We start from the raw sequence: 228,170 nt of genomic DNA, 5'->3' as shown, positions 1-228,170 counted from the left end.
CCACGGGGCCGCCGCTGCGCCAGTAGACGTTGCCCTCGCGGGACAGCAGCCCCTCGTCCACCAGATAGCGGCGCAGCGCCGCGTAGTCGTCGTGGAAGGCCCGCAGGGCGACGTCGACGTCCTTCTCGGGGTAGCGCACGCCCGGCTCGAAGACGCGCGAGACGTAGCGCAGCACGATGAGCCGCTTGTCGCGCCGCATCGCCAGCGTCGTCAGCCGCCCGTCCACCAGGAACGTGCGCAGCACCCGCTCCTCCTCGCTGAGCCGCTCGGCCGGCTCGGCGTGCGAGCGCAGCAGCTCGCGGAAGCGTTCGGGGGTGGCGCGCCACTTGCCGCTCTCGTCGCACGCGGCCAGCCCGCCGGCGGCCAGCTTGCGCAGCGCCTCGGGCGACCGGCACTCGGGCAGGCCGAGCACCAGGGAGGCGAAGGCGGTCAGGGTGTCGTTCTGGTAGAGCAGCCCCAGGACGCGGCGGATCTCTTCGTCGTTCACCTCCCTCATTGTGGTGAACGGCCCGCCCGCACCGCCACGCGTTATCGCCCAGGCGCCAGGCGTGTCCGCACGGCCACGGGCCGCTGGATACCGGGAATGTCACGATCTTGCGACACGACCATGACGAATCTCCGACGTTTTCCGGCCGACACTGAAGGTGACAGGCCGGTGCCGGGACGCCCGTTGCCAGTCCGTTCCGGCACACGGCTTGTTCTTTCTCCGCCTCCCATCGGGTGACCCCGGCGGCGTTACAGCCGGTTGAGACCCTGCACGTGCAGGACCGCCCGGCCCTCCTCGTCGGAGGCGGCCAGATCCACCTCGGCGTCGATGCCCCAGTCGCCGTGACCCTCGGGGTCCCTGATCGTCTGGCGCACCTTCCAGACGCCGTCCTCCTCCTCGATGCGCAGCAGCGCGGGGCCGCGCGCGTCGGCGTCGGTGAGGATCTCCTCGTGCTCGTCGTAGTACGCGTCGAGCGCCGCACCCCAGTCGACGTCGGGAGCCAGCTCCTCCAGCTCCTCCTCCTTCTCCAGGGCGCACAGCTCGACCAGCCGGAACATCGCGTTGCGCACCAGCACCCTGAAGGCCCGCGGGTTGCCGGTGACCGGCCGCACCTTGGTCTCCAGCTGCTGCTCCTCCTCCAGCGCCGCCGCCGGGTTGGTCAGCTTCTCCCACTCGTCGATCAGCGACGAGTCGACCTGCCGCACCATCTCGCCCAGCCACTCGATGAGGTCGACCAGGTCGTCGGTCTTCAGGTGCTCGGGCACCGTACGCGACAGCGTGCGGTAGGCGTCGGCCAGGTAGCGCAGCACCGTGCCCTCGGAGCGGGCCAGCTCGTAGAACTGGATGTACTCGCTGAACGTCATCGCCCGCTCGTACATGTCGCGCACCACCGATTTCGGGCTGACCGTGTAGTCGGCCACCCACGGGTGCCCGCGCCGGTAGGTCTCGTACGCGCCGAGCAGCAGGTCTTCGAGCGGCATCGGGTACATGACCTCGGCCAGCCGCTCCATGCGCTCTTCGTACTCGATGCCGTCGGCCTTCATCTGCGCCACGGCCTCGGCCCTGGCCTTCTTCAGCTGGGCCGACAGGATCTGGCGCGGGTCGTCGAGGATGGACTCGACGATCGAGACCATGTCCAGCGCGTACGACGGCGACTCGCGGTCGAGCAGGTCGAACGCCGCCAGCGCGAACGTCGACAGCGCCTGGTTGAGCGCGAAGTCCTCCTGCAGCTCGATCGTCAGCCTGGCCCGCCGCCCCTGCTCGTCGGGCTCGGGGAACTGCTCGACGATGCCGCCGGCGAGCAGCGACCGGTAGATCGCGATGGCCTGGCTGATGTGCCGCCGCTGCCATTTGCGGTCTTCGTGGTTGTCGGTCAGCAGGTGCTTCATCGCCTGGAAGCAGTCGCCAGGACGGTTGATCACCGCGAGCAGCATCGCGTTGCTCACCTTGAACCGCGAGGTGAGCGGCTCCGGCTCGGCCTCCTGGAGCTTGACGAACGTCTCCTCGCTCCAGCCCACGAACCCCTCCGGCGGCTTCTTGCGGGCATAGCCGCGCCGCCGCTTGGGGTCGTCGCCGATCTTGGCGAGCGCCCTGGCGTTCTCGATCTCGTGCTCGGGAGCCTGGCAGGCGACGTAGCCGATGGTGTCGAAGCCCGCGCGCCCGGCCCGGCCGGCGATCTGGTGGAACTCGCGGGCGCGCAGCCTGCGCACCTTGTTGCCGTCGAACTTCGACAGGGCCGTGAACAGCACCGTGCGGATCGGCACGTTGACGCCGACGCCGAGGGTGTCGGTGCCGCAGATGACCTTGAGCAGCCCCGCCTGGGCCAGCCGCTCCACCAGCCTGCGGTACTTCGGCAGCATGCCGGCGTGGTGGACGCCGATGCCGTGGCGCACCAGCCGCGACAGCGCCCGGCCGAACCGCGTGGTGAAGCGGAACCCGCCGATCATCTCGGCGATCGCGTCCTTCTCCTCGCGGGTCGCCATGTTGATCGACATCAGCGCCTGGGCGCGCTCCATCGCCGCGGCCTGCGTGAAGTGCACGACGTAGATCGGCGCCTGGCCGCCCTCGAGCATCTCCTCGATCGTCTCGTGCAGCGGCGTCATCCGGTACGAGTAGACCAGCGGCACCGGCCGCTCGGCGTGCTTGACCACCGCGGTCTCCCGCCCGGTGCGGCGGGTCAGGTCCTCCTTGAACATCGTGACGTCGCCGAGCGTGGCCGACATCAGGATGAACTGCACCTTCGGCAGCTCCAGCAGCGGCACCTGCCAGGCCCAGCCGCGGTCGGGCTCGGCGTAGAAGTGGAACTCGTCCATCACGACCTGGCCGATGTCGGCCTCGGCGCCGTCGCGCAGCGCCACGTTCGCGAGGATCTCGGCCGTGCAGCAGATGATCGGCGCGCCCGGGTTGACGCTCGCGTCGCCGGTCATCATGCCGACGTTCTCGGTGCCGAAGATCGCGCACAGGTCGAAGAACTTCTCCGACACCAGCGCCTTGATGGGGGCCGTGTAGAACGTGCGCTGGTCGCGGGTCAGCGCCGTGAAGTGGGCGCCGGCCGCCACCAGCGACTTGCCCGACCCGGTCGGCGTGGCCAGGATCAGGTTGTTGCCGGAGACGACCTCGATGAGGGCCTCTTCCTGAGCGGGATAGAGGGTGAGCCCCCGCTCGGCGTTCCACGCGACGAACGCGTCGAAGATCTCGTCGGGATCGGCGTCGATGTCTTCGGGCAGGCGGTCAACGAGAAGGCTCACACCCCTATCCTGCCGAAGTTCACCCGGTGCTCGAACCGCCGGAGGCCACCCGAGTCAGGAAGCGCGCAGGTCGAGCTGGAAAAGCGCGGTGTCGATCCAGCGGCCGAGCTTGAAACCCACCGCCTTCAGCCGGCCCGCCGCGCGGAAGCCGAGCCTCTCGTGCAGCCGCGCCGACGACGGGTCGCCGGTGTCCGCGATCACCGCGACGAGCTGCCTGGCCTGCGTCTCGCGCGCCCGCCCGATCAGCTCGCCGAGCAGCCGCCCGCCCAGGCCCCTGCCGGTGTGCTCGGGCGCGAGGTAGATGCTGTCCTCCAGCGTGTGGCGGTAGGCGGGCTTGGGGCGGTACTGGGAGAGGTAGGCGTACCCGGCCACCTTCCCGTCCACCTCCGCCACCAGGAACGGCAGGCCCGCCTCCGAGATGGCGGCGGCCTTGGCCCGCCAGTCGCCGAGCCCCGGCGGCGTCTCGTCGAAGGTCACCGCGCTGGTCGTCACGTAGTGGGCGTAGATGTCGGCGACGGCCTGCAGGTCCGTCTCGCCGAGCGGGCGAATCAGCGTCATGTCCCGATTCTCGTGATCGGCGTATGACATCCGTATTTCCGGCTCATCACCGGGCCCGCGCCGCCGCCTCAGGACTCCAGCCGGGGCACGGTCATCAGCAGGCCGCCGAGCAGCGCCAGGACCGCCAGGAACGGCCCCGCGCCGGGCGCGAAACCGCCCACGGTCAGCGTCAGCACCCCGGCACCGACCAGCGCCGACGCGGCCAGCATGCCGCGCGTCCCGGTCTTGCCGTACGGCAGCGCGGGCGGCGCCTCGAACCTGGCGAACCACTTCACCAGCGGCCACATCACCAGGCACAGCAGCCCGAACCAGACCGGCCACCCGGCGAACCACAGCACGCTGCCCGGCCGCGGCGTGTCCACGCCCAGCAGCACCACGACCACCCCGGTCACCGCGAACAGGGCCGGCATGTGCCACAGGTACACCGTCATGACGCGCGGCCCCGCCCAGTCCAGCAGGCGGCCGAGCGGCAGCCGCACCAGCGCCGGACGCAGCAGCACGGCCAGCCCGATCTGGCCCAGGCCCACCGCCAGCATGGCCAGCGTGGGCGGCGCCATGTTCGACACCTCGGCGCCCGGCAGGCCGATCATGCTGCCCGGGTACGGCCCGTACGCCACCAGCAGCGCCGCCGCGCCGAACCCGCCCGCCGCCAGCAGCCCGGCGCCGCGCAGCCTGCCCTCGGCGTAGAAGAAGCCGAGCTGGTGCACCGCAAGCCAGACGAACACCACGTTCAGGTAGCCCACCGGATCGAACCCGGTCGAGAAGCGCGCCACGTCCGTCACCACCGCGCCCAGCGCCAGCGCCGCCGGCACCCGCCAGCCGTGCCGGGCGTGCAGCCGCAGCGCGTACGGGGTGGCGACCACCGCGATCAGGTACACCGCGAGGAACCACAGCAGCTGCCCGGTCAGCCGCGCGCCCACCTCCAGCGGCTGGGCGGGCACGCCCAGCGTGAGCAGCAGCTGCGGCAGCGGGATCCACACCGCCGCCAGCGGCAGCAGCGGCCAGGCCAGCCGCCGCAGCCGTACCGCCAGCCACGCGGGCGCCTGCGCCCCGGCCTGCTCCGAGCGGGCGAAGCTGATCGCGTTCGCCGCGCCGCCCGCGAAGAACACCAGCGGCATCACCTGGCTCAGCCAGGTGACCACCCACACGCCGGGCGTGGCCAGCGCGTTGCCGGTCGTCAGCCGGCCGTCCTCGTAGTCGAGCACCGGGATCGTCCAGTGCTGGAAGACGATCAGCGCCATGCCGGCCACGCGCAGCAGGTCGATGAACGGGTCGCGGCGCGAACGCGCGGGCCGCGCGGGCGCCGGCCGGGACGCGGGCGGCGCCGCCTGGACAGGGGGCCGGTCCAGCAGCACGGTCATGACGGGAGCCTCGATTCGCACGGGGGAGAGCGGACGCACTCCAGGCTCCCGCCGCGCGGCCCCGCGCACATTGACGCGAGCCGCACTCCTTCGGTCGGCACGCCACCACCACCAGGGGTAGGGCAAGCCCTACCACCGGACACCGGTGCACCCACTCGATCCGCCGGGTTCCGCCGCCTACCGTGGTGGCCATGCGCTCCCTGACGAGGCGTGTCCTCCTTGACACCCGATACACGCTGGTCGGCTTCCCGACCACGCTCATAGGCTTCGTGCTCATGGTGACCGGCCTGGCCGCAGGCGTCGGCACGGCGGTCATCTGGATCGGGCTGCCGCTACTGGCCGGGACGCTGCTGATCGCGCGCGGGTTCGCCGACGCCGAGCGGGGATGGCTCGCCGACGTGCTGCAGCGGCCGCCCGTACGGCCGCGCTACAAGCCCGCGCCGCCCGGGGCCGGCCGCTTCCGCCGCATGGTCAACCCCCTGACGAGCGGCCAGTCCTGGCTCGACCTGCTGCACGGCATCATCAACCTGCCGTTCGCGGTCATCTCGTTCGTGGTGACGGTGGTGTTCTGGATCGTCCCCCTTGCCTGCCTCGCCTGGCCGCTGTACGGCATCATCACCATGCGCATCCCCGGCAACATCGAGCTGCCCGAGCTGCTCGGACTCGGCGACGGCTACCTCGTCAACGCCGCCTTCTACGTCGTCGTCGGCCTGTTCTTCCTGCTGCTGAAGCCGTTCGTCATCCGGGGCGCCGCGCTGCTGCGCGCCGGGCTCGGGCGGGCGCTGCTGACCGGCGTGGCCGAGCTGCAGGAGCGCATCGACGACCTCGCCGAAGGCCGCGCCGCCGCCGTCTCCGCCGAGGCCAACGCGCTGCGCAAGCTGGAGCGCGACATCCACGACGGGCCGCAGCAGCGGCTGGTCTCACTCGCCATGGAGCTGTCGAGGGCGCAGCGGCAGCTCGCCAAGGACCCCGAGGCGGCCCAGGCCACGCTCAAGTCGGCCATCGACGCCACCCGCGAGACCCTCGACGAGCTGCGTGCGCTCTCGCGCGGCATCGCCCCGCCCATTCTGTCCGACCGCGGCCTCGCGCCCGCCCTGGCCGCGCTCGCCGGCCGCTGCACGGTTCCCGTCGATCTCGACGTACAGACCGTCGAGCGCTACTCCGCCGCCATCGAGAACGCCATCTACTTCGTCTGCGCCGAAGCGCTCACCAACGTGGCCAAACACAGCCGCGCCACCGTCTGCACCGTCCAGCTCGTCCGTCTCGGCGACGCCCTCATGCTCACGATCGGGGATGATGGGGTCGGCGGCGCACACGTCGCCAAGGGACACGGGCTCGCGGGGCTGGCCGACCGGCTGCGCGCCGTGGACGGCGAGCTGACCGTCCAGTCGCCTGAAGGCGGGCCCACGGTGATCGTGGCGGAGGTGCCGTGCGGGTAGTCGTGGCCGATGACGCGGTGTTGATCAGGGAGGGCCTGGTCAGGTTGCTCGAGGAGTTCGGCTGCGAGGTGGTGGCGGCGGTCGGGGACGGAGACGCCCTCGTCGAAGCCGTCACCGAGCACAAGCCCGACGTGTCGGTGGTCGACGTGCGCATGCCGCCGTCGTTCACCGACGAGGGCCTGCGGGCCGCCGTCGAGGCCAGGCGGCGGGTGCCCGGCGCGCCGGTGCTCATCCTGTCGCAGTACGTCGAGGTCTCCTACGCCGACGACCTGCTGGCCGACGCCAGGGGCGCGGTGGGCTACCTGCTGAAGGACCGCGTCGTCGACGTCGACGAGTTCCTGGAGGGCCTGCGGCGGGTGGCCGCGGGCGGCACGGTCTTCGATCCCCAGGTGGTGTCCCAATTGATGGTACGAAGGCGCAAGGACGACCCGCTGGCGCAGCTCACGCCGCGCGAGCGCGAGGTACTCGGACTCATGGCCGAGGGCCGCTCCAACCCGGCCATCGGGCGGCAGCTCGTCATCAGCGACGGCGCCGTGGAGAAGCACATCAGGAGCATCTTCAGCAAGCTCGGCCTGTACGCCGAGGACACCGACCAGCACCGCCGCGTCCTCGCCGTGCTGATGTACCTGCGCTCCTGACCTGCCGCCTGCCTCGGCCGGTTTCGCGCGGTCGCCCCGGCCTGACACGGGCGCCCTTGACCGCGGTGCGCCGGCCGCGCCCTCACCTGCCGTACCGGCTCCGTCCTGGCCGATGCGCCGATCACCACTGACGACGAGCGCCGGCCGAGCCTCAGCCCGATGCGCTGGTCGCGGCCGGCGCCGATGCGGATGCGCCTGCCGCCGGACTCGGGGTGTGCCGCGGCCTTCGCCGGACCGGCCGTGAGACTCGCTCTGCCGCCGTGACGCGGCCAGGACCGCTCATCGGAAGGGTTCGCGCGCCCTTGGCGGCCGAGAGGCCGTGAAAGAGGCTCTCAGGCGAGCCGGAGGACGGCGACGGAGGGGCGGGGCGCCGGAAGCGGGGCGAGCCCTTGGCGTGGGCTGCTCGGGCGGAAACGCGCCCTTGGGCAGCCGGTGGGCCGGCGGAGGTGGGGACGTGCCCTTGGTGCTCGGTGGGGTGGCGGAGGTGGGGACGTGCCCTTGGTGCTCGGTGGGGTGGCGGAGGTGGGGACGTGCCCTTGGTGCTCGGTGGGGTGGCGGAGGTGGGGACGTGCCCTTGGTGCTCGGTGGGGTGGCGGAGGTGGGGACGTGCCCTTGGTGCTCGGTGGGGTGGCGGAGGTGGGGACGTGCCCTTGGTGCTCGGTGGGGTGGCGGAGGTGGGGACGTGCCCTTGGTGCTCGGTGGGGTGGCGGAGGTGGGGACGCGCCCTTGGGAGGCCGGGGGGCTGCCGGGTGCGGAGATGGGCCCTTGGAGGCGGTGGGCCGCCGAGACAGACAGCTGGGCGGGGGCGTCGGAGGGCGATGAGGCGTTTGCAGGAGTGGCCCTGGGCGGCGGGGTGGGGGTGGCCCCTTGGGCGGGAGCCGGGGGAGGGCTCCCTGAGGGGCGGCCCGCCGGCCGAGCGGGGCGGCTCCGCTCGCCGGGTTCTCCTGGGCTGCCAGGGTCGCCGGCCGGTCCGCGCGGCCTCACGCGCGCGGACCTGGCCGCCCGGCATCAGCCGAGCGCTTCGACCAGCTTCTTGCGCTGCTGGGCGCCCAGGCCGCCGAGGCGGCGCTTCTCGTCGACGCCCGCCTCCTCCATCAGCGCGTTGGCCTTGGCCGGCCCCACGCCCTTGACGGCGCGCAGCGCCTGCGACACCTTGATCTTCTTCGCGATGTCGTCGTCGCGCTCCAGCAGCTGGGCGAACGTCAGCTCGCCCGCCTTGACCTTGGCCAGCAGGGCCGTGCGGGCGGCACGGGCCTCGGCGGCCTTGGCCAGAGCGGCTTGACGCTGCTCGGGGGTGAGAGTGGGAAGTGCCATCTCAGTTCTCTCCTCGGGGAGTTTTACGTTCGGGTCCTGTAACCCGTGGTGCAGTGGCTAATCATGGCGGATACCAGCGGTTCGTGTTGCGGAAAGCGCCCTGTCAACGTGCCTGTCACCCCGATGCGGCGGCCTCCGCACACCTCGCGCCCGGCGCGACGGTGCCCCCGCTGACCCCTATGCCGCCGACCACGCGTTCTGTCACACCGTAGCCCTAAAAGGGCGGAATGCCCCCTTCGCTCGGGCGAATCCGGCGCCGCTCGGGCCCGCCGTCACCCCTGCGGAGGGTGACGGTCGCGGCGGCTCTCGCAGGAGTGGAAGGAGCCGGGTGCGGGCATCGGTCCGAGGCGTCCGGGACCCGTCATGAGCTGGGCGGACGCGCGGTGCGCCGTCGCGCAGGAGGCCCCGGCGAAGATCGCCGTCGAGTGCGGAACCCCTGCTCGGGGGTCGCCTCGGTCCTGTGCGGTGCGCGTACGGGAGCGACGGGCGCCCGCCCCCAGATCATGATCGTCCCGCTCCTCCTGACCCCTCCGCTCCGGTCGCGGACGCCTGGCCTGCCAAGATCGCGTACGGGGCCTTCCGCGAGCGTGTTATGACGGCCGGCCCCGCCCGGGGTGGAATGCGTCACACTTTGCCGTTCGGGCGTGTCGCGGGCCTGGTCAGGGTGGTTTTCGCGCCACATCTCCAGCCCTTCGACGGTCAGGAACGCGTCGAACACGGACTCCATAGCACCCAGAAGCGCTCCACGCCACCCGAGCGCCGACGCCTCGATCCGCGGCGGCCGCTCGCGGCGGATCGCCATCAGGTACGGCTCGCACGCCTCCAGGAGCGCCGCTCCGGCCCGTTCGTACAGCTCAGGGCCGTGCCCCGACAGCGTGACCACCTCGGGATCGTGCGCGTTCACCAGGCTCGCGATGCCGCGCCCCAGCGTCCGCGCGGTCTCCTCGACCGCCGCCGCGTCGGTGGCCAGCACGTGCTCGGCCTCCTCCCGGCCCCGCCCGCCTCCGTGGGCCAGGCCCGCGTGCCGCAGCAGTGCGTTCGCGCCCACGTCCGCGCCCCAGCAGCCGAGCGCCCCGCACGCGCACAGCCGCTCGCTGCCGGTGAGCGTCATGTGGCCGAACTCCGCGCCCGCGCCGCCCGCCCCGGCGACCGGCCGCCCGTCCACCACCAGGACGCCGCCCAGGTCGAAGTCCACGTGCAGGTGCAGGCCCACGCGCACGTCACGCAGCCGCCCCCGCCGCGCCTCGGCGAGTGCCGCGAACGCGGTGTCGTTCCCGACGACCGGCATCCCCGGCATCCCGGACGCAATCCGTCCAGTCCCGGCCTCGCCCCCTCGCGGGACGTCATCCACCTCGGCCCCGGACGGCTCTCCGGGTGCCCCGGCCGCGCCCTCCCGGCGAGCGCCGGCGGCCAGGAGGGCGGGGACGTCCACCGCGTTCCAGCCCAGGTGGGCGATGTCCACCAGGCCGCCGTGGCGTACCGGACCCGCCAGGGCGACACCGGCGCCGATGAATCGGTTGCCGAGCCGTTCGCGGTGCGCGGCCAGGGCCTCGCCCAGCGGGCGGAGCACGCCCTCCGGCGTGCCGTCGTGCGGGCGTACCTCCAGCACCGTGATCCGGCCGCCCAGCTCGCACTCCGCCAGCTCCCAGGCGTCCTCGCGCACGTCCACGGCCAGCGCGACCGGCCCGTACGGATGCGGCCCCGGCACCTGCGTCGGCCGCCCGCGCCCGTGCTCGGGTGCGGGCTCCTCGTGCAGCAGCGCCTCCTCGGCCAGGCCGGCCACCAGGACCGAGGCCGTGCCCCTGGCCAGGCGCAGGTCACGGGTGAGCTGGGAGCGGGTGCGGGTGGCTCCGCAGTCGTGCACGGCGCGCAGCAGCCTGACCCGGTTGTGCGCGCGAAGCTCGCCACTCGTCGTAGCACCGTTCACGATCCACAGTTTATGCTCTAGCCGTGAACAAAAGCGCCATAGTCGCCAGACGGGCTCGTGTCGGAGTTTTCGGATTCTTCTTTCTCGCCGGTCTTGTCATGGGCGTGTGGGCCGCCGGGCTGCCCTCGCTCAACGACCGGCTCGATCTGGGGCCCGCCCTGCTCGGCCGGGTCCTGCTGCTGATCTCCGGTGGCGCTCTGGCGTCGATGCTGCTCGCCGGGCGGCTGGTGGACCGGTGGGGAAGCAGGCGGCTGTGCTGGATCGCCGGGCCGCTGTCCGGGGTGGCCCTGCTCGGGCCCGCGCTGGCGCCGTCGCCCTGGGTGCTGATGGTGCTCGCGGTGGTGTTCGGGATGGGGCTGGGAGTCCTGGAGATCGCCATGAACGCCCACTCCGTCGAGGTCGAGCGGTGCTACGGGCGGCCGATCATCTCCGCCTTCCACGGCACCTGGAGCCTCGGCGGCGCGGCCGGCGGCGGGCTCACCTCGCTCGTCCTCCAGGGCGGGCTGGACGCTCAGGGGCTGCTGGTGGTGGCGGCGATCGTGGTGCCGTTCCTGTACCTCCCGGCCGCCCGCCTCCTCCTCCCCGACGCCTACACCCGCCCCGGTCCCGCTGGAGAGGCGGCCGTTGACGCGGGCGGGGGAGTGACCGGAGCCGCCGCAGGGCCGGGCGAGGGTTCTGCTGGCTCGGGCGGGCTGAGCGCTCCGGGCGAGGTCCCCGGCGAATCGGCGGGGAGCGCCGCAGGGTTGGGCGAGGGCGCTGGTCAGTTGGCCGGAACCACCGCAGGGCTGGGCGAGGGCGTCGGTGAATCGGCCGGGACCACCGCGGGGCTGGGTCAGGAGGCTGAGAAGCCGGCGGGGGTGCCCCAGGGGCGGGCGATGGCGCCGGGAAACCTGCCGGGACCGGCGTCAAGCCTGGCCAAGGGGCTGGGAAGCCGGGCCGGAGCGGGGGTGATGGCGGGCTCAAGTGGGGGCTGATCGCGCTGCTCGGCCTGGCCGCGTTCGCCGGGCACCTGAGCGAGGGTGCGGCCATCGACTGGGCAGCGCTGCACGCCAGGATGGTGCTGGAGGCGGACCCGGCGCTGGCGCCGCTCGCGTACACGATCTTCTCGATCGCCATGACGACCTTCCGGCTGCTCGGCGACCCGATCAGGGGACGGCTCGGCTCCGTGCTGACCATCCGGCTCGCGGGCGTCCTCGCGACCGCCGGGTACGCCCTGGTGCTCGTGTCTCCGATCTTGGGCGACCCGCTGCGGGTGGTGTGCGCGTGGACCGGCTGGGCGCTGGCCGGTGTGGGGCTGGCGACGGTGGTGCCGGTGCTGTTCAGCGCCGTGGGCGCGGCAGGCGGCCGGGTCGGGCGGGCGCTGGCGATGGTGACCGCCTTCGGCTACAGCGGCCTGCTGCTCGGGCCCGCCGTGCTCGGCTTCGTTGCGGAGGCGGCGTCCCTGCCGGTGGCGCTCATCATCCCGGCCGTGCTTGCGGCCGTGGTCACGGCGGCCGGCTCCCCGGCCATCCGCGCCCTCCTCGCCTTGTCCAGCGCCGCCCCGTCCGAGCCCTCGACTCCGGGAAAGGAGCCGACCCCGAACTCGGCCCCGGATCCGGCCCCAGACCGGGCCGCCGTCCGCGACTGAGCCGACCGGGCCGCTGCCCGTGCCTGAGGCGCGTTCCAGGGTCCGCGCGCACGCACTCGCTCCCGGCGGTGACCTAAGCAGGGAGGTTGGCGTGCGGTGCCGTGCTCAGGCGCCGGGCGCTGGGCCGGCTTCAAGCGGGTCCGTCCCCTCGGGGTCCGGAGGGGGAGCCGACCTGCGCGTGCCGGCCCGCTGCAGGCAACGCCCGCACATGCTGCACTCGGGCGCGGATGCGCCTGCAGCGCCCAGCGCTGCGCGACGGCGGTCGTCAACAACGCCCGCAGGTGCTGGACACGGGCGCGGATGCGCCTCCGGGAGGCGCGCGCAAGACCGATCCCAGAAGGCCGGTCCGTGCGCGGGGCCGCCTCGGGTGAACCTTCACGGAAAAGCGCCCGTCGGCGTGCGCCGGGGGAGCCCACGCGAAGGGCCGGGGCGGTCCATTGGGGCCGACCCGGTTCCCGGTCCCGTGGTGATCGGTTTGCTCAAAGCGCCGCTGACCTGGTGTTATGCGATCGTGACTTGACCTGCAAGTTACATGCAGGTTTCATGTCCCCCACGCCGTAAACGTTTACAGCAGATCATCTGTAAACGTTTACACCACGAGGGAAGGACAGCCTTGGCCGACGGACCCACGATCACCACGATCGCCGAGCGCGCCGGTGTCTCGATCGCCTCCGTCTCGCGGGTCCTCAACGGCCTGCCGACCAGGCAGGAGACGGTGCGCAAGGTCATGGCGGCCGCGGACGAGCTCGGCTACGTGCGCAACGCCGTGGCCAGGTCGCTCAAGTCGCGCCGCACCAACCAGATCGCGTTCGCGATGGCCGACGTCGGCAACCCGGCGTACCTGGCGATGCTGCGGGAGATCCAGCCGGTGCTGAAGGCGGCCGGCTACCGGCTCGTGCTGCACTCGACCGACGCCGTCGTGGCCGACGAGATCGACGTGCTGCACAGCCTCGGCGAGCGGTACGTGGACGGCCTCATCATGAGCCCCCTGCGCGTCACCGACGCCCACCTGGAGATGCTGGCCGCGGCCAGGGCCCCCGTCGTGATCATCGGCTCGGTGCCCGACGGCACGCGGGTGGACAACGTGCGCGCCGACTCCCGCACGGGCGTCCGCCTGGCGATTGACCACCTGTACGCGCTCGGCCGCCGCCGCATCGCCATGGTGAACGGCCCGCTCGACACCGTGCCGGGCGCCGCGCGCGGCGCCGCGTACCGGGAGGCGCTGGCGGACCTGGGGCTGCCCTACGACGAGAACCTGGTGCAGATCGGCGACTTCTACCGCGCCGAGGGCCGGCGCGCGGTGGCCGAGCTGCTCGCGCGCGCCCCCGAGGTGGACGCGCTGATGTGCGCCAACGACCTGATCGCGCTCGGCGCGCTCGACGTGCTGCGCGAGCAGGGCCGGCGGGTGCCGGAGGACGTGGCGGTGGTCGGCATGGACGACACCGACCTCGCGGCGGCGTCGTGGCCGTCGCTGACCAGCGTCTCGCTCGGCTCGGCCGAGCGCGGCAAGGCGGCCGCCGAGCTGCTGCTCGAACGTCTCAAGGGCGACGACGGGGAGCCCAAGCGGGTCACCGTTCCGCCCAGGCTGGCGATCCGCGCCTCGACGGCCGGCCCCGGCTACGAGCACTCGCTGAGGAAGGAGGACGGCGCGTGACGGCGACCGTGGCGCGACCCGCGCCGCCGCGCAGGCCGGGAGCCCGGCACCGCGCGGCCTCGCGGCAGCGGCGCGAGATGTGGCTGCTGATGCTGCCGGCGATGGTGCCGGTGGTGCTGTTCAGCGTGGGCCCGCTGCTGTACGGCATCGGCCTGGCGTTCACCGACGCCCGCAACACCCGTAACCACCAGACCGCATTCGTGGGCCTGGAGAACTTCACCAGGCTGCTGACCGACGACGAGTTCTGGGCGTCGTTCCAGATCGGCGCGATCTGGTCGGTCTCGGTGACGGTGTTGCAGTTCCTTGCCGCGCTCGGCCTGGCGCTGCTGCTCAACGAGAAGCTCAGGGGCCGGGCCGTGGCCAGGGTGCTGTCGGTGGTGCCGTGGGCGATGCCGCCGGTCGTGGTCGGCCTGATGTGGAAGCTCGTCTACCACCCCGACGCGGGCATCCTGAACGACCTGCTCGGCACCCACATCAACTGGCTGGCCGACTTCTCGCTGGCACTGCCGGCGATCATCGTGGTCGGGGTCTGGGCGGGCATGCCGCAGACGACGGTCGTGCTGCTCGCGGGCCTGCAGAACGTGCCCAAGGAGCTGTACGAGGCGGGCGCGATGGACGGCGCGGGCACCTGGCGGCGCTTCTGGAACATCACGCTCCCACAGCTCCGCCCGGTGATCGTGGCGATCACCTCGCTCGACTTCGTGTGGAACATCAACCAGTTCGGCCTGGTCTACGTGCTCACGCAGGGCGGGCCGGGCGGGCGCACCCGGCTGCCGATGTTGTTCGCCTACGAGGAGGCGTTCAGGTACCGCATGGCCGGTTACGCCTCGATGCTCGGCCTGGCCATGGCCATCGTCGTGCTCGCGGTGCTCGGCCTGTACCTGTGGCGCCAGATGAGGGAGGCCAGGTGAAGCGCGTCGCCCAGTACGCCGCTCTGCTCGCGTACGTCGTCTTTCTGGCGTTCCCGCTGCTGTGGCTGCTGTCCACGTCGCTGAAGACGCCGCAGGAGATGGCGCTGACGGAGCCCACGTGGATCCCGCGCGAGCCCACGCTGGCCAACTTCAGCGCCGCGTTCGGCGAGCAGGACCTGGTGGGCGCGGCGCTGCGCAGCCTGCTGGTGGCGCTGTTCGCCAGCGTGATCACGGTGCTGATCTCGCTGCCCGCCTCCTACGCGATGGCCCGCTACCGCGGCCTGGTCAACAAGATCGCGATCGGGTGGGTGCTGGTCAGCCAGGTGTTCCCGTTCATCCTGATCATCATTCCGCTCTTCATGATCCTGCGGGATCTGGAGCTGGTGAACACGCTGCCCGGCCTGGTGCTCGTGCACGTCACGTTCACGCTGCCGTTCGCGCTGTGGATGCTCCAGGGGTACGTGCGCGCCGTGCCGCCCGAGCTGGAGGAGGCCGCGGCGGTGGACGGCGCGTCCCGGGTGCGGGCCATCGCCACCGTGGTGGCCCCGCTGCTCGCGCCCGGCGTGGTGGCGACGTTGCTGTTCTCGTTCATCTCGTCCTGGAACGAATTCATGTTCGCGCTCGTGATCCTCCAGGACCCCGACGTCATGACGCTCCCGCTGACGCTGGTGAGGTTCACCGGCCCGGAGGGGGTGGCCAGGCTCGGCCCGCTGGCCGCGGCGTCGCTCATGGCGACGATCCCGAGCCTGATCTTCTTCGCAATCATCCAGCGGCGCCTGAAGTCCGGCCTGATGGCCGGCGCCGTCAAGGGCTAGGAGGCTCACATGCGTATCAAGTCCGCTCTGGCGGTGGCGGCGGTCCTCACGCTGGCCGCCGCGTGCGGCGGGGGAGGCGGCGAGTCGTCCGCCCCCGGCGAGCCGGTCAAGATCGATTTCCTCAGCCTGGCGTGGCAGAAGGAGTCGGTGGCCGCCAACAAGCAGATCGTGGAGGAGTGGAACAAGGCTCACCCGGACATCCAGGTGACCTACGTCCAGGGCAGCTGGGACAACGTCAACGACCAGCTCGTCACCCAGTTCTCCGGCGGCACCGCCCCCGACGTCATCCACAACGACTCGCCCGCGCTGGCCGGCTTCGCCTCCGACGGCTACCTGCTGGACCTGAAGGACAAGCTGCCCGCCGAGCTGAAGAACGACATCCCGCAGACGGCCTGGGACACCGTCACCTTCGACGACGGGCAGGGCGGCCAGGGCGTCTACGGCGTGCCGTTCCTGCAGGAGTCGCAGGTCATCATCGCCAACAAGAAGCTGCTCGACGCCGCCAAGGTCCGCATCCCCACCCCGGACGACCCGTGGTCGTGGGACGAGTTCTCCGAGGCGGCCAAGAAGATGACCAAGGGCGGCACGTACGGCGTCGCCTGGCCGATGAAGTCGCCGGTCAACAAGACGCTCAACCTGGCGCTCAACTTCGGCGGCACGTTCTTCCAGACCACCGACGGCAAGACCACCGTCAAGGTCGGCCCCGAGGAGCGCGAGGTGCTCCAGCGCATCCACGACCAGCTCTACAAGGACAAGTCGGCCGACCCGGCCGCGCTCGGCCAGGGCACCGCCGACCCGCTGCCCGCCTTCTACCAGGGCAAGTTCGCGATGCTGCCGACCGGCGTCTACCTGCGCCAGCAGGTGGCCGAGCAGGCTCCCGACGGCTTCGAGTGGGTCACGCTGCCCGCCCCCAAGGGCACCACCGCCGAGCAGGGCGCGGTATCGCAGACGCTGTCGATCGCGCAGGACAGCAAGCACCCCGACGAGGCGATGCAGTTCATCGCGTACTTCCTCAACGCCGAGAACCAGGCCAAGCTCGCCAAGGGCGACTGGCTGCTGCCGACCTCACAGAAGGCCGCCTCCGACCCGGCCATCACCACGAAGGAGAACGGCTGGGACGTGGCGACCGCCTCGGCCAAGAACCTCGTCGTGGCGCCGTTCCTCAAGGTGAACGGCTTCGACGAGTGGAAGACCAAGGTGGCCACCCCGGCGCTGCAGGAGTACTTCGCCAATAAGATCACCATCGACGAGGCGGCCAAGCGGCTGGTCGAGGACGGCAACAAGGTGCTGGAGCGGTACTACCGGTGACGTCACCACGCGACAGGGCCCGGGGGTGCCTGCTCGGCCTGGCGGCCGGCGACGCCCTCGGCGCCCCTGCCGAGAACCTGACCCCGGAGGAGATCCGCCGCAGGTGGGGACGGCTCACCGAGATCGAGGGCGGCGGCACCGACGACACCGAGTACGCCATCTACGCGGCCTCCCTGCTGGTCCGCCACGGCCACACGCTCACCGCGGCCGACGTGGCGGCGGCCTACCGGGCCGAGGTGATCCCCAGCGTGACGGGCCCCATGCGCGGAGCCGGCTTCTCCGAGCTGGGCACCGTCGAAGCGCTTCGCCGCGGGCTGGAACCGCCGCTGACCGGGCTGGTGCACAACCACGGCTGGTCCGACGGGCTGGCCATGCGCGCGGCCCCGTACGGGATCTTCTGCCCGGGCGACCCGGCCGAGGCGGCCCGGCTGGTGGAGCAGGACGGCCTGGTCAGCGCGTCGGGTGAGGGCATCACCGGCGGCCGTGCGGTCGCCGGAGCCGTGGCCGCCGCCATGGGCGGCGCCGCACCGCAGGAGGTCGTGGACGCGGCGCTGTCGGTCGTCCCGGCCGACTCGTGGACCGCGCGCAACATCAGCAGAGCGCGCGAAGCGCTCAAGGCCGGAGACCCCGCCGCGCTGCACGAGGCCGTCGTCGTCAAGCACTACCCCTGGACCGACGTCGCGCCCGAGGCCGTGGCGCTGGCCATGGCCGCGTTCCTCGCCGGGGACGGCGAGGTCGAGGCGGCCGTCACGTACGGTGTCGGCCTCGGCAGGGACGCCGACACCATCGGCGCCATCGCCGGCGCGCTGGCCGGAGCCTCCCAGGGAGAGAGCGGCGTGCCGTCCCGCTGGGCCGCCAGGATCGGGCCCGTGACCGGCAAATGCCTGCCCGTGGTGGCCGGACGGCACGTACTGGACGTCGCCGACGAGCTGGCCGACCGGCTGGCGGAGGGCGGCGGACAGGCCGGCGCTCCCGCCGAAGCCGGAAAGCCCGCCGAAGCCGGCAAAACGGCCGGAGCCGACGCGCCGGCGGAAGGACTGTAGATCGATATGTCGGGGGACAGAATCAGGGGAGCCTTCGCCGGGCTCGCCGCCGGTGACGCCGCGGGCTGGCCCGCGACCCGGCACCGCGCGGCCCTGCACGCGCCCTGGAGCCGCCGCCTGCACCGCGAGCTGGACGCGTTCGCCGAGGAGCACCGCGTCACCACGCTGCCGGTGCCGTTCGCGCTCAACCAGCCGGTCGCGCCGCTGCGCCTCGGCCCGTCGGACGACGCCGAGTGGCTGGCCTGGACGGTGCTGACCATCGACCGGCCCCGCGCGGAGGCGTACGCGGAGCTGGTGCCGCTACGTCCCGGCACCGGCCCGGAGAGCATCAGGGCCCGCATCTCCGTCGCGACGGCGCTGGACAACCTGGCCAAGGGGATCGCGCCGCCCGCGTCCGGGCACGACAACCCGCACCACTTCGACGACGCCGCCGCCGTCAGGGCGGTCGCGTACGGGGTGCTGCGCCGCGACCCCACGCCCGACGCCCAGGTGACGAACGCCTACGACGGCGTGCTCGCCGCCCGCGCGATGGCCGCCGCCGTGGCCGAGGCCGTCGACTCGGGCCAGGTGGGACGGGCGGTCGAGGCGGCGCTGGCCGAGCTGCCCGAGGACACCGCGATCGGGCACAACGCCCGGCTCGCGCTGGCCGCCGCGCGCAAGGCGGGCGACGCGTTCGCCGCCGTCCCCGCACTGGACGCCGCCCTGCTCGACCACGTCTACAGCTACGGCGTCGGCGCCGCGCAGACCGTGCCGGCCGCGCTGGCGCTGGCCGAGGCGGCGGGCGGCGACCTCACCCGCGCCGTACCGGCGGCGGCCTGCCTGGCCGCGCTCGCCGACTCGGCGCCCGCGCTCACCGGAGCGCTCACCGGAGCCTGCGGCGGGCTGGAGGCGATCCCGGAGGGGTGGATCGCCTCGGCCCGCACGCTCACCGGCTGCTGCCTGCCGGACCTGGCGGGCCGGGATCTGATCGAACTAGCGGACACACTTTCGGAGGGAATCGCATGACGCCGCTTGAGGACAGGGCGACTGGCTGCGTGGCGGGGGCGGCGGTCGGTGACGCGCTGGGCGGCGCCACCGAGGGCTGGACCGCCGAACAGATCGTGGAACGTTACGGGGGCCGCGTCGAGGGCATCGTGCCGCCGTTCAACGCCGACTGGCGCAACGCCCGCCCCATCGCCCCGTACCACAAGGGCGACGGCCACATCACCGACGACACCCTCATGACGCACGCGCTGATCCGTGTGTACGAGAAGGCCGGGCGGCACCTGGACGCGTACGCGGTGGCCGAGTACCTCGTGCCCGAGCTGATCGGCGAAAAGCGCTGGATCCCCGAGCTGGAGGACGAGGCGCTGCCGCTGCAGCGGATCTTCCTGGCCGAGAAGTGGATCGTGGCCCGCCTGCACTACGGGCACGCCGACCCGCGCGAGGCCGGCGTCGGCAACATCGTCAACTGCGGTGCCGCCATGTACGTCGCCCCCGTCGGCATCGTCAACGCCGCCGACCCCGACGCCGCCTACGCCGAGGCCATCGACCTGACCGGCGCGCACCAGTCCAGCTACGGCCGCGAGGCCGCCGGCGTGATGGCCGCCGCCGTCGCCGAGGCCATGCGTCCTGGCGCCACCGCCGACTCCGTGGTCGGCACCTGCCTGCGCCTGGCGAAGGACGGCACCAGGGCCGCCATCGAGGCCGTCTGCGAGACCGCCTCCGGCCTCGGCCACTGGGAGGGCTCGTTCGAGGCGCTGCGCGCGGCCATCCGGCCGTTCGACACGGTCGCCGACACCTACCGCGACCAGGGGCTCGGCGCGCGGCGGCCGAGCCGGGTGCACAGCATCGAAGAGCTGCCGCTGGCCCTCGCCTTCCTGGTGATCGCCAAGGGCGACTACCGCGACACCGTGCTCGGCGGCGTCAACTACGGCCGCGACGCCGACTCCATCGCCTCCATGGGCGGGGCCATCGCGGGCGCGCTCGGCGGGCTGTCCAGCGTGCCGGCCGAGTGGGTCGAGCAGGTCGGTGCGGCCAGCCGTACCGACCTGGTGGCGCCCGGCAAGGCGATCGCCGAGGTCGCGCGCCGCCTGCACGCCGCCGATGTGGCCCGCCGCCGCGCCCACGAGGCCGCCTTCGCGGAGCTCGATCGCGCATGATCCGCCTCACCTGGGTCCAGCCCGAGGACCTGATCGGGCACGAGCTGCGCCAGGCCGCCGAGGACGGCCGCGACGCCCGCGACATCGCCGCGCGCTGGCACGCCGCCGGAGGCCACGACGCGCCGCCGCGCGCCGGAGCGTCCGAGCCGGGCGCCGCCCGCCTGCGCGGCCTGGCCGAGGAGCTGCTGGACGAGCTGGCCGCGCTGCCCGCGCCGCCCGGCGAGCCGTCCGACTGGGACGCCATCGTCGCCGCCTGCCCCGACTGGCCCGCGCCCCGGCAGGGGAGCGCCGAGGTGGACCCGGACCGCGTGCTGGGCGCCTGGCTCGGCCGGGCCGCCGGCTGCGTGCTCGGCAAGCCCGTCGAGAAGATCCCGCGCGAAGGCATCAGGGAGATCGCCGAGTCCACCGGCAACTGGCCCATCACCGGCTGGTTCACCGGCAAGGGCCTGCCGGAGGACGTCGCCCGCCGCTGGCCGTGGAACCGCCGCAGCGCCGTCAACTCCCTCGCCGAGAACATCGACGGCATCCCCGAGGACGACGACCTCAACTACCCGCTGCTCGCCCTGTCGGTGCTGGAACGCCACGGCCGCGGCTTCACCACCGACGACGTGGCCAAGCTCTGGCTGGACGAGCTGCCCGCAGGGCGCACGTTCACCGCCGAGCGGGTCGCCTACCGCAACCTCCTCGACGGCGTCGAGCCGCCGGAGACCGCCACCAGGCGCAACCCGTTCAGGGAGTGGATCGGCGCGCTCATCAGGGCCGACGTGTACGGCTGGGTCAACCCCGGAGACCCGGCCACCGCCGCCGAGTACGCCTGGCGCGACGCCCGCCTCACCCACACCGCCAACGGCGTCTACGGCGCCATGTTCACCGCCGCGATGTGCGCCGCCTCCCTGGTCGCCACGTCGGCCGAGGAGGTCGTGCGGGCCGGGCTGTCCGTGGTCCCCGCCGGGTCGCGGCTGCACGAGGCCGTCACGCTCGCCGTCGCCGACGCCGAGCGCGAGAGCGACTTCGAACGCGTCATCGACCGCCTGCACGAGCGCCACGGCCACCTGCACTGGGTGCACACCGTCAACAACGCCGCGCTCATCGCCGCCACCCTCGTGCACGCGCGCGGCGACTTCACCGCCACCATCGCGGGCGCCGTCGCCGGCGGCTGGGACACCGACTCGGCGGGAGCCACCGCGGGGTCGGTGGCGGGGGCGCTGAACGGCGGCGTGCCCGAGCGCTGGCGCATCCGCGACAGCCTGGCCAGCAGCCTGACCGGGTTCGACGGGGTCAGTCTCGCCGAGCTGGCCGCGCGTACACAGGAGATGATGAAGCCATGATCTCGGTATTCGGCAGCGCCAACATGGACCTCGTCGCGTACGTCTCCCGGGCCCCCAAGCGTGGCGAGACCGTCACCGGCCACAGCTTCCGCACCGTGCCCGGCGGCAAGGGCGCCAACCAGGCGATCGCCGTTTCGCGGGCGGGCGGTGAGGTGGCGTTCCTCGGCGCGGTGGGCGACGACGCCTTCGGGGCCGAGATGCGCGCCACGCTCGCCGATGCGGGGGTCGACGTGCGCGGGCTGCGCCAGGTGCCGGGGCCCAGCGGCATCGCGCACATCGTGGTGGACGACTCCGGCGGCAACTCGATCATCGTCGTCCCCGGCGCGAACGGCACGATCACCGGGCCGTCGGGGAGCGACCTGGCCGCCATCGCCGGATCCCAGGCGCTGCTGCTCCAGCTCGAGCTCCCCATGGAAGCCGTGGTCGGCGCCGCCCAGGCGGCCCGGGTGTCCGCCGTCCCCGTCTACCTCACCCCGGCGCCCGCCCAGCCGCTGCCGGACGAGCTGCTCGAGGCCGTCACCACGATCGTCCCCAACGAGCACGAGGCGGCCGCCATCACCGGCGTCACCGGCCCCGGCGAGGCCCTCGACGCGCTGCTTGAGCTGGTGCCCGAGGCGGTGATCACGCTCGGCTCCGAGGGCGCCCTCTACGGCTCGCGCTCGGGGGAGCGGCACCGGGTGCCCGCCAGGAAGGTGAACGCCGTGGACACCACCGCCGCGGGTGACACCTTCGTCGGCGCGCTCGCCGTCGCCAGGTCCGAGGGGATGCCGGTGCCACGCGCGCTGGAGTTCGCGACGGTGGCGGCGGCGCTGTCGGTGCAGCGGGAGGGCGCGAGCACCTCGATGCCGGCCCGCCGCGACATCGAGGCGGCCCTCATCTGACAGCACCAGAACCGGTACGCGCGGCGGGCGCGCCCGCTCCGGCACGGCGAAGGACGCGGCCCCTGGGGATGCGGCCCCCTGGGAAGCCGCGTCACCCGCCCTTCGCACGCCCGGCCGCAGGCAGCACGCGACCGCCCGATCTCCGCACGCCCGGCCGGAGGCCGCATGCGGCCCTCCGCCCTTCGCACGCCCGGCCGGAGGCAGCACGCGACCGCCCGCTCGGCCGGGGCGGGAGCGGGCGATCGATCAGAGGCGGCGGCTGTGGAGGCGGGCGAGGGTCTGGTCGAGCTCGTTCTGCAGGATCGTGCCCGCCGCGTCCGCGTCGCCGTCCCTGATCGCGGCCACCAGCGCCGCGTGCGTGCCGTGACCCGTGTTGGGGTCGCGCTCGCGCAGTGACAGCATCTCGACCAGGTCGATCAGCCCCTCTTTCAGTACGGGCGCGAACTCGGCGAACAGGTCCGACAGGACCGGGTTGCGCGCCGCCGCCACGACCGCCGCGTGCAGGTCGATGTCGGCCGCGACGAAGGCCGCGTCGTCGCCCTCCGACGCCCGGACGCGGGCGGCCAGCGCCGCCTCCAGCGCCGCCACGTCCTCCTCGGTACGCCGCTGCGCCGCCAGCCGCGCCGCCTGGGTCTCGACGATGGCGCGGACCTCGTACACGTCGGTGATCGCGGCCCGCCGCAGCCGGGCCGGCCAGTCCTCGGCCGGCTCGGCGGCGATCACGTACACGCCGGAGCCCTGCCGCGCCTGCACCAGGCCCGCGCCGGCGAGCGCCCGCAGCGCCTCGCGCACCGTCGAGCGGCCCACTCCGAGCGTCTTGGCCAGCGCGTTCTCCCCTGGCAGCCGGGTGCCGACCGGCCACTCTCCCTGGGTGATCTGCTCGCGCAGATGCTCGGTGGCCTGCTCGACGAGCGGGCTGGGGCGGATCGAGCCGAGCGGCATGGGCGCCAACCTCTCAGGTTGTCTGAGGACCTGTGGTGTGGTTAGTCTACCCGGCATGACGTCGTACGGTCTGCTGCTTCTCGGCCGCCGCGGCGGGGCTTGACCGGACCGGCACCCCGCCGCGGTGGTCAGGGTGCCCGCCGGTCCTCGAGGAAGCGACCGTGAAGGAACACATGATGTACGACTGGAACCGGCAGCGTCCGAGCGCGATGCCATACCACCGCTACCGCCCCGCCCACGAGCGCGTCGAGGTGCCGCTGACCGATCGCACCTGGCCCGCGCGCCGCATCACCGAGGCGCCCCTGTGGGTGCCGGTGGACCTGCGCGACGGCAACCAGGCGCTGGCCGAGCCGATGGACCCGGCACGCAAGCGCCGCATGTTCGACCTGCTCGTCCGCATGGGCTACAAGGAGATCGAGGTCGGCTACCCCTCGGCCAGCCAGATGGACTTCGACTTCGTCCGCCACCTCGCCACGCCGGGCGTCGTGCCGGACGACGTGAGCGTGGTGGTGTTCACGGCGGCGCGGCGCGATCTGATCGAGCGCACGTTCGCCGCCATCGAGGGCATGTCCCGCGTGGTCGTCCACCTCTACACGGCCACCGCACCCACCTGGCGCGAGATCGTGCTCGGCCACGACAGGGCCGAGCTGCACGCCATGATCAGGGACGCCGCCGAGCACGTCGCCCGCCTGGCCGGCGACCGCGACATCCGCTTCCAGTTCTCGCCGGAGGTGTTCAACCTCACCGAACCGGACTACGTGCTGGAGGTCTGCAACAGCCTGACCGCCCTGTGGGACGCCTCGCCCGACCGCCCCGTGATCCACAACCTGCCGGCCACGGTCGAGATCGCCACACCCAACGTGTACGCCGACCAGATCGAGTACATGCACCGCCACCTCGACCGCAGGGACGCGGTGATCCTGTCGGTCCACCCGCACAACGACCGCGGCACCGGCGTGGCCTGCGCCGAGCTGGCCGTGCTCGCCGGGGCGCAGCGGGTGGAGGGCTGCCTGTTCGGCAACGGCGAGCGCACCGGCAACGTGGACCTGGTCACGCTGGCGCTCAACCTGCACTCCCAGGGCGTCGACCCGATGGTGGACCTGTCGGACATCGACGAGGTCCGCAGGGTGGTCGAGCATTGCAACCGGCTGCCGGTGCCCGACCGCCACCCGTACGCGGGCGACCTCGTCTACACCGCCTTCTCCGGCACCCACCAGGACGCCATCAAGAAGGGCCTGGCCCACCACGCCGAACGCGCCGCCGAGCTGGGCGTGCCGCCGGAGCAGGCGCCGTGGGACGTGCCGTACCTGCCGATCGACCCCGCCGACGTGGGCCGCGACTACCAGGCGGTCATCCGCGTCAACAGCCAGTCGGGCAAGGGCGGCATCGCGTACCTGCTGCACACCCGCTACGGCCTGGAGCTGCCGCGCCGCCTGCAGATCGACTTCTCCTCGGTCGTGCAGCGGGCCACCGACGGCAGCGGCGAGGAGATCACCGCCGAGGAGCTGTGGGAGCTGTTCCACGCCACCTACATCGCGCCGGGCGAGAGCGCCGCGCCGGTGGAGTGGAAGGCGGTGGAGACCGGGCCGGGCGTGCACGAGTTCGAGGGGACGCTGCCCGACGGGCGTCGCCTGCACGGCACCGGCAACGGCCCGCTCGCCGCGCTGACGTCCGCGCTCGCCGCCGACGGCACCGAGGTGGACATCCTGCACTACGCCGAGCACGCGCTCGACCCCGGCAGGGGCGGCAGGGCCATCGCGTACGTGGAGGTGCGCGCGGGCGGCGTCACTCGCTGGGGCGCGGCCCAGGACACCTCGGTGCTGACGGCGTCGGTGCAGGCCGTCCTGGCCGCGGTCACGCGGGCCAGGAGCGCTGGGAGCGTCGCCGCGCAGGGCCCGGCGGCTGTTGAGGCGCCCGCGCAGGGCCCAGCGGCTGTTGAGGCGTCCGCGCAGGGCTGAGCGACGGTCTCAGGGCGACGCTCAGGGCTGAGCAGCCGTCGCTGAGGTGAGTCAGGGCTGAGCGTCTGAGGCGGGTCAGGGCTGGGCGGCGGTCTGGGGAGACAGGGCGGCGGCGCATTCGTCGCGGTAGCGCAGCACGCGCTCGCGCAGCCGCGCCGGGTCGGCGAGCACGGCACGGGAGACGGACGGCACGACGGCGTGGCGCACCGGCCCGAACAGCCGTGCCACGTCGGCCGGCGTCGCCCCCTGCGCGCCCACGCCGGGGGCCAGGATGGGGCCGTTGAGGTCGTCGAGCGGGTGGTCGAGCCGCCCGAGCGTCGCCCCGATCACCAGGCCGACCGGCCCGAACGGCGAGTGGCCCGCGTTCGCCTTGGCCGCGCCCTCGATCACCTGCCCGGCCACCGGCCGCTGGAAGCCGGCCGACTCGGGGTTGGAGGTGCGGGTCACCACGAACACGCCCGCGTCGTTGGCGACCGCCGACGTGATCGCGCCCTCCAGCGACCCGAACCCCTGGTACGGGCTCAGCGTCACCGCGTCGGCCGCCAGCGGGCTGCCCCGGTCGAGGTACGCCTCCGCGTACGCGGCCATGGTGCTGCCGATGTCGCCGCGCTTGGCGTCGAGCAGCACCAGCATGCCCGCCGCGCGCAGGTCGGCGATGGTGCGCTCGAGAACGGCGATGCCGCGGCTGCCCCAGCGCTCGAAGAAGGCCGACTGCGGCTTGACCACGGCGGCCACGTCGGCGACCGACTCGACCACCGTGCGGCTGAACCGCTCAAGATCGGCCGGGGCGTCGTCGAGCCCCCAGGCGTGCAGCAGTGCGGGGCTGGGATCGATGCCCACGCACAGTGGCCCGTAGGCGTCGAGCCTGGCTCGAAGGCGGGTCCCGAACGACTCGTTCATGTTGCGACTTCCTCACGGCCGCGTCGGCGGCGGCCCTGGACGGCGCGGGCGCGGATGGCTCTCCGGCGACCCTAAGGCACGGAGCCGGCCGCTGCCTAACCACCGCGGCGCACGAGTCTTTCTGCCGCATCCCGGAGGGTAGTTCGACAGACATGTACGAGATCGCCCAACGGGTGCTGGTGCTGCGTACCGAGCCGCCGCGTGAGGTCGTGGTGACGATCGGCCTGCCCTACGAGGAGCCCACCGGCGAGTGGTCGTGCCCGTACCGGATCGACGGGCTCGAAGGGTGGGAGCACGAGCGCAAGGTGAGCGGGCTGGACTCGCTGGAGGCGGTCGAGCGGGCGATGACCACGGTACGGGCGGCGCTGGCGGACTCGCCCGAGGCCAAGGAGGGGCTGCTGTCCTGGGAGGGCGCGCTCTGACCTCGGACGGGCGGTCAGCGGGAGAGCAGCCAGCGCCAGCGCGGCAGTTCCAGCACCACCGTCACCACGCCGAGCACGGTGACCACCCCGGCCACCACGGCGTGCCAGACCGTCCACGCCGCCACCACGGCCGCCACGATGTGCAGCACGACCAGCGCGATCGTCACCCAGCCCGGCACCGCGACCACCACGTGCCGCTTGTCGCCTGGCGTGGAGAAGACCGTGGGCAGCCCGATCAGCACCACCACGGAGAGCACCGCCAGCGGCACCGAGTACGCGGCGAGCGCCCACGGCGTGGCGACCCACGCCAGCAGCTCGACGGCGAACCGGAACGCCGAGGCGAGCCGGTCGTCGGGGCGCGCCGCCGAGGGCCGCGGTGAGGGAGTGGCGGATGACACGCGCGTACCCTAACAGGCCGCGATCGGGGTGATCTAGGAAGCCAAGTTTGGTAAATCACGTTTGTGACCTCCGCACCCTTTCCGCGCATTGTCGCCACCGACCTCGACGGCACGCTCCTCGCTTCCGACGGCACCGTCAGCCCGCGTACCAGGAAGGCGTTACAGGCGGCCCGCGCCGCCGGCGCCGAGATCGTCTTCGTCACCGCGCGGGCGCCGCGCGGCGTCAGGGAGGTCGCCCGGCAGGCGGGTGTGAACGGCACCGCCATCTGCAGCAACGGCGCCCTCGTCTACGACCTGGCCGCCGACGAGGTGGTCGGCAGCAGCCCGCTCGCCCCCGAGACGGCCCGCAAGGTCGCCGAGGCCCTGGCCAGGGCGCTGCCCAGCGCCGGCCTGGCGGTGGAGACGGGCACGAACGTGCTGGCCGAGGCCGCCTACACGCGGCGGGTCGCCCAGGACATCGCCGCCTATCGGGAGGTCGCCTCGGTCTTCGACGCCGATCAGCCCATCGTCAAGCTGCTCGCCATGTCGCCCGCGCACACGGCGGACGAGATGTACCAGGCCGTCGCCGACGAGGTCGGGGATCTGGCGGAGGTCACGTACTCGGGAACCGAGGGGCTGCTGGAGATCAGCGCCGCCGGGGTGAACAAGGCGTCCACGCTCGACCGGTTCTGCCGGGAGCGGGGGATCGGCGCGGGGGAGGTCGTGGCGTTCGGCGACATGCCCAACGACCTGGCGGTGCTGCTGTACGCGGGCATGGGCTACGCGATGGCCAACGCGCACCCGCTCGTGCTGGCGGCGGCGCCTCGCCGCACGCTCTCCAACGATGAGGACGGTGTCGCCGCCGTACTGGAGGCACTTCTGCCCTGAACCGGCTGCCCCGGCCGCGTGCGCTGCCGGTACGCCTGTCAGGCCGGGGGGTGCGGCGTGCCCGTTCGTGTGGAGGCGGTGGATGCGGCGTGTTCGCCGGCGCGTGGGGCCGGGGATGCGGCGTGCCCGCCCGCGCGGATGGCGGGCACGCACGGCGTCACGCGTCGTCGTCGGACACCCGCGACGCGCCGGGACAGGTCCCGGAGGACTTGCTGAGCACCGGCACCAGCCCGCCACAGGTGGTCACCGGGAACGACACCGGCTCGACGATCTCGTCATTGAAGACGGTGATGTCGCCGATCAGCGGGGTCGCGCCGGATGCCGGCGCGGGCTCGGCGGGCTGCGGCCGGCTCTGCGGGCTCAGGCGGCTCTGCGGCGGGCGGCTCTGCGGCGGGCGGCTCTGCGGTGGGTGCCGGTTCCGCCGCGGTCGCGGGTTGCGCGGGGGGTTGCGGCTGCGCGGCCGGCGCGGGTTGCGCGGGGGGTTGCGATTGTGCGGGCGGCGCGGGCTGCGCGGCGGGTTGCGGCGCCGCGGCGTTCACGGACGGCCCGGCCGGCTGCGGAAGCACGGTGGTCGCGGGCGGCTGCACCGGTTGCGGCAGCGCGTACGCGGGGGCGCCGCCGAGCAGCGCCATCGCCACGCCCGTGCCCACCAGCCCGGGGACCCGCGCCGCCGAGGCCCGCGTCCTGAGGACCGCGGCACCGAGGCGGGCGGAGCGCGTCACGATGGTGCGCGCGCCGAGGCGGGACGGCCCGGGAAGTCTCATTGCCACGGCCACCGCCTCTCCGGGCAGCGCCATGTGCCGCGCCGCCGGGTTAGGCGGCGGCCCTGCGCTCCTGCGATGCCTGCCCCGGCTGCTGCTCGCTGCTGCCGGTGCCCTGAAGGGGACGCCCACCCGCCATGATGCGGTCGATCCAGGCGAGTGCGAGCGCCGAGACGACGAAGGTCAGGTGGATCAGCGTTTTCCATATCAGCTCCCTGTCGGTGATGGTCGGACGGGCCGCGTTGATGAAGATCTGCAGGAGGTGGATCGAGGAGATGCCGATGATCGCCATGGCCAGCTTGACCTTGAGCACGTTGGCGTTCACATGCGAGAGCCACTGGGGCTGGTCGGGGTGTCCCTCGATGCGCAACCGGGAGACGAACGTCTCGTAGCCGCCGATGATGACCATGATGAGCAGGTTGGAGATCATCACGACGTCCACGAGACCGAGGACGATCAGCATCACGGTGGTCTCCGGCGGCGTGCCGCCGAAGCCCAGGTGGACCAGGTGGACCAGCTCCGCCATGAAGCGCCATACGTAGACGACCTGGGCCACGATCAGCCCCAGGTAGAGCGGCACCTGGATCCATCGGCTGAGGAACATCACATAGCCGACGTGCCGGACCGGTGAGTGGGCCCCGGCCTTGGCGCCGGCCACGGGCACTTGCGCGAGACGCACTACGACGTCAGGACGTTGATGTGCTGGATGAAGGTCTGCATCTCAATGAGCGGGGGATCCAGCGCGCCGAGCGTGTCGACGAGGATCGGGGGCACACCGGACGCCAGCACCAGGGCGGTGGCGGCCGTCAGGACTCGTACCTTCAACGGAACTCCTTGCTGCTGCGCTTCGATGGCTGGGACCGGACGGTGTGCGGTGCCGTCAGTGCCGGTGTCGAGGGGTGGTCCCTGGCCGGCGTCGCGTCAGGGCGCCAGGCAGCCCGTGAGGGGGAGCTCGGTCGTCAGGGCGGCCGGGTCGAGCAGCCCGCCGACGTCGGTGGCAGCGGTGAGGCAATCGAGCACCACGGCCGGGTCGATGACGGCGTGCGACGCGGGCGCGGTCGCCAGCATGAAGCCGCCGGCGGCGGCCACGGCGACGGCTGCCCTGCGCAAAGCGAATCGCATGAAACCTCCTGGGTAACGGTGTGGAACATCCTCCAACTGACTACTTAGAGTAGTCAATTGGTAACGCTGAGTCTATGGCGCGTCACGAGAACGCATGGCATCCATCCGCTCCTGCGCCGCCATCACCTCGTCGGCGTGGTCGAACGCCCATTCGCCGAACGCCTCGATCGGCGGCAGCAGGGAGCGGCCGAGCGGCGTGAGCTCGTACTCGACCCTGGGCGGGGCCTCTGCGTAGGCGTGGCGGGCCACCAGGCCGTTGTACTCCAGGCGGCGCAGCGTCTCGGTCAGCACCTTGGTCCTGATGCCGCCGATCTCCTCGCGCAACTGCCCCGGCCGGCGCGGGCCGTGCCGCAGCGCCCACAGCACGACCGCGTTCCACGTGTTGCCCAGCAGGTCGAAGGCCAGCCTGGCCTGGCAGTCGGCGAGGAACAACGGGGGCCTCCGATAGGCACCGAATGGTGCGCAACGTGCTTCCTACTGTCCTCCTCAACGGTAAAGCCCCACATCGGGGACTCATGGCAGGAGGGCATGACATATGAGGATCGGGATCCTGGGCGCGGGCGGCATGGCGGACGCTCTGGGCACGCAGTGGGCACGTGCCGGGCACGCGGTGATGATCAGCGGCCGCGACGCGGCACGCACCGCCGAACGAGCCGCCACCATGACCGCCGCCGCCGACCGGACGGCCGCCGAGAGCGCCGTCGCCGCTGAAGGGGCGGTCGCTTCCGCCGAGCGCGGGATCGCCGCAACCACCCCCGCTCGTCGGGGCGGCTCGCCCGACAGCCTCGCGACCGGAGCCGGGCGCGTGGAGGCGGGGTCGTTCGGGGAGGCGGCCGCGTTCGGCGAGGTCGTCATGGTGGCGGTCAGGGAGGCGGGTCTGCTGGACACGCTCAGAGCCACCGGTACGGCCCTGCGCGGCAAGCCGCTCATCGACGTCGTCAACACCGCCGACATCTACGCCTACGACCCCACCCGCCCGATCGCCAGGCTGATCGCCGACGTCACCGGCGGGCACGTGGTGAAGGCGTTCAACCTGTGCCACGTGGACGTGTGGCGGATGACTCCGCCGGTGTTCGACGGCCGGCCGCTTGCGGTGCCGCTGTGCGGCGACGACGAGGAGGCGCTGGCGGCCGCCCGCACGCTGGTCGCCGACCTCGGCTGCACCCCCGTGGACGGCGGCGGCCTCGACCGGGCGATGCTGCTGGAGGCGACGGCGGCTTTCGTGATCGGCCTGTGGTTCGGCGGCGCCGACGCCCAGGCGATACTCCCGCCGCTGGCCGCGTCGGGCGCGCACGGCCGGGGCTGACCGCGCGTACGACCGGTGGTGTAGAGGCGATCGCGACGTACGGCGGATGCCCGCAGCGCCGCCCGCCGAGATGCTGAAGTTCTTCGTTCAGCGGTCGGTCAGAAGGAGAAGTCGAGTGGTCACCGAGGTCGCACAGAAGAGCGGGTACGCAACCACGTTCAAGGTCGTCGCCGCGCTCAACGCGCTCGTCGTGCTGCTCCAGGCGGTGACGGCCGGGCAGCTCATGAGCGGGGGAGCGGGGGACCTGCACGGCCTGGGGTCGTTCGCGGTGCACCTGCTGGGGCTGGCCCTGCTCGTCGCGGGCGTGCTGCTGTGGCGGCCTGGGCGGGGCGCCGGGTGGCCGGCGGTGGCGAGCGCGGCGGTGCTGCTGCTCGGGTTCGTCCAGTCGGCGGCGGGCGGCTCCGGGGCGATGGCGCTGCACGTGCCGCTCGCAATGACGCTGTTCGGCCTCAGCATCTGGCTCGTGGTCTGGTCCTGGCGCCGCTGACCCTTCCGGGACGCGGCCGCCCGGACCGCACGGGGACCGGGCCCGGGTGGCCGTACGGGCGCACCTGGCCGAGCCGGGCGGGTCACGGCCGACGGGGGCGTCACGGGGTCGGCCAGGGAGCGATGGGCGGGGCGTCAGGGGGTTGGCCAGATACCGGTGGGCGGGGGCGTCAGGGGTGGCGGGCCAGGTGGTCGGCGTGGCGGATCGGTTCGGGCAGGCGGTAGCGGGCGGCCAGGTGGAGCACCTGCTCGGTGGCGACGTCCAGCGAGATGCGGTGGCCCTGCGACACGTACACCGGCTTGACGCCCCGCCGCGTACGCAGGGCGCGCCCCACCACGGCGCCCTCGTGCACGATCGGCGTCCAGGAGCCGCGCTCCTCCCCGGGCGGCTCGTGCGTGCCCACGAACGGCGTCTTGCCCACGCCGAGCGACGGCAGCCCGGTCAGCACGCCCAGGTGGCACGCCAGGCCGAAGCCGCGCGGGTGCGCGAGTCCGTACCCGTCGCAGACCAGCAGGTCGGGCGTGGTCGTGAGCCGTTCCAGCGCGGTCACGAGCGCGGGCAGCTCGCGGAAGGCGAACAGGCCCGGCACGTACGGAAACGCCGCCTCCCCGTGCGCCACCACCTGCTCGACCGGCTCCAGCGTGGCGGCGTCCAGCACGACCACGGCGGCCGTCAGCGCGTCGCCGCCCCTGTAGTGCACGTCGAGCCCCGCGACCAGCGTGAACGTGTCCGGCCCGGTCAGCTCGACCCTGGACCTCAGCCGGTCCTGGATGGCCTCGGCCTCGGCGATGCCGGCCGGCCACGGATGAAGCCGCTTCACACGCACCCGCCTAAGCTATCCCGTCGCCCGCCCTCTGTAGGGTCGGGGATCATGAGCGAGGTCCTGGTGGTGGTCGGCCGTGGCGTGCCAGGCCGACGCGCGGCTGCTCGACGAGATCGCCGAACGCGAGTTCGCCGCCCAGGAGGTGACGGGCGCCGTCGTCCACGCCCGCGACACCGCCCACCTGCGGTCGCTGCTGGCGGAGCGCGAGACCGCGGTGGTGCTGCCCGGCCCTGGCGACCGCGCCCTCGCCGGCCGGGTGCCCGAGCCGCCGGTGACGGTGTGGGTGGACATCGAACGCACGGACACCGCCCCGGCGCACGTCCGGCGCATTCAGGGGCGCGGCGTCCAGGGGCTGGCGTGGGGCATCCGCCACGCCGTGCACCGCATGCGCCACCCCGGCATCCTGCGCGTCCCCTACGGCCCCGCCCCCGACCAGTGGGCGGACCTCTACCTCCCGCAGCCATCGGCCCACGGCACCCGGCCGGCGGCCCCCGCGTCAGATGCCGGTGACCGGCCGAGTGCCGGGGTCCGGTCGGTGAAGCCGGCGTCCGGCCACCACTGCCTACCGGACCCCGCGCCAGGCGCGGCCGGTCCCCCTGTGGTGACGTTGATTCACGGCGGTTACTGGCGGTCGATCTGGGCGGCCGACCTCATGGAGCCGCTCTGCGCGGACCTGCTCCAGCGCGGCTTCGCGGTCTGGAACGTCGAGTACCGCCGCCCAGACCTGCACGGCTGGGACGCCACCACCGAGGACGTCGCCACCGCCCTGTCCACCCTCCACACCACGGCGAGAGGGGAGATGGACCTGAGCAGGGTGGCCGTGGCGGGGCACTCGGCGGGAGGCCAGCTCGCGCTGCGGGCGGCGGCGGACGGAGCGGGCGTGGCCCTGGCGGTGTCGCTGGCGGGCGTGCTCGACCTCGAGGCGGGCGACCGCCGCTGGCTCAGCGCCGGAGCCGTCGCCCATGCCCTCGGCCACCCGTCGCACGAGCCGGGCACCGGCCGGTACGCCGCGTCGTCCCCGCTGCTGCGCGTCCCCCTGGGCGTGCCGCAGCTCGTCGTCCAGGGCGCGGAGGACGATCTCGACCTGGTCGACTTCTCCCGCCGCTACGCGGTGGCGGCCAGGGCGGCGGGCGACGACGTGACGTACCTGGAACTGCCCGGCCACCACTTCGACGTGATCAACCCCGAGAGCCCGATCTGGCGGGCCACCGCGAGCGCCATCACCGCCGCGCTCGCCTGACCGGGAGGCGGCCGGTGCGGCTGCTCCTTGAGCAACGCCTGCGCGAAGCTCTTGGCCCGGCCGCGGGTCACGCCCGCCCGGCGGAGGCGGGGGAGGACGCGGCGCCGGCGGTCAGGGCGGCGAAGCGTCCGGCCACCCGCCGCCAGACCGGCGTGGACACCGGCTCGTCGGCCACGGCCTGCGCGTAGACCTCCTCGGGGTCGAACCCGTCGGCCCGCCACTGGCGTACGCGCTCGGGCAGCACCTCCGGATGGAACTGCACGCCCCACGCCCGCTCGCCCACCCGGAACGCCTGATACGGGCAGCGCTCGGTCTCGGCGAGATGGACGGCGCCGTCGGGCAGCCGGGTCACGGCGTCCTTGTGGTGCTCGATGGCGGGCACGACGGGCGGCAGGCCGTGAAAGAGCGGATCTTCGGCCGCCTCGGCGCGGATGGTGACGGGCAGGCTGCCGTTCTCGGGCAGGCCGGTGTCGCCGGTCACCTCGCCGCCCGCCACCTCGGCCAGCATCTGACCGCCCAGGCAGATGCCGAACAGCGGCACCTCGTCGGCCAGCGCCTGCCCCATGAGCCGGCGGGCGTCCGCCAGCCAGGGCGCGCGGTGGTCGTCGCCCGGCAGGTAGCCGCCGCCGAGCATGATCAGGGCGTCGTGCTCCAGCCGCTGGGGGAGCGCGGCGCCCTCGTGGGCGGGCACCACGTCGAGCCGCAGCCCTGACTCGGCCAGCCAGTCGCCCAGGCGGCCGGGGCCGCCGCTCCTGCTGTTCTGGATGATGAGGACGTCAGGCAACGCCGGCCTCCAAACACAAAGGGGTGAAAACAGCGGCGGGGACGGGTCAGCGCTGACCCCGCCGTACGGGCACGGTCGAATCAAACACGGGTCGGATCAGGCACGATCACACAGGGGCACGGTCACGGCAGGTTGGCCGCCCTGGCGGTGTGGCGCAGCAGCAGCGCGGTGGTCACCGGCCCGACGCCTCCGGGCACCGGGGTGAGCGCACCGGCCACGTCGGCGACCGCGGCGGCGTCGACGTCTCCGGTGAGCCCGCCCTCCTCGGTGGGGTTGGTGCCCACATCGATCACCACCGCGCCCGCAGCCACGTGGCCGCGGCCGATCAGCCCGGCCCGGCCGGCGGCGGCGACCAGCACGTCGGCCTGCGAGGTGACGGCGGCGAGGTCACGGGTGCGCGAGTGGGCGACGGTGACCGTGGCGTGCCGGTCGAGCAGCAGGTGGGCGACCGGCTTGCCGACCACGGTCGAGCGGCCGACCACGACGGCGCGGCGCCCCTCGAGCGGCACCTCGTAGTGGTCGAGCAGCGCCAGCACGGCGGCGGCCGTGGCGGGCGGGAACGCGGGCAGCCCGGCGGCGAGTCTGCCGAGCGAGAGCGGGTTGGCGCCGTCGACGTCTTTGCGCGGGTCGATGGCGGCGGCCAGCTCCTGCGCCGACGCGCCGGCGGGCAGCGGGGTCTGCAGCATCACGCCGTGGACGTCGGGGGCGGCGGAGAGCCTGGCCAGCGTCTCGCCGATCTGGTCGGCGGCCGCCTCGGGGCCGAGATCGACGACGTCGCAGGCGATGCCGACGCCGGCCGCCGCCTTGGCGATGGAGCGGACGTACCACAGGCTCGCCTCGTCGGCGGTCGCCACCACCATGGCCAGCCGCGGCTGCGGGCCGGCGGCGGCCTCGGCCTGCGCCTGGGCTCTGATGGCGGCCGCCAGGTCCTTGCCGGTCAGCGTCTTCAACGGTCGTCTCGCCCCTTGCTCTCGCGCGCCGCTGCCGTCACGGCTTGATCTGCTCGCGTACCTCGGCGGTCACCCAGTCTGCCTTGGCGACGGCGGCGTCGACACCGGACAGGCGGATGTTCAGCTTCTCGCGTACTTGCTCGTCCTTGATGCCGCCGAGGTTGATCTCGACGTTGACCCGGCCCGTGGTGAGCGCGGCGCGGGCGGCCTCGGCGGCGGCGGCCACATCGCTGAGCACGTTGCGGTTGCAGATCGGCAGCAGCACCTCGCACAGCTCGACCACCCGCGCGGCGGCCTCGATGACCCGGGCGGGCGGCTCGGCCGCGCCGGCCAGCGCCCTGGCGATGGTGGCGCTGCGCTCCTCTCCCTTGGGCAGCCGGTAGGCGTCGGTGACGGCGGTGAAGGCGGCCGCGTCCTCCTCGGCCAGCTTCAGCGCCCGCGCCCGCAGCGTGTCGGTCTCGGCGATCACGGCGGTGACGGTCTCGGCGTGGCCGGCGTACTTCTCGCCCGTGGTGTAGCGGGCCACCATGCCGAGCAGCGCGGCGGCCTGGGCGGCGTGCAGGGCCGCCGTGGCGCCGCCGCCGGGCGCGGGGACCCGGCCGGCCAGTTCGGTGAGGAAGCCGTCGATCGTCATGTCGCGCATGACGGCCATTCAACCAGGCGGGGCGCTGCCTACTCGCGGTACATCGGCCGCGTGGCGTCCTCGGGCAGGCCGGTGGACGGCGGCAGGTAGGGCGACGGCGCCGACTGCCACTGCCCGTCGTAGGCGTCCGCTTCCTGAGGGCGGCCCCGCCACCGCGACGGGAACGTGGAGACGGCCAGCAGCGCCACCCCGAGCAGGAACAGCAGCCCCGAGTAGGTCACCGTCATGAAGCCGCTCCGCAGGGAGGATGGCAGCAGACCGTCGGGCAGCAGCCGCACGCCCGTGGCCATCTCGGCGAACGGCAGCGCGCCCAGCCCGGTGAAGGCGAGCCCGCCGAGCAGCGAGGCGACGGGCGACAGGCGCGAGCCGAGCAGCAAGGCCAGGAGGATCCCCGAGGCGGCCAGCACCACGATCCCGGTCCAGGAGAGCCGGAAGTCCCGCTGGGCGGTGAGTGACAGCTCGCCCACGCCGTACCAGAGGCCGGCGGCGAGCAGCGGCGGCAGGAGCAGCCCGGCGAGCACTCCCAGGGCGTGACGGGCACCGTTTGTCATGATCTACCCCGTTTGGTTGGCTCCGTCCCAACCTACTCGCCGCGATCGCCCGCCGCAGGACCCACGCCGCAGACTTCTCAAAAGCCGGGCAGGTGAGAACATTCTGAAAACTCCGTGAGAAGCCGTTCACGGGTCTTTGCCGCGGCAGGTGGCGCGTGCATCGTGGGCGCATGAGATCCGCGATCCCCAAGACCGCACTCAGCGCGTTCACCGCGGCCCTGCTCGGCGCCACGCTGCACGGCGGGCCCGCGCAGGCGGCGACGCGACCCGGCACCTTCCCCCTCCCCAACGGCTTCCAGCCGGAGGGCATCGCGATCGCCGGCGGCCACGCCTACTTCGGCTCGCGCGCCACCGGCGACATCTACCGGGCCGACCTGCGCACCGGCAGGGGCAAGGTGATCACCAAGGGGCCCGGCACGCCGTCGCTCGGCCTGGAGACCGACGGGCGCGGGCGGCTGTTCGTGGCCGGCGGCAGCGGCGGCGACGCCCGGGTGGTCGATCTGCGCACCGGGAAGGTGCTCAAGTCGTACCGGCTCGCCACCGGCACGTCGTTCGTCAACGACGTGATCATCGCCGGCGGCGCCGTCTACTTCACCGACTCCAGCAACCCCGTCCTGTACAAGCTGGACCTCGGCAGGGGCTGCAGGCTGCCGGAGGAGGCGGTGAAGATCCCGCTCAGCGGTGCCATCCAGTACGGCGACGGCATCAACGCCAACGGCATCGTGCGCAGCCCCGACGGCCGCTCGCTGCTGATCGTCCAGTCGAACACCGGCAAGCTGTTCGAGGTGAACCCGAAGTCCGGGGCCACCACGGAGGTCCGGCTCGGCGATGTGAGCCTGGTCAACGGCGACGGCCTGCTGCTGTCCGGCCGCACCCTGTACGCCGTGCAGAACCGCGACAACTCGATCGCCGTGATCAAGCTGGCGCCCGACGGCGGCTCCGGAAAGCTCGTCACGCGGATCACGCATCCGAAGTTCGACGTGCCGACCACGGTCGCCGCCCGCGGCCACCTGCTCTACCTGCCCAACGCCCGCTTCACCACCACCCCCGGCCCCGACACGACGTACGACGTCGTCTCGGTCAAGCGCTGAGCGTCCTCCCCGGGACGCGCGATCGCGTCCCGGGGAGCTCTCCGCCGCCGGTCACTCGCGGTGACCGTTGCCCGCCGCGGAGCTCCGGCCGTCCGGGCGCAGGGCGGCGAGCTGCTCCTCGAACGGCACGACCTCATCTGGCTCACCCGCCTTGCCGGGCAGGCGGGGCGCGCGGTTCGCCAGCAGCGCGGCCAGCTCGTCGGCGGCGCGCTCGATGCGCTCGCTCAGCCCGTCGGTGAACGCGTCCTTGCCGCCGCCCCAGTCCTCAGGAGCCGCGTACACGGCGGTCGGCACCACCACGGCCCGCAGGTACGCAAACAGCGGCCGCAGCGCGTGATCGAGCGCCAGCGAGTGCCTGGCGGTGCCGCCGGTGGCCGCGACGAGCACCGGCTTGCCGGTCAGCGCGGTGTTGTCGATCACGTCGAAGAAGCTCTTGAACAGCCCGCTGTAGGAGCCGCTGAAGATCGGCGTGACCGCGACGAGCCCGTCCGCCTCCGTCACGGTCTCCAGGGCGGCGCGCAGCCTGGCGCCGGGGAAGCCGGTGACGAACGCGTTGGCGATGTCCACGGCCAGGTCGCGCAGCTCCACGTTGCGGACCTCGGCCGCCTCACCGGCGCCGGCCCGCCGCGCCACCGCCTCGCCCAGGCGGTCGCCGAGCAGGCGGGTGGAGGACGGCTGGGTCAGTCCCGCCGTGACGACGGCAAGCTTCATGAGGGTCGTCTCCTTTCCGGAGGATGCGGGGGGTCAGGCGCCGACGGCGGCCGAGGCGTTCTTCGCCGCCACCAGCGAGGCGTGCGTGGGCGCGTCGGGCACCCCGGCAGGGCGGTCCTTGGCGAACTCCTTGCGCAGCACCGGCACGACCTCCTCGCCGAGGATGTCGAGCTGCTCCAGCACGGTCTTCAGCGGCAGCCCCGCGTGGTCCATGAGGAAGAGCTGGCGCTGGTAGTCGCCGAAGAACTCCCTGAACTCCAGCGTCCTGTCGATGACCTGCTGCGGGCTGCCCACGGTGAGCGGGGTCTCGGCCATGAACTCCTCCAGCGAGGGCCCGTGGCCGTAGACGGGGGCGACGTCGAAGTACGGGCGGAACTCGCGTACCGCGTCCTGGGAGTTCTTGCGCATGAACACCTGGCCGCCGAGCCCCACGATGGCCTGCTCCGGCGTGCCGTGGCCATAGTGGGCGTAGCGCTCCCGGTAGAGGTTGATCAGGCGCATGAAGTGCTCCTTCGGCCAGAAGATGTTGTTGGCGAAGAAGCCGTCGCCGTAGTAGGCGGCCTGCTCGGCGATCTCGGGGCTGCGGATCGAGCCGTGCCAGACGAACGGCGGCACGCCGTCGAGCGGGCGCGGGGTGCTGGTGAAGCCCTGCAGCGGCGTACGGAAGCGGCCCTCCCAGTCGACCACGTCCTCGCGCCACAGCCGGTGCAGCAGCGCGTAGTTCTCCACGGCGAGCGGGATGCCCTGCCGGATGTCCTGGCCGAACCACGGGTAGACCGGCCCGGTGTTGCCGCGGCCCAGCATGAGGTCCACCCGCCCGTCGGCGAGGTGCTGCAGCATCGCGTAGTCTTCGGCGATCTTCACGGGGTCGTTGGTGGTGATCAACGTGGTGGCGGTGGAGAGCAGCAGGCGTTCGGTCCTGGCCGCGATGTAGCCGAGCAGGGTGGTGGGGGAGGACGGGACGAAGGGCGGGTTGTGGTGCTCGCCGGTCGCGAACACGTCGAGGCCCACCTCTTCCGCCTTGAGGGCGATCGCCACCATCGCCTTGATGCGCTCGTGCTCCGTCGGGGTCCTGCCGGTGGTGGGATCGGTGGTCACGTCACCCACGCTGAAGATGCCGAACTGCACGTTGGTCACCATCCATGACTGTTGAATATTTGACGGCTACCGTAGCGCGGGAGCACGCCGCGATATTCCATCATCGGGCATCCCTCGTAAACGACTCATGCGGAAGAGGGCCGGTCAGAGGGCGTTGACGACCGTGTGGAGCGGCGGGTCAGAGGGCGTTGATGTCGGCGGGGCCGAGGATCCGCTTGGCCGCGCCATGCTCGGCCACCGCGATCATCGCCTGCCCGATGCGTTCCGTCGTGGTCACCTCCTCGGCGAACAGCTTCCGCAGGAGCGGCCAGAGCGGCCTGGTCACCATGTACGCCACCCGGTACAGCGGCGTCTGCGGGGTCACGCCGTGCAGCGGCTGGATGTAGCCGGGCCGGAACACGTACGCCGCCAGCGGCAGCTCCAGCAGCGCGTTCTCGGTCTCGCCCTTCACCCGGGCCCACATGGCCCGCGCGCCGGCGTCGGTGCCCGCGCCCGAGACGTACACGAAGGCCGATCCCGGGTTGAGCCGGGCCAGCGTCCGTCCGGCCGCCAGCGCGAAGTCGTAGGTGACCCTGCGGTAGTCGGGCTCGCGCATGCCGGCCGAGGACACCCCGAGGCAGTAGAAGCAGGCGTCGTGGCCGCGCAGCTCGTCCTCGATCGGGCCCAGGTCGGTGAGGCCGGCGTGCCGGATCTCGCGCAGCTTCGGGTGAGGAACGCCCGTGGGGCGGCGGCCGACCGCGAGCACGGCCGTGACCCGCTCGTCGGCCAGGCACTCCCTGAGCACGCCCTGCCCGATCATGCCGGTCGCCCCGAACAGGATCACCCTCATGCCGCTGTCCTACCCTCAGGCGGGCGATCACGCGAGGTCGCGGGCGGCCTCGGCGAGGCGGGCGCGGGCGCGCGCGGGGACGCTCAGCCCGCGGGCCGAGATGCCGACGGCCCACGACGTGCCGGGCACCACCGCGCCCGCGCAGGCCACCTCGTCCCTGAACTGCCCGTGCTCCTCCACCACCTCGCCGGGGCATAAGCCGGCCAGCTCCGCCTCGACGTCCTCAACGCTGGTGGGGGTCGCCGAGGTGAAGCGCGGCAGGCCGTACTCGGTCAGGACCTCGCGCCGCACCCGCGGCGGCAGCGCGAGCAGCAGCGCCTTGCCGAGCGCGGTGGCGTGCGGCGCGGCCTCCAATCCGGCCCGCAGGTCCTCAAGCCACGGCGAGCGCGGCCCCTCGGCCACGTCGAGCACGACCAGCCGCCCGCCCACGAGCTGCGCCAGGTACGCCGTGTGCCCCGTCACGGCCGCCAGGTGACGCAGCACCACCGAGGCGCGGGGCGGGCGGTCGAAGGCGTCGATCATCTCGTGGAACCGCTCGGCGACCTTGGAACCCGGCAGGTAGTCGCCGTCGGGGCATCGATGGAGGTAACCCTCGTAGCACAAGGTGCGGACGAGGTGATAGGAGGTCGACAGGGTCAGCCCGCACCGGCGTGCGATGACCTTGACGGACAGCGGCCGGTCGGCGCGCGAGACCTCCTCCAGGACGCGAAGGGCGCGGGAGACGCTGCGGATCAGATCGCTGGGTTCTTCGGTCATCCCTCAAGCATGTGCGCTATCTGAAAATCGGACGCCTACCCCAGGCGGCACACCCGTCCGGCGAAGAGGCCACGCCGGGGCTACCGCTGTGGGCCGGTGCGGTTCTGGTGACCGTGCGCCGGCACTGCTCCTCCACCGGCTCCACGCTGCGCCGCCCGTCCGGGGAAGTGCGCCTCGGCCGGCGATCTCCTGCGCGTCCGCAGGGCGATCGTCTCATCTGCGCGCGGACCGCGCTCGGGTGGAAAAGACGAAGCCCCAGCCGGTGAGGGCTGGGGCCGAGAGAGTGGACGATACTGGGATTGAACCAGTGACCTCTTCCGTGTCAGGGAAGCGCTCTCCCGCTGAGCTAATCGTCCTTTGATACTGAGGTGGCGACGGGATTTGAACCCGTGTGGACGGCTTTGCAGGCCGCTGCCTCGCCTCTCGGCCACGCCACCGAGCCGGAAGCTCCGAGCGGAAGACGGGATTCGAACCCGCGACCCTCACCTTGGCAAGGTGATGCTCTACCCCTGAGCCACTTCCGCGTGTCGCCCCGGTCGCTGCCGGGTGACGAAGAGAACTCTAGCGAATTCCGGCCGAGTCCCCAAACTGAAATCCTGCGAGCAGGTCACGGCTAGGGCGTGAGCCGTACGCCGACCGGGTGCGGACCCTCCGTCTCCAGCCGGTACTCCCGCCCGGAGATGGCCCGGTTGTCCTCGATCACCCGCTCCGACGGCGGCTCCTCGCCGCCCATGACGGCCTGCTGCATCCGGGTGAACCGCTCGTGCGCCTCGCGTACGTAGCCGGTGCCCAGGGTGGTGACGTCCACCTGGGTCGTGAGCAGGTCGCGGATGTAGCCCTTGTTCGACTCGAACGTCACGGGCGGCGGCAGCGCGGGCGCGAGCACCTGCTCGGGGTCGCGCCCGTCGAACCGCTTGAACAGCTCGCCGGCCAGCCGCAGGTGCTCCAGCTCCATGCCGAGATGCAGCTCCCAGATCGCGCGCACCCTGGGGTCGGTCTCGGTCTCCATGAACGAGTGGTACAGGTAGCACTCGTTGAACTCGTGGTTGAGCAGCATCTCCCACCAGCTCTCGCCCGGATCGACCAGCGACTCGTAGTGGGTGACGTGCTCCTCCTCCACCATGCCGATCTCCTGGTAGAGCTGCCGCGCGATCGGCTCCATGTGGAGGGGGCCGACGTTCATGTAGAAGTTCATCGTCTGCTGCTCGGCCGCCGTGATCGTCAGCGCGTGCAGCCGCGACAGCGGCTCGGTGCGGGAGCGCTCGTAAGGCCGGCGCACGTTGTCGACGGGGTCGCGATGGTGCAGGTACGTCGGCCGCCCCGGCATGACCTCGGTGAGCCGGTCGACGATCTTGTCCGCCTTGCGGTGCTCGATCATCTCGTACAGGTTGGCGTACCGGTAGAGGTGGTCGAAGTCCTCCAGCACGCCGAACTGGTACGCCTGCTTGAGGTAGGGGTCGGGCTCCATCCGCGCCACCCACGCCGTCAGATCGACCGCGACCTGCTCGTAGGCGATCGTCGTCTCCAGCACCGACGACGAGCCGGGCAGCAGCCAGTTCACGGCCTTCTGCTGCTGGGACTCGATGTAGCGGACCTGCGCGAGCCGCCGCTTGACGTCCGGGTCCGAGCAGTGCCTGGCCGCGTGATGGCTGAACATGACGGCCTCGACCTCGATGCCGTTCATCGTGATGATCCGGCAGCGGGTGTACGGATCCGCGGCGTCCGGGTCGATCGGTGTGACGTTCAGCTCCCGCCAGTTGCGCAGTTGCTCGTCCAGCGGGATACCCCGCTCCTGGAGTGGGTCGAAGGCCATGTCGCAGCGCGTACCCGCGCCGGTGCCCGGCAACCTCCGCGTTCGGTGCGCGAAACGCCCGCGTTCGGTAAGGCGGCGCGTGCCTGCGCGGGGGCGGGGTAGGCCGCTCGATGTGGCTGAACGCGTGGTTGAACACGATGTCATCGATCTCCTGATGGCCCAGCACGGGCGGATCAGGGACCTGTTCGACGAGGTGGAGCAGGCGCCTCCCGACAAGATCGGGGAGGCGTTCGAGCGGCTGATGCGCCTGCTGTCGGTGCACGAGACCGCCGAGGAGGAGATCGTCCACCCGTACGCGCGCAGGAAGCTCGACAACGGCCAGGGCGTGGTGGCCGACCGGCTGGCCGAGGAGAACAGGGCCAAGCGGCTGCTGCTCGACCTGCACAAGGCGGGCGTGGACGACCCGGGGTTCTGGGAGGGGCTGGCGGAGCTGCGCACCGCGGTCACGGCGCACGCCCGCAGCGAGGAGCGCTACGAGTTCACCAAGCTGCGCGCCAAGACGTCGGTGGCCGAGCGGCGCACGATGGCGGCGGCGGTGCGCGCGGCCGAGTCGATGGCGCCCACGCGTCCGCATCCCGGCACCGAGTCGATGACGAGGAACATGCTGCTCGGCACGCCGATGGCGGTCATGGACCGGGCCCGCGACATGATCCGCAAGGCGCTGGGCAAGCGCTGACCCTTCGACGTGCGACGAAATGTCGGCGTACTAGCGTCGCGGACATGGAGTACATCGCCGCTGACGCCGACATCGCACCCGTCGCCGCGCTCATCGCCGAACCCGCGCGGGCCGCGATCCTGACCGCGCTGCTCGGCGGCCGCGCGCTGGCGGCGGGCGAGCTGGCCAGGATGGCCGGGGTCAGCGCCGCCACCGCGAGCGCCCACCTGGCCAGGCTGCTGGACGGCGGGCTGGTCGACGTCGTACGCCAGGGCCGCCACCGCTACTACCGCCTGGCCGGTCACGAGATCGCCGAGGTGCTCGAAGCGCTGGCCAGGGTCGGCACCCGCCCGCCGGTGCGCTCGCTGCGCCAGTCGCGCCAGGCGAGGCTGCTGGCGGAGGCCCGCACCTGCTACGACCACCTCGCCGGACGCGCCGGGGTGGGCCTGCTCGACGGGCTCAAGCGCGGTGGCCACTTCGACGGCCACGGCCTCACCGGTTCCGGGGAGTCGCTGATGTCCCGGCTCGGCGTGGACGTGGCACGCGCGCGCAGGTCGCGGCGGCTGTTCGCGCCCGAATGCCTGGACTGGACCGAGCGCAGGGCGCACCTGGGCGGCGCGCTCGGCGCGGCCGTCACCGAGGCGCTGTTCGAGCGCGGCTGGCTGCGCAGGGGCAGCGTCCCGAGGGCCGTGATCGTGACCGACGCGGGACGGGAGGGGCTCGCGGAACTCTTCGGAAGTAAGGAGCTAACATCGGGTACGCCGGTTACCTAAGCGAGAGAGACGCACCATGCGCGACAACGAAGTCGTGACCGTCGGCCCAGAACCGCTGACCTTCGACGACGTCATCAAGGTGGCCCGCCACGGCGCCCCCGTACGCCTCAGCGACGACGCCGTCGCCGCCATCGCCGCCGCCCGGCAGCGGGTGGACGAGCTGGCGGAGAGCCCCGTCCCCCACTACGGCATCTCCACCGGGTTCGGCGCGCTCGCCACCCGGCACATCGACCCGGCGCTGCGCGCCCAGCTCCAGCGCTCCCTCGTACGCTCGCACGCCGCAGGCAGCGGCCCCGAGGTGGAGACCGAGGTGGTGCGCGCCCTCATGCTGCTGCGCCTGCACACCCTGGCCACCGGCCACACCGGCATCAGGCCGACCACCGCCAAGACGCTGGCCGCACTCATCAGCTCAGGCATCACGCCGATCGTGCACGAGTACGGCAGCCTCGGCTGCTCCGGCGACCTCGCCCCGCTGGCCCACGTGGCGCTGACGCTCATGGGCGAGGGCGTCGTCAGGGACGCATCCGGCGCGGTGCAGCCCGCCGCCGAGGCGCTCAAGCAGGCCAGGATCGAGCCGGTCGAGCTGGCCGCCAAGGAGGGCCTGGCGCTGATCAACGGCACGGACGGCATGCTCGGCATGCTCATCCTCGCCATCGACGACCTCACCAGGCTCGTCAAGACCGCCGACGTGAGCGCCGCGATGAGCGTCGAGGCGCTGCTCGGCACCGACCGCGTCTTCGCCCCCGAGCTGCAGGCGCTGCGCCCGCACCCCGGCCAGGCGCTCTCGGCCGCCAACATGGTCAAGGTGCTGCGCGACTCCGGCATCATGGCCAGCCACCGCGACCCGGCCGCCTGCACCCGCGTGCAGGACGCGTACTCGCTGCGCTGCGCCCCGCAGGTGGCCGGCGCGGCCCGCGACACGATCGCGCACGCCGCCACCGTCGCCCAGCGGGAGCTGGCCAGCGCCGTGGACAACCCGGCCGTGCTGGCCGACGGCCGGGTGGAGTCCAACGGCAACTTCCACGGGGCGCCGCTCGCGTACGTGCTGGACTTCCTCGCGATCGTGGCCGCCGACCTGGCCTCGATGTCGGAGCGGCGTACCGACCGGTTCCTCGACGTGGCCCGCAACCACGGCCTGCCCGCGTTCCTCGCCGACGACCCCGGCGTCGACTCAGGACACATGATCGCCCAGTACACCCAGGCCGCCCTGGTCTCCGAGCTGAAGCGGCTGGCCGTGCCCGCCAGCGTCGACTCCATCCCCAGCTCGGCCATGCAGGAGGACCACGTGTCCATGGGCTGGTCGGCGGCGCGCAAGCTGCGTAAGGCGGTGGACGGCCTCACCAGGGTGCTGGCCGTCGAGGTGCTGACCGCCGCCCGCGCGATCGACCTGCGCGCCCCGCTGGAGCCCGCGCCCGCCACCGCCGCCGTGGTGCGGGCGCTGCGCGAGACCGTGCCCGCGCCCGGCCCCGACCGGTTCCTGGCCCCCGAGATCGAGGCCGCGGTCCGGCTGGTCGCCGAGGGCGGCGTGGTCGCCGCCGCCGAGTCGGTCACCGGCCCGCTGGACTGACCGCTATCGGTGCGGCAGGGCCACGATCAGGTCCACCTCCAGGCGCAGCCCCGGCATGAACAGCTTCGACACCTCCACGGTCGTGCTGGCCGGGGGAGTGCCGGTGATGTAGCGGCGGCGCACGTCGCGGTAGGCGGGCAGGTCCGAGAAGTCCGTCAGGTACGAGCGGATGAACGCGACGTCCTCCCACCTCGCGCCCTGGTCGGCCAGGATCCGCGAGATGACCTGGAAGACGTGCTCGGCCTGCTCCGCCATGGTCTCGCCGACCACCTCGCCGCGCTCGTCGAAGGCGGCCTGGCCGGAGATGTAGAGCATGTCGCCGACGCGGACGGCGTGGGAGTAGGCGCCGTTCGTCTGCGGGACCGTCGGCGGGTTGATCGGCACCGTCCGGCGCGCGGCGTGGCCGCTCGCCGGTTCGCCATCCGGTGGGCTCGCGGGAACGCCCGCCGAGCCGCTCGCGGGTCCGCTCGCTGAGAGGGCCGCCGCTTCGCCGGCAGGCCCCGTGAGATGGGTCGCGATGGCCGTCAGGTCGTGCCCGCCGAGCCCGGCCGCCTGCGCCTCCTGCAGCCGGGCGCGGGCGGCGGTCGCCAGCGTGGCCTCGGGCCAGGCGGCCAAGCCCAGGTCCTTGGCCGCGTGCGCGAGCGCGTACCGGGTCTCCTGCGCCGGGGTGCGCAGCCGCTCGGCCAGCGCGCCCAGCGGGGTCGCCCCCAGCACGTTCGCCAGGGCGTCGCGGTCCACGCCGTGCGCCCGCGCGTACGCGAACGTCTCGGCGAGCAGCACCTGGGCGGGCACGAGCGCGCTCATGACGGCGAGCTTCATGGCCGCTCCCGACCCGAGCGGGCCGAGCTCGCGCACCTTCCCGAACACCGACAGCACCTCGCGGCAGCCCGACACGTCGCCGCCGGCCAGCACCGTCAGCGTCCCGTCGGCCGCCGGGCCCACGCTGCCCAGCACCGGCGCGTCCACCAGGCCCACCGTCGGCGGCAGCAGCGCGCGCAGCTCGCGCACCGCCTCGGGCCCGATCGTGGACATCTCCACCACCGTCGCGCCCGGCCGCAGCCCGGGCAGCGCCGCCGTCAGCACCTCGCGCACCGCGGCCGGGTCGCTGAGCATGGTGATCACCAGCTCAGCCTGCTCCACAGCGGCGGCCACCGGGACACCGTCCGCGCGCCGCCACGTCGTCACCTTGTGCCCGGCCTCCACGAGCCGCCGGGCCATGGGGACGCCCATGCGTCCCTGTCCGAGAAAAGCAATCACAATCGCGAGTCAAACCGACGGCTTGGTATTCCACCAACAACTTGATTGCATGGCTGCCATGCATGAGCCGAATGCCTTTGACACCGGCACGTTGCGGCTGTTCGACGAGGTGGTGCGCAGCGGTTCCATCACCGCCGCCGCCGAGCTGCTCGGCTACACCCAGTCGGCGCTCTCGCGCCGCATCGCCGCCCTGGAGCGCGCCGCGGGCGGGCCGCTGTTCGAACGCCTGCCGCGCGGCGTCCGCCTCACCCCCGCGGGAGCGGCCCTGCACCGGCACGCCGTCGCCGTGCTCGACCGGCTCGCCCGCGCCGGAGAGGAGCTGGCCGCCATCCACCGGGGCGCGGGCGGGCAGCTGCGGGTCGGCTCGTTCGCCACGGCCAACGTCGCGCTCGTGCCGCGCGCGCTCAAGCGGTTCGCCGAGCGGCGGCCGGGCGTCGAGCTGCGCCTCATCGAAGGGCTCAGCGCGCCCCTGGTCGAACGGCTGCACGCCGGAGCGCTCGACGTTGCCGTCATCAGCGACTACCCGGCGGGGCTGCCGGCCGAGGAGACGCGCGTCGTCCCGCTGCTGGAGGACCGGCTGCTCGTGGCCCTGCCCGCCGGGCACCGCCTGGCCGCCGAGCCGGACGTGGACCTGCGCGACCTGGCCGGCGAGACCTGGATCGAGGCCGCGCCGCGCGGCCAGCCGACGCTGCTGCTCAGAGCCTGCGCGGCGGCCGGGTTCACGCCGCGCGGCGGGCTGCGGGTGGCCGAATGGACGGGCAAGTTCGGGTTCGTCCTGGCCGGGCTCGGGGTGACGCTGGTGCCGGAGCTGGCGGCGGAGGCCGTACCGGCCGGGCTGGTGCTGAAACCCCTCAGGGGTACGGAGCCCGCACGCCGGGTCTACGCGGCCCTGCCCGATACGCCACTGCCCGCGGCGCTGGAACTGGTGGAAATGCTGGGAGAATGGGAGATGTGCACCACGACTACGCCCACTTAGGGCACGTCCTCGCCACCGGACTGCGTGACGTGACCTCCGACCTCGCCGCACTCGACGGCGAGGGCTGGTGGGCCGTTGTCGTCGATTACGAGGGCAAGGTGACGTGCGCCCGCTTCGACCACGTACGCCCCGCGCCCCTGCCCGCTCCCACCAGGCCCTGGCACGGTCCACGCCCGGACCAGTGGCGCAGCTCGCTCGACCGCGCCGCCTACGAGCGGGGCGTCCAGACCATCCGCGCCCTCATCGAGCAGGGCGAGGTCTACCAGGCCAACCTCTGCCGCGTCCTGAGCGCGCCCATCGCGCACGACGCCGACCCGCTCGCGCTGGCGGCCAGGCTCGCCGCGGGCAACCCGGCTCCGTACGCGGGCGTGATCAGCCTGCCCGGTCTGAGCGTGGTCACCGCCTCGCCCGAGCTGTACCTGTCGCGCGACGGCGACGTCGTGGAGTCCCGCCCGATCAAGGGCACCGGCGTCACCGCCGACGACCTGCTCGACAAGGACTACGCGGAGAACGTCATGATCGTCGACCTCGTCCGCAACGACCTCGGCAGGGTCGCCGAGGTCGGCTCGGTCGAGGTGCCCGCGCTCTGCGCGGTCGAGGAGCACCCGGGTCTCGTCCACCTCGTCTCCACGGTGCGCGCCCGCCTCCAGGCGGGAGCGGGCTGGCCTGAGCTGTTCGCGGCGACGTTCCCGCCCGGATCCGTCACGGGCGCGCCTAAGTCGTCCGCCGTGCGCATCATCAATGAGCTCGAACCAGCGCCGCGAGGCCCGTACTGTGGGGCCGTGGGCTGGGTCGACGCCGACCGTGGCAGGGCGGCGCTGGCCGTAGGCATCAGAACATTCTGGATCTCGTCCGGCGAGATCCGGTTCGGCACGGGAGCGGGCATCACCTGGGGCAGCGACCCCGGGCGCGAATGGCTCGAGACCGAGCTCAAAGCAGCCAGGCTGATCGCGCTGGCATCACAGGAGGAATCTGCATGAACGTCCCTGTCTGGGTCAACGGGGAGCTGATCGACCCCGCTCAGGCCACCGTCTCGGTGTTCGACCACGGCCTCATGGTCGGCGACGGCGTCTTCGAGACCATCAAGATCGTCAACGGCAAGTCGTTCGCGCTCACCCGCCACCTCGATCGGCTCACGCTCTCCGCCCAGCGCATGGACCTGCCCGAGCCCGACGTCGAGGCCATCGCCGCCGGCATCGGCAAGCTGCTCGACGCCGCGCCCGCCTGGGAGCTCGGCCGCATCCGCGTCACCTACACCAGCGGCCCCGGCCCGCTCGGCTCCGACCGCGGTGATCAGGGCACCACCACCGTCGTCATCGTGGACGAGCAGAAGCCGTTCCCCGCCACCGCCAACGTCACCGTCGTCCCCTGGCCGCGCAACGAGCGCGGCGCCCTGGCCGGCGTCAAGAGCACCTCGTACGGCGACAACGCCAAGGCCCTGGCGTACGCCAAGCAGCGCGGCGGCGGCGAGGCGATCTTCGGCAACCTGGCGGGGAACCTGTGCGAGGGCACCGGCTCCAACGTGTTCATCGTCCGCGACGGCCGCCTCATCACCCCCACGCTCGCCTCCGGCTGCCTGGCCGGCGTCACGCGTGCGCTGGTGCTCGAATGGTGCGGCGCCGAGGAAGCCGACGTCCCCCTCCAGGCCCTGTACGAGGCCGACGAGGCGTTCCTCACCTCCACCACGCGCGACGTGCAGCCGATCAGGCTCGTCGACGACACCGAGCTGCCGGTCGCCCCCGGCCCGATCACCACCAAGGCGATGCGGATCTTCGCCGAGCGCTCGGCCGCCGACCTCGACCCGTGACGTAGGGCCCTGCCTTTCGACGGCCCCTGCCGCGATCGGCGGCGGGGCCCGATCGGGCCTTAGCACGGGCTGTCGGACATCGGGGGCTTTCGGATATTCCCGAATACGCACCGTTTTCGCATGACCGCTCGGCGGCGCGCTCGCACGGCGTTACGCTTTCGTTGCAGATGACGCCCGAAGCGATGAGGGTTCGCTATGAGTGGGGATGGCGGCGCCTGCGTGCCGCCGATTGCGAAAATGGGCGCGATCGTCACCGTGGAGCGGGTGCTCGCCCGCACGCCCGCGCTCGCCGTGCTGCTACCGATGATCCAGGTCTACGACGTCGGCTGCCTGCTGAACCTCGACGTCGTGGCCCGCAACGCCACCGCGCCTCCAGGGCTCGCGCTCCAGCTCGATTCGGCGTTCTCCGGCGAGGGGAGCACGTCGATGCACATCGTGCTGCGCTACCCGGGCGGCGTCGAGGTCCACTCCGACCATGACCGCGACTGCGCGCCGCCGAACCTGTCCTGGTTCCCCGGCGGCGTACGCGGCGACGCCGCTCACACGCTCTACCACATGCCGCTGTGGCTGCATCCCGTGCCGCCCGCCGAGGAGCTGCTGCTCACCCTGGAGTGGCCGTGGGCCCGCATCGAGCCCACGGCCGTCACGCTGGACGGCGCCGCCATCGCCCGCGCCGCCAAGCGCTCCTCGCCCTGCTGGCCGCCCTAGACCGCCTCAGTACGACTTCTGCGTCTGGACGTTGAAGTCGTCCATATGGACCTTCGCGGCCGGGTCGGTGAGCGGGTCGTCGATCTTCAGCACGTCCAGGCCCGCCCGGATGTCGCTGGAGTAGATGTAGCCGTTGTAGTAGTACGCCGACCACGAGCCCGCGATGCCCTCACCCGGGTAGGGGCCGCGGTCGAAGAAGCCGATCTCCTTCGGGGCGGACGAGTCGGTGAAGTCCCAGATCGACACCCCGCCCTGGTACCACGACTGCACCATGACGTCCTTGCCGGGCACCGGGATGAGCGAGCCGTTGTGCGCGACGCAGTTCTCGCTGGGCTGCTGCTCGCGAGCGATCTTGAAGTAGCCGCGCCGCTCCAGCCGGCCGTTCACCAGGTCGTACACCGCGTTCGCGCCCTTGGTCGGCGGCGTGTTGCGGTCGCAGGTGGCCTGGTTGCCGCCGCCCAGCTCGTCGCTGAAGACGACCTTCGTCCCGTCGTTGTTGAACGTCGCCGAGTGCCAGATCTGGAAGTTCTCGGTGTCGGTGAGCCGCTGCGTCACGCGCGGATTCACCGGGTCGCTGATGTCGAGCAGCACGCCGTCGCCGAAGCAGGCCGCCGCCGCCACGTTCTTCTCCGGGTAGGCGGTGATGTCGTGGCAGCCGGAGTCGTAGTCGCTGTTCGCGCGGTCGGGGAACAGGTCCGGCTTGGCCACCACCCTGGCCGTCTCCGGCGCGCCCAGCGGGATCTCCACGATCTGCAGCAGCTCGTGCGGGGCCGGGCAGGTCGGCGAGTCCGGCTCGGGGCCGGGGGAGGAGACGTACACGTAGAGCGTCTCGCCCGCCGGGATCATCGTGTGGGTGTGCGAGCCGCACTCGGTCTGGACGGCGCCGATGAAGCGCGGGCTCTTCTTGTCGCTGACGTCGAAGAGCCGCAGGCCCTCCCACGCGCGTGGGCTGTCGGCCGCGTCGCACTCGGGGCCGCTGCGCGGCTCGTCGATCGACAGCACCAGCAGATCGCCGTGGATCGTCACGTCGTTCTGCTGGGCCGGGCAGGAGACCTGGCTGACCACCCGGGGCTGCTCGGCCGGCTGATGTCGACGATCGAGAAGCCGCCGAAGTTGCCCACGTACGCGTAGTCGCCCTGGAAGGCCAGGTCGGTGTTGAAGTCCTCGTCGCCGTTCAGCGGGGCGGTCCGCGGGATGTTGGCGACATGCCGGACATTGGGGCTCGTCTGCGGGCCGTTCCCGCCTCTCTGCTGCGTCCTGGGCGGGTTGTTCTGCTGCGTGCCCGGCGAGGCGGGCTCGGAGGCGCCGCGCTCCTCGGCGGGCGCCGCGCCGCAGGCGGCGACCAGCGCCAGGACGACGCTCAGCAGCGTGGCCCGCAGGGTGCCGCGCCGCAGCGCCCGCCTACGAGACGCCCCGCCGCGCGATGCGGGCTCGGACGCGGTCGCCCCGCGGCCGCCGGCCGCGCGGCCGGGCGGCCCGTGGTCTGCGGGCCGGCGTTCGCGCCTGGGCGCGGTCGATTCGCCGCTCGCGGACCTGTGCGCCCCGGTCGTGGCACCCGCTATGACCTCGGCCTTACTTGCTGTGGCGTCACTGCGCGTGGCGTCACGCACTTCGGCCTTACCCCCCTTGATTAAGCGCACTTTGGTCTCGCGCGATTCGGCGAAGATCAACGCGCATCCCCTTTGTCTCGTAGCTCACTATGGAAGCTATGTCAGCAGGTTTGGGGACGCGTGCGGTAATCGTCACGCTTATGGTGGCATTCGCCCTTGCAGGCTGCTTGCAATCGCCCGCCGCTCCGGCGGGGCCGTCACCCGTGGGCACGGAGGCGCCGGTGATCGTGCCGGGCCGCCCGGGGGAGCCCGCGCGTACCGCGAGGCCGGGGGAGCGGGTGGGGCGCACGCCGTCCGGGGTGGTCGCCGCCGACGTGCGCTTCGCCGAGGGCATGATCCCGCATCACCGGCAGGCGCTGGAGATGACCGCGCTGGTCGAGGAGCGTACGACGACCGAGAGCATCCGCGCGCTGGCCCGCCAGATCACCGCCGCGCAGACGCCGGAGATCAGGGCCATGACGAACTGGCTCGCCGGACTCGGCCGCCAGGCCCCCGCCGGTCACGACCACGCGCAGGGGGCCGCGTACGGGATGGCCACCCAGGAACAGCTCAACGCACTGCGGGCGGCCAGGGGCGGCGCCTTCGACCGCTTGTTCCTGCAGCTCATGACCCGGCACCACGAGGGCGCGGTCAAGATGGCGGGCGAGCAGCTCGCCGACGGCCGCGACCAGCGCATGCGGATGATGGCCAAGGACGTGTACTCGGGCCAGAGCATCGAGATCGCGCGGATGCGGCGCCTGCTGGAGTCGCTGCCGGCCTGATCGACCTCATGCACGAGCGACGTCCGGCGCTCCCGGGGGAGAGCGCCGGACGTCTCAGGTCTTCGGTATGCGGGGTCAGGACGGCCAGAGCATGTTGGTCAGCTCGGCGTCCAGGTCCATGTAGTCGGTCTCCCGCCCGGCCGGCACCTTCTCGTACGTCCGGTGCAGGAACTCGGTGAGCGGGGCCAGCGGCACCTCGAACAACGCCTGCCCGAAGGGGGACGTCAGGCTGATGTGCAGGGTACGCTCGCCGTCGGCGCGCGCCGGCCACACCTGCACGTCGCCGTCGCCGACACGCCGCACGATGCCCACGGTCAGCAACTCGCGGGCGAAGATCCACTCGACCGGTTCGTCGTTCCCTACGTGGAAGGCCATGCGGATGGCGTACGGGTCGTCGGCTGTATAGCTCAGCCCGGCGAGCAGGGGGACGGTCGTACGGTCGGGGACCACAAGCCGAAGGCCAAGCTCGGCGGAGACGGTGGTGCTGTTCATCGTCAGCCAAACCTTTTCGTCGTAGGTCCCCTCTTCGGGGCTTTCACTGCTCTGACGGACTTCGTCCTGAGCTATGACGCGGAACGAAGAAACCCGTAGGAAAGATTCCGCCTCAGGGGCCTTCTGTAACGCACATCACAGCTGGACATTTAGGCATCTACCAGGCTAAACGGCATCAATCGGGTCGTATTTACAAGGGTTTTGCGTGCTGTGGAGCCTGCCCCGGACGCACCGTCCATGAACGTCCCAGGACCAAGATCCTGACCCAAGATCGTGGCCGATGCTTCCCGGACAGGACGATGGTATGCCACACGCCCGCCCCGCCGGTGGGCAACCGCCGCGTTTCACCCGAATCCCTCTGGCTCGGCCTCCCCGGGCCGGGCCCCGGGGGGCTATTGGTTCGCTGTAGGTGCCGGAGTGCGGTATGGTTTTCCCCGTCGGAACCGCGAGGGACCGGCAGGGCGGGCGATTAGCTCAGCGGGAGAGCGCTTCGTTCACACCGAAGAGGTCACTGGTTCGATCCCAGTATCGCCCACCAGCTCAGAGGCCACTTCCCGCTTGGGAAGCGGCCTCTCTTGCTTTCTGCGTGACTATCTGAGTGACTACGCCTCCGGATCTTGCTCTGTCGGAGCAGCCTCGGATGGCCGTGTTCGTGATCCCTAGTTGGGGAGGGTCTCGGTTCGAGTCCGGGGCTTTCACAGGCGGGGCCGTCGCTGCTTGTCTTCTCGTCGCTCCAGAGTTCCGCGATCTTTGGAAGAGAGGTAAGCGGATGGTCTCTGAGGTTCTGAAGCGCAAGCGGTACGCGTCTTCGGGTCTCCCTGGCGGTTGCTGGTGTAATGGGCAGCACGTCCCCTGGCTAGGGATCACGAGCAACGATGGCGGCCGGCCATAGCGGGCCAGACCGCCATACAGAGGCCTACTCTTCTCGAAATATCCGGTCCATCGCCACCGCACCACTCTGGAGAACAGGGCGGATCTGTTTGCGGTAGACGGTCTCGGTCACGGCCGTGCTGCGATGGCCGACAAGCCTGGAGATCTCCTCCAGCGGAACGCCGTTGTCAGAGAGCAGTGAGACGAAGCTGTGGCGGAGTTCGCGGGGTGTCCACTCCTTCGGGTCCACGCCTTCCGCGTCCTTGATGGCGTTGCGGAAGTCGCGGCGGACGTTGGCGGCGTCCAGCGGCTTACCCGTGGCCGTTGCGAACACCAGCCCGTTCTCCGACCATGCGTCGCCTTGCTCCCGCTGCTGAGTTTCACGGTGCCGGCGCAGCAGCTCCACGCAGCGCTTCGGAAGGGCAAGAGTACGGCGGGACTTGCGGGTCTTGGTGTCGCCTCCGGCACGTACGGAGCGCCAGACGGCGACGTGCGGAGGGACGGGCGGGTCGGCGTCCGGAGCGCCGTCCAGGTCCACGTGATCCCACGTCAGCGCCCGCAGTTCCTCCGTACGGGCACCCGTGAGCAGCGAGAGCACGATGTAGGCGTACATGCGGGAGCATTCAGCCGCTTTGAGAACGGCCTCCGCCTGGGCGAATGTCAGAGCTTTGGACGGGCGACCGGATTTACCCTTAGGCACCGAACATAGGGCTACGACGTTTCGCTTGACCTTGTCCCGCGCCATCGCTCGTTTGATCGCGCGGTTCAAGCAGCTGTACAGACTCTGCAGGGTCCGAGTGCTGAGCGTCTTCGCCTTCGCCGCGAGCCACTTGTCCACGTCTTCCGCGCTCAGGTCGCGCAGCTTCCGGGCTCCTAGAGCAGGGATGATGTGGTTCCTGCACAGGATTGTGCAGGTCTTCACGGTGGCCGGATCGCGACCGTTCAGGCCGTGGGCAAGCCAGTCGTTGATCGCGCGTTCCACGGTGTAGTCGGCCGGGGCGATGGCCAGGCCGTCCTCGTCGTCTCGGAGGACCTGCTTCAGCTTCTCCTTGGCCTCGGTCTTGGTCTTGCCGCTGCCTCGCTTCACGATGCGCTTGCCGTTGGGTGCGTAGCCCAGGCTGGCGGTGGCGATCCAGCGTTGGCGTTTGGCGTCCCAGTGGAGGCCGCCGTCTCCTCTGCTGCGTCGCTTGGGCATCAGGCTGCCTCCTCTGCTTCCTTCTCCAGGAGTGCGATGTAGTCGCGGATGGCTTGGGCGGTGATGAGGCGGGCGCGGCCTTGCTTGACGGAGCGGAGCCGGCCGGTGCGGATCTGCTCGTAGATGACGGTGCGGCTCATGCGGAGCAGGGACATGACGTCGGTGACGCGGTAGAGCTGGGTGTCGGTGAGCCGGACACTGTCCGGCGCTGAGGTGGTCAAAGGTGGTGCTCCTGGTCGGCGGGGACAGTGGTGACGGGCAGGAGGGTCGGTTGTCCCTCCTGGGTGTGGGCGTTGGTGCTGGTCGTGGGCTGCGCTGGGACGTTCGGGACGGCCGGGACGTCCCCACGCGTGCCGGGTAGGCGGTAGTGGCCGGTGGCGTTCACGCAGAGCTGGCCGTCGGCGTTCATTCGCTGGCAGGTCTTGCGGACGTTCTCGTACGACAGGCCGGTGGCCTCGGCGATGGCCTTGGGCGTGCTGCCGGGGTGCCGGCGGACGTGGCGGATGATGGTGGCCCTGGTGTCGGACAGGGCGTGGTCTTCCGGTGGGCCGTCCAGCAGGTGCCAGGTGCCGGTGGCGGGCTGGAAGGCCATGGCGTACTCGGCCTCTTCGACGTCGCGTCCGGTGACGTGCAGGACGCCGTCAGCGGTGCCTCTGGCGCGTTTGAGGACGAGGGTGGCGTCCGCTGCCCCGGCCAGGCCGTTGGTGCCGGAGACTTCGCTCAGGAAGTCTTCTGAGGCCATCTTGCGGACGTGGTGGATCAGGACGACGGCCACGCCGTAGGTGTCGGCCAGGCGCTTGGCGCGGCCCATGGCGGCGTAGTCGGCGTCGTACGCGGACAGGCCGGGCGGTGCGGTGCCCCGGATCTTGGCGAAGACGTCGATGACGACCAGGCGGGCGTTGTCGTTGCGCTCCAGCCAGCGGGCGATGGCCTCCTCCCCGCCCGCAGGCATGGTCGGGCATGTGGTGGCCAGGGTCAGGTCCTTCGGCGCGGGACGGCCGCTCAGGATCTTGCCCATGCGGTTCTGGAGACGGCGGGCGGTGTCCTCCAGGGCGAGGTAGAGGACCGGGCCGGGCTCCACCTCGATGGACTCCAGGGCCTTGGCGCCGCTGGCGACGGCGATGCCCAGGCCGAGGCTGAGCCAGGACTTGCCGACCTTCGGCGGGCCTGCCAGGAGGCTGAGCCCTTCGGCGATGATGCCGGGGACGGCCCAGCGGGGCTCCGGGAAGGTCATGGCCATGAGTTCGTCGGCGGTCCAGGACGTGCGGAACGGCACAGGTCGGCCCGGCGCGTTGACGGCATCACCGTGGACCAGGCGCAGGTGGGTGCTGCGGTCGTTGGTCATGCGGCCACCGTCCGGGGCCGGCGGGCTCCGGCGCGCAGGCCGGAGGCGATGGTGCGCTGGGCCTCGCGCCAGGGCTGGCCGACCTGCGTGGCTGCCTCCGTAAGCCACGAAGTGACGGCGGCGGCGTCTAGCTCGCCTCCGGCGACGAGCTGGCCGAGCGCGACGGATGCCAGGTAGAGCGCGTTGTTGTGGCCGTGCGGCGGCGAGTCGGTCACGCGCCGCAGCTCGCCGAGGACGGCGGCGCGGATGTACGCGCCGTGGCGGTCGGTGGCGAGGGGCACGGTGATGGGCTTCTGGGGTGGCAGCGGGGCCGGGCGCAGGCGTTCGGCCAGCCAGGACGGGAGCGGCGCGGGCGGGATCTGGTGCAGGACCTCGTAGGTGCCGCTGCCGTGTTCGTCGGTGACGTGGCTGCCGGGGCCGACGACGTACCCGCCGTTGGCGCGGGTGTCGATCAGCCAGCCGAGGCCGCCGGTGCCGCCTTGGGTGTTGGTCAGGGTGACTCCCTCGGGTGCGGTGAAGTACAGGTGCAGGCCGCCGCGCCGGGTACGGACCTGGAAGGTCTCCAGCGGGAGCGGCTGCCCGGCCTCGTCGCAGAGCGCGGCGAGGACGTCGGCGCCGTCCCGGATCCCGGGGCGGTTCCACGGCGGAGGTGGTTGCTCGCCGGGCTTGGGCCGGTCCAGGTCGATGACGACCAGGCCGGACGGGCCTGTGGCGATGCCGATGTTGTACGGGCGCTGCCAGATGCGGCGGATGGTGTCCGGGTCGGTGGTGGTGCGGTGTTGCCAGGCGGTGAAGCCGCGGGGCGGGGTCTTGCCGTTCGGCGCGAGCGGGAAGACGTGCCAGCCTCGGGCGGCGGCCGCGAGGGCGTAGCGGGTGAGGTTCGTCATGGTCATAGGCGGCTCCAGTCAGCGGGTTTTGTCGCGGTGCAGGGCGCGGGCGTGGTTCCAGATGTGGCGGCCGAGCCGCAGGCGCAGGCCCGTGGCGCGGCAGTGCCGGCAGTCGTGGGTGCCGCGTCCGATGCGGTTGGGCTTGCGGCCCTTGCCCTGGCAGGCGCGGCAGGGGCGGAAGGGCCGGATGTAGCACTCGGCGGCGTAACGGACGGCGATGAACAGGCTGATGACGATCAACGTGCTAGCGATGGGCACGACAGGGTCCATGAGTGGCCTCCCGGGCCGTTTTCGGGTGTCGTCGGCCGAGGGCGCTAGCGTGCTAACGCCCTGGCCAGGCGGTGTTCTGGTTGCTAGCGGGGGTGCTAGCGATAGCAGGGCTGGCCGCTATCGCTAGCAGCCCCGGCTGGGCTCATTCGGTGCCGGTTCGGCGGTTGCGCTCCGCGATGGCGTCGGTGAGGTCGTCCAGGCGGATGCCGCGCCGGGTGACGGGCTTTCCGTCGATGCGGCGGCCGATGGCCTGGACGGGTACGCCGTGCGGCTTGAGCGCCGAGGTGAGCTGTTCGGAGGCCCAGCCGGTGTAGAAGTCGGGCCGGAGTTCGGCCAGGCGGCTGCACAGGGCCTCGTTCCAGGCGGCCGTCTCACCTGCCGGCCAGATCTCGGCGAGGTCGGACAGCAGGTCGAACGTAGGTGCGTCGGTGCGGGTCTGGGTGCCTTCCTCCGGCAGGGTGCCGGCCAGGCCGCGTAGCCGCATGGCGCGGGCCACGACCTGCTTGGCCTTGTCGGTGTCCACCTCGAACGAGCGGCGGGCGGCGGGCTTGCCCAGGCCGGACAGGATGCCCCATCCGGCGTCCTTGACCGGCTCGAAGATGGTGGCGCGGTAGCCGTTCTTGTACATCGAGGTGCCGAGGATCATGTCGTTGGCGACCTGATCGGCCACGCTCATGCAGTAGCGGGTGTTGACGTTGCGGGTGATGCCGGTCGGCAGGCTGTCCTTGTCCGGGATCTGCGTGCCGATCAGCAGGATCACGCCCAGGGCGCGGCCCAGCTTGATGACCTTCTCCAGGACCTCCCCGGCCTCCCTGCCGTACTGCGGGTGCAGGAACAGCTCCTGGATCTCGTCGATGGCGACGATCAGCGGGTGCAGGCCCGAGTCCTTCAGCGAGGCCAGCTCCGGGGTGACCTTGTTCTCCGGGGCCTTGCCGAGCTGGGCGTAGTGCGCGATGCGCTTGGAGCGGCGCTCGCACTCCTTGTACAGCCAGCGGATCATCCCGGCGCAGCGGGCGATCGTCTCGTCGTCGAAGCCGTTGCCGTACTCGGTGCAGACCGGCTCCAGAACCTTGAAGTCCCCCACTCCCTTCAGCTCGTAGATACGCAGCTCCGCACGCGGGTCCAGGCTGGCGGCGAGTACGGCCAGGCGCAGGGCGAAGGTCTTGCCCGAGCCGGGCTGCCCGCCCACGAGCCAGTTGCGGAACATCAGGGCGGCGTTGACCGTGTCCATGCGGGGCGTGGTGGCGAACGGGAACGGCTTGAACACGTCCACCGTGCCGTCCTTGAGCAGCGGCCAGGCGGGCTGCTTCATCTGGGAGGCGGGCTCGTAGCCGACCCACAGCGCCAGCCGTCCTGGATGGCCGTCGCCGGGCTCGGGCCAGACCTGGTCCAGCGGCAGCCGCATGCCGGAGGCCAGCCGTCCGCGCCGGGCCACTACGTCGGCGGCCTCGACGCCGAACGGCAGGTCCACCACGGCCAGGTGGCCGGGGCCGTCCCGGTGGATCTCCTGCGGGAAGCTGATGGCGTTCGGGTCCTTGCTGACGGCCTGGTTGATGCCGGCGATGCCGCACGACAGCAGCGCGCGGCGCACCAGCTCGGCCGTCAGCTTGCGATAGCGCGGCCCCTCCGAGACGCGATCGGTGATCGGCCGGTCCGAAGGCCGGCCTGCGCGGGCCAGCAGCGGCACGAGCGCGGCCACCGCCAGCACGCGGCCCCACGCCGGGATGTCGGCCAGCAGGAAGACCAGCAGACCGATCATCACGATGACGGTCAGGGCGGTCACGACCGACCAGCGCCACCGGGACTGGCGCTGACGCTGTCGATCCAGCTTCAGCCACATCTCCGGGTCGTTGTGGTCGGCGGCGTACTGCCGCAGCGCCCAGTTGCCCTCTTCGGCCGTGGCCCAGTGCAGCAGCTTGCCGGTGGCGCGGAAGAACCCGACCGGGGCGTACAGCAGGGCCTTGGCGGCGTACTTCGGAGCGCGGATCGCGTGGTAGCCGGCGACGTACCCGGCGTCCTTCGACGCCCAGACCAGCGCCGTGCGCATGCTGTTCCAGGAGCGCAGGGTGTCCGGGATGATCGGGGCGCGACGCCGCTCGTGGCGGGAGCGGCGAGGCACCTCGTCGTCCGGCGGATCGACCGGCGGTCCGAGGACCGTCCCCTCGATCGCGACCGTCTCGCGGTCGAAGAACTCGTCCTCATCGTCCGCGCGGCGGGAGCGGCGGCGCGCCGCGTCCAGCGGGACGACCTCCCCGCCGCCGGCGGGCGGTCCGTCCTCCTCCGCTGGGTCGTGTTCGTGCTCGTGAGGGTGGTGCGTCATGATGTGTGAACCTCGTGTGCGTAACTGCCGGCGGGGTTGCGGGGCGCGGCCGGAGTCTTGGCGGATGAGGCCGCGTCCCGTACTGGTGTGAGCTGGGACGATGTGCGGTCGGACCGTGCCGGGTCCGTGCGGGCGGTCGAGGCGGTCGTCAAGCGGCCTCCTGTTCGGTCGGACCGGGCTCCGTCCGCAGGCGGGCGAGCAGCGCTCCGGCCCGGTCGGTGGAGATGGATCGTCCGGTACGGCGGACGGCGTCCCTGAGGCGGTCCCGGGTGAGCGGTATGCCGCGTGCCTCGTGGTCGGCGGCGATCTCCCGGCCCAGCGGCATGAGGTCGTCCACCTCCACCGGGGCAGGACGCTGCGCCTTTCGCCGCTTCGGCCTGCGAGTGGACACGGCGGTCAGGGCCGGGCGGGCGGCCGGTGCGAGCCGTACCGTCTCGGCGTGGGCCGGTGCCAGCTCGCCGAGCTTGTACAGGGCGCGCTCGCGGCGCGTGGCCTTGAACCGCCAGAGGCGGCCGTACCGGTCCTGCAGGTCGGTCCTGGCCAGGATGCGCTCACGCTCGCGGCGCAGGGCCTCGGGGTACGAGCGCACCTCCCAGAGCACCATCCGCCGCCACAAGGCGAACGTCGGTGCTGGGGACAGCAGCCAGCGCGAGAGTCGGATGCTGTCGAGCCGGCGGGATGGACTGGCCAGGTCGGCGCGCTTGCGTACGGCGTGCGTGCCGACCTCCACGGCCACCACCCACAGGCCGGGCAGGATCGCGTGCGCGACCACGGCGAACCAGTCGGGCCCCGTGATGTAGGAGGCGACGTTCAGGTAGACCGTGGCGGCCGTGAGCGTCCATGGGATGTATCGCATCCAGCGCACCCGCATGTCCATCCGGGCGAGGACGATGTCCAGCGCGGAGAACACGGCGATGCCGAGATCCACCCCGAGGGGCAGCAGGAAGGCGAGCGGTCCGAACGTGGGCTTGGCCGCGTCCATGACGGTGGCGAAGGAGATCACGAACCCGATCAGGCCCAGCGCGCCGACAGCGGCGGCGGTGACCTCGATCAGGGTCCGTTCTCCATCCGACAGCGGGCGAGTGCCGGGATGGTCGTTCACGGTCGTGGCTCCGTTCGAGTTCAACGGCCCCACCGCCGTCCCCAGCAGCGCGGGCAACCGGGCCGGCTGCACCAGTTGCGCGGTGAGGCGGCCCAGCCTCGGGCGACGGTCTCCAGGGAGTCGCCATGGCGGATGGCGGCGCGGGAGACCTGCCAGAGCCGGTAGCGCTCCTGGCCCGCGCGCACCAGCTCGTTGAAGAGGCCCCCTATGAGGAAGACGGCGAGGTAGGAGATGACGGTGATCATGAATGGCTCCAGTGGTGCTGGTCGGTGGTGACGTTCGAGTCGTGGGTCACGAGCGATCTCCGGTCAGTGATCGGATCGGAAGAGGACACGGCAGAGTCGGCAGGAGGGGCGGCAGCGCGCGCCGTGGATGACGCAGCGCTGGGCCGGACGGCCGCCGCCGCAGCGGCAGCCGAACGGGTCGCCGGAACGCCTGCCGCACTCGCGGCACTGGAAGCGGGCGGCCATCACGCCACCTCATCGGCGCGGTGGCCGGCGACGAAGCTGAGGAGCGGACGTACTTCCCGCAGCTCTTCTGCGGTGTAGCCCGCCCAGACGCCCTCCTCAGGTTCGAGCGCCAGCGCGTACGACAGGCAGGCGGCGCGGGCCGGGCAGCGCGTCTGGCAGACGGCCTTGGCGGTCGCCTCCCGCGTCCATCGCTCCTCGTCGGTCTCGTCGTCGGAGCCGGTGAAGAGGACGGCCATCGTGGAGTCGCACGCCGGTTCGGCGTTGATGAGGTCGTCCAGCAGGTCGGCGGCGTCGTACTCGTCGTGGTGGTCGTTCACAGCTCCACCCCCAGCGCGCGCAGGGCCTGGACGAGGGCCAGGCGGATGCAGGCGGGGCAGATCGGCGGCGACGGCGGCTCGGCGTCCGGCGCGGACTCCTCCACGCCGTCGCACATGAGGCACGTCCATCGCGTGGACTCGGCGAGGTCGGCGGTGACGACCCGCATGGATTCGGACCCGTAGGTCATGATGAGAACACCTCTCTTGAAGGGGCGCCGGGGTGCGGGACTGGTTTGGCGACTAGGGACCGCATCCCGGCTTCTTCGTTGTTCGGGCTGGTCAGACGGGCTGATCATCCCCGTGGTGCTGCTTATTTAAACAAGGCGAACAAGCGTGGTCAACGACCACTGGCATACTTGTTTGAACAAGGCGAATGAGAGGGGCTCGAACATGCCCAGCCAGAGGCGGCGCGACGCGCTGCGCGGGGACGTGTCGGCGCGGATCGCCGACGACCTGCGCCAGGCCATCCTCAGCGGCGAATATGCCGAAGGGGACCGGCTGCCCAGCACGTCGGAACTCATGGAGCAGGAGCAGGTGTCGTCGCTGAGCGTGCGACACGCCTACCAGGCGCTGATCAACGAGGGCCTGGTCGTGGCCGTGCCGAAGAAGGGCTTCTACGTCCGCGAGTCGCTGTGCATGACCTGGCACATGACGACCTGGCAGGACCCGAAGCGGCTGGCTACCGTCAAGACCGACGGCTGGACGGCCGACGTCGAGGCCGCCGGCGACTCACACCGGCAGACCATCAGCGTCAGCATCCTGCCGGGCAGCCACCTGGTCGCCGGAACACCCATCGCCAAGCGGCTCGACATCCCCGAGAGCGAGCGTGTCGTCGTACGCAGCCGCGTCCGCTACATCGGCCCTGGGCCGGACCAGCCCGCCAACGAGCCGGAGTCGCTGGCGGACTCCTACTACGCGTACAACCTCGTCAAGGACACCAAGATCATGGAGCCGGACAGCGTGAACACCGCGCAGGTCCTGGCCGAACTCGGGTGTCCGATGCGCGACCACATCGACGAGCTGACCCCCCGCATCGCCTCCCGGCAGGAGACGGAACGGCTGCAACTGGCCGGGGTCATGGCGGTGCTCGAAGTCGTGCGTACGACGCTGACCACGTCAGGCAAGCCGGTGCTGGTGCTGCACCAGATCAGGCCGGGGAACGGGTCGAAGTACATCTACCACGTGGAGGCCCGCGATGACTGACCGTCCCGTCCTCGTCGCCCGGCTCGCCGTCGAGAGCGACACCGAGCGCGTCATCGGCCTGCGGACCGAGTCCGAACGGTGGCTGGCCGAGCGCGGCATCCAGCAGTGGACGGCGAAGTGGGACGAGATCGGGCGGGAGAAGATCCGCCGCAACATCGCCAACCGGGAGACGTGGGTGTTCGAGACCGGGGGCCAGGTGGTGGCGACCGTCACCTTAAACAAGCGGCCGGACCTGGACTTCTGGGACCCCGAAGCCGATGGGCCGGCCCTGTACATGTACAAGCTGCTCGTCGCTCGGAGCCAGGCCGGCCGAGGGCTGGGTGCGGACATCGTGGACTGGTCGGTGGACCAGGCCTCGCAGCGCGGGCTCCCCTGGCTGCGGCTGGACGTCTGGCGCACCAACCATGGCCTACAGCGCTACTACCGGGAGCGCGGGTTCGAGCACGTACGGACCGTCGTGGTCGACGGGCGGGACTCGGGGGCGTGCTTCCAGCGGCGGGCGGTGCCCGTGTCGGTGCCGAACATCGTGCAGGAGCAGCGCTCCGTGACCTGAGGGGACGGTGTCATGACGCTCGTTCGTGCTGGTGGGCCTTCACCAGGCTGTTCCACACCTGGCGGGCTTGGAGGTAGCGGCCTCGGCCGGTCTCCTCGTAGCCGTTGTCGTCGGTGTGGCGGAGGACGAAGAACTGGCCGGCCTCGCAGCACCATTCGTACTCGCCGCAGCACGAGGTCTCGGTCACACGGACCGGCCGGTTGCTGCACGGGATGTGCGGTTCCCAGTGGTACATGCGGCGTGCTTCCGGTGGCTCAGACGGCGAGGGCGACGCATGTGCGCGCCGCCCCCGGTGGTGCGTGCTGGTGTGGCGTGGCCGGCGTCAGTCGCACGCGGGGGTTTTCTCCGAGGGGAGGCGCAGCAGGGTCGCGCCGTAGATGTAGGCGGGGTCGGATGCGTAGCGATCGAGGCGTACGTGCTGGACCGCGCCGGTGGCGCCGGGCGCCAGCGACTCCAGGGCCTCGCGCAGGAGCGTCGCGGCACGTTCCAGTTCACCGGTGATGCCGCACGATCCCCGGCCCTCGTCGTCAGCGGCCGTCCACGAGTAGAAGCCATCGCTGTCGAAACGCACGACTACATGACAGCCACCAGCGGTACCACCCCTGTAGAGGACACCCAGAGGCGACCGTGTTGTCCGCCCCTCGTGTCCTCCCGTCCCCGCAGGAGCACCAGATGACCGGCACCACCAAGACCCCCGCCTGGGCCGCCCGTCTGCTCGCCGCCCGCAACGCCCGCGGCTGGTCCCAGCGCGACCTGGCCCGCGAGCTGATCAAAGCCTCCGACAAGCCGCTGACCGAGCTGCCCAACCTCATCCGCCGCATCCGGGGCCACGAGACCGGCGAACACCGCCCCGACGCCTTCTACACCCAGCTCTACTGCAAGGCGTTCGGCCTCACCGAAGACCAGCTCTTCGGCACCGTCACCAAGCCCGTCCCCGCCATCGCCCTGCCCACCCTGGCCCCCGACGCCGACCTGTACGAGCGCATCACCCGCGCCATCGATCAACCCTCCCGCGTGGACGCGGCCACCGTGCAATGGCTGGAACACTGCCTGGCCGAACACCGCCGCGTCGAAGACACCATCGGCAGCCGCCCCCTCCTCCCGCTCATCCACGCCCAGCTGTCCACCGTGGCCGACCTCGCCCGGGGAGTCCGAGGGCCGCTCGCCGACCGGGCCGTGGCCGTGCTGGCGCAGTACGCCCAGTTCATCGCCTGGATGTGCCACGACTCCCACCGCCACGCCGCCGCTTTGGCCTGGTACGACCGCTCCCACGCCTGGGCTCTGGATGCCGGCGACGCCGCCCTGGCCGCCACCACCCTCAACATGCGCGCCCACCAAGCCTGGAGCCTCGGCGACGCACCCCGCTGCGTCCGCCTGGCCGAAGCCTCCCGCTGGCACGACGGCCGCACCACCCCCGGCGTCCAGGGCATGGCCGCTCAGATGGCCGGCCGAGGCCACGCCCAGATGGGCGAGGCGAACCTTGCCCGCACCCGCCTCGCCGAAGCCGAAGAACTCATCCGCACCGCCGCCGAACACCCCGAAGACGAACCACCCTGGATGTACTTCTACGACGAGGGCTGGTTCCTCATGCAACGCGGCATGGCCGAACTCGAACTGGGCGACGGCCGCCGCGCCGCCGACTACCTCGAACGCGGCCTGTCCACCCTGCCCGAGCACTACCGCCGCGACCGCGCCTGGTACGGAGCCTGCCTCGCCCGCGCCCACCTCATGCAAGGCGACGCCGAAGCCGCCATCGCCACCGCCCTGGCCGTCGCCCCGGACGCCAAGGAAGTCAACGCCTACGCCGTGACCGAACTTCACCGCACCGCCCATGACCTCGCTGCAAGAGGCGCTCCTGGTGCCGAGGTGATCAGAAGTTCCTTGGCAGGCTCCAAGTCATAGATCAGTGTCCCCGTTGTCCCTCTGTCCCCGTGCCACTCTCGAAATGCGGTATCAACGGGACCAGGGCGTGGACGGACGGGGGCAGTGCTGATGGTGGTGTCCCCCGTTCACAAACACCAGCTCGAGTGATGCCCCCGGTGTTTCAGCGCATGCAACTAGGGTCAGCATCGGCGCCTATTCGTCTATGGTCTCTATAATTGCCGCCGAGCGAAACGTCGAAGGCAAATAAAGAACTTTGATATCCAGAATCTGACTAGGGGGCTGCTGGCGATAATTCTCGAAAAGTAAGCTTGTGGAGGTGCCTTCTAGTCTATTGCATCGATCACATAGGAGGCCGCGAATCCAGCCAGTTTTGTGATCGTGATCTCGTACAAGGGTGCCGTTCGATGGCCCCTGGCCGCAGACCCCGCACCTGCCGTTGTGCCATAGCTCCAGCATCCTGAAGGCTTCCGCATGTTCCGGCAAGACGCTGGAGGTACTCTGTGGGTGCTGAGCAGCTTGAATTCTCAGTTGCTTCAGAAATGTCTCATCGGCTTCCCATGACCAGCAGGCTGGTTGCAGAGTGGCTGAGGAAGGATCGAGATCGGGGAGCGGTGGCTTGCATGATCCGCACATCTTGGCTTGAGCAGCAGCAGTTCCGCGCCAGATCATTATTTCGCGTACGTAGTCGAGGCCGACTCGTCGTGGGTTGCGAGAGGACTGCTGAATCAAGTCCTCGAAGAAGGCTTCCAGATTTTCGTTGTGATATTCGAACATTATGCCGAAGGTGTGTAGGTCTTCGGGGAACGGTCGAAGGGAAGCCTTGGGCGGGTGTCGACAAGTAAGTGTATGAATCTTTCCCTTATTGAGGATATATGGAAAGTCGTCTGGATCAAGCCGTTCGTGACTTTCTGTCCACTCTCGGGCGATGCTGTGATATATTTCGCGGGCTTCGTCGTAATGCGACATTGCTCGGTCGCAAGATTCGCAGCAGCCACTTTCTCGCGTCGTCGCATCGAGAAGGTATTTTCGTGCCACCCTCGCGTCTATATCTCCGGCTGCAATGCGCTCGAGAATCCAGAGAACCGACGGTATGTCGATCTGCCAGTATTCAACTCGGCCAGAGGTTAAGGATGTCAGCGTCGAATTGTCATAACGATGACCGTTGATTTCGATGTGGAATGAATAGTTTCTACCTTGCACTGCCGCCCTCCGAAGCTCACTGTGCCCCTGGTCAATGGTTGATCGTAGTGACCGAGTGTGACATTTCAGGCCGATGCTGGCGGGAGCGGCGGCATCGCTATGACTTGCCCGAGGGTGCTGTGCAGTGCATGCAGCTGGCTCCGGCTGTCGAAGAGAGGTGATGCCATCGTGCACCTGTCCAGTCAGAACTGGGCTGAGTGACAGGCTGAGTGACAATCGCTGTGGTCGATCACGAACGTTGACAGACGCAGACGCACTCTTTCGGCAGGTCAGAGAGCGTACATCCCCCCATCGCATGCGGTGTTCGATTTGCTTCACACCGAAGAGGTCACTGGTTCGATCCCAGTATCGCCCACCACAAAGACGCGGGTAGACGGGGTTTCGGAGCTGATCCGAGGCCCCGTTCCTCGTATCTGGGGGCGCTGGGGAGCCGATCGGGGCGCCATCCCACTCCGGCTCCCTGTCGGAGACGGCTTGCGCTGAGCATGGTGTTGATCCTTTGGGCCTCCTCGATGATCCTCGGCTTACGCTCCCAGCGCAGCGCTCAGGCTTCCTCGGTTCGGACGCCCGCGGTGAGGCTTGGCCCATCACGCGGTTAGGTCGAAGCCATCCGGTACTGAACAGGCGCGAGTGGCGAGTGCTCCAGGGGCGGCGGTGAGGATGATCACCTGATGCGTACCCATGGCGACGCCCACCACCACGCTGATGGGAGAGGAACCCGGGTGATGGAGCTTGAGGACTCGTGGGGGCGCTGGGAGGCTGCGCCGCTGGGCGAGGTCGTCGCCCTGATGCGGGGGCTGGCGGCGCCGTGGTGGGTGGGCGGTGGGTATGCGATCCAGCTGGCTGTCGGCCACGCCTATCGCGAGCATGAGGACGTGGACATCGTGCTGCTGCGCCGGGATCAGCTCGAGGTGCGGCGGCTGCTGGACGGCTGGGACTTCCACGTCCCGGGCCTCACCGACGGACTGCGGCCGTGGGCACTGGACGAGGTGCTGCCCGGGCAGGCGCACAACGTCTGGGTGCGCGAGCGCCCCGGCGGACCGTGGCGGTTCGAACTCCTGCTGGAGGACGTCGATGGTCAGGAGTGGATCTACCGGCGCGACCGTCGGATCCGCCGCCCGCTGGCGGAGCTGACCGTCGAGGCGGACGGTCTTCGTCTGGTCGCCCCTGAGGTGCAGTTGCTCTACAAGGCCAAGGGCACGCGGCGAAAGGACGAGGTGGACTTCGAGGCGATTCTCCCCCGGTTGACGCAAGGCCAACGGTGCTGGCTGGAGGCGGCGCTAGAGGTCGGGCACGACGCACATCCCTGGCGCGAGCGCCTGCGCCACATGGCTTGAGAGATCGCGGCGGCACACTCTAGAGACCACCGGCAGGCCCCTCGGGAACCGGTCCCCTCCTGAGTGCCCTGAGTGCCAGAAGGGCCTTGCCGGGGGCGTTGGGAAGGACTCGTGGGCGCTGGGAGGCGCTGGTCGGAGGGGGCGCTGGAGGGCGGGTGCGATACGCGTCGCTGCGCAACCGCTTGCTCGGAAAGCGATGGAAGAGCACCGGAACGGGCGTGCGATTGCGGCGCTCACTTGCGTCGGAGTATCCAGAGACGCTCACTTGCGCCGGAGTATCCAGAAAAGAGCCGCGCGATCAGCGCCACGGCCAGAACGACTGCGGCGATGAGCGAGAGTTCGATCCATCCCATTCCCAACACGTGCGCCTCCGGGGCGGGGTCGATGCGGACTACCTGTCAGCCGGGCGGGTGGGGGCCGGCGAGGGTGGAGCGGGAGACGCACCACGTCGTGTGCTCGAGGCTGATCGCTTCTTCGGCGTCCCGGGCTTCGGCGGCCCACGCCTCCTCGGTCTGGACGGCCTCCAGGCGGGAGCGGACGATGGAGAGTTCGTTGGCCGCCAGTGCGTACGCGCGGCCGAGGTTGTCGTGTCGCTTGATCGCGAGCCAGGCGACGCCGACGCCGATCATCGCGGCGACGATTCCGGCCAGGTCGATCGAGATGACGCCGAAAACGCGCAGCATCGCGGTGAGGACGCCGAGGATTTCGATGATGATCAGGGTGATGCTCCAGGCGAGGCCGCGTTTCCGATTCCACTCCGCTTTGCGGGTGTACCACAATTGCCGGTCGATGATGCGTTCTTTGGATGGAGACCGCCTTGCGGTGGTCCAGCGCGAAGTTGCGTAACCCGCGCGTCGCCGGGCTGATGGCGGGGGCGGTGCTCGGCGCTATTCCGGTGCGCGGCGCGTCGTGCAGCAGCTGCGTCAGTCGCTCGATGTACAGGGAATCCGTGCGGGTTTCGCGCCGTCCTTGCCGAACGGCGCGGCTCCGACGGCATATCGCCAGGCCATCGTGCTGGTGAATTCGGTCAATGCGCGCCGTCGTACCAGGTGCGGTCCAGTTTCTCCATGAGCGGCCAGATCTCGATCAGGGCGGTGCCCACGTGGGCGACGGCCGTGGCGGCTGCGGCAGGTCGAAGGCGGAAGCGCCTGCTCGTAGGGTCACAGCGCCTCCGGTCGCCGCGACGAGCAGAGGCCGAGGCGGATGCGCGACGCCGCCAGATGGCGGCGCTGACCGTCGAGTGAAGAAGCCTGGCCGGCGGCCTGGGACAAACCGGGGAGCGAAGCGTCCGGCAGTGTCATGACCTCGGCGCTGTCACATTGTCCGAGGGCCGTACTGCTTCTCCTGGGCGACGTTGAGCCGGGCGAGTTCGCATGCGGCCGGATGCCGTCGCTCACTCACTCGAATTCGGCCTGTCGAAAAGTCCCACTGAGAGCCAGGTTGATCGTGGCGAAGACGTCAAGACAGCGGTGATCGTCTTCGTTTCCGCGGCATCGTGAAAATGTGCGATCTTGTTTGGATCTTCGGCGTCCGCCTTTCTCCGCGAAACCGCGCGCAGGTGGTCGGGGAACGCGAAATCGCGAAATCGTCTCGTCAGGGGACGTACGCCAGGACGTGGTCGCGAAGGAGGGCGGGAAGGGCGGGGTCGTCGCGTTCGATCGCCTCCACGAGCGGCTCGTGGTCGCACGCGTTGTCGTACGGCCGCAGCCCCAGCAGGCGGATCGACAGGTGGGTCCAGACCTCGACCCCCAGCGATTCCCACACCGACAGCAATACCTCGTTTCCCGCCGCCGCCACGATCTCGCGGTGGAAGGCCACGCCGTGGCGGACCTGGTCAGTACGGGAGCCGGTGGCGATGGCCCGGCGCAGGTGGCGTAGGTTGTCTCGGAGCGCGTCGGGGGAGGGGCGGCCAAGACGGACGGCCGTCTCCTCAAGGCCGGCTCGCACCTGGTAGACCTCCCGCAGGTCGGCCTCGGTGAAGCCGCGCACCTGCGCGCCCTTGTTAGGGGAGGTTTCGATCAGCCGCAGTGTCTCCAGCTCGCGGAGCGCCTCGCGTACCGGGGCCTGGCTCACGCCGAGCTCAGCAGCCAGCCGGCGCTCGACGATGCGATCGCCGGGCGCCCATCGGCCGTTGATCAGCCCCTCAACGATCGAGGTGCGGATCTGTTCGCGCAACGGGACCCTCACCACCGGTTTCACGCCACGATCCTAGCCGCCTTCGCACATCGGATGATCGATCATAGGATGGATGTATGGAGACAGACTGGGACCCCCAAGAGACGGCGGAATGGCTTGAGTCGCTGGAAGCCGTCCGCCGGGAGGCCGGCCCCGACCGGGCCGAGTTCCTGCTGCGGCGGCTGGCCACGAGCAGCCGCTACGTCAACACGGTGCCGACCGAGGACGAGCCCGAGTACCCGGGCGATCTAGAGCTGGAAGAGCGCATCGCGGCATACGACCGCTGGAACGCCGCCGCGATGATCACCAGGGGCAGCAAGCTGGGGCTCGGCGGCCACCTGTCCACCTACGCCTCTGCCGCCTGGCTCTACGAGGTCGGTTTCAACCACTTCTTCCATGGCGAGCACGACCAGGTGTACTTCCAGGGGCACGCCTCGCCGGGCATCTACGCCCGCGCGTTCCTGGAGGGCCGCCTGAGCGAGCAGCAGCTCGACCTGTTCAGGCGCGAGCCGGAGGGCGGCCTGCCGTCCTACCCGCACCCGCGGGCGATGCCGGGGTTCTGGCAGTTCCCGACCGTGTCGATGGGCCTGGGGCCGCTCAACGCGGTCTATCAGGCACGGTTCAACCGCTATCTGCACAACCGTGGCATCAAGGACACCTCGGCCTCTCACGTATGGGCGTTCCTCGGTGACGGTGAGATGGACGAGCCGGAGGCCACGGCGGCGCTGACGCTGGCCGCGCGCGAGGGTCTCGACAACCTCACCTTCGTGATCAACTGCAACCTGCAGCGGCTCGACGGCCCCGTACGCAGCAACACCCGCATCGTGCAGGAGCTGGAGGGCGTCTTCCGCGGCGCGGGCTGGAACGTCGTCAAGGCGCTGTGGGGCCGCGACTGGGACCTGCTGCTGCAGGACGACGAGCTGGTGGCGCGGCTGGCGGAGGTGCCCGACGGGCAGTTCCAGACGTTCGCCGCCTCCTCCGGCGAGTACATCCGCGAGAAGCTGTTCCACGGCCTGAAGGCGCCGGTCTCGGACGAGGAGCTGCGCCGCATCGTGGGCGGCTCGCGGGCGGGTCACGAGCCGCGCAAGGTGTACGCCGCCTACCGCCGCGCCGTCGACCACAAGGGCGCCCCCACGGTGATCCTGGTCCAGACGGTCAAGGGCTGGACGCTCGGCGCGGGCGTCGAGGCGCGCAACGCCAACCACCAGATGAAGAAGCTCTCCCAGGACGAGTTCCGCGCCCTGCGCGACCGCCTGGGCCTGCCGATCAGCGACGAGGCGCTCTCCGGCGAGCTGCCCCCCTACGCGCACCCCGGCCCCGACTCGCCCGAGGTCCAGTACGTGCTCGAGCGGCGCCGCGCGCTCGGCGGCCCGGTGCCGGCGCGGAAGGTGTCGTACCACCCGCTGCCCGTCCCCGCCGACCGCAACTTCGCCAAGCTGGCCAAGGGCTCGCAGCAGCCGGTCGCGACCACGATGGCGCTCGTGCGGCTGCTGAAGGACCTGATGCGGGAGCCGGAGACGGGCCGCCGCTGGGTGCCGATCGTGCCCGACGAGGCGCGTACGTTCGGCATGGAGTCGCTCTTCCCCTCAGCGAAGATCTACTCGCCGCTCGGCCAGCGCTACGACGCGGTGGACCGCGACCTGCTGCTCGCCTACACCGAGTCCACGGAGGGGCAGATCCTCCTCGAGGGCATCACCGAGGCCGGCTCGATGGCGTCGTTCACCGCCGCGGCCACCAGCTACGCCACCCACGGCGAGCCGATGATCCCGCTCTACATCTTCTACTCGATGTTCGGCTGGCAGCGGACCGGCGACCAGATGTGGGCGCTGGCCGACCAGCTCGGCCGGGGCTTCCTCATCGGCGCCACGGCGGGCCGCACCACCATGACGGGCGAGGGCCTGCAGCACGCCGACGGGCACTCCCAGCTGCTCGCCTCGGCCAACCCGGCCTGCCTGGCGTACGACCCGGCGTTCGCGTACGAGATCGGCGTGATCGTCCGCGAAGGGCTCCGGCGCATGTACGGCGAGCAGGGCGAGGACGTGTTCTACTACCTGACCGTCTACAACGAGCCCAAGCCGCAGCCCGCCATGCCGGAGGGCGTCGAGGAGGGCATCATCAAGGGCATGTACCGCTTCCGCGAGGGCGGCGGGCAGGCCCACCTGCTGGCCAGCGGCACCGCGATCCACTGGGTGCTGGCGGCGCAGGACCTGCTGCGCGAGGAGTACGGCATCGGCGTGGACGTCTGGTCGGTCACCTCGTGGAGCGAGCTGCGCAGGGACGCGATGACGGCGACGGGCGTGCCGTACGTCCAGGAGGCGCTCGCCGGGGCGAACGGGCCGGTGATCGCGGTCAGCGACTGGATGCGGGCGGTGCCCGACCAGATCGCCCCCTGGGTACGCCAGCCGTGGACCTCGCTCGGCACCGACGGCTTCGGCCTGTCGGGCACCCGCGAGTCCGTGCGCGAGCACTTCGGCGTCGACCCCCGCTCGATCGCGGACGCCGTGCTCAAGGCCGTCCAGGGGAACGCCTCCTGAGCCCTCACGCGCGATCGTCAGGCCGTATGTGAACAAGAGCCGGGCGGGGACGTCCCCGCCCGGCTCTGCGGCGCTCTCACGGCTTCCAGGCCGGTTCCGGGCGGGGCTCGACGGCGGGTCCCGGCGCGTGGGCGGGCAGGCGTACGGTGAAGGTCGCGCCCTCACCGGGCCGCCCGTCCGCGGTGATCGTGCCGTGGTGGCCCTCGACCACCTCGCGCACCAGCGCCAGCCCGAGCCCGAACCCGGTCCCCTCGAACCGGCCGAACAGCCGCTCGGCGTCCCCGGGGTCCAGGCCCACGCCGTCGTCCTCGACGGTGAGCAGCACGACGCCGGGCTCGCCGGACAGCCGCACGCGGATGTGCCCGCCGGGCCCGGTGTGGCCGAGCGCGTTGTCCAGCAGCGCCGAGACGACCCGGCGCAGGGCCGACTCGACCCCGCGTACGACGTGGTCGCCGGGACCGTCGCAGCGGACCTGCAGGTCCACTCCGCGGGCGGCGGCCCTGGGGCTCTCCGCCGCGACCGCCTCGGCGGCCAGCACGGCGAGGTCCACCGGCCCGAACGGCCGCCGCAACTGCTGGAACTGGGCCGAGCGCAGCAGGTCCTCCACCACCTCGCCGAGCTGCCTGGTGCCGGTCACGAGGTGATCGACCTCGTCGATGAGCAGGATCGGGTCGGTGCCGCCGCGCAGCCGCCGCGACAGGAGCTGGGCGCGGGTGTTCAGCCGGGTCAGCGGGGTGCGCAGCTCGTGGCTGACGTCGGCGGCGAAGCGCCGCTGCCTGGCCAGTGCCTCGCCCAGCGGCGCGATGGCCCGCCGGGACACGACGTGGCCGACGACCAGCGCGGCCAGCAGCCCGGCCACCTCGGCCCCGATCAGCGTGTGCAGCAGCCGCTGCCGCTCCGACACTTGGTAGCGCAGGTCGAGCGCGGCCTGCACGACGGTGTCGCCGCGGCGGCGGGTGTGCACGAGGTACTCCTGCCCGGCCACCGTGACCTCGACGGTCTCCTTGCTCTCGCCGCCGCCCGCGACGTGGTTGAGCGAGCTGCGGACGGGCAGCTCGGCGGGCGCGCCGGGCGAGGCGGCGATCGTGCCGTCGGCGCGCAGCTCGTACAGCCAGACGCAGGGCGGCGGGTACGCGACCGGCGAGCGGGCGGCGGTGACGGTCAGGTCGCGCAGGGCGGCGGTGCCCTGGCTGTGCACCATCGCGCACCACACCAGCACGCCGACCAGCGCGAGCACCACCGAGAACGCGCCCGCCACCTGGAAGGTGATGCGCCGCCTGGCGCGGGCCAGCAGGCGGCGGTCGGGATCGGGATCGGGGCCGGGCGGCCTGCCGGGGTCCGCCGGGCGGCGCAGCGGCGCGATGACGCTCACAGCGAGCCCAGGCGGTAGCCCACGCCCCGTACGGTGCTCACCACACCTTGTCCCAGTTTGCTGCGCAGGTAGTACACGTAGGTGTCCACGATCGACTCCTTCTTCGCCCCGTCGAAGACCTGCTGGCGCAGCGCCCTGCGGGTGTGCACCTGCCGCGGGCGCGCGGCCAGCGCGCTGAGCAGCCTGCACTCCTGCCCCGACAGCGTCACCTGCTCGCCGCTGGGCAGCCGGACGATGTGCGCCTCGGCGTCCAGCCAGCCGTCGCCCAGCGGCAGCAGCGTGGCCATGTCGAGATTGCGGCGGTGCAGCGCCCGCACCCTGGCCAGCAGCTCGTCGATGTCGAATGGTTTGACCAGGTAGTCCTCCGCGCCGGCGTCGAGCCCGGTGACCCGGTCGGAGACCGAGCCGAACGCGGTCAGCAGCAGCACCGGAGTGGTGATCGCCTGCCGCCGCAGCCGGCGCAGCAGGTCGATCCCGTCCATCGAGGGCAGCCCGCGGTCGACGATGAGCACGTCGTACGGGCGGCTCAGCCCCAGATGCAGCCCTCGCTGCCCTTCCGGCGCCAGATCGACCGTGTAGCCCTGCTCGGTGAACAGGTCGACCAGCATCTGCCCTAATTCGCGGTCGTCCTCGACGAGCAGCAGCCGGCGGGAGGGCGAGCCGGCCGTGCCTGTAGTCCCAGCCACGGCACCACGGTTACACCACTGTGGCGGAAAAACCAGGTCCACTTCGCCTCCGGAGTCCCAGAAGTCGTGTCTGCAGCGGCCGACCTGGGCGATCATGAGGAATTGGACTGCAACTCCACGGGCTGCGGCGCGGGCGCGCCGGTCTTCCTGGTGCTGAGCTCCAGGCGCTCGGGCAGCGCGAGCTTGTACAGCGGCATCGCGCCCGCGGTGGTGAGCACGGCCACGAGCACCAGCATCGAGAACAGCTCCGTGGTGATCATCTCCTGCGCGAGCCCGATGTTGATGAAGATGAGGATCATCAGGCCGCGGGCGTTCATCAGCCCGCCCACCGCGTACGACTCCCGCCACGAGAACCCGAGCCCTCGCATCGCCAGCGAGCACCCGAAGTACTTGCCGGCGAACCCGGCCGCCAAGATCAGCAGGAACGCCAGCACCATCGAGCCGCCGGCGATGCCGCCGAGCTGGGTGTTCAGGCCGGAGAACGTGAAGAAGACCGGCAGCAGCAGGGTCGAGACGACGTCCATCATGCGGCCGTGCAGCACCTGGCGGAAGGCGGCGTTCCTGGGCATCGCCAGGCCCGCGAAGAAGCCGCCGAAGACGGAGTAGACGCCGATCCAGTCCGTGATCCAGCCGGCGGCCAGCGGGACGAGGATGACGACGTACATGCCGGTCGGGCCGAGCCGCCCCGTGCGTGCGACGCTCTCGCCCAGCGGCCGCAGCAGCGGGGCCACGACCTTCAGCATCACGATCGCGAACACCGCGGTCAGCGCGATGGTGGGCAGCGCGCCCGTCACGCCGTCGCCCAGGTGCATGGCCGTCAGCACGGCCAGCAGGCACCAGGCGAGCGCGTCGTCGATGGAGGCGCCGAGCAGGGAGAGCCGGCCGAGCGGCGAGTTCTCCAGGCCGCGCTCGTACAGGATCCTGGCCAGCATGGGGAAGGCGGTCAGCGAGAGCGCGCCCCCGACGAACAGGGCGAACTGCATCGGCGGCACCTCGGGGCGGGACAGCAGGTCGTACAGGACGAGACCGGCGCCCGCGCCGAGCAGCAGCGACGGCAGGACGCCCGACGCGGCGAGCACCGACGCCTTGCGGGCCTCGCCGGGCGTGCCGGCGCTGTGGTCGAGGCCGGCCCCGACCAGGAACATGTAGAGGGTCAGGCCGATGGTGCTCAGCACGTACAGGACCGGCCGGACGTCGGGCGGGAAGAGGGCCGCCTGCGCCTCGGGGAACAGCCAGCCGAACAGCGTGGGGCCGAGCAGCACGCCGGCGACCATCTCGCCGAGCACGCGCGGCTGCATCACGAGCTGGGCAAGCCGGCCGCAGATCGCCGCCGTGACGAGGATGACGACGAGCGCGGGCAGGACTTTGAGCACCAGGGCGAGGTTGGGGTCAGCGGGTGCGGCGTGAGCCAGGGTGACGACCATGGTGTGCATACCGGTTCTCCGCATCGAAGGCGTCGGAAGCGTCAGGAGCGTCGGTGGTGCGGTCAGGAGCGTCGGTGGCGCGGTCGGGGGCGTCGGTGGTGCGGTCAGGGGCTTCGGCGGCCGTCGGGGCCTCCGTCTCGGCCGGGTCGCCTTCCTCGGCCGGGTGGCGTTCCTCGGCCGGGTCACGGGCGGCGGCCTCGGCGAAGTGGCGCTCGCACAGCCGCAGCCGGTGCGCGTCCCAGACCATGTACGTGCCGAGCACGAGCTGCACGAGGCTGCGCCAGACGTCCTCCCAGCGGTCGCGCACCCGCATGTAGGCGAGCGCGAGACGGGGCCGGTGCGGGGCGCCGCGCGGGGTGAGCAGGCAGGGCCCGCGGCTGGGCAGGGACCTGGTGTGGGAGACGGACGAGTCCAGCACGTAGCGGTCCAGGACCTCCCGCGCCACCACGCGCATGACGATCGGCGCCAGCCGCCAGGCCGGGCAGGGGCGGTTGGCCGCGACGCCGAAGGGGATGTGGTTGAGCTCCTTGGCGGGCCGGTCGAACCGGCCGGGATCGAAGCGATCCGGATCGGCGAACCCCGCCCGGTGGAACTCCGGATAGTTGAAGCAGAGCACCGAGCCGGCCGGGATCGTGGTGTGCTCGTCCAGCGCGATGTCCCCGCTGGTGATCCGGTGGGCGATGCCGAACAGCGGATACAGCCGCAGCGTCTCGTTGATCACCCGGTCGAAGTGGCGGTCGTCGGACGTCCGCGCGCGCTCCTGCTCCTCCGGATGCCGGGCGAGGACGAGCAGCAGGTGCGCCATGCCCTCGGAGAGCTGCACGACGGCGGTGTTGAAGAACGCGCCCTGCAGGTAGTACGCCTGCTCCAGCGGCGTCAGCCCGTCAGGCAACGGCACCCTGACCTTGTCCAGGCGGGGCAGCAGGTAGCGGGTCAGGCGGTCACGGCGGTCCATGTGCCGCAGGCCCGTGCACTTGAGCGAGGTGACGACGTCGTCGGCGTTGGCCGCGATCAGGTCGCGGGCCTCGCGCGGGCAGGGTTCGGCGAAGACCAGCTCGTACGCGAACTCCGCCCACAGCGGCATCATCAGATCCCGCAGCCTGACCATCCCCCGCACGCCCTCGAGACGGCGGGCCGCGCAGCGGCGGGCCAGCTCCTCGGCCTCGGCCTTGGGCACCGCGAGCAGGGAACGGGTGGTGCGGGCCACGGCGTCGTACCGCTCGCCCGGCTCCAGGTGCTCCTGGTGCATCTCAGGGCCGGGGGACAGCCAGTACCAGAACAGGTCGGACAGGGCCGCGCCCCTGCTGCGCCCGTTCGCGGCCGGATGGGAGTACAGCTCGCGGAAGCGGTCCACACCGGCCAGGCCGCCCGGCACCGGGATGCCCTCGTCGCCGTTGATCCTGGCGAACACCCGCTCCCGCAGCGCCACCACCCGGCGCGGCAGCCAGTACGGCAGGCTCACCAGCACAGCCACCACCGCGAGCGCCACGGCGATCGGCACGGCGATCGGCACGGCGATCGGCACGGCGACGGTCAGCATGGCGGCACCACGCTCCGCACCATGTCGGGGGTCAGGTCGCCGACGCCGGCGCAGCCGCACAGCGTCATGGCCTGCTCGACCTCCGCCCGCAACAGGCCGAGCACGCCGGCCACGCCCGGCTCGCCGCCCGCGGCCAGGCCCCACAGCACCGGCCTGCCGACCGCGACGGCGGCGGCCCCCAGCGCCAGCGCCTTGACCACGTCGGTGCCGCGCCGCACCCCGCCGTCCACGAGTACCGGTACCGTGCTCCCGTCCGGGCCCGCGACCTCGGCCACGATCTCCGGCAGCAGGTCGATCGCCGTGGGCACGCCGTCGAGCTGCCGGCCGCCGTGGTTGGACACCATGATCGCGGCCGCGCCGTGCTCGATCGCGAGACGGGCGTCGGCCGGGTGCGTGACGCCCTTGACCACGATCGGCAGGTCTGTCATGCGGCGCAGGACGGCCAGGTGCTCCCACGACAGCTCCGGCCACATCGCGATCGGCCGCACCGGGCCGCCGGGGCCGTCGCGCAGGTTCTCGCAGTGCAAGTGCGCGGGCAGGTCGAGGAAGCGGTTGCGGATGTCGCGCCGGCGCACGCCCATGACCGGCGAGTCCGCCGTGACCACCAGCGCCCGGCAGCCCGCCGACTCGGCGCGGCGCACGATGCGCTCGGTGAAGGCCAGGTCGGGCTGCACGTAGAGCTGGAACCACAGCGTCGCCCCCGGCGCGGCGGCGCCCACCTCCTCGACGGCGACCGTGGCGGCCATGCTCACGATCATGATGGTCTCCGCGGCGGCCGCGGCCCGCGCGGTGGCCCGCTCGCCCTGCGGGTCGGCGAGGCGGTGGAACGCCGTCGGGGCGATGAGCACCGGCATCGACGCGCGGCAGCCCAGCAGGGTCACACCGGTCTCCGGGCGGCCCGCGCCGCGCAGGACCCTCGGCACCAGCGCGAGCCGGTCGAAGGCGGCCACGTTCGCGCGCAGCGTGATCTCCTCGCCCGCGCCGCCGGCGAAGTAGTCGTAGTGGGCGGGGGCGAGGCGCTCGCGGGCGGCGGCCTCGTAGTCGCACAGCCGCCAGCCGCTCATGGGGCCGCGCGCCTCGGTGGCCGCCGGGTGCGCCTCGGTGGCCGTCCGGTGCTCCGACGGGCCATGCGGACCGAGCGGACCGGGCTCTCGGTGTGCGGTGGGTTCCGGGCGTGGAGCGGGTTCCTGGTGTGCGGTGGGTTCCCGGTGTGCGGCGGGTTCAGGGCGTGGGACGGGTTCTGGGCGTGCGGCGGGTTCCAGATGTGCGGTGGGTTCAGGGCGTGCGGCGGGTTCCGGGTGCGGGGCGGGGGCCCGGTCGTCGACGGGGGTGGCCATCGTCGTGCGCATCACGCCGGGACCGCGGCCGCGCGCCGGGCGAAGAAGGCCCGCAGCGGCTCGACGTGCACCTCGGGGGAGTCCCACTCGTTCTCCAGGTTCTCCGTCACGTGGTGCACGGCGACGGGCTCGCCGGGGAGGTGATGGCGGACGACCGGATGCAGGTAATGGCCCTCGTGCGCGCGGGCCGCGTCACCCTGGCTCGGCCGGCTCACCTCGATGTCGAACGGGTCCACCTTGTCGTGGTCGGGGCCGTACTCCAGGGTGATCGAGAAATGGCCGTGCGCGCCGATCGGGTCCTCCTGGAGGTCGTACGGCACCTCCTCGAAGTAGCGCGCGGTGCCGCCGTCCACCGTGATCACGTCGGCCAGCAGGCCGAACTGCTGCCACAGGGCCGAGGTGCGGTTGATCCTGGCGATCACCGCGTCGGCCATCGCCGCCGGGTCGGCGGGCAGCTCCCGGCTCGGCCACGGCACCCCGTGGTAGCGCTGCTCCAGCACGCGGTGCAGCGCCCGCGCGCCGTAGCGGAAGCCGTGGATGAAGCCGCTGGTGCCGCGCTTGAAGTCGCGCGACTGGGTGAGGGTGCCCGCGAAGTACAGGCCGGGCACGTTCACCGACTCGTACGCGGGCGTCAGCTCAGGGAACCTGCCGTTCGCCGCCGGCATGGGCAGGCAGTCGCCTGCGAAGATCGAGGAGTCGAAGCGGAACCCGGTGCACAGGATGACCTTGTCGTACGGGATGTCCTTGGTGACCTCGTTGACCCGGACGAAGGCGACGGTCACCAGGTAGGTGCCGTCGGGTTGCCGCTGGATGTTCCTGATGTGCCCGTCGAGCACGGCGTTCTGGGACTTGAGCTGGTAGGTGTCCAGCATGCCGTTGTTGATCGCGCGCAGGTGGCCCACGTAGTGGGTGCGCCAGGCCAGGCGCAGCGAACGGGGGCCGGCGATGTGGATGACCGCGGCCGTCTCCATCAGGTTGTCGGCGGTCTCGAACGCGGAGTTGCCCTTGCCGACGATGAGCACCCGCTGGTCGGTGTAGTCGGCGGGGTCGAGGGAGGCGGTGCCGTACAGGTCGGCGGTCTCGACGCCCGGGATGGGCGGGATGTTGGGCTTGCTCACCCCGGTGGCCACGATGACGTGCCGCGCCTCGAACGTACGGCCGTCCTCGGCCGTCACCACGAACGGTCCCGGGCGTTCCACCCTGGCCACGCGGGTGCCGTACGCGATGCGCAGATCGCGCGCCCGCGCGAAATCGCCGAGATAGCGGACCATGTCATCGGCATGCGGGAAATATCGGTCGCTGTAGCGGGTGAACAGCAGCTCCGGATCGTCCGACAGCAGGGAGTTCCAATCCATCCGCAGATTGAGCTCGGGATCGTCCCAGCCGGTGTGCTTCTTGTTGATCGAGATGAGCGTGCGGTGGCGCGGGAACGTGCGGAAGAACTGTCCGGGCTCCGCCCCCGCCTCCAGGATCAGGTAGTCGCGGCCGGCTTGCTGCAGGAAGTGACCGAGCTGCAGGCCCGCGGGGCCGGCGCCGATCACCAGGTAGTCCAGGGATTTGTCCGCCATTGCCGCCTCCGTCAGACAAAGTGCTTGACAGGACGATCGACATTTTTGGCAAGGAAATCTCAGAGAATGCTCAGAGCATCGTCCGCCCGTTCCTTCTCCGGCCCGCCCCGGCGTGCGGGGTTCGATGCGTGAGGGTGCGCGGCCCGCAGCTCGGCGCGGCCGAGGCCGCGCGCCGCGACCCCGGCGCGGCAGCAGGCGTGGCCCCCAGGGCCGGGGCCGCGCGGCCTTCCTGCGGGACTCCGCCGACGATCCCCGTCTGGGACGGGCCGTGTGCGTGTCAGGCGGTTGAGCGCGGGGCGGGCGTCGGGCGAGGGTCCACTCGGCTAGCGCGGGGCGGGCGTCAGGCGAGGGTCCACTCGGCTCTTTGCGAGCCCAGGCCGCCCCTGATCGCGTACTGCAGCTTGGCCGCCCGCGCCGTCTGCGGCACCTCGAACACCACCACGCCCTTGCGCGAGTCGCCGCCGCTGATCGACACCGTGCCGCCGAAGTCCTGGCCCTCGCTGATCTGCTTGAAGCTGGGCGTGTACTGACGGCTCTCGTGGTCGATGAGCCAGACACTCGTCAGCGGCGAGTCGCTGTAGTCGGTCTGGCCGGTGTTGGCGAGGGTGAGCTCCACCGCGATGAGCTTCTTGCCCGCCGCGGGCTTGAGAAAGTCGTTGGCGGGCGTGGCCGGGTCGATGACGCGGCCGACGGTCACGGTGACCTTGAGGCCGGGGTCGGTGGCCTGGAGCGCGATGGAGCCGCCCAGGCCCGCGGTGCCCTGCCCCTGCACCGTCTGCTGAGGCTGAGCGGCCGGGTCCGTGGGCTGGGCCTGCGCGGGGTCGTGGAAGGACTGGGCAGGGCCGGGCTCCTGGGTGCCGGCCAGCGGCTCCCTGGACGGCATGACCATGGTGGCCGACCCGCGCGTGTCCGGGCCGCCGTCCTCCGTCAGCACGATGGCCAAGGACGCGCCGCCGCCGGCGAGCAGCAGCGGAAGCCCGACCACGAGCAGCACGATCAGCGGAAGGTTCTCGTTGCGCGGAGCCGTGGGCGGCCCGTGGTGCGGCTGCCAGTACGGCGGCGGAGGGCCGTAACGCGGCGGCTGCCAGTACGGCGGGGGCGGGTATCCCACGGGTGACTCCTGGTAGGCGACGGGAGAGATGGGACGTTCCACCCGGCCATCCGGTTGTCCTTGATCGGTTTCCGGGGGCGCTGTCCATCCTAGGCCGCCGGACGGCCGCTGCCGAGCGTCCCATATCGTGCGGGGGATGAGCAGACGTGGAGTACTTGTCACAGGGGCGTCGCGAGGCATCGGACGGGCCGTCGCGGCGGCCTTCGCAGAACGTGGCGACCGGGTCGCGATCCACCACCGCGACTCCGCCGAGGCGGCCCAGAGCCTCCTCGAATCGCTGCCGGGCGACGGGCACGTGGTGGTCCAGGCGGACCTGGCCGACCCCGAGGCGGTCAGGACCATGGTGGACGCGGCGGCCGGCGAGCTGGGCGGCCGGATCGACGTCCTGGTCAACAACGCGGGCGTGTTCCTGCACCACCCGATCATCGAGCTGTCGTACGAGGAGTGGCAGGACGCCTGGCGGCGCACCCTCGGCGTCAACCTGATCGGCGCGGCCAACGCCGCCTGGTGCGCGCTGCGGCACATGGGCGAGGGCGGCAGGATCGTCAACGTCTCCTCGCGCGGCGCCTTCCGCGGCGAGCCCGACAGCCCGGCGTACGGCGCGAGCAAGGCCGGTCTGAACGCCCTCGGCCAGTCGCTGGCCGTCGCCCTGGCCCCGCGCGGCATCGCGGTGGCCACAGTCGCCCCCGGGTTCGTCGAGACCGACATGACCAACGAGCACCTCAAGCCCCCGCGCGGCGACGCGATCAAGGCGCAGAGCCCGTTCAACCGGGTGGCGCGCCCCGAGGAGATCGCCGCGGCCATCGTGTACCTGGCCTCGCCGGAGGCCGAGTGGGCCAGCGGGGCAGTCCTGGACCTCAACGGAGCCTCATACCTGCGCTGATGCCCATATGCCGGGGATCTCGTGATCTGTCGGCATTTCAGGGTTATCTTGAGGTTTCAGGACACCTCGGGACCCGGTCGTGAGGGGGTCGGTGTGGCCACTCGCCGCGGCTACGCGTGGTCGTCACTGGCGATCTGCGTGGCGATCGTGCTCTCCGCCTTCCTCCTGCACGGCGTGTTCGGCGAGGTGGGCCTGCTGTACACGGTGCTGCTCATCCCGATGGGCCTGGCCGTGTTCATCGTGGCGCACGACGTGCTCAGCCGAAGGAACACGGCGGCGGCCGAACGGCGGCGGCTGGCCGGGGAGCGCGAGCACGTCCGCCGCACGGTCGACTTCATCGCCGACCCCGACCTGACCGAGCAGCAACGGCTGGCCGTCATCGACGCGCTCATCCCGCGCGTACGTCGCGTGCGGGACCGGCAGAAGGACCGGTACCCGGACCCGCACGAGGACCCGTTCACGGTCCGGTACGTGATCGTCTCCGAGCTGTCACCGCCCGCCCGCGCCCTGCTCGAACGCGCTCGGCGGGCGGTCACCTCCGTCTACGCCTCGCGGGCCATGCGCCTGCGGCTGCTCGACGGGCCGGCCAACGAGATGCTGCTGCCCCGGCAGATCTGGGAGATCGCGCTGCTGCTGCGCGCCCAGACGCGGCTGTGGCAGGAGCAGGAACGGGCCATGAGCGGCGTCGTGACGCCCGAGCTGCGGGCCGTGCTCGAACCGCAGCAGGAGGCGCTGCGCCGCTCGGCGGCGGCCGTGAAGGCCCGGGTGGAACGGCTGGAGCGCTACGCCCGCCGGGTCGCCGAGGCCGACGCCGCGCTGCGGGCCCGCGACGCGCTGGCGGCCAACCACAAGTACCGCGCGCTGCTGGCGCGCACCGACGACGCCGAAGGGCCGGCCGCCTTGGAGGCCCAGGCGGAGGCGCTGGAGGAGACGCTGGCCAGGAGCGTCCGCGAGGCCGCCGAAGCCGGCCACACCCTGACCATGCCGGCCGCACCCTGACCATGCCGGCCGCACCCTGACCATGCCGGCCGCACCCCGCGCGCCGGGCCGCCTGCCAGGCCGTTGCCTAGGGTTCGCCGGGCGCGGCGATCAGACGCGGGCGCGCCGCTCCAGCAGGAGCGCGCCCCGCCCGGCGAGCAGCGTGCGGCACCAGCCGCGCAGGTCCGCCGCCTTCGGCCCGTCCACCTCACCCGTGTCGAGCAGGTCGGCCCAGTCGAGCAGCGACTCGGCCAGCATCAGCGGCACCCCTCGCCGCTCGTGCACCTCGGCCGCCGCCTCGAAGTGCCCGGCGGCCCGCTCCTTGTCGCCCATCGCCACGCACAGGTGCGCGAGGTAGTGGTGCCCGCAGTGGTGGGCGACCGTGCCGTGCCCGAACGTCTCACCACCGCCGGCGAGCCGGTCGTACAGCCGCTCCGCCAGCTCGGCGCGGCCCAGCCGGGCGGCGGCCACGGCGAGGTTGTCCAGCGCGGGCCGGTGGGCCATGTTGCGCGGCGGGGTCTCGCCGCCGCCCGCGAGTATGCGGTCGAGCAGCGGCCCGGCCTCCTCGTCGTCCAGCTCGCACAGGTAGCGCAGCACCGCGTGCACCGGGTCCACGCGGGGGCCCTGCCCGGCCCTGCGCAGCCGGTCGCGCAGCTCCCACAGCCGCCCCTGGAGCCGCCGGATCTCCGCGATCTGCTCGGAGAAGATGGCCACCGCCTCAAGACGGCGGCCGATCTCCGAGCCGAGCCGCAGCGCCGCCTCCGCCTCGGCCTCGGCCTGCGCCAGGTCGCCCTGCATGAGGGTCAGCCCGGCCTTGGAGTAGCCGATCAGCCAGGTGAGGTGCGGCTGGCCCAGGCGGTGTGCCAGCTCGTCGGCCTGGTCGAGCAGCGCCGCCGCCCGCTCCACGTCGCCGCTGTCGAGCACGGGAGGGGTGCGCTGCACGTACGCGTGGAACAGCGCCAGGTCGTCGCCGGTGCGGCGGGCCGCCTCCAGCATCTCGTCGCCGTCGCGGTGGCGCTGATGCAGCGGGTCGGCGGGGATGATGGTGAGGCTGCGCATGCCGAGCACGCTGGCCAGCGTGCGCGGGTCGCCCGACTTGCGGGCCAGCGCCACCGCCTCGTCGCTGAGCGCGAAGCGGCGCTCGCCGTCGGGCGCCCAGATCAGCTCGGAGGCGAGCTGCGCGGCCAGCAGCGCCCTGGTGCTGACGTCGGTGGAGTCGACGACCTTGCGCGCCTCGGTGAGCAGCGCGATGCGCTCCAGGTCGGGGGCCGCCGAGATGCTGCTGCCCCGGTCGCCGCCGAGCGCCGCGGTGACGATGAGGTCGTTGCGCTCGCACTCCCTGGCCAGGTCGGCGGCGTCCAGCAGGGTGCGGCGGGCGTCGGGGTGCCCGGCCAGCCACATCGCCCTGCCGCACTCGACCAGCAGCTCGGCGCGGCGTTCCCGGGTGGCGCCGGGGGAGTCGGCGAGCAGGCCGAGCGCCCGCTGGTACCAGGTGACCGCCTCGCGGTGCGCCAGCCCGGCCAGCGCGTGCTGGGCGGCGTGCACGGCCGCGTCGGCCGCCGCGCTCACCCGGGCCGGGTCGCGGCCCTGCTCGGCGGCGGCCAGCAGATGGGCGGCCACCACGTACGGCCTGGTCCGCATCGCGTCGGGATCGGTGGCGAGCAGCGCGTCGGCCACCCGCCCGTGCAGCAGCGCGGCACGCGGGGCCGAGAACGTGGTGTACAGGGCGGTCCTGGTCAGCTCGTGGGAGAACTGGCAGGACCCGTTGTCCAGCATGGTCACCAGGCCCGTGCCCATGGCCTCCTCGACGGCGGCGACGAAACGCGGCTCGTCCAGGCCGAGACCGCCGCGCAGCTCGGCCGAGTCCATGCGCTCGCCCACCGCGAGCAGGCTCACCAGGTCGCGGGCGTCGGGGTGGAGCTGCGCCAGGCGGGCCGTCACCATCCGGGTGACGGAATCGGGCACGGCCAGCGCGTCGAGGTCCTTGCCCGCGGCCAGCTCCCTGATCACCTCGCTGAGCAGGAACGCGTTCCCGCCGGTGATGCGGTGCAGCCGCTCGGCGTCGGCGCGCGCCCGTGACTGCGTGAGCGCGTCGCTCACCTCGTCGACCCCGAACGCCGGCACCGGGATCACCCGCGCGTCGGCGGTGAGCTTGTGCAGCTCGGGCAGCGTCTGGGAGGGCGCGGAGTCGACCGGCACCGGGCGGGACATGGCGAGGACGAGCAGCGGCAGCGCGTCGGAGTCCCACATCAGGGCGCTGAGCATCTGCAGCGACTCCAGTGTGGCCCACTGCAGGTCGTCGACGATCAGCAGCACCGGGCGCACGGTGGCCAGGCGCTCGATCAGCGTGCGGGCCGCGGCCATGAGCTGGTAGCGCTCGGAGACGGGCTCGGTGGCCGGCGGCACCTGCAGCGACAGCGGCGGCGCGGCCAGCGACGGCGCGAGGCGTACGAGCTGGCCGCACTGCTGGTCGATGCCGGCCCGCAGCAGCAGCGCGGGCGAGGTGCGGGCCAGCCGCTCCACGGCGCCCGCGATCGGCTCGTACGCCTTGCGCGCCGGATCGGTGCACCGCCCGGCCAGCACCGTGAACTGCCGCTTGAGCGCCCGCCGCGCCACCTCGGAGGCCAGGCGGGTCTTGCCCACGCCGGGCTCGCCCTCCAGGATCACCAGCTTGCCGCCGAACTCGGCCGCCGCCAGCTCGCCGTCCAGCGCCCGCAGCTCCTGCTCGCGGCCCACGAACGGCAGCGCGTCGCCGTACTCCAGCCACGGCGCGAGCCCGCCGCCGAGATGGTGGTCGGCGCTCTGCCAGTGCAGCTCGTAGGTGTGCAGCGGCTCGCGCAGGCCCTTGCCGGGCAGCCGCCCGAGGTCCTTGAACTCGTGCCGGCTGCGCCCCTGTGCCAGCCGCCGCACCAGGTCCGTGCAGAGCACCTGGCCGCCTTCGGCCACCGCGACCAGGCGGGCCGCCTCCACCGTCGGCAGCCCGCTCACATCGTCGTGCCCCCAGCACACGTCGCCCGCGGCCAGCGCCGCCCTGATGGAGATCTTCTCCATCGCCCGCTCGTTCTCGTCGGCCACCGCCTGCTGCACCGCGATGATCGCGTCCAGTCCGGCCGTGGCCGAGTCGAACACCGCCATGAGCCCGTCGCCCAGGCTCTTGGTGAACGACGAGCCGCTCGCCGTCACGACCGAGCGCAGCAGCTCGTACAGGCGGCGGAAGACGACGTTGGCGCGCTCCTCGCCGAGCCTGATGCGCAGTGCGGTGGAGCTCACCACGTCGGTGAACAGGATGGTCGCCGTGGTGAGCGTGCCCGGCTCATGTGGGGCTGTCACTGTGCGGCCCTTTCCGCCCGCGGGCGGGCGCTCGTAGCCTCGTGCGTACGTTCCTGCGCATCGCGCGGGCCTTCACCGCGGCGCGCGACTGCCTGATCCGCCAGGCGCGGGCCAGCTCATCCGGGATCCTGAACGCCGCCTGCCCGTCGGAGTGGCGGTCGATCATGGCGACCACGATGTGCCGCCCGGCCTTCCGTACCAGCCAGCGAATCACACCGTCCACCGGCCCGGCCAGCCACGAGGCGCGGTGCGCGGCGCGCGCGGCGGCGAACAGCGCGGTGAACCACCAGGCGGGCGCGGGCACCGCCAGCAGCTCGGGCACCCGGTGCGCGCCGTACGGGGCGTCCCTGAAGATCCAGTGGACCAGGCTGCGCGGCATCTTGCGCCAGCCCAGCGGCATGAACGCCTCCATCTCCCGCAGCATCACCGACATCAGCAGCCGGCCCTCGTCGCTGGCCTCCAGCAGGCGGCCCAGGCGCGCGCTGACCGGCTCGACGTCGTCGAGCGTGAGCGGCCCTTCGCGGCAGACCTCGATGCCCATGAGGTGGCCGAAGACGCTCCAGGTGTAGAGGTTGGCGGCGCGCTCCTCGTCGGTCAGCACCACGCCCATGGTCTCCATGGCCTCCCAGGTCACCACGGAGAAGTCGAAGAGCGTGGCGAGCAGCAGCTCCTGGTTGACCGGCGGCCCGAACCGCTCGGTGTCCCACGTGTCGCCGTACCGCTCGTCGACCAGGGCGCGGACGAACGAGTGCAGGATGCGCAGCCCGATCGCCGTTGTGTGCCCGGGGCCGCCGGGCTGGAGGCTGTCGGACGTCTTCAGCCCCATCACGTCCACCAGCATCTGCCCGGTCTCGGCCACCCTGCGGGTCATGGCGTGCGTGGCGAGGTTCGAGACGCCGGCCAGCACCTTGGCGCTGGACACCTCCGCGTACGCCATGGGCAGGCAGGCGAAGAACAGCGCCGCCGACTGATACAGCCCGTAGTCGGCGAAGACGGCCTGCCCTCTGGCCAGCAGCTCCCGGTCGTTCCCCCACTCCGGCAGCTCCTTGGCGAAGTCGAGCGCGTCGAAGATCTTCGTGGCCGGCGGCTCCGCCTCGGGGTCGCGCGCCGCCCGCTTGGCCGCCCCCAGCTCCGCGACCACCGCCTTGACCAGCTCCAGCGCGTCCCGGCCCGGGGGCTGCGCCTGCAGGTACTCGGCGACCACCTTGTCGACGTCGGGATCGGCCGACTGCCGCAGCCGCCGGAACCGCTCCTGCGGCCAGCGCTCGTCGAGATCGTTCATATGCCCCGTACTCCAGATTCGGTCAGAGGCCGCCCCTTCTCCGCAGGGCGGCGACGTCCAGCAGCCTGATCGTCCGGCCCTCGACGGCGATGAGGTTGCGCGCCACGAGCGACTGCAACGCCCGGTTGACGGCCGGGCGCGAGGCGCCGATCAGCGCGGCGAGGTCGGACTGGGTCAATCCGGGCAGGTCCACCACCTCGCCCGGCTGGCCGTGCTTCTCGGCCAGCTGCAGCAGCAGCTTGGCCAGCCGCCCGCCGAGGTCGAGGAAGGCGAGGTCGGCGGCCTGGTCGGTGAGCCTGCGCACCATGCGGCCGAGCATCCGCAGGAACTCGTCGGCGAGCCCCGGATGCTCGCGCATGAGCTCTAGCAGCCGCGCCCTGGGCAGTGCGAACACCCAGGACGGCCGCGCGGTCACGATGGAGGCCGAGCGCGGCGAGTCGTCCAGCAGCGCCATTTCGCCGAACGTGTCGCCGCGGCCCAGCATGTTGAGGACGATCTCGTCGCCGTGCTCGGTGGTGAACACCACCTTCACCAGACCGTCCAGCAGCACGTAGAGCGACTCTCCCGGGTCGCCCTGATGGAAGATGATCTGGCCCGACCGGTAGCGGCGGGTCAGGCCCGCCCGCGCGGTGTCGCGGATGCCGCTTTCGCCGAGCACCTGGAACAACGGGATCTCCGCCAGCACGGCGACGACCGGCTCGACGTCGTGGGGAAGGCCGCTGCGCCCGCTCATGCAAGAACTCTAGGCCGCATCCGGCCGCCGGGCAGCATGCGGAAAGCGATCTTTGAAATGTGACCAGCGACACACCCAGGTTGTCACGTCCGGAACAGCCATTCCTGATCATCCGGCGCACGGTGGGTGAGCCGGCCGGAGCCGACCCCCCTACTGTCCGGGCCGGCAGGGAGAACGACATGCACGTGGACACCATGGAACGACTCGACACCCGCCCCGTCGCCGGCGCCTGCCCCGACGGCAGATTCGACACGGGCGCGCTGGTGGCGGCCGCCCAGGAGGGCGACGCCGAGGCGTGGGAGCGGCTGGTCGCGGAGTTCAGCCCCATGCTCAAGGCCCGCATCCGCAAGTTCAGGCTCAGCCACGAGGACGCCCAGGACGTGCTCCAGACGACCTGGCTGCTCGCCTGGCAGAACCTCAAGAGCGTCGAGGACGGCCAGCGCATGGCGGGCTGGCTCGCCACGATCGCCTTCCGCGAATGCCTCAAGCTCACCCGCCGTACCAAGGAGATCTGCACCCCTGACCTCGACTCGCTGGGCAGCACCGACGACGTCGACAGGGAACTCGCCAGGATCTGGCTGGCCGGCACTCTCGAAGAGCTGGTCGAGGAGCTGCCCGCCGCCCAGCGGACGCTGTTCAGAGCGCTCACGGAGACCTCCGAGCCCCACTACGTGGACGTGGCGCGCAGGCTGGGCAGGCCGGTCGGGAGCATCGGGCCCACCCGAGCCCGCTGTTTCGCGAAGCTGCGCGGCCTGCTGCAGGCCCGCGAGATCACGCGCGACTTCCTCGACTGAGCCAGTCGCCGCGCTCGCCCGGCGGGTCGAGCGGAATCGCCTCCAGGAACGGCTCGAAGTCGAAGTGCGCCATCTCGTACACGTCGGGGTCGGTCTCCGACGGGTACCGGTAGAGCCTGCGCGGACGCAGCCCGGGACGGTCGGCGAACATCTGGCTGATCGCCTGGGGCACCAGCCCCTTGCGCATCTCCTCGGCCAGCCCGTCCGCCACCTCCGGGTCGAACGGCACCCGGAAGAGGGCGTCCACCTTGTGGTAGACGCGGAAGTAGCTGACGATGAAGCGCATCCTGTCGCGGTAGGACACCCAGTCGCGCACCCCGGCGAGCGACGCGTCGCGGTCCTCGGTGATGAACTCCTCGGCCAGCTTGCGCACCTTCTCGTTCTGGATCGGCACCCACACCTCGTCCAGGCTCACGCCGGGCGGCGGGGTCAGCGGCTTGCCGACCTTGATGTCGCTGAGCGGGGTGGCCACGGCGAACAGGTGGCGGGTGTAGAGCGAGGACCACAGGCTCTCCAGGACGCGGGTCGGCCAGGGCTGGTCTTCGTGCGCGGCGGCGTACAGGCGCAGGCGGGGGAACGGGCGGCGGGTGATCAGGGAGCGCAGCGAGCGCCACGACACCCTCGTCAGCCAGCGCACCGGGCGGTACAGCACCAGCTCAAGCGCCGCCTGGGCGCGCGCCTGCTCGTACGCCGACAGCGCGATGTTGGCACCCAGCAGCAGCTCGGCCCGCTCCTCGGCGTCCTCGGTCCGCGCGGCCTGCACCATGAGCTGCGCCGCGTCCTTCAGGTAGCGCGGGTCGGCCGGCGACAGCAGGCCGGTGAGGAACTCCGGCGGCTGAGGCGTCAGATCCGACTCCGGGCTGACCCTGAGGTAGCGGTCGGGCGTGTCGTTCCACAGGTTGACCGCCAGGCTCGCCGTCTCCAGGAAGATCGCCCGGTTGGCCAGCGACAGCCCGAGCTGGTAGCTCGGCCCGAGCAGCGTCAGCAGCGCGGCCCTGAACAGCCGGCGGAAACGCTGCGGTACGCGCAGGCGGCGGCCGAAGTCCTCGATGAACGGCGAGCCGGGGCCGAGGTCGAGGCTCCTGCCGATGGCCTTGGAGGTCCAGGTGGCGTAGCAGTACCAGTTGTTGGCCGCGCGGCCGAGGCGCACCGCGAGGTCGGAGGCCACGCGATGGTAGCTGTAGGCGATGACCATCGCTTCGAGCGCCGCGCTCCGGTCCTTGTACGCCGCGATGCGCAGCACGTCATCGGCGGTCATCGGAGTGTCGGACATCAAGTCTCCCGTTATGCCGATCCCGTCGCCCCCGGGGCGTGCTCATCGGGTACAGAGTCTTCCCCGGCGGCGTCAGATACAGGACGTCAGTGACAGCCGGCGGCCTGCTTCGCCCCCGAGGCCGCCAGGGCCGGAGCGTAGAAGCGATCGGTTGCGGAGGACTTGCAATCTGACCGCCGTGCTTGTCAGAGGCCATGCCGTTCGTGGTGCTCCGCCCGCTCCGTGCGTGTTGCCCGGGTCGTCCTGTCCGCGCCGCATCGCCCCTGTGCGCGCGCCGGCCCTGAGCCTGCCGTCCTGGCCGCCCCGGGCGCGTCGCCCGGGGCGGGCCGCTCACTCCTTGACGGTGATCCTGCTGAGCACCACGAAGCCGCCGAGCGCCCCCGCCGTGCCGGCGGCCGTGGTGGTGGTGAGGTTGACCACGAGGTCATAGGTTCCGGGGGCGAGCTGCCCCGCATCGGGATCGAGGCCGTATATCGCCCGGAGCCCGGGGTGAACGTCATCTCGACAGGCGGCGCGGGGTGCCGCGACTCGCCGCCGCCCATCCGGTCGGCGATGATCTCCAAGCGCCAGCGGCCCGTCAGCCAGTCGACAAGCTCACCGGTGACCTCCCAGCTCACATCCACGGTCCAGCCCTCGTCACGATGGACGACGTTCGTGGGTTGCGCCCCGGGATCGACCACCTGGCCGTGAAGAATGCCGGCAAGCTGCTCGGGCGGCACTTTCATCACCTGGAATTCTCCGGTCGCCATTACGCGCTCCTCTCCGCGGGACGGGTCCCCGTGTGAGGAGCAGAGCGACGACGGCGGCGGCGAAATACCCGCATTTCGCAGGGAGGTATGACAGGGTGCGCCCGGCGTACCGATGGCAGTGCCTTCTTAGCCTGACCCGGCGGTGGGGCCGGCGGTTTCCGAGCCGGACCGGGGGCCGGAGGCAGCGGTCTCCGAGCCGGACCGGGGGACCGAGAGCTAGCGGTCTCTGAGCCTGACCAGGTCGGGGCCCAGCCCGTCCACGCCGCCCGCGCCGAGCAGTTGCAGCGTCCGTACGAGCCCGGCCCGCAGCAGCTCGAGCACCCGGTCCACGCCCGCCTCGCCGCCGGCCATCAGCCCGTACAGGTAGGCCCTGCCGATGAAGCAGGCGCGGGCGCCCAGCGCGACCGCCGCCGCCACGTCGGCCCCGCTGCGGACGCCGCCGTCGAGGAAGACCTCGCTGCGCCCGTCCACGGCCTCCACGACGGAGGGCAGCAGCTCAAGGGGAGTGGCCGCCCGGTCGAGCTGCCGCCCGCCGTGGTTGGACACCACGACGCCGTCCACGCCCAGCGCGGCCAGCTCCTTGGCGTCGTCGGCCCGCTGCACGCCCTTCACCAGCAGCCGCCCCGGCCACGCCGACCTGATCCACTCCAGGTCGGCGAACGTCACCGACGGGTCGAACATGAGGTTCGTCAGCCCCGCCAGGTCCTCCGGCGCGCCGTCCACCGTGGCGAACCTCAGCGGCTCGCTGGTCAGGAAGTCGAGCCACCACGCCGGATGCCGCACCGCCTCCAGCGCGCCGCGCCAGCGCAGCGTGGGCGGCACCGTCAGCCCGTGGCGCACGTCGCGCAGCCGCGCCCCCGCCACCGGCACGTCCACGGTCACCACCAGCACGTCCATGCCGGCCTCCGACGCCATGGACAGCGTCTCCAGGTTGCGGGCGCGGTCGCGGACCACGTACAGCTGGAACCAGTTCCAGCCCGCCGGGGCGGCCGCGGCCACACCGGCCGGGGCGGTGGTGCCCATCGTGGACAGCGTGTACGGCACGCCCGCGCGCTGCGCCGCCCGCGCCACCGCCCGCTCACCTGCCCGGTGCATCATGCGGGTGAACCCGGTCGGCCCGAGCACGACCGGCATCGAGATACGCCTGCCCAGGATCTCCACCGCCGTCGGCGCCTCCGACACGTCGCGCAGCACCCTGGGCGCGAACTCCACCCGCCGGAACGCCGCCACCGACCTGGCCAGCGACACCTCGCCTTCGGCCGCGCCGTCGACGTAGTCGAACACCATGCGCGGGGCCCGCTTCGCCGCCAGCCGCCGCAGATCCCAGACGTCGGCGGCGGCCGCCACCCGGGCGGCGCGCGACCACCGGGGGCGTTCCGGCATGACGGCTCGCAGCTCCCGCCACCGGGGCAGGCGCCGAGCGTCACCGCCTGTCGTACCGATGCAGGCACGCTACCACTACGGTGTCAGCATGATCGACCGCGCTGCAGGAGATCCGGCGACGGCCTTCGAGCGGTGGGCGGCGCTCGCGGGGGAGTCGCGCGCCTCGCGGGCCGTGCACGCCGAGCTGCTGGCCCGCTGGTCCGAGCCGCACCGCCGTTACCACGACCGCGCTCACCTGGCCGCCGTCCTGTCCGCCATCGACCTGCTGCACGGAGAGGCCGACGACGAGACGGCGGTGCGCCTGGCCGCCTGGTTCCACGACGCCGTCTACGACGGCAGACCGGGATGGGACGAGGAGCGCAGCGCCCAGCTCGCGCAGTCGAGGCTGCCCCGCTGCGGCGTGCCAGGGAGCCGGGTGGCGGAGACGGCCAGGCTGGTACGGCTCACGGCGGCGCACGACGCGCTCGCGCCCGGCGACCGCGACGGCGCCGTGCTCTGCGACGCCGACCTGGCGGTGCTCGCCGGACCCGGCTACGACGACTACGCCCGCGCCGTCCGCCAGGAGTACGTCCACGTACCCGACGACCTCTTCGCCGCCGGCCGCGCCGAGGTGCTGCGCCGGCTGCTCGGCACGCCCGTGCTGTTCCGCACGGCGCGGGGGAGGAAGCTGTGGGAGGAACGCGCGAGGGCCAACATGACCGCCGAGCTAGCGGCGCTTGCGCCGGCGCAGCCCGGCCGCGACGAGACGCCGTAACAGCTCACGCGAGCTGACCGCCTCCGCCCCGAGCGCCACCGCCCGCGCGTGCACGGTCTCCGGCACGTCGTAGTGGTCGCGGTCGAACGCCCGCGCCGGCACCCCCAGCCGCTGCGCGAACTCGTGCAGCTCCTCCAGCGAGCTGTCGCTGACGAGGTGCGACCACATCAAGCCGCGCGGTCCCGGCCAGTTGGGCGGATCGATCAGTACGGTCACCTTCTCAAGGGTAGGACCCGCCCGCGCACCTCCAGCTCGCCCCGCCCGCGCACCTCCTGCTCGCTCAGCTCGCCCACCACACGACCCCGCCCACCACGGCGACCCCGCCCGCCAGGGCGGGCGCGACCGCCGCCCCCGGCGTGCCGCCTGCAGGGCGGCGACCCCGTCCGTGTCGACCTGCTCCAGGGAGGAGCGGTCCTCGGCCAGGCCGAGCCCGTGCACGGTCGGAGCGCACGGCTCGTCGTCGGGCGAGCCCTCGGGCGGGCGGTGATCCCGCGCGCGGCCGGGAAGGTCCGGATGCCGTCGAGCCGCGGGCGGCCGTCCACGTGCCGCAGGTAGTCGTCGCGGATGCCGGACGGCGCCGGGCGGCCGCGCCAGGAACGCGTCGAAGACGTGTTCCCAGGCGGCCGCGTGCACCCGAGCGGTGACGGTGACCACGCCGTCGCTGTCGAAGACGACGGCGCCGATCACGGTCAGGTCGATGACGTGCTCGCCCACATGGCGAACGTGACCGCCCTACCAGGCGACGGGCAGCTCCTTGACGCCGTAGACGATGGCGAGCTCCCTGAACGGCACCTCGCCCGCCACGCGCAGGGTGGGGAAGCGGCGCAGCAGCGCGGGGAAGGCGATGCGCATCTCCATCTGGGCCAGCGGCGCGCCGATGCAGCGGTGGATGCCGTGACCGAAGGCCATGTGGGAGCCCGCGGTCTCGCGGCCAGGGCGCACCTCGTCCATGTTCTCGCCGAGCGCGGGGTCGCGGTTGGCGCCGCTGAGCGAGCATAGCACCATCTCGCCCTTCTTGATCGGCACCCCGTGCAGCTCCATGTCGTCGCGGGCGAAGCGCGGGAAGGCGACCTGCACGACCGTCATGTAGCGCAGGAGCTCCTCGACCACGTCGACGATGTAGCCGTCCACCTCGCGCACCTTCGCGGCCTGCTCCGGGTTCTGCAGCAGCCACAGGGTGCCGAGCGCGAGCATGCTGGTACTGGTGTCGTGGCCGCCGGTGAGCAGGCCGTCGGCCATGCTGGCGAGCGTGCGGTCGTCCAGCTCGTCGCCGTGGTCGCGCAGCAGCTGCCCGAGCAGGCCATCGCCGGGGTTCTGCCGCTCGCGGGCGACCAGGTCGACGAGGTACGTCATCGCGTCGTTGATCGCCTGCAGCGACGCCTCGGGGCCGCTGGTGAAGTCGAACCGGTCCTTGCTGATCTTGACGAAGTCGGCGCGCTCCTCGTACGGGACGCCGAGCAGCTCGCACACCACCAGTGACGGGATCGGCAGGCAGAACTCCTCCATGAGGTCCACCGGCATGCCCTCGGCGCCCTTGGCCTCCACCCGGTCGAGGTACTCCTGGACCATGGCCTCGATGCGCGGCTCGAGGCGGCGCAGGCGGCGCATGGTGAACTCGGGCGTGAGGAACTTGCGCAGCCGCGTGTGCTCGGGCGGGTCGCGGAAGCCCAGGCCGCCCGGATCCTCCTGGTTGGAGCCGAGCCCGATCACGCCGGCGAAGTCGTTGCTGAAGCGCTCGTGGTCGCCGAGCACCGCGCGGACGTCCTCCCAGCGGGTGACGAGGTAGACGGTCTGCCCTCCGGGGATCTCCATCGGGTAGACCGGGTGCTCGTTCCTGATGCGAGCGAGCTCGCCCACCGGGTCGAACCCGTCACGCATGAACTGGACGAGCGGGAACTCTTCTGTCTCTGACATCGATATCCGTCCTGCTGGGATGCATCACACCAAGTCGGGATAAATCCCTCCATCGATGCTCCCATCCATGTGGGTGGATGTTCGCCCTCCGAAAGGAGGAATTTATCCCTCCGACTGACCGGTGACCTCGGCGGGGTCACCTGGCTGAGCTGCCACTTCCCGGCTCTCATTGTGCGTTGACCGACCCCGCCGCTGCCACCCTTGGGGCTCCCGGCCGCCTCTGAACGTGCCCCACCCCTGAGCGCTCGCCCGCCCTTGCGTGTGTCTCCTCATCCCCGGGGAAGCGGGCCAGCGGGGCGGTCGGTCGCGGTCGTGCACGTTGCGTCAAGGTCACAGAACTGCCGTGAAACCTGGGCAAACTGGGGCAGCAGACGGCGTTTGGCGTACAAGATAGCGACATTCTGCAATGATCTCGTCGCATAGAGCCGGAGTTTGAGCCCTCACGGATAGTGACAGATGCCGACATTTGATGAAATAACAGCCTTCATCACCGAGAACTCGCTCGCCACCGCCATCTACGCGCTGCTTGGCCTGGCCGGACTGGGCCTCGCGTTCCTCGCGCTCAGGCTGGTCTGGCGCGTCGTCTCCTGGCTGTGGGCCAGGTACGTCGCCCCGCGCCCCGTCGAGGACGTGCTGACCATCGTGGCGGCCTCCATCGCCACCGGCGTGTCCGCCCAGGGCATGTGGCGCTTCTCCGGTGACGTCCTGGGGCTCGACGGTCCCCTGCGGTTACTGCTGTTCGCGTTCATCGAGGTCGCGATCATCACCAGCGCCGTACGCGCCCGCCGCAACATGCGCGAGAACTACTCCGCCGGCATCGACGGCATCGCCGTGTGGGCCCTGACCTGCCTGACCGCCGTGCTGTCCAGCATGGACGCGCGCAGCCTGCCCGAGGCCGTCTTCCGCCTGGCCGCCCCGCTGGTCGCCGCGTGGCTGTGGGAGCGCGGCATGGCCATCGAGCGCCACCGCATCCGCGGCACCGGCCGCATCAACTGGCGCATCACCCCCGAGCGGATGCTGGTCAGGCTGGGTCTGGCCGAGGTCAGCGACCGCACCGCCAGCGAGGTCGACGCGCACCGCAGGCTGACCAGGGTCGCGCTGGCCGCCAAGAAGGCCAAGGCGCTGCGCGAGGGCGGCGCGTCCGAGCGCAAGATCCGCGCCGCGCTCGCCAAGCTCGACAAGGCGATGGACCAGGCCGTCGAGCACACCGGCCTGGCCGTGGACCCGCAGCGGCAGGAGGCCCTGCTGGCCCAGATCGCCGCGCTCTACAACACCTCCGCGCTCATCGACGCCGACCCCCGCGTGCCCTGGGAGCGCGACGCCGAGCAGCAGCCGGTGCCCGCCCGCCCCGAGCTTCCGCCCGCCATCGCCGAGCTGGTGCGCGAGGAGGACGAGGAGGTCACCGTGCTCGACACCACCCCGCAGGTGCTCAGTGCCGCCGAGCGCGCCGCCCGCATGCGGGCCGCCCGCGAGTACTGGGACCGGCAGATCGCCAAGGGCATCGTGCCCCGCACGATCGACATCGCCCAGGAGATCGGCATCCCGCTGGCCACCGCGCGCGAGTTCCGCGCCCTGTGGAAGCTGGAGCCGCGGGCGCACGCCCTCATCGAGGCGCTCTACCAGCAGCACGGCATCGTCGACACCGGCGCCTTCCCCGCGATCAACGACGACGGGCGGGTCCTGACCACCAAGTCCTAGCCGCCGTTCGCGGCTAGCATCGTGCCCGCAGGTGACCGGGCACGAGAGGGGGCTCGCTTGCGGGAGCGCACGCTCGACCGCGTCAGAAAACTGCTGGCCAAGGCGGAACGCACCGACAACGAGCACGAGCGGGCCACGTTCATGGCCGCCGCGTCGGCGCTGATGGCCAAGTACGGCATCGACTCGCTGCCGCCCGCCGGCACCCGCCAGACCCCCGGCGACCGCATCGTCACCCTGCCGCCCCCGTGGGCGAGGGAGAAGGCCCGGCTGGTGAGCCTGGTGGCGCAGGCCGTGCGGTGCCGGCCGCTGCTCATCGGGCGCGGCGACGGCGGCCAGCGGGTCCACGTCTTCGGCTTCGCCGCCGACCTGGAGCGGGCCGACCTGCTGGCCACCTCGCTGCTGCTGCAGATGGCCTCCGGGCTGGCGAAGGCCGTGCCGCCGCCCGGCGCCGCCGTACGCGCCTACCGGCGTTCGTGGCTGCTCGGCTTCACCGACGAGGTCTACCGGCTGCTGTGCGCGGCCGAGGCCGAGGCCGAGTCCGAGGCCGCCTCGGCCGGCACCGGCACGGCGCTCGTGCTGGCCGACCGCAGGGCCGAGGTCGATCGGGCGGTCGCGGCCCGCTACCCCCGCATCCGCATGAGCGTGCCGAGGACCAGCGGCACCGGCTACCGCGACGGCGTCGCCGCGGGCCGCAAGGCCGACCTCGGACGTACGGAGATGACCACCGCAACGGCCCTGGAGCTCCAGCGGTGAGCCCTTTCCGGCCGGTCCTTTGATCGCCCGGCCGATGGGGCACAAGCGCGCACACGGAACGCAGTCCTGCCGAACCGAGCCAGGCCACCATCGCCGGCCTGCAGGCCACCGGCTCGTCCATCGCGTACGGGGCCGGCAAGGCGGCGCTCATCCACCGCACCCGCGACCCGGCGATAGCGCTCGGCCCCAAGGTGCGGGTGAACGCCGTCGCGCCCGGCATCGTCGCCACTCGCTGGCACATCGACCGGGTGGGGGAGCAGGCGTTCTTCGAGATGGCGGCCACGCAGGAACTGAAGGCGCCGCTGCGGCGCACCGCCCGGCCCGAGCACATCGCCCAGATGGTCACGGCGCTGCTGGAACCGGGCATGGTGACGGGCGCTGCTGGAGCCGGACATGCTGACGGGCGAGGTGCTGGTCGGCGAGGTGCTGGTCGGCGACGGCGGCCGCCACCTCGGCTACTGACCCGGCCCCAGGCTTCGCGGAAGGCCCGCGGGTCTCCGGCCCGCCGGTTCACGACCGGCGGGCGTCCGGGCGGCGGGCCTCGGATGGCGGGTCTCGGATGGCGGGTCTCGGATGGCGGGTCTCGGGCGGCGGGTCTCGGGTGGCGGGTTTCGGGTGGCGGGCGTCCGGGCGGCGGGTCTCGGGTGGCGGGCGTCCGGCAACGGGCGTCTGACTGGCGGGCGTCTGGGTGGCAGGCCCCGGGCTCGGACCCCGGCGCGGGCCCCAGCCCGCTCCCGGCCCCCGGGGCCCCGCCCCGGGCCCCGCGCCCCCGGATCGGGGGTAGGGCCGGTCAGCTCAGGGCGGCGGTGACGAGCGAGCGGGCCTCCTCCTGCACCTTGGCCAGGTGGTCGGGCCCCTTGAAGGACTCGGCGTAGATCTTGTAGACGTCCTCGGTGCCGGACGGGCGGGCCGCGAACCAGGCGTTCTCCGTGGAGACCTTCACCCCGCCGAGCGGCGCGTCGTTGCCCGGCGCGGTCGTCTGCACGGCCGTGATCGGCTCGCCGGCCAGCGACGTGGCCGTCACCTGCGCGGCCGACAGCTTGCCGAGCACGGCCTTCTCCTCGCGGGTGGCGGGCGCGTCGACGCGGGCGTACGCGGGCTCGCCGAACCGCTCGGTCAGCTTGCGGTAGCAGGCGCTCGGCGACTCGCCGGTGACGGCCAGGATCTCCGAGGCCAGCAGGGCGAGGATGATGCCGTCCTTGTCGGTGGACCACACCGAGCCGTCGCGGCGCAGGAACGACGCGCCCGCGCTCTCCTCGCCGCCGAACCCGAGCGACCCGTCGAGCAGGCCGGGCACGAACCACTTGAAGCCGACCGGCACCTCGTACAGCCGCCGGCCCAGCGACTGCGCGACGCGGTCGATGATGCCGCTGCTGACCATGGTCTTGCCCACCCCGGCGCCGGCGGGCCAGCCGTCGCGGTGGGCGTAGAGGTAGGAGATGGCGACGGCGAGGTAGTGGTTGGGGTTCATCAGGCCGCCGTCGGGGGTGACGATGCCGTGCCGGTCGGCGTCGGCGTCGTTGCCGGTGGCGATGTCGTATTCGTCGCGCCCGGCGATGAGTGAGGCCATCGCGTACGGCGACGAGCAGTCCATGCGGATCTTGCCGTCCCAGTCGAGCGTCATGAACCGCCAGGTCGGATCGACCTCCGGGTTGACCACGGTGAGCGCCAGCCCGTGCCGCTCGGCGATCTCACCCCAGTAGGCCACGCTCGCGCCGCCGAGGGGGTCGGCCCCGATGCGCACCCCGGCCGACCTGATCGCGTCGAGGTCGACGACGGAGGGCAGGTCGTCGACGTACGTGCCGAGGAAGTCGTAGCGGCCGGCCCGCTCCAGGGCCGTCGTGTAGGGGACCCGGCGCACGCCCTTGAGACCGTCCTGCAGCAGCCGGTTGGCGCGGTCCTGGATCCAGCCGGTGGCCTCGGTGCCGGCGGGGCCGCCGTGCGGCGGGTTGTACTTGAAGCCGCCGTCGGACGGCGGGTTGTGCGACGGCGTCACCACCACGCCGTCGGCCAGGCCGGTGGTGCGGCCGCGGTTGTGGCGCAGGATGGCGTGGGAGACGGCGGGCGTCGGCGTGTAGCCGTCGCGCGAGTCGATCAGCACGTCCACGCCGTTGGCCGCGAACACCTCCAGCGCCGAGACCCGCGCGGGCTCCGACAGCGCATGGGTGTCGATGCCCAGGAACAGCGGACCGTCGGTGCCCTGGTCGCGGCGGTATTCGCAGATCGCCTGGCTGGTGGCCAGGATGTGGTCCTCGTTGAACGCGGCCTTCAGCGACGAGCCGCGATGCCCCGACGTGCCGAACGCGACCCGCTGCCCGGCCTCACCGGCGTCGGGATGCAGCGCGTAGTAGGACGTCACCAGCCTGGCGACGTCGACCAGATCGGAGGGCCTGGCGGGCTGTCCTGCGCGTTCGTGGGTCATGTAGGTCACTTTACAAACGCGGACCGGCCCGGCGGGTGACCGCGCGGCGGCGTGGGGGATACATTCGCCTCAGCCACTAGAACGGAGTTCTGTTTCATGCGATACGGCATCCTGCTCTCCGAGAACGCCAAGGACGGCGACCCCATCACCGGCCTGCGCGACCAGATAGCCGACGCCGCCGATCGCGGCTTCTCCTCGGCCTGGATGTCCAACATCTTCGGGCTCGACGCCATCGCCGCGCTGACCGCCGCGGGCGTGCAGGCGCCGCCCATCGAGCTCGGCACCGCCGTCGTGCCGACCTACCCGCGTCACCCCGCCGCGCTCGCCCAGCAGGCGATGACCGCCAACGCCGCGCTCGGCGGCCGGTTCACGCTCGGCGTCGGCCTGTCGCACAAGGTCGTCATCGAGGACGTCTACGGCTACAGCTTCGAACGTCCCGGCCGGCACATGAAGGAGTACCTGGAGATCCTGGTGCCGCTCACGCGCGGCGAGAAGGTGTCGTACCGGGGCGAGACCCTCCAGGCCGGCCTGCGGCTGACCACGCCCGGAGCGGGCCTGCCCGTGCTCGTGGCCGCGCTCGGCCCCCGCATGCTCAAGCTCGCGGGCACGCTCGCCGCCGGCACCGTGCTCTGGATGACGGGGCCGAAGACGATCGCCGAGCACATCGCGCCCACCATCAAGGCGGCCGCCGCCGAGGCCGGCCGCGAGGCGCCGCGCATCGTCTGCTCGCTGCCCATCTGCGTCACCGACGACCCGGAAGGCGCCGTCGCCCGCGCCAACGAGATCTTCTCCATGTACGGGACGCTGCCGAGCTACCGTGCGATGCTCGACAGGGAGGGCGCGGCGGGGCCCGGCGACGTCGCCGTCGTCGGCGACGAGGAGACCGTGCTCGCCAGGCTCGAAACGCTCAGGCAGGCCGGGGTGACCGACTTCGTCGGCGCGCCGTTCGCCGCTGGCGGCGCACGCTCGACCTGCTGACCGGCGCGGCGAAGGGCTGAGCGCAGGACGTCCCCATAAGATCCGACAAGGTGAAGCACGTGCTACATGGCATCGATGTGTCCAACTGGCAGGGCACCGTCGACTGGGCCGGACATGCCGAGGCCGGAGTCGCCTTCGCCTTCGCCAAGGCGAGCGAGGGCGGCGACTTCACCGACAAATGGTTCGCCCGCAACTGGAACGGCATGCGGGAGAGCTGGATCGTCTGCGGGGCGTACCACTTCGCCCGGCCCAAAGGCGACCCCATCGAGCAGGCGCGCCACTTCCTGCGGGTGATCGCCTCGGCGGGCGGGCTGCGCCGCGGCGACCTGGTCGCGCTCGACCTGGAGACCAACGACGGCGCGCGGCCCGAGCGGGTGGCCCGCTTCGCGCGCCGCTGGTGCCATTACGTCGAACGGCACGGCGGCGTGCGGCCGTTCATCTACACCTTCAACGCGTTCGCGCGCGGCGGTCACTGCGCGGGCCTGGGCGAATATCCGCTGTGGATCGCCAGCCCGGAGAGCCCGCGCGGCCGTCCGCCGGTGCCCAGGCCATGGCGCGACTGGACCATCCACCAGTACGCCAACAGCCCCGTCGATCGCAACGTCTTCCACGGATCGCGGCAGGAGCTGACAAAGCTGGGGTTTCACCCGCGATAGCATCGGTGTCCATCCACCGAACCCTGCCTCGGTGCCGGGCATCGAGCGCGATCCATGAGGAGACACCGTGTCAGCCGAGCTACGCATCACCCTCGCCGGAGCCGAGCGTGTGGTGGCGGCGGGCACGACGGCCGGTGAGGCGCTCGAGGCCGACGGCCGTACCGTCATCGCCGCCAAGGTCAACGGCGAGGCCCGCGACCTGACCCACCCGCTGTCCGACGGCGACGTGGTCGAGCCGATCGACATCTCCAGCGAAGAGGGCCGGGCCATCGTCCGCCACTCCACCGCCCACGTCATGGCGCAGGCGGTGCAGGAGCTGTTCCCCGAGGCCAAGCTGGGCATCGGGCCGCCCGTCGAAAACGGCTTCTACTACGACTTCGACGTCGACCGGGCGTTCAACCCCGACGACCTCAAGCGCATCGAGAAGCGCATGCGCGAGATCGTCAAGCAGGGCCAGCTGTTCTCCCGCCGGCCCGTCTCCGACGACGAGGCGCGGGCCGAGCTGGCGGCGGAGCCGTACAAGCTGGAACTGATCGGGCTCAAGGGCGGCGCCGACCAGGAGGAGTCCGTCGAGGTGGGCGCCGGGCAGCTCACCATCTACGACAACCTCGACCCCAAGACCGGCGAGCTGCGCTGGAAGGACCTGTGCCGCGGGCCCCACGTGCCCTCCACCCGGTCCATCCCGGCGTTCAAGCTCATGCGCTCCGGCGGCGCCTACTGGCGGGGCAGCGAGAAGAACCCGCAGCTCCAGCGCATCTACGGCACCGCCTGGGAGTCCCGCGACAAGCAGGACGAATACCTCAAGCTGCTCGAAGAGGCCGAAAAGCGCGACCACCGCAAGCTGGGCGCCGAGCTCGACCTGTTCAGCTTCCCACCCGAGCTGGGCAGCGGCCTGCCGATCTTCCATCCCAAGGGCGGGATCATCCGCAAGGAGATGGAAGACTACATGCGCAGGCGGCAGGCCGAGGCGGGCTACGAGTTCGTCAACACGCCCCACATCACCAAGTCGTCGCTGTTCGAGACCTCCGGCCACCTGCCGTGGTACGCCGACGACATGTTCCCGGCGTTCGAGCTCGAGGGCACCGAATACCGCGTCAAGCCGATGAACTGCCCGATGCACAACCTGATCTTCAGGGCGCGCGGGCGTTCCTACCGGGAGCTGCCGCTGCGGCTGTGCGAGTTCGGCTCGGTCTACCGCTATGAGAAGTCCGGCGTGGTCCACGGCCTGACCAGGGTGCGCGGCATGACGCAGGACGACGCGCACATCTACACCACCCGCGAGCAGATGGCCGACGAGATCAAGTCGCTGCTCCGGTTCGTGCTCAGCGTGCTGCGCGACTTCGGCCTCAACGACTTCTACCTCGAGCTGTCCACCCGCGACGACTCCGAGAAGTTCATCGGCGACCCGGCCGAGTGGGAGGAGGCCACCGAGGCGCTGCGCCAGGTGGCCACCGAGTCCGGCCTCACGCTCAAGGACGACCCGGGCGGCGCGGCCTTCTACGGCCCCAAGATCTCCGTCCAGGCCAAGGACGCGATCGGCCGCACCTGGCAGCTGTCGACCATCCAGCTCGACCTCAACCAGCCGAAGCGGTTCGGCCTCGAATACCAGGCCGCCGACGGCTCCCGGCAGACCCCGGTGATGATCCACCGGGCGCTGTTCGGCTCCGTCGAGCGCTTCCTGGGCGTGCTCACCGAGCACTACGCCGGCGCCTTCCCGCCCTGGCTCGCCCCGGTGCAGGTCGTCGGCATCCCGATCGCCGACGCCCACGTGCCCTACCTGCAGGACGTCGCCAAGCGGCTGCGGGAGAGCGGCATCCGGGTCGAGGTCGACGCCTCTGACGACCGCATGCAGAAGAAGATCCGCAACGCGCAGAAGGCCAAGGTGCCGTTCATGCTGCTCGCCGGTGACGAGGACATCGCCAACGGCGCCGTGTCGTTCCGCTACCGCAGCGGTGAGCAGAAGAACGGCGTGCCGATCGACGACGCGATCGCCGAGATCGTCAGCGCCGTCGAACGCCGCGTCCAGGTCTGACCCACCCGGCCCCGTCGCCGGGGCCTTCCCGGATGCCCAGCACGCGCCCGCTCCCCGGGCGGCACGCTGGCTGCCAGTGCGGCGGTACGCGCCTGCCTCCCGGGCGGTGCGCTCGTCTTCTGAGACGGCGGCACGCACCCGCGTCCCGAGCGGGGCGCTCCCGTTCCGAGGCGGCGGCACGCGTCCGCTTTCTGCGTGGCGTGCTCGCGTTGCGGGGCGGCGGCGGCACGCGCCTGCTTCCGAGCGGCGTCCACGCCTCCTCGGGCGGCGGTACGCGCTTCGAAAGGCCCGGCCACGCTTCGGACGTGGCCGGGCCTTTCGCGTCTCCCCCTCTCCCCTCGCGACCCCCGTGGGGCGGTGGGCCGGGAGGGGAGAGGAGAACTCGGCGCGCCTATGCAGCAGGCGGGGCGTCGAAGGCGCGCGTGGGTCGACGGGGTGCCGAGGGCGCCGCGTGGGTCGACGGGGTCCCGAGGGTGCGTGGGCTGCGGGGCGCTGAGGTCGTGCGTGGGTCGCCCGAGGGCGCGCGTGGGGTGCCGGGCGCCGAGGGGCGCGCGCGGGTCGGCGGGCGCTGCGGGTGAACGGGGTGGGGGTCAGCGGGGGTAGAGGCGGAAGGAGACGGCCGGGCGGCCGTTGAAGCGCTTGGCCTCCTCGCGGGCGAAGCCCTCGATGAGCTCGCGGGCGTACACCTCCGGGTCCGCGCCGGGCTGCAGCGCCTCGATGTACGCGCGGTGCTCCATGAGGGAGCGCACACCGCGTTCCAGGCCGTCGGTGACGTCCACGGCGTGCGTCGGCGCATTGGAGCCCGCCACGGCGACCCAGCGCACGCCGTTCCAGGGGCCGGGGCCGGCATCGGGGAAGATCCAGCGGTTGCCGGCGTCGCCGACGGCGTCCATGGTGGCCCGGCCGACCGCGCGGTGGTCGGGCGTGTTCCAGTGCGCGCCGCCCCAGGTGTCGTCGAAGTTCAGCGTGATCACGAGTTCCGGCCGGTGGCGGCGGATGGCGGCGGCGAGATCGCGGCGGAGCGCGGTGCCGTACTCGATCACTCCGTCGGTGTGGTCGAGGAACTCCACGGCCGTCACGCCGACGACCGCCGCGCTCGCCAGCTCCTCGCGCTCCCGCACGGGTCCGGCCTCGGCGGGGGAGAGCGTGTCGATGCCCGCCTCACCTCTGGTCACCATCAGGTACGTGACCTCACGCCCGGCATCGGTCCACACGGCGACCGCCGCCCCGCAGCCGTACTCCAGGTCGTCGGGGTGGGCCACGATGGCCAGCGCGCGCTGCCAGTCGTCGGGCATGGGCTCAAGCTGCTCGGTCATGCCTGCCATCCTGACAGCCCGGGACGGCACGGCGCACCGGCGTTTCCCGGGACGGCGCACTGGCGTTTCGCCGGACGGCGTACCGGCGTTTCCCGGGACGGCGTACCGGCGTTTCGCCGGACGGCGCACCGGGGTTCCCGGACACGCCGCCGGACTCGAGGAGCGGTCTGAGGGCTTCTCAGAGCGCTGAAGCGGCCGTTCTCAGGGACGCGGTCGTCCCAGGGACGCGGCCGTGCTCAGGACTCAGGACGCCGACGAGTCCGCGCGGCGGGAGCCGAGCCCGATGCGGTCGCGTACGGACTCGAAGGCCCGCACGAGGTCGCCGCCCAGGTCGGCGACGCCCGGCACCTCCAGGGCGGCCGGCGCGGCCACCTTCTCCACGACCTCGTCGGCGACCTTGATCCGCCCCTTGACGGCGGCACCCTCGGTGGGGGCCTCGATGGAGGACGGCGCGGCCCCAGAGGAGTCCTCAGCGGAGTCCTCCGGCGAGGTGCCGTCGGCGGGTTCTTCGGAGGCGTCGGCGGGCGGGACGGACTGTTCGGCCAGGGCTTCACGCATGGCGTCCTCCTGTCGGGGGCGATCAGGATTGCGCCGGAAGAGGCCCCGGTTTGTCCGGGGTCCTATGCTGCTAGATATGCACGATCAGGCAGGAGCCGGGACCCCCGACAACTTCGAGCGGCTGTGGACCCCGCATCGGATGGCCTACATCAAGGGTGAGAACAAGCCGACAGGCACCGGTCCCGACGACGGGTGCCCGTTCGACGCCATTCCGAAGATGAGCGACGAGGACGGCCTGATCGTCAAGCGCGGGCAGCTGGTGTACGCCGTGCTCAACCTTTATCCGTACAACTCGGGCCACCTGATGGTGGTGCCGTACCGGCACGTGTCCGGCTACGACAAGCTGGACGCGGCGGAGGTGGCGGAGCTGGGCGAGTTCACCCAGCGGGCGCTGCGGGCGCTGCGCAAGGCGAGCGGCGCGCAGGGCTTCAACGTCGGCATGAATTTGGGCCAGGTCGCGGGCGCGGGCATCGCGGCGCACCTGCACCAGCACGTGGTGCCGAGGTGGGGCGGCGACACGAACTTCATGCCGGTCGTGGCGCGGACGAAGGTGCTGCCGCAGCTACTTCGCGACACCCGCCAGCTGCTCGCCGACGCCTGGGACTGACGCGCGCCGCGGCCTGGGCAGCGCGCCGATGCCGGTGGCCAGCAGCAGCGGCACGGCCAGCGCGAGCGCCATCGACAGCACGGCCGCGCCCGAGTCGTTGACGAGCATGCCGATGACGCCGCTGACGAGCGTGCCGATCAGGCCGGCGCGCAGCGCGGGGGAGTGCTCGAACGCGGCCGGCACGACCCCCGCCGACGCCTGCTCGGGCCGCAGGATCGCGTAGACGAGGAACGCCGCGGCGGCGATCACGATGGGCATGAGGTTGGGGCTGAGCAGGGTGGCCAGCATGGCGTGCAGCTTGCGCCAGATGACGTCGAACGCCTCCCCGGTCAGCACCTGCCCCACGAACCTGCCGAGGTGCGACTGCTCGCTCGGCGGGCGCAGGTAGTTGAGCCAGGCGAAGCCCATCACGATCACGCCGCCGGCCGCGCAGAACGCCCCGAGCTTCACCAGCGAGACCCGGCGTCCCGACAGGATGAGGGCGGTCACCGCGATGCCGGGCACGAACGCGATGACGCCGCCGAAGTCGCTGCCCAGCCCGGAGCCGCCCAGCACCATCGCGAACGCGCCCAGCGCGACGATCGCGCCGACGCCGACGCGGCCCGGCCACCGGTGGGCGATCACCGTGGCGGCCAGCAGCGTGCCGGTCGCGAGCAGTGCGAACGGGATGTTGCCCAGCCCGTAGTAGCGGGCTCCGACGTCGGCGCCGTACCCCATGACGCTGTTGAGCTGCAGCGTGGTGCCGGTCAGCAGGTCACCGGCGAGGGTGAGCGCGGTGACCCCGGCCACGACCGCCAGCGGGCCGAGCGGACGGCGCCGCCACGGCCCGGCGAACGCCAGCAAGGTCACCGCGGCCGTCCACGCCAGCACGCCGCCGACGAGCTGCGGCAGGCCGGACCACGGCAGCAGGTTGACCAGGTAGCTGGAGACGGGCAGGGCGGCCAGCGCGACGGCGGCCACGCGTACCGGAGACAAACCCTTGCGGCGGCGCAGCAGCAGGAACGCCACCAGGTAGAACGACACCTGCAGCACCGCCATCACGGTGAAGTAGCCGCCCTTCACCGACCTGATCGCCTGCGCGGTGGCGTCGTCCCTGCGCAGCTCCGCGATCGAGGCCCCGGCGGAGCCGGCCTTCAGCGGCGTGCCCACGACCGTGGCCGGCACCGGCACGCCCAGCTCGCTCAGCACGGTGGCGGTGAAGTCGGTGATGATCGAGATGTCCTCGCGGTGGGTGGAGGCCGCGCCCAGCAGCCGCCCCTGCGCGTCCGGCGCGCGCATGGCGGCCACCCTCAGGTGCGGTACGGAGCCGTGGTCGGACAGCCCGGCGAGCAGCACCGTCGTGTCCGGAGGCAGCACCGACAGCAGCGCTCCCGCCTTGGCGTCGGCCAGCCGCAGCGCGTCGCGGCGCTCGGCGGCGGGCAGCTCGTCGGGCACCCGGGGCAGGCGGCCGCCCGCCCGGGCCAGGTAGGGCTCGATGAGGTCGTCGACGTCCATGGCGACCAGCGGGCAGCGGGCCAGGTCCGTGCTCCTGACGCGCAGCGGCGAGTCGTGGTAGCGGGCCACCGCGCCCTGCCGGTCGGCCAGCGCCAGCGCCGCGCCGGGACCGATCGCGATCGAGCAGCGGCCGGCCGCCTTGAGCGTCTCGCCGAGCGTGCCCGCCTCCTGCTGCCCGGCCACGTCGATGAGGTAGCGGTAGTGGGGGATGACGGCGCCCTCGCCGGCCTGCCGGGGGACGGGGGGAGCGCCGCACGCGTAGCCGACGGCCGACCTGGTGCCCGCCGACACCGTCAGCCAGCCGTCGTACGGGCAGGTGACGCTGCCGACCGTACGGACCGACAGCGAGCCGATCGCGCTCTGCCCGGCCAGCTCCCACAGGTTGGGCGTGTCGCCCGGGGTGAGGTCGTCCCAGTGCAACCCCGGCACCCCGATGAGCGCCACCCGCCCGGCCGGTTCCGCCGCGTCCCTCACGGACGCCCGGCCGGAGGCGGCGGCGGGAGCCGCCAGACCCACCAGCGCGTGAGCGACCACTACGGCCAGCACGACCAACACGCGCCTCACGCCGACGACCTCCCGTGCTCGCTGCCCTCGCGCGGCGCGGCGGCGCCGGAGCCCCAGCCCGGCCCGCCACAGGACGCGACCACCCTCTCATGCGTCAGACCCGTGCGAGGCCGACTCGCCCCGATCGCGGCCCCGGAACGGCGGAGGGCCGGTCTCCTCGGACGGAGACCGGCCCCTGCGCGTTCAGGTCAGGCGGCGGGCGTCAGGGCGCGTCCGCCTTCACCTTGACCGCCTTGCTCTCGTTGTGCAGCCGGTCGAGCGCGGTGACGAGGTAGGTGCCCGGCGACTTCACCGTGTAGGACGGGTCGCTCACCACGGCCACCAGGTTGCGCGCGTCGGTGGTGCGGCAGTCCTTGCCGGACTTCGGCACCTGGTAGATCGCGTACGAACGGGCGCCGTCGGACGGCTTCCACGACAGGCGCGTGCCGTCGGCCTTGGCGCCCGCCGGCATGGCCGGAGCCTTGCCGCCGCGCTCCTCCATCAGCGGCAGCAGCGCCGGACGGCCGTAGTAGGTCTTGGCGAGCCGGTCCATCGCGCCGAGCGGGTTGGTCAGCAGCTGCTTGGCGCTGAAGTAGACGGCGCCGTCGATCTCCTTGCTGTCGCGGTTGAGGCCGATCTGCGCGGCCAGCTCGCCGGGCTTGGTCCAGGCCCTGTCGTCCTTGCTGCCGACGCGGTAGAGGCCCTGGCCGATGTAGAGCTGCACGTCGCTGCCCTTGACCGCGTCGGACCACCAGCGCACCAGCGTGCGGTAGTCGGCCGCCTTGTGGCCGCGCGGCCAGTAGAGCTGCGGCAGGACGTAGTCGACGGTGCCGGCCTTGATCCAGGCGCGGGCGTCGGCGTAGATCGAGTCGTAGGCGGACATGCCCGACGTCTTGGACCCGCGCGGGTCGTTGGAGGTGTTACGCCAGATCCCGAACGGGCTGATGCCGAACTTGACGTGGTTCTTCGTGCGGTGCACGGCCTGGTCGACCTGCTCGACCAGCTTGTTGACGTTGGACCTGCGCCAGTCGGCGAGCTTTTGGCCCTTGCCGTACTTCTTGAAGGCCGCGGCGTCGTCGAACGTCGCCCCGGCCTCCGGGTACGGGTAGAAGTAGTCGTCGAAGTGCACGCCGTCGACGTCGTAGCGGCCGACCACGTCGGTGATGACCTTGGTCACGTGGTCGCGCACGGCGGGCAGGCCCGGGTTGTAGTAGAGGCGGCCGCCGTACTTGACCGTCCAGCCCGGGTGCTTCTTCGCCGGGTGCCCCGCGGGCAGCTTGGCGATGTCGTCGCTGTAGGAGGCGCGGTAGGGGTTGAACCAGGCGTGGAACTCCATGCCGCGCTTGTGCGCCTCGTCGATGAGGAACGGCAGCGGGTCCCAGCCCGGGTCCTTGCCCGCCGTGCCGGTCAGATACCGCGACCAGGGCTCCAGCGAGGACTTGTAGAGCGCGTCGGAGGCCGGCCGCACCTGGACGAAGACCGCGTTGAGGTTGCGCTTGGCGGCGCTGTCCAGGATCTTCACGTATTCGGCCTGCTGCTTGGCCTTGCTCAGGCCCGCCTTCGACGGCCAGTCGAGGTTGGTCGTCGTGGCGATCCACACTCCGCGCAGCTCACGCTTGGGATAGCGGGCGTCGGGCTTGCAGGCCGCGGCGGGCGCGGCGGCGGCCGGCTTCTTCGCGCTCGCCGCCTTGCCCGGCTTGGCGTCGGGGCCCCAGACGTAGGCGGCCGACGTGGTCGCGATCGCGAGAGCGGTGGCGGCGAGAAGTGGGCGTGCAGTTCGCATAGTGCCACCCAGTGTGGCAGCTTCTCAGGCATGCTCGCGACGAAAACCGCAATCATACCGTGACGTGTCTGTGACAATTGCCGCGAGCTGTGCCGGGAGGGACAAATGCCCAGGTGGCATGCCCTCCCGGCGCGTCATGTCCGGTCGCGATCGCCGTGCCCGCCGGTCAATCCGCGGCGGTCACCTTGCTCGCGAGGTTCGGCGGCAGCGGCTCGTAGCGCAGGAACGTCCGCGTGAACGTCCCCGTCCCGTGTGACATGGATCTCAGATCGATGGCGTAGCGCGTGATCTCCAGCTGCGGCACCTCCGCCTTGACCAGCGTGCGGCCCTTGCCCACCGGCTCGGTGCCGAGCACGCGCCCGCGCCGCGAGGACAGGTCGGACATCACCGCGCCCACGTAGTCGTCGGCCACCAGCACCGAGATCTCGTCCACCGGTTCGAGCAGCAGCGTCGGCACCTTGGACGCCGCCTCCTTCAGCGCGAGCTGGCCCGCGATCTGGAAGGCCATGTCGGAGGAGTCGACCGAGTGGGCCTTGCCGTCGTACAGGGTGACGCGCAGGTCCACCATCGGGTAGCCGGCCACGACGCCCCGCTCCATCTGGGTGCGCACGCCCTTCTCCACCGACGGGATGAACTGCCGCGGCACCACGCCGCCCACGATCTTGTCGACGAACTCGAAGCCCGAGCCCGACGGCAGCGGCTCGACCTCCAGGTGGCAGATGGCATACTGGCCGTGTCCGCCGGTCTGCTTGACGTTGCGGCCCATCGCCTGGCACTTGCCGCCGAACGTCTCGCGCAGCGGCACCCGCAGCTCGACCCGCTCGACCTCGACGCCGTGCCGCTTGGCCAGCCGGTCGAGCAGCACGTCGGTGTGGGCCTCGCCCATGCACCACAGCACGAGCTGGCGGGTCTCTGCGTTGTTCTCCAGCCGCAGCGTCGGGTCCTCGGCCACCAGCCTGCCCAGGGCCTGCGACAGCTTGTCCTCGTCGGCCTTCGACTTGGCCTTGATCGCCACCGGCAGCAGCGGCTCGGGCATGCTCCACGCCGTCATCAGCAGCGGGCGGTCCACGTCGGAGAGGGTGTCGCCGGTCTCGGCGCGCGACAGCTTCGCCACCGCCACGATGTCGCCCGCGATCGCCTTGGGCGCGGTGCGCTGCTGCTTGCCCAGCGGGCAGCTCAGGGTGCCGATGCGCTCGTCCACGTCGTGGTCCTCGTGCCCGCGGTCGGCCAGGCCGTGGCCGGAGACGTGCACGCTCATGTCGGGGCGCAGCGTGCCGGAGAAGACGCGTACGAGGCTGATGCGGCCCACGTACGGGTCGCTGGTGGTCTTGACGACCTCGGCCACGAGCGGCCCGTCCGGGTCGCACGCGATGCCCTGCACCGGCTTGCCCGACAGGTCGGTGATCTCCGGCAGCGGGTGTTCGAGCGGGGAGGGGAAGCCCTGCGTCATCAGCTCCAGGATCTCCTGGGCGCCCACGCCCAGCCCGCTGCACAGCACCGGGTAGAAGCTGCCGCGCGCGACGGCCTTCTCCAGGTCCTCGATGAGGACGCCGGTGTCGACCGGCTCGCCCTCGAGGTAGCGCTCCATGAGCGACTCGTCTTCGCTCTCCTGGATGATGCCCTCGATCAGGGCGCCGCGGTACTCCTCGATCTGCGCCTCGTACTCGGCGCCCGGCTCCTTCTCGGTGCGCTCGCCGGTCGCGTAGTTGTAGAACTTCTGCGTCAGCAACCCGATCAGGCCGTTGACGTGGCCGTTGGTGACGACGGGGAGGTAGAGGGGCGCCACGCCGTCGCCGAACTTGTCCTGGCAGGTGGCGAGCACCTCGTCGAAGTTCGCGCGCTGGTGGTCGAGCTTGGTGATGACGACCGCGCGCGGCATGCCCACCTGGGCGCACTCCTCCCAGAGCATCTGGGTGAGCCCGTCCACGCCGTCGCAGGCCGAGACCACGAACAGCGCCGCGTCGGCCGCGCGCAGCCCGGCGCGCAGGTCGCCCACGAAGTCGGCGTATCCGGGAGTGTCGAGAAGGTTGATCTTGATGCCGTTGTGCACCAGGGGTGCGACGGCGAGGTTGACGGATCTTTGCTGTTTGACCTCGACCTCGTCGAAGTCGGTGACCGTGTTGCCGTCCTCGACGCGTCCCGGGCGCTGGATGGTGCCCGTCGCGGCCAGCAACTGCTCGACGAGGGTCGTCTTGCCTGCTCCTGAGTGGCCGACCAGCACGACATTGCGAATCGCATCCGCCCTGTCGGCCGCGGGTGCCCTGCCCGCGGCTCCTGCGGCGCCGCCAGAGTGCCTTTCCGCCACATCGCCTCCCGCTAATCTTTCGTCTCACCTCGTGAGACGGCTCGGTCGATGGGGGGACGCCGTCCAGCCGCGTCCGGTAGCTCGCTCCCGTCGCTCCTCGGCCCAGGCGGCGTCGCTCCCTTCGCGTTGGTCCGTCTGCCAACGCCGCGCCCGCGCGGAGGGTGCCGGAAACCGCATGGACGCGGTGTGTTCACCAAATACCCGTGTGGCGGATATCACAAGGGGTCCGGGGCAAAGAAAGTTGTCAGCCCCCGCATGGCCTACGATCGGACCGCGATGCTCAAACTCCTGCGCCCGGCCGTGACCCGGATACTCACCCCGCTGGGCAGGGCCCTCGCCGGCCGCGGGATAGGCCCGAACGCCGTCACGGCGGTCGGCACCCTCGGCACGGTCGTGTCCGCCCTGCTCTTCTTCCCCCTTGGCCAGCTCGCCTGGGGGGCGCTCGTGATCACCGTCTTCGTGCTGTTCGACCTGCTCGACGGCGTGGTCGCCCGGCTCGGCGGAAAGGGGGGCAGCACCTGGGGCGCCTTCCTCGACTCGACCTTCGACAGGGTCGCCGACGCCGCCATCTTCGCCGGCCTGATCCTGTATTTCTTCGAGCGCGACGACACTCTGACGGCCTCGGTGACGCTCGCCTGCCTGATCCTGGGCGCCCTGGTCTCCTACGCCAAGGCCAGGGCGGAAGGGCTCGGCCTGACGGCCGACGTCGGGCTGGCCGAGCGGCCGGAGCGGCTGGTGGTGGCGCTGGTCGCGGCGTTCCTCGAAGGGCTCGGCGTCCCGTACGTCCTGCCGGCCGGCATGTGGCTGCTCGCGGTCGCCAGCCTGATCACCGTGGGCCAGCGCGTGATGGCCGTGCACCAGCAGACCAGACAGCAGACTGGGCAGACGAGGGAGAGATGAGCGACAAGGCATCGTTCGGCGACCGCATCGTGGCCGCCGGGTTCGCGGCCGGCTGGACACTCGTGCCGCTGCTGCCCGAGCGCCCGACGGCCGCGGTCTTCCGGTTCCTGGCCGACCGGGTCCACGCCAGGCGCGGCAAGTCGGTGCGCCGCCTGGAGTCGAACCTCGCGCGGGTGACCGGCCTTGAGCCGGGCGGCCGCGAGCTGCGCGAGCTCACCAAGGCGGGCATCCGCTCGTACTTCCGCTACTTCCACGAGATCTTCCGCCTGCCCAGGATGGACCGCGCCGAGCTGGTGCGGCGCACCCACGTCATCGGCGCCGAGCACATCCACGACAACGTCGCGGCCGGGCGCGGCGTGGTGCTGGCGCTGCCGCACATGGGCAACTGGGACCAGGCGGGCGCCTGGCTGGTGAGCGTGGGCCACCCGTTCACCACCGTCGCCGAGCGGCTGCGGCCGGAGTCGCTGTTCCGCCGCTACGTCGCCTTCCGCGAGGGGCTCGGCATGGAGGTGCTGCCGCTGACCGGCGGCGACGGCCACAACTTCGGCATCCTCGCATCGCGGCTGCGCAAGGGCGGCGTGGTCTGCCTGCCCGCCGAGCGCGACCTCACCAAGAACGGCGTGGAGGTGCGCTTCTTCGGCGCGGCCACCAAGATTCCCGCGGGGCCCGCGCTGCTGGCCGTGCAGACCGGGGCCGCGCTGCTGCCCGCCACCGTCTACTTCGTGGGCGACGACTGGGGCATCCACATCCACGAGGAGCTGCCGGTGCCCGCCGAGGGCACCCGGCAGGAGAAGGTCGCGGTGCTGGCGCAGGGCCTCGCCGACGTGTTCGAGAAGGGCATCTCCGAGCATCCGGAGGACTGGCACATGATGCAGCGGCTCTGGCTGGACGACCTGGATCCCCGATGAAAGTCGGCATCGTCTGCCCCTACTCGTGGGACATGCCGGGCGGGGTCAAACAGCACATCGACGACCTGGCGCAGGCGCTGATGGCGCAGGGGCACGAGGTATCCGTGATCGCCCCGGCGGCCGACGACGACGAGCTGCCCCCCTACGTGACCGGCGCGGGGCGGGCCGTGCCCGTGCCGTACAACGGGTCGGTGGCCAGGATGTCGTTCGGCTTCCTGTCGGCCGCGCGGGTGCGGCGCTGGGTGCGTACGGGCGAGTTCGACGTGCTGCACATCCACGAGCCGCTGATCCCCAGCCTGGGCGTGCTGGCCTGCTGGGCGGCCAAGGGGCCGATCGTGGCCACCTTCCATGCCTCGTTCAACCGCTCGCGCGCGATCGCGGTGGCCGAGCCGCTGCTGCGCAGCGCGCTGGAGAAGCTGAGCGGCCGCATCGCGGTCTCCGACGCGGCGCGCAAGAGCCTGGTCGAGCAGTTCGGCGGCGACACCGTGCTCATCCCCAACGGCGTCACCGTCTCCCGCTACACCGACGCCGAGCCGCTCGACGGCTGGGGCCCCGACGGCGCCACGATCGGCTTCCTCGGCCGCATGGACGAAGAGCGCAAGGGCCTGCCGATCCTGCTCGACGCGTTCGCCATCCTGGCCGAGCGGCGGCCCGACGTGAAGCTGCTCATCGCAGGGCCGGGCGATGAGAAGGACGTCTACGAACGGGTGCCGAAGCGGTTCAGGGACCGGGTGACCGTGCTGGGCATGGTGAGCGAGACCGACAAGATCCGCGCCTACCACTCGGTCGACGTGTTCTGCGCGCCCAACACCCGCGGCGAGAGCTTCGGCATCGTGCTGGCCGAGGCCATGGCGTCGGGGGCGACCGTGCTGGCCAGCGACATCCCGGCGTTCCGCAAGGTGCTGGGCGAGGGCCAGGCGGGCGCGCTGTTCACCAACGGCGACCCGGCCTCGCTGGCGCGCGAGGCCGCCGCGCTGCTCGACGCGCCCGCGCGGCGGGCCAAGCTGGCGGCCGAGGCGCTGGTGGCGGTGCGCAAGTACGACTGGTCGACGGTGGCGCGCGACGTCGTACGCGTCTACGAGACCGTCACCATGAGCGGCGCCGGCCGCGTGGAGGAGGACCTGTGAGACGCGTCGCGAGCGCGGCGCACACGGCCGCCGCGCCGCCCCGGTTCGCCGAGGAGGACCTGTGACGACCACCATGATCGTGCTGATCGTGGGCATCGTGGTGGTGCTCACGGCGGTGTACATCTCCTGGCGGGCAGGCCGGCTCGACCGCCTGCACCTGCGCCTGGAGCTGGCCCAGCAGGCGCTGGACGCCGCTCTCATGCGGCGCAGGGCGGTGGTGCTGGAGCTGGCGGGCTCCCGCCTGCTCGACCCCGCCACGTCGCTGGTGCTGGCCGCGGCGGCGCACGAGGCGCGCTCCGCGGGCCCCGAGGAGCGCGAGCACGCCGAGAGCGACCTGTCGCGGACGCTGCGCGCGGTGGTGGACCAGGAGCGCTTCAGGGAGAAGCTGTCGGAGTCGCCGGGCGGCCGGGCGCTGCTGGAGGAGCTGGACGCGGCGGTGGCCAAGGTCGTCTACTCGCGCCGGTTCTACAACAACCACGTGGCGGTCACGCGGGCCGCCCAGCGCCGCTGGCTGGCCAGGACGCTCCGGCTGGCCGGGCACACCGAATACCCCCAATTCTTCGAGATTGATGACAATCCGCCGGCAGCTATGGCAACCGAATGACCTAATTTGGGGAAGCCAGTAAGCTTCATCCCGATTTTGGGCTGAAGCGAGGAGATGTACACGTGCGGCTACCCCGGTTGATCACCCTCTGGCTGGCCGGAGCGGCCGTGTTGCTGCCTGTCGCGGCCTGCTCGTCCGAGGAGCCGGCCGCGGGTTCCGCGCCGCAGGCGGCCACGGACGCGCCGAGCGAGACGCCTCAGGAAGAGGAAGAGGTCAAGGCGCATCCGTTCACCGGCAAGCCGTACGACACGCTCAAGCCGGTGCTCGCCGTCAAGATCGAGAACACCGCGGCGGGCAAGCCGCAGCTCGGGCTCAAGAGCGCCGACATCGTCTACATCGAGCAGGTCGAGGCCGGGCTGACCCGGCTCATGGCGATCTTCTCCTCCAAGCTGCCGGCCAAGGTGGGCCCGGTGCGCAGCGCGCGCATCTCCGACCTGCACATCACCCCGCAGTTCGGCAAGCCGGCCTTCTCCTACTCGGGCGCGCAGACCAAGATGCTGCCGCTCATCGCCGAGGCCTCGCTGTACGACGTGGGCGACACGCGCAACCCCGGCGCCTACTACCGCCAGCCGGGCCGCTTCGCCCCGTACAACCTGTTCGCCCACACCAAGAAGCTGCTGGCCGCGGCGCCCAAGGCGAGCAAGGCCAAGGACATCGGCTTCACCTTCGGCGACCCGCCCGCCGAGGGCGGTGTGCCGCGCAAGTCGTACACGGTCAGGTGGCCCGCCGCGCGCTTCACCTTCACCTGGTCCGAGGCCAAGCAGGAGTGGCTGATCTGGCAGGACGGCAAGAAGGACATGGCGGCCGAGGGCGGCCAGCTCAGCGCGCCCACCATCGTCGTGCAGTACACCAAGACCGAGCGCTCGCAGTTCCACGACAAGAACCAGAGCTACACGCCGCTCGTGCACACCACGGGCAAGGGCTCGGCGATCGTGCTGCGCGACGGCAAGGCGTACAAGGCCAGGTGGGAGCGGGAATCAGAGGACAGTGGCACGACGTTCACCACGGAGAGCGGCGAGCCGATGAACTTCGCCCCCGGCCAGGTCTGGGTGGCTCTCGCCAGCCGCAAGCCCGTCATCCCCTAGCCCCACGTCCGCACCACTCTGTAGATGTACGGCGATAAATCCTGACATCTTGGCATGTCGGGGGAGGGGTCGTTCAGGACCTACGATGGGGTTGATAACTTACAGAATCGCCGTTGAGAGCCCGTGAGGATGACCGTGTCCAGCAGCACGCCAGAAAGCACCCCCGTCACCGGAACCGCGCGCGTCAAGCGCGGCATGGCCGAGATGCTCAAGGGCGGCGTCATCATGGACGTCGTCACCCCCGAGCAGGCCAAAATCGCTGAAGACGCCGGCGCGGTGGCCGTCATGGCCCTCGAGCGCGTGCCCGCCGACATCCGCGCGCAGGGCGGCGTGTCGAGGATGAGCGACCCCGACATGATCGAGGGCATCATCAACGCCGTGTCGATCCCCGTCATGGCCAAGGCCCGCATCGGCCACTTCGTCGAGGCCCAGGTCCTGCAGTCGCTGGGCGTCGACTACATCGACGAGTCCGAGGTGCTGACCCCGGCCGACTACGCCAACCACATCGACAAGTGGCAGTTCACCGTGCCGTTCGTGTGCGGCGCCACCAACCTGGGCGAGGCCCTGCGCCGCATCACCGAGGGTGCGGCCATGATCCGCTCCAAGGGCGAGGCCGGCACGGGCGACGTCTCCAACGCCGTCACCCACATGCGCACGATCCGCGCCGAGATCAAGCGGCTCACCTCGCTGCCCGAGGACGAGCTGTACGTCGCGGCCAAGGAGCTGCAGGCCCCGTACGAGCTGGTCGCCGAGGTCGCCAAGACCGGCAAGCTGCCGGTCGTGCTGTTCACCGCGGGCGGCATCGCCACCCCGGCCGACGCCGCGATGATGATGCAGCTCGGCGCCGAGGGCGTGTTCGTGGGCTCCGGCATCTTCAAGTCGGGCGACCCGGCCAAGCGGGCGTCGGCCATCGTCAAGGCCACCACCTTCTACGACGACCCCGACGTCATCGCCAAGGTCTCGCGCGGCCTGGGCGAGGCCATGGTCGGCATCAACGTCGACGAGATCCCGCAGCCGCACCGCCTGGCCGAGCGCGGCTGGTAGACCCCTCGGCGGGGCGCCGCAGGCGTGACCCGCGGGCGTGAGACGATCACCTCCGGGTGACCGGCACGCGCGGCGACGAAGATCTCGGAAAGGCGGCATCCGCGAAGGATGTCGCCTTTTCTGTTGATCCGTGTTCACCGAACGGTCACGCTGCTCGGTCAAGCTACGGGGGTCCTCACCCTTGATCGTCAAGGAGCCCCCAGTGTCCAAGCTGAACCGCAGGCACTTCCTCGTCACGGGGTTAGCGGCGGGCGCCGCCTCGGCCATCCCCGGCGTCACCCCCGCCGCCGCGCACGCCGGCCCCGGCCCGGCCGCCGAGACCGCTCAGAGCCTGGCCTCGCGCGGGCTGCGCACCGATCCCTTCACCCTCGGCGTCGCGTGCGGCGACCCCGACCACGAGGGCTTCGTGCTGTGGACCAGGCTCGCCCAGGAGCCGCTCGCCGAGGACGGCCTCGGCGGCATGCCGCAGCGGCCCTTCACCGTGCAGTGGCAGATCTACGCCGACGAGCGGGCCCGCCGCGTCGTGCGCTCCGGCGTGGCCGTCGCCGCCCCGGAATGGGGCCACAGCGTGCACGTCGAGGTGCAGGGGCTGAGCTCCGGCCGCGAGTACTGGTACCGCTTCCGCGTCGGGCCGTACGTCTCGCCGCTCGGCCGCGCCCGCACCGCCCCGCACCCCCTGTCGTACGGCGGCGCCCTGGCCATGGCCTTCGTCTCCTGCGCCCAGTACGAGCACGGTTACTTCACCGCGTACCGCCGCCTCGCCGAAGAGCACCCCGACCTGGTGCTGCACCTCGGCGACTACCAGTACGAGTACACCAAGAACTCCTACACGATCCCCGGCGGCAACGTCCGCCACCACGAGGGCCCCGAGACCGAGACCCTGGCCAACTACCGCCAGCGCCACGCCCAGTACAAGACCGACCCCGACCTGCAGGCCGCGCACGCCGCCGCGCCTTGGCTGGTCGTGTGGGACGACCACGAGCTGGACAACAACTGGGCCGGCGAGGTGCCGGAGAAGCCCGAGATCCCCCAGCCGGACTTCATGCAAAGGCGCGCGGCCGCCTTCCGCGCGTACTACGAGAACATGCCGCTGCGCCGCACCTCCATCCCGCGCGGCGTGGACATGCAGCTCTACCGGCGCATCCGCTGGGGCAGGATGGCCACCTTCCACATGCTCGACACCCGCCAGTACCGCGACGACCAGGGCTGCGGCGACGGCTACAAGGAGTGCCCCGACTCGGTCGATCCCGCGCGCTCCATCACCGGCCAGGAGCAGGAGGAGTGGCTGATCGAGGGCTTCCACACGTCGCGGGCGCAGTGGGACATCATCGGCCAGCAGGTCTTCTTCGGCCAGCGCGACAACAACGAGGGGCCCGCCAAGGTCACCTCGCAGGACGCCTGGGACGGCTACGTCGCCTCCCGGCAGCGCATCACCCAGGGCTGGATCGACGCGAAGGTGCGCAACCCCGTCGTGCTCACCGGCGACGTGCACGCCCACTGGGCCGGCGACCTCAAGCTCGACTACGACGACCCGACCGGGCCCAGCGTGGGCTCGGAGCTGGTGACCACGTCGATCACCTCGGGCGGCGACGGCGCCGACTCCGACCCCGCGGCGCACCCGTTCCTGAAGATCAACCCGCACCTGAAGTTCTACAACAACCAGCGCGGCTACGTGCTCACCAAGATCGAGCGCGACCTGCTCACGGCGGACTTCAAGGTCGTGCCGCGCGTCCAGACGCCGGGCGCCGAGGTCTACACCCGCGCCACGTTCGTCATCGAGGACCGGGTGCCGGGGGTGCAGCAGACGTACCTGCGGCCGCTCGACCCGGCGCTGCGGATCCAGCCGCCCACGATCGAGGACACCGTCCGCCTGGAGACCGAGCGCCCCTAACACCACCCCCGATGCCGGGCCGCCTTCCCCGGCTCGGTGCACCCTCGCGGCCCGGCCCCCGACCAGGGGCCGGGCCGCTTTCGTCCGGAATATTAGCCAGGCTAAGTTTGTTCACCGTCCATGCAGGACGATCCCTCTCACCTGGCAGAACAGGTCTCAGCCGTGCTCCGCGACCTGGTGCTCCTGCTCCGGCGCACCGTCGCGGGACAGCCGGTCACCAGCCAGCAGCTCGGCGTGCTCGCCTCGCTCGAACGCGGCCCCAGGCGCATGACCGCGCTGGCCGAAGAGCACGGCGTCCAGCTGCCGACCATGACCGTGCAGATCAACCGGCTCGAAGACGCCGGTCTCGTCGCCCGCGGCACCGACCCGGACGACGCCCGCGTCAGGACGGTCGAGCTGACCACCGAAGGCCGCGAACGGCTGCACGCCGGACGCCAGGCCAGGATCGCCCGCCTGACCCGTGAACTGGAGGCGCTCACCGACGACGAGCGTTCCGCACTCGCGGCCGCGCTGCCCGTCCTGGGCAGGCTCGGCCGCTCGTAAGCAGCCAAGGAGCAGTATGCAAACCGGCGGCGGCATCCTTCGCCAGCCCATGTCCGTCTGGGCCACCGCGTTCGCCGCGGTCGTGGCCTTCATGGGGATCGGGCTCGTCGATCCCATCCTCCCGTCCATCGCCCAGGGGCTGAACGCCACCCCGAGCCAGGTCTCCCTGCTGTTCACCAGCTACTTCCTGGTCACCGCCGTGGCCATGCTCGTCACCGGCTGGGTCTCCAGCCGCATCGGCGGCAAGCGCACCCTGCTCGCCGGGCTCGCGCTCGTCGTGGTGTTCGCCGCGCTCGCGGGCACCTCCACCAGCGTCGCCGAGCTGGTCGGCTTCCGCGCCGGCTGGGGCCTCGGCAACGCTCTCTTCGTGGCCACCGCGCTCGCCGTCATCGTCGGCGCCGCCAGCGGCGGCGCGGAGTCGGCCATCATCCTGTACGAGGCCGCGCTCGGCCTCGGCATCTCCGCAGGACCTCTGGTGGGCGCCCTGCTCGGCGACTGGAACTGGCGGGCCCCGTTCTTCGGCACGGCCACGCTCATGGCCGCCGGCCTCGTCCTCATCCTCACCCTGCTCAAGGCCACGCCACGGCCGCGGGAGAAGACCCGGCTCAGCGCCCCGATCCGCGCGCTCGCCCACGGCGGGCTGTCCACCACGGCCTTCACCGCGCTGTTCTACAACTTCGCGTTCTTCACCGTGCTCGCCTTCACGCCGTTCATCCTCGGCATGTCGCCGTACGGCATCGGCGCGGTCTTCTTCGGCTGGGGCGTCTGCGTCGCGCTCGCCTCGGTGTTCGGCGCGCCGCCGCTGCAGCGCAGGCTCGGCTCGGTGAAGGTGCTGCACCTGTCGCTCGCCCTGCTCGCCGTCTTCCAGCTCGGCATCGGCCTGTCCGCGTACGAGGGCTCCTGGCAGGCCGGGGTCATCGCCTTCACCGTCCTGACCGGCGTCCCCATCGGGCTCAACAACACGGTCTTCACCGAGTCGGCCATGGAGGTCTCCGACGCGCCCAGGCCCGTCGCCTCCGCCGGATACAACTTCGTGCGCTGGATGGGCGGCGCGCTGGCCCCGTTCATCGCCACCAAGCTCGGCGAGGACGTGGGGGTCGCGGTGCCGTACGCGCTGGGCGCCGCCTGCTGTCTCATCGGCATGGCCGTCCTCTACCTGCGCCGCCACCACCTGCGCTCGCTGATCGAGGTCGACGCCGATCTCGGCGTGCGCGACGCCGCCCCGGTCGCCACGTCCTGACCCCGGGCGCCGCCGCCGCGGCCATTACGGCCTGACCTCCCGTGACGCCGTCATGGCCACTACGGCCTGACCCCGCGCAACGCCTCTCGAACGGCCCCCGTCGGAAGACGGCGGGCCGTTCTGGTGTTGAATTGTCGGAAACCCGTGCCCGGATGAAAGGATCGCCCGTGCCCACGATCGGTGTGCTCGCCCTCCAGGGAGACGTGCGCGAGCATCAGCGCATGCTTCAGGAGGCCGGCGCGACGGCCGTCGCCGTACGCCGCCCCGCCGAGCTGGACGCGGTCGACGCCCTGGTCATCCCCGGCGGCGAGTCGACCACCATGTGGAAGCTCGCCGAGAGCTTCGACCTGCTGCAACCGCTGCGCGTCCGCGTCAAGGAAGGCATGCCCGCCTACGGCTCGTGCGCCGGCATGATCATGCTGGCCGACCGCATCGAGGACGGCGTCGCAGGTCAGCAGACCATCGGCGGCATCGACATGGTGGTCAGGCGCAACGCGTTCGGCCGCCAGGTCGACTCCTTCGAATCCGACCTCGACTTCGCCGGACAGCAGGTGCACGCGGTGTTCATCCGCGCTCCCTGGGTCGAATCCGTCGGCTCGGACGTCGAAGTGCTGGGCAGGTGCGAGCCTGGGGATAGGATCGTCGCGGTCCGTCAAGGTCCGTTGCTCGCTACGTCGTTCCACCCCGAGCTCACCGGGGACGTACGCGTGCACCGTTACTTCGTAGACATGGTGAGGGAGCTCTAGGTAAATGTCCGGCCACTCAAAATGGGCGACGACGAAGCACAAGAAGGCCGCACTCGACGCCAAGCGCGGCAAGCTGTTCGCCAAGCTCATCAAGAACATCGAGGTGGCGGCACGGACCGGTGGCCCTGACCCGGACGCCAACCCCACCCTCTTCGACGCCATCTTCAAGGCGAAGAAGAACTCCGTGCCCAACGACAACATCGAGCGGGCGCGCAAGCGCGGCGGCGGTCTCGAAGCCGGCGGCGCCGACTACCAGACGATCATGTACGAGGGTTACGCGCCCGGCGGCGTCGCGGTGCTCATCGAGTGCCTCACCGACAACCGCAACCGCGCCGCGTCCGAGGTCCGGGTCGCGCTCACCCGCAACGGCGGCTCCCTTGCCGACCCCGGGTCCGTCTCCTACATGTTCAACCGCAAGGGCGTCGTCATCGTCCCCAAGACCGACGGGCTCGACGAGGACACCGTGCTCATGGCCGTCCTCGACGCGGGCGCCGAGGAGGTCAACGACCTCGGCGAGAGCTTCGAGGTGATCTGCGAGGCCGGCGACCTCGTGCCGGTGCGCAAGGCCCTCCAGGACGCCGGCATCGACTACGACTCGGCCGAGTCCAGCTTCGTGCCCTCGATGACCGTGCCGCTCGACGAGGAGGGGGCCAAGAAGGTCTTCCGCCTCATCGAGGCGCTGGAGGACAGCGACGACGTGCAGAACGTCTTCGCCAACTTCGACGTCTCCGACGAGGTGCTCGCCGCCCTCGACTGATCGTCGCGACAGGGCCCGGTGGTGTTTCCGCCGGGCCCTGTTCCGTACGGCGGCAGCGGGCCGCGTTCCGGTCGGGACGCCCTCGAAGAGGTGGGCCGCCTGCAGAGGCGTGCGCATTCCGGTCGGGACGCCCGGAAGGAGCGGGCCGCGTTCCGTACGCGGACGGACGGCGCGCCGCGTTGTTTTCGCTGACGGCCGATGGTCGTTGCCGCATGTGTCGCGTGCGCGGGAGAGGCCCGGCCGCGTAGGGTCGGGCGACGTGAGTTCCCCCATTCCCCCTCGGACCGGCGCCAGGGCGCTCGGCTTGCTGCTCGTCTTACCGGCTCTGGTCGGCACCCTCATCACGCTCGTGCTGCCGACCGCGCAGACGATCTGGCTCAGCTTCCAGAGCGGCGGCGTGCTCCGCGAGATCTCGTACGCGGGGACCGCCAACTACGCCAAGCTGTTCGGCGACGACGCCTCCTGGCGGGCGCTGGGGCTCACGGTGTCCCTGATCGGCTTCCCGCTGCTGGTGGCGCTGGTGGTGGGCCCGCTGCTGGCCCTGGCACTCGACCGGGCGGGCACGTGGGTGCGGCGCGCCGGGCGGGTGCTGCTGTCGCTGGCGGTGGTCACGTTCTCGCCGGTGGCCGTGGCCACGTCCTGGCTGCGCGGGCTGCTGCCCGAGTCGTCCGGCCTGGTCGCCCTGGCTCAGGAGCTGCGCGACCCCGCCACCGCGCCTGGAGCGCTCCGGCTCATCGTGGCCGCCGCCACGTTCGGGCTCGTGTGCGCGCTGGCCGTGATCGCGTTCCTGCCCGCGCTGCGCGGCGGCACCCCGAGAGCGGCGGCGGTCGTGGTGGGCGTCCTCGTCGCGTTGGCCGTCGTCGCGGCCGGGCTGCAGACGTTCGCCCTGGGGCAGGTGCTCACCGGCGCTCAGCGCGCCACACAGACGCTCGCAGGGCTCCAGTACGACTACGCCTTCAGGGAGGCCCAGTTCGGCCTCGGTGCGGCCGTGGCGACGCTCACGGGGGCCGTCCTGGGCGTGCTGGGCATCGCCGCCACGGTGATCGCGGTCGCCTCCGGCCTGCGCATCACGCTGACGCGCAAGGACGCACCGGCCGGCTCCTCGGCGCGAAGGGCACGGCCGTTCCCATGGCAGTGGGCGCGGCGGCCGGCTACGGACATCAACCGGCCGCCGGTCATGATGGCGGGGCGGGCGCGTACGGCCCCCCGGACGGGCAGCCGTCCCCCTACCTGCAGGGCGGCGGTCAGCCCGCGCGGGCAGGACGGGAACAGGCCGCGTGGACCGGACAGGGACAGGCCGCGTGGACCGGACAGGGACAGGCCGCCTCGCCCGGCGAGCAGGTCGTGGAGGCCGGACAGAAGCGAACGAGTCCGGCGCCGGCGGGCATGGCGATCGGGATCGCCGCGTTAGCGGCGGCCGCGGTGGCCGCGTTCCTGCTCACCTGGCCGTGGATGGACGGCGCGCTCGCCTCCAGGGCGGGCGAGGCCGGCACCTTGCGAACGCAGATCAACACCTGGCTCCCGGCCCTCGTCGGCGCCCTGGTCTCGGTGGGCGTGGCGTACCTCGCGGCGCTCGGCATCGGCGGTCTGCGCCCGCTCGGCCGGGCCAGCGAGTGGCTGCTGCTGATCTTCGCGCCCTGGCTGTTCGTCGGCTCGGGCCCGCTCAGCGTCGCCAACTGGCACAACGCCCGCAGCCTCGGCCTCATCGACACCTTCGCGGCCCTGATACCGCCGCTGCTGGTGAGCGTCCCCGCGCTGCTCGTGCTGACCCTGCTGTGCAAGGGCCTCGCGGAACGCACCGACCGCGACTTCTTCTCCGGCGTGTTCCTGCCCTCGCTGCCCATGGCGGGCATCCTGACCGGCGCCGTCACGCTGGTGAACGCCCACGATGTGCTCTGGCCGCTGCTCGTCGTCCAGAAGCCTGAGCTGCACACCGCCCCGGTCGCCCAGATGATCGAGGCGGGGACCCACGCCCGGGTGGCGGTCGACATCGGGGGCGCGACGCCGCTGCTCGTGGTGGCCGTCGCGCTGGCCGCCCTGGTGGCCGCCCAGCTCCTCTACCTCGACAGGCTCACCGTCACGACGGCCGGTTCGCGCGTACGCAAGGCCGTTCCGTAGGTTGCTGATTGTGGAAATACGCGACATAACGCCCGACGACCTCGACGACGTCATCGACCTGCGCCGCCGGGCGTTCGGTCCGGTGAGCGAGAGCGGCAAGGAGAAGTGGCGCAAATCCGTGCTGCCCGCCCTGGCCGAGCGGCGCTACCTGGGGATGTTCGACGGCGACCGGCTCGCCGCCTCGGCCAGGCTGCGCCGCTTCACCCAGTGGTGGCACGGCAGGCCCCAGCCGATGGCCGCCGTCGCGGGCGTCACCGTCGCCCCCGAGGACCGTGGTCGCGGCGTCGGCACCGGCATCATGCGAGCCGTCATCGAGCGCGCCGCCGCGCTGGGCGACGCGGTCTCCGCGCTCTACCCGGCCACCACCGCCATCTACCGCAAGCTCGGGTACGAACACGCGGGCGCGCGGCACCTCATCCGCCTGCCCGCCGAGGCGCTGCGCGAGATCCGCCCGTCCGGCCACGTCAAGCTGCGCAGGATGGGGCCGGGCGACGCCGCCGAGCTGATCTCGGTGCTGCACCGCGTCCACGGCGCGACCCGCGCCAGCGGCCCCGTCTCCTACGGCGAGGACACCTGGAACCTGTGGCTCGCCAACGAGGACGACTTCCTCTACCTGGCCGACGACGGCTACGCCATCTACCGCTGGAAGGGCGACGACATGGAGGTCGAGAACGTCGTCGCCGGCTCGTCCGGCACCCTGCGCGCGCTGTGGGGGCTGATCGGCAGCGCCTCCTCGGTGGCCCGCGAGGTCGTCGCCGCCGTGGCGCCCGACGACCCGGTGCTGTGGATGCTGCGCGAGCGTTCGAAGGAGCGGGTCACGCAGGTGCGGTGGATGTTCAGGGTGCTCGACGTGGCCGCCGCCGTCGAGCGCAGGGGCTATCCGGCGCACGCGAGCTGCCAGGCCGTGGTGACCGTGGACGACCCGGTGCGCGGCGGAGGCACCTGGCGGCTGGACATCTCCGGCGGAACGGGCACCGCCACTCCGTGCGACGAGCCCGGCGTCACGCTCTCAGTGAACGGCCTGTCCGCGTTGTACGCCGGTGTCCCCTCCTCGACGCTGCGGCTCAGCGGTCTCATGTCCGGAGATGACCGATATGACGAGGCGCTCGACGCGGCCTTCGCCGCCAAGCCGTACATGCTGGACTACTTCTGACTCTCGCTTCCCGGTGCGCGCCCTCTCCGGTCACGGTAAAGTCTCGTGCCGAACAGGTGTTCGGCGGCGCGGTCTCGGGAGGGCATGCCGGTGCGGGTGATGGGCGTCGATCCGGGGCTGACCCGGTGCGGCCTGGGCGCGGTCGAAGGGCGCCCGGGAGCGCCGCTGACGCTCGTGGCCGTGGGTGTGGTCCGCACGGGCGCCGACGAGGAGCTGGGGGCGCGGCTGGTCGGCATCGAGGCCGGCATCGAGCAGTGGCTCGACGACGTACGCCCCGACGCGGTGGCCGTCGAACGCGTCTTCAGCCAGCACAACGTACGCACGGTGATGGGCACCGCGCAGGCCGCCGGCATCGCCGTCCTGTGCGCGGCCCGGCGCGGCCTCCCGGTGGCGCTGCACACGCCGTCCGAGGTCAAGGCCGCCATCACCGGCAGCGGCACGGCCGACAAAAAGCAGATCGGCGCCATGGTCACCCGCCTGCTGCGGCTCACCGAGATGCCCAGGCCCGCCGACGCCGCCGACGCCCTCGCGCTGGCCATCTGCCACGTCTGGCGCGGCGGCGCCCAGCACCGCCTCGCCGACGCCCTGGCCAAGGCCAGAAACCCCCGCCGATGACGACAGGCCGGGCCCGGCGGACCACCGCCCTCTGCGAGGCAGCCGCATCCGCTCCGAGAGGCCACGCCCTCCGGCCGGTCGCAAGCGTCCATGAGACCGCGAGCGAGCGGGCTGCGCGACGAATCGGGTTAGGTCCGCGAGCCGGTTGTGCAACGAGCCGTATCGAGGCCTGCGGGTCGCGATCGGCGTGGCGGGGGCGGGGGAGAGGGCGTATCTGCGCTATGACAGGGGACCAGGCGTGACAGTGCTGACAGTGGCAGTGCTGACAGTGGCAGTGCTGACAGTGGCGGTGCTGACAGTGGCAGTGCTGATAGTGACGGTGCTGACAGTGACGGTGCTGACAGTGGTGACGGAGACGGGAGGCCGAGCGTGATCGCGTCGGTGACGGGCAAGGTGACGGCGATCGCCCCCGACGGGGCCGTGATCGAGGTCGGCGGCGTCGGCATCCTCACCCACTGCACCCCGAGCACGCTCGCCACACTCCGGGTGGGCGAGGAGGCCCGGCTGGCCACGTCGCTCGTGGTGCGCGAGGAGTCGCTCACCCTGTACGGCTTCGCCACCGACGACGAGCGGGCCGTCTTCGAGCTGCTCCAGACGGCCAGCGGCGTCGGTCCCAAGCTGGCGCTGGCGATGCTCGCCGTGCACAGCCCCAACGCGCTCCGGATGGCCGTCGCCAGCGCCGACCTCAAGGCGCTCACCCAGGTGCCGGGCATCGGGCAGAAGGGCGCCCAGCGCATCGTGCTGGAGCTCAAAGACCGCCTCGGCACCCCGGAGGAGACGGTCAACGCCGCGCTCAACGGCGACCGCCGCGCGGCGGTGTGGCGCGAGCAGGTCCACTCGGGTCTGGTGGGGCTCGGCTACTCCAGCAAGGACGCCGACGAGGCCATCGCCGCCATCGAGCCGGAGGCGGAGGCCGACATCGCCGCCGGCCGCCAGCCCCAGATCGCCGCCCTCCTGAAGGCAGCCCTCCGCTCCCTGAGCGTCCGATGACCCACCCGACCGCCCTCTGCCGTCCGCCGATTCGTACGGTGCGGAGCGCGCGTCCGGCCTTCGCAGCGCCGACGGCCGCTGCGCCCCGCCCGGCCCTCGAGACCCGCGCGGGGCCTGCGGCGCCCGTGGCCCGCGTGCAGCCCGAAGCACGTACCGCGGGAACGGCGTCCGCAGCGCCCACAGCCCTTACGGTCCGCTCGGCGCTCGCGCCGTCTGCTGCGTGCTCGGCGTCCGTAACGCCCGCTCCGCGCACTGCCCGTACCGGGTGGTTGCGGGGCACGAGGGAGCGGTTGTCGGTGATACGTGAGATCGTGGCGGTCCGAGGCGATCGCGGAGACGTCCGGTCGGTGGTGAAGGGGCCGCCAATCCAGCGGCCGCACAAGGCCGGGAAGTCGCGAGAGCCCGGGAAAGAGCCGCGGCGGCGACTGGCCGTCGAGTCGGCGCGGCGACCAAGCGCAGGGCCGACTGCACACATGACCGTGAAGCCGATGGAAGAGAGGAGGCGCAGGCATGGGGTACGAGCGGGATGAGATCCTCTCGCCCGCCGCCGGTGGCGACGAGCTGCAGATCGAGGCCGCGCTCAGACCCAAGCGCCTCAGCGAGTTCATCGGCCAGAGCCGCGTACGCGAGCAGCTGTCGCTGGTGCTGGAGAGCGCGCTGCGCAGGCGGCGTCCGCCGGATCACGTGCTGATGAGCGGCTCGCCCGGCCTGGGCAAGACCACGCTGGCCATGATCATCGCGGCCGAGCTGAACGCCCCGCTGCGCATCACCTCGGGCCCGGCGCTGGAGCGGGCGGGCGACCTGGCGGCGATCCTGTCCACGCTGACCGAGGGCGAGGTGCTGTTCATCGACGAGATCCACCGGATGGCCAGGCCCGCCGAAGAGATGCTCTACATGGCGATGGAGGACTTCCGGGTGGACATCGTCGTCGGCAAGGGGCCGGGGGCGACCGCGATCCCGCTGGAGATCGCGCCGTTCACGCTGGTGGGCGCCACGACGAGGGCGGGGCTGCTGCCGGCGCCGCTGCGCGACAGGTTCGGCTTCACCGCCCACATGGACTTCTACGAGGTCGCCGAGCTGGAGCAGGTGCTGCACCGGTCGGCCAAGCTGCTCGGCGTCACGCTGCCGGACGAGGGCGCGCACGAGATCGCCCGCCGCTCGCGGGGCACGCCGCGCATCGCCAACCGGCTGCTGCGCCGGGTGCGCGACTTCGCCGACGTACGGGCGAACGGCGTCATCGACCGCGACGTGGCCTCGGCGGCGCTCAACCTCTACGAGGTGGACGGCGAGGGCCTCGACCGGCTCGACCGGGCGGTGCTTGGCGTGCTGCTGCGCAAGTTCGGCGGCGGACCGGTGGGGCTGTCCACGCTGGCGGTGGCGGTGGGGGAGGAGCCGGAGACGGTCGAGGTGGTGGCCGAGCCGTTCCTCGTACGCCAGGGTCTGCTGGCGAGGACCCCGCGCGGACGGGTGGCGACCGCGGCGGCGTGGGTCCACCTGGGGATGGAGCCTCCGCCCGATGCGTTCGGAGCGTCGCTTTTCGACTGATCACGAATCGGTTGCAACCGTTTCAATATGGGAACTTCCCCGCGTGCCGAAACGCTGCTTCGTTGCCGCCTTTATCAACAAGCGCCTACACTCCGTGGCTTGGCTGGCTGTGTAGGCTGACGGGCTGAGCGGCGCGGCCCGACGCAACGCACGGAATTTCCGGCGCGGGGCCGGTGTCAACTCCTTGTACGACTATGGAAGGTCGCCCCTTATGGAACAACTCGGAAGCATCCTGCCGCTGATTCTTCTGGTGGTGGTGTTCTACTTCCTGCTGATCCGCCCTCAGCGCAAGCGCCAGCAAGAGGCGATCCAGATGCAGAACTCCTTGACGCCCGGCACCCGCGTCATGACCACGACCGGACTGTTCGGGACCGTCACCGCGATAGACAATGAGGACGTCATCCTCGAAGTCGCGCCGGGTGTCGAGACCCGTTGGGTGAAGGCCGCCATCGGCCGTGTCGTCGCCCCCGGTGACGCCCCGGCGGACGAGCAGGCCGCTGACCAGGCCGAGCTCGGCGAGGAAGGCAAGAAGGAGTCCGACGGCACCGCGGAGCCCAACGGTGACCAGGACTCCAGCACCAAGAAGTCCTGACTAAGCTCTGCCTAAACCTCTATCTGAAAGAACTGACGACCAGTGGCCCGACCGACCAGCCGCCACAGCCGACCGGGGCGAACGCTCCTCGTGCTGCTGGCACTCATCCTCGCCCTGGGCGGGACGATGTTCCTGCAGAAGGCGTACACGCCCAAGCTGGGGCTCGACCTAGCGGGCGGCACGACGGTGACCTTGTCCCCGGTGACCCAGAACAACGCGGCGCCGCCCGATGAGATCCTCGACCGGGCGGTCAACATCATCCGCGACCGGGTCAACGGCACAGGCATCTCCGACGCCGAGGTCGCCAAGTCCGGCGACAACATCATCATCTCCATCCCGGGCGTGGGCCAGGACGAGGCCATCAAACTGGTCGCGACGACCGCGGAGCTGCGCTTCCGCCAGGTGCTGGCCATGGAGGCCACGCAGCCGCCCGCCGACCTGGCCACGAACCCGCCGACGCCCAGCCCGTCCGGCAGCCCCTCGGCTCAGCCGAGCGGCAAGCAGTCCGCCAGGCCGTCGCAGTCGGCCGCCACCCCGAGCGCGTCCCCGACCGGCAAGGCGCTTTCGTCCGCACTGCTGTCCCCCACGACGGCCCCGTCGGCGGGTGCGCCACGGGGATCCACGGAGTCCGGTGACGGGCAAAAGGACGGACAGTCGGCCCAAGGCGATGACCAAGCCCGGCAACAGGACCCCGGCGAGCAGGACAACGGCGACGCCAAGGCGCAGAACACCAGGGCGCAGAACACCAGGGGCCAGAACGCCAAGGCCACGCCGTCGGCCTCCCCGACCGCGAGCACGCCGGCCATCACGAACCCGAACATCGACACCACGGGCATCGACCCGCAGGTGCTCGAGCAGTTCAACAAGCTCGACTGCGCCGACCCGGCCAACCGCGGCCAGGGCGTCCAGGACGACCCCAACAAGCAGTACGCCGCGTGTGAGAGCGACGGCAGCTTCAAGTACGTCCTCGACGTCGCCAAGGTCGTCGGCACCGACATCGACACCGCCTCCGCGGGCGTCCGCCAGGGCACCACCGAGTGGGTCGTCCAGCTCGACTTCAAGAGCAAGGGCGCCGGCGAGTGGAGCAAGCTCACCACCGCCGCCTACAACTCGCCCGAGCCGCGCAACAAGGTCGCGGTCGTGCTCGACGGCGTGGTCATCACCGCCCCCAACATCATCAGCCCGATCCCGGGCGGCCGTGCGGAGATCACCGGCGGCTTCGACCAGGCCAGCGCCACCACCCTGGCCGACCAGCTCAAGTACGGCGCGCTGCCGCTGAAGTTCAACCGCAGCTCCGTCGACACCGTCTCCTCGACGCTCGGCCAGGACCAGCTCGAGGGCGGTCTCATCGCCGGCCTCATCGGCCTGGTGCTGGTGGTCATCTACAGCATGCTCTACTACCGGGGCCTGGGCATCGTGGCGGTGCTGAGCCTCGTGGTGGCGACGATCCTGACGTACACGGCGGTGGTCGTGCTCGGCCACAACGCGAACTTCCGGCTCTCCCTGCCGCACATCATCGGTCTGGTGGTCTCCATCGGTATCACCGCCGACTCCTTCATCGTCTACTTCGAGCGCATCCGTGACGAGATGAAGGAGGGCCGGCGCTCGCTGCGGGCGGCCGTCGAGGTGGCCTGGGTCCGCGCCCGCCGCACGATCCTGATCGCCGACGCCGTCATGTTCATCGCCGCGATCGTGCTGTACTTCCTGGCGGTGGGCGGTGTGGCCGGCTTCGCGTTCGCGATGGGCCTGACCACGCTGATCGACATCCTGGTGGTGTTCCTGTTCACCAAGCCGTTCATCGCCCTGCTGGCGCGGCTGAAGTTCTTCGCCAAGGGCCACCCGCTGTCGGGGCTCGACTCCGAGCGCATGAGCGAGGTGCCTTCCACCGGCCACAAGACCACTCCGCAGGAGGCCTGACATGGGACTGGGACGTCGCCTCTATCGCGGCGAGATCGACGTCGACTTCGTCGGCAAGTGGCGCCTGTGGTACAGCCTGTCCGGCCTGCTGCTCGCGGTGTCGCTGGCCGGTCTCATCCTCCACGGCCTCAACCTGGGCGTGGAGTTCAAGGGCGGGACGATCTTCTCGTTCAAGGCCCAGCACGCCACCGTCGAGCAGGTGCGCGCCACCGTCCAGGACCAGGGCGCGCACCAGGTGATCGTCCAGCAGGCCGGTGAGAACGGCTGGCGGGCGACCACCGAAAGCCTGGAGGAGAGCACGCGCTCGCAGGTGCAGAGCGCGATCGCGAAGGACTTCAACGTCCCGACCGATCAGGTCAGCATCCAGGCCATCGGCCCGTCCTGGGGCGGTGAGGTGTCGCAGAAGGCGTGGATCGGCCTGGCCGTGTTCATGCTGGCGATCATCTTGTACCTGTCGATGGCGTTCGAGCCGAAGATGGCCTTCGCCGCGATCGTCGCGCTCTTCCACGACCTCGTCATCACGGCCGGCATCTACGCCTGGTCGGGCTTCGAGGTCACCCCGGCCACTCTGCTGGGCTTCCTGACCATCCTCGGTTACTCGCTCTACGACGCGGTCGTGGTGTTCGACATGATCAAGGAGGTCACGGCCAAGCTGGGCCACACCTCGAAGCAGACGTACTCGATGGCGGCCAACGACGCGCTCAACCACACGCTGATCCGGTCGCTCAACACCTCGCTGGTCGCGATCCTGCCGGTGGCGGCGATCCTGTTCATCGGCACCACGCTGCTCGGCGCGGGCACGCTGAAGGACCTGTCGCTCGCCCTGTTCGTCGGCATGATCGTCGGTACGTACTCCTCGCTGTGCGTCGCCACGCCGCTGCTGGTGACGCTGAAGGAGCGCGAGCCGAAGTACCAGGCCATCGCCAAGCGCCTGGCCTCCACCGGAGGCGGCAAGAAGGGCCACAAAAGCGCGGCCGTAGCCAAGAGCTAGCCGTCCGGCACGACGGGCTCACGAGCGCCCTCGCCCCTTGCAGGGGCGGGGGCGCTTCCGTTCGTCCGGCCGCGGGTCAGGCGGGCTTCTGAGCGCTCCGGGTACGTGTCATGGCCCGATATGCACCATCATGGAGCGCGGCACACGGCCCGGTGAGAAAGGACGACCATGACGGAGCTGCGCACGATGATCCTGGACCGGATCAGGGACGTGCCGGACTACCCCAAGCCGGGGGTCCTGTTCAAGGACATCACCCCGCTGCTCGCCGACCCGGTGGCGATGGCGGCCGTGGTGGACGAGCTCGCCGGGCTGCACCAGGTGGACAAGATCGTGGGCATCGAGGCGCGCGGCTTCATCCTCGCCGCTCCGGTGGCCTACCGGGCGGGCGCCGGGTTCGTGCCGGTGCGCAAGAAGGGGAAACTGCCCGCCGCCACGCTCGAGGAGTCCTACGATCTGGAGTACGGCTCCGCGGTCATCGAGGTGCACCGCGACGCGTTCGCGCCCGGCGACCGGGTGCTCGTGGTCGACGACGTGCTGGCCACGGGCGGCACCGCGAAGGCCACCGTGGAGCTGGTGAGGAGGGCCGGAGCCGACGTCGTCGGCATCGCCGTGCTGATGGAGCTGGCCTTCCTCAAGGGACGCGAACGCCTCCAGGGAGAGCGGTTGCACTCCCTTGTGACCGTCTGAGCCCGCCCGCGCAGGCCCAGGTTCGCTGCCTGGATACACTGGGGGGATCTGGACTCGAACGTGAGGAGCCACTGCGTGAGGAGTCTGTGTGCCCCGTGATGTGGTCGCGCCCGACGTAACCGACTCCGGCAACGCGGAGACGCCCGGTGTGCCGTCGGTGCGCCGCAGGCGATTTGGGGGTGGGGCGATGAACCCGGTGCTGGAGCCGCTGTTCCGTACGGTCCGCGCTACGCACCCCAAGGCGGACCTGCGGTTGATCGAGCGTGCTTACGACGTGGCCGCCTATCACCATCGCGACCAGAAGCGGAAGTCGGGTGACCCCTACATCACCCACCCGCTGGCCGTCGCGACGATCCTGGCCGAGCTCGGCACCGACGACGAGACGCTGTGCGCGGCGCTGCTGCACGACACCGTCGAGGACACCGCCTACTCACTCGACGAGCTGCGGGGCGACTTCGGCGACACGATCGCGTCCCTGGTCGACGGTGTCACCAAGCTCGACAAGGTCAAGTTCGGCGACGCCGCGCAGGCCGAGACCGTGCGCAAGATGGTCGTGGCGATGTCGCGCGACATCCGCGTACTGATCATCAAGCTGGCCGACCGGCTGCACAACATGCGCACGATGCGCTACCTCCCCGAGCACAAGCGCCACCAGAAGTCGCGCGAGACGCTGGAGATCTTCGCCCCGCTCGCCCACCGCCTGGGCATGAACACGATCAAGTGGGAGCTCGAAGACCTGGCCTTCGCCATGCTCTACCCCAAGCGCTACGACGAGATCGCGCGCATGGTGTCGGAGCGGGCGCCGCGCCGCGACCTGTTCTTGCAGGAGGTCATCGAGAAGGTCTCCGGCGACTTGCGCGAGGCGAAGATCCGCGCGGTCGTCAAGGGCCGGCCGAAGCACTACTACTCGGTCTACCAGAAGATGATCGCCCGCGATGTCGCCTTCGACGACATCTACGACCTTGTGGGCATCCGCGTGCTGGTCGACTCCGTACGCGACTGCTATGCCGCGCTCGGCACCATCCACGCCCGGTGGAACCCGGTGCCAGGCCGGTTCAAGGACTACATCGCGATGCCCAAGTTCAACATGTACCAGTCGCTGCACACCACGGTGATCGGTCCCGAGGGCAAGCCGGTGGAGCTGCAGATCCGCACCCACGCGATGCACCACAGGGCCGAGTACGGCGTGGCCGCGCACTGGAAGTACAAGGAGGAGGTCGGCTCCGGGCCCACGGGCAAGGTCAAGCCGGGCAGCGACATGGCCTGGCTGCGCCAGCTCCTCGACTGGCAGAAGGAGACCTCCGACCCGGGCGAGTTCCTGGAGTCGCTGCGCTTCGACCTGTCGGTCTCCGAGGTCTACGTCTTCACCCCCAAGGGCCAGGTCATCGCGCTGCCCGAGGGCGCCACGCCGGTCGACTTCGCCTACGCGGTGCACACCGAGGTGGGCCACCGCTGCATCGGCGCCCGTGTCAACGGGCGGCTGGTGCCGCTGGAGTCGCGGCTCGGCAACGGCGACACCGTCGAGATCTTCACCTCCAAGTCGCCGGATGCGGGGCCGTCGCGCGACTGGCTGAAGTTCGTCAAGTCGGGCCGGGCCCGTAACAAGATCCGGCAGTGGTTCTCGAAGGAGCGCCGCGAGACCGCGATCGAGGCGGGCAAGGAGGCCATCGGCCGGGCCATGCGCAAGCAGGGCCTGCCGCTGCAAAGGCTGATGTCCGGCGAGGCGCTGCTGGCGCTGGCCCGCGACCTGCGCTACCCCGACGTCTCCGCGCTGTATGCGGCGGTGGGGGAGGGCCACATCGCGGCCCAGGCCGTGGTGCAGAAGCTGGTGGCCTCGATCGGCGGCGTCGACAGCGCCGAAGAGGACATCGCCGAGACCTCGCTGCCCACCCGGCTGCGCGGCCGCCCGCGCGGCGGTGGCGGCGCCGGCGTGGTGGTGGCGGGCGACGCCGACGTCTGGGTACGCCTGTCGAAGTGCTGCACGCCCGTGCCCGGCGACGAGATCGTCGGCTTCGTCACCCGCGGCCACGGCGTGTCGGTCCACCGCAGCGACTGCACCAACGTCCAGCAGCTGCGGGCGCAGCCCGACCGGCTGGTCGAGGTGAGCTGGTCGCCGAGCGACGACAGCGTGTTCCTGGTGGCCATCCAGGTCGAGGCGCTCGACCGGCCCCGGCTGCTGTCCGACGTCACCCGCACGCTGTCCGACCAGCACGTCAACATCCTCAGCGCCTCGGTCACGACCTCGCGCGACCGGGTGGCGATCAGCAAGTTCACCTTCGAGATGGGCGACCCCAAGCACCTGGGCCACGTGCTCAAGGCGGTGCGCAGCATCCAGGGCGTCTTCGACGTCTACCGGGTGAGCGGCGCCGGCAACTGACGGCCTCGCCGGGCGGCGTGCCGAGGCGCGCGGCGGCCGGCCGGGCGCGTGGCCTTCGCCGGCGAGCGCGCCGCCTTCCGCCGGGGCCGGCCGTCCAGGGTGCGCGTACGGGGGTCAGCGGGCGTGCAGGCCGGGCAGGTTGACCACGATCGCCTCCTGCGTGCTGCGCGCGATCACCACCACCGCCTCCTGCGCGGGGTCGGGGTTCTCCTCGCGGTGCGGAACGTACGGCGGCACGAACACGTAGTCGCCGGGCCGCGCGTCGATGCGCCGCTCCCTGCCGTCCTCAAGGAACACGAACGACGGCGTGCCGGAGACGACGTAGATGCCGGTCTCGGAGGCCCCGTGGTGGTGGTCGGAGGAACGGGTGGCGGGCGGGACGTGCGTCTGCCCCATCCACAGCCGCGACGAGCCGGTGGTGGCGCCGCTGACGGCGGCGAGCCTGCGCATGCCCGCGCTCTGCGCCGTCTCGCCCGAGAGCTCTCCTGCGGGCACGTGACGCAGGGTCTGGTGGAACGGGTCACCCTGGGCCCGGTAACCCTCCCAGAGGCGCCCTCCGGCCCGTTCGAGCACGCCTGAGGCGACCGCGGTCAGCTTCTCCGGGTCGTCGTGCACCTTCAGCAGCTCGTCGGCCAGCTCAGGGTCGTGGGCGCGCAGCTCGCGCAGCAGCCACTTGCCGGTGCCCTGCCACCTGCCCGCCAGCCCGAGCGCCGTGACCGCGGTGGCCTGCACGAGCTCCCAGGAGATGAACGCACGCTCGCCGGGATCGGTGGCGCCCGCGAGGTCGTCGAGCAGGTCCGACAGCACGTAGCGGGCCCGCTCCGACTGGTCGGCACGCTGCCCGCCGGGGCCGGCCGAGACCCGCTCGCCCAGCTCCGCCTGCAGGTCGCTGGCCCGGCCGCCGGTCCTGTCGGTCAGCACCGCGCCCTCGGAGCAGATGCGGGCGAGCGTCGGCTTGCGCACCGCGAAGTCCCGCTCGATGTAGGCCGTCAGGCTGGTCTCGCTGTGCACGAACAGCTCGATCGGCCATTCACGCCAGCGCAGGCTCTCGCGATAGGGACGGTCGAGGCCGTCGAGCACCACGATGATGTCCAGATCGGAGGTGCTGGTGCGGCGCTCGGTGAGCACGCTGCCGCCGACGAAGGCGTACAGGGCGCCGGGGAACGTCTCCTCGACGAAGGCGCGCGCGGCGGTCACGGGATCCATGCCGCACAGCCTAGATCGCGGGCCCCGTCGCACGCCGCCCGATTCGGCGACGGCGGCCCGCATGAAGGCCCGCGATGAGGCCTCTCCAAGGCTCGGCGAGATCGGCGATGAGGCCCTCGCCAGGGCCTCGTGCCGGGCTCGGCCAGATCGAGTTCAGCCGGCCCCGCCAGGGCTCCGTGCCGGGCTCGGCGAGATCGAGTTCAGCCGGCCCCGCCAGGGCTCCGCGCCGGGATCAGCTGAACTCGGCCAGCGTGCGCTCCGCCTCGGCCAGCCAGGAGCGGCGTGCGGTCAGGGCCTCCTCGGTCTCCTTGATGTCCTTGACCCGGCCCGCCGCCTGCGCCTTGTCCAGGCGCTTCTCCAGCTGCTCGATGGAGGTGCGCAGCTGGTCGACGGCGCTCTGCGCGCGCGCCCTGGCCTCGGGGTTGGAGCGCTTCCACTCCGCTTCCTCGGCCTTGCGCACGGCCTCGTCCACCCGGCGCAGGCCGCCCTCGAGCCGGTCGCGCTGGTCGCGCGGCACGGGGCCGGCGGCCTCCCAGCGCTCCAGGATGCTGCGCAGGGCGGTCCTGGCCGCGCGGACGTCGGTGACCGGGAGGATCTTCTCGGCCTCGGCGAGCAGCTGCTCCTTGACCACCGCGTTGGCGGCCAGGGAGGCGTCGCGCTCGGCGAACACCGCGGAGCGGGCCTGGAAGAACTGGTCCTGGGCGGCCTTGAAGCGCGCCCACAGCTCGTCCTCGGCCTCGCGCGAGGCACGCCCCGCGCTCTTCCACTGCTGCATCAGGTCGCGGTAGATGGCCGCCGTGGGACCCCAGTCGGTGGAGTCGGCCAGCGCCTCGGCCTCGGCGACGATGCGCTCCTTGGCGGCGCGCACCTGCTCGCGCTGCTCGTCGAGCCCCGCGAAGTACGCCTTGCGCCGCTTGGCGAACGCCGTGCGCGCCGCCGACAGCCGCTTCCACAGCACGGCCTCGGTGGCCCGGTCGATGCGGTCGGCGGCCTTCCACTCCTCGACGAGCTGGCGCAGCCGTTCGCCACCCGACTTCCAGTGGGTGGTCTCCTCGGCGATGCGCTCGGCCTCGGCGACGATGCGCTCCTTGACCGCCCTGGCCTCGGCCCGCGCGCGCTCGCGGGCCGCCTTGATCTCCTCGCGGCGCTGGACCACCAGCTCGCTCAACCCGTCGAGCCTGGCCGTCAGGGCATCGAGGTCGCCGACGGCGTGGGCGTCGGCCACGGCCTCGCGCAGCTTGGCGATGCTGGCCTCGGCCTGGGCCGGAGCGAGGTCGGTGCCCCTGACGCGCTGTTCGAGGAGCTGGACCTGGCCGGCCAGCTCGTCGTACTTGCGATGGAAGTAGGCCAGTGCCTCTTCGGGTTCACCGGCCTGCCAGGAGCCGACGGCCCGTTCTCCCTCAGCCGTACGCACGTAGACGGTGCCGTCGTCGTCTACCCGGCCCCACGGGTCGGTGCTCACCGTGTCCTCCCGCACTATCCATCAGACCCTTCGGGACTACTTCGTCCCTAGTTTGTATTACGTCAGCTCTTGCCGGCGATTGTCACGTCTTTGATTTCGACGGTTTGCTTAGGTGCTCCCGTCCCGTCTCCCGAGTCGTTGATCACGCCTGCTTTGTTCACCTTGTCCAGGATGTCCAGACCCTTGGTGATCGTACCCACAGGTGTGTAATCCGGGGTGAGTCCGATGTCGCCGTAAACGAGGAAGAACTGGCTGCCCGTGGTGCCCGGCGCGGAGGTTTTGGCCATCGCCATCACACCGCGCTTGTACTGGGCTCCTTCGAGGTTCTCCTCGGCCATGCGGTAACCGGGACCACCGGATCCGTCCTGGCTCTTGCCGTCGGCCTTGGCGGTCGGGTCACCGCACTGCAACATGGGGAACTGATCGTTGCCGAGCCGGTGGCACTTGCTGCCGTTGTAGTACTTCTTCTTCGCCAGGAACTCCAGCGAGTTGGTCGTGCACGGAGCCTTGGCATTGTTCAGCTCGACCACGATGTCCCCCAAATTTGTGGAGATCGTCATCTTCTTCGTGGCCGGCTCGGTCTTCACCTTCGTCGGCGGCATGCCGACGTCCTTGACCTTCCCGGAAGTGTCCTTGACGTAGTCACACGTGCCCGTGGCCGCGTCGTAAGGCTTCGGCCCCGTGCTCTCCGACGCCTGGGCCGTCTGCCCGGCGGACGCGGAGGGCGAGGCGGCCGCCTCAGTGCCAGGGTCGTTGCCCCCGAGCAACGCGACCGCGGCCACGATGCCGCCGACCACGACCACCACGCCCACCGTGGAGCCGATGATCGCGGTGCGCTTGGCCTTCTGCTCACGCTCCCGGCGGCGCTGCATCTGCCGCTCGTAGTGCTCGCGTGCCAGTTGCCTCTGCCGGTCCTTGCCCGTGGCCACCGCTTTGCCTCCCGTAGTCAATCAACTGAGGTGGGCGAATCGTATCGGCCAACGGGTGATGATTCGCAGCCCGGCGACCCGCACCGGTACCCTTCGGTTACATTCCCATTGGCTTTTCGACGAGATCACCTGAGGCAGATGCTCATCGCCGGCTTCCCCGCAGGGGCCTTCCAGACCAATTGTTACGTAGTCGCGCCCGCGGCCGGTGAGGAGTGCGTCATCGTCGACCCAGGTCAGGACGCCACGGAGGGGGTCGAGGAGCTGCTGCGCGAGCACCGGCTCAAGCCCGTCGCGGTCCTGCTCACCCACGGCCACCTCGACCACGTCTGGTCGGTGGCCCCCGTCTGCGGCGCGCGCGACGTACCCGCGTGGATCCACCCCGACGACCGCCACCTGCTGAGCGACCCGGCCGCCGGCTGGTCGCAGACCAGCGCGAACCTGTTCGGGGGCATCACGCTGAGCGAGCCCGACGACGTGCGCGAGCTGTCCGACGGCGCCGTGCTGCGGCTCGCGGGGCTCGAGCTCGTGGTCGACCACACGCCGGGCCATACCAGGGGGTCGGTGAGCTTCCGGCTGCCCGGTGACCAGATCATGTTCTCGGGCGACCTGTTGTTCGCCGGCTCCATCGGCCGCACCGATCTTCCCGGCGGCGACTACGCCACGATTCTGCGCAGCCTGGCTACCAAGTGCCTGCCGCTGCCTGACGATACGGTCGTTCTGCCGGGCCACGGACCACAAACCACGATCGGCCGCGAGCGCGCGACCAACCCATACCTGAAGGAAGCAGCGCCGCACGCCGGTCCCACACGAGGGATCTGATGAGCTTCCAAGCACCGAAAGGCACGTTCGACTGGTTGCCACCCCGCTCCGAGCGGGTTCTCGCCGTACGCGAGGCGCTGGCCGCGCCGCTGCGACTCGCCGGCTACGGCTACATCGAGACGCCGGTCTTCGAGGACACCCAGCTGTTCGCCAGGGGCGTAGGCGAGTCCACGGACATCGTCACCAAGGAGATGTACACCTTCCCCGACAAGGCGGGCCGCTCGCTGACGCTGCGCCCTGAGGGCACCGCCTCGGTCGTCCGCGCGGTGCTCCAGCACAACCTGCACGCGGGGCAGCTGCCGGTGAAGCTGTGGTACTCCGGCAGCCAGTTCCGCTACGAGCGCGCCCAGAAGGGCCGCTACCGCCACTTCTGGCAGGTCGGCGCCGAGGCGCTGGGCGCCGAGGACCCCGCGCTCGACGCCGAGCTGATCGTCCTCGCCACCCGCGGCTTCGCCTCGCTCGGGCTGAAGAACGTCCGGTTGCTGCTCAACACGCTCGGCGACAAGAACTGCCGGCCCGCCTACCGCGCCGCGCTCCAGGACTTCCTGCGCGGGCTCGACCTCGACGAGGACACGCGGGCGCGCATCGAGATCAACCCGCTGCGCGTGCTGGACGACAAGCGCCCCGAGGTGCAGGCCCAGCTCTCCGATGCCCCGCTGGTGGTCGACCACCTGTGCGAGGCGTGCAAGGCGTACCACGACGAGGTGCGCTCCCTGCTGCGCGAGGCCGGCGTCGCCTTCGAGGACGACCCCAAGCTGGTGCGGGGCCTCGACTACTACACGCGCACCACGTTCGAGTTCGTGCACGGCGGGCTCGGCTCGCAGTCGGCCGTCGGCGGCGGCGGCCGCTACGACGGGCTCAGCGAGATGCTCGGCGGGCCGCCGCTGCCCAGCGTCGGCTGGGCGCTCGGCGTCGATCGCACGTTCCTCGCCATGGAGGCCGAGGGACTGCTCGGCGACGACGCGGCACACGAGCGCGTGCAGGTGTACGGTGTCCCGCTGGGTGACGACGCCCGGCGCCGCATGTTCCTGCTCATCGACGAGCTGCGCGCGGCGGGCCTCAGCGCCGACATGGCCTTCGGCGGCAAGGGACTCAAGGGCGCGATGAAGGGCGCCTGCCGCTCCGGCGCCGCGTTCGCGCTGATCCTGGGCGAGCGTGACCTGGCCGCCGAGGCCGTGCAAGTGAAGGACCTGGCCACCGCCGAGCAGACCGAGGTGCCGCTGGCCAAGGTCGTCGACGTCTTGAAGGGGAAGGTGCAGTGACCGGCGAGCCAGGGCCGCTGCCTCCCCTCACTCATCCGTATGAAGGGAAAGTGCAGTGATCCGCACGCATACCGCCGGGTCGCTCCGCGAGGAGCACGCCGGGCAGAAGGTGACGCTCGCAGGATGGGTGGCGCGCCGCCGTGACCACGGCGGTGTCGTCTTCATCGATCTGCGCGACGCCTCCGGCTCGGCGCAGGTGGTCTTCCGCGAGGAGGACCACGCCCACGACCTGCGCGCCGAATACTGCGTGCAGGTCGTCGGCGAGGTCAGGAAGCGGCCCGAGGGCAACGAGAACCCCGAGCTGCCCACCGGCGCCATCGAGGTCGTGGCCGACAAGGTCGAGGTGCTGAGCGAGTCGGCGCCGCTGCCGTTCCCGATCGAGGGCAACGTGGGCGTGTCGGAGGAGGCGCGGCTGAAGTACCGCTACCTCGACATCCGCCGCCAGCAGGTGGCCGACGCGATGCGCATCCGCTCCAAGGCGACCTACCTCGCCAACGAGGTGATGCACGAGCTCGGGTTCGTCTACGTCGAGACGCCCACCCTGACCCGCTCCACGCCCGAGGGCGCGCGCGACTTCCTGGTGCCGGTGCGCCTGCAGCCGGGCAACTGGTACGCCCTGCCGCAGTCGCCCCAGCTGTTCAAGCAGCTCCTCCAGGTGGCCGGCCTCGAGCGCTACTACCAGCTCGCCAAGTGCTACCGCGACGAGGACCTGCGGGCCGACCGGCAGCCGGAGTTCACCCAGATCGACATCGAGATGTCCTTCGTCGACCAGGAGGACGTCATCGCGGTCGGCGAGAAGCTGATCGGCCGGCTGTGGAAGGAGATCGTCGGCTACGAGCTGCCCAACCCGCTGCCGCGCATGACGTACGCCGACGCGATGGCCCGCTTCGGCTCCGACAAGCCCGACCTGCGCTTCGGCCAGGAGCTCGTCGAGATGACCGACTACTTCGCGGGCACCTCCTTCCGCGTCTTCCAGGCCGACTACGTCGGCGCCGTCGTCATGCCCGGCGGGGCCTCCCAGACCCGCAAGGAGCTCGACGGCTGGCAGGAGTGGGCCCGCTCGCGCGGCGCCAAGGGCCTGGCCTACGTGCTCGTCCAGGAGGACGGCACGCTCGGCGGCCCGGTCGCGAAGAACCTCTCCGAGCAGGAGCTGTCCGGCCTCGCCGCCAAGGTCGGCGCGCAGCCGGGCGACTGCATCTTCTTCGCCGCCGGCGCCAAGAACGCCTCCCGCGAGCTGCTCGGCGCGGCCCGCCTGGAGATCGGCAGGCGCTGCAACCTGATCGACGAGTCCCAGTGGTCGTTCCTGTGGGTCGTCGACGCGCCCATGTTCGAGGAGGACGGCGAGGGCGGCTGGACGGCCGTGCACCACCCGTTCACCGGGCCGAAGCCGGAGTGGGCCGACAACTTCCAGGACCACCCGGGCGAGGCGCTCGCCTACGCCTACGACATGGTCTGCAACGGCATGGAGATCGGCGGCGGCTCGATCCGTATCCACCGGGCCGAGATGCAGCAGCGCGTCTTCGACGTCCTCGGCATCTCCAAGGAGGAGGCGGAGACCAAGTTCGGCTTTCTGCTGGAGGCGTTCAAGTACGGCCCGCCCCCGCACGGCGGCATCGCCTACGGCTGGGACCGCATCTGCATGCTGCTGGCGGGCGGCGAGTCGATCCGCGACGTCATCGCGTTCCCGAAGACGGCCTCCGGCTTCGACCCGCTGACCGGCGCGCCCACGCCGATCACGGCGGAGCAGCGCAAGGAGGCGGGCGTGGACGCCACGCCCAAGCCGTAACCGGCGGGCTCGGCGGCCAGGGCGTCCCTCGTGAGGGGCGCCCGGCCTGCAGAACGGACGACGGCCCGGGTGCCCCGCGCGGGGCACCCGGGCCGTCGCCGTGCCGGCGCAGGTTCCGACAGGGCCGTGCCGGCGCAGGTTCCGACAGGGCCGTGCCGGCGCGGAGCCGGAGGGCCGCGCCGGCCCGCGGCTCAGGAGAAGGTGATGCGCTTGATGATGACCGGGTCGCGCGGCGCGGTGGTGCCGCCGTCGCCGGTGATGTCGGCCTCGTTGACGATGAGGTCGGAGCCGTCCTTGGCCAGGCCCTGCAGCATCTCCATGCCCTCGCTGACCATGCCGACGACCGAGTAGCCGGCGCCGATCTGGATGTTCTCGTCGGACAGCGAGATGGCGAACTGGCTGTTGTTCAGCCCGGCCGCGTCGCCCGGCTGCGTCATGAAGACCACGCCCTTGCCGACCGGGATGTCGATGTTCTCGTCGGCGTAGATGTAGCCCGCGGTGCCCTGGCCGTCCGTCGGGTTCTTGCCGTCGGCCTTGGCCTGCGGGTCACCGCACTGCAGCATGTGCACGCCGGAGACGTCGGGCGTGACCAGGCGGTGGCACTTCATGTTGTTGTAGAACTTCTTCTGCGACAGGAAGTGCAGCGAGTTGATCGCGCACGGAGCCGCGTCCGTCATCAGGTCCACGACGACCTTGCCGCGGTTCAGCTGGATCGTCATCTGCTGGAACTTCAGGACTCTCTTGCTCGGCCTCTTCGGCGGCAGGCCCACGAACTTGTGGGGCACCGAGTTGTCGCGCTTGTACTCGCACGTCACCGGGCCGGTCCTGGTCGGCGTCGGAGTCGGCTCGGGCAGCACCCCGGTGCTGGCGGAGGGGTCGCTCTGCGCCGTCGCCTCACCCGGATCGTTGTTGACCAAGGTGGTCGCCGCGAAGATGCCGCCCGCGACCACGACGACGGCCACGGCCGCGCCGATGAGGGTGTTCCGCCTCGCCTTGGCGGTCTGCTCGGCAGCGCGCTTCGCCTGCCGTTCCTTGTGCTCCCGCGCCAGCTCTCTCTGGCGGTCCTCTTCGCTCTGGCGGTCGTCGCCGCTCACCGCTATGTCCTCTCGTCTTTGCCAAGGTATGACCAAACAACTTCGCGAATGCTACCGGCCTTCGATATGTGGCGGACGTAAGTGACGAAAGCCGAAGCAAGCGACCTTTGGGACCTCGAACCATAAGGCCAAGCCGGTCGTAGGTGAAAGGTAGACCAAGGAGCCACCCGCCCCGCCCGCGGCGCCCTGCCCGGCCACCGCTACGGCCGGCCCGTCACGGTCGTCCTGGCGGTGCCGACGGTCGCGCCGGCCGTGGCGGGCTGCCGCGTCTTCCGGGCCGGAGACTCCGGGGGCAGGGCCGTCCGGTCATGGCGGGCGTGCCGCAGCGTGTAATCTCGCGTTGTGGATAGCCTGTTCGATTCGGCTGCCGAGGAGGCCACTCCGCAGCCGCTCGCCGTGCGCATGCGCCCCCGCACGCTCGACGAGGTCATCGGCCAGCGGCATCTGCTCGGACCCGGCACCCCGCTGCGGCGCCTGGTCGAGAGCGAGGCCCCCATGTCGCTGTTCCTGTGGGGGCCGCCCGGCACCGGCAAGACCACGCTCGCCTACGTCGTCTCCAACGTCACCAAGCGCCGCTTCGTCGAGATCTCGGCCGTCTCCGCCGGGGTCAAGGAGGTCCGCGCCGCCATCGACGCCGCGCGGCGCGAGCTCGGCATGACCGGCCGCCAGACCGTGCTCTTCGTCGACGAGGTCCACCGCTTCAACAAGGCCCAGCAGGACGCGCTGCTGCCCGCCGTGGAGAACCGCTGGGTCACCTTCATCGGCGCCACCACCGAAAACCCGTTCTTCTCGGTCATCTCGCCGCTGCTGTCGCGCTCGCTGCTGCTCACGCTGGAATCGCTGTCCGACGATGACGTACGCGCGGTGCTGCGGCGGGCCGTGTCCGACCCGCGCGGGCTCGGCGGGCGCAACACGCTCGCGCCCGAGGCGCTCGACCACCTCGTCCGCCTCGCCGGCGGCGACGCGCGGCGCTCGCTCACCTACCTGGAGGCGGCGGCGCTGCTGGCCGACGACATCACGGTCGAGGTGGTGGAGAAGGCCGTCGACAAGGCCGCCGTACGCTACGACCGGCAGGGCGACCAGCACTACGACGTCATCAGCGCGTTCATCAAGTCGATGCGCGGCTCCGACGCCGACGCGGCGCTCCACTACCTCGCCCGCATGATCGAGGCCGGCGAGGACCCGCGCTTCATCGCCCGCCGCATCGTCATCTTCGCCTCAGAGGACGTCGGCCTGGCCGACCCCACCTGCCTGCAGACCGCGGTGGCCGCCGCCCAGGCGGTGCAGCTCATCGGGCTGCCGGAGGCGCAGATCAACCTCGCGCACGCGGTCATCCACTGCGCCACCGCGCCCAAGTCCAACGCCGTCGTCAAGGCCATCGGAGCCGCGATCGGCGACGTACGCCGCGGGCTCATCGGCCAGGTGCCGAACCACCTGCGCGACGCCCACTACCCCGGGGCGGGCAAGCTGGGCCACGGCGAGGGCTACAAATACCCCCACGACTTCGAGCACGGGCTGGTGCGCCAGGACTACGCGCCCGAGCAGGTGCGCGGGCGGCGCTACTACCAGCCGACCCGCCACGGGGCCGAGGCGCCGGTGGCCGAGCGGTGGGCGAAGATCCGCGACTTCCTGCGGGGGTCGTGACCGCATCCGGTCACTTGCGCCATCGAATCATCCAAAGCCGTACTAAATCGGTGATCACCGGGAATCACGATCGTTGTGAAGGCGACCGTTACCCCCGGCGGCGGCCTTTTCGGCCCCCGATCGATCACCTGGCGCATCCACACCGAGGCGCCGGCCTGGCCGGCCGTCGTCCGCGCCGTCCAGCTCCAGGCCCTGCACCCCCGTACGATCCGCGGCATCGTGCAGAACTTCCTGCTCGACGACCAGGAGTCGGCAGGGGCCTGGCTGAAGCGCCGGCTCGGCTTCATCGCGCTGCGCGCCTTCGGCACCCGCGAGCAGGCCGAGCACGCCTGCGGGCAGGCCCGCGAGGTGCACGCCAGGCTCGTCGGCCTCGACACCGGCACCGGCACGCTGTTCCGGCTCGACGAGCCCGAGTGCCTGCGCTGGTCCCACTGCGCCGAGGTGGCCTCCCACCTGGAGATCGCCCGGCTGTCCGGGGTGCCGCTGACGCCGGGGGAGCGGGACGCGTACGTGGCCGAGCAGCGCCGCGCCGCCCGCCTCATGGGCCTCGACGACGTGCCGGGCAGCGCCGCCGAGCTGGACGACCACATCGCGCGGATGCGCCCGGGGCTGTCGGTCACCGGCGAGGCCCGCGCCGTCCTGCGCCTCCTCGTCAACCTCCGGCCGTCGCTGCGGCCTCCCGCGCTGCTCGCGCCGCCGCTCGGCCCCGGCTCGCTGCCCGCCGTGGGCGCGCTCGCGTTCGCGACGCTGCCGGGATGGGCCAGGCGGATGTACGGCTGCCCCGGCGACGCGGCGGCCCGCTACGCGGCGGCCACCGCGCTCAAGGCGCTGCGCGCGGCGGCCTCGGCCATGCCGCAACGACTGGTGGCGCCCGAGATCAGAGCCGCACGCGCCCTCATGAGAGCGGCGGCGCGGACGCCGGAAGCCGACGTGGCTGCCTGAACGGGGGAGCTTTCCGCACTAACGTTGTCACCCGAACGCGATAGGGTCTTGACGTTCCGGCCCAGCGTACGAGGGAGATGCGCGGATGCTTACCGCTGGAGAGGTCGCCGGGCTGATCGCCGCCACGGGCTGGGTGGTCCTGGTGTGCGTCATGGCCATGGTGCTCGTCAAGCTCGCCAGGCTGCTCACCGAGACCACCAAGGCGGTCTCCGACCTGAACAAGCGCCTGGCGCCGCTGCTCGACGACGTGAGCGTGACGGTCAACGAGACCAACAGGCAGCTCGTCGCCGTCGAGGCCATCGCCAAGGACGTCAAGCAGGTCAGCGGCCACGCCGCCAAGCTGAGCGCGGTCACGCAGACCATCTTCACCGGGCCGCTCATCAAGGTGTCCTCGCTGACCTACGGCGTGCGCAGGGCCATCGAGGCGCGCAGGCCGCGCCGCCCCGTACGGACTCAGCAGCGGCCCCAGGCGCAGGCGAATGGGCAGAGGGTCGCCGAGCACGCGCAGGGGCGGGCCCGATGATCCGCCGGATGTTCTACATCTCGCTCGGCGCGTTCCTCGCCTTCTGGGTGATGCGCCGGCTGCAGGCCCTGCAGCCCGACCACATCGCCCGCCGGACGGCCGACAACGCCGCGGGCATGCTCCGGCGAGTGAGAGACTTTACTTCTGACGCACTCGGCGAGGCCGCGGCGCGCGAAACCGAGTTGCGCGCCCGCTTCGGCCTCGACAAGGCTGAAGACGTCGCCTGACGGCCTCGGCCGGCGGCTACAGTGGACGGCCCGGAGTGCGGCCCCGAGCCGGTGGACCGGCGGTCACACCGGCCGTTCACGGGCTCATCGACCACCTACAACACAAGATCGACTACAGCAAAGGATGGCCACCATGGAGTCGGCAGAGATCGCGCGCCGCTTCCTGCGCTTCTTCGAGGAGCGTGGGCACACCATAGTGCCCTCGGCCAGCCTGATCGCTGAGGACCCGACGCTTCTCCTGGTCAACGCGGGTATGGTGCCGTTCAAGCCGTACTTCCTGGGGCAGCGCAGGCCTCCGGGGTCACGGCTGGCCACCGTCCAGAAGTGCGTCCGCACGCCCGACATCGACGAGGTCGGCAAGACCACCCGGCACGCGACGTTCTTCCAGATGCTGGGCAACTTCTCCTTCGGCGACTACTTCAAGGCCGAGGTGATCCCGTTCGCGTGGGAGCTGCTCACCAGGTCCGAGTCCGACGGCGGCTTCGGCTTCCCCGAGGACAGGCTGTGGGCGACGGTCTACGTCGAGGACGACGAGGCGTTCGACATCTGGCGCAACAAGGTCGGCCTGCCCGAGCACCGCATCCAGCGCCGCGGCCTGGAGGACAACTACTGGCACATGGGCGTGCCCGGCCCCGGCGGCCCCTGCTCGGAGATCTACTACGACCGCGGCCCCGAATACGGCAAGGAGGGCGGCCCGGTCGCCGACGAGGACCGCTACCTCGAGGTCTGGAACCTCGTGTTCATGCAGTACCAGCTGAGCGCGGTGCGGTCCAAGACCGACTTCGACATCTCCGGCGAGCTGCCCAGCAAGAACATCGACACCGGCATGGGCCTCGAGCGCATGGCGGCGATCCTGCAGGGCGTCGACAACATCTACGAGATCGACACCACGTACAAGATCCTCGACAAGGCGGCCGAGCTCACCAAGACCCGCTACGGCCGCGACGCGCGCGCCGACGTCAGCCTGCGGGTCGTCGCCGACCACGTCCGCACCGGCACCATGCTGGTCGCCGACGGCGTGCTGCCGGGCAACGAGGGCCGCGGCTACGTCCTGCGCCGCATCCTGCGCCGCTCGATCCGCAACCTGCGCCTGCTCGGCTCCGGCGACGAGCGCTACATGCACGAGCTGACCGACGTCGCGATCAACGTGATGGGCGAGCAGTACCCCGAGCTCAAGGCCGACGCGCCGCAAATCCACGCGGTCATCGACGCCGAGGAGGCGTCGTTCCTCGGCACGCTGCGCACCGGCACCGCGATCTTCGACGTGGCCGTGGAGGAGACCAAGCGCAAGAAGGGCACCACGATCTCCGGTGACCAGGCGTTCAAGCTCCACGACACCTACGGCTTCCCGATCGACCTGACGCTGGAGATGGCGGCCGAGCACGGCCTCAAGGTCGACGAAGAGGGCTTCCGCCGGCTCATGAAGGAGCAGCGGGCGGCGGCCAAGGCCGACGCGGCGGCGAAGAAGACCGGCAACGCCGACATCTCGGTGTTCGGCCAGCTGCTGGAGTCCGCGGGCAAGGTCGAGTTCCTCGGCTACGACGAGACCGAGACCGACACCCAGATCGTCGGCATCCTCGTCGACGGCGCGCCGGTCCCCGCGGCGGGCGCCGGCAGCACGGTCGAGGTCGTGCTGCAGCGCACCCCGTTCTACGCCGAGGGCGGTGGCCAGCTCGCCGACCAGGGCGTCATCCGCACCAGCGGGGCCGAGGTCGAGGTCGTCGACGTGCAGTCGCCGCTCAAGGGCCTCATCGTCCACCGCGGCAAGGTCCGCAGCGGCGAGCTGCGGGTCGGCGACGAGGCGCAGGCGGAGATCGACATCGAGCGCCGCCGCGCGATCTCGCGCAGCCACAGCGCCACCCACCTCGTCCACCGCGGCTTCAGGAACGCGCTCGGCGAGACGGCGGCGCAGGCCGGTTCCGAGAACTCCCCGGGCCGCTTCCGGTTCGACTTCACCGCGGCGGGCGCGGTGCCGCCGAGCGTGCTGCGCGACGTCGAGGACGAGGTCAACGCCGTGCTCATCAACGACCTCAAGGTCAACGCCTTCTACACCTCCCAGGCCGAGGCGCGGGCGATGGGCGCGCTCGCCATGTTCGGCGAGAAGTACGGCGACGAGGTCCGCGTGGTCGAGATCGGCGACTACTCCCGCGAGCTGTGCGGCGGCACCCACGTCCACAGCTCCGGCCAGCTCGGCCTGGTCAAGGTGCTGGGCGAGCAGTCGGTCGGCGCGGGCGTGCGCCGCGTCGAAGCGCTCGTCGGCCTCGACGCCTTCCGCTTCCTCGCCCGCGAGAGCGTGCTGGTCAACCAGCTCAGCGAGCAGCTCAAGGCGCGCCGCGAGGAGCTGCCCGAGCGCATCGAGGGCATCGTCACCCGGCTGCGCACCGCCGAGAAGGAGCTGGAGCGGCTCCGCTCCGCCCAGGTGCTCCAGGTGGCGGGCGACCTGGTGTCGCAGGCCCGCGACCTGCGGGGCGTCTCCGTCGTGACACACCGCGCGCCTGATGGCACCGGCGCCGATGACCTGCGTAAGCTCGCGCTTGATGTACGAGGCAGGTTCCCGGCCGACCGGCCGGCGGTCATCGTGATCGTCGGCGTCCCCTCCGACCGGCCCGTGGTGGTTGCCGCGGTGAACGAGGCGGGGCGCGAGCGGGGGCTCAAGGCCGGACAGCTGGTCGGCGTCGCCGCCAAGGCTCTTGGGGGTGGCGGTGGCGGCAAGGACGATGTCGCACAGGGCGGTGGCTCGCGGCCGGAGGCGATCGACGACGCGCTGCGCCTGGTTGACGAGGCGATCTCGGGGCAGCTCGGCTGACATGAGGTTCGGTTCACGAATCGGCGTCGACGTCGGTTCGGTGCGCATCGGCGTGGCCCGCAGCGACCCGTCAGGGCTGCTGGCCACGCCGGTCGAGACTGTCAAGCGGGGCAAGGGCGACCTCGACCGCATCGCCGCCATCGTCGCCGAGCACGAGGCGATCGAGGTCGTGGTCGGGTTGCCCACCTCGCTGTCCGGGCGCGAGGGCCAGGCCGCCGGGCTGGCGCGCGAGTTCGCCGCCAAGCTCGCCGCGCGGCTGGCGCCCACGCCCGTCCGCCTGTTCGACGAGCGGCTGACCACGGTCACCGCGCAGCACGGCCTGCGGGCCAGCGGCGTGCGGGCCAAGAAGCAGCGCGGCGTCGTCGACCAGGCGGCGGCCGTCGTGCTGTTGCAGGACGCGCTCGACTCCGAGCGCGCCACAGAAAGACCACCAGGCAGGCCCGTCGAACCGCCACGCGCGGCCGACGGACCTGCCCAATGAGCGCGCCGGCCTTCGCACCACAGCGCCGGCGGCCCTCACTTCGGACCGCTGTGACCGGCTTCCCTCTGGGCGGTCCTCCCGGCCTGTGCGGTCGCCCTGCCCGGTGCGGTCCTGCCCGGTGCGGTCGTCCTGTCCGGGGCGCGCATCCGGCGTCCTGCGCGGCCGGTGAGGTGGTCGCATGACCAGGACACCGGGCGACGAGGACGACCTCGGCGACGTGATCCCGTTCCTGCCGGAGGAGGACGAGCCCGAAAGCTCCGACCGCTCCTCCTCCGGCCACCCGCCGACACCCGGAACACGGACTGAGGCTGAAGGACCGGCCGAGGCCGGCTCGGACGCGGCTGCTGAAGGGCTGGAGCCCACGTCGCGGGCCGAGTCGGAGTTCCAGAGGCCCGCGCAGGCCCAGAAGCCCGCGCAGGCCCAGGCTGCTGCCGAGGCCGCGCGCGGCTCCGCGGCTCAGTCCGCCTTCGGGCCGGAGTCCGCTTCGGCGGCTCGTGCCGCCTCCGGTGGGACGGCCGCGCCTGGTGGGCCGCCCGCTTCAGCAGGGGAGCGGGCAGGTGCCGAGGCGCGGGAGGCTTCCGAGGGAGAGCCCGGCTCCGCGGCTCAAGCCGCTTCCGAGGCAGAGCCCGCTACGGCGGGTCAAGGCGCTTCCGGGGCAGAACCCGCTACGGCGGGTCAAGGCGCTTCCGGGGCAGAGCCCGCTACGGCGGGTCAAGCCCCTTCCGGGGCGGAGCGTGCCTCCGTGGCTCATCACGCTTCCGAGGCCACGGCTGAGGGCGAGGAGGCCGAGGGCGCGACCGAGGCGGGAGCTGAGGCCCTAACCGGAGCCGGAGACGAAAAGCCGCCCGGAAGCGGTACTGGAGGTGCGGACGAGGGCCGTTCCGCAGCCGGCGGTGAGGAGGAGCCTGGGCGGCGGAAGAAGGCGTTGCGGAAGGCCGGGTTGCTGTCGGCCGGGCTGCTTGCGGGCGTGCTGGCGCTCGGGCTGGGCGCGATCACGGTGGTGAAGCCGTACCTCAGTCCCGCCGATTTCGAAGGGCCGGGCAGCGGTTCGGTGACGGTGCGGATCACGCCGGGGTCGAGCGCGTACACGATCGGCTCGGCGCTGGCCGAGGCCGGGGTGGTGGCGAGCGCGCAGTCGTTCGTACGGGCGGCGGAGGAGCGCGCGGTGACCGACCGGCTGCGGCCCGGCCACTACCGCCTGCGCAGGGGCATGGCCGCGGTGGCCGCGCTCGACCTGCTGCTCAAGCCCGGATCGCGGGTGGTGCGGCGGGTGACCGTGCCCGAGGGGCTGCGGGTCCAGGAGGTGTTCAGCCGGCTGTCCAAGCTGGCCGGGCTGCCCATCGAGGAGCTGCGCAAGGTGGACAAAGCCCTCGTCGGCCTGCCCAAGTACGCCCCGGGACTGGAGGGCTTCCTGTTCCCCGCCACGTACGAGATCGAGCCCGGTGACACCGCCGTGGACGTGCTGGCGGCGATGGTCGAGCGGTTCGCCGCCGCGGCCCGCCACGTGGGCCTCGAAGAGGGCGCGAAGCGGGTGAACCTGACACCGCTTGAGGTCGTCACGGTCGCCAGCATGATCCAGGCAGAGGGCGGCACGGACGAGGACTATCCGAAGATCGCTAGGGTGATCTACAACCGGCTGGCGAAAGGCACTCCGCTGGAGATCGACAGCACGGTGCTGTACGCGCAGAACCGGAGGACACTGAGAGTGACGGAGAGTGACACCAAGGTGGACTCTCCCTACAACACCTACCGGCATAAGGGGCTGCCCCCAGGGCCCATCGCCAACCCCGGCGAGAAGGCACTGATGGCCGCTCTGAACCCGGCTGAAGGCGATTGGCACTGGTTTGTTACCACGGATCCCGCGCATAGAATCACCAAATTCACCAACAAAGAGAGCGAGTTCGTGAGATACCGGGAAGAGTTGAACAAGAACCTCGGGACGAGCTGATGTTCGATGGGACCCGCACTGTCCCGGCGCAAATGTCCCCATATGGGGCATGCGTCCTCTTTCCGTCCCCTAGCATGGCTACCCAGAGTGATCCCCGTCGGTCGTCCTGGTGCGTCCGGCGGCTACCCCCGTTTCGCTCGGTGATACCAGCCGGTTGGGCAGATCCGCTTGACGCCTGGCGGGCAGTGCCGGGAGATTGGCCAGCGCATCTATGAACGATCTCGATCTCAACACTCTGCTCGGCCCCGAGGACGACGAAGGCTCGCCTCGGCGCCGTTCCCGGGGCGGCAGACGCGGTCGCCGCCGTCGCAGGCGCCGCAACCGCGGTGGCTTCCTCGCGCCGCTGCTGGCCTTCATCGTGCTGGCCGGCATCATCGGCGGCGGTGGCTACTACGGCTACCGCTGGATCAACGACGCTCTCGTACCCGATGACTACACCGGAGCCGGCACCGGCGAGGTGATCATCGAGATCAAGGACGGCCAGAGCGCCTCCGAGGTCGCGCAGGAGCTGGAGCGCAAGGGCGTCGTGGCCAGCGCGAGAGCGTTCACCAACGCGATCGCGAACGCGAACAAGAGCGGCTCGCTCCAGCCGGGCGAGTACAAGATGCGCAAGAAGATGGCCGCCGCCGAGGCCGTCAAGCTGCTCGACCACGACAAGCGGCTGCGCGACACCTTCACCATCGCCGAGGGCCTGCGGCTGTCGCAGACGCTCACCCAGCTCGCCGAGAAGACCGGCAGGCCGCTCAAGGACTTCAAAGCCGCGGCCAAGGACACCGAGAGCCTCGACCTGCCGAAGTACGCCAAGGGCAAGCTGGAGGGCTACGCCTTCCCGGCGACGTACGAGTTCCAGCCCAAGTCGACGGCTAAGCAGATCCTCGCGGCCATGGTGAAGAGGTTCAACCAGACGGCAGAGAAGCTCGACCTCGAAGCGGGCGCCAAGGAGCTGGGCTACACGCCGCACGAGATCATCACGATCGCGAGCATCGTGCAGGCCGAGGCGGGCCGCCAGGAGGACATGCCGAAGATCGCCCGCGTGATCTACAACCGGCTCTCGCGCAACCCGCCGATGAAGCTGTCGATGGACAGCACGGTCATGTACGCGCTGAACAAGTTCGGCACGTACGCCACCGGCGCCGACCTGAAGACCAAGTCCCGGTACAACACCTACGAGTACCTGGGGCTGCCGCCAGGGCCCATCTCCAACCCCGGCGACCACGCCATCGAGGCGGCGCTCAACCCGGCCAAGGGGCAGTGGCTGTTCTTCGTGGCCACCGACCCCAAGAGCCAGGTCACCGAGTTCGCCGAGACCGAGACCGAGCACCAGGCGCTGGTCGCCAAGTGCAGGGCGAACGGCGGCTGCGGCGGCTGACCCGGCCGTTCACTTACGGACGGCCGAAGGCCGGGTCGTTCACCTCCGGGCACCCGCCCGCGCACCCCACGGGACGCGCGGGCAGGCGCCCGGAGACGGGCCTTCCGGCACTCGTGCGTTTCACGGGACGCGCCGGCGTGCTTGGAGGCGGCTCTCTTGGCGCTCGCGTGTTTCACGGGACGCGTCGGTGCGGCCCGGGGCGGCCTCCCGTCGCTCGCGCACTCCACGCGGCGCGCGGATGCCCGAAGCGGCCCTCCTGCGGGCGCGCGCTAGAAGGCGGCGCGAGCGGTCGGGGTGTGCCGGACGTCTCGCGGGCGGTGCCTGGATCCGCGGCCAGGTGCGGCTCGGCATGATCCGGCGCGGTCCGACGAGCTGTGCGGGCGGTGGCCGGATGTGCGGTCCGGGGCGGCTCGGCACGATGCGACGCGGTCCGACGAGCTGTGCGGGCGGTACCTGAAGCGGCGGTCCGGGGCGGCTCGGCACGGGTGCTCCAGGGCAGGGCGACGTGGTGCCTCCGGGTGGCCGCCGGACGGCGGTAGGGTGCTGCCTGGTTGGAAAGGACGTGCGTGATGCGAGCTGCCGTGATGGGGTCGCCCATCGGCCATTCGCTCTCGCCCCACCTGCACCGGGCCGCCTACCGGGCGATGGGGCTCGACGGGTGGAGCTACGAGGCGTTCGAGTGTGACGAGGAACGACTGCCGGGCCTGCTGGCCGAGCTGACCCCCGTACGCGGGCAGGGCGGCGGCGACGACCGAGCCTGGGCGGGGCTGTCGCTCACGATGCCGCTCAAGCGGGCCGTGCTGCCCCTGCTCGACACGGTCTCCGACCTGGCCGTCGAGGTCGGCGGGGCCAACACGGTGGTCTTCCGCGACGGGCGGCGCCACGGCGACAACACCGACGTCTACGGCATCGAGCGGGCGCTGGCCGAGGCCGGGGTGCCCGCGCCGCGCTCGGCGACCGTGCTGGGCGGCGGCGCGACGGCGGCCTCCGCGCTGGCGGCGCTGCGCGGCCTGGGGCTCTACTCCGCGACGCTGCTCGTCCGCGATCCCGCGAGGGCGGGGGAGACCGCCGCAGTGGCCGAGCGGCTCGGCGTGGCGCTGGCGGTGGAGACGTTCGCCAAGCTCGACGCGTGCATCGAGGTCGATCTGGTGATCTCCACGCTGCCGAGCGGCGCGGCCGACGCCTACGCGAGCCGGCTGGCGCGCGTGCCGGCCCTGTTCGACGTGGTGTACGCGCCCTGGCCCACCGCCGCGGCGACGGCCGTGCGCGACGCGGGCGGCATCGTGATCGGAGGCTTCGAGATGCTGCTGCACCAGGCGGTGCGGCAGGTGGAGCTGATGACCGGGATGACCGATGTGCCGGTCGAGGCCATGCGTGCCGCGGGAGAGGCCGAGCTGCGCCGCCGCCAGGAGGCCGCCGCGCATGCGGACGGCCCGGCGGGATGATTCGAGAACGCTCCGGCGTTGTGGTAGTGTAGCTCTCTGATCGGTCCGGCATGCCTTGCTGGACGCGCAAGCGGAGGTCTCCCTCCCACCTGAGTCGCCGCGAGGTGGCCGGGTCCAGGATCACGCCGGACTTCTCCGGGGAGCTCGAGGCCACGAAAGCCGAAGAGCTCAGTGGCCCCGCATGCGCGACGTGCGGGGCTTTTCGCGTTTTCGTGAAAAGCTCCGTAACGACGAGCACGTAGGGATCGCAAACCTAGGAGGCCCCATCAGCACTGAGCCCCGCATCAACGAGCGTATCCGAGTTCCCGAGGTTCGCCTCGTGGGCCCGAACGGCGAGCAGGTCGGCATCGTCTCCATTCACGACGCGCTGAAGCTCGCCCAGGAGGCCGACCTCGACCTCGTCGAGGTCGCGGCCACGGCTCGACCGCCCGTGTGCAAGCTCATGGACTACGGCAAGTTCAAGTACGAGTCCGCGATGAAGGCGCGCGAGGCGCGCAAGAATCAGGCGCACACGATCATCAAGGAGATCAAGCTCCGGCCGAAGATCGACCCGCATGACTACGAGACCAAGAAGGGTCACGTGGTGCGGTTCCTCAAGGCGGGAGACAAGGTCAAAGTCACGATCATGTTCCGCGGGCGTGAGCAGTCCCGGCCTGAGCTCGGCTTCCGGCTGCTGCAGCGGCTCGCGGAAGACGTCCAGGACCTCGGCTTCGTGGAATCCCACGCCAAGCAGGACGGCCGTAACATGATCATGGTGATCGGTCCGCACAAGAAGAAGGCCGAGGCTAAGGCCGAAAAGGCCGCCGCCAAGGCGCAACGTGGCAACGAGGGCTCTTCCACACGGGAAGCGTGACCTTCGGTTGGGGTTAGCCTTACAAACACCCCAGCCAGCCACCGGTAGACCAAGACGCCGCGACCGGGTCGGAAAGCACCGGCCCGGCCACCGGCACGACCGAAACGAGGAGAGACGGCGATCATGCCGAAGATGAAGACGCACAGCGGTGCGAAGAAGCGGTTCCGGCTCACCGGTTCCGGCAAGATCAAGCGTCGCCGTGCCAACCGCGCGCACTACAACGAGTGGAAGTCGTCCACGCTGACGCGCCGTCTCAAGAACGAGGTCGTCCTTTCCGACGCCGACACCAAGAAGATCAAGAAGCTGCTCGCCAAGTAGCGCGAACCCCCGGGGAGAAGAAACATGGCACGCGTGAAGCGGGCGCTCAACGCCAAGAAGAAGCGCAAGGTCGTTCTCGAAAGGGCGACCGGTTACCGTGGCCAGCGGTCTCGCCTTTACCGCAAGGCCAAGGAGCAGATGCTCCACTCGATGACGTACGCCTACCGGGACCGTAAGGACCGTAAGGGCGCGTTCCGTCGTCTGTGGATCCAGCGCATCAACGCCGCCGCCCGGCAGAACGGCATCACCTACAACCGTCTGATCCAGGGCCTGCGTCTGGCCAACATCGAGGTCGACCGCAAGATCCTCGCCGACCTCGCGGTCAACGACAGCCAGACCTTCGCCACGCTCGTCGAGGCCGCCAAGAAGGCGCTCCCGGCGAACGTGAACGCTCCGGCCGCGGGCTGAAGCGCTTGACCTGACCGAGGGGCCCACCGATGACGGTGGGCCCTTTGTTGCTGTCTGCACGCACTGCGGTTGAACCAGCGGGCTGCAGCGTCCGTACGACTTGGGGGAGACGATGGCCGGGTCCGAGCTGACCAACGTGAGATCGCCGCGGGTGAAGGCCGCCCGGCGGCTCACCAAGCGCGCCTTCCGCGAGCAGGACAGGAAGTTCCTGGCCGAAGGGCCGCAGGCGGTGCGCGAGGCGCTCAAGCTCGACGGGGTCACGCTGGAGCTGTTCAGCACCGCCGAGGCCGAGCTGCGCCACCCCGAGCTGATCACCGAGGCCACGCTCAAGGGCATCCCCGTGCACCGGGCCAGCGGCGAGGTCATGTCCGAGCTGTCGCAGACCGTCACCCCGCAGGGGCTGGTGGCCGTCTGCCGGCTCGTCCACGTGCCGCTGGACGAGGCGCTGGCGGGCGAGCCGCGGCTGGTGGCGCTGCTCGCGCACGTGCGCGACCCGGGCAACGCGGGGACCGTCATGCGGGCGGCGGACGCGGCGGGGGCGGACGCGGTGGTGTTCACCGACGCGTCGGTGGACCCGTACAACGGCAAGTGCGTGCGCGCCAGCGTCGGAAGCCTCTTTCATCTACCTGTCACGATCGGTGCACCGGTCAGGCCCGCCGTGCGTCAACTCAGGGAGCGGGGCTTGCGCGTGCTGGCGGCCGACGGCGCGGGCAAGCACACGCTCGACGATGTCGATCTCTCGGGACCGACCGCGTGGATCTTCGGCAACGAGGCCTGGGGGTTGCCTGAGGAGATACTCACCGAGGCGGACGATGTGGTCAGGGTGCCCATCTACGGACAGGCGGAAAGCCTGAACCTGGCCACCGCCGCGGCGGTGTGCCTTTACTCCTCGGCCAGGGCGCAGCGGGTGCCCTAGGCGACCGGAAACCCGCTATTGTCGGCGTTGTAGGCGGAGGAGGCGAGGCGTGCACGGCGCAGACACCGACGGGCGAGTAGTCGCGGCCGCGTGCACGATAGCCATCGACGATCTCCCCGACGGCCTTATCGTGACCGACCGATACGGGCGCGTGCTGGCCGTCAACCGGGCGGCCACGCGGCTCACCGGCATCCCGGCAGAGCGCGCCGTCGGCCGGCACATGAACGACGTCTTCCCGTTCCGCGACCACGACGGGCGCGACTGCTGGAAGGCCCTCGACCCCGAGGGCGGGCTGCGCACCCGGATCAGGGTGCCCGAGCGGCCGCTGCACCTGCCCGGCCGGCAGGAGCTCTACGTCGCGGCCCGGCTGGTCCGCGAGCCCGAGCGCGGCGGCGAGGTCGAGCGCGTCACGATCACCCTGCGCGACGGCGGCGCGCGCGCCCGGCTCGAGCGCAGCCGCGCCGACCTGGTCTCGACCGTCGCCCACGAGCTGCGCTCGCCGCTGACCAGCGTCAAGGGCTTCACGGCCACGCTGCTCGCGAAGTGGAGCCGCTTCACCGAAGAGCAGAAGCTCGTCATGCTGGAGACGGTCAACAACGACGCCGACCGCGTCACCCGGCTCATCACCGAGCTGCTCGACGTCTCCCGCATCGAGTCGGGGCGGCTCGAAGTACGCCGCCAGGTCGTCGACCTGCCCGCCAGGGCGCGCCGCCTCATCGCGGGCCGGGTCGCGGCCGGCGAGCCGGAGGACCGCTTCCGGCTGATCGTCGGCGACGACCTGCCCGAGATGTGGCTCGACCAGGACAAGATCGACCAGATTCTGGGTAACCTGGTGGAAAATGCGCTGCGCCACGGGCGCGGCACTGTGACAATCGAGATCGAGTCCATCGAATGGGGAGTGGCCGTGTCGGTGCGCGATGAGGGCGAGGGCATCGAGCCCGAGCTGGCTCCGCGCGTCTTCAGGCAGTTCTGGCGGGGCGGCAACAGCCGCCGCCGGGGCGGCACGGGTCTCGGCCTGTTCATCGTCAAGGGCCTGGTCGAGGCGCACGGCGGCACGATCACGGTGCAGCGCGCGCCCGAGGGCGGAGCTGAGTTCCGATTTACCTTGCCCACCGGCACGCCCGACTTCGCCGGCGTCTAGTCGTCGCGTTCGGGCCCGGTGGGCAGGCCCCACTAGACTCTCTTCCGCTCAAGCCCTGGATACGGAGCTCACTCTTGTCTGACTACGATCCCGTCGAGGTGACACCGTTGCACGCCGACGAGGTGTCCCGGATGGAGGCCGACGCCATCGCGGCGATCAAGGCGGCCGGCGACCTCGACGAACTCAAGCAGGCCAGGCTGGCGCACGCGGGTGACCGCTCGCCCATCGCCCTGGCCAACCGCGAGATCGGCGCACTGCCGCCGGCCGCCCGCGCCGAGGCCAGGCGCGTCGGTGCCGCCCGTAAGGCCATCAACGAAGCGCTCGCCGCCCGCCAGGCCGAGCTGGAGGCCGAGCGCGACGCCCGCGTCCTCATCGAGGAGACCGTCGACGTCACCCTGCCGTGGGACCGTCGGCCGCGCGGCGCCCGTCACCCGCTCACCACGCTTCAGGAACGCATCGCCGACGCGTTCGTCTCCATGGGCTACGAAGTGGCCGAGGGACCGGAGCTCGAAGGCGAGTGGTTCAACTTCGACGCGCTCAACATCGCCAAGGACCACCCGGCGCGCTCCGACCACGACACGTTCTTCGTCGGCTCCACCGACTCCGGCATGGTGCTGCGCACGCAGACCTCGCCCGTGCAGATCCGGGCGCTGCTCCAGCGCGAGCTGCCGGTCTACGTGATCTCGCCGGGCAAGACGTTCCGCACCGACGAGCTCGACGCCACCCACACCCCGGTCTTCCACCAGACCGAGGGCCTGGCCGTCGACGAGGGCCTGACGATGGCCCATCTCAAGGGCACGCTCGACCGGTTCGCCGAGGTGATGTTCGGCAAGGGCATCACGACGCGGTTCCGGCCCAACTACTTCCCGTTCACCGAGCCGTCCGCCGAGATGGACCTCAAGTGCTTCGTCTGCCGGGGCGCCTCCGCGGTGCCCGGCAACCCGCCCTGCCGCACCTGCAAGTCGGAGGGCTGGATCGAGTGGGGCGGCTGCGGCATGGTCAACCCGCGCGTGCTCGTCGCCTGCGGCGTCGATCCGTCCCGGTACTCCGGGTTCGCCTTCGGCATGGGCATCGAGCGGACGCTGATGTTCCGCCACAACGCCGAGGACATGCGTGACATGGTCGAGGGAGACGTGCGCTTCACGCTCCCGTTCGGAATGGAGATCTGATGAAGGTCCCGCTTTCCTGGCTGCGGGAGTATGTCGATCTCCCGGCGGTCACCGCCCACGAGGTGGCCGACAAGCTCACGGCCGCCGGGCTCAAGCTCGAGTCGATCACCTCGCACGGCCACGACGTCAAGAACGTCGTCGTCGGCGAGGTGCTGGAGATCGAGGAGCTGACCGGCTTCAAGAAGCCGATCAGGCACTGCAAGGTCGAGGTCGGCGAGGCGACGCCGCGCATGATCATCTGCGGCGCCACCAACTTCGCCGCCGGCGACCGGGTGCCGGTCGTGCTGCCCGGCGGCGTGCTGCCCGGCGGGTTCGAGGTCGGGGCGCGCAAGACGTACGGGCGCATGTCCGAGGGCATGATCTGCTCCGAGCGCGAGCTCGGCCTGGGCGACGACCACAGCGGCATCATGGTGCTGCCGGCCGACACGCCCATCGGCACCGACGTGGTCGAGCTGCTCGGGCTGCGCGACGACGTCATCGAGCTGGAGATCACCCCCGACATCGGCTACGCGCTGTCGATCCGCGGCGTGGCGCGCGAGGTCGCCACGGCGTTCGGGGTGGCCTTCCGCGACCCCGCCGACGTCGAGCCGCCCGCCGAGACCGAGCCGTCGTGGCCGGCGTCCATCGCCGACCCGACCGCCTGCGACCGGTTCGTGCTGCGCGAGGTGCGCGGCTTCGACCCGCAGGCCAAGAGCCCGCTGTGGATGCGCGTACGCCTTCACCGCGTCGGCATGCGCCCGGTCTCGCTGGCCGTCGACATCACCAACTACCTGATGCTGGAGCTCGGCCAGCCGCTGCACGCGTTCGACCGCGGCAAGCTCAACGGCGAGATCGTGGTGCGCAGGGCCGTCGCGGGCGAGCGCCTCGAGACGCTCGACCACGTGGTGCGCGAGCTCGACCCCGACGACATCCTCATCACCGACCAGTCGGGGCCGATCTCCATCGCCGGCACCATGGGCGGCCTGGAGACCGAGATCTCCGACACCTCGACCGACATCGTCATCGAGGCCGCCCACTTCTCCGCCACCGGCATCTCCCGCGCCTCGCGGCGGCACGGGCTGGTCTCCGAGGCGTCCAAGCGGTTCGAGCGCGGCGTCGACCGCGAGCTGCCGCTCGTCGCCTCGTGGCGGGCCGTGCAGATGCTGGCCGAGCTGGGCGGCGCCACCGTGCAGCCCGGCGTCACCCACGCCGACGTCGAGGTGACGCCCGCCCGCATCGCGATCCCGGCCGGCTATCCGGGCCGGGTGGCCGGAGTGACCTACTCCAAGGAGACCGTGGTCGAGCGCCTGCGGCAGGTCGGCTGCGTCGTCACCGACGGCGCCGATCCGGCCGTGCGGCAGGGCGGCGTCGACCCGACCGGCGTGGTCACCGGTGGGGAGCTGGCGGCCAAGCTGGCCATCACCGGCGACGACATGATCACGGTGACCCCGCCGTCCTGGCGGCCCGACCTCACCGACCCCAACGACCTGGCCGAAGAGGTCATCCGGCTGGAGGGCTACGAGAACCTCCCGTCGGTGCTGCCCTCCGCCCCGGCCGGCGCTGGGCTCACCGAGGGCCAGCGGCTGCGCAGGCGGGTCGGCAGGACGCTCGCCGAGGCGGGTTACGTCGAGGTGCTCAGCTACCCGTTCGTCAGCCCCGACGACTTCGACCGCATGCAGCTGCCCGCCGAAGACGCGCGCCGCCGCGCCGTCCGGCTGGCCAACCCGCTGTCGGAGGACGAGCCGCTGATGCGGACGACGCTGCTGCCGGGCCTGCTGAAGACCCTCGTACGCAACGTCGGCCGCGGCTTCACCGACGTCGCGCTGTTCGAGTCGGGCGCCGTCTACCGGCCCCGCGAGGGCGCGCCCGAGGTCGCCCCGGTGCTCGGCGTCGAGCGGCGGCCCACCGCTGACGAGCTGGCCACCATCGAGTCGGCGCTGCCCGACCAGCCGCTGCGGGTCGCGGTGGTGCTGGCCGGCGAGTTCGAGCGGTCCGGCTGGTGGGGGCGCGGGCGCGCGGCCTCGTGGGCCGACGCCGTCCAGGCGGCCCGGCTGGTCGCCGAGGAGGCACGGCTCGAGCTGTCCATCAGCGCCGACCAGCACGAGCCCTGGCACCCGGGCCGGTGCGCCGCGCTCTACATGGGCGACACGCTGGTGGGGCACGCCGGTGAGCTGCACCCGCGGGTCATCGAGGCGTACGGGCTGCCGCCCCGCACCTCGGCGATGGAGCTCGAGCTGTCCCGGCTCGAGGCCGCCATGCCGGGTCCGGTCCAGACGCCCGCCGTGTCGGCCTACCCGGTCGCCACCCAGGACGTCGCGCTGATCGTGCCCGACTTCACGCCGGTCGCCGACGTCGAGGCGGCGCTGCGCGACGGCGCGGGCGAGCTGCTGGAGTCGATCCGGCTGTTCGACGTGTACGAGGGCGAGCAGGTGGGCGAGGGCAACAAGTCGCTCGCCTACTCGATGCGGTTCCGCGCGCCCGACCGTACGCTGACCGTGGAGGAGACCACGGCGGCAAGGGACGCGGCGGTGGCCATGGCCGCCGACCGCGTGGGCGCCCAGCTCCGCGGCTGAGCCGTTCGCCCGGGGCCGGAGCTTCGCCGCTCCGGCCCCGGTGCGTGCGCTCAGATGCGGTCGATCGCGGCGAGGTCGGCGTCGAGGTCGAAGGGAGCGGTCACCTTCAGCCGGTCGCGGTGCACGCCCATGCGGGCGTAGGAACGCAGCGCCGGGTCGAGCTCGTAGACGTACACGATCGGCTTGCCGGAGTCCTCCTCCACCCGCCAGAAGTGCGGGATGCCGGCCTGCGCGTAGAGCTGTGGCTTGCGCTCGCGGTCACGCGTGACGGACTCGGGGGAGACCACCTCGACGGCGAGCACGACGTCCTTCGCGTCGTAGTAGGTTTCCGCACCGCCCCGCACTGCCTCCTCCGTGACGACGCAGAGGTCCGGCTCGGGCCGCTGGTCCTTGGCGAGGACCACGCTCATCTCGCGGCGGACCCGAACGCCGGCGGGCGCGGCCCCACGCAGCTCGGCCTCGAGGAGCGACACGGCCCGCATGTGGAAGGAGGTCTGGGGGCTCACGAAGACCAAGCTTCCATCAATCAACTCTGTGTGCGCGGGCAATTCCGGAATGTGATCGAGATCTTCTGCGGAGAAGCCTTGCGGTGGCGGAAAGACCCAGTCGGGGAGCGAGGAAGGCGTCATCACAGCGATCACCGCTTCGGCAGTCATGGTCCAACGCTACCAACCTAGTGTGATCGAGCCAGGTGAAAAGCGTGACACGGTCGAGGAGCCCGAGAGGAACGGAGATGGCGGAGCTGCTGGTGTTCGCCGAGCGTGAGGACGCCGAGGAGGTGGCCGAGACGCTGGGGGAGTGGTTTCCCGAGCTGGGGGTGCCGCGGGTGGTGCGGGAGACCCTGGCGGGGGAGGACGACGCCGAGGACGCGCAGTGGGTGGTCGTGGCCGAGGGACTGGACGAGGCGGCGCTGGCGAAGGTGGACGAGCTGGTCGAGCGGTACGACGGGTGGCGCGAGGCGGGCTGAGGCGACCCCCATCGGCCCGCCTCGGCCGCTCCGGTGGAACGCGGAGGCAGTGCCTGCGCCCCCGGCGAGGTCAGGCGGGGGCGTCGGCGGTTGCGGAGGCTTCGCGGCGGGCCTTCTCCGCCAGGGCGTGCTCGTCGGTCGTGGCGTCGTAGCGGCGGAATCCGGGCAGGGCGGCGGCCAGGCCGAGCACGGCGGCGACGCACAGCACGCCGCCCGCGCCCAGGGAGAAGCGGGTGCCGCCGAGCTGGGCCATCATGCCGGCCCGCGCGTTGCCCAGCATGGGGCCGCTGGCGTACGAGAGCAGCTCGATGCCCGCCAGGCGGCCGCGCAGCTCCGGCGGGATGGTCTGGTTCCACATCGTCATGCGGAAGATGCCGCTGATCATGTCGGCGGCGCCCGCGCAGGCGATGAAGACGACGATCATCCAGATGTTCGGGGCCAGCGCGGTCAGCGCCACGGCGACGCCCCAGAGCGCGGCGGCCACGATCACGCCGAGGCCGTGCCGCCGTACGCGGGCCGTCCAGCGGCCGGTGAGCGAGGCGATCAACGCGCCGATCGCGGAGGCGGAGTAGAGCAGGCCGAGCGCCTGGGGCGCCTTCAGCTCTTCGGCGATGAACGGGAACAGCGCCGTCGCCATCGCGAAGATCATGGCGGCCATGTCCACCAGGTACGTGCCGACGAGGTCGCTGCGGCTCACCGCGTACCGCATGCCCTCGACCAGCGACTTCAGCGACGCGGGCGCGGCGTCGGCGGCCGGGGGCAGCGAGCTGACCCGCCACAGCAGCAGCATCGACAGCAGGAAGGACAGCGTGTCGAGGACGTAGGCGGAGGCCACGCCCCAGGCCGTGATCATCAGGCCGCCCAGCGCGGGGGCGACGATGGCGCCGAAGTTCCAGCGCAGGCTCGACAGGACGGCCGCGGCGGCCTGCTGATCGTGCTTGACGACCTGCTGGATCACCGCCTCCAGGCTCGGACGCTGGAGGCAGCCGATGCCGGTGGAGACGGCGCCGATGACGTACAGGACCCAGATCTGCGGACTGGGCAGCATGGAGTTGATCATGAGAGCGGCCGAGGTGACCAGCAGGCCCAGCTCGCTCATCACGATGATCTTGCGGCGGTCGAGGGCGTCGGCGATGGCGCCGCCCCACAGCCCGCACACCACCATCGGCACGAACTCCGCCAGGCTCACCAGGCCGACCGCGACGTAGGAGTCGGTGAGCTGCTTCATCTGGTACGGCACCGCGACCATCGAGATCATCGTCCCGAACATGGTGATGACGCCGGACCCGAAGAGCAGCCGGTAGTCGCGGGAGTCGCGCAGCGGGCTCACGTCCAGCGCGAGGTGGCGGAGCAGGCGCTTCAATGCTGATGGCACGAGTGGAAATTGTCCGTTATCGCGCGTGGCCTGGGCAAATGATTAAGCCGGCGGGCTCCGGGAGTGCGTCCCTGGGGCCCGCCGGCCGTTGCCAGGTCGTGTCAGGACGGGACCTTGTCCAGGAAGCCCAGGACCTTGCGGATGCGGCCGTCCTCGGCCAGCTCCACCACGTCGAACCCGACGGCGACCGGCTCCCCGCCCTCGGGGCCGAGGTGCCAGGTGAAGCGGGCGATGTGGTGGTGGCTGTCGTACAGGTCGCCGGGGGTGAAGACGAGCCCGGGGAACATGCCCTGCGCGGCCTCGATCACCCTGGCGATCCCGGCGTGGCCGGAGACGTCGGCGAGCGGGTCGGTGTAGGTGCCGTCCTCGGTCCACAGCTCGGCCACGGCCTTGGCGCGGGCCTCGGGGTCGGTTTCGTTCCAGCAGGCGACATAGCGGTCGATGAGGGTGCTCATGACGGGTCTCTCCTTGTCCGGGTGATCTCAGCGGCTCTTGCGCAGGCCGGTGATCTGCAGTTCGGCGAACGCGGCCACCACCAGGGCCTGGGCGATCGCCCAGAACGCGCCGATCGTGGTGAGGCCGGCCGCGCCGGTGACGACGGCGGCGACGCTGCCCAGGGTCCAGGCCACGTTCACGGCGATCACCGCCTTGGCGCCGGCCGGGCTGATGGCGCGGCGGGTGGCCAGGACGGCGACGGCCGCGGCGTAGACCAGCAGGAAGGCGCCGATACCGCGCAACAGCGCCGCGTCCAGGCCGAGCAGGGCACCGATGGGGGCGGCGAAGGCGAGGTAGGCCAGCCCGTTGACGCCCGTGACGGCGGCGTCGGCGGCCAGTGCGAGGCGCAGGAACTTCGTACGGCCGGTGGTGATCGGAAGGGCGGTCATGGCGGCTCCTTCGGCGGTGACCTCGTTCGTGCTGACACCGAGGACGATGCCAGGACGCGGGTAGCCGCCGCGATTACCCGCCAGGTAAGCGGGAGCGGGGACAGGCCGTCCGACCAGGGGAGAAGCACACGTTGTGAGGCCCGTCACAGCGCCCGGCGGCCCCCGCGAGGGGAGCCGCCGGCACCAGACGTCACAGGCCGAGGACCTCGCGGCGCAGGTGGGTCTTGAGGATCTTGCCGCCGGGGTTGCGGGGCAGCTCGGTGTCGCGGAACCAGTAGTGCACGGGGATCTTGAACTTGGCGATCCTGGAGGACAGGAACTCGCGCAGCTCGCCGGGCGTGACGGAGGCGCCGGGCGTCAGGCGGAGCACCGCGCCGACCTCCTCGCCGAGCTCGTCGTGCGGCACGCCGATCACGGCCGCGTCGTCCACCGCCGGATGCTCGAACAGGGCGGCCTCGACCTCGGCGCAGTAGACGTTCTCGCCGCCCCTGATCACCATGTCCTTAGCCCGGTCCACGATGTAGACGAAGCCGTCCTCGTCGATCCTGGCCAGGTCGCCGGTGTGCAGCCAGCCGTCCACGAACGTCTGCGCGGTCGCCTCCGGCTTGTTCCAGTAGCCGAGGATGACGTTGGGGCCGCGTACGCACAGCTCGCCGACCTCCCCGGGCGGCAGCTCCACGCCCGCGGGATCGACCACGCGCACGTCCACCACGGGCGAGGGCAGGCCGATGCTGTCGGGCTTGGCGCGGTAGTCGGCGCCGCCGTTGCCGATGGCGAGGGCGCTGGTCTCGGTCATGCCGTAGCCGTTGGAGGGTGCGCGGTCGGGCAGGTTCGTGGTGATGCGCTCCAGCAGCTTGGGCGGTGCGGGCGCGCCGCCGTAGCCCAGGTTGACCAGCGAGGACAGGTCGTACTTGCCGAAGTCGGGGTGGGACATGAGCTGCCAGGCGTTGGTGGGCACGCCGATCATGGTGGTGACGCGCTCGCGCTCGATGAGCCGCAGCGCCTGCTCGGGGTCCCACTTGTACATCAGCACCAGCCCGCCGCCGCTGAACATGGCGGTCGTCATCGCCGAAAAGCAGCCGGTGACGTGGAAGAGCGGCACGGTGAGCAGGGTGATCCTGCGGGTGCTCGCGGCCTGGGAGACGTCCTTGCCGGACAGGGCGACGGCGCGCATGAGGCCGTAGGCGACCGTCATGGGGGCCTGGCCGATGTTGCGGTGGCTGCCCAGCGCGCCCTTGGGGCTGCCGGTGGTGCCGGAGGTGTAGAAGATCGTCGCGGGGTCGTCGGGGGCCAGCTCGACCTGGGGGAGCGCGGCGTCGGCCGGCACCTCGCCCAGCACGTCGGCGAACGCGCGCGCACCGGCCGGCGGCTCGCCCCTGGTGACGATCATCGGTACGCCCGTCGAGGCCAGCCTGGGCGCGCGCTCGCCGTCGGCGATCAGCACCTTGGCGCCGGAGTCGCGTACCCCGTAGGCCAGCTCGGACTCCGTCCACCAGGCGTTGAGCGGCACCGCGATGGCTCCGGTCGCCAGCACGGCGGAGAAGGAGATCACCCATTCCGGGTAGTTGCGCATGGCCACCGCCACCCGGTCGCCCTTGGTCACGCCGTAGTCGTCCACGAGGCGGCGGGCGAGGGCGGCGGCGCGGCGGAAGTGCTCTTCGAACGTGATGTGCTCGTCCTCGTACACGAGGAAGACCTGGTCGCCGTGGTTCCTGCTCATCTCCAGCAGCGCCCGGAAGTCCGGCGGGGCGTGCTTCCACGTGCGTACGCCGGTGCCGTCGATCTCCTCCATCTCGAAGAGCTGGCCGGGGCCGGTGAGCTGCGCCTGGACCTGGTCATGCGAAAGAGACATCCGCAGTACTCCCGCAGTGGACGATTGTTCCGGTCCTCACAGTACCGACCGGCCGGTACGTCGCGCTAGACGGCGAATGGCCGGTCCTTTGGCAATGAAAGTTTCATTGCATGGCCGATAATTTCTGCCCGCCAACTGCTCATTCAGCTCCGGCTCAACCGCCTTATTGACCGGCTGACGAGCATGTCAATACCGTCTGCTCAGCGGTCCCCACGGGGCCGAAACTTTCGGAATCGAGTGCCTGCCTCCGGAGGTAGATGTCCGTGCATTCGTCCTCGCTCCTCAGAGCCCTCACGTTAGTGGGGTTACTCGCAACCTTCCTCCTTCCCGCCGTCTCGGCGGAGGCGTCGGCGCCCCTGCGTACGCACGCGGCCGCCAAAGGCAAGTTCATCGGCGCGGCGCTCGCCACCGGCCCCTTGTCGAACGAGACCGCCTACCGCAACATCGCGGCCACCGAGTTCAACCAGGTGACCGCCGAGAACGCCATGAAGTGGGACTCCACCGAACCCAACCCGGGCCAGTTCAACTTCTCCGGCGCCGACGCCATCGTCGACTTCGCCGTCCAGAACGACCAGCAGGTGCACGGCCACACGCTCATCTGGCACCAGCAGACCCCCGGCTGGGTGCAGGGCCTGAGCGCCAGCGCCATGCGTGAGGCGATCGAGCGCCACATCTCGACGGTCGTCGGCCGCTACGCCGACAACCCGGCCGTGGTCTCGTGGGACGTGGTCAACGAGGTCTTCGAAGAGAACGGCAACTTCCGCACGTCGTTCTGGTACAACACGCTCGGCCAGAGCTACATCGCCGACGCCTTCAGGGCCGCGCGCGCCGCCGACCCCGACGCCCGGCTGTGCATCAACGACTACAACGTCGAGGGCATCAACGCCAAGAGCACCGCGATGTACAACCTGGTCCGCTCGCTGCGCCAGCAGGGCGTGCCGGTCGACTGTGTGGGCTTCCAGAGCCACCTGGCCATCCAGTACGGCTTCCCGAACGACCTGCAGCAGAATCTGCAGCGCTTCGCCGACCTCGGCGTGCAGGTGCGCATCACCGAGCTGGACGTGCGCATGCAGATGCCGCGCGACTCCTCCAAGGACGCCACCCAGGCCACCTACTACCGCAACGTGGTCAACGCCTGCCTGGCGGTCGAGGCCTGCGCCGGCGTGACGATCTGGGGCTTCACCGACAAGCACTCGTGGGTGCCCGACACCTTCGGCGGTGAGGGCGCGGCGCTGATCTACGACGAGAACTACCAGAAGAAGAGCTCCTACGACGCCGTGCACGACACGCTGGCGAGCGGCTCCGGCACGGACGACACGACGCCGCCGACCACGCCGGGCACGCCGACGGCGAGCAACATCACCTCCAACTCGGCCACGCTGTCGTGGAGCGCCTCGACCGACAGCGGCGGCAGCGGCCTGGCCGGCTACAACGTCTACCGCGAGCAGGGTTCGACGGACACGCTGCTCGGGCAGACCTCGACCAACTCGATCACCCTGACGGGGCTGACGCCGGACACGGAGTACCAGGTGTACGTGCGGGCACGTGACGGCGCGGGCAACCTGTCGGGCAACTCGCCGACCGCCACGTTCACGACCGAGGAAGGTCCGAGCGGCGGCGGTGGCTGCACCGCCACCGGCACCGTGCAGACCGAGTGGCAGAACGGCTACGTCGTGCAGCCGGTGACCGTCACCAACACCGGCACCACGGCCATAGACGGCTGGACGGTCACCTTCACCCTGCCCGCCGGGCACACCCTGGCCGGGTCGTGGAACGCCACCCTGACCGTCAGCGGCCAGACCGTGACCGCCACGAACGCCGCCTACAACGGCAACCTCGCCCCGAACGCGAGCACCACCTTCGGATTCCAGGTCAACCGCCCGAACGGCGACACGCAGACGCCTTCCGGCTACACCTGCGCCTGATCGGGGATCCCCTGGGGCCTGCCCGACTGCCCGCCCGGCAAGCGGTGACCGCCCCAGGGGATTCCTCCCTTTTGGTGAAGAGGGGGTGGCTTTGCCGGAAATGATGGGGATGCATAACGTGCTGCTGGTACCCGCGTTACCGGCGGCGTACCGGTGGCTTACGTCCCCATCTGCTGAGGAGCCTGCCTGATGCATGACGACCGCACGCTGGTCGAAGCCCGCTTGAAGCGCGTACTGACCGAGCGGATCCGCCCCGCGATCTACCCCGAGTCGGTGCCGCTGGAGGTGGGCGTGTGGCACGCGCCGGGCGAGCCCGTGCCGGTGGCCGAGGGCCTGGCCGCGCCGCGCGAGCCGATCGCGGTCGGTACGCCCTGGGGCCCGCCGTGGGGCACGAGCTGGTTCACCGTGACCGGCACCGTGCCGATGGAGTGGACCGGCAAGATCGTCGAAGCGGTGCTCGACCTCGGCTTCAACCCCGACAAGACGGGCTTCCAATGCGAGGGGCTGGTCTACCGGCCCGACGGCACCCCGGTGAAGAGCCTCAACCCGCGTACGCAGTGGGTCCGCATCGCGAACCCCGCCCAGGGCGGCGAGGAGGTGTGCCTGCACATCGAGGCCGCCTCCAACCCGATCATCCTCGACTACCAGCCCTTCAAGCCGACGCTGCTCGGCGACAAGGAGACCGCCGGCACCGAGCCGCTCTACCGGCTGGCCCGCATGGACCTCGCCGTCTTCGACAAGACGGTGTGGGAGCTGGTCATCGACCTTGAGGTGCTCGGCGAGCTCATGCACGAGCTGCCGGTGGACAGCGGCCGCCGCTGGGAGATCCTGCGCGCCATCGAACGCGCGCTGGACGCACTCGATCTGCAGGACGTGAACGGCACCGCCGCCGCGGCCAGGGCCGAGCTGACCGACGTGCTGTCCTCACCCGCCGTGCCGTCGGCGCACCGCATCAGCGCCGTCGGGCACGCCCACATCGACTCGGCCTGGCTCTGGCCGCTGCGCGAGACCGTGCGCAAGGTGGCGCGCACCGCGTCCAACATGACCGCGCTGCTGGAGGAGGAGCCGGACTTCGTCTTCGCGATGTCGCAGGCCCAGCAGTGGGCCTGGCTCAAGGAGCACCGGCCCGAGGTGTGGGCCAAGGTCGTCAAGGCGGTGGCGACCGGCAGGTTCGTGCCCGCTGGCGGCATGTGGGTGGAGTCCGACACCAACATGCCCGGCTCCGAGGCGATGGCCCGGCAGTTCGTGCACGGCAAGCGCTTCTTCATCGACGAGTTCGGGGTGGACAACGAGGAGGTGTGGCTGCCCGACACCTTCGGGTTCGCCGCCGGGCTGCCGCAGATCATCAAGGCGGCCGGGTCGAAGCGGCTGCTCACCCAGAAGATCTCGTGGAGCCAGACCAACACGTTCCCGCACCACACGTTCCTGTGGGAGGGCATCGACGGCACCCGGATCTTCACCCACTTTCCGCCCATCGACACCTACAACGCCTCGCTGCGCGGCGGCGAGCTGGCGCACGCGGCCCGCAACTTCAAGGACAAGGGCGTGGCCAGGCACTCGCTGGCCCCGACCGGGCACGGCGACGGCGGCGGCGGCACCACCCGCGAGATGGTCGCGCGCGCCGCCCGCCTGCGCGACCTGGAGGGCTCGCCCACCGTCACATGGGAGACGCCCGCTGAGTTCTTCGCCAAGGCCGAGGCCGAATACCCCAACCCGCCGGTCTGGGTGGGCGAGCTGTACCTGGAGCTGCACCGCGCCACGCTGACCAGCCAGGCCAAGACCAAGCAGGGCAACCGGCGCAGCGAGGCGCTGCTGCGCGAGGCCGAGCTGTGGGCGGCGACGGCGGCCGTGCGGACCGGGGCCGAGTATCCGTACGAGGCGCTCGACCGGCTGTGGAAGACGGTGCTGCTGCACCAGTTCCACGACATCCTGCCCGGCTCGTCGATCGCGTGGGTGCACCGGGAGGCGCGCAGGACGTACGAGCTGGTGATCGAGGAGCTGAACGGGATCATCGACACCGCGCAGCGCGCGCTGGCCGGCGAGCCCACCGGCGGCACGCTGGTCTTCAACGGCGCCCCGCACGCCCGCCACGGCGTGCCCGCGGGCGGCGCCGCCCCCGAGGCCCCGGTCGACCCCGTGCAGGCGGGCCCCCGCGAGGGCGGCGGGTTCGTGCTGGAGGACGGGCGGCTCAGGGTCGAGATCGACGGGCGCGGCCTTGTCGTCTCCGCCTACGACCTGCGGGCCGGGCGTGAGACGGTGCCGCCGGGGCGGGCGGCCTGCCTGCCGCAGCTCCACCAGGACTTCCCGAACAAGTGGGACGCCTGGGATGTGGACGAGTTCTACCGCAACACGGTGACCGACCTGACCGAGGCCGACGACGTGCGCCTCGACGGGGCCACGGTGGTGGTCGAGCGCTCGTTCGGCAAGTCGACGCTCGTCCAGCGGCTCACGCTCGCCGAGGGCCGGCTGGAGATCGACACCGAGGTCGACTGGCACGAGACCGAGAAGTTCCTCAAGCTGGCCTTCCCCCTCGACGTGCGCGCCGACCGGTACGCCGCCGAGAGCCAGTACGGCCACACCTTCCGCCCCACCCACACCAACACCAGCTGGGAGGCCGCCAAGTTCGAAGCGTGCAACCACCGCTTCGTGCACCTGGAGGAGCCCGGCTGGGGCGTGGCCATGGTGACCGACTCCACCTACGGCCACGACGTCACCCGCGACGTGGACGAGCACGGCACCACGACCACGCTGCGCGTCTCGCTGCTGCGCGCGCCGCGCTTCCCCGACCCGGAGACCGACCAGGGCGCGCACCGCTTCCGCCACGCGCTGGTGCCGGGCGCGTCGATCGGCGACGCGGTGCGCGAGGGCCACTTCATCAACCAGCCGGAGCGCCGGGTGCCCGGATCGGCCCCGGTCGAGCCGCTGGTCACGGTGGACGACGACGCCGTGGTGGTGACCGCGGTGAAGCTGGCCGACGACGGCAGCGGCGACGTGGTGGTCCGCTTCCACGAGTCGCGCGGCGGCCGGGCCCGCGCCACCCTGCGGCCGAACTTCCCGGTCGCCGAGGTCGTCACCACCGACCTGCTCGAACGGCCGACCGGCGAGCCCGAGCGGCCCGGCGCGGCCATCCCCGTGTCGCTGCGCCCGTTCGAGCTGGTCACGCTGCGCATGAAGCGGGCCGCCTGACCGGCCGTCAGCCGCTGAGCAGCGTGCCCAGCCGGGGCGCGTAGGTGGCGTGGAAGACCAGGGAGGCCGCACCGATCGCGGCGGCGTCGGCCGCGATCGGTGAGGTCTCCACGCGCACGGCGTGCAGCCGCCTGGCCATCGACCGCTCCGCCACCGCCCCCGCGATCGCCTCGCGGTAGATGCCGCCCACCTCCCTGAGCGCGGGGCCGCCGAGCACGAGCAGGTCGATGTCCAGCATGTTCACCACGCTGACGGCGGCCACCGCCAGCCGCTCGGCCACGCGCTCGATCACCGCGCGCGCCTCCGGCTCGCCGCGCGCCGCCGCCGCGCACACGGCCGCGTGGTCGATGCCGCCCGCGGCCGCCTCGATCGCGCTCGGGCAGCACACCGCCTCCACGCAGCCCCGGTTGCCGCAGTAGCACTCGGGCCCGTCGGGCTCGACCGTGATGTGGCCGAACTCGGCGGCGTTGAGCGACCTGCCGCGATAGACCTGGTTGTCGAGGAAGAGCCCGCCGCCGACGCCGGTGCCGAGGTAGAGGTAGGCGAAGCTGGGCGCCGAGCGCGCGATGCCCGCCCACCGCTCGCCGATCGCCGCCGCCGTGGCGTCGTTGTCCACGGTCACCGGGAAGCGGGTGTACTCCTCCAGTAACTCCTTGATCGGCGTGCCGGCCCAGGCGGGCAGCCGGGGCGGGCTCACCATCACGCCGTCGGCGTCGAGCGGCCCGGGGCAGGCGAGACCCACCCCGAGCACCTTGCCGTCCGGCACCCCGGCCTCGCGCAGGATGCGGCGCGCGGCCCTGGCCATCTGCCTGACCACAGCGTCCGGCCTGGCCTGCGGGCGCACCGGCAGGTGAAGCCGGGCGACGGGCCGGCCCGCGAGGTCGGCCAGCACGCACGACAGCGCCTTGGGATCGAAGTGCACGCCGACCGCGTAGCCGGCGCGGGCGTCGACCCGCAGGATCGTGGCCGGTTTTCCCCACGCGACGGCGCGGAGCCGTCCTCGACGACCAGGCCCTCCTCCAGCAGCCTGCGTACGATCACCGACACCGTCTGCGCCGTCAGCCCCGTCACAGAAGCGACCTGGACGCGGCTGATCCCGTCGGAGGCCTGGATGGCCTCCAGCACCACGGCCCGGTTGTAGCTGCCGACCTTGGGCAGGTTGGTGCCCTGCTGCATGTGAGTAATATCACCACAGAGTGTTGACTTAGTAAATCAAAAAGATTTACGTTCTCCGCAACCCACAGGAAACTAGGGGAGGCCGAGATGACACGTAGGCTGGCCGGATCCCTCCTGCTGTTGACAGCGCTGACAGCAGCCGGCTGCGGCGGTGGCGCCGCCGAGGAGTCCTCATCAAGCAAGGAACTCGAGGTCCTCTACAAGGTCGAGCCGACGTGGCCGCACCTGGAGAAGATGCTCAACGACGCCAAGAAGCAGTACGAATCGTCACACCCCGGCGTCACCATCAAGCTGACCCCGGTGCAGGGCAACAACGAGGCCTACTACACCAAGCTGGCGCTGCTGAACCGCTCGGCGGACTCCGCGCCCGACATCTACTACCACGACACCTTCCAGGTGAACGCCGACGTCGCCGCGGGCAAGCTGGCCCCGCTGGATGAATTCCTGACCAAGTGGCCCGACTGGGAGACGCAGTTCCCCGACTCGGTCAAGCAGGCCGCCAAGGGCGCCGACGGCAAGATCTACGGCGTGCCGATCAGCACCGACACGCGCGGCCTGTGGTACCACAAGGACGTCTTCGCCAAGGCCGGCCTGCCCGTGCCGTGGGAGCCGAAGACCTGGGACGACGTGCTCAACGCGGCCCGCACGATCAAGCAGAAGGTGCCGGACGCCGTCCCGTTCAGCATGTACTCCACGAAGGTCCACGGCGAGGCGGCCACCATGCAGGGCTTCGAGATGCTCCTGTACGGCACCCCCGGCGGCACGCTGTACGACGACGCCTCGCAGAAGTGGATCGCCGGCGGCAAGAACTTCACCGACGCCCTGACCTTCATCAACACCATCTACCGCGAGGAGCTCGGCCCCAAGCAGGCCGACGCGCACAACGCCAAGCTCGCCGACAAGGTCAACAACGAGTGGTTCCCGGCCGGCAAGATCGGCATCTCGCTCGACGGCGCATGGACCCCGGCGGCCTGGAAGGAGACCAGCACCAAGCCCTGGCCCGAATGGAAGGACAAGGTCGGCTGGACCGCCATGCCGACGCAGAACGGCGAGGAGCCCGGCCGGGTCAGCATGTCGGGCGGCTGGGTCATGGCGATGAGCTCCTACACCAAGCTCAAGCAGGAGGCGTTCGACTTCATCACCGTGGCCATGAACAAGGAGAACGCGATGACGTACTCCGTGAGCACCGGTGACCTGGCGGTCCGCAAGGACGTCGCGGCCGACCCGAAGTACACCGCCGACAACCCGTCGGTCAAGTTCTTCACCGACCTGGCCGAGGTGACGCACTACCGGCCGGCGTACGAGGCGTACCCGAAGGTCTCCGCGCAGATCCAGGAGGCCATGGAGGCGGTCACCACGGGCAAGCAGACGCCTGAGGAGGCCACCGCGGCCTACGCCAAGGCGCTGCCCGGCGCGGTCGGAGGCCCCGACAAGGTCGTCGCCAAATGACGGTCGCCACGGCGCCATCGCCCGCCGTGACGGGCACGCCTCCGGGCGGCCCGTCACGGCGGCGGGTCCTGCGCTGGCTGCTGCCCCTCGGGCCGGCGCTGATCCTGCTGGCGCTCTTCATGGCGGGGCCCATTCTGTGGAGCGTCTACATCGCCTTCACCAACGAGACCCTGACCGGCTCGGCCTCGGTGAACTCGCAGTTCGTCGGGTTCGACAACTTCGCCAGGCTCTTCGATGACCCGAACTTCATCAACTCGTTCCTGCTCACGTTCGTCTTCGTGATCGGCTCGGCCGTCATCGGCCAGAACACGCTGGGCCTGATCATCGCGCTGCTCATGCGCGGGCGCGGGCGGGTGACGCGCAGCGTCGTCAACGGCGTGGTCATCGCGGCCTGGGTGATGCCCGAGATCGTGGCGGCGGCCTGCTGGTTCTCGTTCCTGGCCGAGGAGGGCACGCTCAACACCGTGCTCGGCATCGAGCAGGAGTGGCTCTACACCGCGCCGATGTTCGCGGTGATCCTGGCCAACGTCTGGCGCGGCACCGCGTTCTCGATGCTGGTCTACTCGGCGGCGCTGTCGGAGGTGCCGAAGGACCTGGTCGAGGCGGCGGCGGTGGACGGCGCGGGGCCCGGCAAGCGGCTGCTGCACATCACGCTCCCGCTGATCCGCCGCTCGATCATGTCGAACCTCATGCTGATCACGCTGCAGACGCTGGCCAGCTTCGGGCTCATCTACGCGCTGACCGGCGGCGGCCCCGGCACGGCCAGCCAGACCACCCCGCTCTACATGTACGAGCAGGCGTTCCGCTACTTCGAGATCGGCTACGGCTCGGCGATCGCGCTGGTCCTGCTGGTCATCGGGGCGCTGTTCTCGCTGATCTACCTGCGCCTGATCAAGGTGGAGGACGCATGACCAGACTCGCCGCGCGCGGCGCGGCCAACCTCGCCCTGCTGGTGATCGCGCTGGCGTTCCTGGGGCCGTTCCTGTGGGTGCTCATCGCCTCGGTGCAGCCGGAGGCCACGCTGTCGGCCGCACCGACGTTCGAGTTCTCCCTGGACAACTTCAAGGCCGTGCTGACGTGGGAGACGATCGTGCTCCCGCTGATCAACTCGGTGATCATCTCGGGTTCGACGGCGCTGCTGACGGTGATCGTGGCGGGCCTTGCGGCCTACCCGCTCTCGCGCTACCAGCTGCGCTACCGGCGGCACTTCATGCTGACGCTGCTGTTCACCACGGGCCTGCCGATGACGGCCATCCTGGTGCCGGTCTACGCGATGTTCTTCAGGTTCAACCTGTACGGCTCGGTGCCGGCGATGGTGCTGTTCCTGACCGCGAGCTCGCTGCCGTTCTCCATCTGGATGATGAAGAACTTCATGGACGGCGTGCCGGTCAGCCTGGAGGAGGCCGCCTGGGTGGACGGCGCCGGATGGGTGCAGTCGCTGCGCGCCGTCGTGGGGCCGCTGATGGCGCCCGGCATCGCGGTGGTGGCGATCTTCGTGTTCGTGGGTCAGTGGGGCAACTTCTTCGCCCCGTTCGTGCTGCTCGACGCGCCGGAGAAGCAGCCGGCCGCGGTGACGATCTACACGTTCTTCTCCCAGTACGGGCAGGTCGCCTACGGCCAGCTCGCCGCGTTCTCCATCCTCTACACGGCGCCCGCGGTGGTGCTGTACGTGGCGGTCAACAAGTACCTGGCGGGGTCGTTCAACCTCGGCGGCGCGACGAAGGGCTAGCTGGCGGGAACACGACAAGTCGGGATGTGGCCACGGCGATCTCATGGACACCGCCGTTCTGGACGGCTAGGAAATCGGTATTCGTGCTTACCGATTCTCTGGAGGTCGTCCCATGCCGCGTGGCTTAAGCCTGCTCAGGCAGCACCTGAGAAGGGGCCTGAAGCGGGGCACGGCGCTCGCCGTCCCCACGGCCCTGGCGGCCGCGCTGCTCGCGGCTCCCGGTGCGTACGCCGAGGACGCCCCGGCCGCCGCCTTCACGGCCGCGGCGGACAGCGACGAGATCACCCTGATCACCGGAGACCGGGTGCGGGTGCGCGCCGTGGACGGCGGCCACCACGCGGTCACCGTCACGCCCGCGCCGCGCGCCGACGGCTCCGTGCCGACGTTCCAGGTGATGCAGACCGGGCGCGCCGTCACGGTCATCCCCGACGACGTCGCCGCGCTGGTGCCGCAGCGGCTCGACCCGGCGCTGTTCGACGTGACGACGCTGGCCGAGCAGGACGTCGGCGACGCCATCCCGCTCATCCTCACCTTCGCGGAGAACGCGCCCAAGGCGGCGCTGACCGCCCTGCCCGCCGTCGAGCAGCGGCGCACCCTGGAGAGCATCGGCGGCGCCGGCGTGACGGTGGCCGAGTCGGGCGCGGCCGCGTTCGGCGCGCAGCTCGCCGCGCTGGCGTCGGCCTCCCCGCAGGCGCGCGCCGCCGGAGCGCTGGCCGGCGTGGAGAAGATCTGGCTCGACCGCAAGGTCGAGCCCGCGCTGACCGACAGCGTGCCGCAGATCGCCGCACCCGCCGCGTGGGCCGCCGGGTACGACGGCAGCGGCACCACCGTCGCCGTCCTCGACACCGGCGTGGACGCCACCCACCCCGACCTCGCCGGCAAGGTGGCCGCCCGGCAGGACTTCACCGGCCAGGACGCAACCGGCGACCCCCACGGCCACGGCACCCACGTCGCGGACACGATCGCCGGAGCCGGCGCCGAGGGCGGCAAGGGCGTCGCGCCCGGCGCCCGGCTGGTGGACGGCCGCGTCCTGGACGCCTCCGGCCAGGGCCGGTCGTGGGTCATCGACGGCATGGAGTGGGCGGCCGCCGAGCAGCACGCCCAGATCGTCAACATGAGCCTGAGCAGCCCCGAGCCCGGCGGCCCGATCAGCGACGCCCTCGCCACGCTGACCAGGGAGCACGGCACGCTGTTCGTCGTCGCGGCGGGCAACGACGGCTGCGAGTCCTGCGTCGGCTCGCCCGGCGACGCCCCCGAGGCGCTGACCGTCGGCGCGGTGGACAAGCAGGACGCGCTCGCCCCCTTCTCCAGCCGGGGCCCGATCAACGCGACCCAGGCGGTCAAGCCCGACGTGACCGCGCCCGGCGTGGACATCACCGCCGCCAAGGCGGGCGGCGGGCTCGTCGCGATGTCCGGCACCTCCATGGCCACCCCGCACGTCGCGGGCGCGGCGGCGCTGCTGCGCCAGGCCCGCCCGAACCTCACCGGCGGCGAGCTGAAGGCGCTGCTCATGGCCACCGCCAAGCCGGGCGAGGACATCCCCGTGGACGCCCAGGGCGCGGGCCGCATCGACGTGGCCGCCGCGCTCGCCGGCACGGTCGTCGCCTCGACGGGCGCGCTCGACTTCGGCCGCCTCGCCCAGGGCGAGGAGAAGACGCTCACTATCGGCTACCGCAACCTCGGCGACCAGCCCGCCGAGCTCGACCTGAGCGCCGGTGACGCGTTCACCGTCGAACCGGCCAGGCTCGCCGTCCCCGCGGGCGGCACCGCCGAGGCCAAGGTCACGCTCAAGGCGGACCGTCCCCGCGTGCTGCGCCAGGAGCTCGTCGCGGGCGGCGCCCGCACGCTGCTGACGGGCAGCGTCGAGGAGGAGCGCGTCGAGCTGCGGGTACGCGGCATCGCCAGGGACGGCAGGCCGGGCCGCGGCGGCTTCACCGTGCTCAACCTGGACGAGGGCACGCTGGTCGGCCGCGTGCTGCCCGGCGACCCCTCCGAGCCCTGCACCGACGCCAAGTACGGCTCCGGCACCTGCCTGCTGGTCAAGCCCGGCACCTACTCGGTGCTCGGCCACATCTTCACCATGCCCGCCGCGCAGGACAGCACCGGCACCGGCACGCCGCTCCACGAGAGCCTGCTCGGCGACCCAGAAATGAAGATCACCAAGGACACCGAGGTCGTCCTGGACGCCCGCAAGGCCGTCGAGGTCAAGGTCGAGACCCCCGACCACGAGACCAAGCGCAACCCCGGCGCCGCCGCGGCCCTCATGTGGTACCGGGCGGGCGAGCAGGGCACGGCGCTGCGCGGCGGCACCACGATCCTGCCCGGCGGGCAGGTCGAGGAGCGCCTGTTCGTCCAGCCGACCAGGAAGGTCACCAAGGGCACGTTCGTCGTCGCCACCCGCTGGCGGCTCACCGCGCCCGAGATCACCTTCTCCACGCCGGGACTGAAGCTCGACCCCCAGTACGTCGACCCCGTCCAGTTCAGCGACCTCGCCACCGAGTACCCGCGCCTCGACGGCACCCGCGTGCTCCTCGCCGTGGACGCGGGGCGCGGCACCCCCGCCGAGATCAAGGCCCGCAACCTGCGCGGCAGGCTCGCCGTCATCCGCCGCACCGACGGCGTGCCGGTCGCCACGCAGGCCAACGCCGCCGCCGCGGCCGGCGCGGCCATGGTGGCCGTCTACAGCGACAAGCCGGGACCGGACGCCACCACCGGCGGCAGCGGCGTCAAGCTGAACGTCCCGACAGTGCGGCTCACCCATGAGGAGGGGCTGAAGCTCGTCGAGCGGGCGCGCCTGCTGCCCGTGCCGGTCGTCGCCAAGGGCGTCGTGGCCAGCCCGTACGTCTACGACCTGTACCTGCGCGAGAAGGGCAAGGTGCCGGACCGGCTGACGTACAAGGTGCGGGCCAAGTCGCTGGCCAGGATCGAGACCGCTTACCACAGCCAGCTCGCCGACGATGTGATCATCAACGAGGCCCGCTTCGTCTTCGAGCCGTGGGACACCGTGTCCTACTCGGCGAACCACCCCATGGCCAAGACGCCGCGCGTTCGCACCGACTACGTCACCCCGGACCCCGAGGTGCGGTGGAACACGTCGGCGATCACGCCGGAGCGGCCGTACAGCAACACATTCCCGCACCCCGACACGCCGCACGTGGCCGTGGCCTCGCCGGAGTTCCGGCCCTACAAGGCGGGCGAGCGGGTGAGCCACACCGTGTTCAAGCAGCCGATGATGCCCGGCTTCAACCCGCGTAACCCGACACGCAGGGAGGGCGACAGGCTCCGCCTGACCCCGCAGGGCTTCGTGGACGCCCAGGGCAACTTCGGCGAGGCGTACACCAGCCAGTTCGAGCACGGCCTGAAGACCGACTTCCGGCTCTACCAGGGAGACACGCTGCTGTGGCAGACCAACTACCTGCCGTCGGGGTCGGGCGATCTGCCGCCGGAGAAGGCGACGTACCGGATCACCTACGACGTCGCCAACGAGGCCGTCTGGGCGAAGCTCGCCGTCCGCGCGCGCGGCGAGTGGACGTTCACCTCCGAGCACACCGACGGCACCACGATCGTGCCGCTGCTGCTCGCGAGCTTCGACGCGCCTGTGGACCTGAAGAACCGGGCAGGGTCGCGCAAGCTCGCCCTCACCCTGCGCAACCAGGAGGGCGCCGAGCAGAACGCCGTCAAGGACGTCTCCCTCGAGGTGTCGTACGACGACGGCCGCACCTGGACGCAGGCCCGGCTGCGCGCCAAGGGCGATCGCCGCTACGAGACGACGCTCGGCCGCTCGCCGTCCGGGTTCGTCTCCCTGCGGCTGCGCGCGTCCGACGTGCGGGGCAACAGCGTGACGCAGGAGGTGATCCGCGCCTACGCCCTGCGCTAGGCCCGCGCGCGTGAGACGAGGGGAGGGAAGGGCGGCCCTCCCGGACCGCCCCCGCCACTGCTGGGCCCGCGCGCGTGCGACGGGGGAGCGCCGCACCGGCGCTCCCCCGTCCGTCATGCCCGGAAGCCGCGGTCGGCGCGGTCGGAGCGGAAGGCGTCCAGGCGGCCGAAGTCCAGCTCGTGCACCGAGACCGGCTCGTCCGGCGGGCCGGTGAAGAAGCCGTCGTGCGTCTGCGGGCACGGGTTGGCCAGGCCGGTGACGCCCGCGCAGGGATGCCCGTGGTAGGTGGTCTCGTGGTGCCAGTCGCTGACCGCCACGTACGTCATGAACTCGTACGCCCGCGCCACGCTCATGTGCTGCCACAGCGTCCTGGCCGGGGCGGGGCCGTCCCAGCGGGTCACGGAGAAGGCCGGCACCAGCACGGCGTCGAGGCCGTCGCGCCCCGCCAGGCTGGCCGAGTACCACAGGTCGGCGCAGAGCAGCACGTGCAGGCGGCGGCCGGCCAGCTCGAAGCCGGCGCTCGGGCGGCCCGGCCTGATGCCGGAGCGCAGCTCCAGCCCGTACGGGTGCACCTTGTCGTACTCCAGCAGCAGCGTGCCGCCCGCGTCGAAGACCGCGCCCCGGTTGACGGGCCCGTCGTAGTGCGAGCCGCCGACCACGGCCATGCCGGACCCGACGGCCAGCTCGCGCACCCTGGCCAGGTAGTCGGCGCGGGGCAGGCTGGAGCCGGCCAGCTCGGGCAGCAGCACCACGTCACCGGAGAAACCGCCGAGCAGCGCCTCGACGGCGTCGAAGTTGGCGTGGCCGTCCGGGGACCAGTGCGGCGGCTGAACTAAAAGGATCTTCACGGGACTACTGTGGCTCGCTCACGCGCAGCGCCGCCATGTCCTCGATCCGCACCGGCTCCCGGCAGCTCGCGCACACCATCACCGGCTCCAGCTCCGCGCCGCAGGCGTGGCCCCAGACCGTGGGCGGCTCGCCACGGGTGACGTAGCGGTCGCCCCACGACATCAGCGTCAGCAGCACCTCGTTCAGCGCCCTGCCGGACTCGGTGAGCACGTACTCGTAGCGCGGCGGGCGCGTCTCGTAGGGGCGGCGTTCGAGCAGGCCGTACTCTTCCAGCTTGCGCAGCCGGGCGGTGAGGATGTCGCGGCTGGCGCCGGTGTTGCGGGCGATCTGGTCGAAGCGCCGCACACCGAGGAAGATCTCCCGCAGCGCGAGCAGGCTCCACCGCTCGCCGACGATCTCGAGCGCGTTGGCGATCGAGCATTCCCTGGGCATCACACCCGCCTCCTGCCGCGTCCTTCAAGTAAGTCTGAAATTCCAACTTACCGGGTGCCGGGGATGGCGGCGAGCAGCTCCCGCGTGTAGCCGTCGGCGGGACTGTCGAAGATCTCCGCCGCCGTGCCGCTCTCCACGATGCGCCCGCCGCGCATGACGTGCACCCGGTGGGAGATCATCCGCACCACGGCCAGGTCGTGGCTGATGAACAGGTAGCTCAGCCCCAGCTCCCGCTGCAGCTCGGCGAGCAGCTCCAGGATCTGCGCCTGCACCAGCACGTCCAGCGCCGAGACCGCCTCGTCGAGCACCACCAGCTCGGGCGAGAGCGCCAGGGCGCGGGCGATGGCCACCCGCTGGCGCTGCCCGCCGGACAGCTCGTGCGGCAGCCGCCCGGCCATCGAGGCGGGCAGCGACACCCGCTCCAGCAGCTCGGCGGCCCGCTTCTTCCGCTCGGCCGGGGTGCCGACGCGGTGCACGCGCAGCGGCTCGGTGATCGACTTCTCCACGGTGTAGCGGGGGTCGAGCGAGGCGTACGGGTTCTGGAAGACCGGCTGCACCCGCCTGCGGAAGGCGAACAGCTCGCGCCGCCCCAGCCCGGCCAGGTCGGTACCGTCGAAGCGGATGCTGCCCGCGGTGGGCTCGTCCAGGCCGAGCAGCAGGTTCGCGGTCGTGGACTTGCCCGAGCCGGACTCGCCCACGATCGAGACCGTCTGCCCGCGCGGGATCGAGAACGACACGCCGTCCACCGCCGTGAAGTCCGGGTCGCCGTCCCTGCCGGGGAACACCTTGCGCAGCCCCTCCACCACGACCAGGTCGGGCGCGTCGCGGGGCGGCTCGGACACCCGCGCCGACGACAGGCTCGGCACCGCGCCGAGCAGCCTGCGGGTGTACTCGTGCCCGGGGTCGCTCAGGATGCCCGCCGCCGGGCCGGTCTCCACGATCTCGCCCTTGTACATGACCGCCACCTCGTCGGCACGCTCCGCCGCGAGCGCCAGGTCGTGCGTGATGAGGAAGACGGCCGTGCCCATCTCGGCGGTGAGCTGCTCGAGCTGGTCGAGAATGCGCCGCTGCACGGTCACGTCCAGGGCGGAGGTCGGCTCGTCGGCGATGAGCAGCTTGGGCCGGCAGGCCAGCCCCATCGCGATCAGCGCCCGCTGCCGCATGCCGCCGGAGAACTCGTGCGGGTACTGCCGGGCGCGCCGGCGCGGCTCCTGGATGCCCACCATGTCGAGCAGCTCGACCACCCGCTCGCGCGCCGCCTTGCCGCTCGCCAGGCCGTGCACCTCCAGCGCCTCGGCGATCTGGTCGCCGATGCGCATCAGCGGGTTCAGGTTCGACATCGGGTCCTGCGGGACCAGGCCGATGCCCGCGCCGCGGATCGCGGTCATCTCCCGCGCCGTCGCCTTGACCAGGTCGCGGCCGTCGAAGACGACCCGGCCGCCGGTGATGCGGCCATTGTCGGGCAGCAGCCGGTTGACCGCCGCCGCCGTGGTGGACTTGCCCGAGCCGGACTCGCCCACCACGGCGACGGTCTGGCCCGGCATGATGCGCATGGAGACGTTCCTGACGACGGTCACGTCCTGCTTACGGGTGCGGAAGGCGACGGAGAGGTCGTCGATTTCCAGGAGCGGGGTCGTCATGCGGTCCTCGATCGGTCTTCGACGGCCTGCAGCAGGCCTGCCCAGAGGGCGTCCGTGGGGGTGGGGGCGCCCTCGACGAGCAGGCGGTTGCTCGCCAGGGCCAGCACGATGTCGCGGCCGGGCACGAAACCGACCGCGCAGCCGACGTAGCCGGGGTGGCCGAGCACGGTGACCGTCTCGCCGGGCAGGTCGAGCGCGTACCTGCGAAAGCCCAGCGCCTGCTCGGGGTCCGGGCCGGGGGTGAAGAACTCCCGGACGACCTCGGGCCGCCACAGGTGGTCGTACTCCTCGTACCTGGCCATGGCGGTGGCGAACTTGAGCAGGTCGGGCACCGTCGAGAACAGGCCCGCGTGCCCCGACACGCCCTCGAAGGCGTGGAAGGCGTTGCCGTCGGCCACCTCGCCCAGCACCGGACCGGTGCGCCAGCCGGCGAAGTCGGCGCTGCGGTAGGGCACCGGATACGGGCGGCCGGTGTCCAGCATGGTCATCTCGACCCGGTCGTCCAGCGCGCTCATGGCGACCTCGGCCCCGGCCGGGCGGGCGTAGGTGGTGGAGGTCAGGCCGAGCGGCCGGGTGACCAGCTCGGCCAGCGCCCGGTCGAGACGCAGCCCGGTGACCGCGCCGACGATCCTGCCGAGCAGGATGAAGCCCAGGTCGGAGTAGTGGCGGGCGCGGCCGGGACGGTAGCGCGGCGGCGGCATGTCCGGCTTGATGTACAGCGGCCACCACTCCCACAGGCCGCCCCGGTGCAGCAGCAGCTCGCGCACCGTGATCGCCTCGTAGGAGCGCGGCAGGTACGCGCTGAGCGGCGCGTCCAGGTCCACCAGCCGGTCGGAGACCAGCCGGATGAGCATCGTGGTGGTGGCCATGACCTTGGTCACCGAGGCCAGGTCGTGGTAGGTCTCCAGCGTCATCCGCGCCAGGCACTCAAGGCCGTTCCCGGTGGCCTGCACGGTGCGGTGGCCGGTGACCTCGGTCAGCTCGAACCACGGCGTACGGGCCGCCATGACCAGGCCGGGCGGCGGCTCCGGCGCGGGCTCTCCGGGGCGTGGGGCGGTCGTCGCGGTCATCGGGTGAGCACCAGCGAGCGCGGCCCCTGCGCGAGCGGCGCGGGCAGCACCAGCGGCCCCGCACCGGGGGTGAGCGTGCCGAGGACGCGGGCGGCCGACGCGCCCGTGCCGCCCGGGACGGTGCCCGGCAGGCCGTGCGCGGTCAGCCAGCCGATCAGCGCGAACGCGATGGCCTCCTTGTCGTCGGAGGGCGCGCCGTACTCGTCGGAGCGCGCCACCCGCACGCCGGGCAGCGCGGCGCGCAGCCCCTCCATGATCACGGGGTTGCGGGCGCCGCCGCCGGAGACGACCAGCGCGCCCACCCCGGACGCGCGCGCGTCGCGGGCGACGGTCCGCACGGTCAGCTCGGTCAGCGTGGCCACCAGGTCGGCGTCGCCGACCGGCGCGGCGGTCCTGGCCAGGGCCTGTTCGACGTAGCCGAGGTGGAACAGCTCCTTGCCGGTGCTCTTGGGCGGCTCCAGCCGGTAGTACGGCTCGTCCAGCAGCACCGCCAGCAGCCCCTCGTGCACCCGCCCGGAGGCGGCGATGCGGCCGTCCTCGTCGAAGCCGCGCGGGTGCAGGCCCCGGCTCGTCACCACGGCGTCGATCAGGGCGTTGGCCGGGCCGATGTCGTAGGCGTACAGGTCCTGTCCAGGACCGCCGCGCACCACGGTCATGTTGGCGATGCCGCCCAGGTTGAGCGCCGCCGCGCCGCCCTCGTGCGCGCCGAGCAGCAGCCCGTCCAGCACCGACACCAGCGGCGCGCCGTGCCCGCCTGCGGTGATGTCCCTGATGCGCACGTCCGACAGCACGGGCGTGCCGGTGCGCTCGGCGATCCAGGCGGGCTGGCCGATCTGCAACGTGCCGCGCGCGTGCGCGCCCTCCACCCAGTGGTAGACGGTCTGGCCGTGCGAGACGATCAGGTCGACGGGCCCGCCCGCCTCGATCGCCCGCGCGGCGGCCTCGGCGAAGCTCTGCCCGATGAGCGTGTCCAGCTCGCACACCTCGGCCAGCGTGGCCGGCGCGGGCGGCAGCGCCGCGATCAGCCGCGCCCGCAGCTCGTCGGGGTACGGCGTGCTGGCGGTGTGGCCGAGGCGGCCTTCGAGCACACTCCCGACGAGCTCGAAGTCCACCACCGCCACGTCGATGCCGTCGTGCGAGGTGCCGGAGATCATCCCGAGGACCTTCATGCGGTCTCTCCCAGCGCGACCCGCAGCCGCCCGCCCGCCGCGGCCAGCCGGGCCGCGGCGTCCTGCGGCGACAGGCCGAAGCGCGAGGCCACCACCGCCTGCTTGACGTTGAAGCCGTTGGCGTCCAGCGCGGCCAGCGCCTCCTCCCGGCCGGCCCCGGTGATCGCGCGGACCATGCGCACGGCGCGCTCGCGCAGCTTGCCGTTGCTGGCCTTCACATCGACCATCAGGTTGCCGTACGTCTTGCCGAGCCGCACCATCACGATCGTCGAGAACATGTTGAGCACGAGCTTCTGCGCGGTGCCCGCCTTGAGCCGGGTCGAGCCGCTGATCACCTCGGGCCCGACCAGCACCTCGATCGCGTGCTCGGCCGCCGCGCTCAGCGGGGTGCCCGCGTTGCACGACAGCCCGACGGTCAGCGCGCCCAGCTCGCGGGCCCGCCGCACGGCGGCCAGCACGTACGGGGTGCGCCCGCTGGAGGCGATCCCCACCACGGTGTCCAGCGGGCCGATGTCCGCCGCGTCGATGGCGGCGGCGCCGGCCTCCTCGTCGTCCTCGGCGCCCTCGCAGGGCGAGACGATCGCGCTCGCACCGCCCGCGATGATCGCGAAGACCTGTCCGGGCGGGGTGGAGAACGTCGGCGGGCACTCGGAGGCGTCCAGCACGCCCAGCCTGCCCGGGGTGCCCGCGCCCACGTAGACCAGCCGCCCGCCGGTCTCCATGCGGGCGGCGGCGGCCTCGATGGCGGCGGTGATGCTGGGCAGCGCCGTCTGCACCGCGCCGGGCACGGTGGCGTCCGCCGCGTTCATGGTGGCCGCCAGCTCGCCCACGCTCATGGTGTCGATGCCGGCGAAGCGCGGGTCGGCCGACTCGGTCGTCAGTTCGGAGAGATTCACCGCTTTCCTCAGGTTCCTCGGTGTCCGCGGTTTCTGGGGTCGAGAGTGTCGCGCAGGCCGTCGCCGAGCAGGTTGAGCCCGACCACGAGCAGCACGACGACCGCGCCTGGGGCGATCAGCGTCCACGGGGCGATGAACACCAGGCTGCGCGCCTCGAAGATCATCGAACCGAGCGACGGCGCGGGGGGCGGGGTGCCGAGCCCCAGGAAGCTCAGCGACGCCTCGGTCAGCACCGCCCACGACAGCGAGAGCGCCACCTGGACGACGATGATCGAGGTGATGTTCGGCAGCACGTGGCGCAGCATGATCTGCCAGCGGCTCTGGCCGGTCGAGACGGCCGCCTTGACGTACTCGATCTCCCTGAGCGAGAGCACGGGCCCGCGCGTCACCCGGATGAAGATCGGCACGTAGACGATCGCGATGGCCACGGCGATGGTGAACCAGTTGCGGTCCAGCACCGACGCCAGCGACAGCGCGAGCAGCAGCGGCGGGAACGCGAACAGCACGTTCGTCACCCCGCCGATCGCGCCGTCGGCCCAGCCCCGGTAGAAGCCCGACACCAGCCCGCCCAGCGTGCCCACCACGGTCGCGAACGCCACCGCGACGACCGCGATCAGCGCCGAGTTGCCGACGCCGGCGGCCACCCGGGAGAACACGTCGCGCCCGAACTGGTCGGTGCCGAACAGGTGCTCGCCCGACGGCCCCAGGAAGCGCGACGGCGGGTTCTGCGCGATCGGGTCGTAGGGCAGCAGGTCCAGGTACGACAGCACGGCCACGACGGCGAGCAGCGCCAGGATCACGATGCCCGCGACGGCGGCGGGACTGCGCCTCATGACGCCCTCACCCGCGGGTCGATCACCCGGTAGAGCAGGTCGGTCAGCAGGTTGACCAGCACGAACGCCAGCGCGATCACCAGTACGGTGCTCTGCACGACCGCGTACTCCTTCTGCTGGATGCCGAGCAGCACCTGCCGCCCGATGCCCGGCACGGAGAAGATCTGCTCCACCACGACCGCGCCGCCGAGCAGGTAGCCGAACTGCAGGCCGGTCATGGTGACGATGGGGACGAGCGCGTTGCCCAGCACGTGCCTGACCTGTAGCCGCCGCTCGGGCACGCCCTTGGCGCGGGCGGTGCGCACGAAGTCGTCCGAGCGCACCTCCAGCACCGCCGTACGGGTGGTGCGCAGGATCGGCGCCGCGATGCCGAAGCCCAGCACGAGCGCGGGCAGGAACATCTGCTGCAGGTTGAGCAGCGGATCCTCGGTGAAGGTGGCGAAGCCCTGCCCGTTGGGGTTGAACCCGAACGACGCGGCGAACACCGACAGCAGCGTGGTGGCCAGCAGGAACGCCGGGATCGACAGCCCGGCCAGGCTCACCACCTGGCCGGCGGCGTCGCGCAGCGAGTTCGTCCGCGAGGCGGCCAGCATGCCCAGCGGCACCCCGATCAGCAGCGCCAGCAGGATCGACAGCACGGCCAGCTCGAACGTCACCGGCAGCGCGTGCAGGGTCAGCTCCAGCACGCTCTGCTGGGAGCGGGCCGAGTAGCCGAAGTTGCCGGTGAACATGTTGCCGAGCCACGAGAAGAACTGCGTGACCAGCGGCTGGTCCAGCCCGTAGTACTGCTCCAGGGCCTGCCGCTGCGCCGGGGTGAGCGCGGCGGCCTCCGTGCCGAGCCCGGCGGTGATCTGGTCGCCGGGCAGCGCCCTGAGCATCACGAAGACCACCACGGCCACCCCGAACAGGATGCCGACGGTCTCCGCGACGCGGCGCAGCGCCCGGTTGCGTACGAACCTCATCGGTGGCGCCTCAGCCGACGGACGTCGTCCGCAGGTACTGCAGGGAGCCGCTGGCCATCGGCACGAAGCCCTGCACGTTCGACGTGGTCGCGGTGTAGGTGTAGCCGGCGAACAACCAGATCCAGGCCGCGTTGTCCTCGAGCTCGGCGGCGACCTGGTCGTAGATGGCCTTGCGCTCGGCCTGGTCGGTGGTGGCCTTGCCCTGCGCGAACAGCTTGTCCAGCGTGGGCGAGCTGTAGCCGGCGACCTTGTTGAGGTTGCCGTCGCTGGTGAAGTAGCGGCCGTAGGAGCCGTCGGGGTCGGGGCGGCCGCCGTTCAGCGCCACCGCCGCGTCGAAGTCGGCGGCGACCCAGCGGTCCACGTACGCGCCGGACTCCAGCACCTCCAGGTCCAGGTTGATCTTGGCCTCGGCGAGCTGGGCCTTGAGGTTCTGCGCCTCGTTGACGGAGGTGGCGTACTCGCCCTGGGAGACGATCGTCTTGACCGTCACGCCGCCGGACTTGCCGGCCTTGGCGAGGTAGTCGGCGGCCTTGGCCAGGTCGCGGGTGGGGCAGGGGCGCTTGTCCGGGTCCGACTTGAACGCGGGCGCGGTCATCGGGCCGGTCACCTCGCCCTCGCCGAGCGCGGCGGTGTCGAGCACCTGCTTGCGGTCGATCGCGCACTGGATGGCCAGGCGCACGTTGACGTCCTTCAGGTCGCCGCGCCGCGCGTTGAGCTGCAGGACGTGGTAGTTGAGCTGCGGCGTCTTGGTCACGGTGATCGTGCCGCCGCCCTCGGCGGTCTGCGCGACCAGCGGGTCGTTGAAGACCGCGAGCTGCACGTTGCCCGACTGCATGGCCGAGACGATGGACGACTCGTCGGGGATGACCCGGAACTCCACCGAGCCCACCTTCGGCTTCTCCGGGCCCCAGTACTTGTCGTTCCTGGTGAGCGTGATCGACTGGCTGGGCACCCGCTTGCCGAGCGTGAACGGGCCGGTGCCGTTGGGGGTGGTGGTGAGCTTCTCCTCGGTGTCGTCGGAGGAGAGCATGGCCATGTTGACGGTCGCCAGGTTGGCCGGCAGCGCGGCGTCGGGGCTCTTCAGCTCCAGCACCACGGTGTTCTCGTCGGGCGCCTTCACCGACTCGACCGACGACAGCGAGGCGCGGGCCACCGCCGCCGTCTTCTCGTCCATGATCTTCTCGAGAGATGCCTTGACGTCCTCGGAGCCGAACGCGCTGCCGTCGGCGAACGTCACGCCCTGGCGCAGCTTGAAGGTCAGCGTCTTGCCGTCCTTGCTCGTCTCCCACGACTCGGCGAGGCCGGGGACGACGTTGAGGTCCTTGTCGAACTCGGTGAGCGTGCCGTACAGGTTCTGCAGCACGTTGACGGCCGTGAACTGGGTGGCCTTCCAGGGGAAGAGCGTGTCGGGGTCGGAGGTGACGCCGACGACGAGCGAACCGCCGCCCTGGGCGTTCCCCGGCGCGGCGGCGGGGGTACCTCCGGAGGACGAGCAGGCGGTCAACGCGACGGACAGCGCAGCGGCGACGCCGACCGCGGAGAAGGCGCCACGGGGCATGTGCTCTCCTTGGTGCAGTAGGTCATAAAATTACACAGACCCTACCATCAGGGTATTTATTTTCCGTCGACGGGGATGAGTGATGACGGGCGAGGACGCCGAGACGCTGCTGATCCGGATCCGCGCGGCCATGCCCGCCCTGCGTCCTTCGGAGCGCCGCATCGCCGAGGAGTTCACCGAAGCCCCCGCCGCCGCGGCCAACCTGTCGATCGCCGAGCTGGCCGCCCGCTGCCAGACCTCCACGACCTCCGTCGTCCGCTTCTACCGCCGCATGGGCTACGCCCACTACCGGGACTTCAGGATCGACCTCACCCGGGCCGTCGCCAGGGAGGAGCTGGCCACCGCGAGCCTGTCCGAGGTCTCCGGCGACATCGACAGGAACGACAGCCTGGCCGGCATCGTCACCAAGGTCGCGATGAACGAGACGCTGTCCATCGCCGACACCGCGCGCTTCCTCGACATGGACGCCCTCGGCCGAGCCGTGGAGCTATTGCTCGGCGCCCGCAGGATCGACACCTTCGGCGTCGGCGCGAGCGCGCTCGTCGGGCTCGACCTGCAGCAGAAGCTCTCACGCATCGGGCGCACCGCCATCAACTGGCCCGACTCGCACTCGGCGTGGACCTCCGCCGCCACCCTCGGCCCCGGCTGCGTGGCGCTCGCGGTCTCCCACACCGGCGCCACCGTGGACACCGTCGAGTTCCTCGCCATCGCCGGCAAGGCGGGGGCCGCCACGATCGCGCTCACCAACTTCCGCGAGTCGCCGCTGGCCCGCGCGGCCGACGTGACGCTCACGACCGCCGCACGGGAGACCAGGTTCCGCTCCGGCGCGCTGGGCAGCCGCATCGCCCAGCTCATGGTGGTGGACTGCCTGTTCACCGGTGTCGCGCAGGCCTCCTACGACGAGTCGATGGAGGCGCTGCGCAACACGTACGCGGTGGTGCACGACCGGCGCGTCACGCGCGACTGAGCCCCCGTCCCGCTGCGAGAGCGCGCCGTCATCCCGGCGGCACTGTGCGCGTTCCTGGACCTCCGGGGAGCTGCACGGCATCTGCCGCGCGTAGGGGTCACCTTTTCTGCGCGCCGGAGAGAGTCCGCCGGTCTTTCGCCCACCATTCGCCGTGACCTCCGATATCTTGCCCTTCGTGATCAACGGGCCTTCGCGCCGAGCCTTATTCGCCGGTACTCTCGCCGGCCTCGCCATGCCCGCGGCCACCTCGGCGGCCGCCCCGGCGAGCGCCGCCACGCTCGCGACCGCCGACACCGCCGCCGCGCGCGGCCGGCTGCCCGAGCGGCCGAACATCGTGCTCATCCTGGCCGACGACCTGGGATGGGGGGAGATCGGCAGCAACGGCCAGCGCGCCATCCGCACCCCCACCCTCGACCGCCTGGCCGCCGAGGGCGTGCAGTTCACCAGCGCCTATTCGGGGGCGCCGCTGTGCGCGCCGTCCCGCTGCGCGCTGCTCACCGGGCTGCACGCCGGGCACGGCACCGTACGCGAGAACCCCGCGGGCGGCCCGCAGCGCTCGCTGACCGCGGACGACCTCACCTTCGCCGAGCTGCTGCGGATGTCGGGCTACCGTACGGCGTGCATCGGCAAGTGGGGCTTCGGACCCGAGGACCCCGACCACGTCTCCCACCCGAACGCGCGCGGCTTCGACGAGTTCTACGGCTACATCGGGCACAAGCACGCCCACCAGTACTTCCCCAAGTACCTGTGGCACAACCGCGAGAAGGTGCGGCTGAACGGCGGCTCGTACGCGCCGCACCTGTTCCGCGAACGCGCCGTCGAGTTCATCAAGGACAGCGGCGACAGGCCGTTCCTGTTGTACTTCCCCACCAACCTGCCGCACGCCCCGAGCGCCGTCCCCGGCGATGCGGGACCGTACGAGAAGCGCCCGTGGAGCGGCCCCAACCGCCGGCACGCCGCGCAGGTGACCAGGCTCGACACCGACGTCGCCGCGCTCATCAGGGCGCTGCGCGACGCGGGCGTGGCCGAGCGCACGCTGGTGCTGTTCACCAGCGACAACGGCCCTCACCACGAGAAGGGCGTGACGCCGGAGCTGTTCAACAGCAACGGCCCCTACCGCGGCGACAAGCGCGACCTGTACGAGGGCGGCATCCGCGTCCCCATGATCGCCTGGTCGCCCGGCCTGCGGCACCGCGTGGTCAGGCGGCCGGTCGCGTTCTGGGACGTGCTGCCCACCCTGGCCGACCTCGCCGAGGTGCCGGTGCCCGCCCGCATCGACGGCCTGTCCTTCCGCGGCCTGCTCACCGGCGGCAGCGCGCCCGAGCACGACCACCTGGTGTGGAACCGGCCGCGCAAGATGCAGGCCATCCGCAAGGGCCGGTGGAAGGCGATCAGGTTCGACCCGCACATCGCCGGGGCCGGACCGCACGGCAGGATCGAGCTGTACGACCTGCGCACCGATCCGTACGAACGCAGGAATCTGGCCGCCGCCCGCCCCGACCTGGCGAAACAACTGCTGGCCAGGCTCGACCGGTCGATCGGCCCCGACCCGCGCCTGCCGTACGGGCTGCGCACGCAGGTGCGGGCCGGCGAGATCGTGGTGACCTTGCACAACGGCTCCGCCGAGCCCTGGCGCGACGTGCGGCTCAGCCTCGACGGCGAGCGGGGCGCGCGGTCGCGCAAGGTGGCGTCGCTGGCCCCCGGCATGTCGATCTCGGTGGGCTTCACGGTCCCGGCATCCGGCGGGATCACCGCGCGCGCCGACTTCAGGGCGGGCGGCAGGAAGCAGGTCTTCCGGCGCGCCCACCGGGCGCTCACCACCGGCTGACCTCCAGGGACACCTCACCTGGACGGCAGCACACTCTGATGACGAAGAGTGATGACACAACTACAGATAGTTGACATTCTGGTGACCAGGACACTCCTGCGAGAAGAGGAACGTATGAACCTGGTCACCAGAGCCGAATGGGGCGCCAAGAAGCCGACCAGCCCCTACACCCGCCTGCGGGCGACCAAAGGCGTGAAGATCCACTACACCGGCGGCGCGGTGCCCGCCGACCTCGCCGAGCCCGCGAACCACGACCGCTGCGCCGGCATCGTCCGCGACATCCAGCGCATGCACATGTCGGGCGGACGCGGCGAGCGCTACATCGACCTCGGCTACAACATGGTGTGCTGCCCCCACCGGCACACCTTCGCCGGGCGCGGCCCGCACGCCCTGCCGGCCGCCAACGGCGCGGGGCTCAACTCCGGCCACTACGCGGTGCTCGCGCTGGTCGGCAGCTCCGGGCTGACCGAGCCCAACGACGACCTGCTGCACGCCCTGGTGGACGCCATCGAATACCTGCGCGAGCACGGCGACGCCGGCCCGAGGTCAAGGGGCACCGCGACGGCTACAGCACCTCCTGCCCCGGCGACCCGCTCTACCGCTGGGTCAAGGCCGGGGCGGAGCGCCCTTGACGTCCCCGGCGGAGCCAGACAGGTCTCAGACCAGCCGGCCCACGTGGGCCAGCGCCTGCTTGAGCAGCACGCCCTGACCGTTCGCCATCTCCTGCTGCACCATCGGCGAGGCCGCCTCCTCCGGTGTGAACCACACCAGGTCGAGCGCGTCCTGCCGGGGCCTGCAGTCACCGGCCACCGGCACGATGTAGGCCAGCGAGACCGCATGCTGGCGCGGGTCGTGGTAGGGGGTGACGCCGGGCGTCGGGAAGTACTCGGCCACCGTGAACGGCTGCGGCGAGGCCGGGATGCGCGGGAGCGCCACGGGACCCAGATCCTTCTCCAGGTGACGCATGAGGGCGTCGCGGATCCGCTCGTGGTGCAGCACCCGGCCGGAGACCAGCGCCCGGCTGACCGTGCCGTCCGACAGGATGCGCAGCAGCAGGCCGACGTGGGTGACCACACCGGTGTCATCGACGCGCACCGGCACGGCGTCGATGTAGAGGATCGGCATCCTGCCCCGCACCGACTCCAGTTCCTCGGGTGCGAGCCAGGCGGGCGTCGTCTCGGTCTTTTCGGTCATCTGCTGATCGTAAGGCCAGGCTCAGCGCCGTACCGTGGCCTTGCCCCACAGGACGGCCTGCGGCGGGGTCCGGCCCGCCAGCCACGAGGCCGTGCAGACGACGAGCACGATGCCGAAGAACGGCAGATACTCCGCGACTTTCCGCTTCATCTGAGGTCACGCTCCGCTTTCGCCTTGGCCAGCCGCCTGCGCTGCGGCTGGACGGTGTAGCGGGGATCGCGAGCCGACTCCATCCCCGCCTGGAAGATCCCGAACCGGGTGCACGCCGACCCGGCCAGCAGCGCCGCGCCCGCCGCCATCGCCGCGACCCTGCTGCGCCTGCCCACGGTCGCCCCCGCCACCGCGCCCGCCAGCGACAGCGCCTCGCCCAGGCGCAGCAGCCTGCTGCGCTTGAGCGGCTCGGCCAGCGGGCCGAGACGGCGCTCCATCCGCAGGGCGGCCACGCACTCCACCGCCGCGCCCAGCAGCGCCACCCGCCGGGCCGGCGCCGCCTCCTCCAGCGGCGCGGCCAGCAGGCCGAGCCCGCCCGCCGCCGCCGTCGCCGACCCGGCGAACAGGAACGGCATCTCCCGGTGGCCCTCGTGCCAGGCCGGCACCGCCGTGTCGCAGATCAGCGCCGCCGTGTACGTCGCCACCGCCGGCCCCACCAGCCCCGCGCCGACGGTGGCCGCCCTGCCCGCGCCCGGCGCGACGCCGGTGACGTCGCAGGCCGCCGCGAGCCCGGCCTGCGGGCCGTACGCGGTGAGTATCCAGGTGCCGACGCTCATCGGCGAGGTCACCTTGAACACCCGCAGCATGTTGACGAACCGCTCGGGCCTGCCCAGGTCGTGGATGAGCGCGTACAGCGAGCCGCCCAGCGCGCACAGCGCCCCCACCTTGCCCGCCCTGGCCAGGCCCGGCCTGCCGGTCAGCTCGGCGGCCGCGGCCAGCGTGGACGACGCGCCCGCCAGGCCGCCGAGGAACAGGTAACCGGCGATGTCGGGGGCCTGCCAGGTCGGCTCCTTCAGCACCGGCCGCCCGTAATAGGAGTCGAACTCCGCCTTCGGCACCAGCAGCCGTTCGCGCCTGCGGCCCGCCGAGCCCGGCGTGGCCTCCCGTTCACTGCGCAGCTCCGCCGAGCCGTCCATCCGCACGTCTGTCTGGCTCATCCGCGCCGCCCCCGTCGCATCCGCTCTTCGTCGAAAAGATCCGCCGTCACCTGCGCCGCTCCCGTCGCGTCCGCTCGCCTCGCGAAGAGTCCCGCCGGAAGGTCCGCCGTCACCTGCGCCGCCCCTTCCACGTCAGCGCCGCCACGCCCGCCAGCAGGCCGAGCGCCGCCACGCCCACGTGCCGCCACATCGCCGGCAGGTCCCTGGTCGTCACCACCGGGTCGGGCGGCAGGCCGTACACCTCGGGCTCGTCGAGCAGCAGGAAGAACGCGCCCGTGCCGCCCACGCCGTCGCCTGTGTCGTGGCCGTACAGGCGGGCGGAGGTGGTGCCCGCCTCATGAAGCTGCGCCAGCCGCCGCTCGGCGCGCTCGCGCAGCTCGTCGAGGTCGCCGAACTGGATCGAGTCCGTCGGGCAGGTCTTGGCGCAGGCCGGCTCCTGCCCGGCTCCGAGCCGGTCGTAGCACATCGTGCACTTGGCCGCCGTGCCGCTGCTCTCGCGCTTGCCGATCACCCCGAACGGGCAGGCAGGCACGCAGTAGCCGCAGCCGTTGCAGACGTCCTCCTGCACCACCACCGTGCCGAACTCGGTGCGGAACAGCGACCCCGTCGGGCACACGTCCAGGCAGGCCGCGTGCGTGCAGTGCTTGCACACGTCGGAGGCCATCAGCCAGCGGAAGTCCATGTCGCCGACGCCCGGCTCCTGGTGGCCGAGCGGCCGCCGCTGCTCGACGAACGCCACGTGCCGCCAGGTGTCGGCGCCCAGCCCTGCCGTGTTGTCGTAGGACATGCCGGTGAACTCCATGCCGTCGTCCGGCACGGCGTTCCACTCCTTGCAGGCCACCTCGCACGCCTTGCAGCCGATGCAGATGCTGGTGTCGGTGAAGAAGCCGACGCGCCGCCCGTCGAGCTGCTCCCTCAGGTCGAAGGCCACCGCCTCACACCTCCGTTCCGGTACGGGCGTCGATCCCGGCCCGCCGCTGGTACGACCTGACCAGCTCGGGCAGCGCGGGCCCCCGTGGCCGCCGCCCCGGGCGGATGTCCGCCGACAGCGCCTTGACCTCCTGGATGTGGGAGTTGGGGTCGAGCGAGATCGACGACAGCTCGTTGGCCGCGTCGCCGGTGACGAGACCGTTGGGCCCGAAGTGGAACGGCAGCCCGATCTGGTGCAGCACCCGCCCGTTCAGGCGCAGCGACGGGATGCGGTCGGTGACCAGCACCCGGGCCTCGATGGCGTTGCGCGCCGTGATGATCGTCGCCCAGTCGCCGTGCACCAGGCCGCGCTCGGCGGCCAGCGCGGGGGAGACCTCGCAGAACATCTCCGGCTGCAGCTCCGACAGGTACGGCGTGAACCGGCTCATGCCCCCCGCCGTGAAGTGCTCGGTCAGCCGGTACGTCGTCACCACGTACGGGTAGACCGACGACCCCGGCTCGTCCCCGCTCGGCTGGTAGCGGTTGTGCTCGTGCGGATAGACCTTGCGCACCGGGCTGCGCTGCCGGCCGTACAGCGGGTTGGCGACCGGCGAGTCCTGCGGCTCGTAGTGGGTGGGCAGCGGCCCGTCCACCACCCCGTTCGGCGCGAACAGCCAGCCCTTGCCGTCGGCCTGCATGATGAACGGGTCGATGCCCGACAGCGCCTCCACACCCTGCGCGCCGGGCGGCGGCCGGTAGCCGGGGCTCTTGTCCGCCTCGAAGTCCGGCACGTCGTATCCGGTCCAGCGCTGCGCCTCGGCGTCCCACCACACCAGCCGCTTGCGCTCGCTCCACGGGGTGCCGTCGGGCTTGGCCGAGGCGCGGTTGTAGAGGATGCGCCGGTTGGCGGGCCAGGCCCACGCCCACTCGGCGGAGATCCAGTTCTGCTCGGACGCCGGCTTGCGCCGGGCCGCCTGGTTGACGCCGTCGGCGTACACGCCGCAGTAGATCCAGCAGCCGCAGGCGGTGGAGCCGTCGTCCTTGAGCGCGTGATAGCCGGGCAGCGGCCGGCCGCGCTCGTCCCAGCCGTTGATCTCGGCCAGCACGGCCTCGGCCGACGGCTCCTCCGTCTCGCCCTCGGTCGGGTAGTCCCAGGTGAGGTCGAGCACGGGCGCGTCCATCGGGTCGGTCGAACCGGCCAGCTTCTCCCTGATGATGCGGCCGAGGTGGTACATGAACCACAGGTCGCTGCGGGCGTCGCCCTGCGGCTCGACCGCCTGGTGATGCCACTGCAGCAGCCGGTTGGTGTTGGTGAAGCTGCCGTTCTTCTCGGTGTGGCTCGCCGCCGGCAGGAAGAACACCTCGGTGCGGATGTCCTCGGTCTTCAGCTCGCCCGTCTCGATCTCCGGGCCGTCCTTCCACCAGGTGGCGCTCTCGATCAGGCTGAAGTCGCGCACCACCAGCCAGTCGAGGTTGGCCATGCCGAGCCGCTGCATCTTCGCGTTGGCCGAGCCGACCGCCGGGTTCTCGCCAAGCAGGATGTAGCCCTTGCAGGTGCCCTCGAGCTGCGCGAGCACGGTGTCGTACGTGCTGTGCGAGCCGGTCAGCCGGGGCAGCCAGCCGAAGCGGAAGTCGTTGTCCGGCTGCGCCGAGTTGCCCCACCACGCCTTGAGCAGGCTGATGAGGTAGGCGGGCATGTTGGCCCAGAAGCCCTTATGCGGGGCGTCGGCCAGCAGGAAGTCGCGCAGCCGCTCGTTCTCGTGCGCGTGCGGCATCGGGATGTAGCCCGGCAGCAGGTTGAACAGCGTCGGGATGTCGCTCGACCCCTGGATGCTGGCGTGCCCGCGCAGCGCCTGGATACCCCCGCCCGGCCGGCCGATGTTGCCGAGCAGCAGCTGCAGGATGCTCGCCGTCCTGATGAACTGCGAGCCGTCGCTGTGCTGCGTCCAGCCGACCGCGTAGACGAACTCCGAGGTCTTGTCCGGCCCCGAGTTCTCCGTCAGATGCCGGCACACCTGCTCGAACAGGTGGCGCGGCACCCCGCACACCCGCTCGACCATCTCCGGCGTGTAGCGGGCGAAGTGGCGGCGCAGCACCTGCAGCACGCAGCGCGGGTGGCGCAGCGTCTCGTCGCGCTCGGGCACGCCGTCGAGCGGCATCCCGGCGCTGCCCTGCACCTCGGGGCGGCCCGGCGGGGTGCGGCCCTCGCGCCGGTCGAAGTCCTCGTCCCTGTCGCCCGACGCGGCGACCGTGGACATGCCCTCGTACTGCCAGGAGTCGGTGTCGTAGGTGCGGCTCTCCTCGGCGAAGCCGGAGAACAGGCCGTCGAGGTCCTCGGCGTCGCGGAAGTCCTCGCGCAGGATGGTCGCCGCGTTGGTGTAGTTGAGCACGTACTCGTGGAAGTACAGCTCGTTCTCCAGGACGTGGTTGATGATCGCGCCGAGGAACGCCACGTCGGAGCCCGCTCTGATGGGCACGTGCAGGTCGGCCAGCGCGCTCGTCCTGGTGAAGCGCGGATCGACGTGGATGACGACCGCGCCGCGCGCCTTGGCCTCCATCACCCACTGAAAGCCCACCGGGTGGCACTCGGCGAAGTTCGAGCCCTGGATGACGATGCAGTCGGCGTGCTGCAGGTCCTGCATGAACGTGGTGGCACCGCCGCGCCCGAACGACGTGCCGAGCCCCACCACGGTCGAGCTGTGGCAGACGCGCGCCTGGTTCTCGATCTGCACCACGCCGAGCGCCGTCAGCAGCTTCTTGATGAGGTAGTTCTCCTCGTTGTCGAGGGTCGCGCCGCCCAGGCTGGCGATGCCCATGGTGCGCGAGGTCCGCCGGCCGTCCTTCTCCTGCTCCCAGGTCGCGCGGCGGGTCGCGATGATCCGGTCGGCGATCATGTCCATGGCCGTGGCCAGGTCGATCTCCTGCCAGTCCGCCCCGCCCGGCGGCCGGTAGAGCGCCTTGTGCATGCGGCCGGGCCCGGTGGTGAGCTGCAGGCTGGCCGCGCCCTTCGGGCACAGCCGGCCCAGGCTGATGGGGGAGTCGGGGTCGCCCTCGATCTGGATGACCTTCTCATCCCGGACGTAGACGTTCTGGCCGCAGCCCACCGCGCAGTACGGGCAGACCGACTTGACCACCCGGTCCGCCGTCGCCGTGCGGGCCTTCAGCGTCTCCGTCCTCGCCGACTTGGCCGCCGGCCCCCGTGCCGTGCGGTCCGCCCCCGTGAGCTGCCGCAGCAGCGGCCACGCGAGATCCATGGCATCCCCCCGATGTCCCCGGCCCGAGTCCTGCCCGGGACGAGCGGGGGAAAACCGGCAGGTCACAACGGCCGGGACGATCTCCCGGCTCCTGGTAGAAACAGGTCAGAACAGCCGGGAGGCCGCCTCGTCCCAGGCGCGCAGGTCGCCGGAGGGCTCGTAGCGGCGCAGCGGCTGGGTCTCGGCGACCAGCGCCCGCATCTCGCCGAGGCCGGAGACCAGCCCGGCCGAGCGCGCCTGCACCAGCACGTTGCCGAACGTGGTCGCCTCCGCCGGCCCGGCCACCACCGGCAGCCCGCAGGCGTCGGCGGTGAACTGGCACAGCAGCTCGTTACGCGACCCGCCGCCGACCAGGTGCACCACCTCGACGTCGCGGCCGGACAGCTCCATCGCCTGCCGCACCGCCCGCCGGTGGCCGATCGCCAGGCTCTCCAGCACGCACCGCACGTACCCGGCGGGGGAGGCGGGCGGGCGCTGCCCGGTGCGGCGGCACTCGGCGGCGATCCTGCCCGGCATGTCGCCCGGCGGCAGGAAGACCGGCTCGTCGGGGTTGACGACGGCGGCGAACGCCGGCTCCTTCGCCGCGGCGGCCAGCAGCTCGCCCAGGTCGGCGCCCGGCCAGGCGCGCAGGCACTCCTGTAGCAGCCACAGGCCCATGACGTTGCGCAGGTAGCGTACGGTGCCGTCGATGCCGGCCTCGTTGGTGAAGTTCGCGGCCCGGCTCTCGGGGGTGAGCACGGGCTCCGGCAGCTCGACCCCGGCCAGCGACCACGTGCCGCAGGAGATGTAGGCGAACGCGGGGCCGGTGGCGGGCACGGCGGCCACGGCGGAGGCGGTGTCGTGCGAGCCGACCGCCATGACGGGGGCCGACCAGCCGATCTCGGCGGCCACGTCGGGCCGCAGCCCGCCCGCCTCGTCGCCCGGCTGCCGCAGCGGCGGCAGGATCCCCGAGGGCAGGCCGAGCTGCTTGACCAGCGGTAACGCCCACGACCTCGTGCGCACGTCGAGCAGGCCCGTGGTGGAGGCGTTGGTCACCTCGGCGCCGATCTCGCCGGTCAGCCAGTAGCCGATCAGGTCGGGGATCAGCAGCATCGTGGCGGCGCCGTCGAGCCGGTCGGCCAGGAGCTGGTAGAGGGTGTTGAACGGCAGCACCTGCAGGCCGTTGACGTCGTAGAGCGCCTCCGCGCCGACCTCGGCGGCCACCCGCTCGGGCACGCCGGCGGTGCGGTCGTCGCGGTAGTGCACCGGGTTGCCCAGCATCCGGCCGGACTCGTCGAGCAGCGCGTAGTCGACGGCCCAGGAGTCGATGCCGATCGAGGAGACCGGGCCCGCCTCGCGCAGCCCGGCCAGGATCTCCCGGTACAGGCCGAGCACGTCCCAGTAGAGGCGGCCGGCCACGCGTACGGGGCCGTTGGGGAAACGGTGCGCCTCGGTCAGCGTCAGGCCGTCGGACAGATCGGCGAGCATCACCCGCCCGCTGGAGGCGCCCAGGTCCACGGCGGCGAATCGATGACTGGTGCTGCTGGTCATGCGGTCCTCGGCGTTCTCGGCGTTCCTGGCGTCCCTGGCGTCCCTGGCGTGCGGCTCATTGGGTGGACTCCCTGGCGACGAGCTCCGGCTGGAACATGATGTGCTGGTGCGCGTGCGTGTCGGGGTTGTCGCACTCGTCCAGCAGCAGCTCGGTGGCGATGCGCCCGAGCTGGTACGTCGGCTGCCGCATCGAGGTGAGCGACACCGTCGAGGCGGCGGCGAAGTCGATGTCGTCGTAGCCCATCAGCACGACGTCCTCGGGCACCCGCACCCCCGAGCGCAGCAGCGCGCGCAGCACGCCGAGCGCGAGCAGGTCGTTGGCGCAGAAGATCGCCTCGGGCAGCCCGTCCGCGACCAGCTCACCCGCCGCCTTCTCGCCCGCCTTGGCGGTCATCGTGGCGGCCTCGACCACCCGCAGGCCGGCGGGGTCGAGCCCGGCGGCGGTCATGGCCATCTTGGCGCCCTCGCGGCGCTCGACGCACTGCCGGATGGTCAGCGGCCCGGTCACGTACGCCAGGCTCCGCGCGCCCTTGCCCAGCAGGTGGGCCACGGCCGCGCGGCCGCCCGCGACGTCGTCCACGGCCACCGCGCACTGGTCGGGGCGGTGGGCGGGATGGTCGACCAGCACCACGCTGATGCCGTGCTCGCGCAGCCGGTCGAGCCTGGCCGGGTCCTCGCCCGACGGCGTGATGAGCACGCCGCGCACGCGTTGCTCGGCCAGCACGCGCAGGTTGCGGTCCTCCTTGTCGGTGGAGCCCGCCGAGTTGCCGAGGATCACCGCGTAGCCGAGCTCGCTGGCCACGTCCTCGACACCGGCGGCGACCTCGGTGAAGAACGGGTTGCCGATGTCGATCACGCTCAGGCCGATCGTCCTGCTGTGCCCGGCGCGCAGCGTGGAGGCCGAGCCGTGCCGGACGAACCCCAGCTCGCTGATGGCGGCCTCGACCCGCTCGCGCGTGGCCGGCGCGACTTTGCCCGGCCGGTTCAGTACGTTGGAGACCGTGCCCGGGGAGACGCCGGCGAGCGCGGCGACGTCCTTGATGCTGACCATGGCCATGAAGACCAATTAAAACGTACAAACGGACGCTTGGCCAGTCACACCACCGGTAGGAGCCCGGTTCCCCTTCGCAGAACGCCGCCCATTGGGCAGTGAGATGAAAAACGTTCAACTGCAGACGCTCCGCAGCGTGGCTCGGCGTGCCTGAGTGACCGCTCAGGGTCGCCCCGCGCCGCCCGAACCCCCGCCTGAGCAGCGGAGACCGGTGGCGGGCGGCTGTCAGGACTTGTGTGCCGACGTGTGGAAACGTTTTAATCCCCCAGTAAACGATCCATGAAAGGCAGGCTTCATGCCGGATGTCATCGCGTACGGCGGCGACTGGAACCCCGAGCAGTGGCCCGAGGAGACCTGGGAGCAGGACGTCGCGCTGATGCGCGAGGCCGGAGTCAACAGGGTCAGCCTCGGCATCTTCTCCTGGTCGCTGCTCGAACCCGTCGAGGGCGTCTTCGAGTTCGGCTGGCTCGACCGGGCCATGGACCTGCTGGCGGCCAACGGCATCCGGGCCAACCTGGCCACGCCCACCGCCTCGCCGCCGCCCTGGTTCGCCGACGCCTACCCCGAGGCGCTGCCCGTGGACGCCGACGGCCGGCGGCTGTACCACGGCAGCAGGCAGGCGTTCTGCCCCAGCTCGCCGATCTACAAGGAGAAGGCGCTGCGCATCGCCGAACAGGTCGCCGTCCGCTACCGTGACCACCCGGCGCTCGCCCTGTGGCACGTGCACAACGAGTACGGCTGCCACAACGCCCGCTGCTACTGCGACGCCTCCGCCGCGGCCTTCCGCGCCTGGCTGCGCTCGCGCTACTCCTCGCTCGACGCGCTGAACGACGCCTGGGGCACCGCGTTCTGGTCCCAGCACTACAGCGACTGGGCGCAGATCCTGCCGCCGCGCGCCACGCCCAGCTTCGCCAACCCGGGCCAGCTCCTCGACTTCCGCAGGTTCAGCTCCGACGCCCTCGTCGAGCTCTACCTGGCGGAACGCGAGCTGCTCAAGCAGATCACCCCCGGCGTGCCCGCCACCACCAACCTCATGGCCGGCGCCCACTGGGACATGGACTGCTGGGCCTTCGCCGCCGAGCTGGACATCGTCTCCACCGACCACTACCTCATCGGGGCCCGCGCCGAACCGCACATCGACCTGGCCTTCGCCGCCGACTACGCGCGCTCGCTCAACGGCGGCCGGCCCTGGCTGCTCATGGAGCACTCCACCAGCGCCGTCAACTGGCAGCAGCCGCGCAACCTCGCCAAGGCCCCCGGCGAGCTGCGCCGCAACTCCCTCGCCCACCTGGCCAGGGGCGCCGACGGCATCATGTTCTTCCAGTGGCGCCAGTCCAGGGCGGGCGCGGAGAAGTGGCACTCGGCGATGCTGCCGCACGCCGGCACCGACACCAAGATCTTCCGCGAGGTGAAGGCGCTCGGCGCGGAGCTGGCCGGGCTCGCCGGCGTCGCGGGCAGCCGGGTCGAGGCCGACGTGGCGCTGCTCATCGACCACTCCAGCGTGTGGGCCCAGGACCACCCCGCCCAGCCCAGCTCCGAGCTCGACCCGGTGGAGGAGGCCAAGCGCTGGCACGCGGCGCTGTGGCGGGCCGGCGTCACCTGCGACCTGGCGCACCCCGAAGGCGACCTCACCGGCTACCGGCTGGTGCTGGTGCCGCAGCTCTACCTGGTGAGCGACGCGGGCGCGGCCAACCTGGAGGAGTTCGCGCGCCGGGGCGGCGTCGTGCTCGTCGGGCCGTACAGCGGGATCGTGGACGAATGCGACAGGGTGCGGCTCGGCGGCTACCCGGGCGCCTGGCGCGACCTGCTGGGCGTGACCGTCGAGGAGTTCTTCCCGCTCGCCGAGCCGATCAGGCTGGCATCGGGCGCGACGGGCCGGCTCTGGAGCGAGGCGGCGCGGGTCACGACGGCGAAGGTGCTCGACACGTACGCCAGCGGCGAGCCCGCCTGGACCCGCAACGAGTTCGGCGACGGCGTCGCCCACTACCTGACCACCCTGCTCGACGACGCCGCGCTGGCCGAGGTCATCGGCACCGTGTGCAGGGAGGCCGGGGTCGAGCCCGCCGCCGATACCGTGCCCGGCGTCGAGGTGGTGCGCCGCACGCGCGCAGACGGCGGCTCCTTCCTGTTCGCGATCAACCACACCGGCGAGGACGCCGCGGTCACCACCCGCGACGGCCGTACCGTCACGGTCGCGGCGGGAGACGCCGTGGTCGTCCCCGGCTGAGCCGCGCGCTGCCGAACCGGGCCCCGCCCGAGATGGGTGCCGCCGGATCCCGCGCTGCCGGCCCGCGCCCGTGCGGCCCGCGCCCGTGCGGGGGCGGGCCCTGCTGAGACGGCGCCGGGGAAACGCGCGAGGTTTGAAACGTGTCAGAGCCCGGTCCCGGCCCCGCGACGCAGGGCCGGGGCCCCGGCCGCGCATTGACAGCGGCCAGCGGGAATCATAGTTTCCTGCCCAGAACATTAAAACGTTTTGAAGGGAGTGTCAGTGCAACGCGTGTGCTTCCTGCTGAAAGTCCGCCAGGATCGGCTGGCGGAGTATCGCGAACGCCACCGCGACGTCTGGCCGGAGATGCGCGAGGCGCTGTCACGTACCGGCTGGCACAACTACTCGCTCTTCCTCAGGGACGACGGCCTGCTCGTCGGCTACCTGGAGACCGAGGACTTCGAGGCCGCCAAGAAGGCGATGGCCGAGACCGAGGTCAACGCCCGCTGGCAGGCGGAGATGGCGCCGTTCTTCGAGGACCTCGACGGCCTGCCCGACGAGGGCATGACGCCGCTGACCGAAGTGTTCCACCTGGACTGATCGGGGAGTAATGACTGACATCAAGGCCGCACTGCGGGCGCAGCACATCGAGACGCCGTCCTGGGCCTACGGCAACAGCGGCACCCGCTTCAAGGTGTTCGCGCAGAAGGGCGTGCCGCGCGACCCGTACGAGAAGCTCGCCGACGCCGCCCAGGTGCACGCCCACACCGGCGTCGCGCCCACGGTCGCGCTGCACATCCCGTGGGACAAGGTGGACGACTACGCCGACCTCGCCCGGCACGCCCGCGACCTGGGCGTCGGCATCGGAGCCATCAACTCCAACGTCTTCCAGGACGACGACTACATGCTGGGCAGCGTCACCAACCCCGACCCGCGCGTCCGCCGCAAGGCCACCGACCACCTGCTCGAATGCGTGGACATCATGGACGCCACCGGCTCCGACACGCTCAAGCTGTGGTTCTCCGACGGCATCAACTACCCGGGCCAGGACGACCTGCGGGCCCGCCAGGACCGCCTGGCCGAGGCGCTCGCCGAGGTCTACGACCGGCTCGGCGACGGCCAGCGCTTCCTGCTGGAGTACAAGCTGTTCGAGCCCGCCTTCTACGCCACCGACGTGCCGGACTGGGGCACCGCGTACGCCCACTGCGTCAAGCTCGGCCCCAAGGCCCAGGTCGTCGTGGACACCGGTCACCACGCGCCGGGCACCAACATCGAGTTCATCGTGGCGTTCCTGCTGCGCGAGGGCAAGCTCGGCGGCTTCGACTTCAACTCCCGCTTCTACGCAGACGACGACCTCATGGTCGGCGCCGCGGACCCGTTCCAGCTCTTCCGCATCATGTTCGAGGTGGTGCGCGGCGGCGGCCTCGACCCCGAGGCGAACGTCGCGTTCATGCTCGACCAGTGCCACAACATCGAGCCCAAGATCGCCGGCCAGATCCGCTCGGTCATGAACGTCCAGGAGGCCACCGCCAAGGCGCTGCTGGTGGACCGCGACGCGCTGGCCGCCGCGCAGAACGCGGGCGACGTGCTGGGCGCCAACGCCGTCCTCATGGACGCCTACAACACCGACGTGCGGCCGCTGCTCGCCGAGCTGCGCGAGGAGATGGGCCTCGCGCCCGACCCGATGGCCGCCTACGCCGCGTCCGGATACTTCGAGAAGATCGCCGCCGAGCGCGTCGGCGGGCAGCAGGCCGGCGGGGGGCCTGAACCGACATGTCGAACGTCATCAACGAGCTGCTCGACCGCTCCCACCGCCTGGGCGCGGACCCGCGCAACACCAACTACGCAGGCGGCAACACCTCCGCCAAGGGCACCGCGACCGACCCGGTGACCGGCTCCGACGTCGAGCTGCTGTGGGTCAAGGGCTCCGGCGGCGACCTCGGCACGCTCAAGGAGTCGGGCCTGGCCGTGCTCCGCCTCGACCGGCTGCGCGCGCTCAAGGACGTCTATCCGGGCGTCGAGCGCGAGGACGAGATGGTCGCGGCCTTCGACTACTGCCTGCACGGCAGGGGCGGCGCCGCCCCGTCGATCGACACCGCCATGCACGGCCTGGTGGACGCCGCCCACGTCGACCACCTGCACCCCGACGCCGGTATCGCGCTGGCCACCGCCGCCGACGGCGAGGAGCTGACCAGGCGCATCTTCGGCGACCGCGTCGTGTGGGTGCCGTGGCGCCGGCCCGGCTTCCAGCTCGGCCTGGACATCGCCGCCATCAAGGACGCCAACCCGCAGGCCATCGGCTGCATCCTGGGCGGCCACGGCATCACCGCGTGGGGCTCGACGTCCCAGGAGTGCGAGGAGCGCTCGCTGGAGATCATCCGCACCGCGGAGGCGTACCTGGCCGAGCACGGCCGCCCCGACCCGTTCGGCCCGGTCGTCTACGAGACGCTGCCCGAGGCCGAGCGGCACGCGCGGGCCGCCGCGCTGTTCCCGATCGTGCGCGGCCTGGCCTCCACCGACGCGCGCGTGGTCGGCCACTACACCGACACGCCCGAGGTGCTGGACTTCGTCTCGCGGGCCGAGCACCCGAGGCTCGCGGCGCTGGGCACGTCCTGCCCCGACCACTTCCTGCGGACGAAGGTCGCGCCGCTGGTGCTCGACCTGCCGCCGGACGCGCCGCTGGAGCAGGCCGCCGAGCGGCTGCGCGAGCTGCACGCCGCCTACCGCGCCGACTACACCGCCTACTACGAGCGGCACGCACAGCCGGACTCGCCGCCCATGCGCGGCGCCGACCCGGCGATCGTGCTGGTGCCGGGCGTCGGCATGTTCTCCTTCGGCAAGGACAAGCAGACCGCGCGGGTGGCCGGCGAGTTCTACGTCAACGCCATCAACGTCATGCGCGGCGCCGAGTCCGTCTCCACCTACGCGCCCATCCCCGAGTCGGAGAAGTTCCGCATCGAGTACTGGGAGCTGGAGGAGGCCAAGCTCCGCCGCATGCCCAAGCCCAAGCCGCTGGCCACCAGGATCGCGCTGGTCACCGGCGGCGGCTCCGGCATCGGCGCGGCCACCGCGCGCCGGCTGGCCGCCGAGGGCGCGTGCGTGATCGTGGCCGACCGCGACCTCGCCGCCGCCGAGAAGGTGGCCGCCGAGATCGGCGCGCAGGCGCACCGGCCGTCCGACGTGGCCGTGGCGATCGGCGTGGACGTCACCTCCGAGGAGCAGATCGCCGCCGCCGTGCGCGCGGGCGTGCTCGCCTTCGGCGGCATCGACCTGGTGGTCAACAACGCGGGACTGTCGCTGTCGCGCTCGCTGCTGGAGACCACGGTCGAGGACTGGGACCTGCAGCACGATGTGATGGCGCGCGGCTCGTTCCTGGTCTCCAGGGAGACCGCCAAGGTCATGATCGGCCAGGGCATGGGCGGCGACATCGTCTACATCTCCTCCAAGAACTCCGTCTTCGCCGGGCCGAACAACGTCGCCTACGGCGCCGCCAAGGCCGACCAGGCGCACCAGGTGCGGCTGCTGGCCGCCGAGCTGGGCGCTCACGGCATCCGGGTCAACGGCGTCAACCCCGACGGCGTCGTACGCGGCTCCGGCATCTTCGCCTCCGGCTGGGGCGCCAACCGGGCGAAGGTGTACGGCGTGGCGGAGGAGAAGCTGGGCGAGTTCTACGCCCAGCGCACGCTGCTCAAGCGCGAGGTGCTGCCCGAGCACGTGGCGGCGGCCGTCTTCGCGCTCACCGGCGGCGAGCTGACCCACACGACCGGCCTGCACATCCCGGTGGACGCGGGCGTCGCCGCGGCCTTCCTGCGCTGAGCGCACGCTCACTCATGGCCCCGAGCCATACGGCTCGGGGCTTTTTACGTGTGGCGGACCGGAAAACGGACAAGAACTGGTGCATGACTTGCAACGCGCCCGCATGTTTCCGGCACGTGTCCGCAGTCGGCAAGTCTCACGATGCGGTCATCAGCCCTGGCCTGGCTTGCATGTTCATCCTCTAGAGTGCATCATCTTCACAAGCAAAGTCATAAGCTATGATGCATAATCATGCAGCGGGAGGGTGTCGCATGAGGGCAGCGGTCGCGGGAGCCAGCGGCTACGCGGGAGGGGAGCTGCTCCGCCTCCTCCTCGCTCATCCCGAGTTCGAGATCGGCGCGCTCACCGCCGCCTCCAGCGCCGGCACCAGGCTCGGCGCGCACCAGCCCCACCTCGCCCCGCTCGCCGGCCGCGTCATCGACGAGACCACTCCCGAGGCGCTCGCCGGGCACGACGTGGTCTTCCTCGCCCTGCCGCACGGCCACTCCGCCGCCGTCGCCGCGCAGCTCGGCGACGAGACGATCGTGGTCGACTGCGGTGCCGACCACCGGCTCGCCGACCCCGCCGCCTGGCAGGAGTTCTACGGCGGCGAGCACGCCGGTACCTGGCCCTACGGCCTGCCCGAGCTGCCCGGCCAGCGCGAGGTGCTCAAGGGCGCCACCCGCATCGCGGTGCCCGGCTGCTACCCGACCTCCGTGCTGCTCGCGCTGTTCCCCGCCTACGCCGCGGGCCTGGCCGGGCCCGAGGTCGTCGTGGTCGCCGCCAGCGGCACCAGCAGCGCCGGCAAGTCGCTCAAGCCCCACCTGCTCGGCAGCGAGGTCATGGGCTCGGTCAGCGCGTACGGCGTGGGCGGCGTCCACCGCCACACCCCCGAGATGGAGCAGGGCCTGTCGGCCGTCGCCGGGCAGCCGGTCCGCGTCTCGTTCACCCCGACGCTCGCGCCCATGAGCCGCGGCATCCTGGCCACCTGCACCGCCCCGGCCACGCCCGGCCTCACCAAGGAGGCGCTGCGCTCGGCGTACGAGACGGCGCTCAAGGACGAGCCGTTCGTCCGCCTGCTGCCCGAGGGCGTCTGGCCGGCCACCTCCATGACCTACGGCGCCAACACCGCCGCACTACAGGTGACGCTCGACGAGCGCGCGGGCCGCGTGGTCGCCGTCATCGCCATCGACAACCTCACCAAGGGCACGGCCGGAGGCGCGATCCAGAGCGTCAACCTCGCCCTCGGCCTGCCGGAAGAGCTCGGCCTCCCCACGACAGGAGTTGCTCCGTGAGAGAGCGCAGCGTAGAGATCAGCAAGCACGGGTGCCCGGCATCCATGCCGGCGGCGAAGGAGGCGGCATGAGCGTCACCGCTCCACTGGGGTTCAGGGCGGCCGGTGTCGCCGCGGGCATCAAGCCCGGCGGCGCCCGTGACCTGGCACTCGTCGTCAACGACGGGCCGAGCCGCGCCGCCGCGGGCGTCTTCACCGCCAACCGCGTGAAGGCCGCCCCGGTGCTGTGGTCGCAGCAGGTCCTGTCCGGCGGCCGGCTGCGCGCCGTCGTGCTCAACTCCGGCGGCGCCAACGCCTGCACAGGGCCCGAGGGCTTCCAGGACGCCCACGCCACCGCCGAGAAGGTGGCCGAGGTGCTCGAAGACTCCGCCGGCGAGGTCGCCGTCTGCTCCACCGGCCTCATCGGCGAGCGGCTGCCGATGGACGCGCTGCTGTCCGGCGTCGAGACCGCGGCAGGACAGCTCTCCCGCGACGGTGGCCTGGCCGCCGCCGACGCCATCCGCACCACCGACACCGTCTCCAAGATCTCCTTCAAGCGCGGCACCGGCTACATGGTCGGCGGCATGGCCAAGGAGCCGGCATGCTCGCCCCCGCCCTGGCCACCATGCTCTGCGTCATCACCACCGACGCCGAGGTCAGCGCAGAAGAGCTCGACACCGTGCTGCGCGCGGCCACGTCCAAGACCTTCGACCGGCTCGACACCGACGGCTGCATGTCGACCAACGACACCGTGCTGCTGCTCGCCAGCGGCGCCGCCGGCGTGCGGCCCGACCTCGCCGAGTTCGAGGAGCGGGTCACCGAGGTCTGCGCCGACCTGGCCAGGCAGCTCCTCGTCGACGCCGAGGGCGCGACCAAGGCCATCGCCATCGAGGTGGTCGGCGCCGCCTCCGAGGACGACGCGGTCAAGGTGGGCCGCGCGGTCGCCCGTTCCAACCTGCTCAAGTGCGCCATCCACGGCGAGGACCCCAACTGGGGCCGCGTGCTCGCCGCCGTCGGCACCACCGACGCCGAGTTCGAGCCCGACCGGCTCAACGTCGCCATCAACGGCATCTGGATCTGCCGGGGCGGCGCCGTCGGCGACGACCGCTCCAAGGTCGACATGCGCCCCCGCGACGTCACCATCACCATCGACCTGTCGGCGGGCCCGCACACCGCGACCGTGCACACCACCGACCTGACCGCCGACTACGTCCACGAGAACTCGGCGTACTCCTCATGAGGCTGACCACCGCACAGAGCAAGGCCCAGGCGCTGATCGAGGCGCTGCCCTGGCTCACCCGCTTCCACGGCGCCGTCGTCGTCGTCAAGTACGGCGGCAACGCCATGACCGACGAGTCGCTCAAGCACCGCTTCGCCGAGGACGTCGTCTTCCTCCACCACGCCGGCCTGCGCCCGGTCGTGGTGCACGGCGGCGGACCGCAGATCAGCAGCGCGCTCGACCGGCTCGGCATCGAGTCCACCTTCACCGCCGGGCTCCGGGTCACCACGCCCGAGGCCATGCAGGTCGTCAGGATGGTGCTCACCGGCCAGGTCAACCCCGAGATCGTCGGCCTGATCAACCACCACGGCCCGTTCGCCGTCGGCATGTCGGGCGAGGACGCCCACCTGTTCACCGCCGTGCGCAAGCACGCGATCGTGGACGGCGAGCCCGTCGACATCGGCCAGGTCGGCGAGATCATCAAGGTCGAGCCGGGCGCCGTGCGCGCACTGCTCGACGACGGCCGCATCCCCGTCGTCTCCAGCGTGGCCAGGGGTGACGACGGACAGATCTACAACGTCAATGCCGACACCGCGGCCGCCGCGCTGGCCGTGGCGCTCAAGGCGCAGAAGCTGATCGTGCTGACCGACGTCGAGGGCCTGTACGCGAACTGGCCCGACGACACCGACGTCATCGACCAGCTCACCGCCGACGAGCTGGCGGCGATGATGCCCACATTGTCCAGCGGTATGGTGCCCAAGATGGAGGCGTGCCTGACGGCCGTGCAAGGCGGGGTCCCGCAGGCCCACGTGCTCGACGGCCGGGTGCCCCACTCGCTGCTGCTGGAGATCTTCACCAATGAAGGAATCGGAACGATGGTGATCCCGTCATGAACCTGCACGAGCGCTTCGGCAACGCCTTCATGCCCAACTACGGCGTCCCGCCGATCGCGCTGGCCCGCGGCGAGGGCACCCGCGTCTGGGACGTCGACGGCAGGCGATACCTCGACTTCATCGCCGGGATCGCCACCAGCTCGCTCGGCCACGCGCACCCCGCGCTGGTCGAGGCGGTCTCCCGGCAGGTCGCCACGATCGCGCACACGTCCAACCTGTTCCTGCACGAGCCCGAGGTGCTGCTGGCCGAGAAGCTGCTCGACCTGCTCAACGCGCCCGGCCGCGTCTTCTTCGCCAACTCCGGCACCGAGGCCAACGAGGCCGCCTACAAGCTGGCGCTCAAGTACGGCCGCCGCGAGGGCCGCTCCTACTTCGTGGCCGCCGAGAACGGCTTCCACGGCCGCACCATCGGCGCCCTGTCGCTGACCGGCAAGCGGTCCATCCGCGACCAGTTCGGGCCGTTCCCGGTGGACGTGCGGTTCGTCCCGTACGGCGACGCCGCCGCGCTCAAGGAGGCCGTCACCGGCGACTGCATCGCCGTCTTCCTCGAGCCCACCCAGGGCGAGGCCGGCGTGGTGCCGCCGCCCGAGGGCTACTTCGAGGCCGCCCGCGAGATCTGCGACTCCACCGGCGCGCTGCTGGTGGCCGACGAGATCCAGTCGGCCATCGGCCGCACCGGCCACTGGTTCGCCCACCAGGCGGAAGGCGTCACCCCCGACATCCTCACGCTCGCCAAGGGCCTCGGCGGCGGGCTGCCGATCGGCGCCTGCATCGGCTTCGGCGACGTCGGCAGGCTGTTCGAGAAGGGCGACCACGGCTCGACGTTCGGCGGCAACCCGGTCTCGTGCGCCGCCGCGCTGGCCGTGCTCGACAACCTCGACCTCGACCACGTCAAGTCCGTCGCCGCCCGGCTGCGCACCGGCCTTGAGTCCGTCGCGCACCCGCTGCTCAAGGGCGTGCGCGGCCGCGGCCTGTGGCTGGCCGCCGTGCTCGCCGAGCCGCGCTCCGCCCAGGTGCAGCAGGCCGCCGCCGACGCCGGCTTCCTGGTCAACGCCCTGCAGCCGGACGCCGTGCGCATCGCGCCGCCCCTCGTGGTGACCGCCGACGAGGTCGACGCGTTCGTGGCCGCGTTCCCCGCGATCCTCGCGGAGGCGGCCAAGTGACCAGGCACTTCCTGCGCGACGACGACCTCAGCCCCGCCGAGCAGGCCGAGGTGCTCGACCTCGCCGCCGCCATGAAGAAGGACCGCTTCGGCTACCGCCCCTTCGAGGGCCCGCAGACCGTCGCCGTGCTCTTCGACAAGCCGTCGGCGCGCACCCGCGTCTCCTTCCACACCGGCATCGGCGAGCTGGGCGGCCTGCCGCTGGTCGTCGACAACGTCTCGGTGCTCATGGGCCGCGGCGAGCCCACCGCCGACATCGCCCGCGTGCTCGAACGCCAGGTGGCCGCCATCGTCTGGCGCACCACCGGCCAGGAGCTCATCGAGGAGATGGCCGCCCACTCCCGGGTGCCCGTGGTCAACGCGCTCACCGACGACTTCCACCCCTGCCAGATCCTCGCCGACCTGCAGACCGTCAGGGAGCGGCTGGGCCGCACCGCCGGCGTCACGTTCACCTACCTCGGCGACGGCGCCAACAACATGGCCCACTCCTACCTGCTGGGCGGCGCCACGGCCGGCATGCACGTCCGCATCGCCGCGCCCGCCGGCTACCAGCCCGACGGGGTCATCCTCGACAAGGCCGCCGCCATCGCCGCCCAGACCGGCGGCTCGGTCGTCGCGCTGTCCGACCCCGAGGCCGCGGTCCAGGGCGCCCACGTCGTCGCCACCGACACGTGGGTGTCGATGGGGCAGGACGGCAAGGAGCAGCGCGTCGCCGCGCTCTCGCCGTACCAGGTGAACGCCGAGCTGCTCGAACACGCGGCGCCCGACGCGATCGTGCTGCACTGCCTGCCCGCCTACCGCGGGTACGAGATCACCGAAGACGTCCTCGAAGGCCCGCGCAGCGTCGTGTGGGACCAGGCGGAGAACCGCCTGCACGCCCAGAAGGCGCTGCTCCACTGGCTGGTGTCCCAGCGATGATCCCGATGACCAAGGCGGCCCGGCAGGCCAAGATCACCGAGCTGCTGCAGCGCAAGGCCGTACGCTCCCAGCCCGAGCTGGCCAAGCTGCTGGCCGAGAGCGGTGTCGAGGTCACCCAGGCCACGCTCTCGCGCGACCTCGACGAGCTCGGCGCGCTCAAGCTGCGCGCCGACGACGGCTCGCTCGTCTACGCGCTGCCCGGCGAGGGCGGCGGCCGCATCCCGCTCACCCGCACCGGCACCGGCGAGACCCCGGCCGCCCGGCTGCGCCGCATCGCCGAAGAGCTGCTGGTCGAGGCCGAGGCGTCGGCCAACCTGGTCATCGTGCGCACGCCGCCGGGGGCGGCGCAGTTCCTCGCCTCCGCCATCGACCACGCCGACTGGGAGTCCATCCTCGGCACGGTGGCGGGCGACGACACCATCCTCGTCATCAGCCGCGACCCCACCGGCGGGCAGGCCGTCGCCGACGCCCTGCTCAAGATCGCCGACCGGCGCGCCTAGACCGCGCCGTACCTGCTCAGGCCCGCTCCCCGGCTAAGATCACGGCTGCCCGGGACACCACGAGGGGCCGACGTGCACTAATGTCGCGCAGGAGCTAGGGGGAGCGCGAGGCACGATGCCGGCGAGCACCGACGCGGGCGCGGCCAGCCCAAAACGTATATGGAGGACATAACGGTGAGTGAAGGCAAGCCGATGCGGCTGTGGGGCGGACGCTTCGAGAGCGGCCCGTCCGACGCGCTGGCCCGGCTGTCGGTGAGCGTCCACTTCGACTGGCGGCTGGTGCCGTACGACCTGGCGGCGTCCAGGGCGCACGCCCGCGTGCTGCACCGGGCGAACCTGCTGACCGACGAGGAGCTCGAGCGCATGATCGGCGCGCTCGACGACCTCGAGCAGGCGTGCAAGTCCGGCGAGTTCCGCCCGACGGTCGCCGACGAGGACGTGCACACCGCGCTCGAGCGCGGCCTGCTCGAACGGCTCGGCTCGCTCGGCGGCAAGCTGCGCGCCGGCCGCTCGCGCAACGACCAGATCGCCACCGACCTGCGGCTCTACCTCCGCGACCACGCCCGCACGATCGTCTCCCGCCTGGTCGAGCTGGAGACCGCGCTCATGGCGCAGGCCGAGCAGCACGCCGATACCGCCGCGCCCGGCATGACGCACCTGCAGCACGCGCAGCCGGTCTCGTTCGGCCACCAGCTGCTCGCCCACGTGCAGGCGTTCGCCCGCGACGTCGACCGGCTCACCGACTGGGACAAGCGCGCCGCGATCTCCCCGCTCGGCTCCGGCGCCCTGGCCGGCTCGTCGCTGCCGCTCGACCCGCAGGCCGTGGCCGACGAGCTGGGCTTCGCCGCCGCCGCGCCCAACTCGATGGACGCCGTCGCCGACCGCGACTTCGCCGCCGAGTTCCTGTTCGACGCGGCCATGATCGGCGTGCATCTGTCGCGGCTCGGCGAGGAGATCGTCCTGTGGGCCTCGCAGGAGTTCCGCTGGATCGAGATGGACGACGCCTACTCCACCGGCTCGTCGATCATGCCGCAGAAGAAGAACCCCGACGTGGCCGAGCTGGCCCGCGGCAAGTCGGGCCGCCTCATCGGCAACCTGATGTCGCTGCTCACCACGCTTAAGGGCCTGCCGCTGACCTACAACCGCGACCTGCAGGAGGACAAGGAGCCGGTCTTCGACGCCGTCGACACCCTGCTGCTGGTGCTGCCCGCGATGGCCGGCCTGGTCGCCACCATGCGCGTCAACACCGCCCGCCTGGAGGCCTCCGCCCCCGACGGCTACGCCCTGGCCACCGACCTCGCCGAGCTGCTGGTGCGGCGCGGTGTGCCGTTCCGCGAGGCGCACGAGGCGGTCGGCCACCTCGTCGTCTGGTGCCAGGTCAACGACAAGGACCTCGGCGAGCTGACCGACGACGAGCTGGCCAAGGTCTCGCCGCACCTGACGCCCGACGTCCGCGACGTGCTGAGCGTGCCCGGCGCGCTCGCGGCCCGCAAGGCGTACGGCGGCACCGCGCCCGACCGCGTACGCGACCAGCTCATCGCACTCCGCGAAGTCGTCGACGCGCAGGCGGCATGGGCGGCGGGCGGCTGAGCTCCGCACCGCTGCCGCGGAGCTTCTTCGACCGGCCGTCCCACGAGGTCGCGCCCGACCTGCTCGGGCGCGTGCTCGTGCACGGTTCCGTCGCCGTACGCCTGACCGAGGTCGAGGCGTACGGCGGCCCCGGCGAGGACCCCGCGGCCCACACCTACCGCGGCAAGACCCCGCGCAACGCCGTCATGTTCGGCCCGCCGGGCCACCTGTACGTGTACTTCACCTACGGCATGCACTTCTGCGCCAACCTCGTCTGCCTGCCCGAGGGCTTCGGCTCGGCGGTGCTGCTGCGCGCGGGCGAGGTGGTGGAGGGCGTGGCCGAGGCGCGCGCCCGCCGCTCGGGCGGCCGTCCGGTCCCCGACCGCGACCTGGCGCGCGGGCCCGCCAGGCTGGCCGTCGCGCTCGGCCTGCTGCGCGAGCACAACGGCATCGACGCCGTGCTCGAAGGCTCGCCCGCCGGCCGTCCCCGGCAGTCGGCCGCCGTGCTGGAAGGCCGTCCCGCCGATCCCGCGACGATCAGGTCAGGCCCGCGCACCGGCGTGTCGACGGCCAAGGAGACGCCGTGGCGGTTCTGGATCGACGGCGATCCGACCGTCTCCCCGTACCGGGCTCACGTGCCCCGGCGCCGCAGGGCCGCGGCCACCTCCGTCGGAGAGGCACCCAGCTCATGAGCGCTGAAGATGTGCAGGTAGTCGCCGGTGTCGATCTCCAGCATCTCGCTGCGCAGCCCCCACCGCCTGCGCACGTCCACCTTGATCTCCTCGATCGACTCCCACGGCACGTGCCGCCGCCCCGCGAACCCGTGCACCACCGTGATGCCGCTCTCGTCGGCCGCCAGCCGCACCGGCACCAGCACGTCGCGCAGCCCCATCGCCCCCAGCAGAACCGTCGCGGGAACGGCGAGGATCACGCCGCGGACATCGCCGGCCGACCACCAGTAGACCCCGAGCCCGGCACACGTCAGAGCCCCTAAGATCTTGAAAACGGCCAGCTCGCGACGGACCCTCCACATGGGCACCCAGCGTATCCAAGTGGCGCGCATCCGGCCTGATCGGGCAGGCTAAAGGCACCGACATCCGACAGGAAAGCCAGATCACCGTGACCGACTTCCTTGACGACCTCGCGTGGCGAGGCCTGATCGCCCAGTCCACCGACCTCGACGCGCTGCGTGCGTCCATGGCCAAGGGACCGATCACGCTTTATTGCGGTTTCGACCCGACCGCGCCGTCCCTGCATGTCGGTCATTTCGTGCCGCTGCTGACGCTGCGCCGCTTCCAGCAGGCGGGCCACCGCCCGATCGGCCTGGTCGGCGGGGCCACCGGCCTCATCGGCGACCCCAGCGGGCGCAACACCGAGCGCTCGCTCAACGACCTCGACGTCGTGGCCGGCTGGGTCGAGCGGCTGCGCGGCCAGGTCGGGCGCTTCCTCGACTTCGACGCCCAGCCCAACGCCGCGCTCCTGGTCAGCAACCTCGACTGGACCGGCAAGCTGAGCGCCATCGAGTTCCTGCGCGACATCGGCAAGCACTTCCCGGTCAACCGCATGCTCGCCAGGGAGTCCGTCTCGGCGCGGCTGGCCGGTGAGGGCCTCAGCTACACCGAGTTCAGCTACCAGATCCTGCAGTCGTACGACTTCCTCGAGCTCTACCGCCGCTACAACTGCACGCTGCAGATCGGCGGCAGCGACCAGTGGGGCAACATCACCGCCGGCGCCGACCTCATCCGGCGCGTCGAGGGCGGCCACGTCCACGTCATGACGCTGCCGCTGATCACCAAGGCCGACGGCACCAAGTTCGGCAAGACCGCCGGCGGCGCCCTCTGGCTCGACCCGGAGATGACCTCCCCGTACGCCTTCTACCAGTACTTCCTCAACTCCGACGACCGCGACGTGATCCACTACCTGAAGGTGTTCACGTTCCGCAGCCGCGAGGAGATCGAGGAGCTGGAGAAGGCCGTCGCCGAGCGGCCCTTCGCCCGTGAGGCCCAGCGCGTGCTCGCCGCCGACCTCACCGAGCTGCTGCACGGCAAGGAGGAGCTGGACGCCGTGGTCGCCGCCTCCAAGGCGCTGTTCGGTCAGGGCGCGCTCGAAGAGCTGCCGGCCTCCACGCTCGGCGCCGCGCTGGCCGAGGTGCCCAAGGCCGACATCCCGGCGCTCGGGGTGCCGTACGTCGATCTGCTCGCGCAGAGCGGCATCGTGGAGTCCAAGTCCGCGGCCCGCCGTGTCATCAAGGAGGGCGGCGCCTACCTCAACAACCGGAAGATCACCGACGAGGCGTACGTGCCCGGCCCCGAGGACCTGCTCGCCGGGCGGTACATGGTGCTGCGGCGCGGCAAGAAGTCGATCGGCGGCGTCGAGGTCGTCGGCTGAGGTCTCCCTGAGGGCGGGCGCCGCCTGCTGAAGCGGCAGTGCCTGCCTGTCGAGGGCGGGCACTGTGCGGCAGTCGCCCGCCCTTACGCATGCCCGCGCTACCGCTGGGTGCCGGGCGCGTCCCGGCGCGTGTCCCGCCGGCCGGGAGCGGTCGCAGCCGGATCCGGCGTGCCGGCCCTGCGCCGCTGGGCGCCCTCTTGCGTGGAGGTTCGCCGGGTGACGCGCGGCGTCGCCGGCCGCTGCGGTTCCTCGGGGCGGGTGAACAGCGCGACCGTCAGCCCCGGCAGATCGCCGGAGTGCTTGGCCAGCTCCAGCTCGAACCCGGCTTCGCGTACCTGCTCGACCCGGGGGAGCCCGTCGCCCTTGAGGCCCGTCTGCTTGGTGCCGCGCCAGACCACCCACACGCGCTCGCGCCCGGCCAGCGCCGCCGCGACATCCCGCCGTTCCCGGTAGCCGAACCCGGTGGCGGCCGGCGCGTCCTCCGTGCGCAGGACGTCGACCGGCATGAGGGAGTCGGCGTAGTAGTCGAAGCCGGTACGCAGCTGGCTCTGCCCGTAGACGATGGCGTCGTCCGGCTTCGCCTTGATCACCCGCAGCGCCCACGGGATGTTCTCCATGCGGCCGTTCTCCTCGCGCACGTCCACGTGCTCGGGCAGGGCGACCAGGCAGCCCACCACCACGACCAGCACTCCGGCCACCACCTGCAAGCGCGGCAGGCAGGCGACCGCCATGCCCACGAGCAGCGCGAGCGCGGGGGCGGTCACGAAGAGGTAGCGGTCCACGTACACGGGAGTGACGAGCCAGGAGACCGCGAGCAGCAGCACGGGCGGAAACACCAGCCATCCCGCCAGGGCCGCCGCCCAGCTCCGCTCGCCCGCCGCCCGCCACAGCAGCACGGCGCCCGCCAGGGCGATCGCGAACAACGCGATGCCCAGCGGCTCCGAGCCCGCCGCCATCTTCGGGAACTTCAGCCACACCTCGGGGCCGCGCTGCGGGATCCAGCTGATGGCGTGCCGCTCACCGAACCCGATCAGCCCCAGCACCGCCGCGGGGACGCATCCGACGGCGAGCGCGGCCGCCATCTTGGGCAGCACGTCCCGCCGTATCAGGAAGATCTGGGCGGGGAGCACCAGCACCGCGAACAGGTGCGTGCAGCACACGAACGCCACCGCCGCACCGTACGCCGCCCACCTGCGCCCGCTCGGCAGCTCCAGCGCCCGGTGCAGCGTCCAGAAGGCGAGCACCACCGCCGCCGCGGCGAACGCGTACGACCTGGCGAAAGCCCCGTAGTAGGACACCGACGGCAGGATCGCGAACACCCCCGCCGCCACCACTCCGGCTCGCGTGCTGTGCACCCGCCGGCCCAGGTCCGCCAGCAGCCACGCCGCCACCCCGATGGCCAGCGCCGACGGCAGGCGGAGCCACAGCTCGGCCGTACCCGCCTTCACCCAGAAGTGCATGAACAGGTAGTAGGGCAGGAAGTGTCCGTCGATGTGGCGGGCCAGCTCGAACAGTCCGGCGAGCGACCGTTCGGCGGCGCTGATGGTGGCCAGCTCGTCGCCGTTCAGGGTGCTCGCGCCGGTGCCCGAGAACGCGGCGATCGCGCCGAGCAACCCCATCCACCAAGGAGCGAACGCGCGCCGGCGCGTGGCCGGACGTGCTGGAGCGACACGGGTGGCGACAGAGTTCACCCGAGGCAGGATACGTGCGGTTATGGTCGGGGACATGGCAAACGTGATCGTTTTCGACCTCTATGGGGTGATCGCCCTCAACCAGGCGGATGAGGCGCGGCAGCGGATCGTCGAGCTGGCCGGGGCCGAGGCAGAGCCGTTCTGGGAGGCGTACTGGGCCTGCCGCCCGGCGTACGACGCCGGCCAGGACAGCACCGCCTACTGGAACGCCGTGGCCGACCGGCTCGGGGTGCGCTTCGCCGATGTCCCCGCGCTGATCGCCGCCGACCTCGACAGCTGGTCGCGCGTCGACACCGCCATGGCCGGCCTGATCTACGAACTCGCCGACCAGGGACACCGCCTCGGCTTGCTGTCGAACATCATCGCGGACCTGGTGCCCGTCTGGGAGTCGCGCCACGGCTCCTTGCTCAGCCGCTTCGCCGCGCTGACGTTCTCGTGCCGGGAGGGGGTGGCGAAGCCGGATCGGCGTGCGTACGAGATCTGCGCGGAGCGGATGGGCGTGGCGCCGGGGGAGGTGCTGTTCATCGACGATCGCGAGGAGAACGTGGTGGCGGCGCGGGAGGCGGGCATGACGGCCGAGGTCTTCCGGTCGGTCGAGCAGGTGCGCGAACTTGCCAAGACCGTCGCCCTGTGACGGCGGGGGCATGCCGCTCCGCAGGGATCTGGCACGCCGCACCTGCCTCACTCTGCTTCTTGGCCTCGGGCTTGACCTGGGGTGCTCTAGCCGATGGCTTGGGCTGATGCGTGACCCGGAACGCTCACGGCTGTTTCTTACCGCGTAGGTCGCCCTTGTCGCGATAGACCGGCGGTTGTCGCGTTGGGTCGGGCATGGCCGTGTCGGGGTGGAGGCAGCGGCGTTGGGGTGGGCGTCACCGCGTTGGGGCGGGTTTCGTCGCGTAGGGCGGGGCGATTTGACGAGTCGTGGATCGGCACCTAATCTTTCACTTCGCCCCGGGAGTGAGCCGGACGCCGGACAGGCGGACGGGCCCCAGGGCAAACCCCTTGAAGTAACGAGCCACTCGGCGAGGCTGCTTCGGCGTGTTCTCGCACGGGTTGTCCTGGGGTGTGTCGACATCACCGAAAATGCGGTTGATTCGACATGACCACAGTGACACGGTACGTTGCGGGGGTTGCCTCAGATCGGGGCAGACAATCTTGGAAGTCCGATTCGCTTCTCGTCAAGTCGCGAGAGTTGACACGAGGCGAGGCGAACTGGTAAGATTGCGGTGAACGAGATAGCGCCTCACGGCGCGAGGCCCACCGAAAGTGGGTCTCAGCCGGGTGTACGCGTCCGTTTCTTGAGAACTCAACAGTGTGTTAAAAGCCAGTGCATGATGCATTACCCCGTCATGTTTCCATGACGTGGATTCCTTTTAGTTGGCATCAATGTTGTTGATGTCGGCTGGGATTGTTTTCCAGACATTGTTTGGAGAGTTTGATCCTGGCTCAGGACGAACGCTGGCGGCGTGCTTAACACATGCAAGTCGAGCGGAAAGGCCCCTTCGGGGGTACTCGAGCGGCGAACGGGTGAGTAACACGTGAGCAACCTGCCCCTGACTCTGGGATAAGCCTGGGAAACTGGGTCTAATACCGGATACGACCTCCGGCCGCATGGTCTGGTGGTGGAAAGTTTTTTTCGGTTGGGGATGGGCTCGCGGCCTATCAGCTTGTTGGTGGGGTAGTGGCCTACCAAGGCGACGACGGGTAGCCGGCCTGAGAGGGCGACCGGCCACACTGGGACTGAGACACGGCCCAGACTCCTACGGGAGGCAGCAGTGGGGAATATTGCGCAATGGGCGGAAGCCTGACGCAGCGACGCCGCGTGGGGGATGACGGCCTTCGGGTTGTAAACCTCTTTCAGCAGGGACGAAGTTGACGTGTACCTGCAGAAGAAGCGCCGGCTGAACTACGTGCCAGCAGCCGCGGTAATACGTAGGGCGCAAGCGTTGTCCGGAATTATTGGGCGTAAAGAGCTCGTAGGTGGCTGGTCGCGTCTGCCGTGAAAGCCCGCAGCTTAACTGCGGGTCTGCGGTGGATACGGGCCGGCTAGAGGTAGGTAGGGGCAAGTGGAATTCCTGGTGTAGCGGTGAAATGCGCAGATATCAGGAGGAACACCGGTGGCGAAGGCGGCTTGCTGGGCCTTACCTGACGCTGAGGAGCGAAAGCGTGGGGAGCGAACAGGATTAGATACCCTGGTAGTCCACGCTGTAAACGTTGGGCGCTAGGTGTGGGGGTCTTCCACGATCTCCGTGCCGGAGCTAACGCATTAAGCGCCCCGCCTGGGGAGTACGGCCGCAAGGCTAAAACTCAAAGGAATTGACGGGGGCCCGCACAAGCGGCGGAGCATGTTGCTTAATTCGACGCAACGCGAAGAACCTTACCAAGGTTTGACATCACCCGGACCGGTCTAGAGATAGATCTTCCCTTTTGGGCTGGGTGACAGGTGGTGCATGGCTGTCGTCAGCTCGTGTCGTGAGATGTTGGGTTAAGTCCCGCAACGAGCGCAACCCTTGCTCCATGTTGCCAGCAACCTCTTCGGAGGGTTGGGGACTCATGGGGGACTGCCGGGGTCAACTCGGAGGAAGGTGGGGATGACGTCAAGTCATCATGCCCCTTATGTCTTGGGCTGCAAACATGCTACAATGGCCGGTACAGAGGGCTGCGATACCGTGAGGTGGAGCGAATCCCTAAAAGCCGGTCTCAGTTCGGATTGGGGTCTGCAACTCGACCCCATGAAGTCGGAGTCGCTAGTAATCGCAGATCAGCAATGCTGCGGTGAATACGTTCCCGGGCCTTGTACACACCGCCCGTCACGTCACGAAAGTCGGCAACACCCGAAGCCCGTGGCCCAACCCTTGTGGGGGGAGCGGTCGAAGGTGGGGCTGGCGATTGGGACGAAGTCGTAACAAGGTAGCCGTACCGGAAGGTGCGGCTGGATCACCTCCTTTCTAAGGAGCATCTTCACTCTTCACCGGCGAGTGTCTGGTGGGGTGGTGACAGCTCACTAGTGGAGCACTGGTTATTCGGTGCAGCGCGGTCGCTGCCTGGTTAGTACCGTCTGGTCTTCTCCTTCGTGGGGATGGCTGGGAGTGGGAAGGGCAGGTTCAGGGGTCGTGGGGTATCGGGCACACTGTTGGGTCCTGAGGAAACGGGCGACCGGTTCCTTGGAGACAGGGCCATTGAAGAGTCCGGTGATTATCGGGCTTGGATGTGGATCGCTGTTTGTTGTTTGAGATTTGCATAGTGGACGCGAGCATCTTTGTGGCCAAGTTTTTTAGGGCACACGGTGGATGCCTTGGCATCAGGAGCCGATGAAGGACGTGGGAGGCTGCGATAAGCCTCGGGGAGTCGCCAACCAGACGTTGATCCGGGGATGTCCGAATGGGGAAACCTAGCACCAGTCATGTGGTGTTGCCTCCGCCTGAATGTATAGGGCGGTTGGTGGTAACGCGGGGAAGTGAAACATCTCAGTACCCGTAGGAAGAGAAAACAATAGTGATTCCGTGAGTAGTGGTGAGCGAAAGCGGATGAGGCTAAACCGGGCGTGTGTGATAGCCGGCAGGCGTTGCATGTTCGGGGTTGTGGGACCTTCCGGTGGCTTCTGCCGGAGCCACGAGCAGTGATAAATCCGTCTGATAGTCGAAGCCTCTGGGAAGGGGCGCCGTAGACCGTGAGAGCCGGGTAGGCGAAATTGGATGGACTGTTGGAGGGGATCCCAAGTAGCACGGGGCTCGAGGAATCCTGTGTGAATCTGCCAGGACCACCTGGTAAGCCTAAATACTCCCTGGTGACCGATAGTGCACGAGTACCGTGAGGGAAAGGTGAAAAGTGCCCCGGTGAGGGGTTGTGAAAGAGTACCTGAAACCGTGTGCCTACAAGCCGTAGGAGCTTAGCTGGGCTTGCTCAGCTGTGATGTGACTGCGTGCCTTTTGAAGAATGAGCCTGCGAGTTATGGTGTGTGGCGAGGTTAACCCGTGTGGGGGAGCCGTAGCGAAAGCGAGTCTGAAGAGGGCGTTTGAGTCGCATGCTGTAGACCCGAAGCGGGGTGATCTACGCATGGGCAGGTTGAAGCTCAGGTAAGACTGGGTGGAGGACCGAACCCACCAGGGTTGAAAACCTGGGGGATGATCTGTGTGTAGGGGTGAAAGGCCAATCAAACTCCGTGATAGCTGGTTCTCCCCGAAATGCATTTAGGTGCAGCGTTGCGTGTTTCTTGCCGGAGGTAGAGCACTGGATGGCCGATGGGCCCGACAAGGTTACTGACGTCAGCCAAACTCCGAATGCCGGTAAGTGAGAGCGTGGCAGTGAGACTGCGGGCGATAAGGTTCGTAGTCGAGAGGGAAACAGCCCAGATCACCGACTAAGGCCCCTAAGCGTGTGCTAAGTGGGAAAGGATGTGGAGTCGCAGAGACAACCAGGAGGTTGGCTTAGAAGCAGCCATCCTTGAAAGAGTGCGTAATAGCTCACTGGTCAAGTGATTCTGCGCCGACAATGTAGCGGGGCTCAAGCACACCGCCGAAGTCGTGGCACTGACAGGATCTTCGGGTTCTGTTGGTGGGTAGGGGAGCGTCGTGCAGCCGGTGAAGCAGCAGAGTGATCTAGTTGTGGAGGCTGTGCGAGTGAGAATGCAGGCATGAGTAGCGAATCGAGGGTGAGAAACCCTCGCGCCGGATGACCAAGGGTTCCTGGGCCAGGTTAATCCGCCCAGGGTAAGTCGGGACCTAAGGCGAGGCCGACAGGCGTAGTCGATGGACAACGGGTTGATATTCCCGTACCCGCTTCAACGCGCCCATACTGAACCCCTTGATACTAAGAGTCCTTAAGTCCCTCGGTCCTTCGGGATTGGGGTGAGGCTGAACGCTCGGCCTGATTGGGTAGTAGGTAAACGATGGGGTGACGCAGGAAGGTAGTCCAGCCCAGGCGATGGTTGTCCTGGGGTAAGCATGTAGGGCGGAACGTAGGCAAATCCGCGTTCCTTTTGCCTGAGATGTGATGCCGAGCCGATTGTGGTGAAGTGGATGATCCTATGCTGCCGAGAAAAGCCTCTAGTGAGTGTTGTGGCGGCCCGTACCCTAAACCGACTCAGGTGGTCAGGTAGAGAATACTAAGGCGATCGGGTGAACTGTGGTTAAGGAACTCGGCAAATTGCCCCCGTAACTTCGGGAGAAGGGGGACCTCTGCTGGTGATGGCACTTGCTGCTGGAGCTGGTGGGGGTCGCAGTGGCCAGGGGGAAGCGACTGTTTACTAAAAACACAGGTCCGTGCGAAGTCGTAAGACGATGTATACGGACTGACGCCTGCCCGGTGCCGGAACGTTAAGGGGACCGCTTAGCTGACGTAAGTTGGCGAAGGTGAGAACTTAAGCGCCGGTAAACGGCGGTGGTAACTATAACCATCCTAAGGTAGCGAAATTCCTTGTCGGGTAAGTTCCGACCTGCACGAATGGCGTAACGACTTCCCCGCTGTCTCAACCGCAGACCCGGCGAAATTGCACTACGAGTAAAGATGCTCGTTACGCGCAGCAGGACGGAAAGACCCCGGGACCTTCACTACAGCTTGACATTGGCGTTTGGAGCGTCTTGTGTAGGATAGGTGGGAGACTGGGAAGCTCGGACGCTAGTTCGGGTGGAGTCGTTGGTGAAATACCACTCTGGTCGTTTTGAACGTCTAACTCTGGTCCGTGATCCGGATCGGGGACAGTGTCTGGTGGGTAGTTTAACTGGGGCGGTTGCCTCCTAAAGGGTAACGGAGGCGCCCAAAGGTTCCCTCAGCCTGGTTGGCAATCAGGTGTTGAGTGTAAGTGCACAAGGGAGCTTGACTGTGAGACTGACGGGTCGAGCAGGAGCGAAAGCTGGGACTAGTGATCCGGCATCGGCGTGTGGAAGCGGTGTCGCTCAACGGCTAAAAGGTACCCCGGGGATAACAGGCTGATCTTCCCCAAGAGTCCATATCGACGGGATGGTTTGGCACCTCGATGTCGGCTCGTCGCATCCTGGGGCTGGAGTAGGTCCCAAGGGTTGGGCTGTTCGCCCATTAAAGCGGTACGCGAGCTGGGTTTAGAACGTCGCGAGACAGTTCGGTCCCTATCCGCTGCGCGCGTAGGAGACTTGAAAGGGGCTGTCCCTAGTACGAGAGGACCGGGACGGACGAACCTCTGGTGTGCCAGTTGTACCGCCAGGTGCACGGCTGGTTGGCTACGTTCGGAAGGGATAACCGCTGAAGGCATCTAAGCGGGAAGCTCGCCTTGAGATGAGGTCTCCCACCCACGTTGTGGGGTAAGGCTCCCGGGTGATGACCGGGTTGATAGGCCGGAGGTGGAAGCGCGGTAACGTGTGGAGCTGACCGGTACTAATAGGCCGAGGACTTGACCACAAAGCTTTTGCTCGCGTTCACTAGGCAATTCTGAGACAGCAAATGGTGTGCTGTTTCGTGGGGTTACGGCGGTTATGGCGGGAAGGAAACACCCGGTTACATTCCGAACCCGGAAGTTAAGCTTCTCAGCGCCGATGGTACTGCACTCGGGAGGGTGTGGGAGAGTAGGTCACCGCCTGGACAATCCTT

198 protein-coding genes, 4 tRNA genes, 3 rRNA genes and 2 pseudogenes (1 of these 207 running past the window's edge) are annotated in these 228,170 nt (G+C 71.2%); 112 read left to right on the top strand and 95 right to left on the bottom strand.

The genetic code is table 11. From position 1 onward, the window contains the following. The 4 genes from ACFMQL_RS01035 to ACFMQL_RS01020 form a co-directional block, all read right to left on the bottom strand. Positions 1-496 carry the 5' portion of a DUF2087 domain-containing protein gene (locus tag ACFMQL_RS01035; RefSeq protein WP_378784182.1) on the bottom strand. Its footprint begins 8 nt before the window's first position, so only the first 496 of its 504 coding nucleotides appear in the window; it begins with the start codon at positions 494-496; its stop codon lies off the left edge, out of view. A 239-nt stretch (positions 497-735) separates the two neighbouring features. Then, positions 736-3,234: a DEAD/DEAH box helicase gene (locus ACFMQL_RS01030; protein ID WP_378784179.1), complete on the bottom strand. Its 2,499-nt coding sequence runs from the start codon at positions 3,232-3,234 to the stop codon at positions 736-738. Between the two features lie 54 nt (positions 3,235-3,288). Beyond that, the gene (locus ACFMQL_RS01025) at positions 3,289-3,792 is read right to left on the bottom strand and encodes a GNAT family N-acetyltransferase (protein WP_378784177.1); all 504 of its coding nucleotides are present in this window, start codon (positions 3,790-3,792) and stop codon (positions 3,289-3,291) included. 68 nt (positions 3,793-3,860) lie between these two features. Beyond that, a complete protein-coding gene (locus ACFMQL_RS01020; protein WP_378784175.1) occupies positions 3,861-5,153 on the bottom strand; it encodes an acyltransferase in 1,293 nt (430 codons plus the stop codon). A gap of 191 nt (positions 5,154-5,344) precedes the next feature. Between ACFMQL_RS01020 and ACFMQL_RS01015 the strand changes: the two genes are divergently transcribed. Both ACFMQL_RS01015 and ACFMQL_RS01010 read left to right on the top strand, forming a co-directional pair. Continuing rightward, the gene (locus ACFMQL_RS01015; protein ID WP_364066272.1) at positions 5,345-6,592 is read left to right on the top strand and encodes a sensor domain-containing protein; all 1,248 of its coding nucleotides are present in this window, start codon (positions 5,345-5,347) and stop codon (positions 6,590-6,592) included. Continuing rightward, on the top strand, positions 6,583-7,230 hold the full coding sequence (locus ACFMQL_RS01010) for a response regulator transcription factor (protein ID WP_364066269.1): 648 nt from the start codon (positions 6,583-6,585) through the stop codon (positions 7,228-7,230). Before ACFMQL_RS01015 ends, ACFMQL_RS01010 begins: the two co-directional genes overlap by 10 nt. A gap of 1,008 nt (positions 7,231-8,238) precedes the next feature. On the opposite strand, the gene mihF is transcribed toward ACFMQL_RS01010, so the two are convergent. Both mihF and ACFMQL_RS01000 read right to left on the bottom strand, forming a co-directional pair. Further along, positions 8,239-8,544, bottom strand: a complete 306-nt coding sequence (mihF, locus tag ACFMQL_RS01005) for an integration host factor, actinobacterial type (RefSeq protein WP_364066267.1) — start codon at positions 8,542-8,544, stop codon at positions 8,239-8,241. A gap of 361 nt (positions 8,545-8,905) precedes the next feature. Further along, on the bottom strand, positions 8,906-10,471 hold the full coding sequence (locus tag ACFMQL_RS01000; protein ID WP_378784173.1) for an ROK family protein: 1,566 nt from the start codon (positions 10,469-10,471) through the stop codon (positions 8,906-8,908). Between the two features lie 23 nt (positions 10,472-10,494). Here ACFMQL_RS01000 and ACFMQL_RS00995 point away from each other — a divergent pair, with 23 nt between their 5' ends. From ACFMQL_RS00995 to rbsK, 11 genes are all read left to right on the top strand, one after another. Beyond that, complete coding sequence (locus ACFMQL_RS00995) at positions 10,495-11,445, top strand: MFS transporter (RefSeq protein ID WP_378784171.1); 951 nt, start codon at positions 10,495-10,497, stop codon at positions 11,443-11,445. Positions 11,446-11,525: 80 nt separating this feature from the next. Then, positions 11,526-12,098 carry a hypothetical protein gene (locus ACFMQL_RS00990; protein ID WP_378784169.1) on the top strand — a complete coding sequence of 191 codons (573 nt, stop codon included), beginning with the start codon at positions 11,526-11,528 and terminating at the stop codon, positions 12,096-12,098. 613 nt (positions 12,099-12,711) lie between these two features. Then, the gene (locus ACFMQL_RS00985) at positions 12,712-13,752 is read left to right on the top strand and encodes a LacI family DNA-binding transcriptional regulator (RefSeq protein ID WP_378784167.1); all 1,041 of its coding nucleotides are present in this window, start codon (positions 12,712-12,714) and stop codon (positions 13,750-13,752) included. Next, entirely contained in the window at positions 13,749-14,663 is a 915-nt protein-coding gene (locus ACFMQL_RS00980) for a sugar ABC transporter permease (protein WP_364066258.1), read from the top strand. The genes ACFMQL_RS00985 and ACFMQL_RS00980 overlap by 4 nt, the downstream gene beginning before the upstream one ends. Continuing rightward, positions 14,660-15,478: a carbohydrate ABC transporter permease gene (locus tag ACFMQL_RS00975; RefSeq protein ID WP_364066255.1), complete on the top strand. Its 819-nt coding sequence runs from the start codon at positions 14,660-14,662 to the stop codon at positions 15,476-15,478. The genes ACFMQL_RS00980 and ACFMQL_RS00975 overlap by 4 nt, the downstream gene beginning before the upstream one ends. Before the next feature lie 9 nt (positions 15,479-15,487). Continuing rightward, on the top strand, positions 15,488-16,786 hold the full coding sequence (locus tag ACFMQL_RS00970; protein WP_364066252.1) for a sugar ABC transporter substrate-binding protein: 1,299 nt from the start codon (positions 15,488-15,490) through the stop codon (positions 16,784-16,786). Next, positions 16,783-17,829 (top strand): ADP-ribosylglycohydrolase family protein, encoded by a 1,047-nt coding sequence (locus tag ACFMQL_RS00965; protein WP_378784165.1) that lies wholly within the window; start codon positions 16,783-16,785, stop codon positions 17,827-17,829. Before ACFMQL_RS00970 ends, ACFMQL_RS00965 begins: the two co-directional genes overlap by 4 nt. Positions 17,830-17,835: 6 nt before the next feature. Next, positions 17,836-18,834, top strand: coding sequence for an ADP-ribosylglycohydrolase family protein (locus ACFMQL_RS00960; protein WP_378784162.1), 999 nt, complete (start codon positions 17,836-17,838; stop codon positions 18,832-18,834). Next, entirely contained in the window at positions 18,831-19,970 is a 1,140-nt protein-coding gene (locus ACFMQL_RS00955) for an ADP-ribosylglycohydrolase family protein (RefSeq protein ID WP_378784160.1), read from the top strand. The genes ACFMQL_RS00960 and ACFMQL_RS00955 overlap by 4 nt, the downstream gene beginning before the upstream one ends. Continuing rightward, on the top strand, positions 19,967-21,298 hold the full coding sequence (locus tag ACFMQL_RS00950; RefSeq protein ID WP_364066242.1) for an ADP-ribosylglycohydrolase family protein: 1,332 nt from the start codon (positions 19,967-19,969) through the stop codon (positions 21,296-21,298). Before ACFMQL_RS00955 ends, ACFMQL_RS00950 begins: the two co-directional genes overlap by 4 nt. Then, positions 21,295-22,179: a ribokinase gene (rbsK, locus tag ACFMQL_RS00945; protein ID WP_378784158.1), complete on the top strand. Its 885-nt coding sequence runs from the start codon at positions 21,295-21,297 to the stop codon at positions 22,177-22,179. Before ACFMQL_RS00950 ends, rbsK begins: the two co-directional genes overlap by 4 nt. A gap of 246 nt (positions 22,180-22,425) precedes the next feature. On the opposite strand, the gene ACFMQL_RS00940 is transcribed toward rbsK, so the two are convergent. Beyond that, positions 22,426-23,121: a FadR/GntR family transcriptional regulator gene (locus ACFMQL_RS00940; protein ID WP_364066236.1), complete on the bottom strand. Its 696-nt coding sequence runs from the start codon at positions 23,119-23,121 to the stop codon at positions 22,426-22,428. A gap of 209 nt (positions 23,122-23,330) precedes the next feature. Between ACFMQL_RS00940 and leuA the strand changes: the two genes are divergently transcribed. Further along, positions 23,331-25,079 carry a 2-isopropylmalate synthase gene (gene leuA / locus ACFMQL_RS00935; protein WP_364066701.1) on the top strand — a complete coding sequence of 583 codons (1,749 nt, stop codon included), beginning with the start codon at positions 23,331-23,333 and terminating at the stop codon, positions 25,077-25,079. A 75-nt stretch (positions 25,080-25,154) separates the two neighbouring features. Here leuA and pyrF read toward each other — a convergent pair whose 3' ends face one another. Beyond that, positions 25,155-25,979 (bottom strand): orotidine-5'-phosphate decarboxylase, encoded by an 825-nt coding sequence (gene pyrF, locus ACFMQL_RS00930; RefSeq protein WP_364066233.1) that lies wholly within the window; start codon positions 25,977-25,979, stop codon positions 25,155-25,157. 152 nt (positions 25,980-26,131) lie between these two features. Here pyrF and ACFMQL_RS00925 point away from each other — a divergent pair, with 152 nt between their 5' ends. Beyond that, on the top strand, positions 26,132-26,401 hold the full coding sequence (locus tag ACFMQL_RS00925) for a DUF6968 family protein (protein WP_364066230.1): 270 nt from the start codon (positions 26,132-26,134) through the stop codon (positions 26,399-26,401). Between the two features lie 14 nt (positions 26,402-26,415). On the opposite strand, the gene ACFMQL_RS00920 is transcribed toward ACFMQL_RS00925, so the two are convergent. Continuing rightward, a complete protein-coding gene (locus tag ACFMQL_RS00920) occupies positions 26,416-26,799 on the bottom strand; it encodes a hypothetical protein (RefSeq protein WP_364066227.1) in 384 nt (127 codons plus the stop codon). 63 nt (positions 26,800-26,862) lie between these two features. Here ACFMQL_RS00920 and ACFMQL_RS00915 point away from each other — a divergent pair, with 63 nt between their 5' ends. Then, a complete protein-coding gene (locus ACFMQL_RS00915) occupies positions 26,863-27,666 on the top strand; it encodes a Cof-type HAD-IIB family hydrolase (RefSeq protein WP_378784154.1) in 804 nt (267 codons plus the stop codon). 813 nt (positions 27,667-28,479) lie between these two features. Here ACFMQL_RS00915 and ACFMQL_RS00910 read toward each other — a convergent pair. From ACFMQL_RS00910 to ACFMQL_RS00895, 4 genes are all read right to left on the bottom strand, one after another. Then, entirely contained in the window at positions 28,480-29,106 is a 627-nt protein-coding gene (locus ACFMQL_RS00910; RefSeq protein ID WP_364066218.1) for a TIGR00645 family protein, read from the bottom strand. Next, on the bottom strand, positions 29,106-29,252 hold the full coding sequence (locus ACFMQL_RS00905; protein ID WP_364066215.1) for a hypothetical protein: 147 nt from the start codon (positions 29,250-29,252) through the stop codon (positions 29,106-29,108). Before ACFMQL_RS00905 ends, ACFMQL_RS00910 begins: the two co-directional genes overlap by 1 nt. 96 nt (positions 29,253-29,348) lie before the next feature. Further along, positions 29,349-29,549, bottom strand: coding sequence for a hypothetical protein (locus tag ACFMQL_RS00900; protein WP_364066213.1), 201 nt, complete (start codon positions 29,547-29,549; stop codon positions 29,349-29,351). A gap of 72 nt (positions 29,550-29,621) precedes the next feature. Next, complete coding sequence (locus ACFMQL_RS00895; protein ID WP_364066210.1) at positions 29,622-29,981, bottom strand: helix-turn-helix domain-containing protein; 360 nt, start codon at positions 29,979-29,981, stop codon at positions 29,622-29,624. Between the two features lie 103 nt (positions 29,982-30,084). Here ACFMQL_RS00895 and ACFMQL_RS00890 point away from each other — a divergent pair, with 103 nt between their 5' ends. Both ACFMQL_RS00890 and ACFMQL_RS00885 read left to right on the top strand, forming a co-directional pair. Continuing rightward, a complete protein-coding gene (locus tag ACFMQL_RS00890) occupies positions 30,085-30,855 on the top strand; it encodes an NADPH-dependent F420 reductase (protein ID WP_378784151.1) in 771 nt (256 codons plus the stop codon). A gap of 115 nt (positions 30,856-30,970) precedes the next feature. Then, positions 30,971-31,342, top strand: a complete 372-nt coding sequence (locus tag ACFMQL_RS00885; protein WP_364066204.1) for a hypothetical protein — start codon at positions 30,971-30,973, stop codon at positions 31,340-31,342. A gap of 169 nt (positions 31,343-31,511) precedes the next feature. Here ACFMQL_RS00885 and nfi read toward each other — a convergent pair whose 3' ends face one another. After that, entirely contained in the window at positions 31,512-32,168 is a 657-nt protein-coding gene (nfi, locus tag ACFMQL_RS00880; protein WP_364066201.1) for a deoxyribonuclease V, read from the bottom strand. Positions 32,169-32,241: 73 nt separating this feature from the next. On the opposite strand from nfi, the gene ACFMQL_RS00875 reads away from it, so the two are divergent. Beyond that, positions 32,242-33,405: an alpha/beta hydrolase gene (locus tag ACFMQL_RS00875; RefSeq protein ID WP_378784148.1), complete on the top strand. Its 1,164-nt coding sequence runs from the start codon at positions 32,242-32,244 to the stop codon at positions 33,403-33,405. 67 nt (positions 33,406-33,472) lie between these two features. On the opposite strand, the gene ACFMQL_RS00870 is transcribed toward ACFMQL_RS00875, so the two are convergent. The 4 genes from ACFMQL_RS00870 to ACFMQL_RS00855 form a co-directional block, all read right to left on the bottom strand. Further along, positions 33,473-34,189 carry a type 1 glutamine amidotransferase gene (locus ACFMQL_RS00870; RefSeq protein WP_364066195.1) on the bottom strand — a complete coding sequence of 239 codons (717 nt, stop codon included), beginning with the start codon at positions 34,187-34,189 and terminating at the stop codon, positions 33,473-33,475. Positions 34,190-34,311: 122 nt separating this feature from the next. Further along, complete coding sequence (locus tag ACFMQL_RS00865; RefSeq protein ID WP_364066192.1) at positions 34,312-35,139, bottom strand: bifunctional 5,10-methylenetetrahydrofolate dehydrogenase/5,10-methenyltetrahydrofolate cyclohydrolase; 828 nt, start codon at positions 35,137-35,139, stop codon at positions 34,312-34,314. Positions 35,140-35,176: 37 nt separating this feature from the next. Continuing rightward, positions 35,177-35,782, bottom strand: a complete 606-nt coding sequence (locus ACFMQL_RS00860; protein ID WP_364066190.1) for a cyclodeaminase/cyclohydrolase family protein — start codon at positions 35,780-35,782, stop codon at positions 35,177-35,179. Between the two features lie 29 nt (positions 35,783-35,811). Further along, positions 35,812-36,333 carry a hypothetical protein gene (locus ACFMQL_RS00855; RefSeq protein ID WP_378784144.1) on the bottom strand — a complete coding sequence of 174 codons (522 nt, stop codon included), beginning with the start codon at positions 36,331-36,333 and terminating at the stop codon, positions 35,812-35,814. A 170-nt stretch (positions 36,334-36,503) separates the two neighbouring features. Here ACFMQL_RS00855 and ACFMQL_RS00850 point away from each other — a divergent pair, with 170 nt between their 5' ends. Continuing rightward, entirely contained in the window at positions 36,504-37,424 is a 921-nt protein-coding gene (locus ACFMQL_RS00850; protein WP_378784143.1) for a superoxide dismutase, read from the top strand. A 51-nt stretch (positions 37,425-37,475) separates the two neighbouring features. On the opposite strand, the gene ACFMQL_RS00845 is transcribed toward ACFMQL_RS00850, so the two are convergent. The 8 genes from ACFMQL_RS00845 to ACFMQL_RS00810 form a co-directional block, all read right to left on the bottom strand. Beyond that, on the bottom strand, positions 37,476-38,135 hold the full coding sequence (locus tag ACFMQL_RS00845; protein ID WP_378784141.1) for an FMN reductase: 660 nt from the start codon (positions 38,133-38,135) through the stop codon (positions 37,476-37,478). Between the two features lie 33 nt (positions 38,136-38,168). Then, the gene (locus ACFMQL_RS00840) at positions 38,169-39,263 is read right to left on the bottom strand and encodes an LLM class flavin-dependent oxidoreductase (RefSeq protein WP_364066699.1); all 1,095 of its coding nucleotides are present in this window, start codon (positions 39,261-39,263) and stop codon (positions 38,169-38,171) included. 148 nt (positions 39,264-39,411) lie between these two features. After that, positions 39,412-40,062, bottom strand: coding sequence for an epimerase (locus tag ACFMQL_RS00835; protein WP_364066180.1), 651 nt, complete (start codon positions 40,060-40,062; stop codon positions 39,412-39,414). A 27-nt stretch (positions 40,063-40,089) separates the two neighbouring features. Continuing rightward, positions 40,090-40,818, bottom strand: a complete 729-nt coding sequence (locus ACFMQL_RS00830; protein ID WP_364066178.1) for a helix-turn-helix domain-containing protein — start codon at positions 40,816-40,818, stop codon at positions 40,090-40,092. A 284-nt stretch (positions 40,819-41,102) separates the two neighbouring features. Continuing rightward, positions 41,103-41,174, bottom strand: a tRNA-Val gene (locus tag ACFMQL_RS00825). 10 nt (positions 41,175-41,184) lie between these two features. Continuing rightward, positions 41,185-41,255: transfer RNA gene (locus ACFMQL_RS00820), tRNA-Cys, on the bottom strand. 15 nt (positions 41,256-41,270) lie between these two features. Beyond that, positions 41,271-41,342: transfer RNA gene (locus ACFMQL_RS00815), tRNA-Gly, on the bottom strand. Positions 41,343-41,431: 89 nt separating this feature from the next. Then, complete coding sequence (locus ACFMQL_RS00810) at positions 41,432-42,631, bottom strand: hypothetical protein (RefSeq protein ID WP_378784139.1); 1,200 nt, start codon at positions 42,629-42,631, stop codon at positions 41,432-41,434. Between the two features lie 124 nt (positions 42,632-42,755). Here ACFMQL_RS00810 and ACFMQL_RS00805 point away from each other — a divergent pair, with 124 nt between their 5' ends. The 3 genes from ACFMQL_RS00805 to hutH are packed head-to-tail and all read left to right on the top strand — an operon-like array spanning position 42,756 to position 45,626. Next, the gene (locus ACFMQL_RS00805) at positions 42,756-43,307 is read left to right on the top strand and encodes a hemerythrin domain-containing protein (protein WP_364066172.1); all 552 of its coding nucleotides are present in this window, start codon (positions 42,756-42,758) and stop codon (positions 43,305-43,307) included. A gap of 44 nt (positions 43,308-43,351) precedes the next feature. Then, positions 43,352-44,059, top strand: coding sequence for an ArsR/SmtB family transcription factor (locus ACFMQL_RS00800; RefSeq protein ID WP_378784136.1), 708 nt, complete (start codon positions 43,352-43,354; stop codon positions 44,057-44,059). 16 nt (positions 44,060-44,075) lie between these two features. Next, on the top strand, positions 44,076-45,626 hold the full coding sequence (gene hutH, locus ACFMQL_RS00795; RefSeq protein WP_364066166.1) for a histidine ammonia-lyase: 1,551 nt from the start codon (positions 44,076-44,078) through the stop codon (positions 45,624-45,626). A gap of 3 nt (positions 45,627-45,629) precedes the next feature. On the opposite strand, the gene ACFMQL_RS00790 is transcribed toward hutH, so the two are convergent. Continuing rightward, positions 45,630-46,883, bottom strand: a complete 1,254-nt coding sequence (locus tag ACFMQL_RS00790) for a Rid family hydrolase (RefSeq protein WP_378784135.1) — start codon at positions 46,881-46,883, stop codon at positions 45,630-45,632. A gap of 58 nt (positions 46,884-46,941) precedes the next feature. Between ACFMQL_RS00790 and ACFMQL_RS00785 the strand changes: the two genes are divergently transcribed. The 4 genes from ACFMQL_RS00785 to ACFMQL_RS00770 all read left to right on the top strand — a co-directional run bounded on the left by ACFMQL_RS00785 (position 46,942) and on the right by ACFMQL_RS00770 (position 50,374). Next, positions 46,942-47,859: a LysR family transcriptional regulator gene (locus ACFMQL_RS00785; protein WP_378784133.1), complete on the top strand. Its 918-nt coding sequence runs from the start codon at positions 46,942-46,944 to the stop codon at positions 47,857-47,859. After that, entirely contained in the window at positions 47,826-48,839 is a 1,014-nt protein-coding gene (locus tag ACFMQL_RS00780) for a chorismate-binding protein (RefSeq protein WP_364066160.1), read from the top strand. The genes ACFMQL_RS00785 and ACFMQL_RS00780 overlap by 34 nt, the downstream gene beginning before the upstream one ends. Next, entirely contained in the window at positions 48,836-49,666 is an 831-nt protein-coding gene (locus tag ACFMQL_RS00775; protein ID WP_364066157.1) for an aminotransferase class IV, read from the top strand. Before ACFMQL_RS00780 ends, ACFMQL_RS00775 begins: the two co-directional genes overlap by 4 nt. 237 nt (positions 49,667-49,903) lie before the next feature. Then, the gene (locus tag ACFMQL_RS00770) at positions 49,904-50,374 is read left to right on the top strand and encodes a hypothetical protein (RefSeq protein WP_364066155.1); all 471 of its coding nucleotides are present in this window, start codon (positions 49,904-49,906) and stop codon (positions 50,372-50,374) included. A 6-nt stretch (positions 50,375-50,380) separates the two neighbouring features. Here the strand turns inward: ACFMQL_RS00770 and ACFMQL_RS00765 are convergent, their stop codons facing one another. Together ACFMQL_RS00765 and ACFMQL_RS00760 are read right to left on the bottom strand one after the other, a co-directional pair. After that, on the bottom strand, positions 50,381-51,439 hold the full coding sequence (locus ACFMQL_RS00765; protein WP_378784130.1) for an LVIVD repeat-containing protein: 1,059 nt from the start codon (positions 51,437-51,439) through the stop codon (positions 50,381-50,383). Continuing rightward, entirely contained in the window at positions 51,397-51,984 is a 588-nt protein-coding gene (locus ACFMQL_RS00760; protein WP_378784128.1) for a hypothetical protein, read from the bottom strand. Before ACFMQL_RS00760 ends, ACFMQL_RS00765 begins: the two co-directional genes overlap by 43 nt. 221 nt (positions 51,985-52,205) lie before the next feature. On the opposite strand from ACFMQL_RS00760, the gene ACFMQL_RS00755 reads away from it, so the two are divergent. Then, positions 52,206-52,745 (top strand): DUF305 domain-containing protein, encoded by a 540-nt coding sequence (locus ACFMQL_RS00755; RefSeq protein WP_364066151.1) that lies wholly within the window; start codon positions 52,206-52,208, stop codon positions 52,743-52,745. Positions 52,746-52,820: 75 nt separating this feature from the next. On the opposite strand, the gene ACFMQL_RS00750 is transcribed toward ACFMQL_RS00755, so the two are convergent. Continuing rightward, complete coding sequence (locus tag ACFMQL_RS00750) at positions 52,821-53,237, bottom strand: SsgA family sporulation/cell division regulator (RefSeq protein WP_103958541.1); 417 nt, start codon at positions 53,235-53,237, stop codon at positions 52,821-52,823. 463 nt (positions 53,238-53,700) lie between these two features. Here ACFMQL_RS00750 and ACFMQL_RS00745 point away from each other — a divergent pair. Further along, a tRNA-Val gene (locus ACFMQL_RS00745) sits at positions 53,701-53,775 on the top strand. 378 nt (positions 53,776-54,153) lie between these two features. On the opposite strand, the gene ACFMQL_RS00740 is transcribed toward ACFMQL_RS00745, so the two are convergent. The 10 genes from ACFMQL_RS00740 to ACFMQL_RS00695 form a co-directional block, all read right to left on the bottom strand. Continuing rightward, positions 54,154-55,302 (bottom strand): tyrosine-type recombinase/integrase, encoded by a 1,149-nt coding sequence (locus ACFMQL_RS00740; RefSeq protein WP_378784126.1) that lies wholly within the window; start codon positions 55,300-55,302, stop codon positions 54,154-54,156. Continuing rightward, positions 55,302-55,523 carry a helix-turn-helix domain-containing protein gene (locus ACFMQL_RS00735; RefSeq protein ID WP_364066146.1) on the bottom strand — a complete coding sequence of 74 codons (222 nt, stop codon included), beginning with the start codon at positions 55,521-55,523 and terminating at the stop codon, positions 55,302-55,304. The genes ACFMQL_RS00740 and ACFMQL_RS00735 overlap by 1 nt, the downstream gene beginning before the upstream one ends. Next, positions 55,520-56,647 (bottom strand): AAA family ATPase, encoded by a 1,128-nt coding sequence (locus ACFMQL_RS00730; protein ID WP_378784124.1) that lies wholly within the window; start codon positions 56,645-56,647, stop codon positions 55,520-55,522. The genes ACFMQL_RS00735 and ACFMQL_RS00730 overlap by 4 nt, the downstream gene beginning before the upstream one ends. Continuing rightward, positions 56,644-57,540 carry a bifunctional DNA primase/polymerase gene (locus ACFMQL_RS00725; protein WP_364066141.1) on the bottom strand — a complete coding sequence of 299 codons (897 nt, stop codon included), beginning with the start codon at positions 57,538-57,540 and terminating at the stop codon, positions 56,644-56,646. The genes ACFMQL_RS00730 and ACFMQL_RS00725 overlap by 4 nt, the downstream gene beginning before the upstream one ends. A gap of 12 nt (positions 57,541-57,552) precedes the next feature. Further along, positions 57,553-57,804, bottom strand: a complete 252-nt coding sequence (locus ACFMQL_RS00720; RefSeq protein WP_378784122.1) for a hypothetical protein — start codon at positions 57,802-57,804, stop codon at positions 57,553-57,555. Positions 57,805-57,946: 142 nt separating this feature from the next. Further along, positions 57,947-60,124 (bottom strand): cell division protein FtsK, encoded by a 2,178-nt coding sequence (locus ACFMQL_RS00715; protein ID WP_364066137.1) that lies wholly within the window; start codon positions 60,122-60,124, stop codon positions 57,947-57,949. Positions 60,125-60,272: 148 nt separating this feature from the next. Continuing rightward, entirely contained in the window at positions 60,273-61,226 is a 954-nt protein-coding gene (locus tag ACFMQL_RS00710) for a DUF2637 domain-containing protein (RefSeq protein ID WP_364066135.1), read from the bottom strand. A 20-nt stretch (positions 61,227-61,246) separates the two neighbouring features. Further along, positions 61,247-61,471: a hypothetical protein gene (locus ACFMQL_RS00705; RefSeq protein WP_364066133.1), complete on the bottom strand. Its 225-nt coding sequence runs from the start codon at positions 61,469-61,471 to the stop codon at positions 61,247-61,249. Between the two features lie 224 nt (positions 61,472-61,695). Next, positions 61,696-62,013, bottom strand: a complete 318-nt coding sequence (locus ACFMQL_RS00700; RefSeq protein ID WP_364066131.1) for a WhiB family transcriptional regulator — start codon at positions 62,011-62,013, stop codon at positions 61,696-61,698. After that, positions 62,010-62,201 (bottom strand): hypothetical protein, encoded by a 192-nt coding sequence (locus ACFMQL_RS00695; RefSeq protein ID WP_364066128.1) that lies wholly within the window; start codon positions 62,199-62,201, stop codon positions 62,010-62,012. The genes ACFMQL_RS00700 and ACFMQL_RS00695 overlap by 4 nt, the downstream gene beginning before the upstream one ends. Positions 62,202-62,403: 202 nt before the next feature. On the opposite strand from ACFMQL_RS00695, the gene ACFMQL_RS00690 reads away from it, so the two are divergent. After that, positions 62,404-63,216: a GntR family transcriptional regulator gene (locus ACFMQL_RS00690; RefSeq protein ID WP_378784119.1), complete on the top strand. Its 813-nt coding sequence runs from the start codon at positions 62,404-62,406 to the stop codon at positions 63,214-63,216. Next, entirely contained in the window at positions 63,209-63,769 is a 561-nt protein-coding gene (locus tag ACFMQL_RS00685) for a GNAT family N-acetyltransferase (protein WP_364066124.1), read from the top strand. The genes ACFMQL_RS00690 and ACFMQL_RS00685 overlap by 8 nt, the downstream gene beginning before the upstream one ends. Before the next feature lie 10 nt (positions 63,770-63,779). On the opposite strand, the gene ACFMQL_RS00680 is transcribed toward ACFMQL_RS00685, so the two are convergent. Beyond that, positions 63,780-64,004, bottom strand: coding sequence for a hypothetical protein (locus ACFMQL_RS00680; protein ID WP_378784117.1), 225 nt, complete (start codon positions 64,002-64,004; stop codon positions 63,780-63,782). Between the two features lie 87 nt (positions 64,005-64,091). After that, complete coding sequence (locus tag ACFMQL_RS00675; protein ID WP_378784115.1) at positions 64,092-64,340, bottom strand: hypothetical protein; 249 nt, start codon at positions 64,338-64,340, stop codon at positions 64,092-64,094. A gap of 101 nt (positions 64,341-64,441) precedes the next feature. Here ACFMQL_RS00675 and ACFMQL_RS00670 point away from each other — a divergent pair, with 101 nt between their 5' ends. Next, a complete protein-coding gene (locus ACFMQL_RS00670; protein ID WP_378784113.1) occupies positions 64,442-65,671 on the top strand; it encodes an XRE family transcriptional regulator in 1,230 nt (409 codons plus the stop codon). A gap of 174 nt (positions 65,672-65,845) precedes the next feature. On the opposite strand, the gene ACFMQL_RS00665 is transcribed toward ACFMQL_RS00670, so the two are convergent. Continuing rightward, positions 65,846-66,853, bottom strand: a complete 1,008-nt coding sequence (locus ACFMQL_RS00665) for an endonuclease domain-containing protein (RefSeq protein WP_364066114.1) — start codon at positions 66,851-66,853, stop codon at positions 65,846-65,848. Positions 66,854-67,578: 725 nt separating this feature from the next. Here ACFMQL_RS00665 and ACFMQL_RS00660 point away from each other — a divergent pair. Beyond that, positions 67,579-68,190: a nucleotidyltransferase domain-containing protein gene (locus ACFMQL_RS00660; protein ID WP_364066697.1), complete on the top strand. Its 612-nt coding sequence runs from the start codon at positions 67,579-67,581 to the stop codon at positions 68,188-68,190. Positions 68,191-68,588: 398 nt separating this feature from the next. Here the strand turns inward: ACFMQL_RS00660 and ACFMQL_RS00655 are convergent, their stop codons facing one another. Together ACFMQL_RS00655 and ACFMQL_RS00650 are read right to left on the bottom strand one after the other, a co-directional pair. Continuing rightward, on the bottom strand, positions 68,589-68,981 hold the full coding sequence (locus ACFMQL_RS00655) for an SLATT domain-containing protein (protein ID WP_378790122.1): 393 nt from the start codon (positions 68,979-68,981) through the stop codon (positions 68,589-68,591). An 802-nt stretch (positions 68,982-69,783) separates the two neighbouring features. Further along, positions 69,784-70,380, bottom strand: a complete 597-nt coding sequence (locus tag ACFMQL_RS00650; RefSeq protein ID WP_364066695.1) for a GntR family transcriptional regulator — start codon at positions 70,378-70,380, stop codon at positions 69,784-69,786. 62 nt (positions 70,381-70,442) lie between these two features. Here ACFMQL_RS00650 and aceE point away from each other — a divergent pair, with 62 nt between their 5' ends. Continuing rightward, positions 70,443-72,899, top strand: a complete 2,457-nt coding sequence (aceE, locus tag ACFMQL_RS00645; RefSeq protein ID WP_364066107.1) for a pyruvate dehydrogenase (acetyl-transferring), homodimeric type — start codon at positions 70,443-70,445, stop codon at positions 72,897-72,899. A 76-nt stretch (positions 72,900-72,975) separates the two neighbouring features. On the opposite strand, the gene ACFMQL_RS00640 is transcribed toward aceE, so the two are convergent. The 7 genes from ACFMQL_RS00640 to ACFMQL_RS00610 all read right to left on the bottom strand — a co-directional run bounded on the left by ACFMQL_RS00640 (position 72,976) and on the right by ACFMQL_RS00610 (position 81,937). After that, positions 72,976-74,271, bottom strand: coding sequence for a HAMP domain-containing sensor histidine kinase (locus ACFMQL_RS00640; RefSeq protein WP_364066105.1), 1,296 nt, complete (start codon positions 74,269-74,271; stop codon positions 72,976-72,978). After that, positions 74,268-74,957: a response regulator transcription factor gene (locus tag ACFMQL_RS00635; protein ID WP_364066103.1), complete on the bottom strand. Its 690-nt coding sequence runs from the start codon at positions 74,955-74,957 to the stop codon at positions 74,268-74,270. The genes ACFMQL_RS00640 and ACFMQL_RS00635 overlap by 4 nt, the downstream gene beginning before the upstream one ends. Before the next feature lie 92 nt (positions 74,958-75,049). Beyond that, positions 75,050-76,390 carry a cation:proton antiporter gene (locus ACFMQL_RS00630; protein ID WP_378784107.1) on the bottom strand — a complete coding sequence of 447 codons (1,341 nt, stop codon included), beginning with the start codon at positions 76,388-76,390 and terminating at the stop codon, positions 75,050-75,052. Then, positions 76,347-77,921, bottom strand: a complete 1,575-nt coding sequence (locus ACFMQL_RS00625) for a cytochrome P450 (protein WP_378784105.1) — start codon at positions 77,919-77,921, stop codon at positions 76,347-76,349. The genes ACFMQL_RS00630 and ACFMQL_RS00625 overlap by 44 nt, the downstream gene beginning before the upstream one ends. Then, positions 77,915-78,985 (bottom strand): alpha-hydroxy acid oxidase, encoded by a 1,071-nt coding sequence (locus ACFMQL_RS00620; RefSeq protein ID WP_364066096.1) that lies wholly within the window; start codon positions 78,983-78,985, stop codon positions 77,915-77,917. The genes ACFMQL_RS00625 and ACFMQL_RS00620 overlap by 7 nt, the downstream gene beginning before the upstream one ends. 284 nt (positions 78,986-79,269) lie before the next feature. Continuing rightward, complete coding sequence (locus tag ACFMQL_RS00615) at positions 79,270-80,826, bottom strand: NAD(P)-binding domain-containing protein (protein WP_378784103.1); 1,557 nt, start codon at positions 80,824-80,826, stop codon at positions 79,270-79,272. Positions 80,827-81,166: 340 nt separating this feature from the next. Further along, positions 81,167-81,937, bottom strand: a complete 771-nt coding sequence (locus tag ACFMQL_RS00610; RefSeq protein WP_364066092.1) for a DUF4352 domain-containing protein — start codon at positions 81,935-81,937, stop codon at positions 81,167-81,169. Between the two features lie 136 nt (positions 81,938-82,073). Here ACFMQL_RS00610 and ACFMQL_RS00605 point away from each other — a divergent pair, with 136 nt between their 5' ends. Further along, positions 82,074-82,820, top strand: a complete 747-nt coding sequence (locus tag ACFMQL_RS00605) for an SDR family oxidoreductase (RefSeq protein ID WP_364066089.1) — start codon at positions 82,074-82,076, stop codon at positions 82,818-82,820. A gap of 93 nt (positions 82,821-82,913) precedes the next feature. Continuing rightward, positions 82,914-83,819: a hypothetical protein gene (locus ACFMQL_RS00600; protein WP_378784099.1), complete on the top strand. Its 906-nt coding sequence runs from the start codon at positions 82,914-82,916 to the stop codon at positions 83,817-83,819. 90 nt (positions 83,820-83,909) lie between these two features. Here ACFMQL_RS00600 and ACFMQL_RS00595 read toward each other — a convergent pair whose 3' ends face one another. The 3 genes from ACFMQL_RS00595 to ACFMQL_RS00585 are packed head-to-tail and all read right to left on the bottom strand — an operon-like array spanning position 83,910 to position 89,143. After that, entirely contained in the window at positions 83,910-87,128 is a 3,219-nt protein-coding gene (locus ACFMQL_RS00595) for an AAA family ATPase (RefSeq protein ID WP_364066085.1), read from the bottom strand. After that, positions 87,112-88,410 carry an oxygenase MpaB family protein gene (locus ACFMQL_RS00590; RefSeq protein ID WP_364066082.1) on the bottom strand — a complete coding sequence of 433 codons (1,299 nt, stop codon included), beginning with the start codon at positions 88,408-88,410 and terminating at the stop codon, positions 87,112-87,114. Before ACFMQL_RS00590 ends, ACFMQL_RS00595 begins: the two co-directional genes overlap by 17 nt. A gap of 22 nt (positions 88,411-88,432) precedes the next feature. Next, a complete protein-coding gene (locus tag ACFMQL_RS00585; RefSeq protein WP_364066080.1) occupies positions 88,433-89,143 on the bottom strand; it encodes a Crp/Fnr family transcriptional regulator in 711 nt (236 codons plus the stop codon). A 179-nt stretch (positions 89,144-89,322) separates the two neighbouring features. On the opposite strand from ACFMQL_RS00585, the gene ACFMQL_RS00580 reads away from it, so the two are divergent. Then, on the top strand, positions 89,323-89,937 hold the full coding sequence (locus tag ACFMQL_RS00580) for a sigma-70 family RNA polymerase sigma factor (protein ID WP_364066078.1): 615 nt from the start codon (positions 89,323-89,325) through the stop codon (positions 89,935-89,937). Here the strand turns inward: ACFMQL_RS00580 and ACFMQL_RS00575 are convergent. Together ACFMQL_RS00575 and ACFMQL_RS00570 are read right to left on the bottom strand one after the other, a co-directional pair. After that, positions 89,915-91,210, bottom strand: coding sequence for a hypothetical protein (locus tag ACFMQL_RS00575; RefSeq protein ID WP_364066076.1), 1,296 nt, complete (start codon positions 91,208-91,210; stop codon positions 89,915-89,917). The genes ACFMQL_RS00580 and ACFMQL_RS00575 overlap by 23 nt on opposite strands. A gap of 965 nt (positions 91,211-92,175) precedes the next feature. After that, positions 92,176-93,342: an alpha-hydroxy acid oxidase gene (locus ACFMQL_RS00570; protein WP_364066071.1), complete on the bottom strand. Its 1,167-nt coding sequence runs from the start codon at positions 93,340-93,342 to the stop codon at positions 92,176-92,178. An 88-nt stretch (positions 93,343-93,430) separates the two neighbouring features. Here ACFMQL_RS00570 and ACFMQL_RS00565 point away from each other — a divergent pair, with 88 nt between their 5' ends. Beyond that, positions 93,431-94,096, top strand: coding sequence for a metal-dependent phosphohydrolase (locus ACFMQL_RS00565; RefSeq protein WP_364066069.1), 666 nt, complete (start codon positions 93,431-93,433; stop codon positions 94,094-94,096). On the opposite strand, the gene ACFMQL_RS00560 is transcribed toward ACFMQL_RS00565, so the two are convergent. Next, entirely contained in the window at positions 94,049-94,312 is a 264-nt protein-coding gene (locus ACFMQL_RS00560; protein WP_364066693.1) for a DUF4031 domain-containing protein, read from the bottom strand. The two genes, ACFMQL_RS00565 and ACFMQL_RS00560, sit on opposite strands and share 48 nt — an antisense overlap. A gap of 516 nt (positions 94,313-94,828) precedes the next feature. Further along, positions 94,829-96,010, bottom strand: coding sequence for a cytochrome P450 (locus tag ACFMQL_RS00555; RefSeq protein WP_364066067.1), 1,182 nt, complete (start codon positions 96,008-96,010; stop codon positions 94,829-94,831). Between the two features lie 456 nt (positions 96,011-96,466). On the opposite strand from ACFMQL_RS00555, the gene ACFMQL_RS00550 reads away from it, so the two are divergent. The 3 genes from ACFMQL_RS00550 (at position 96,467) to ACFMQL_RS00540 (ending at position 99,336) form a co-directional block, all read left to right on the top strand. Continuing rightward, complete coding sequence (locus ACFMQL_RS00550) at positions 96,467-97,708, top strand: hypothetical protein (protein WP_378784093.1); 1,242 nt, start codon at positions 96,467-96,469, stop codon at positions 97,706-97,708. Between the two features lie 57 nt (positions 97,709-97,765). Continuing rightward, a complete protein-coding gene (locus ACFMQL_RS00545; RefSeq protein ID WP_364066062.1) occupies positions 97,766-98,461 on the top strand; it encodes a DUF2786 domain-containing protein in 696 nt (231 codons plus the stop codon). Positions 98,462-98,550: 89 nt separating this feature from the next. Then, positions 98,551-99,336: an SDR family oxidoreductase gene (locus ACFMQL_RS00540; protein ID WP_378790121.1), complete on the top strand. Its 786-nt coding sequence runs from the start codon at positions 98,551-98,553 to the stop codon at positions 99,334-99,336. Here ACFMQL_RS00540 and pgm read toward each other — a convergent pair. Beyond that, positions 99,252-100,883, bottom strand: a complete 1,632-nt coding sequence (gene pgm, locus ACFMQL_RS00535; protein ID WP_364066060.1) for a phosphoglucomutase (alpha-D-glucose-1,6-bisphosphate-dependent) — start codon at positions 100,881-100,883, stop codon at positions 99,252-99,254. The genes ACFMQL_RS00540 and pgm overlap by 85 nt on opposite strands. Positions 100,884-100,979: 96 nt before the next feature. On the opposite strand from pgm, the gene ACFMQL_RS00530 reads away from it, so the two are divergent. The 3 genes from ACFMQL_RS00530 (at position 100,980) to thrS (ending at position 104,549) form a co-directional block, all read left to right on the top strand. Then, the gene (locus ACFMQL_RS00530) at positions 100,980-101,861 is read left to right on the top strand and encodes a TIGR03564 family F420-dependent LLM class oxidoreductase (protein WP_378784089.1); all 882 of its coding nucleotides are present in this window, start codon (positions 100,980-100,982) and stop codon (positions 101,859-101,861) included. Between the two features lie 59 nt (positions 101,862-101,920). Continuing rightward, entirely contained in the window at positions 101,921-102,517 is a 597-nt protein-coding gene (locus tag ACFMQL_RS00525) for a GH25 family lysozyme (RefSeq protein ID WP_364066053.1), read from the top strand. A gap of 67 nt (positions 102,518-102,584) precedes the next feature. Further along, positions 102,585-104,549, top strand: a complete 1,965-nt coding sequence (gene thrS / locus ACFMQL_RS00520) for a threonine--tRNA ligase (protein WP_364066051.1) — start codon at positions 102,585-102,587, stop codon at positions 104,547-104,549. A 590-nt stretch (positions 104,550-105,139) separates the two neighbouring features. On the opposite strand, the gene ACFMQL_RS00515 is transcribed toward thrS, so the two are convergent. Both ACFMQL_RS00515 and ACFMQL_RS00510 read right to left on the bottom strand, forming a co-directional pair. After that, positions 105,140-105,865, bottom strand: a complete 726-nt coding sequence (locus ACFMQL_RS00515; protein ID WP_364066048.1) for a PIG-L deacetylase family protein — start codon at positions 105,863-105,865, stop codon at positions 105,140-105,142. 243 nt (positions 105,866-106,108) lie between these two features. Beyond that, entirely contained in the window at positions 106,109-106,423 is a 315-nt protein-coding gene (locus ACFMQL_RS00510) for a hypothetical protein (RefSeq protein ID WP_364066046.1), read from the bottom strand. Between the two features lie 76 nt (positions 106,424-106,499). On the opposite strand from ACFMQL_RS00510, the gene ACFMQL_RS00505 reads away from it, so the two are divergent. Further along, positions 106,500-107,030, top strand: coding sequence for an HIT family protein (locus ACFMQL_RS00505; RefSeq protein ID WP_378784085.1), 531 nt, complete (start codon positions 106,500-106,502; stop codon positions 107,028-107,030). Here the strand turns inward: ACFMQL_RS00505 and ACFMQL_RS00500 are convergent. The 3 genes from ACFMQL_RS00500 to ACFMQL_RS00490 all read right to left on the bottom strand — a co-directional run bounded on the left by ACFMQL_RS00500 (position 106,986) and on the right by ACFMQL_RS00490 (position 113,155). Next, on the bottom strand, positions 106,986-109,088 hold the full coding sequence (locus tag ACFMQL_RS00500) for a hypothetical protein (RefSeq protein WP_378784084.1): 2,103 nt from the start codon (positions 109,086-109,088) through the stop codon (positions 106,986-106,988). The two genes, ACFMQL_RS00505 and ACFMQL_RS00500, sit on opposite strands and share 45 nt — an antisense overlap. Positions 109,089-109,290: 202 nt before the next feature. Further along, positions 109,291-110,850 (bottom strand): glycoside hydrolase family 10 protein, encoded by a 1,560-nt coding sequence (locus tag ACFMQL_RS00495; protein ID WP_378784082.1) that lies wholly within the window; start codon positions 110,848-110,850, stop codon positions 109,291-109,293. Positions 110,851-111,016: 166 nt separating this feature from the next. Further along, the gene (locus ACFMQL_RS00490) at positions 111,017-113,155 is read right to left on the bottom strand and encodes an elongation factor G-like protein EF-G2 (RefSeq protein WP_378784080.1); all 2,139 of its coding nucleotides are present in this window, start codon (positions 113,153-113,155) and stop codon (positions 111,017-111,019) included. Positions 113,156-113,410: 255 nt separating this feature from the next. On the opposite strand from ACFMQL_RS00490, the gene pgsA reads away from it, so the two are divergent. The 22 genes from pgsA to ACFMQL_RS00380 all read left to right on the top strand — a co-directional run bounded on the left by pgsA (position 113,411) and on the right by ACFMQL_RS00380 (position 136,985). Further along, a complete protein-coding gene (gene pgsA / locus ACFMQL_RS00485; protein WP_364066033.1) occupies positions 113,411-114,055 on the top strand; it encodes a phosphatidylinositol phosphate synthase in 645 nt (214 codons plus the stop codon). Next, positions 114,052-114,963 carry a phosphatidylinositol mannoside acyltransferase gene (locus ACFMQL_RS00480; protein WP_364066030.1) on the top strand — a complete coding sequence of 304 codons (912 nt, stop codon included), beginning with the start codon at positions 114,052-114,054 and terminating at the stop codon, positions 114,961-114,963. The genes pgsA and ACFMQL_RS00480 overlap by 4 nt, the downstream gene beginning before the upstream one ends. After that, a complete protein-coding gene (locus ACFMQL_RS00475) occupies positions 114,960-116,090 on the top strand; it encodes a glycosyltransferase family 4 protein (protein ID WP_364066027.1) in 1,131 nt (376 codons plus the stop codon). Before ACFMQL_RS00480 ends, ACFMQL_RS00475 begins: the two co-directional genes overlap by 4 nt. 61 nt (positions 116,091-116,151) lie before the next feature. After that, on the top strand, positions 116,152-116,694 hold the full coding sequence (locus tag ACFMQL_RS00470) for a hypothetical protein (protein ID WP_364066024.1): 543 nt from the start codon (positions 116,152-116,154) through the stop codon (positions 116,692-116,694). Between the two features lie 62 nt (positions 116,695-116,756). Then, a complete protein-coding gene (locus tag ACFMQL_RS00465) occupies positions 116,757-117,779 on the top strand; it encodes a DUF3048 domain-containing protein (RefSeq protein WP_364066021.1) in 1,023 nt (340 codons plus the stop codon). Between the two features lie 129 nt (positions 117,780-117,908). After that, on the top strand, positions 117,909-118,823 hold the full coding sequence (gene pdxS, locus ACFMQL_RS00460; RefSeq protein WP_364066689.1) for a pyridoxal 5'-phosphate synthase lyase subunit PdxS: 915 nt from the start codon (positions 117,909-117,911) through the stop codon (positions 118,821-118,823). A 202-nt stretch (positions 118,824-119,025) separates the two neighbouring features. Then, entirely contained in the window at positions 119,026-120,714 is a 1,689-nt protein-coding gene (locus ACFMQL_RS00455) for an alkaline phosphatase D family protein (protein WP_364066018.1), read from the top strand. Between the two features lie 162 nt (positions 120,715-120,876). After that, complete coding sequence (locus ACFMQL_RS00450; protein ID WP_378784076.1) at positions 120,877-121,257, top strand: MarR family winged helix-turn-helix transcriptional regulator; 381 nt, start codon at positions 120,877-120,879, stop codon at positions 121,255-121,257. A 49-nt stretch (positions 121,258-121,306) separates the two neighbouring features. Then, positions 121,307-122,497, top strand: a complete 1,191-nt coding sequence (locus tag ACFMQL_RS00445; RefSeq protein WP_364066012.1) for an MFS transporter — start codon at positions 121,307-121,309, stop codon at positions 122,495-122,497. A 152-nt stretch (positions 122,498-122,649) separates the two neighbouring features. Continuing rightward, on the top strand, positions 122,650-123,243 hold the full coding sequence (gene pdxT, locus ACFMQL_RS00440; protein ID WP_364066010.1) for a pyridoxal 5'-phosphate synthase glutaminase subunit PdxT: 594 nt from the start codon (positions 122,650-122,652) through the stop codon (positions 123,241-123,243). A 4-nt stretch (positions 123,244-123,247) separates the two neighbouring features. After that, positions 123,248-124,000, top strand: a complete 753-nt coding sequence (locus ACFMQL_RS00435; protein WP_364066007.1) for a YebC/PmpR family DNA-binding transcriptional regulator — start codon at positions 123,248-123,250, stop codon at positions 123,998-124,000. A 259-nt stretch (positions 124,001-124,259) separates the two neighbouring features. Then, complete coding sequence (locus ACFMQL_RS00430; RefSeq protein WP_378784074.1) at positions 124,260-125,411, top strand: hypothetical protein; 1,152 nt, start codon at positions 124,260-124,262, stop codon at positions 125,409-125,411. Further along, positions 125,387-126,118 (top strand): hypothetical protein, encoded by a 732-nt coding sequence (locus ACFMQL_RS00425; protein WP_378784072.1) that lies wholly within the window; start codon positions 125,387-125,389, stop codon positions 126,116-126,118. The genes ACFMQL_RS00430 and ACFMQL_RS00425 overlap by 25 nt, the downstream gene beginning before the upstream one ends. 10 nt (positions 126,119-126,128) lie before the next feature. Continuing rightward, complete coding sequence (gene eis / locus ACFMQL_RS00420; RefSeq protein WP_364066002.1) at positions 126,129-127,271, top strand: GNAT family N-acetyltransferase; 1,143 nt, start codon at positions 126,129-126,131, stop codon at positions 127,269-127,271. 90 nt (positions 127,272-127,361) lie between these two features. Continuing rightward, positions 127,362-127,886 carry a crossover junction endodeoxyribonuclease RuvC gene (ruvC, locus tag ACFMQL_RS00415; RefSeq protein ID WP_364066687.1) on the top strand — a complete coding sequence of 175 codons (525 nt, stop codon included), beginning with the start codon at positions 127,362-127,364 and terminating at the stop codon, positions 127,884-127,886. Between the two features lie 369 nt (positions 127,887-128,255). Continuing rightward, positions 128,256-128,876, top strand: coding sequence for a Holliday junction branch migration protein RuvA (gene ruvA / locus ACFMQL_RS00410; protein WP_364065999.1), 621 nt, complete (start codon positions 128,256-128,258; stop codon positions 128,874-128,876). 510 nt (positions 128,877-129,386) lie between these two features. After that, positions 129,387-130,421 (top strand): Holliday junction branch migration DNA helicase RuvB, encoded by a 1,035-nt coding sequence (ruvB, locus tag ACFMQL_RS00405; RefSeq protein WP_364065996.1) that lies wholly within the window; start codon positions 129,387-129,389, stop codon positions 130,419-130,421. Between the two features lie 211 nt (positions 130,422-130,632). Further along, positions 130,633-131,013: a preprotein translocase subunit YajC gene (yajC, locus tag ACFMQL_RS00400; RefSeq protein WP_364065993.1), complete on the top strand. Its 381-nt coding sequence runs from the start codon at positions 130,633-130,635 to the stop codon at positions 131,011-131,013. Between the two features lie 90 nt (positions 131,014-131,103). Beyond that, positions 131,104-132,930, top strand: coding sequence for a protein translocase subunit SecD (gene secD / locus ACFMQL_RS00395; RefSeq protein ID WP_364065990.1), 1,827 nt, complete (start codon positions 131,104-131,106; stop codon positions 132,928-132,930). A 1-nt stretch (position 132,931) separates the two neighbouring features. Beyond that, on the top strand, positions 132,932-133,921 hold the full coding sequence (secF, locus tag ACFMQL_RS00390) for a protein translocase subunit SecF (protein WP_364065987.1): 990 nt from the start codon (positions 132,932-132,934) through the stop codon (positions 133,919-133,921). A gap of 168 nt (positions 133,922-134,089) precedes the next feature. Next, the gene (locus tag ACFMQL_RS00385; RefSeq protein WP_364065985.1) at positions 134,090-134,608 is read left to right on the top strand and encodes an adenine phosphoribosyltransferase; all 519 of its coding nucleotides are present in this window, start codon (positions 134,090-134,092) and stop codon (positions 134,606-134,608) included. Between the two features lie 187 nt (positions 134,609-134,795). After that, positions 134,796-136,985 (top strand): bifunctional (p)ppGpp synthetase/guanosine-3',5'-bis(diphosphate) 3'-pyrophosphohydrolase, encoded by a 2,190-nt coding sequence (locus tag ACFMQL_RS00380; RefSeq protein WP_364066685.1) that lies wholly within the window; start codon positions 134,796-134,798, stop codon positions 136,983-136,985. 114 nt (positions 136,986-137,099) lie between these two features. Here the strand turns inward: ACFMQL_RS00380 and ACFMQL_RS00375 are convergent, their stop codons facing one another. The 3 genes from ACFMQL_RS00375 to ACFMQL_RS00365 all read right to left on the bottom strand — a co-directional run bounded on the left by ACFMQL_RS00375 (position 137,100) and on the right by ACFMQL_RS00365 (position 140,582). After that, the gene (locus tag ACFMQL_RS00375) at positions 137,100-138,191 is read right to left on the bottom strand and encodes a cupin domain-containing protein (RefSeq protein ID WP_364065982.1); all 1,092 of its coding nucleotides are present in this window, start codon (positions 138,189-138,191) and stop codon (positions 137,100-137,102) included. A gap of 232 nt (positions 138,192-138,423) precedes the next feature. Further along, a complete protein-coding gene (locus ACFMQL_RS00370; protein ID WP_364065980.1) occupies positions 138,424-139,653 on the bottom strand; it encodes a DUF349 domain-containing protein in 1,230 nt (409 codons plus the stop codon). A gap of 62 nt (positions 139,654-139,715) precedes the next feature. After that, the gene (locus ACFMQL_RS00365) at positions 139,716-140,582 is read right to left on the bottom strand and encodes a peptidylprolyl isomerase (RefSeq protein WP_364065977.1); all 867 of its coding nucleotides are present in this window, start codon (positions 140,580-140,582) and stop codon (positions 139,716-139,718) included. Positions 140,583-140,720: 138 nt separating this feature from the next. Here ACFMQL_RS00365 and ACFMQL_RS00360 point away from each other — a divergent pair, with 138 nt between their 5' ends. Genes ACFMQL_RS00360 through aspS form a run of 3 tightly spaced genes read left to right on the top strand, consistent with a single transcriptional unit; the run spans position 140,721 to position 144,449 of the window. Continuing rightward, positions 140,721-141,401, top strand: a complete 681-nt coding sequence (locus ACFMQL_RS00360; RefSeq protein ID WP_364065974.1) for an MBL fold metallo-hydrolase — start codon at positions 140,721-140,723, stop codon at positions 141,399-141,401. Next, positions 141,401-142,663 carry a histidine--tRNA ligase gene (gene hisS, locus ACFMQL_RS00355; RefSeq protein ID WP_378784068.1) on the top strand — a complete coding sequence of 421 codons (1,263 nt, stop codon included), beginning with the start codon at positions 141,401-141,403 and terminating at the stop codon, positions 142,661-142,663. Before ACFMQL_RS00360 ends, hisS begins: the two co-directional genes overlap by 1 nt. A 55-nt stretch (positions 142,664-142,718) precedes the next feature. Then, positions 142,719-144,449, top strand: a complete 1,731-nt coding sequence (aspS, locus tag ACFMQL_RS00350; RefSeq protein ID WP_364065968.1) for an aspartate--tRNA ligase — start codon at positions 142,719-142,721, stop codon at positions 144,447-144,449. A 191-nt stretch (positions 144,450-144,640) separates the two neighbouring features. On the opposite strand, the gene ACFMQL_RS00345 is transcribed toward aspS, so the two are convergent. Then, positions 144,641-145,543, bottom strand: coding sequence for a peptidylprolyl isomerase (locus tag ACFMQL_RS00345; protein ID WP_364070421.1), 903 nt, complete (start codon positions 145,541-145,543; stop codon positions 144,641-144,643). A 342-nt stretch (positions 145,544-145,885) separates the two neighbouring features. On the opposite strand from ACFMQL_RS00345, the gene ACFMQL_RS00340 reads away from it, so the two are divergent. From ACFMQL_RS00340 to ACFMQL_RS00265, 16 genes are all read left to right on the top strand, one after another. Continuing rightward, positions 145,886-147,187 (top strand): replication-associated recombination protein A, encoded by a 1,302-nt coding sequence (locus ACFMQL_RS00340; RefSeq protein WP_364070418.1) that lies wholly within the window; start codon positions 145,886-145,888, stop codon positions 147,185-147,187. A 75-nt stretch (positions 147,188-147,262) separates the two neighbouring features. Beyond that, complete coding sequence (locus ACFMQL_RS00335) at positions 147,263-148,129, top strand: oxygenase MpaB family protein (RefSeq protein WP_364070416.1); 867 nt, start codon at positions 147,263-147,265, stop codon at positions 148,127-148,129. An 85-nt stretch (positions 148,130-148,214) separates the two neighbouring features. After that, the gene (locus tag ACFMQL_RS00330) at positions 148,215-148,652 is read left to right on the top strand and encodes a DUF948 domain-containing protein (RefSeq protein WP_364070413.1); all 438 of its coding nucleotides are present in this window, start codon (positions 148,215-148,217) and stop codon (positions 148,650-148,652) included. Positions 148,653-148,660: 8 nt separating this feature from the next. Then, positions 148,661-148,879, top strand: coding sequence for a hypothetical protein (locus ACFMQL_RS00325; protein ID WP_364070411.1), 219 nt, complete (start codon positions 148,661-148,663; stop codon positions 148,877-148,879). A 133-nt stretch (positions 148,880-149,012) separates the two neighbouring features. Beyond that, positions 149,013-151,685 (top strand): alanine--tRNA ligase, encoded by a 2,673-nt coding sequence (gene alaS / locus ACFMQL_RS00320; RefSeq protein ID WP_364070409.1) that lies wholly within the window; start codon positions 149,013-149,015, stop codon positions 151,683-151,685. A 1-nt stretch (position 151,686) separates the two neighbouring features. Next, positions 151,687-152,166, top strand: coding sequence for a Holliday junction resolvase RuvX (ruvX, locus tag ACFMQL_RS00315; RefSeq protein ID WP_364070407.1), 480 nt, complete (start codon positions 151,687-151,689; stop codon positions 152,164-152,166). A gap of 742 nt (positions 152,167-152,908) precedes the next feature. Next, on the top strand, positions 152,909-154,114 hold the full coding sequence (gene mltG, locus ACFMQL_RS00310) for an endolytic transglycosylase MltG (RefSeq protein WP_378784064.1): 1,206 nt from the start codon (positions 152,909-152,911) through the stop codon (positions 154,112-154,114). Positions 154,115-154,325: 211 nt separating this feature from the next. Beyond that, positions 154,326-155,483 carry an endolytic transglycosylase MltG gene (mltG, locus tag ACFMQL_RS00305; protein ID WP_364070401.1) on the top strand — a complete coding sequence of 386 codons (1,158 nt, stop codon included), beginning with the start codon at positions 154,326-154,328 and terminating at the stop codon, positions 155,481-155,483. A 569-nt stretch (positions 155,484-156,052) separates the two neighbouring features. Next, positions 156,053-156,928: a shikimate dehydrogenase gene (locus tag ACFMQL_RS00300; protein WP_364070399.1), complete on the top strand. Its 876-nt coding sequence runs from the start codon at positions 156,053-156,055 to the stop codon at positions 156,926-156,928. Between the two features lie 265 nt (positions 156,929-157,193). Further along, a complete protein-coding gene (gene infC, locus ACFMQL_RS00295) occupies positions 157,194-157,781 on the top strand; it encodes a translation initiation factor IF-3 (RefSeq protein ID WP_364070428.1) in 588 nt (195 codons plus the stop codon). Between the two features lie 123 nt (positions 157,782-157,904). Next, complete coding sequence (gene rpmI / locus ACFMQL_RS00290; protein WP_026215152.1) at positions 157,905-158,099, top strand: 50S ribosomal protein L35; 195 nt, start codon at positions 157,905-157,907, stop codon at positions 158,097-158,099. 24 nt (positions 158,100-158,123) lie between these two features. Beyond that, on the top strand, positions 158,124-158,507 hold the full coding sequence (gene rplT / locus ACFMQL_RS00285; RefSeq protein WP_148031211.1) for a 50S ribosomal protein L20: 384 nt from the start codon (positions 158,124-158,126) through the stop codon (positions 158,505-158,507). A 112-nt stretch (positions 158,508-158,619) separates the two neighbouring features. After that, positions 158,620-159,423 carry an RNA methyltransferase gene (locus ACFMQL_RS00280; protein WP_364070397.1) on the top strand — a complete coding sequence of 268 codons (804 nt, stop codon included), beginning with the start codon at positions 158,620-158,622 and terminating at the stop codon, positions 159,421-159,423. 49 nt (positions 159,424-159,472) lie between these two features. Further along, positions 159,473-160,564, top strand: coding sequence for an ATP-binding protein (locus ACFMQL_RS00275; RefSeq protein ID WP_378784063.1), 1,092 nt, complete (start codon positions 159,473-159,475; stop codon positions 160,562-160,564). A gap of 131 nt (positions 160,565-160,695) precedes the next feature. After that, complete coding sequence (pheS, locus tag ACFMQL_RS00270) at positions 160,696-161,733, top strand: phenylalanine--tRNA ligase subunit alpha (RefSeq protein WP_378790120.1); 1,038 nt, start codon at positions 160,696-160,698, stop codon at positions 161,731-161,733. After that, positions 161,733-164,285 (top strand): phenylalanine--tRNA ligase subunit beta, encoded by a 2,553-nt coding sequence (locus ACFMQL_RS00265; protein WP_378784061.1) that lies wholly within the window; start codon positions 161,733-161,735, stop codon positions 164,283-164,285. The genes pheS and ACFMQL_RS00265 overlap by 1 nt, the downstream gene beginning before the upstream one ends. Positions 164,286-164,335: 50 nt before the next feature. Here ACFMQL_RS00265 and ACFMQL_RS00260 read toward each other — a convergent pair whose 3' ends face one another. After that, positions 164,336-164,941: a Uma2 family endonuclease gene (locus ACFMQL_RS00260; protein WP_364070390.1), complete on the bottom strand. Its 606-nt coding sequence runs from the start codon at positions 164,939-164,941 to the stop codon at positions 164,336-164,338. 77 nt (positions 164,942-165,018) lie between these two features. Between ACFMQL_RS00260 and ACFMQL_RS00255 the strand changes: the two genes are divergently transcribed. Next, positions 165,019-165,252 carry a hypothetical protein gene (locus tag ACFMQL_RS00255; protein ID WP_364070387.1) on the top strand — a complete coding sequence of 78 codons (234 nt, stop codon included), beginning with the start codon at positions 165,019-165,021 and terminating at the stop codon, positions 165,250-165,252. A gap of 70 nt (positions 165,253-165,322) precedes the next feature. Here ACFMQL_RS00255 and ACFMQL_RS00250 read toward each other — a convergent pair whose 3' ends face one another. From ACFMQL_RS00250 to ACFMQL_RS00235, 4 genes are all read right to left on the bottom strand, one after another. Beyond that, positions 165,323-166,627, bottom strand: a complete 1,305-nt coding sequence (locus tag ACFMQL_RS00250) for an MFS transporter (protein ID WP_364070385.1) — start codon at positions 166,625-166,627, stop codon at positions 165,323-165,325. A gap of 101 nt (positions 166,628-166,728) precedes the next feature. Next, positions 166,729-167,082 carry a nuclear transport factor 2 family protein gene (locus ACFMQL_RS00245; protein ID WP_364070382.1) on the bottom strand — a complete coding sequence of 118 codons (354 nt, stop codon included), beginning with the start codon at positions 167,080-167,082 and terminating at the stop codon, positions 166,729-166,731. 27 nt (positions 167,083-167,109) lie between these two features. Continuing rightward, positions 167,110-167,511 carry a hypothetical protein gene (locus tag ACFMQL_RS00240; RefSeq protein WP_364070380.1) on the bottom strand — a complete coding sequence of 134 codons (402 nt, stop codon included), beginning with the start codon at positions 167,509-167,511 and terminating at the stop codon, positions 167,110-167,112. A gap of 190 nt (positions 167,512-167,701) precedes the next feature. Next, entirely contained in the window at positions 167,702-169,363 is a 1,662-nt protein-coding gene (locus ACFMQL_RS00235) for a class I adenylate-forming enzyme family protein (protein WP_364070378.1), read from the bottom strand. Between the two features lie 299 nt (positions 169,364-169,662). On the opposite strand from ACFMQL_RS00235, the gene ACFMQL_RS00230 reads away from it, so the two are divergent. Together ACFMQL_RS00230 and ACFMQL_RS00225 are read left to right on the top strand one after the other, a co-directional pair. Next, complete coding sequence (locus ACFMQL_RS00230) at positions 169,663-171,288, top strand: endo-1,4-beta-xylanase (RefSeq protein ID WP_378784057.1); 1,626 nt, start codon at positions 169,663-169,665, stop codon at positions 171,286-171,288. A gap of 189 nt (positions 171,289-171,477) precedes the next feature. Further along, entirely contained in the window at positions 171,478-174,474 is a 2,997-nt protein-coding gene (locus ACFMQL_RS00225; protein WP_378784055.1) for an alpha-mannosidase, read from the top strand. Positions 174,475-174,481: 7 nt separating this feature from the next. Here ACFMQL_RS00225 and ACFMQL_RS00220 read toward each other — a convergent pair whose 3' ends face one another. Together ACFMQL_RS00220 and ACFMQL_RS00215 are read right to left on the bottom strand one after the other, a co-directional pair. Next, the gene (locus ACFMQL_RS00220) at positions 174,482-175,396 is read right to left on the bottom strand and encodes an ROK family protein (RefSeq protein ID WP_378784054.1); all 915 of its coding nucleotides are present in this window, start codon (positions 175,394-175,396) and stop codon (positions 174,482-174,484) included. A gap of 140 nt (positions 175,397-175,536) precedes the next feature. Beyond that, positions 175,537-175,650: pseudogene (locus ACFMQL_RS00215) on the bottom strand (hypothetical protein); the annotation flags it as partial. A gap of 87 nt (positions 175,651-175,737) precedes the next feature. Between ACFMQL_RS00215 and ACFMQL_RS00210 the strand changes: the two are divergent. From ACFMQL_RS00210 to ACFMQL_RS00195, 4 genes are all read left to right on the top strand, one after another. Next, complete coding sequence (locus tag ACFMQL_RS00210) at positions 175,738-177,099, top strand: extracellular solute-binding protein (protein ID WP_364070369.1); 1,362 nt, start codon at positions 175,738-175,740, stop codon at positions 177,097-177,099. Then, complete coding sequence (locus ACFMQL_RS00205) at positions 177,096-178,010, top strand: sugar ABC transporter permease (protein WP_364070366.1); 915 nt, start codon at positions 177,096-177,098, stop codon at positions 178,008-178,010. Before ACFMQL_RS00210 ends, ACFMQL_RS00205 begins: the two co-directional genes overlap by 4 nt. Beyond that, positions 178,007-178,828, top strand: a complete 822-nt coding sequence (locus tag ACFMQL_RS00200; RefSeq protein ID WP_364070363.1) for a carbohydrate ABC transporter permease — start codon at positions 178,007-178,009, stop codon at positions 178,826-178,828. The genes ACFMQL_RS00205 and ACFMQL_RS00200 overlap by 4 nt, the downstream gene beginning before the upstream one ends. Before the next feature lie 112 nt (positions 178,829-178,940). Further along, positions 178,941-182,705, top strand: a complete 3,765-nt coding sequence (locus ACFMQL_RS00195) for a S8 family serine peptidase (protein WP_378784053.1) — start codon at positions 178,941-178,943, stop codon at positions 182,703-182,705. A gap of 113 nt (positions 182,706-182,818) precedes the next feature. Here the strand turns inward: ACFMQL_RS00195 and ACFMQL_RS00190 are convergent, their stop codons facing one another. From ACFMQL_RS00190 to ACFMQL_RS00150, 9 genes are read right to left on the bottom strand one after another with little or no spacing between them, the layout of a single operon-like run. Then, entirely contained in the window at positions 182,819-183,553 is a 735-nt protein-coding gene (locus ACFMQL_RS00190; protein WP_364070357.1) for a carbon-nitrogen hydrolase family protein, read from the bottom strand. A gap of 4 nt (positions 183,554-183,557) precedes the next feature. Further along, positions 183,558-183,986 (bottom strand): helix-turn-helix domain-containing protein, encoded by a 429-nt coding sequence (locus tag ACFMQL_RS00185; protein ID WP_364070423.1) that lies wholly within the window; start codon positions 183,984-183,986, stop codon positions 183,558-183,560. Between the two features lie 47 nt (positions 183,987-184,033). Continuing rightward, positions 184,034-185,626 (bottom strand): ABC transporter ATP-binding protein, encoded by a 1,593-nt coding sequence (locus ACFMQL_RS00180; RefSeq protein WP_378784049.1) that lies wholly within the window; start codon positions 185,624-185,626, stop codon positions 184,034-184,036. Continuing rightward, entirely contained in the window at positions 185,623-186,696 is a 1,074-nt protein-coding gene (locus tag ACFMQL_RS00175) for a serine hydrolase domain-containing protein (RefSeq protein ID WP_364070351.1), read from the bottom strand. Before ACFMQL_RS00175 ends, ACFMQL_RS00180 begins: the two co-directional genes overlap by 4 nt. Next, positions 186,693-187,865, bottom strand: coding sequence for an anhydro-N-acetylmuramic acid kinase (locus tag ACFMQL_RS00170; protein ID WP_364070348.1), 1,173 nt, complete (start codon positions 187,863-187,865; stop codon positions 186,693-186,695). Before ACFMQL_RS00170 ends, ACFMQL_RS00175 begins: the two co-directional genes overlap by 4 nt. After that, a complete protein-coding gene (gene murQ, locus ACFMQL_RS00165; RefSeq protein WP_378784047.1) occupies positions 187,862-188,761 on the bottom strand; it encodes an N-acetylmuramic acid 6-phosphate etherase in 900 nt (299 codons plus the stop codon). Before murQ ends, ACFMQL_RS00170 begins: the two co-directional genes overlap by 4 nt. 8 nt (positions 188,762-188,769) lie before the next feature. Further along, the gene (locus ACFMQL_RS00160) at positions 188,770-189,594 is read right to left on the bottom strand and encodes an ABC transporter permease (protein ID WP_364070342.1); all 825 of its coding nucleotides are present in this window, start codon (positions 189,592-189,594) and stop codon (positions 188,770-188,772) included. Continuing rightward, a complete protein-coding gene (locus tag ACFMQL_RS00155) occupies positions 189,591-190,556 on the bottom strand; it encodes an ABC transporter permease (RefSeq protein ID WP_364070340.1) in 966 nt (321 codons plus the stop codon). The genes ACFMQL_RS00160 and ACFMQL_RS00155 overlap by 4 nt, the downstream gene beginning before the upstream one ends. 10 nt (positions 190,557-190,566) lie before the next feature. Then, positions 190,567-192,114 carry an ABC transporter substrate-binding protein gene (locus ACFMQL_RS00150; protein WP_364070337.1) on the bottom strand — a complete coding sequence of 516 codons (1,548 nt, stop codon included), beginning with the start codon at positions 192,112-192,114 and terminating at the stop codon, positions 190,567-190,569. Between the two features lie 82 nt (positions 192,115-192,196). On the opposite strand from ACFMQL_RS00150, the gene ACFMQL_RS00145 reads away from it, so the two are divergent. Beyond that, positions 192,197-193,081, top strand: a complete 885-nt coding sequence (locus ACFMQL_RS00145) for a MurR/RpiR family transcriptional regulator (protein ID WP_378784044.1) — start codon at positions 192,197-192,199, stop codon at positions 193,079-193,081. 232 nt (positions 193,082-193,313) lie between these two features. Further along, the gene (locus tag ACFMQL_RS00140; RefSeq protein WP_364070333.1) at positions 193,314-194,909 is read left to right on the top strand and encodes an arylsulfatase; all 1,596 of its coding nucleotides are present in this window, start codon (positions 193,314-193,316) and stop codon (positions 194,907-194,909) included. A gap of 60 nt (positions 194,910-194,969) precedes the next feature. Here the strand turns inward: ACFMQL_RS00140 and ACFMQL_RS00135 are convergent, their stop codons facing one another. From ACFMQL_RS00135 to ACFMQL_RS00100, 8 genes are all read right to left on the bottom strand, one after another. Continuing rightward, positions 194,970-195,437, bottom strand: coding sequence for a hypothetical protein (locus tag ACFMQL_RS00135; RefSeq protein ID WP_378784041.1), 468 nt, complete (start codon positions 195,435-195,437; stop codon positions 194,970-194,972). 129 nt (positions 195,438-195,566) lie between these two features. Further along, complete coding sequence (locus tag ACFMQL_RS00130) at positions 195,567-196,103, bottom strand: NUDIX hydrolase family protein (protein WP_364070328.1); 537 nt, start codon at positions 196,101-196,103, stop codon at positions 195,567-195,569. A gap of 21 nt (positions 196,104-196,124) precedes the next feature. Beyond that, a complete protein-coding gene (locus ACFMQL_RS00125; protein ID WP_364070326.1) occupies positions 196,125-196,253 on the bottom strand; it encodes a hypothetical protein in 129 nt (42 codons plus the stop codon). Next, positions 196,250-197,251, bottom strand: coding sequence for an NrfD/PsrC family molybdoenzyme membrane anchor subunit (gene nrfD, locus ACFMQL_RS00120; protein WP_364070323.1), 1,002 nt, complete (start codon positions 197,249-197,251; stop codon positions 196,250-196,252). The genes ACFMQL_RS00125 and nrfD overlap by 4 nt, the downstream gene beginning before the upstream one ends. Positions 197,252-197,360: 109 nt before the next feature. Further along, on the bottom strand, positions 197,361-198,182 hold the full coding sequence (locus ACFMQL_RS00115; protein ID WP_364070321.1) for a 4Fe-4S dicluster domain-containing protein: 822 nt from the start codon (positions 198,180-198,182) through the stop codon (positions 197,361-197,363). Between the two features lie 4 nt (positions 198,183-198,186). Continuing rightward, positions 198,187-201,414: a formate dehydrogenase gene (gene fdh, locus ACFMQL_RS00110; protein WP_378784039.1), complete on the bottom strand. Its 3,228-nt coding sequence runs from the start codon at positions 201,412-201,414 to the stop codon at positions 198,187-198,189. Between the two features lie 105 nt (positions 201,415-201,519). Further along, the gene (locus ACFMQL_RS00105; protein WP_364070317.1) at positions 201,520-202,944 is read right to left on the bottom strand and encodes a rhamnulokinase family protein; all 1,425 of its coding nucleotides are present in this window, start codon (positions 202,942-202,944) and stop codon (positions 201,520-201,522) included. Between the two features lie 55 nt (positions 202,945-202,999). Further along, entirely contained in the window at positions 203,000-204,001 is a 1,002-nt protein-coding gene (locus tag ACFMQL_RS00100; protein WP_364070314.1) for a substrate-binding domain-containing protein, read from the bottom strand. Positions 204,002-204,290: 289 nt separating this feature from the next. On the opposite strand from ACFMQL_RS00100, the gene ACFMQL_RS00095 reads away from it, so the two are divergent. The 12 genes and pseudogenes from ACFMQL_RS00095 to ACFMQL_RS00040 all read left to right on the top strand — a co-directional run bounded on the left by ACFMQL_RS00095 (position 204,291) and on the right by ACFMQL_RS00040 (position 218,222). Beyond that, a complete protein-coding gene (locus ACFMQL_RS00095; RefSeq protein WP_364070312.1) occupies positions 204,291-206,222 on the top strand; it encodes a beta-galactosidase in 1,932 nt (643 codons plus the stop codon). Between the two features lie 261 nt (positions 206,223-206,483). Further along, positions 206,484-206,801 (top strand): L-rhamnose mutarotase, encoded by a 318-nt coding sequence (locus ACFMQL_RS00090; protein WP_378784035.1) that lies wholly within the window; start codon positions 206,484-206,486, stop codon positions 206,799-206,801. A gap of 10 nt (positions 206,802-206,811) precedes the next feature. Next, positions 206,812-208,092: an L-rhamnose isomerase gene (rhaI, locus tag ACFMQL_RS00085; RefSeq protein ID WP_378784034.1), complete on the top strand. Its 1,281-nt coding sequence runs from the start codon at positions 206,812-206,814 to the stop codon at positions 208,090-208,092. Continuing rightward, positions 207,975-210,017, top strand: coding sequence for a bifunctional aldolase/short-chain dehydrogenase (locus ACFMQL_RS00080; protein WP_364070305.1), 2,043 nt, complete (start codon positions 207,975-207,977; stop codon positions 210,015-210,017). The genes rhaI and ACFMQL_RS00080 overlap by 118 nt, the downstream gene beginning before the upstream one ends. A gap of 251 nt (positions 210,018-210,268) precedes the next feature. Continuing rightward, positions 210,269-211,291, top strand: a complete 1,023-nt coding sequence (gene argC / locus ACFMQL_RS00075) for an N-acetyl-gamma-glutamyl-phosphate reductase (RefSeq protein WP_378784032.1) — start codon at positions 210,269-210,271, stop codon at positions 211,289-211,291. Positions 211,292-211,358: 67 nt separating this feature from the next. Continuing rightward, positions 211,359-212,509 (top strand): annotated as a pseudogene (gene argJ, locus ACFMQL_RS00070) (bifunctional glutamate N-acetyltransferase/amino-acid acetyltransferase ArgJ). Further along, complete coding sequence (argB, locus tag ACFMQL_RS00065) at positions 212,506-213,381, top strand: acetylglutamate kinase (RefSeq protein ID WP_364070297.1); 876 nt, start codon at positions 212,506-212,508, stop codon at positions 213,379-213,381. The pseudogene argJ and the gene argB overlap by 4 nt, the downstream one beginning before the upstream one ends. Next, on the top strand, positions 213,378-214,544 hold the full coding sequence (locus tag ACFMQL_RS00060) for an acetylornithine transaminase (protein WP_364070294.1): 1,167 nt from the start codon (positions 213,378-213,380) through the stop codon (positions 214,542-214,544). Before argB ends, ACFMQL_RS00060 begins: the two co-directional genes overlap by 4 nt. Next, positions 214,541-215,461 carry an ornithine carbamoyltransferase gene (argF, locus tag ACFMQL_RS00055; RefSeq protein WP_378784030.1) on the top strand — a complete coding sequence of 307 codons (921 nt, stop codon included), beginning with the start codon at positions 214,541-214,543 and terminating at the stop codon, positions 215,459-215,461. The genes ACFMQL_RS00060 and argF overlap by 4 nt, the downstream gene beginning before the upstream one ends. Further along, positions 215,458-215,961, top strand: coding sequence for an arginine repressor (locus tag ACFMQL_RS00050; RefSeq protein ID WP_364070290.1), 504 nt, complete (start codon positions 215,458-215,460; stop codon positions 215,959-215,961). The genes argF and ACFMQL_RS00050 overlap by 4 nt, the downstream gene beginning before the upstream one ends. Positions 215,962-216,120: 159 nt before the next feature. After that, positions 216,121-217,551: an argininosuccinate lyase gene (gene argH, locus ACFMQL_RS00045; protein WP_364070288.1), complete on the top strand. Its 1,431-nt coding sequence runs from the start codon at positions 216,121-216,123 to the stop codon at positions 217,549-217,551. Beyond that, positions 217,533-218,222, top strand: coding sequence for a DNA-3-methyladenine glycosylase (locus tag ACFMQL_RS00040; protein WP_364070286.1), 690 nt, complete (start codon positions 217,533-217,535; stop codon positions 218,220-218,222). The genes argH and ACFMQL_RS00040 overlap by 19 nt, the downstream gene beginning before the upstream one ends. Here the strand turns inward: ACFMQL_RS00040 and ACFMQL_RS00035 are convergent. Beyond that, positions 218,162-218,563 (bottom strand): PH domain-containing protein, encoded by a 402-nt coding sequence (locus ACFMQL_RS00035; RefSeq protein ID WP_364070283.1) that lies wholly within the window; start codon positions 218,561-218,563, stop codon positions 218,162-218,164. The two genes, ACFMQL_RS00040 and ACFMQL_RS00035, sit on opposite strands and share 61 nt — an antisense overlap. Positions 218,564-218,649: 86 nt before the next feature. Between ACFMQL_RS00035 and tyrS the strand changes: the two genes are divergently transcribed. After that, positions 218,650-219,918 carry a tyrosine--tRNA ligase gene (gene tyrS / locus ACFMQL_RS00030; protein WP_364070281.1) on the top strand — a complete coding sequence of 423 codons (1,269 nt, stop codon included), beginning with the start codon at positions 218,650-218,652 and terminating at the stop codon, positions 219,916-219,918. Between the two features lie 98 nt (positions 219,919-220,016). Here the strand turns inward: tyrS and ACFMQL_RS00025 are convergent, their stop codons facing one another. Continuing rightward, positions 220,017-221,537, bottom strand: coding sequence for a glycosyltransferase family 39 protein (locus ACFMQL_RS00025; protein ID WP_364070279.1), 1,521 nt, complete (start codon positions 221,535-221,537; stop codon positions 220,017-220,019). Between the two features lie 106 nt (positions 221,538-221,643). On the opposite strand from ACFMQL_RS00025, the gene ACFMQL_RS00020 reads away from it, so the two are divergent. The 4 genes from ACFMQL_RS00020 (at position 221,644) to rrf (ending at position 228,162) form a co-directional block, all read left to right on the top strand. Continuing rightward, positions 221,644-222,243: an HAD family hydrolase gene (locus ACFMQL_RS00020; protein WP_378784027.1), complete on the top strand. Its 600-nt coding sequence runs from the start codon at positions 221,644-221,646 to the stop codon at positions 222,241-222,243. Between the two features lie 789 nt (positions 222,244-223,032). Continuing rightward, positions 223,033-224,557, top strand: a 16S ribosomal RNA gene (locus tag ACFMQL_RS00015). Between the two features lie 315 nt (positions 224,558-224,872). Beyond that, positions 224,873-227,981 (top strand): 23S ribosomal RNA (locus tag ACFMQL_RS00010). Between the two features lie 64 nt (positions 227,982-228,045). Further along, positions 228,046-228,162 (top strand): 5S ribosomal RNA (rrf, locus tag ACFMQL_RS00005). Together the 16S, 23S and 5S rRNA genes form the textbook arrangement of a ribosomal RNA operon. Positions 228,163-228,170: the final 8 nt, after the last annotated feature.

Origin of the sequence: Nonomuraea fastidiosa (assembly GCF_042751225.1) — a bacterium.
Taxonomy (GTDB): Bacteria; Actinomycetota; Actinomycetes; order Streptosporangiales; family Streptosporangiaceae; genus Nonomuraea; species Nonomuraea fastidiosa.
This window is presented reverse-complemented; position numbering and strand designations above follow the sequence as displayed.

What these genes read in the sequence shown, in the direction of transcription:
- hisS (WP_378784068.1), top strand. Translation starts at nt 141,401, where the DNA reads ATGAGCTTCCAAGCACCGAAAGGCACGTTCGACTGGTTGCCACCCCGC.
- ACFMQL_RS00590 (WP_364066082.1), bottom strand. Translation starts at nt 88,410, where the DNA reads ATGAACGATCTCGACGAGCGCTGGCCGCAGGAGCGGTTCCGGCGGCTG.
- ACFMQL_RS00175 (WP_364070351.1), bottom strand. Translation starts at nt 186,696, where the DNA reads ATGACCGCGACGACCGCCCCACGCCCCGGAGAGCCCGCGCCGGAGCCG.
- ACFMQL_RS00245 (WP_364070382.1), bottom strand. Translation starts at nt 167,082, where the DNA reads ATGAGCACCCTCATCGACCGCTATGTCGCCTGCTGGAACGAAACCGAC.
- ACFMQL_RS00800 (WP_378784136.1), top strand. Translation starts at nt 43,352, where the DNA reads ATGGAGTACATCGCCGCTGACGCCGACATCGCACCCGTCGCCGCGCTC.
- ACFMQL_RS00025 (WP_364070279.1), bottom strand. Translation starts at nt 221,537, where the DNA reads ATGGGGTTGCTCGGCGCGATCGCCGCGTTCTCGGGCACCGGCGCGAGC.
- ACFMQL_RS00020 (WP_378784027.1), top strand. Translation starts at nt 221,644, where the DNA reads ATGGCAAACGTGATCGTTTTCGACCTCTATGGGGTGATCGCCCTCAAC.
- ACFMQL_RS00685 (WP_364066124.1), top strand. Translation starts at nt 63,209, where the DNA reads ATGACTGACCGTCCCGTCCTCGTCGCCCGGCTCGCCGTCGAGAGCGAC.
- ACFMQL_RS00860 (WP_364066190.1), bottom strand. Translation starts at nt 35,782, where the DNA reads ATGCGCGACATGACGATCGACGGCTTCCTCACCGAACTGGCCGGCCGG.
- ACFMQL_RS00705 (WP_364066133.1), bottom strand. Translation starts at nt 61,471, where the DNA reads ATGATCACCGTCATCTCCTACCTCGCCGTCTTCCTCATAGGGGGCCTC.
- ACFMQL_RS00530 (WP_378784089.1), top strand. Translation starts at nt 100,980, where the DNA reads ATGCGATACGGCATCCTGCTCTCCGAGAACGCCAAGGACGGCGACCCC.
- ACFMQL_RS00515 (WP_364066048.1), bottom strand. Translation starts at nt 105,865, where the DNA reads ATGACCGAGCAGCTTGAGCCCATGCCCGACGACTGGCAGCGCGCGCTG.
- ACFMQL_RS00855 (WP_378784144.1), bottom strand. Translation starts at nt 36,333, where the DNA reads ATGACAAACGGTGCCCGTCACGCCCTGGGAGTGCTCGCCGGGCTGCTC.
- rpmI (WP_026215152.1), top strand. Translation starts at nt 157,905, where the DNA reads ATGCCGAAGATGAAGACGCACAGCGGTGCGAAGAAGCGGTTCCGGCTC.
- pyrF (WP_364066233.1), bottom strand. Translation starts at nt 25,979, where the DNA reads ATGAACGAGTCGTTCGGGACCCGCCTTCGAGCCAGGCTCGACGCCTAC.
- ruvX (WP_364070407.1), top strand. Translation starts at nt 151,687, where the DNA reads ATGAGGTTCGGTTCACGAATCGGCGTCGACGTCGGTTCGGTGCGCATC.
- ACFMQL_RS00205 (WP_364070366.1), top strand. Translation starts at nt 177,096, where the DNA reads ATGACGGTCGCCACGGCGCCATCGCCCGCCGTGACGGGCACGCCTCCG.
- ACFMQL_RS00680 (WP_378784117.1), bottom strand. Translation starts at nt 64,004, where the DNA reads ATGTACCACTGGGAACCGCACATCCCGTGCAGCAACCGGCCGGTCCGT.
- ACFMQL_RS00550 (WP_378784093.1), top strand. Translation starts at nt 96,467, where the DNA reads ATGCCGACATTTGATGAAATAACAGCCTTCATCACCGAGAACTCGCTC.
- ACFMQL_RS00495 (WP_378784082.1), bottom strand. Translation starts at nt 110,850, where the DNA reads ATGCGAACTGCACGCCCACTTCTCGCCGCCACCGCTCTCGCGATCGCG.
- pgm (WP_364066060.1), bottom strand. Translation starts at nt 100,883, where the DNA reads ATGACCCACGAACGCGCAGGACAGCCCGCCAGGCCCTCCGATCTGGTC.
- ACFMQL_RS00105 (WP_364070317.1), bottom strand. Translation starts at nt 202,944, where the DNA reads ATGACCAGCAGCACCAGTCATCGATTCGCCGCCGTGGACCTGGGCGCC.
- ACFMQL_RS00720 (WP_378784122.1), bottom strand. Translation starts at nt 57,804, where the DNA reads ATGGACCCTGTCGTGCCCATCGCTAGCACGTTGATCGTCATCAGCCTG.
- argH (WP_364070288.1), top strand. Translation starts at nt 216,121, where the DNA reads ATGGAGGACATAACGGTGAGTGAAGGCAAGCCGATGCGGCTGTGGGGC.
- fdh (WP_378784039.1), bottom strand. Translation starts at nt 201,414, where the DNA reads ATGGATCTCGCGTGGCCGCTGCTGCGGCAGCTCACGGGGGCGGACCGC.
- ACFMQL_RS00330 (WP_364070413.1), top strand. Translation starts at nt 148,215, where the DNA reads ATGCTTACCGCTGGAGAGGTCGCCGGGCTGATCGCCGCCACGGGCTGG.
- ACFMQL_RS00160 (WP_364070342.1), bottom strand. Translation starts at nt 189,594, where the DNA reads ATGAGGCGCAGTCCCGCCGCCGTCGCGGGCATCGTGATCCTGGCGCTG.
- ACFMQL_RS00180 (WP_378784049.1), bottom strand. Translation starts at nt 185,626, where the DNA reads ATGACGACCCCGCTCCTGGAAATCGACGACCTCTCCGTCGCCTTCCGC.
- mltG (WP_364070401.1), top strand. Translation starts at nt 154,326, where the DNA reads ATGAACGATCTCGATCTCAACACTCTGCTCGGCCCCGAGGACGACGAA.
- ACFMQL_RS00510 (WP_364066046.1), bottom strand. Translation starts at nt 106,423, where the DNA reads ATGCGTGAAGCCCTGGCCGAACAGTCCGTCCCGCCCGCCGACGCCTCC.
- ACFMQL_RS00210 (WP_364070369.1), top strand. Translation starts at nt 175,738, where the DNA reads ATGACACGTAGGCTGGCCGGATCCCTCCTGCTGTTGACAGCGCTGACA.
- ACFMQL_RS00925 (WP_364066230.1), top strand. Translation starts at nt 26,132, where the DNA reads ATGTACGAGATCGCCCAACGGGTGCTGGTGCTGCGTACCGAGCCGCCG.
- ACFMQL_RS00780 (WP_364066160.1), top strand. Translation starts at nt 47,826, where the DNA reads ATGGGAGATGTGCACCACGACTACGCCCACTTAGGGCACGTCCTCGCC.
- ACFMQL_RS00240 (WP_364070380.1), bottom strand. Translation starts at nt 167,511, where the DNA reads ATGACCGCCCTTCCGATCACCACCGGCCGTACGAAGTTCCTGCGCCTC.
- ACFMQL_RS00505 (WP_378784085.1), top strand. Translation starts at nt 106,500, where the DNA reads ATGCACGATCAGGCAGGAGCCGGGACCCCCGACAACTTCGAGCGGCTG.
- nrfD (WP_364070323.1), bottom strand. Translation starts at nt 197,251, where the DNA reads ATGAGCCAGACAGACGTGCGGATGGACGGCTCGGCGGAGCTGCGCAGT.
- ACFMQL_RS00900 (WP_364066213.1), bottom strand. Translation starts at nt 29,549, where the DNA reads ATGCGATTCGCTTTGCGCAGGGCAGCCGTCGCCGTGGCCGCCGCCGGC.
- ACFMQL_RS00080 (WP_364070305.1), top strand. Translation starts at nt 207,975, where the DNA reads ATGTCGAACGTCATCAACGAGCTGCTCGACCGCTCCCACCGCCTGGGC.
- ACFMQL_RS00625 (WP_378784105.1), bottom strand. Translation starts at nt 77,921, where the DNA reads ATGCTGACCGTCGCCGTGCCGATCGCCGTGCCGATCGCCGTGCCGATC.
- ACFMQL_RS00960 (WP_378784162.1), top strand. Translation starts at nt 17,836, where the DNA reads ATGTCGGGGGACAGAATCAGGGGAGCCTTCGCCGGGCTCGCCGCCGGT.
- ACFMQL_RS00620 (WP_364066096.1), bottom strand. Translation starts at nt 78,985, where the DNA reads ATGAGCGGCTGGCGGCTGTGCGACTACGAGGCCGCCGCCCGCGAGCGC.
- yajC (WP_364065993.1), top strand. Translation starts at nt 130,633, where the DNA reads ATGGAACAACTCGGAAGCATCCTGCCGCTGATTCTTCTGGTGGTGGTG.
- ACFMQL_RS00615 (WP_378784103.1), bottom strand. Translation starts at nt 80,826, where the DNA reads ATGGCGGACAAATCCCTGGACTACCTGGTGATCGGCGCCGGCCCCGCG.
- secF (WP_364065987.1), top strand. Translation starts at nt 132,932, where the DNA reads ATGGGACTGGGACGTCGCCTCTATCGCGGCGAGATCGACGTCGACTTC.
- ACFMQL_RS01020 (WP_378784175.1), bottom strand. Translation starts at nt 5,153, where the DNA reads ATGACCGTGCTGCTGGACCGGCCCCCTGTCCAGGCGGCGCCGCCCGCG.
- argB (WP_364070297.1), top strand. Translation starts at nt 212,506, where the DNA reads ATGAGGCTGACCACCGCACAGAGCAAGGCCCAGGCGCTGATCGAGGCG.
- ACFMQL_RS00670 (WP_378784113.1), top strand. Translation starts at nt 64,442, where the DNA reads ATGACCGGCACCACCAAGACCCCCGCCTGGGCCGCCCGTCTGCTCGCC.
- ACFMQL_RS00445 (WP_364066012.1), top strand. Translation starts at nt 121,307, where the DNA reads ATGTCCGTCTGGGCCACCGCGTTCGCCGCGGTCGTGGCCTTCATGGGG.
- rplT (WP_148031211.1), top strand. Translation starts at nt 158,124, where the DNA reads ATGGCACGCGTGAAGCGGGCGCTCAACGCCAAGAAGAAGCGCAAGGTC.
- ACFMQL_RS00725 (WP_364066141.1), bottom strand. Translation starts at nt 57,540, where the DNA reads ATGACCATGACGAACCTCACCCGCTACGCCCTCGCGGCCGCCGCCCGA.
- aceE (WP_364066107.1), top strand. Translation starts at nt 70,443, where the DNA reads ATGGAGACAGACTGGGACCCCCAAGAGACGGCGGAATGGCTTGAGTCG.
- rhaI (WP_378784034.1), top strand. Translation starts at nt 206,812, where the DNA reads ATGACTGACATCAAGGCCGCACTGCGGGCGCAGCACATCGAGACGCCG.
- ACFMQL_RS00940 (WP_364066236.1), bottom strand. Translation starts at nt 23,121, where the DNA reads ATGCCGCTCGGCTCGATCCGCCCCAGCCCGCTCGTCGAGCAGGCCACC.
- ACFMQL_RS00955 (WP_378784160.1), top strand. Translation starts at nt 18,831, where the DNA reads ATGACGCCGCTTGAGGACAGGGCGACTGGCTGCGTGGCGGGGGCGGCG.
- ACFMQL_RS00235 (WP_364070378.1), bottom strand. Translation starts at nt 169,363, where the DNA reads ATGTCTCTTTCGCATGACCAGGTCCAGGCGCAGCTCACCGGCCCCGGC.
- rbsK (WP_378784158.1), top strand. Translation starts at nt 21,295, where the DNA reads ATGATCTCGGTATTCGGCAGCGCCAACATGGACCTCGTCGCGTACGTC.
- ACFMQL_RS00360 (WP_364065974.1), top strand. Translation starts at nt 140,721, where the DNA reads ATGCTCATCGCCGGCTTCCCCGCAGGGGCCTTCCAGACCAATTGTTAC.
- ACFMQL_RS00325 (WP_364070411.1), top strand. Translation starts at nt 148,661, where the DNA reads ATGTTCTACATCTCGCTCGGCGCGTTCCTCGCCTTCTGGGTGATGCGC.
- ACFMQL_RS01015 (WP_364066272.1), top strand. Translation starts at nt 5,345, where the DNA reads ATGCGCTCCCTGACGAGGCGTGTCCTCCTTGACACCCGATACACGCTG.
- ACFMQL_RS00950 (WP_364066242.1), top strand. Translation starts at nt 19,967, where the DNA reads ATGATCCGCCTCACCTGGGTCCAGCCCGAGGACCTGATCGGGCACGAG.
- ACFMQL_RS00785 (WP_378784133.1), top strand. Translation starts at nt 46,942, where the DNA reads ATGCATGAGCCGAATGCCTTTGACACCGGCACGTTGCGGCTGTTCGAC.
- pgsA (WP_364066033.1), top strand. Translation starts at nt 113,411, where the DNA reads ATGGCCTACGATCGGACCGCGATGCTCAAACTCCTGCGCCCGGCCGTG.
- pdxS (WP_364066689.1), top strand. Translation starts at nt 117,909, where the DNA reads ATGACCGTGTCCAGCAGCACGCCAGAAAGCACCCCCGTCACCGGAACC.
- ACFMQL_RS00970 (WP_364066252.1), top strand. Translation starts at nt 15,488, where the DNA reads ATGCGTATCAAGTCCGCTCTGGCGGTGGCGGCGGTCCTCACGCTGGCC.
- mihF (WP_364066267.1), bottom strand. Translation starts at nt 8,544, where the DNA reads ATGGCACTTCCCACTCTCACCCCCGAGCAGCGTCAAGCCGCTCTGGCC.
- ACFMQL_RS00150 (WP_364070337.1), bottom strand. Translation starts at nt 192,114, where the DNA reads ATGCCCCGTGGCGCCTTCTCCGCGGTCGGCGTCGCCGCTGCGCTGTCC.
- ACFMQL_RS00830 (WP_364066178.1), bottom strand. Translation starts at nt 40,818, where the DNA reads ATGACCGAAGAACCCAGCGATCTGATCCGCAGCGTCTCCCGCGCCCTT.
- ACFMQL_RS01025 (WP_378784177.1), bottom strand. Translation starts at nt 3,792, where the DNA reads ATGACGCTGATTCGCCCGCTCGGCGAGACGGACCTGCAGGCCGTCGCC.
- pheS (WP_378790120.1), top strand. Translation starts at nt 160,696, where the DNA reads ATGGAGGCCGACGCCATCGCGGCGATCAAGGCGGCCGGCGACCTCGAC.
- ACFMQL_RS00810 (WP_378784139.1), bottom strand. Translation starts at nt 42,631, where the DNA reads ATGGCCTTCGACCCACTCCAGGAGCGGGGTATCCCGCTGGACGAGCAA.
- leuA (WP_364066701.1), top strand. Translation starts at nt 23,331, where the DNA reads ATGCCATACCACCGCTACCGCCCCGCCCACGAGCGCGTCGAGGTGCCG.
- ACFMQL_RS00145 (WP_378784044.1), top strand. Translation starts at nt 192,197, where the DNA reads ATGACGGGCGAGGACGCCGAGACGCTGCTGATCCGGATCCGCGCGGCC.
- ACFMQL_RS00385 (WP_364065985.1), top strand. Translation starts at nt 134,090, where the DNA reads ATGACGGAGCTGCGCACGATGATCCTGGACCGGATCAGGGACGTGCCG.
- ACFMQL_RS00140 (WP_364070333.1), top strand. Translation starts at nt 193,314, where the DNA reads ATGCCCGCGGCCACCTCGGCGGCCGCCCCGGCGAGCGCCGCCACGCTC.
- ACFMQL_RS00185 (WP_364070423.1), bottom strand. Translation starts at nt 183,986, where the DNA reads ATGCCCAGGGAATGCTCGATCGCCAACGCGCTCGAGATCGTCGGCGAG.
- ACFMQL_RS00660 (WP_364066697.1), top strand. Translation starts at nt 67,579, where the DNA reads ATGGAGCTTGAGGACTCGTGGGGGCGCTGGGAGGCTGCGCCGCTGGGC.
- ACFMQL_RS00750 (WP_103958541.1), bottom strand. Translation starts at nt 53,237, where the DNA reads ATGAACAGCACCACCGTCTCCGCCGAGCTTGGCCTTCGGCTTGTGGTC.
- ACFMQL_RS00480 (WP_364066030.1), top strand. Translation starts at nt 114,052, where the DNA reads ATGAGCGACAAGGCATCGTTCGGCGACCGCATCGTGGCCGCCGGGTTC.
- ACFMQL_RS00380 (WP_364066685.1), top strand. Translation starts at nt 134,796, where the DNA reads ATGAACCCGGTGCTGGAGCCGCTGTTCCGTACGGTCCGCGCTACGCAC.
- ACFMQL_RS00695 (WP_364066128.1), bottom strand. Translation starts at nt 62,201, where the DNA reads ATGACCTACGGGTCCGAATCCATGCGGGTCGTCACCGCCGACCTCGCC.
- ACFMQL_RS00575 (WP_364066076.1), bottom strand. Translation starts at nt 91,210, where the DNA reads ATGTCCGACACTCCGATGACCGCCGATGACGTGCTGCGCATCGCGGCG.
- ACFMQL_RS00280 (WP_364070397.1), top strand. Translation starts at nt 158,620, where the DNA reads ATGGCCGGGTCCGAGCTGACCAACGTGAGATCGCCGCGGGTGAAGGCC.
- ACFMQL_RS00375 (WP_364065982.1), bottom strand. Translation starts at nt 138,191, where the DNA reads ATGGATCCCGTGACCGCCGCGCGCGCCTTCGTCGAGGAGACGTTCCCC.
- ACFMQL_RS00265 (WP_378784061.1), top strand. Translation starts at nt 161,733, where the DNA reads ATGAAGGTCCCGCTTTCCTGGCTGCGGGAGTATGTCGATCTCCCGGCG.
- ACFMQL_RS00890 (WP_378784151.1), top strand. Translation starts at nt 30,085, where the DNA reads ATGAGGATCGGGATCCTGGGCGCGGGCGGCATGGCGGACGCTCTGGGC.
- ACFMQL_RS00565 (WP_364066069.1), top strand. Translation starts at nt 93,431, where the DNA reads ATGATCGACCGCGCTGCAGGAGATCCGGCGACGGCCTTCGAGCGGTGG.
- ACFMQL_RS00425 (WP_378784072.1), top strand. Translation starts at nt 125,387, where the DNA reads ATGGCGATCGGGATCGCCGCGTTAGCGGCGGCCGCGGTGGCCGCGTTC.
- ACFMQL_RS00040 (WP_364070286.1), top strand. Translation starts at nt 217,533, where the DNA reads ATGGGCGGCGGGCGGCTGAGCTCCGCACCGCTGCCGCGGAGCTTCTTC.
- ACFMQL_RS00740 (WP_378784126.1), bottom strand. Translation starts at nt 55,302, where the DNA reads ATGCCCAAGCGACGCAGCAGAGGAGACGGCGGCCTCCACTGGGACGCC.
- ACFMQL_RS00555 (WP_364066067.1), bottom strand. Translation starts at nt 96,010, where the DNA reads ATGTCAGAGACAGAAGAGTTCCCGCTCGTCCAGTTCATGCGTGACGGG.
- ACFMQL_RS00435 (WP_364066007.1), top strand. Translation starts at nt 123,248, where the DNA reads ATGTCCGGCCACTCAAAATGGGCGACGACGAAGCACAAGAAGGCCGCA.
- ACFMQL_RS00990 (WP_378784169.1), top strand. Translation starts at nt 11,526, where the DNA reads ATGGTGCTGGAGGCGGACCCGGCGCTGGCGCCGCTCGCGTACACGATC.
- ACFMQL_RS00100 (WP_364070314.1), bottom strand. Translation starts at nt 204,001, where the DNA reads ATGGCCATGGTCAGCATCAAGGACGTCGCCGCGCTCGCCGGCGTCTCC.
- ACFMQL_RS00125 (WP_364070326.1), bottom strand. Translation starts at nt 196,253, where the DNA reads ATGAAGCGGAAAGTCGCGGAGTATCTGCCGTTCTTCGGCATCGTGCTC.
- ACFMQL_RS00200 (WP_364070363.1), top strand. Translation starts at nt 178,007, where the DNA reads ATGACCAGACTCGCCGCGCGCGGCGCGGCCAACCTCGCCCTGCTGGTG.
- ACFMQL_RS00260 (WP_364070390.1), bottom strand. Translation starts at nt 164,941, where the DNA reads ATGACTGCCGAAGCGGTGATCGCTGTGATGACGCCTTCCTCGCTCCCC.
- ACFMQL_RS00770 (WP_364066155.1), top strand. Translation starts at nt 49,904, where the DNA reads ATGGGCGCGATCGTCACCGTGGAGCGGGTGCTCGCCCGCACGCCCGCG.
- ACFMQL_RS00475 (WP_364066027.1), top strand. Translation starts at nt 114,960, where the DNA reads ATGAAAGTCGGCATCGTCTGCCCCTACTCGTGGGACATGCCGGGCGGG.
- ACFMQL_RS00130 (WP_364070328.1), bottom strand. Translation starts at nt 196,103, where the DNA reads ATGACCGAAAAGACCGAGACGACGCCCGCCTGGCTCGCACCCGAGGAA.
- ruvB (WP_364065996.1), top strand. Translation starts at nt 129,387, where the DNA reads ATGGGGTACGAGCGGGATGAGATCCTCTCGCCCGCCGCCGGTGGCGAC.
- ACFMQL_RS00845 (WP_378784141.1), bottom strand. Translation starts at nt 38,135, where the DNA reads ATGAAGCTTGCCGTCGTCACGGCGGGACTGACCCAGCCGTCCTCCACC.
- ACFMQL_RS00605 (WP_364066089.1), top strand. Translation starts at nt 82,074, where the DNA reads ATGAGCAGACGTGGAGTACTTGTCACAGGGGCGTCGCGAGGCATCGGA.
- ACFMQL_RS00835 (WP_364066180.1), bottom strand. Translation starts at nt 40,062, where the DNA reads ATGAGGGTGATCCTGTTCGGGGCGACCGGCATGATCGGGCAGGGCGTG.
- ACFMQL_RS00690 (WP_378784119.1), top strand. Translation starts at nt 62,404, where the DNA reads ATGCCCAGCCAGAGGCGGCGCGACGCGCTGCGCGGGGACGTGTCGGCG.
- ACFMQL_RS00225 (WP_378784055.1), top strand. Translation starts at nt 171,478, where the DNA reads ATGCATGACGACCGCACGCTGGTCGAAGCCCGCTTGAAGCGCGTACTG.
- ACFMQL_RS00570 (WP_364066071.1), bottom strand. Translation starts at nt 93,342, where the DNA reads ATGCCGGAACGCCCCCGGTGGTCGCGCGCCGCCCGGGTGGCGGCCGCC.
- hutH (WP_364066166.1), top strand. Translation starts at nt 44,076, where the DNA reads ATGCGCGACAACGAAGTCGTGACCGTCGGCCCAGAACCGCTGACCTTC.
- ACFMQL_RS00035 (WP_364070283.1), bottom strand. Translation starts at nt 218,563, where the DNA reads ATGTGGAGGGTCCGTCGCGAGCTGGCCGTTTTCAAGATCTTAGGGGCT.
- ACFMQL_RS00050 (WP_364070290.1), top strand. Translation starts at nt 215,458, where the DNA reads ATGATCCCGATGACCAAGGCGGCCCGGCAGGCCAAGATCACCGAGCTG.
- ACFMQL_RS00170 (WP_364070348.1), bottom strand. Translation starts at nt 187,865, where the DNA reads ATGAAGGTCCTCGGGATGATCTCCGGCACCTCGCACGACGGCATCGAC.
- ACFMQL_RS00775 (WP_364066157.1), top strand. Translation starts at nt 48,836, where the DNA reads ATGAACGTCCCTGTCTGGGTCAACGGGGAGCTGATCGACCCCGCTCAG.
- ACFMQL_RS00630 (WP_378784107.1), bottom strand. Translation starts at nt 76,390, where the DNA reads ATGCACACCATGGTCGTCACCCTGGCTCACGCCGCACCCGCTGACCCC.
- pdxT (WP_364066010.1), top strand. Translation starts at nt 122,650, where the DNA reads ATGAAAGGATCGCCCGTGCCCACGATCGGTGTGCTCGCCCTCCAGGGA.
- argC (WP_378784032.1), top strand. Translation starts at nt 210,269, where the DNA reads ATGAGGGCAGCGGTCGCGGGAGCCAGCGGCTACGCGGGAGGGGAGCTG.
- ACFMQL_RS00850 (WP_378784143.1), top strand. Translation starts at nt 36,504, where the DNA reads ATGAGATCCGCGATCCCCAAGACCGCACTCAGCGCGTTCACCGCGGCC.
- ACFMQL_RS00155 (WP_364070340.1), bottom strand. Translation starts at nt 190,556, where the DNA reads ATGAGGTTCGTACGCAACCGGGCGCTGCGCCGCGTCGCGGAGACCGTC.
- ACFMQL_RS00300 (WP_364070399.1), top strand. Translation starts at nt 156,053, where the DNA reads ATGCGAGCTGCCGTGATGGGGTCGCCCATCGGCCATTCGCTCTCGCCC.
- ACFMQL_RS00255 (WP_364070387.1), top strand. Translation starts at nt 165,019, where the DNA reads ATGGCGGAGCTGCTGGTGTTCGCCGAGCGTGAGGACGCCGAGGAGGTG.
- ACFMQL_RS00095 (WP_364070312.1), top strand. Translation starts at nt 204,291, where the DNA reads ATGCCGGATGTCATCGCGTACGGCGGCGACTGGAACCCCGAGCAGTGG.
- ACFMQL_RS00585 (WP_364066080.1), bottom strand. Translation starts at nt 89,143, where the DNA reads ATGAGCGGGCGCAGCGGCCTTCCCCACGACGTCGAGCCGGTCGTCGCC.
- alaS (WP_364070409.1), top strand. Translation starts at nt 149,013, where the DNA reads ATGGAGTCGGCAGAGATCGCGCGCCGCTTCCTGCGCTTCTTCGAGGAG.
- ACFMQL_RS00580 (WP_364066078.1), top strand. Translation starts at nt 89,323, where the DNA reads ATGCACGTGGACACCATGGAACGACTCGACACCCGCCCCGTCGCCGGC.
- ACFMQL_RS00730 (WP_378784124.1), bottom strand. Translation starts at nt 56,647, where the DNA reads ATGACCAACGACCGCAGCACCCACCTGCGCCTGGTCCACGGTGATGCC.
- ACFMQL_RS00060 (WP_364070294.1), top strand. Translation starts at nt 213,378, where the DNA reads ATGAACCTGCACGAGCGCTTCGGCAACGCCTTCATGCCCAACTACGGC.
- ACFMQL_RS00715 (WP_364066137.1), bottom strand. Translation starts at nt 60,124, where the DNA reads ATGACGCACCACCCTCACGAGCACGAACACGACCCAGCGGAGGAGGAC.
- ACFMQL_RS00195 (WP_378784053.1), top strand. Translation starts at nt 178,941, where the DNA reads ATGCCGCGTGGCTTAAGCCTGCTCAGGCAGCACCTGAGAAGGGGCCTG.